The organism is Lutibacter holmesii, assembly GCF_042679665.1.
Taxonomy (GTDB): Bacteria; Bacteroidota; Bacteroidia; order Flavobacteriales; family Flavobacteriaceae; genus Lutibacter; species Lutibacter holmesii.
In genome coordinates this window covers 747,618-978,303 of sequence record NZ_JBHTMV010000003.1, presented here as the reverse complement: position 1 = coordinate 978,303, position 230,686 = coordinate 747,618, and the positions used below count along the sequence as shown (strand labels likewise).

Below are 230,686 nucleotides of genomic sequence, written 5' to 3'. Positions count from 1 at the left end.
TACCGTTTAACACAAAAATAGTGTATTTTATTGTAATAACCATACCAAATATACAAATATTTTAAATACCACCCTCATTTTCAATGTTTATTTTGTTTTAATTAATCAAATTACAATGTTAATGAAGTGTTAAATTTTAGTACTATGTGTTGCATACTACTATCTTTTAAACGTATATTTGCATAAGATATTACTAAACGTAAAAAACTATGATAACTCAAAACGATAAAAATTACAGTTCAATAACGCACCTTAGTGGATTTGCAGGATGGATTTTCCCTTTTGGAAATATTCTTGTACCACTAGTATTGTGGATTGTTAAAAAAAATGAAAGCACCTATATTGATGTTCACGGAAAAGCAGCCGTAAATTTTCAATTGAGTCTAATACTATACGGTTTTTTACTTGCCATTTTAATTTTACCAATTACTATTTTAACCTTAGGCCTAGGTTTAATAGCAATTCTTATTGCCATAATTCCGGCGATTATTTTAAAAATTGTCTTAATTATTTCAGCAAGTATAAAAGCAAATAATGGTGAATATTATGATTACCCTTTTACTATTGAATTTATAAAATAATCAATGGCTTTTAAATTATAAAATCTCAACTTATGAAGATAGAAAACACAAAAGCACAAATGAGAAAAGGAGTTTTAGAATTTTGCATACTCTCAATTTTACAACATGGAGATGCATACACTTCTGAAATTTTAGCTCAATTAAAAGATGCAAAATTATTAGTTGTTGAAGGAACAATTTATCCTTTATTAACTAGATTAAAAAATGCTGGTTTACTCAGCTATCGCTGGGAAGAATCAACATCTGGACCGCCTAGAAAATATTATTTATTAACAGAAACCGGACAATTATTTTTAAAAGAACTAAGCAGTACTTGGAGCGACCTTGTTGAAGCAGTAAACCACGTAACTACCCATAAACCATCAGAAAATGAATAAAACAATAAACATAAATTTAGGAGGTATCTTTTTTCATATTGATGAACTTGCTTATCAAAAACTGAAACTATATTTAGATGCCATAAGGAGATCTTTAAGCGATGACCCGCAAGGAAGAGATGAAATTTTAAATGATATTGAACATAGAATTGGAGAACTACTTTCTGAAAGAATTAAAGATGAACGTCAGGTTGTAAACGAAAATGATATTGACAATATCACAAAAGTTATGGGGAAACCTGAAGACTATTTAGTGGACGAAGAAATTTTTGAAGATGAGCCAACATTTAAAGCAAAAGCTTCATCAAAAAAACTTTATAGAGATGGTGAAGATAAATTTTTAGGTGGTGTTTCTTCAGGAATAGCACATTATTTTGGTGTTGATGCACTTTGGGTTCGTATACTTTGGATAATTCTTTTAGTTGCTGGTGTTGGTTCAGGAATACCAATTTATATATTACTATGGATTTTAATACCTGAAGCAGTTACAACAGCTGAAAAACTTCAAATGAAAGGTGAAGCCGTAAATATTAGCAATATTGAAAAAAAAATAAGAGAAGAATTTAATGATGTTACTTCTCGTGTAAAAGACGGTGTAAATGATGTTACCGAAAAAGTAAAAAGTTCTAACTTTAAAAAAAACGCTGGTAATAAAACAAAATCAGGTTTAGATGAAGTTATAGATGTGCTCACAAAAATAATACTTACCATATTTAAAATATTTGGAAAATTTATTGGCGTATTATTAATTGTAATTGCATCATTAACTTTAATAGGTTTAATTTTTGGAGCACTCTCATTAGGAAGTATTGAAATACTAGGCTTTGGAGAAGATTTTACAAATTATCCTCCATTCTTTTTTGACTCTGTTTTACCTACTTGGTTATTAGCGTTATTCACTTTTGCTGCTATTGGAATTCCATTCATTGCTTTGTTTATGTTAGGTTTAAAAATACTTTCAAGCAATGTAAAATCATTCACAACAACCACAAAATTATCTCTATTAGGAGTTTGGATTATTGCCTTATTAGGACTTGGTTTTGCAGGAATTAATTTTGCAACACAACGTGCATATGACGGTGTTTTTAATCATACTGAAGAGTTGCCTATTACACAAATAGACACCTTAAAAATTAAAATGATTGGAGCTGAAAATTTATCAAATAGAACAGAATTAAGAAGAGAATACGGCTTTGAAACTGTATATGATAACAAAGAACAGAAGCTTTACTCAACCAGAATTGATGTAGACGTTAAAACTACCGAAAAAACAGAAGCTTTTGTAAAAGTAAGAAAGGAGTCGCAAGGTAAAAATAGATTGAATGCCAATAATGATGCAGAAGCTATTGAATATCAATTTAATTTAACCGATAAAAATTTACTATTAAACGGTTACTTTTTATCAGACTTCAAAAATAAATTTAAAGATCAAAAAGTAGACATTACAGTATACTTACCAATACATTCAGTGGTTTATTTAGACAAATCAACACGTACATTTTTACACCACGTGGATAATATTCAAGGTGTATATGACAGAGACATGCCTAAACATTATTACAAAGTCACAGAAAATGGATTAGACTGTTTAGATTGCGATCCTTCAATTTATGGAGACGACTATAAAAGCAAACAAGAAAATTTCAATTTAAAAATTGATGAAGATGGAGTTGAGCTAAAAATTAATGCCGAAAATGGCACAAGTGATGCCAAAGTAAAAATTGATGAAAACGGAATTATTATTCAATAATTACAATTCAACCATTAAAATCAACAACTCAATCACATAAATTACTTTAAAACACATATGTAATATACATTTGAACTAACTAAACTCATTAACTATGAAAACTTTAATTAAAATTACAGTATTAATTACAACCTATTTACTTTTACTTTTTACAACAACATCTTGTTTTTTTGATGGAATGACAGGAATAAAAGGAAGCAAGGTAATTGTTTCAGAAAACAGAACTATTGGCTCTAATTTTGAAACCATTAAAGTACAACAAGGAATTAATTTATACCTAACACAAGAAAATTCAACTAGTATAAATGTAGAAGCAGATGACAATATTATTGATTTACTTATTACCGAAGTGAAGGATAATGAGCTTAAAATTTATTTTGAAAAAAATGTATACAAAGCAAAAGCTAAAAATGTGTTTTTAACAACAAGTACTATCAATAAAATAAAAACCTCAAGTGGTGCGCAAGTAAAATCTGAAAATAGTATTCAAACAAATACTCTAAATTTAGATGCTAGCAGTGGAAGTTCCATAAAAGTACGCGCAATCGCAAATGAAATAATAAGCGAAACATCCAGTGGTTCTAACATGAAAATTGAAGGACAAGCAACTAATTTTTCAGCTAAAGCTAGCAGCGGATCACATATAAATGCCACCAATTTAAAAACTGTTGATGCTTATGCAAAAGCTAGCAGCGGATCACATATAAATGTAAATGTATCTGGTGAATTAAATGCAAAAGCTAGCAGTGGCGGAGATATTGATTTTGAAGGAAACCCTTCAAACATCATTAAAGAAACTTCTTCAGGCGGAAGCGTTTCAGGTAATTAACTAAATTTAAACTTTGTAAAAAAACCAGTTCAATAATTTTGAACTGGTTTTTTTATATAAATTAAACAAAATAGACCAATGCGTTAATGTTGTAACAATTCAAATTTAAAATGCTGTTATAATGACAATTATCAGTTAAATTTAAAACTTGTTAGGTATTTTTGTCTTTAATCATTACACAAAAGTATGCAAAAACAAGTTAAAACACATTCATTTCATATTCCGGTAATGGGGCTTGCTTATACAGTAGACAGCCCAATTAAGGTTGCTAAATATGGTATTTCATCGGTAATATCCATAGTTGACGACTTTTTAATTGAAAAAATGAATGAATATTATTCAAATAAGTTCAAACTTCCATACAATGAAATTTCAACAAAAGTAGAAGATTATAGAGCAAAAAGAATTACTTCTTACTTAAATACTGTTGACACAATTGTAAAGCAAAAGTTTGAAAATCTTAAAAAAAGTTTTGAAGATAAAAGCGAAGAAATTGATAAATATATTGATTTACTACCTGACTTTTCAGAACTAAAACAAAATTTTACAAAGAAGTTTGAAAACTACAATTTAAAAGAAGATGCGCTTCACTGGATTAATAACAACCTGAAAGCAGGAAGTATTGATGTGAACATTATGACGAAACTTGACAAACCAAATTTCAAGAAAAATGAGCAACTTCCTTCAGAATTTAATGATGCTCATGCAGCATTAAGAGGTTTTGCCAATAGTAATTTAGAATCTTCTATTATTTTATCTGCAGGTATGAATCCTAGATTGTATAGCTATTTTGAAAATTTTGAAGATTTTTTCCCCAATGAAAATGATTTTCTAAAAAAGAAAATTATTTTAAAAGTAAGTGATTATAGATCCGCCTTAATTCAGGGAAAATTTTTAGCTAAAAAAGGACTTTGGGTTTCTGAATATCGTATAGAATCAGGTTTAAACTGCGGCGGACACGCATTTGCATCTGATGGATATTTATTAGGACCAATTTTAGAAGAGTTTAAAAATCATAAAGAAGCATTAATTACTGATGTACATAACATTTTAAAAAGTGCTTTAGAAAGTAAAGGAAAACATATACCAAACGCTCCATTAGAATTAAACATTACGGTGCAAGGTGGTGTAGGTACAGCTGATGAACATGAATTTTTATTAGAAAATTATAATGTAGATTCTGTTGGTTGGGGAACACCATTTTTGTTGGTTCCTGAAGCTACAACTGTTGATGCTCCAACAATAAAAACCTTAAGTATCGCTAAAGAAAAAGATTTATATTTAAGTAACGTGTCACCACTTGGTGTTCCATTTAATAGTTTAAATGGAAATACAAACGACGATATTAGAAACCTAAGAATTAGTGAAAACAAACCTGGTAGCTCTTGTCCTAAGAAATTTTTAGCACTTGGTACAGATGAAAATGGAAAACCACTTTGTACCGCTTCAAGAAAATTTCAATCTCAAAAGTTAGAAGAATTAGAAGCTAAAAATTTAGACACTGTTGATTATGAAAAGCAAAAGGAACTTATTACAGATAAAACTTGTTTGTGTGAAGGACTCTCAAATGCTGCTCTACTAAATTATAACATAGAGAAAAAAGGTGAAAACCAAGGTGTAGCAATTTGCCCGGGACCAAATATGGCATATTTTGATAAAGAAATTTCTTTAGCTGAAATGGTACAACATATTTACGGTAAAACAAATGTGATTTCACATAAAAATAGACCACATATGTTTATTAAAGAACTAGCAATGTATGTTGACTATTTTTCAAATAAAGTGAATGAAGTAAAACATTCATACACTATGAAACAGCAAAAATATTTAAAAACTTTTCAAAAAAATATGATTGAAGGTATGGATTATTACCAACAATTATTTTCAACTTTTGAATTTAATAAAGAGTTATTATTAAATGACTTACACAAATTAAAGGATGATTTTTTCAATATTCAAATTCCTGTTTTAGAAAAAGCATAGCACAAAAAAAGGTCTTTCAAATTGAAAGACCTTTTTTTATTTATTATGTTTATTCATCACCACAATGAAAATTTTCTAAGGTTTTATTCTCTAAAATTTTAAGTGTACTATCTCTAACTTCAGCCATTAAAATATTTAAACTACAACGCTCTTCGCTATGGCAGTCATCACATTTTTGATAATAGTTTAAACTTACACAAGGTAACATTGCAATAGGACCTTCTAACATTCTAATTATAGAAGAAATCTTAATATCTTTAGGTTCTTTCAATAAATAATAACCACCACCTTTTCCTTTTTTAGAAGCTAATATTCCACTTTTCTTTAACGTAAGTAAAATACTTTCTAAAAATTTTTTTGATATATTCTCTGATTCTGAAATTTCAGAAATTAAAACTGGCACATGCTTCTCTTGCTTTGCCAAGTAGCTTAAAGCCTTTAATCCGTATTTTGTCTTTTTTGAAAGCATTTATAAATTTACTACTTTTTCAATAATTTTTTATACTCTTTTTGGTAAAAAAACTTCTGCCATCATACAACGTGCACTTCCTCCTCCGCAAGCTTCAATTGTATCTAATGAGCTTGAAATAATAGCGCAATGTTTCTCTATTGCTTCAATTTGACTTGCTGTTAAACTAGTGTATGCAGCATTAGACATAATTAAAAAACGCTCATCATTTGCTCCAATAACTTGCAACATATTTCCTGCAAAATTAGCAACTTGTTTTTCTGTAATAGCTATTATTTCTTTACCATCTTCTTTTAAATGTTTTACAACATTTTTTCGCTCTTTTTTATCATCAATACAATCTAAACAAATTACAGTAAATGTTTCTGCCAAGCACATCATTACATTGGTATGATAAATTGGCAAACGCTCACCGTTTACAGTTTGATAAGCAACAAAAGACACTGGAGTATATTCAAAATCTTCACAAAATTCAATAAATAAATCTTCATCTGCACGTGGAGATAAAGCACAATACGCCTTACCATGAGCTCTATCAATTGCAATACTTCCTGTACTTTCTAAAAATAGTGCTTCCTCTTCTGCTGAAGTATAATCTATAATGTTATGAATTTCATACCCTTTTTCTTCAATGATTTCTAAAATATCTTCTCTCCTCTCTAATCGTCTGTTTTCAGCAAACATTGGATACAAACCAATATCACCATTTTGGTGAAAAGAAATCCAGTTATTAGGAAAAATAGAATCTGGTGTATCAGTTTCTTTATTATCATTCACTACAATTACTTCTACCCCAATTGCTGTTAACTTTTCAACATAATTATCAAATTCTTGTACAGCTTTAAACTGAACTGTTTCTGGTGTTATATCTTTTAATACGTGCTGATAATAATTATTTACAGCTGTTTCTTCATTCATTCTAAAAGAAACTGGTCGAATCATTAATATTGTATTGGTAACTTGTTTCATATGTCTATAGTATTATTTTTAACGGTCACATGCTATTCGCTAGTTGTAATTACATTAAAAGATAGGCTTTTAACATGCTCGTTTCATAATTTAATCTCTTATTAGTGGCATTGTAGAACAGCGTAATAAACCTTCTTGTTTTCCTATTTCAGCATAAGGAACTTCTTCTACAATAAAACCTTGTGCTCGTAACCAAGTATTTAATCGTGTAAAATTTTGTTCTGAAACAACGACTTTAGGTGAAATTGAAAATACATTTGAAAACATTTGATACATTTCATCTGCAGAAATGTGAAATAGATTTTCTATTCCAAATAAGTTTACAAGAAACTCGTAATCTTCTTCATTCTTAAAACCTTCTTTATGAATAATAGCTTTATTTTTTCCTACAGGTTGAAAACAACAATCTAAATGTAACGCATTTAATTTCGCATTTGTATTAGATTTTACCAAATCAAACTCTTTTACTATTTTATTTGGAAATAAATTTTTAATAAAATTAACACCTTTCATATTGGTTCGTGCAGTAATAATATCGGCATAATCATCTTCCTTATAGGTACCTATAAAAATATGATTGTTCCAAAGCATTACATCTCCACCTTCAAAATGTACATCATCTGTAGTCGTTATAATTTTTGATGATTCAACTTCGTCAATAACATATTGTATTGCTTCAACTTCTTTTTCTCTATCTGGAAGTATATTTGAAATAATCAATTTATCCTCTACAACAAAAGCAATATCTCTCGAAAATATTTGATTGTAATTTTCTATAATATTTGGTCTATAAACTTTAATATCATACTTTTTAAAAATGGAATTTAATGCTTCCATTTCCAATACCATATCTTTTTCTGTAGGATATGTTCCTGCTTTTATATTTTCTATAGATTTAGGGTCATAAGCTTCCCCTAATGTAGGAATAGGTCCATTACTACACGCTGTTCCTAAGACCACTGCTCTTAAACGTGCGGTTTCATCTTGAACATTGAGTTTTATCATAATTATAATATTAACGTGTAAAAATAACAAAACCCCATAAACTAATATGAGGTTTTATTATTATTTTAAAGTACTATTATACCATTTTATCTTTCTTCTTTCTCAATAAAAGGACGCCCTGTAGCACCAATATATAATTGTCTTGGTCTTCCAATTGGTTCTTTTCTCAACCTCATTTCTCTCCATTGTGCAATCCAACCTGGTAAACGACCTAATGCAAACATTACAGTAAACATTGGGATAGGAATACCTAGGGCTCTATAAATTATCCCTGAATAGAAATCAACGTTTGGATATAGGTTTCTAGATTTAAAGTATTCATCTTCTAGAGCTACAGTAGATAGACCTCTTGCAATGTCAAGAACTGGATCATCAATACCTAAATCAGCTAAAACTTCTTCTGCTGCAACTTTAATTATATTTGCTCTAGGGTCAAAGTTTTTATAAACTCTATGCCCAAATCCCATTAATCTAAATGGATCATTTTTATCTTTCGCTTTTGCTATATATTTTTCATATCCACCACCATCTTCTTTAATTTCTTCTAACATTTCAATTACAGCTTGGTTTGCACCACCATGTAATCTTCCCCATAAGGCTGAAATACCAGCAGAAATAGATGCAAATAAACCAGCATGAGATGAACCTGCAATTCTAACAGTTGATGTTGAACAATTTTGCTCGTGATCAGCGTGTAGTATTAATAACTTATCTAATGCTTTTATAATTACTGGGTTTGGTTTGTAAACCTCATTTGGTAAATCAAACATCATTTTCAAGAAGTTTTCTACATAACCTAAAGAATTATCTCCATATTCTAATGGTAAACCTTCTTCTTTTCTATATGCCCAAGAAGCTAAAACAGGTAATTTTGCATAAATTTTAACAATAGCATCATACATTTCTTCTGGAGAATCTACATCAACACTTTTTGGACTAAATGCCGTTAATGCACTAGTTAAAGCTGAAAGTACACCCATTGGATGTGCAGACTTTGGAAAACCATCTAAAATTTTCTTAATATCCTCATCAACTAATGATTGTTTTCTTATATCTGCTTTAAACTTAGCAAGTTCATCACAAGTAGGAAGCGCCCCAAAAATTAATAGGTAAGAAACTTCAACAAAATTAGATTTTTTAGCTAATTCTTCAATTGAATAGCCTCTATATCGTAAAATCCCTTTTTCTCCATCTAAAAATGTAATAGCACTTTCACAAGAACTCGTATTTTTAAAACCGGCATCTATGGTAGTTACTCCACCTGTTACCGCTCTTAATGTTGAAATATCAATAGAAAGTTCATTTTCAGAGCCTTCTAAAATAGGAAATTCATATTGCTTACCATCTATTTCTAATTTTGCTGTTTTAGACATATTATTATTCGTGATTAATTAGTTATTATTTTAGTTTACGTTAATAGCGAATTTAATGCTTTTTAGACTATTTTAAAAGTTTTTTAAATATTGTTTGGTAAATATGTATATATTGTTACAAACGCAAAAAAGCTGGGAAAATATCCCAGCTTTTTATAAATTCAATATGAATTAAAGAATTATATTTTGAATGCCTTAGCTTGAGGATAGTAAGCTACACTTCCTAATTCTTCTTCAATTCTTAATAATTGGTTATATTTTGCCATTCTATCAGAACGAGAGGCAGAACCTGTCTTAATTTGTCCACAATTTAATGCAACTGCTAAATCTGCAATTGTATTATCTTCTGTTTCTCCTGAACGGTGAGACATTACTGAAGTATATCCAGCATTGTGTGCCATATTTACAGCTGCAATAGTTTCAGTTAAAGTACCAATTTGGTTTACTTTAATTAAAATTGAGTTGGCGATACCATTCTCAATACCTTTTGCTAAACGCTCAACATTAGTTACAAATAAATCATCACCTACTAATTGAACTTTATCTCCAATTAATTCAGTTAAATATTTTGTACCATCCCAGTCATTTTCATCCATACCATCTTCAATAGAAATAATTGGGTATTTAGTAGCAAGTTCAGCTAAATATTCAGCTTGTTCTTTTGAACTTCTAATTACACCTTTATCTCCTTCAAATTTTGTATAGTCATAAACTCCATTTTCATAAAACTCAGCAGAAGCACAATCTAAAGCTAATTTTACTTCTTCACCTGGCTTGTATCCAGCATTTTCAATTGCTTTTAATACAGTTTCAATAGCATCTTCAGTACCATCAAAAGTTGGAGCAAATCCACCTTCATCACCTACAGCAGTACTTAAACCACGACCATGAATTAATGATTTTAAGTTATGGAAAATTTCAGATCCCATTTTAAGAGCTTCAGTAAAGTTCTTAGCTGCAATTGGCATAATCATAAACTCTTGAAAAGCAATAGGAGCATCAGAGTGAGATCCACCATTAATAATATTCATCATTGGAACTGGTAAAGTATTTGCACTTACACCACCAACGTAACGATATAATGGAATTTCTAATTCATTTGCTGCTGCTTTTGCAACTGCTAATGAAACTCCTAATATTGCGTTAGCACCTAATTTAGATTTATTTTTAGTTCCATCTAATTCGATCATAGTTTGATCAATTAAATTTTGCTCAAATACAGAAAAACCAACAAGTTCTTCAGCAATAATTTCATTTACATTTTTTACTGCTGTTAAAACTCCTTTTCCCATGTAATCACTTCCACCGTCACGTAATTCAACAGCTTCGTGCTCTCCAGTTGAAGCACCTGATGGTACAGCTGCTCTTCCTAACATTCCGTTTTCAGTTACAACATCAACTTCTACAGTTGGGTTTCCTCTTGAATCAAATATTTGACGTGCATGAACACTTAAAATCATACTCATATTTCTTGTTTTTTTATTGTTAATTTCTTTTGCAAAGTTACAAATAAAAAGATAAAAACATCTTTGTTCTAAAATCTTTTATACGATAACGTTTTCGCCTAATTATTGCTGAAAAAGTTATATAACTTCTTTAATTTCTGTTAATTAAATCTATTTTTTTACTTTTTTTATATTCTCTATAAATTGATCAAATAAATAAGCTGAATCATGTGGGCCTGGACTTGCTTCAGGGTGATATTGAACAGAAAAACAGTTTTTATTTTTCATACGCATTCCAGCTAAAGTATCATCATTTAAATGAATATGTGTAATTTCAAAATCACTATGATTTTCAACATCTTCTTTAGTTACAACAAACCCGTGATTTTGTGAAGTTACTTCACCTTTCCCTGTCAATAGATTTTTTACAGGATGGTTAATACCTCTATGACCATTATGCATTTTATATGTTGAAATACCATTAGCAAGTGCAATAATTTGGTGTCCTAAACAAATACCAAACAATGGTAAATCTCTTTTAATAATTTCCTTAGCTACTTGTTGAGCATCTTTTAACGGATTTGGATCTCCAGGACCATTTGACAAGAAGTATCCATCAGGATTAAAGGCTTCCAATTCTTCAAAACTTGAATTGTATGGAAATACTTTAATATAACAACCTCTATTTGCTAAATTTCTTAATATGTTCTTTTTAATACCAATATCAAGCGCTGAAATTTTAATTGGTGCATTTTCGTCTCCAAAAAAATAAGGTTCTTTGGTAGAAACTTTTGAAGCTAACTCCAATCCATTCATTTCAGGAGAACCTTTTAGTTGTTCTTTCAAAGATTCAATGTCAGTATCAGTAGAAATTACAGCATTCATAGCACCTTTATCTCTAATATAACTTACAACAGCTCGTGTATCAATATCTGAAATAGCTAATAAATTTTCTTTTTCAAAAAAGTTTTCAAGTGAGTCATCAGCCTTAACTCTAGAATAATTAAAACTAAAGTTTTTACATACTAAACCTGAAATTTTAATAGAATCAGACTCCATTTCTTCAGAATTTACACCATAATTACCAATATGCGCATTGGTGGTTAACATTAATTGACCAAAATAAGAAGGATCTGTAAATACTTCTTGATACCCAGTCATACCGGTATTATAACAAATTTCTCCAAATGCCGTTCCATCTGTACCAACAGATTTTCCCTCAAAAATTGTTCCATCGGCTAAAAGTAAAATTGCTTTTTTACGTTGTGAATATTTCATAAACTAAATTGTAATTTGTTATTCTTTTTTAATTTCCAAATATAAAAAAAAGGATAAACTAAAAATAGTTTATCCTTTTATGTTATTAACGAATTATCATCAATTCTAATCTTATTTCTCTTCAGAAGACTCTTGAGTTTCAACAACAGGTGTTTCAACTTTTTTAGCCTTACCCCTACGAGTAGATTTCTTTTTCTTTTGACCTTTAGGGTTATAAATTGTATTATAATCAACTAACTCAACCATTGCCATAGGAGCATTATCCCCTTGACGGTTTCCTAATTTAATAATACGAATATATCCTCCTGGTCTATCAGCTACTTTTACAGAAATTTCTTTGAATAATTCTGTAACAGCATATTTATTTCTTAAATAACTAAAAACAACTCTACGATTGTGCGTAGTATCATTTTTAGATTTAGTAATTAAAGGCTCAACAAACTGACGAAGAGCTTTCGCTTTTGCAACAGTTGTATTAATACGCTTGTGCTCAATTAGTGAACAAGCCATATTAGCAAACATTGCTTTTCTGTGCGCTGTTTGTCTTCCTAAATGATTAAATTTCTTTCCGTGTCTCATCTCTCTTTATATCTTATCTTAAATAAAGTTTCCTTTAATTAATCTTTGTCTAATTTATATTTACTTAAATCCATACCAAAGTTTAAACCTTTATTGTGAACTAATTCATCTAATTCAGTTAAAGATTTTTTACCGAAATTACGGAACTTCATCAAGTCGTTTTTATTGAACGATACTAAATCACCTAAAGTATCAACCTCTGCAGCTTTTAAACAATTAAGTGCTCTTACAGATAAATCCATATCCACTAATTTTGTTTTAAGTAATTGACGCATATGTAAAGATTCTTCATCATATGTTTCAGTTTGTGCAATTTCATCAGCCTCTAAAGTAATACGCTCATCAGAGAATAACATAAAGTGGTGAATTAAAATTTTTGCTGCTTCAGTTAAAGCATCTTTAGGAGCAATAGATCCGTCAGTAGTAATATCAAACACTAATTTTTCATAATCAGTTTTTTGTTCTACACGGAAATTTTCAACAGCATATTTTACATTCTTAATAGGTGTAAAAATTGAATCTGTAAAAATCGTTCCTAAAGCAACTCCAGACTTTTTATTTTCTTCAGCCGGTACAAATCCTCTACCTTTTTCAATTGTAATTTCAAAATCTAAAGTAACAGATTTTTCCATATTACAAATTACTAGGTCGTGATTTAACACTTGAAAACCTGAAATATATTTTTGTAAATCTCCAGCAGTTAATTGTTCTTGGTTAGAAATAGAAATATTAACTGTTTCTCTATCTGAATCTTCAATTTGTTTTTTAAAACGTACTTGTTTTAAATTCAAAATAATTTCAGTAACATCTTCAACAACACCTTTTACAGTAGAAAATTCATGATCTATACCTTCAATACGAAGTGACGTTATTGCAAACCCACCTAATGATGATAATAATACTCTTCTCAAAGCATTACCAACAGTTAAACCAAATCCTGGTTCTAACGGTCTAAATTCGAATCTACCTTCAAAATCAGTAGAATCAATCATTATCACTTTATCGGGCTTTTGAAAATTTAAAATTGCCATAATTGAATTGGTATCTTTAAAATTATTTAGAGTATAACTCTACGATTAATTGTTCCTTGATATTTTCAGGAATTTGAAGTCTTTCTGGAACACTTACAAAATTACCTTGTTTAGTATCTGCATTCCAAGTAAGCCATTCATATACTTCAGATCTATTAGCTAAAGCAGCTTCAATTGCAACTAAAGATTTAGATTTTTCTCTAACAGCTACAACATCACCAGCTTTTAAAGAATATGAAGGAATATTTAAAATTTCGCCATTTACAGTGATGTGACGGTGAGATACTAATTGACGAGCAGCACTACGAGAAGTAGCAATACCTAATCTGTAAACCACGTTATCTAATCTAGACTCACATAATTGTAATAAAATTTCACCTGTAACTCCTGTAGAAGAAGAAGCTTTTTTAAATAAGTTAGAGAATTGTTTCTCTAAAATACCATACGTATATTTTGCTTTTTGCTTTTCAGCTAATTGCATTGCGTATTCAGATTTTTTACCTCTACGTCTGTTGTTTCCGTGTTGTCCTGGAGGGTAATTTCTTTTTTCAAAAGATTTGTCTTCTCCGAAAATTGCTTCACCAAATTTACGAGCAATTTTTGTTTTTGGTCCTGTATATCTTGCCATTTTGTTTTATTAATGGTAGGGATTATGAATTAAGGCTAAATCCTTCGATAATCTAAATTCCTACCGGTTAAAATTTATTTAATTATACTCTTCTTCTTTTTGGAGGTCTACAACCGTTATGTGGCATAGGTGTAACATCAATAATTTCTGAAACTTCAATTCCTAAGTTGTGAATTGAACGTATTGCAGATTCTCTTCCGTTACCTGGTCCTTTAACATAAACCTTTACTTTTCTCATTCCTGCTTCGTGTGCAACTCTTGCACAATCTTCTGCAGCTAATTGAGCAGCATAAGGAGTGTTCTTTTTTGAACCTCTAAAACCCATTTTCCCAGCTGATGACCAAGAAATTACATCTCCTTTTTTATTTGTTAGAGATATAATAATATTGTTAAATGAAGCTGTGATATGAGCTTCACCAACTGCCTCAACAATAACTTTACGTTTTTTTGTACTTGCTTTCGCCATATTATTTAGTTTTTAGTTGTTAGTTTTTAGTTGTTAGAATCCTAAACATTTCTATTTCAAACAGATTCATCTAACTTCTAATTACTAGGTGACTAACGCCTATTATTATTATTTAGTTGCTTTTTTCTTGTTAGCAACAGTTTTACGTTTACCTTTTCTAGTTCTAGAATTGTTCTTAGTTCTTTGACCTCTTAAAGGTAACCCAGTTCTATGACGAATTCCACGGTAACATCCAATATCCATTAAACGTTTAATGCTTAATTGAATTTCTGAACGTAATTCACCTTCAATTGTAAACTCACCAACTTGCTCACGAATAGAGTGAATTTCTTCATCACTCCAATCTTGTACTTTTGTACTTTCGTCAACTTTTGCTGCAACTAAAATTTCTTTAGCTCTACTTTTTCCAATTCCAAAAATATATGTTAACGCAATAACACCTCTTTTATTTTTAGGAATATCAATACCTGCTATTCTTGCCATAATTATCCTTGTCTTTGTTTAAATCTAGGATTCTTTTTATTGATTACATATAATCTGCCTTTTCTACGCACAATCTTGCACTCGGCACTTCTCTTTTTTACTGATGTTCTAACTTTCATCCGTTTATACTTTAATATCTATAAGTAATTCTTGCTTTTGTTAAATCATATGGACTCATTTCCAGTTTCACTTTATCACCAGGTAATAATTTAATATAATGCATACGCATTTTACCTGAGATATGAGCTGTTACTATATGTCCATTTTCCAACTCTACACGAAACATTGCATTAGACAACGCTTCTGTAATAGTTCCGTCTTGTTGTATTGCTGGTTGTTTTGCCATTATGCTACTGATTTTCTTTTAGTACCCTTTTTCATTAATCCATCATAATGACGGTTTAATAAATGAGAGTTAATTTGTTGTATTGTATCTATTGCAACACCAACCATAATTAGCAATGATGTTCCACCATAAAATAAAGCCCAAGACTGTGTCAATCCAAATTTAATAACTATAGCAGGCAAAATTGCTACTAAAGCTAAAAATAAAGATCCTGGGAATGTAATTAAAGATAAAATTCTATCTAATAAATCTCCCGTGTCTTTTCCAGGTCTTATACCAGGTATAAAACCACCACTTCTTTTTAAATCATCTGCCATTTTATTGGTAGGTATAGTAATTGCGGTGTAAAAATAACTAAAAATTATGATTAAAAACGCAAATAATAAATTATACCACAATCCAAACATATTTGTAAACTCAATTCCTATTGCTTTTACAGTATTATTATCTGAACTAGCTAATAAAGCTGGAGCAAACATAATAGCTTGAGCAAATATAATTGGCATTACACCAGATGAATTTAATTTTAAAGGAATATAATCTCTTGCACCTGAAGCAACATTTTTAATGTTACCAGCAACAGTTTTTCTAGCATACTGAACTGGAATTCTACGAACAGCAGTTACAAGATATACACAAACTAAAATTACAACAAACCATAAAATCACTTCAATTAAAATCATTATCATTCCTCCATTTGAAGCAGTAACTTTAGATACAACCTCTTGAATAAATGATGCTGGAAAACGAGCAATAATACCAATCATAATTAATAATGAAATACCATTTCCTATTCCTTTATCAGTAATTTTTTCTCCAAGCCACATTGCAAAAATGGTACCTGCTGTTAAAATTACCATTGAAGTAATCCAAAACATACTTCCACTAATATAGAAAGCAGATGAAGGAATTAATTGGTAAATATTAGTAATATATGCTGGTCCTTGAATCATTGTAATAGCAATGGTTAACCAACGTGTAATTTGATTTATTTTCTTTCTACCGCTTTCACCGTCTTTTTGAAGTTTTTGTAAATATGGTACAGCTATTCCCATTAATTGCACAACAATAGATGCAGAAATATAAGGCATAATCCCTAAAGCAACAACTGAAGCTTTAGCAAATGCACCTCCTGTAAACATATCTAAAATACTCAAAATTCCTCCACCACTAGTTTGACCTTTTAAAGCTGCCTGAGCAACATTAATATCAATTCCAGGAAGTGGAACTTGAGCTGCAAAACGATAAATAGCCATAAATCCAAGTGTCAATAAGATCTTATTTCTAAGTTCTTCAATTGTCCAAATATCTTTAATGGTTTGTATGAAATTTTTCATCTAAAATAAATTATAACGTTTCAGCTGTACCGCCAGCATTTTCAATTGCAGCTTTTGCAGTTGCAGTAAATTTATGAACTGTTACATTCAATTTTGCTGTTAACTCACCACCACCTAGTATTTTTACTAATTCGTGTTTACGAGCTAAACGATTTTCAACTAAAACATCAAATGTTACTGTATCAGTAATTTTGTTGTTATCAACTAATTCTTGTAATTTATGTAAGTTTATACCAACATATTCCTTACGGTTCATATTAGTAAAACCAAACTTAGGTACACGTCTTTGTAAAGGCATTTGACCTCCTTCAAAACCAACTTTTCTAGAATAACCAGAACGAGACTTCGCTCCTTTATGTCCTCTTGTTGCAGTTCCACCTTTTCCAGATCCCTGACCTCTACCAATACGCTTACCTTGCGTTTTAACCGATCCTCTAGCAGGTTTTAAGTTATTTAATGTCATCTTATATAAAATGTTATTTAACTTCTTCTACAGAAATTAAGTGTTTAACTGTATTTACCATTCCAAGGATAGACGGAGTAGCCTCATGTTCCACAACTTGATTTAACTTACGTAAACCAAGAGCCTCCAAAGTTCTTTTTTGGTTCTGTGGACGTCTAATTTGACTTTTTACTTGTGTTACTTTTATTTTTGCCATTGCTCCTTGTTTTATCCTTTAAATACTTTTTCTAAAGAAATTCCTCTTTCCTTAGCAATCATACTAGCACTACGTAATTGTAATAAAGCATCAAAAGTTGCTTTTACAACATTGTGAGGGTTTGATGATCCTTGAGACTTTGAAAGTACATCATGTACACCAACTGAATCAAGTACCGCACGTACCGCACCACCTGCAATAACTCCTGTACCGTGTGAAGCTGGTTTTAAAAACACTTTTGCTCCACCAAATTTACCTTTTTGTTCATGAGGTAAAGTTTGTTTTATAATAGGAATTCTAACTAAATTTTTCTTTGCATCTTCAATTGCTTTTGCAATTGCTGAAGCTACATCTTTAGATTTACCTAATCCGTGACCAACAACACCATTTCCATCTCCAACAACAACAATTGCTGAAAATCCAAATGCTCTACCCCCTTTTGTTACTTTAGTAACTCTTTGTACACCAACTAAGTGATCTTGAAGTTCTAACCCACTAGGCTTAACTCTTTCTACGTTTTTGTATTTATGATACATAATTTACTAAAATTTTAAACCTGCTTCTCTTGCAGCTTCTGCTAGAGCTTTTACTCTACCGTGATACAAAAATCCATTTCTATCAAATGATACATTTTCTAAACCAGCTTTTTGTGCTTTTTCAGCGATAGCTTTACCTACTGCTTTAGCAACTTCTGTTTTTGAACCTGTAGCTTCAATATCTTTATCTCTAGATGAAACAGCAACTAATGTAGTTCCTGCGTTATCATCTACTAATTGAGCATACATTTCTTTGTTACTTCTAAAAACCGATAATCTTGGTTTTGTAGCTGTTCCAAATACAATTTTTCTAATTCTATGCTTAATTCTAACTCTTCTTTCAAGCTTTGATAATGCCATAATACTATATATTATTATGCAGATTTACCTGCTTTTCTTCTTAATTCTTCTCCTACAAACTTAACTCCCTTTCCTTTATAAGGCTCTGGCTTACGCATAGAACGAATCTTAGCGGCAACAGCTCCTACAAGTTGTTTATCAAATGAAGTTAATTTTACAATTGGATTCTTTCCTTTTTCAGAAATTGTTTCTACTTTAACTTCAGGAGCTACAGATAGTACAATATTATGAGAGAAACCTAAAGCTAAGTCTAAAACTTGACCTTGGTTACTTGCTCTATATCCTACCCCAACTAATTCTAGTTCTTTAGTCCATCCTTTAGAAACACCATTAATCATATTATTAATTAAAGATCTGTACAAACCATGTTTTGCTCTATGTGGTTTGCTTTCAGAAGGGCGCTCAACAATAATGCTTCCTTCTTCAACTTTAACAGTAATACCATCAGTTAATTCTTGAGTTAGTTCTCCTAACTTTCCTTTTACAGTTACTACATTCCCATTAATTTCGAATGTAACACCCTCTGGCAATGTAATTGGATTTTTTCCTATTCTTGACATAATTCGTTTAATTCTTAATTAATATACGTAACATAAAACTTCACCTCCAACATGCTCTTCACGAGCTTGTTTGTTAGTCATTACACCTCTAGATGTAGAGACTATAGCAATACCTAAACCGTTTAATACACGTGGCATATCATTTGCCCCAACATATTTACGTAATCCAGGTGTACTAATACGTTGTAATTTTTTAATTACTGACGCTTTAGTTGCTTTGTCATACTTTAAAGCTATTTTAATAGTTCCTTGAACACCAGCATCATCAAATTTATAACTTAAAATATAACCTTGATCAAATAAGATCTTAGTAATTTCTTTAGTGATTTTTGAAGCAGGAATTTCAACTACTCTATGGCTTGCCATAATGGCATTTCTAACTCTTGTTAGATAATCTGCGATTGGATCTGTAATCATTTTTTTTAATTTTCGGTCTTGGTTTTCGATTTACACTACATCGAACCTGAAACCAGTTTAAATTTTTACCAACTTGCTTTACGAATTCCAGGGATCAAACCTTGATTTGCCATTTCACGGAATGTTACACGAGAAATACCAAACTGTCTCATATACCCTTTAGGTCTTCCTGTTAATTTACAACGGTTGTGTAAACGAACTGGTGATGCATTTTTTGGTAGTTTTTGTAATGCTTCATAATCTCCAGCTTCTTTTAAAGCTTTACGTTTTTCAGCATACTTGTCTACTAATTTTTGTCTTTTAACCTCACGGGCTTTCATTGATTCTTTAGCCATTCCTTAATTCTTTTTAAATGGTAAACCTAATTCCGTTAATAATGATTTTGCTTCTTTATCAGTACCAGCTGAAGTTACAAAAGTAATATCCATACCTCCAATTTTGTTTACTTTATCAATATCAATTTCTGGGAAAATGATTTGTTCAGTAATACCTAAATTGTAATTTCCTCTACCGTCAAAACCATTTGCTTTGATACCGTTAAAATCTCTTACACGAGGTAATGATGCTGTTACCAATCTATCTAAAAATTCATACATTTTTGTACCACGTAAAGTAACTTTAGCTCCAATAGCTACTCCTTTACGTAATTTAAAAGCTGCAACATCTTTTTTAGATATTGTTGATATAGCTTGTTGACCACTAATTGTAGTTAATTCATCAACTGCATAATCAATTAATTTCTTATCAGCTACGGCTGCACCAACTCCTTTACTAATTACAATTTTTTGTAATTTAGGAACTTGCATTACATTTTTGTAGCTAAATTCTTCAGTAAGAGCTTTAATAACTCTATTCTTATACTCTTCTTTAAGTCTTGGTATATAAGCCATAATTAAATTGCTTTATCAGATTTTTTTGAGAACCTAACTTTTTTGTCTCCTTCCATTCTATAACCAACTTTTACTGCTTCACCATTTTCTAGCAACATTAAGTTAGAAATATCAATAGGAGCTTCCTTTTTTACAATTCCTCCTTGAGGATTTTGTGCGCTAGGTTTTGTATGTTTAGATATCATATTGACACCTTCAACAATTGCTCTGTTCTTATTTAGAAAAATACTAATAATTTTTCCTTCTTCACCTTTATGGTCACCTGCCATTACTCTAACAGTATCTCCTGATTTTATCTTTAATTTCATCTCTAAATTAATTTATTAAAGCACTTCAGGTGCTAATGATACAATTTTCATAAATTGTTTTTCACGAAGTTCTCTAGCAACTGGTCCAAAAACACGAGTTCCTTTCATGTCTTCAGAATCAGCATTTAACAATACACAAGCATTGTCATCAAAACGAATATAAGATCCGTCTTTTCTTCTAATTTCTTTCTTCGTTCTAACAACTACCGCTCTAGAAACTTGACCTTTTTTAACTGTCCCGTTTGGAGTAGCGTCTTTAATTGCTACTACAATCTTATCTCCTATTGAAGCATAACGTTTTTTAGTTCCTCCTAAAACGCGAATTACTAAAACTTCTTTAGCTCCAGTATTATCTGCTACTCTTAATCTTGATTCTGTTTGTAACATAATTATTTAGCTCTTTCTAGGATTTCTACTAATCTCCAACGTTTTGATTTACTCATTGGACGAGTTTCCATTATTCTAACAGTATCTCCAATATTGCAATCATTTGTCTCATCGTGTGCAACATACTTTTTTGTGCTTAACACGAATTTTCCGTACATAGGGTGTTTCATTTTTTTAACCTCAGCAACTACAATAGATTTCTCCATTTTGTTGCTAGAAACTACACCTATTCTCTCTTTTCTAAGATTTCTTTTTTCCATCTTTACTGAATACAATTATTGTACTTCTCTTTTTGTTAATTCTGTAGCTAAACGTGCTACAGTTCTTCTAATTGCTCTCAATTGCATTGGAGTTTCCAATGGTGAAATTGAATGAGCCAGTTTTAGATCAGTATAACTCTTTTTAAAACTTCCAAGCTTTTCTTGTAACTCTTCCGTTGATAATTCTATAATTTCAGATTGTTTCATTTTCTTAATCGGTTATTAAGCGTTATCAAAATCTCTAGCCACAACAAACTTTGTTCTCACAGGAAGTTTTTGTGCTGCTAAACGTAAAGCTTCTTTTGCAACGTGCGCTGGTACACCACCTACTTCAAACATAATTCTACCAGGTTTCACAACTGCTACGAAATATTCAGGAGCACCTTTACCTTTACCCATACGTACTTCTAATGGCTTTTTAGTAATAGGCTTGTCTGGAAAAATTTTAATCCATAATTGACCTTCTCTTTTCATATGACGTGTTGCTGCAATACGAGCTGCCTCAATTTGTCTTGAAGTAAGTAGGTTTTGATCTAAAGATTTAATTCCAAACGTTCCATTCGATAACTGGTGTCCTCTATGAGAATTTCCAGTCATATTCCCTTTCGCCTTCTGTACTTTACGATATTTAACTCTCTTTGGCTGTAACATTTTTAATTTCTAAATTTTAAAAATTTATTTTCTTCTACGATTTTGTGGTCTTTTTGAGTTACCTCCTCTATCATTGCCACCCTTTCCTTGTTTTTTAGAAAGACCAACTAGTGGTGATAATTCTCTTTTACCATAAACCTCGCCTTTCATAATCCATACTTTCACACCTAAGCGTCCGTATGTAGTATGAGCCTCAACAAGTGCATAATCAATATCAGCTCTAAAAGTAGAAAGAGGAATTCTACCTTCTTTGTAATGCTCAGAACGTGCCATCTCAGCTCCGTTTAAACGACCTGAAATTTGAACTTTAATACCTTCAGCATTCATACGCATAGTTGCAGCAATTGCCATTTTAATAGCTCTTCTGTATGAGATTCTATTCTCAATTTGACGAGCAATACTAGCAGCTACTAAACGTGCGTCTAATTCTGGACGTTTAATTTCAAAAATGTTGATCTGAACTTCTTTACCTGTAATTTTCTTAAGCTCTTCTTTTAACTTGTCTACCTCTTGTCCACCTTTCCCGATAATAATACCTGGTCTAGCAGTAGTGATAGTAACGGTTACAAGTCTAAGCGTACGCTCAATAATTACTGATGAAACACTTGCTTTAGATAATCTAGCATGAATATACCTTCTTATCTTATCATCTTCAGCAATTTTATCTCCGTAGTTTTTTCCACCGTACCAGTTAGATTCCCATCCTCTGATAATTCCTAAACGATTTCCTATTGGATTTGTTTTTTGTCCCATTTCTACTTATGATTGATTGCTAACGTTTTTACTTCCTAAGATTAAAGTCACGTGATTAGAGCGTTTTCTAATTCTGTGTGCACGACCTTGTGGTGCTGGTCTTAATCTTTTTAACATACTTGCGCTGTCTACAAAAATTTCTTTTACATATAAACCAGCGTCCTCAATATTAGTGTCCTCATTTTTTGCTTGCCAATTTGCAATGGCACTCAATAATAATTTCTCTAAATTAACTGATGCTTCTTTCACATTAAATTTTAAGATTTGTAAAGCTTTTTCAACTTCAACTCCTCTTACTAAGTCTGCTACTAAACGCATTTTTCTTGGTGACGTAGGACAACCAGTAAGTTTAGCGAAAGCAATTTGCTTTTTCTCTTCTTTAATCTGTTGTGCTCTTAATTTTTTTCGAACTCCCATGACCTACTATTTTTTTCCTTTATTTTTTGCACCAGCGTGTCCTCTATATGAACGTGTTGGTGAAAATTCTCCAAACTTATGACCTACCATATTTTCAGTTACATATACTGGTACGAATTGACGACCGTTATGAACAGCAATAGTTTGCCCTACACTATCTGGCGTAATCATAGAGGCTCTAGACCACGTTTTGATTACCGATTTCTTTCCTGATTCTATATTGCCTTGTATTTTTTTCTCTAAACTAAGAGAAACAAAAGGTCCTTTTTTTAATGAACGTGCCATATTATATCAATTATTTTTTTCTACGTTCTATAATATACTTATTACTCGCTTTGGTCTTAGATCTTGTCTTGAATCCTTTTGCAGGAATACCATTTCTAGATCTTGGATGACCACCGGCAGATTTTCCTTCACCACCACCCATTGGATGATCAACTGGATTCATAACCACTGGTCTAGTTCTTGGTCTTCTTCCTAACCAACGACTTCTACCAGCTTTACCTGACACTAATAATTGATGATCTGAATTAGACACCACACCAACTGTAGCAGCACAAGTAACAAGAATTAATCTTGTTTCACCTGATGGCAACTTAACAGTAGCGTATTTCCCCTCTCTTGCCATTAATTGCGCAAATGAACCTGCACTACGAGCCATAACAGCTCCTTGTCCAGGGTGCAATTCAATACAAGAAATTGTAGTTCCTAAAGGAATCTCACTTAATAACATAGTATTTCCAACATCAGGAGTTGCTCCTTTACCAGAAATTACTGTTTGTCCAACTTTTAAACCACTTTGAGCAATGATGTATCTTTTCTCACCATCAACATAATTTAGCAATGCTATAAATGCTGTACGGTTTGGATCATACTCAATTGTTTTAACTGTTGCAGGAATACCATTCTTATCTCTTTTAAAATCGATAATACGATATTGTTTTTTATGACCACCACCTAAGTAGCGCATTGTCATTCTACCTGAATTGTTTCGACCTCCAGATCTTTTTTTCGAAGCAAGTAAACTTTTCTCCGGCTTATCAGTAGTGATGGTGTCGAACCCATTTACTACTCTAAAACGCTGACCTGGTGTTATTGGTTTTAATTTTCTAACTGACATTTTTATCTTTTCTTAGATATTGCTGTAAAAATCAATATTTTCTCCATCTGCTAACTGAACTATTGCTTTTTTATAAGCCCCCTTCATAGCTTGTACAATTCCATTTTTGGTGTACTTTGTATTTCTTTGAACAGGATAATTCATAGTTCTAACACTCTCAATTGTAACACCATAAGCTTTTTCTACAGCATTTTTAATTTCAACTTTGTTAGCTTTTTTGTTTACAACAAACGCATAACGATTATATAATTCGCTATCATTTGTCGCTTTTTCCGTTATAATAGGTTTTATTAAAATATTCATATCTGTGTGACCTATTTACTTAAATTTGATTCAATTCCCTCTAAAGATCCTTCAGAAAGGATTACTTTGTTTGCATTCAACAATTCGTAAGTACTTAAACCAGTGTTAATTACGGTTTTAGCTCTTTTTAAATTGCGCGATGACAAATATACATTATTATTTGACTCAGCCAACACAAATAACGTTTTTTTACTTTCTAAGCCAAATGCGCCTAAAACAGCAGTAAAGTTTTTTGTTTTTGGAGTATCAAAATCAAAATTTTCAACAACAATAATATTGTTCTCTTTTGCTTGAATACTTAAAGCTGATCTACGAGCTAATCTTTTCAAATTTTTGTTTAATTTAAAAGAGTGATCTTGTGGTCTAGGACCAAAAATACGACCACCACCTCTAAATACAGGAGATTTAATACTACCTGCACGAGCGGTACCAGTACCTTTTTGCTTTTTAATTTTTCTAGTACTACCAGAAATTTCAGCACGCTCTTTAGATTTGCTAGTTCCTTGTCTTTTATTAGCCAAAAACTGTTTTACATCTAAGTAAACAGCGTGATCATTTGGCTCAATTCCAAATACAGCATCAGAAAGTTCAACTGTTCTTCCTGTATCTTTTCCTTGTATGTCTAAAACTGATACTTTCATTATTTTTGAATAATTACATAAGCGTTTTTATGACCAGGAATTGCTCCCTTAACCACAAGTAGATTCTTTTCAGCAACCACTTTTAAAACTCTTAAATTTTGAACTGTTACATTTTTACCACCCATTCTTCCTGCCATACGCATTCCTTTGAATACTCTAGCTGGATAAGATGCGGCACCAATTGATCCTGGAGCTCTTAAACGGTTATGTTGACCGTGAGTAGCTTGACCTACACCGGCAAAGCCGTGACGTTTTACAACACCTTGAAAACCTTTACCTTTAGATGTTGCTGATACATCAACAAATTCACCTTCAGTAAATAATTCAACATTTAACAAATCTCCTAATTTGTACTCCTCATCAAAACCTTGAAACTCAACAACTTTTCTTTTGGCAGTGGTCCCTGCTTTTTTAAAGTGACCATCTAAAGCTTTATTAGAGCTTTTTGCCTTTTTGTCATCGAAACCAAGTTGAAGGGCGCTATACCCGTCTACTTCTTCGGTTCTGACTTGGGTAACTACGCATGGACCCGCTTCAATTACTGTACACGGAATATTTTTTCCGCTTTCATCGAATAAGCTGGTCATTCCGATTTTTCTTCCTATTAACCCAGACATTTCTATTTAATTTAATTATTAATTTATTTTTATTTCAAAAAAACAGGGTTGAAAATAATTCAACCCTGAATTTATTTTCTTTCCGTTTTTCCTTCGTCAATCGCTCCGGACATGTTATTGAAAGTCTCCTTTCAACATTTAAAGTACTTAAACTTTAATTTCTACCTCAACTCCGCTTGGTAATTCTAACTTCATTAAAGCATCAATAGTTTTTGAAGATGAACTATAAATGTCTAATAATCTTTTGTAAGAACTTAATTGGAATTGCTCACGAGATTTTTTATTTACGTGTGGAGAACGTAATACTGTAAAAATCTTTTTATGAGTTGGTAATGGAATTGGTCCGTTTACAACTGCTCCCGTATTTTTTACCGTTTTAACGATTTTCTCAGCAGATTTATCTACTAAATTGTAATCGTACGATTTTAATTTTATTCTAATTTTTTGACTCATCGTTTCTAATTTAGAGATTAACCTTTTGCTTTTGCGATAACTTCTTCAGCAATATTGCTTGGAGTTGCTTCATAATGTGAAAATTCCATTGATGATGTAGCTCTACCAGAAGATAACGTTCTTAAAGTAGTTACATAACCAAACATTTCAGATAAAGGTACCGTTGCTTTTACAACTTTTGCTCCCGCTCTGTCATCCATTGCGTTTACTTGACCTCTTCTTCTATTTAAATCTCCAACAATATCACCCATGTTTTCTTCAGGTGTTACAACATCAATTTTCATAATTGGCTCTAAAATTACAGCTTTAGCAGCTTTAGCAGCAGCTTTATACCCTAATTTAGCGGCTAATTCAAAAGAAAGTTGATCTGAATCCACTGCGTGGAAAGAACCATCATATAAAGTAACCTTCATACTGTCCATCTCAAATCCAGCTAAAGGACCATCTTTCATGGCTGCTTTAAATCCTTTTTCTACAGAAGGAACAAATTCTTTTGGTACATTACCACCTTTAATTTCATTTACGAAAATTAAACCAGTTTCACCTTCAGCAACAGGCTCCATAATAAATTTGATATCAGCAAATTTACCACGTCCCCCAGATTGTTTCTTGTATACCTCACGATGATCTGCTTTAGCTGTAATAGCTTCTTTGTACTCAACCTGTGGCTGACCTTCGTTAACTTCTACTTTAAATTCACGCTTTAAACGATCAACAATAATCTCTAAGTGTAATTCACCCATTCCTGAGATAATTGTTTGACCTGAAGCCTCATCAGTTTTAGCTGTAAATGTAGGATCTTCTTCAGATAACTTAGATAAAGCCATTCCTAATTTATCTACATCAGCCTTTGTTTTAGGCTCTACGGCAATACCAATTACAGGATCAGGGAAATCCATAGATTCTAATACAATTGGGTGTTTTTCATCACACATTGTATCTCCAGTTCTAATATCTTTAAAACCTACACCTGCTCCAATATCACCAGCTTCAATATATTCAATAGCATTTTGCTTGTTTGAATGCATTTGGTAAATACGAGAAATACGTTCTTTTTTACCTGAACGACTATTTAACACATAAGAACCTGCATCTAAACGACCAGAATATGCTCTAAAGAATGCTAAACGACCAACAAAAGGATCAGTTGCAATTTTAAATGCTAAAGCTGCAAATGGATCTTTAACTGATGGCTTACGTAATTCTTCTTCTTCAGTATTTGGGTTTGTACCAACAACACCTTCTTTATCAGTTGGTGAAGGCAAATAACGACAAACAGCATCTAATAAGAACTGAACACCTTTATTTTTAAACGCAGAACCACAAACCATAGGAATGATAGACATATCCATTACAGCAGCACGAAGCGCAGCGTGCACTTCTTCTTCAGTAATAGAATCTTCATCTTCCATATATTTTTCTAAAAGAGCTTCGTCATACGCAGCTACTTCTTCAATAAGTTTTCCACGTAATTCTTTAGCTTCTTCTTTTAAGTCTTCAGGAATATCAACAACATCAAAAGTAGATCCCATAGTATGATCGTGAAAAATAATTGCACGGTTCTTTACTAAATCTACAATTCCTTTAAATTGATCTTCATCTCCAATGTTAATAACAATAGGCACTGCATTAGAACCTAACATTTCTTTAACTTGAGTACAAACATCTAAAAAGTTTGCTCCTTGACGGTCCATTTTATTAACAAAACCAATTCTTGGAACTTTATAGTTATCAGCTAATCTCCAGTTAGTTTCTGATTGTGGCTCAACACCATCAACAGCACTAAATAAGAAAACTAAACCATCTAAAACTCTTAATGAACGATTCACCTCAACTGTAAAATCAACGTGACCCGGTGTATCAATAATATTAAAGTGGTAACCTTTAGCTTCTTTTGTAGGAACTCCATTCTCAGTTGGAAACTGCCATTCACAAGTTGTAGCAGCAGAAGTAATTGTAATACCTCTTTCTTGCTCTTGCTCCATCCAGTCCATTGTTGCAGCACCATCGTGTACTTCACCAATTTTATGTGAAACACCTGTATAATAAAGAATACGCTCAGTACATGTAGTTTTACCTGCATCAATATGAGCAGCAATTCCAATATTTCTTGTATATTTTAAATCTCTAGCCATTATTAAAATCTTAGATGAGAGAATGCTTTATTTGCATCAGCCATTTTATGAACATCAATTCTTTTCTTAACCGCAGCACCTTCTTCTTTTGCAGCAGCTAACACTTCAGCAGCTAAACGCTGAGCCATTGATTTTTCGTTACGTTTTCTTGAATAAGAAATTAACCATTTAATAGCAATAGACACCTTACGGTCAGGTCTAATTTGCGATGGAATTTGAAATGTTGCACCACCAACTCTACGGCTACGAACCTCAACTTGTGGCATTACGTTACTTAACGCATCTTTCCAAATTTCTAATGATGTTTTCTCTTCGTCTTGTTTCTTTGCTTCTACAATGTCTAACGCATCGTAAAAAACTTTAAAAGCTACAGATTTTTTACCATCCCACATTAAGTTATTCACAAAACGTGTTACTAACTGATCGTTAAATTTTGGATCCGGTAAAAGAACTCTTTTTTTCGCCTTTCTTTTTCTCATGTCTTTACATTAAAGTTTTTTAATTACTTTTTAGGTGCTTTTGTACCATACTTAGAGCGACGTTGTGTTCTTCCATCAACACCTGCAGTATCCAATGCTCCACGAACAATGTGATACCTAACTCCTGGTAAATCTTTAACCCTTCCACCTCTAACTAATACTATCGAGTGCTCTTGTAAATTATGTCCTTCTCCAGGAATGTAAGCATTTACCTCATTACCGTTTGTTAATCTTACCCTTGCTACTTTACGCATAGCTGAGTTAGGTTTCTTAGGTGTTGTAGTGTAAACACGTGTACATACTCCTCTTCTTTGAGGACATGAATTTAGAGCTGCCGATTTACTCTTCTTAGTTGTTTTGGTTCTTCCTTTTCGTACTAATTGCGAAATTGTTGGCATACTAAAATTTTGTTATAAATTATTTAATTTCTCTTAGGTCTTTTCTAAGAGTGCGCAAATGTACAAATAAATTATTGTTTTTCAAATATGTAGATACGATATTTTTTTAATTGATTATACACATATTATATATTAGAAATAAGCCAACTATAAATACAAAACAAAAACGTCAAACAATATTATAAATTTAATTAGCAAAATAAACTTCAAATACCTGAAAAACGAAATCAAAAAAAATAGTTATTTTGATTAAGACACCCGAATTCATATTTATATAATTCAACAAATACAAAACACAACTATTTAATACATATAATATGTATAGCAGTTAAAAAAAATAAAGCATTAAACATTGAAAATACGAAACCACATAACTCAATCAAAAAAATTCAACTTAAATCTTTCAATAAAGTAAATACTAAATAATCTATATAAAACACGCATTTCAAAATAATTAAAAAATCACTTGGAAAAAGCAAAAAAACATACCTTTTCTACTTAAAACAGATAAAATAATCCTAAATATTACTCATGACTTTAAAAAAATTTAAAAAACTTCAAAAAACACAAACAATTCAAGAGTTAGCATTAAATTAACACTACTTTTTTTATAATCTTAAAAAAAAGGGAGTAAAACATCCTGAAACTTACACTATTCTCATTTTAAAAATGTAAATAATTAGTTATTTTCATGCTTTTTTAACATTTTTTAAAGTCTAAACAACCAAAAGTTTGTTTTATTAACATATTATTAAGAATTTTGGCCTCATTAATTCAAATAATTATATAATGAAAACAAAGTTTAATGGTTTTTTAACGCTACTACTAGCGTTTATGGTGCAAATTACGTTTGCACAAGAAAAAACTGTTACTGGTAAGGTTACCGATTCAAGCGGTCCATTACCTGGAGTAACAGTAGTTGTAAAAGGTACCAGTATTGGTACACAAACAGATTTTGATGGTAATTATTCAATTCAAGCCAACACTGGAGCTATATTACAATTTAGCTTTATTGGAATGGAATCGGTTGATAAAACTGTTGAAGCATCTAATGTTTTAAATGTACAAATGATTGAAAGCGCAGAAGCGTTAGATGAAGTTGTTGTAACGGCATTAGGTATTAAGCGTGATAAAAAGAGTTTAGGTTATGCTACTCAAGAAGTAAAAGGAGACGCTGTAAATACAGCAAAAGATCCTAACTTCGTTAACTCATTATCAGGTAAAGTTGCAGGTATTGATGTAAAATCAAGTGGAACAATGGGTGGATCTACAAACGTAGTTATTCGTGGTTACTCTTCATTATACAACAGTAACCAAGCTTTATTTGTAGTTGATGGTGTACCTGTTAGTAATATTAACTCTAACTCATCAGATCAATCAACTGGTCGTGGTGGTTACGATTATGGTAATGCTGCACAAGATATTAACCCAGATGATATTGAATCTGTTAACATCTTAAAAGGTGGTGCTGCAACTGCATTATACGGTTCTAGAGCTGCAAATGGTGTAATTGTAATTACAACTAAAAAAGGTAAAGATCGTGCAAATCAAGGAATTGGTGTTACTGTAAATTCTTCTGTTACTTTTAACAAGTACAACAAAGAAACAATGGCTCAATACCAAAAAGAGTATGGAGCTGGATACTCTGATTACTACTATGACGCTGGTGGACCTAGAGATGGTGGATTTTTCTTAAGAGATATGGATGGTGATGGTATTGAAGACTTAACTACTCCTTCTACTGAAGATGCATCTTTTGGTGCTATTTTTGACCCTAGCTTAGATGTTTACCAATGGGATTCTTGGTACCCACAATTAGAAGATACTTATTTACAAGCATCTCCTTGGGAAGCTGCAGAGAATGATCCAAACTCATATTTCCAAACTGGTAGCACAATATTTAACAGTGTTGCAATTGACGGAGCAAATGAACAAGGTAGATTTAGATTAGGTTATACTAAATTAAACCAAGAAGGTATCTTAGAAAACAGTTCTATTATTAGAGATAACGTTGACTTTAACGCTAGCTACAACTTAACTGATAAATTTACTGCAAGTGCAAAAGCAACGTATGTAAAAACAAAAGGTAAAGGTCGTTATGGTACAGGGTATGACTCAAACAACCCTATGCAAGCTATGAGACAATGGTGGCAAACAAACGTTGATGTAAAAGAACAAAGAGCTGCATATTTTGCAACTGGAGACAACATCACTTGGAACTCAAACGATCCTCAATCTGATTTAAGTCCAATCTATTCAGATAACCCATACTGGACACGTTACGAAAACTATGAAACAGATTCAAGAAATCGTGTGTTTGGTAATGTTACTTTAAACTATGAGCTTACTGACTGGTTAAGCGCAATGGGTAGAGTTACTTTAGACACATACAGCGGTATTCAAGAAGAAAGAATTGCTGTAGGATCTGTTGATATTTCAAAATACTCTCGTTTTAACGAAAGCTTTACTGAAAACAACTTTGACTTTATGTTAAACTTTGACAAAGACTTAAGTGAAAAAATTAACTTAAGAGCTGTTTTAGGATCTAACATTCAAACAACAAAATATTCAAGCATTAGCTCTTCAACAAATGGAGGTCTTAGTATTGCTGGATTATATGCTCTTTCAAATTCAGCAGGTACATTATTAGCACCAACTGAATACGAATACAACAGAAGAACAGATGGTTACTATGCAAACGTATCTTTAGACTATAACAACCTTATCTTTGTTGAAGGTTCTTACCGTTATGATATTGCTTCTACATTACCAACTGACAACAATGCATACTCTTACTATGGAGCATCAGGTAGTTTATTATTCTCAAGTTTAATAGACTCTAACGCTATTCAATTAGGTAAATTAAGAGTTGGTTACGCAAAAACTGGTAACTCAGCTAGTCCACTTTCTGTTTATGATGTATATGTTTTAGGTGATAACGTAGGTGGTCAAGCAATTGCTTCTTTACCTTCTACAAAAAACAACAACGACCTTAAAAATGAAATTTCTAACGAAATGGAAGTTGGTTTAGAAATGGCTTTTCTTCAAAACAGAGTTGGGTTTGATTTATCTTACTACTACAAAACTTCTGAAGATTTAATTACTCCTGCATCTATTACAGCTGCTACAGGTTACACACGTCAGTGGATTAACGCCGGTGAAATTGAAAATAAAGGTGTTGAATTATCTTTATACGGTTCTCCTGTAAAAACAAGTGACTTTGAATGGAGAGTTGATGTTAACTGGGGTAAAAATAAAAGTGAAGTTTTATCATTACCTGATGGACTTGAAAACTTACAGTTAACTTCATTACAAGGTGGTGTTTCTATCAACGCTACAATTGGAGAAGCTTACGGACAAATTAAAGGTTCTGACTTTGTATATGCTGACAACGGTGGTAAAATAGTAAACCAAGAAACAGGATATTATGAAAAAACAGCTAGTACTTCTGAAAACTTAGGTAGCTTCCAAGCTGACTGGAAAGGTGGTATTAACAACTCATTCAAATACAAAAACTTATCATTTAGCTTCTTAATTGATGTTCAAAAAGGTGGTAACGTATTCTCATTAGATACTTGGTATGGATATGCAACAGGATTGTATGATTTCCAAGCTGGTACTAATGACTTAGGAAACGAAAAACGTACTTCACTTGCTGATGGTGGTGGTGTAATTTTACCAGGAGTTGCTCCTGACGGAACACCAAACGAAGTAAGATCAAGATACGATTACTACGCAAATGGTGAAGGTTATGCAAGAGCTCCTAACGCTTTACACGTATACGATGCTGGTTACGTAAAATTAAGAGAGGTTAGTTTAGCATACGCTTTCCCAAGCCACTTATTTGAAAACAGCTTTATTGAAAATTTAACATTCACTGCAACAGGAAGAAACCTTTGGATAATTGACAAAAGTTTACCTTACAGTGATCCAGAAGCAGGTTTAAGTTCAGGAAACGTTCAAGGTTACCAATCAGGTGCTTATCCATCTACAAAGGACTTTGGGTTTAACGTAAAAATAGAATTTTAAAAAATGAAAATAATGAAAAAATTAATATTAATTGCCTTACTTATTGGTACAACAATATCTTGTGAAGATTTTGAAGGCTGGAATGTTGACACCAAGAATCCAAGTGAAGTACCGGCTAGTTTTTTAATGACTAGTGCTCAAAGAACCTTATTTTTAAGGATGACTAGTCCAAGTGTAAGTTATAACATTTTCAAAATGTTTTCTCAACACTGGACAGCAACAACTTACAATGATGAAGCTAACTACGATTTAAGACAAAGAGATGTTAGTGGTACATTTTACACATACCTTTACAGAGATGTATTAAGCGATTTACAAGAAGCTAAAAAAATTGTAACAGCTGAAGAAGTAAGTGTATTTGAACAACCAATAAAAGATAACCAATTAGCTATTATTGGATTAATGGAAGTTTATACTTGGCACGTAATTGTTGACACATTTGGAGATGTTCCTTACAGCGAAGCTTTATTAGGTAGCGACAATTTATTACCTGTATATGACAATGATGCTGATATTTATATGGATTTATTTGCAAGAATTGATGCTGCATTAGCATTAATTTCATCTAATGATTCTTTTGGTGGTAGCGATTTAATTTACGGAGGAGACATGAATAATTGGAAAAAGTTTGGTAATTCTTTAAAATTAAGAATGGCTGTTCGTATTTCTGATTATGACCTTGCAAGTGCAAAATCTTATGCACAAGCTGCAATTAACGGAGGTGTTTTTGAATCAAGTTCAGATAATACGTCATTTCCTTTTGAAGGAGGACCACCAAATGCAAATCCAATTTGGAGTGCAGTTGTTGAATCAGGAAGATCTGATATTGTAGTTGCTAACACATTTACTGATATCATTAACCCTTTAAATGACCCAAGAGCTTCAGTTCTTATGAGAGACAACATAGATCCTTACACAGGTGGACCTTACGGAGCTAACAATACATTTTCTAACTACACACATATTGGTGATGTATTTCATGAAGCTGATTTAGAAGGAATCATCTTAAGCTACGAAGAAGTTGAGTTCTTGCAAGCAGAAGCTATTGAACGTAACTTAATTTCAGGTGATGCAGAAACTCATTATAACAATGGTGTTACAGCTTCAATTGAATACTGGACTGGTAGTGATGCAGATGCTGCAGCTTACTTAGCACAATCTACTGTTGCTTATGATGCTTCAAACTGGCAAAAAAGTATCGGTGTTCAAAAATGGATTGCTCTTTACGGAAAAGGTTTTGAAGCTTGGAGTAGCTGGAGAATGTTAGATTACCCAGAAATGAATACACCTCCTGTTTCAAACTTACCTGTACCAAGACGTTACTTATATGGTAATGATGATCCAGATATTAACGGTACTAACTATGCTGCTGCTGCTTCAGCAATGGGTGGTGACGAATTAGATTCAAGAGTATTCTGGGACATTAACGGTGTTGGAAACTAAGAACCTAAATAGTATCGCATAAAAGATACATTTAACTGAATATTTAAAAAGCCTTGAGAAAAATCTCAAGGCTTTTTTTTACGAATAAAAATCACCAAATTAAATTTACTACGCCCTATTCTAATTTAATTTCTATAAAACCAAATTCAAGACTTTTATCTATTCAAAACCATCTTAAACCCAAATTTATCGAGAAAAAAATATACTTTTTTAACCCTATTTTAAACATTTCTCAAGCAACAATAACTTCAAACCACTCCTCCCCCACTCATTTTAAAGAAAACTCAACAAATAAAATAACTTCAAACCATTGTAAACCAATATATTAACACTCTTATTTAAAAATTAACGAATTCTTAACGGTTAATTCAAAAACAATTAAATGTTAATTTAGCACACTTTTATGTAAAAGTTGTTGATTTATTTTCTCCTCCTTCTTAATATATTTACCACAACAAAGAATAAATTTAACTCAAACAAATTTACAATGAAAACAAAGTTTAATGGAATTTTAACGCTACTACTAGCGTTTATGGTGCAAATTACGTTTGCACAAGAAAAAACTGTTACTGGTAAGGTCACCGATGCAAGCGGCCCATTACCTGGGGTAACAGTTGTTGTAAAAGGTACCAGTACAGGTACACAAACTGATTTTGATGGTAATTATTCAATCAAAGCCAACACTGGAGCTATACTACAATTTAGCTTTATTGGAATGGAAGCGATTGATAAAACTGTTGAAACATCTAACGTTCTAAATGTACAAATGATTGAAAGTGCACAAGCGTTAGATGAAGTTGTTATTACAGGATTAGGAATTAAAAGAGAGAAACAAGCATTAGGTTATGCCGTTTCAAAAGTTGATGCCAAAGAAATTCAACAAAAATCTGAAGGAGATATTGGTCGTGTATTATCTGGTAAAGCATCCGGTGTAAACATCCAATCACAAAGTGGTATGTCTGGTTCAGGAACTAGTATAATTATTAGAGGTATGAACTCTTTTAGTGGTAGCAACCAACCACTATTTATTGTTGATGGTGTACCTTTTAGTAGTGACACAAATGCACAAGGAGATTTTGTTGATGGTAATAACGGTTCTTCACGTTTCTTAGATTTAGACCCTAACAACATTGAGAATGTAAACATTCTTAAAGGTCTAGCAGCATCAACATTATATGGTACACAAGGTAGAAATGGTGTAATTTTAATTACAACTAAATCTGGTAGTACTACAAAAGGCCCTAAAAAAACAGAAATTACAGTAACTAGTTCTGCATTTATAAATGAAATTGCATCTATGCCAAATTACCAAAATGAATATGGTGGTGGATTTGATCAAAGTTTTGGATGGTTTTTCAGTAACTGGGGACCTTCTTTTGAAAAAGATGGACCTGCAGGTTGGGGAAGTCAAGCTGCATTTGATGAAAACGGAACTGTTGAACACCCATACTCAACAGCATCTGCAGCTACAGGAATTCCTGCTGCATTTCCAGAATATGCTGGTGAACGTTACGAGTACAAACCATATGAAAGCGTTGAGAACTTTTTTAGACAAGGAGTTATTCTTAATAATAGTATAAATATTAGAGGATCTTCAGATGATGGAAAAGTTTCATATAATGCAAGTTACAGTAATTTAGATGACACAGGTTTTACACCTGGAAACACGCTAAAAAGAAATTCATTTAGTTTAGGTGGTAGAGCTATTTTATCAAATAAGTTCACTGTAAGTGGAACAATGAACTACACAAAAACTAACTTTAAAACACCTCCAGTAGCGGCAAGTTATGGTAGTAATGTAAGTGGTAACAATGCATCTATTTTTGCAAATTTATTCTATACTCCTCGAAGTGTAGATTTAATGGGATTACCATACCAAAATCCAGTAACTGGAGAATCTGTTTATTACCGTCAAAATAACAGTATTCAAAATCCATTATGGACTGTTGAAAATGCAGGAAACACACAAGATACTCACAGGGTTTTTGGAAGTTTATCTTTAGCATATGAGTTAAATGACAACATGAACTTAACTTATAGATATGGTTATGATATGTATAGTGAAAACAACAGTAACTACTCTAACAAAGGTGGAAAAACTGGTAGTGAAGCTAACCAAAGTGGTGTATACGAAACTTGGAACAACACAAACACAATTGATGACCACAATATTACATTAAATGGTAATTACGATATTAGTGAAAGCTTAGATATTTCATTCTCAGCTGGTGCAACATCAAGACGTGATGTTTATGACAGAAATGGTGTAGCAAGTGTTGGTCAACAAGTATTTGGAACTTTAAAGCATTTTAACTTTGCTGAACAAGATGAAATTGAATACTACGAAGAAAGAAATATCTTAGGTTTATATGGACAAGCAGAATTAGGATTAAATTCTTATTTATACCTTACTTTAGCAGCACGTAAAGATTGGGTATCAAATTTAACTGATGCAAATAATTCTATTGCATATCCTTCAGCAAGTGTTTCGTTTATCCCAACTAAAGCATTTGATATAAAAAGTAACACTTTAAATTATTTAAAATTTAGAGCTGGATATGGTACTTCTGCAAACTTCCCTACAGGTTACCCTGTATCATCTACACTTAGTTTAAATACTCAAGATTTTATTGATGAAGATGGAACAAAAATTGTAACTAATACTTCAGGTAGCCAATTAGGTAATACTAATTTAAAACCTGAAAGAATTGATGAAATTGAATTTGGTGTTGAAGGTAGATTCTTCAATAATAGAATATCTTTAGACGCCTCTTTATACTCAAGAAAAACTAGAGATTTAATTATTTCTCAACCTTTAGATCCTTCAACAGGTTACTCTACAACACAAACAAACGTTGGTGAGGTACAAAATGATGGTATAGAAATAGATTTAGGTATTGACTGGATTGCTAAACAAGACTTCAATTGGAATACAAATATTAATTTCACTAAAAACGAAGCAATTGTAAATGATTTAGGTCAGGATACTGATATGATTGTGTTTGCTGGTTTTACTAACTTAGGTAATGCCGCTATTGAAGGTGAGTCTTTAGGAACAATGGTAGGTTCTACTATTGCAAAAGATGATAATGGAAATTTAATGGTAAACTCATCAGGTTCATATGAAGTTGACAATGACACTAATATTATCGGTGATTCTACACCTGATTTTATGTTTAACTTTGGAAACTCTGTTTCTTACAAAAACTTTTCATTAAACTTCTTATTCACTTGGACTCAAGGAGGAGATATGTATGCAATGACACCATCTACGCTTTTAGGTAGAGGGGTTGTAAATGCTGAAGGAGTAGATAGAGCAAACTCATTTGTTTTACCAGGTGTAGGCCCAGATGGTGAAGAAAACACAGTTCAAATTAACAATTCAACTTATTATTTTAGTAACTTATTATATGGTCCTGATGAAATGTTAGTTTATGATGCTACAGTTGTAAGACTACAAGAATTATCTTTATCTTATAGACTTTCAGATAAAGCATTAGCTAAAACTCCTTTCGGATCTGTATCTATAACATTTACAGGAAACAACTTATGGTTTAACGCTCCTAATATGCCAAAGAACACTAATTTTGATCCTAACGTAGCTGGATTAGGTGTAGGTAACGGTTCTGGTTTTGAATACTTGAATGGTCCAAGTTCAAGAAGATACGGTATGAGTCTTAAAGCTTCATTTTAAACAAACTAATTAAAGATTTTAAATTATGAAAAAAATAAATTATCTAATAAAACTTATGTTTTTCTGTGGAGCTTTTCTATTAAGTTCTTGTGAAACAACTGAGTTAAATATTACAGAAAATCCAAATGCTCTGACACCAGAGCAAGCAGACCCGGATTTCTTCTTAAATGCTATCCAAGAGGACTTTGCATTTTTAGTTGAAGGGTTTGGAAGATACGGTGCTGAAGTTACACGTATTGACTATATGGAAGGTAGAGTTTACAGTAGTGCATACTCGCCATCTAATTTTGATGATGATTGGGAAGAATCTTACCAAGTTATCATGCAAGATATTGACCTTATGAACAATTTAGCCGTTGAATCTGAATTAAACTACCACATAGGAATGGGGCAAGTTTTTAAAGCTTACATTATGATGACATTGGTAGATTTCTTTGGAGAAGTACCGTATACTGAAGCTTTACACGGTTCTGATAATTTAAACCCAATGGCTGACTCAGGTGAAAGTATTTATACTGAAGTAATCTCTCTTTTAGATGGAGCAATTGCAAATTTTGAAGGAGATGCAGCAGCAGAGCCTCAATACGATTTATACTATGATATGGATTGGGCTAACTGGGTTAAGCTTGCTAATACACTAAAAATGAAAGCTTACATTTCTACAAAACTTGTAGACGCTACTGCAGAAAGTAAATTTAATGCCATTGTAAGTTCAGGTAACTACATTACAAGTAATGATGAAGATTTCCAATTCACTTGGGGAACTAATGAATTATTACCTGATACACGTCACCCAAGATATTCAGCTAGTTATACTTCTACTGGTGGTGGAGACTATATGTCTAACTCACTTATGGATTATATGACAGGTAAAAATGATGGAGCCTATAGTAACCCGTTAAACTTTGATATTCGTACATTGTATTATTTCTATAGACAAAATTCATCAACTCCTGGTCAAGATGGAGCAGAACCAGATGAAGAAACATTAGAATGTAGTTTATATACACCACCTGCACATTACGAAGGATTCACTTATTGCGGTGTACCAAAAGGATGGTGGGGAAGAGATCACGGTAATGATTTAGGTATTCCACCTGATGGATTCTTAAGAACATTAGTAGGTGCTTATCCTGCCGGAGGTGCTTTAGATGATTTATCTTACGATTCTAAAGTAAACGGTGACGGAAACGGAGGAGCCGGAATTACACCTGTAATGTTAGCATCTTGGGTTCAATTTATGATTGCTGAGTTTCAATTTGACAATGGTGAAGTTGAAAGTGCAAAAACAAGTGTATTTAACGGAATTGATTTATCTATAGATAAAGTAACTAACTTTTTACCTTCAACAGACAGATTTGATTGGTTATTTGGAGATGCTGATGATGGTCCTGCAATTAATCATCAAGACGACTTTATTACTTGGTTTATAAGTGATTTAGAATCTGATTGGGATGCTGGTACAAATGAAGACAAAATGAATATTTTAGCTATGCAATATTTTGTTGCTTGTTATGGAAATGGTATTGACCCTTATAACTTCTACAGAAGAACTGGTTACCCTACAACATTACAACCAAATATTGAACCAAATCCTGGAGCTTTTATTCGTTCATTCTACTACCCATCTAACTATGTAAATACAAATGTGAACGCTACTCAAAAATCGACAGTAACTGAACAAGTATATTGGGATATAAATGCTGCTTCACCAGGATTCCCAGTATCTAACTAATAAAAATTTAAACAATGAAAAAAATATTAAATAAAATATTAATTTTTGCTCTTATCTTCGCTACAACTTTTAGTTGTAAAGATCCAGATAATACAGTTTACACTGTTACTGAAAATATAGAGTATGGAGCAATTCTGAGAACTCTTGAAATTAAAAATTTAAATTTCAATATATTCGATTTAACTTCTAAATTCGAAGTTGAATTTGAAGAACAAGATGAAGAATACGGAGATCTTTTATCAAAAGTAGATATTTATGTTTCTCATAATAACAAAACTGAAGGAACTTCTTCTTCTGAGGTATTAGCTGCTTCTATAGACGCTTCTGAATTTGTTTTAAGTGAAGCTAACAAATTACCATCAACTTCATTTGCTATAACTTTTGCTGAAACATTAGCTACTTTAGGGCTTTCTGAAGGTGATTACTTTGGTGGAGATCAATTTGTTTTCAGACTTGAGTTAACTTTAACTGATGGCAGAGTATTTAGTTCAGATGATGCAAGTAGTACACTACAAGGATCATATTTTAACTCACCTTACGCATACACATCTACTATTATATGTGTTCCTGAAACTCCATTTACAGGTGTATACGTTATTGATATGCAAGATTCTTATGGAGACGGATGGAATGGTGCATCAGTTGATGTTACAATTGATGGAACTACAACTCCATACACTTTAACAAGTGGTTCTTCAGGTTCTGTTGATGTGGATGTACCAGACGGAAGTACTGAATTAATTTTTAGTTTTTCATCTGGAGATTGGGATGGTGAAGTTACTTTCCAAGTCTATGCTCCTAGTGGAAACTTGGTTTTTGAAGGAGGACCAAGTCCTGCTGTAGGACCATTCGCTTTAAACTTATGTGATGAATAAAAAATAATCCCATAATTAAATATAAAAACCACTCAAATTAATTTTTGGGTGGTTTTTTTATTCTGAACAACTTTAAAATAAGAATGGTAAAACAACAACTACTCAAGTACAAAATCCTCACCAAAATATACTGAAATAATAAACAACAACATATTTAGTTAGAAATCTATTTAATTTTTAACCATTCATATAAAACAGAAAAAATTTATTTATGATACATTATATATACACGACAACGAAAAATATAGTATTCAAATAAATTACTTTTTAAAGGAAAAGAAGTTGAAGCTTTAAGTAACAAAAAAAATAGATTCTCCTAAAACGAATATACCACCTAATTATCTTATCAGTAAATAAAGAAATGATCAATAACTATTTAGGTCTACCTTAATTTTATAATTCAAATAATAATTTACATTCTGTAGCATTCATTAGTATGAATATGTTAGAAACTACAAATAGGATATGAGTATAATTTCTTACTTCTATTTAAAAAAATTCAAGCTATTTACATAAAACACCTAAATACTATTTAGTATCCAATAATTCAAAAAATAACATCTGACTCAAAAAAAAAATTAAAAAAATTTTAAAAAAAAATAGCGAACAAGACCTTCCTGAAAAATATACTTTTTTAACCCAAATCTAAAAAAAACCAAAAATCAACAAACAACACCAAACATCCGCTCAGCCCCTTGTTTTCAAGGGAATAAAACTACTAAAAGTTCATAAACATGCTTTTTTAACCATTTTTTAGGAAAAAAAACTTCAATTTTAACGCAACCTTAACTATTAATTTTCATCTTATGGTAGTTAACTTAGTATAGCTATATGCAAAAGTTGTTGCTTTATATTAACATCTTTTTTATATATTTATCGCAGATTTAAACATAAATTTAACTCAAACAAATTTACAATGAAAACAAAGTTTAATGGAATTTTAACGCTGTTATTAGCGTTAGTAGTGCAATTCACTTTTGCACAAGAAAAAACAGTTTCGGGTACTGTTTCTGATGAAACCGGACCATTACCTGGAGTAAATGTTATTGTCAAAGGTACTAGTAATGGTACTCAGACAGATTTTGATGGGAAGTTTTCCGTAACAGCTTCAGCAAACGATATCATCGTTTTTAGCTTTATAGGAATGAATACTATTGAAAAAACTGTTGGTGCTTCTAATACTATTAATGTAGTAATGGAAGGTAATAACGTTCTTGAAGAGGTAGTAATTTTAGGTTACGGAACTCAAAAGAAAACTGAAATTACAGGTTCAACAGTACAAGTAAACGCAGACGAAATTGCAAATGTTCCTGTAGCATCAGTTGATCAAGTGTTACAAGGTAAAGTAGCTGGTTTAGTAATAAACGGTTCATCTGGTACACCAGGAGCAACTAATGATATTAGAATTAGAGGTATTAGTTCAATTACTGCAGGTAATGAACCTTTATTTGTAATTGACGGAGTGCCAATGGTTAACGGAAATGCTTCTGCAACAACATCTGGTTCATCTCTTTCTATCTTATCAAGTATTGATAGTAACAATATAGAAAGTATGACTGTATTAAAAGATGCATCTGCAACTGCTGCCTATGGAGCACGTGGAGCAAATGGTGTAGTTGTAATTACAACTAAAAGTGGTAGAGCAGGTAAAACTAGCTTCAACTTCAACTCATCTTATGGATGGTCTAATGATGCTGTAGATGGACCAACTCCATTAACAGCTGCTGAAAGAGAAATGTTATACTATGAGGCTATTTACAATACATATGGTGAAGCTTATGGTTTTACAAAAGATGAAGCTCAAGATTTTTATGAAACTTACCCAAGTTCATTTGGTACTGACTACACAGACTGGAATGCAGCTGGTAGACCAGAAGGAAATTGGTCTGATGTAATTACAAATGAAAATGCTCCTTTACAAGAGTACAACTTATCTGCTCAAGGAGGTGATGAAACATCTAGCTTCTACGTAAGTTTAGGTTACTATGACCAAGAAGCAACTGTAATTGGTTCTACATTTGATAGAATTTCAGGATCATTAAATTTTGACAAGCAATTATCTGAAAGCATTAAATTTAGTACTAAAAATCAAGCTTCACATACTTACCAAGATGGTTTATTAGAATCAAGTGCTTATTTTTCTTCTCCACGTGCAGTTAAATTCTTTATGCCTGGATTAGATCAACCTTATACAACTGAAGGTGAAATAAACGTATTAGATCCTGGTACTTCTTTACCTAATCCACTTTGGATTGCACAAGAAGATATTGATGATTCTAAATTTACAAGAATTTTATCTAACAACTCTGTAGAATGGGCAACTCCAATTGAAAATTTAGTTTTCAGTTCAAGAGTAAACATTGACTACCAAATCTACAACTACAAAAGATATAGAAACAGAGTTCGTGGTGATGGTGCTAGTACAGACGGTTACGGATGGCAAGAGCACAACAGCAGAACAAACTATGTATTCCAAAATGCTTTAGATTATTCATTTGATATTAATGAAGATCACAGTATTTCTGTAAAAGCTTTACAAGAATGGCAAAAAAATAGATTTTACTATTTAGGTGCTGATGGTGAATCTTTTGCTGATGACGGGTTAACAAACTTAGATTCTGCAGGTAGTCCAACTTCTGCTTATTCAGGATACACTGACTGGTCAATTGCTTCTTACTTAGGAACAATTCACTACTCTGGTTACAACTCTAAATATGTTTTAGATGCTACATTTAGAAGAGAAGGTAGTTCAAGATTTGCTCCTGACAATAGATGGGGTAACTTCTGGTCTGTTGGTGCAGCATGGAACATTTTCAAAGAAGGTTTTATGGAAAATGCAGATTGGTTAAGCAACTTAAAACTTAGAGCATCTTATGGTGTAACAGGTAATGCTTCAATTGATTTAAACCAATTCCAAGCTAAATTTGGATACGGATCTGATTACGCAGGTGAAGGTGCTGTAGTACCAACAACTTTTGGTAATGATGATTTATCTTGGGAAACTTCTTATACTTATGACATTGGTCTTGAGTTTGGTTTCTTACAAAACAGAATTAGTGGTTCTATTGCTTACTATAACAGAGAGTCTAGAGACTTATTATTAGATGTGCCTCTTTCTTTAACTACTGGATTTACTTCTCAATATAGAAATATTGGTAGTATGGAAAATAAAGGTATTGAAGGAGAAATTAACTTTAGAATTATTGAAAAAGAAGACTTCAACCTTTCTTTAGGTGGTAACTTTGCTTCAAATGCAAATGAAGTATTAAAATTAGCGAAAGATGGTAATGGTGAAACTATTACAATTACATCTTCAACTAGAAAAGTTGACGAAGGACACCCAGTATACGGATGGTTTATGCCAACTTGGGCTGGTGTAGATCCTGAAACAGGTTCTGAATTATGGTACATTAACGGAGAAGAAGGTACAGAAACTACTGATAACTTTAATGACGCTGAAGCTGTATGGCAAGGAGGAAGCCAATTACCTACAATTACTGCTGGTATGAACTTCCACGTAGACTTTAAAGGAATCTTTTTAGATGCTAGTGCATATTACGCAGGAGGACACAAAGTATACGAATCTTGGGCGAGATATACGCAAGGAACTGACCTTTTCACAACTGCTTACTACCAAGGATTAAATACATTACTTGATAGATGGCAAGAGCCAGGTGATACTGGAACAAGAAATGGTAAATTTGAATACACAACTAGACCATGGCAAAGCCACTCTAAATTCTTATATGATGGTGACTTCATCAGACTTAAGAATGTGACTTTAGGATATGACTTTAACTCTAAAACTCTTGAACAAATCAATTTCTTTGATTCATTTAGAGTATATGTACGTGCAACAAACGCATTTACTTGGGTGAAGGATGAGTACTTGAAATTTGACCCAGAAACTATTTCTAGCAACGGTCAAACTGCATTAACAACACCAGCTTCAAAGTCATTCATATTTGGTATTAACTTTAAATTTTAAGAAATCATGAAAAAAATAAATAGAATATACTTATTGGTTTTCATAGGGCTTATATCATTCACTGGATGTAACACAGATGATTTAGACCCTAGCCTTGAACAAGAAAAAACTGTTGAAGGAAGTATTACCGATGTTAGCAACCTTTATGGTATTATTAAAGGTGCATATAGCATAATGACCGGTAGTGGTTATTACGGAAGAGACATTATTGTAACAAATGAAGTAAGAACTGACAACTGTTTTTCTAACGGAAACTCTGGTCGTTTTACAACACAAGCTACATTTACATACAACGAAAACACAGGTTTTATGTGGGATAATGCATACGCTGCAATTGCGAGTGCAAACATTATCATTGGAACTGATGTTTCTTCATTAAGTGGAGATGCTGCATACGGTGAGCACTTAAGAGGTCAAGCATATGCTATGAGAGCTTTATGTCACTTTGATTTATTAAGAGAATTTGGTCAACAACACGTTGGAGGAACATTAGGTGTACCTTATGTAACGGAATTTAAAGGAAGTGATTTATTTCCAAGTAGAAATACTGTTGCTGAAGTAAAAGAAATGATTATGGATGATTTAACTATGGCATTTAGCTTAATGAGCGATTCATATTTTGATTCATCAAAACAATTCATATCTAAATACGCTGCAAAAGCTATTGAGTCTAGAGTTGCAATATACTTTGGAGATTGGGCAACTGCTAAATCAGCTTCAAAAGCTGTTATTGATTCAGGTTTATATTCAATTATTCCTGCTGCTGATTATGTAAATTCATTTAACCAAAATAGCTCAGGTAACTCAATTTTTGAATTAGCCTTTAATTTAGCTGATAACTTAGGAAGTAACAGTTTAGGTTTTATTTACAAATTAGGAGCTACTGGTAGTTATGGTGACGTTCAAGTTATTGATGAAGTAATTGATATTTTTGAAACTGGTGATGTTAGAGCTGATATTTTAGGATATGAAGGTTTAATGTTAAGAAACTTATACAAATACCCTGACTTAAATGGTGTAAATAACGTAAATCTTATTAGATATGAAGAAGTTATTTTAAACTATGCTGAGGCTTTATTAGAAGATGGTGGAGATGCACTTGCACAAATTAACAAGTTAAGACTTGAAAGAGGTGTACCTGCTTTATCTGCTGTAACTAAAGAAGATATTCTTGATGAAAGAAGAAAAGAATTAATGTTTGAAGGGTTTAGATATGATGATTTATTAAGAACTGGACAAGACATTACTAAATTCTCATTACAACAAAATATTTCTGCAACTATTCCTTACGGAGACTCTAGAATGGCTTACCCTATTCCAGCTGCCGAAATGAATGCAAACTCAAATATGGTACAAAATGACGGTTACTAAACCAACATTTTAACTAAATAATTTTAAAACCACTCAGATAAATATTTGAGTGGTTTTTTATTTTAAAAGAACAATAACACTACTAAAATGAAACGCTACGCACTACTAAATTTACTTTGCTTTTTTATAGCTATAAATATGTATTCTCAACAATATATGGATGGTCAAATGACTGCACAAGTTCAAAATGCCTACCATAAAGTATTAGGACTATCAAGAGAAAGTACACCTCTTGAAGAAAATATTGTTGGAACACAATATTTCAACGAAGATTTTACAATTGGGCAACTTTATATGAACTCTAAAAAATATGGAAAAAAAATACCACTCAGGTATAATGCATATGTTGATGATATTGAAATTGAATTAAACAATCAAATTTCATTCATTAAAAAGTTAACAGATCTAACTGCTACTATTAATAATGAAACGTATACTTTAAAATCATTCTATACAAAAGAAGACATTGTTGAAAGCGGATATTTGATAGAGCTTTACATAACAGATAGCTTAAAACTATATAAACAAACTAAAAAAGTATTCAAAGAAGGAAGAGTTGCTCAAACAAGCTTAACCACTTCTACTCCACCTAAATTAGTTGATTACATTTATTATTACATCCAATTAAACGAAACAGTTTTACCTCAAAAAATAAAGAAAAGTAAAAAGGAAATTAGCAGCATTTTCCCAACACATAAAACTGAAATAAAAAAATATTTAAAAGAAAACAATGTTAATATTAAAAATGAAGCAAGTATTATAGCTTTATGTAAATACTATTCTTCCTTAAATTAATACTAACAGAAAAAAGGATTGTTCATTTAACTGTTATTTCTAAGTAAGAGAATTTTTGTTTGAATTAATTGTTTTTATAATATACTAAAGCATCATTTTAAACTAAATAAATTTAAAACCACCTCTAATCGAGGTGGTTTTTTATTTTTAAGTACATTTGCACTATGGAAAACGAAGAATCTAAAATTTTTGGAATTAGAGCAGTTATAGAAGCTATTAATTCAGGTAAAACAATTAGTAAAGTATATTTACAAAAAGGTTTAACTGGACATTTATTTTCAGAATTAAACACACTTATAAAAGCACACAATATAGCAAGCAGCTATGTACCTGTAGAAAAACTAAATAGATTTTCAAAAAACAGTAACCACCAAGGTGTTGCAGCACAAATTTCACCAATAGGATTTATTGATTTAGATGATTTGATAACTTCTACCTTAGAAAAAACCACTACACCTCTATTTTTATTATTAGATCAACTTTCTGATGTACGAAATTTTGGCGCTATTATTAGAACAGCTGAATGTACTGGAGTAAACGGTATCATAATTCAAAAACAAGGAAATGCCCCTGTGAGTGCTGATACTATTAAAACTTCAGCAGGTGCAGCATTTAAGGTTCCAATTTGTAAAGTAGATCATATTAAAGATGCTATTTTTCATTTTCAAGCAGCCGACATACAAATTGTAGCTGCAACTGAAAAAACTGATAATTTAATTTACGATATCAATTTAACTGTACCAACAGCTATAATTATGGGCTCAGAAGATAGAGGAATAAACCCATCCATTTTAAAAATTGCAACGCATAAAGCTAAATTACCGCTATTAGGTGAAATTGAATCTTTAAACGTATCTGTGGCTTGTGGTGCTTTTTTATATGAAGCAACAAGACAACGTTTAAAATAAAACGCACAGCAACTTAAAAGTTGAGCAATTAAAATCATAAACTGTACACCGTATGTAATTAGGTGTACAACTAATAAAAAAAGGTGTACAACTATTTTAAAAAGATGTACATCTTTTTTTATATCTCGTTAATATCAAGATTTTCTTAATCTTCTTCAGGTGGAACAAAATTCCCGTTTTCGTCAAATAATTTTTCAAACTCTTCATTTTCAGAATACTGAAATTGTTCAGGTTGCGGTCCAAGTTTACGGAACAAAACAGCAAAAGAAAGACCAACAATAAAGCCAGATAAATGACCTTCCCAAGAAATACGTTCTTCTACAGGAAAAATATACCAAATCATACTTCCGTATAAAAATACAACTGCTAATGATAATGCTATTAAACGATAATATTTACGTAATAATCCGCTAAAAAAAATAAAGCTAACCAACATATATACAACACCACTAGCTCCAATATGATACGAAGGGCGCGCAAAGGACCATGTTAAAATTCCGGTAAGCAATAATCCAATTAACAAAACTTTACTTGCAATTTTACCATAGAAATAATACAAACTCCATAACATTGCCAACAACGGAATAGAGTTATTAAATAAGTGCTTTATATCGCTATGTATAAATGGTGAAAACAGAACGCCTTTTAAACCTTTCAATGTTTTAGGAAAGATTCCAAATTTATTAAAATTAAATCCAAACTGAATTTCAATAAAGTAAATAAACCACAATAACAACACTGTACAAACAGCAATATATAAGGCCTTAGATTTAAAAACAACTTGGTGGTTAGACATAGTGTAAAAATACAATTAATTCTATTGCTGCAATGTCTCAACTATTTATTTTAAACTTAAGTATTTATTGAAGATTACTTTGCGTTAGGGATTGCAGCGGTATCCTTTCTTTTGAATGAAACAACGTAGAAATCTAACAAAAGATTTAGCTAAAAGCCCAACACAAATGCAATGCTGTGTAACGCCCAAAACAATATTATTGTTATTTTTACCATATGAATGAACCTTTAGCAGAACGGATTCGTCCAAAAAACTTAGACGATTATATTAGTCAGCAACATTTAGTTGGTAAAAATGGCTCTTTAACGCAACATATTAAACGCGGAATTATTCCATCGCTAATTTTATGGGGACCGCCGGGCATTGGAAAAACTACGTTGGCAAATATTATTGCGCAAGAATCTAAACGCCCATTTTACACCTTGAGCGCCATTAGTTCTGGAGTAAAAGATGTGCGTGATGTGATACAAAAGGCAAAACAAAGTGGTGGTTTATTTACAACTAAAAACCCAATACTTTTTATTGATGAGATTCATAGGTTTAGCAAATCTCAACAAGATTCTTTACTTGGTGCAGTTGAAAAAGGATGGGTAACTTTAATTGGGGCAACTACTGAAAACCCAAGTTTTGAGGTGATTCCGGCATTACTTTCTCGCTGTCAAGTTTATATTTTAAATTCGTTTACAAAAACTGATTTAGAAGCTTTATTACAACGTGCTTTGCAAAAAGATAAATTTATTTCAACCAAAAAAATTGAAATTAAAGAAACAGATGCTTTGCTTAGAATATCTGGTGGAGATGCTCGAAAGTTGCTAAATATTTTTGAATTGGTGGTGAATTCTGAAGATGAACCTATTACCATTACCAATGAAATGGTGCTGTCAAAGGTTCAAAAAAACACTTCATTTTACGACAAAACAGGTGAACAGCATTATGATATTATTTCGGCCTTTATTAAATCTATTAGAGGAAGTGATCCTAACGCTGCTGTTTATTGGTTAGCAAGAATGATTGAAGGTGGTGAAGATGCCAAATTTATTGCCCGAAGATTACTTATTTTAGCTTCAGAAGATATTGGAAATGCAAACCCTACCGCTTTAATTTTAGCCAATAACACTTTTCAGGCAGTTACTACTATTGGTTTTCCTGAATCACGCATTATTTTAAGTCAGTGTGCGGTTTATTTAGCTAGTTCACCTAAAAGTAACACCTCATACGAAGCCATTGGAAAAGCACAGGCGTTGGTTAGAGAGACTGGTGACCTTTCTGTTCCGTTAGCACTAAGAAACGCTCCAACAAAGCTTATGCAAGAATTAAATTATGGTAAAGAATATAAATATTCGCATAACTACGAAAATAACTTTGCGGCACAGGAATTTTTACCAAAAGAAATTGAAAACACCAAACTATTTGAACCTGGTAATAACCCAAGAGAAAATAGTTTGAGAGAGTTTCTTAAAAAACGTTGGAAAACTAAATACAATTATTAGTTTACTCTTTTATAGATTTTAACACCTGATTTTGAGTCTATTTTTAGATTACCGTTTTCATCTAATTCTAACAATTGAGTTTGCTTAAACCCTGTTTTTTTCACCATAAAAATATTTGGTTTTGAAGTTGTGTAAATTTCAGCAAACTCAAAATCTTCATCACCACCAACTACTTTGTAATCGCTTCCTTTTTTTGAAATAACACATTTTCCCCACATATCAATAAAATAGGTTCCTTCAATTGTAAATGACTTTTCTTCTTTTTCAGGTTCTATAGTAGCTTCTTGCTTTGGAACAACTACCGGTACAGCAGCTACAGCAACAACGGCTGTTGAATTTACTGTTTTAGCAGCAGCATCAATTTCACTTTTTGTTTCAACCGCTTCTTTCTCTACTGCAGGTTCAACAGGTGCACTTGCAATTTCTTCATTTATAGCTTCTACAGCCACTGCTTCTTTTACTGGAACATCGCTAGTATCAGTTTCAGAAAGTTCCGCAGCTAAAGCTTCTTTTTCAGCTTCTTGTTCTTTCATAGCTGCATACGCTTTTCTAATTGCATCGTGATATCCTCTTTCAAAATCTTTTATTTTAGATCTTCCAAATGGCGTTGTGTACAAAACTGTGTTATGACAGTCAACCAAACTAATAGTCACTTTAGTAGATAAGAATCCAGAAATATCATTTACCATTACCTTAAGTGCTAAACAAGGATTTGTAGCCAAATCTTTTGGTAAACTATCGTCGCTAAAATAAACTCCATAGTCTTCTTTTTCAAACAAAAACTTTACCAATGAGTTTACTTGATACTGGTCTTCTGATTTTTGAAATTCATATTGATTTGGAACAATAACATATTTATAATCTTTTATTGATTTTTGCGCAAATAAAGTAGTACTAATTAAAATAAAAAGACAAAATGTAGAAAATGTACGTAACATAAATTATGAACTGAATTAAATATTATTATGTGATTTTTTGTAAATGTACTAATTATTTATTGTAAAATATAAAATTTAAACCAGCCTGCATACTTATACTTTTAGCACTGTACAAATTATTTAAATACAACAAATTATCAGCCACAACATACAAATTTAATGGACCTAATTGCGTTGAGACTCCAACTCCTAAATTTGAAAACGAAAAAGGATCTGCTGTATAAGATATTTTGGCTTGTAACAACTTACTAAACCTACGTTCATAAAACAAAGTAGCAGCCACATATGAATGCACAGAACCCAACCTTGAGAATAATTGAAGGCCAACTTTATTCACATATTTATCGGGCCTTAACTCAAATCTACAGTCATCAAATTCTCGTCCAAAAGAGTAGTAAAGTGATCCGTTTAACTTTAAAGGTCTTGTGGCAATATAATTTGAATACAATGTATCAATTTGTACTTCTTCTTCAAACCTATCTTTTAAATCGTTCCAATAATCTTCAGGATTCTCTAAATCAAAACCTAAGTCAAAACCTTCTAATTCAAAACTACCTTTTGCGCTGTACGACTCAACATCTTTGGTATAATAAATAAAACCTAGATCTTGTGCGCTTCCAGTTACAGTCCATTGTTTTTTGAAATGATACGTAAAACCAACATCTACACCTATACCATAGTTTCCACTAAAAAACATTTTTTTTATATAATCTGAAGGTTCAATAGCATCATAATCATCTAAAATAATTCCTGAAGTTTGAACAGACATATCTACATTTTCTAGTCTTTGTGTATAAATATTATTTTGTCCTTCAATAGAAACTAATGAACCATTATTTGAGGTGCTTTTTGCATTTAAAACACCAGTATAAAGTTTAAACCTACCTCCTATTTGAAGCTTGTTATTTATTCTTTTTGAAGCACCAATGTGATATACACCTAATAACTCAGCCCTAGCAGAGAGTTTGTTTACCTCGTAATGTCTATTAATATCTTGATTTCCTTCGTACACCAAATCAATCAAGTCTCTAGGAACTTTAATTAAACTATTGAATTCTTGATAATATCCAAAACTTAAATATGTAGCTTCATTTAGTTTAAAACCTCCACTAAAAACCTCTAATTGTTCATTAAATTGTGTGAACTCTGCATTTCCATAATCTTGAACAACCTGTGCAATTTTTTCATTAATATCTACGGTACTTTTTGAAAAAATATCATACGCCGAAAAAGCTGTTATTCCTCCTTGAAATGATACTTGAGAAAGTAGTGGAAAACCAACATAAAATTTATTCTCAACCTCGGCTCCCGGATTTAACATAAGTGTTTGTGGCAATCCTGCAAAACCATACAATACTTGCTTGTTTTGAGCTGCTACAGCCGCATAAAAACACATAAAAACTATAAGTATGCTATTTTTCATATGTTTTTATAATTAAAAAATAATTCTAAAGACGACTTAAATTCTAAACTATATACATCATCAGGTTGTAAAACACTTCCATCACTACTTGCGCTTAATGCAATTATAAAACCGTAATAAGCGGTATTAAAAACAACAGGAATATCTTGCGAAGGAATTTCTATAACAGTTGTTAATTCGGTTGAATTTGCAGGAATTAAAATTGGATCTAATTGATAGATTGGGTTTTGATCTATATCAAAAAAAATTATTTCTACATTAAAATCTCTATTGAATTCATTATTTGTAAGAATAGTTAATTTAACCTTCTCTACATATTTTTGAGAAACATTTGCAAAAGATGCCTGAATAACATCAGCCTGAACAGGCTCTTCAATATTTTGTGATGTTAAAAAATCAGGAGCTTCTAAATTAAAATACACCAACGTTACTAAGTAACTGGTATGTATATCTACATCATCAATTTGATCAAAATCTACTTCTTTTGTACAGCTAAAAGTAAGAAATAGCAACAAAAAAATTGCACTAATTTTATAAGGGGTTTTCATTACAAATAATAAAGTTTAATGGGGTGATTTACTTTATAAGTATTTTTTTATTTCATTTAAATTTGAAACTGATTTTATATTTTGTGAAACAGGCTCGTTGTTAAAATTACAATAAATAACATCAAAACCCGCATTTTTAGCACCCATAATGTCAGCTTCCCAATTATCTCCAATCATAATTGATTCTTTAGAAGTAGCTTTTGCTGTTGCTAATGCGTGCTGAAAAATTATGGGATTTGGTTTTTTTACGCCTACATCTTCAGAAGTAATTATAGACTTAAAGTACTTTGTTAAATTAGATTTTTCTAGCTTTTTATATTGCACTTCATTAAAACCATTGGTAATAATATGCAATTCATAATTTGGCTTTAAATGATCTAGCAAATCATGTGCTCCATCAAATAACAAATTACTATCAGGTAACACTTTTATATAATCAACAGATAGATGGTCTATTAAAGTATTTGATGCTGTAAAATTTATTTTTTTAAAGGTATCTTTTAATCGTCCAACGCGTAACTCTTCTTTTGAGACCTTATCCTTAGCGTATAAGCTCCAATATTTTTGATTGATTGGCTTATAATAATTTAAAAATTTCTCTAAACTAACCTCAACATTATGCTGTTTAAAAATAGTTTGAAAAGCAATATCAGAATTGGTTTCAAAATCCCAAAGTGTATGATCTAAATCAAAAAATATGTGGTTTATTTCCATTTTTTAAAAATAGAAATATATTCGAGACTTAAAAAACTATTTGAAGTTTTATATTATTTGCAACACAGTAAAAAGTTTCAATAAATTATTTGGCTAACATTTTCTTGTAAATATTTTTCCAACCAATCCAAATACCTGTTTCACTTAAAGCTTCGTTATGCATTAATGAAACAAATACACCATTTACATTTTTAACGGTTTGTTTTAGTTCTAAAATTTTAGCTAAAGATTGCTCTAAACTAAATTTTTGATGTTCATTTAAGGTATAATCCATAAAAGCGAATGGAAATAATTTTAAAGGCGTTTGTATTTCATAATCTAAATCGTAAAAATAAAAAGGTGTGCACGTACTTGCTCTAAAACCAACTTTTTCTGCATAACCCATTGTGTAATCTTCTTCAATATCTAAATCAATTAAATATTGATATGTTTCTGGAATACTTAAACGCAAATAATGCTGACGAGATAAAACAATTGGCGTATTTACAATATTTTCTAATCGCAATTTCTCTTTCTTTATTTTCTCTAAATTTTTATAAGAAAAGTACGAAGGATGCATCCCAATTTTGGCATAATCTCCAACAGATTTTATTAACGATTGAAACTTATAATTTGTTGCTGAAATATTTTTATCAAAAGTGGTGTAATCTCCTAATAAAAAGAAAAATAATGTTTTTACATTGTGTTCTTTTTTAAGACTTAATATTTCAGAAAAAGTATTGTAAGGATCTTGTCTTATATTTAAAATAGACATTAAACGATTCCAAAATCTTACAAATCTAAAGTTTACAATATCTTTTAAAAAACCACCAAATGTTCTTACAATTCCTTTATGCTTAAATGTAAAAGCCGTATCAACATCTATTGTAGAAATTTGCTCAAATGATTTTTTAGTATACTCATAATTTGGAAATTTTTCTTTGAGTACTTCTAAAAACTTAAATGCCCAAATATCAATAACGGGTTGTTCTAAAAAACCATTTTTAAAAGCTATACTTTCTTCAGCCGGAAAGCGCTCATGAAAATCTTGTACGTGAGGTAAATACTCTTCGTACCTACTCATTAAATAAAAACCTGCGGCAAAAATATCAAACGGAATGCTAGATGCTTCACCCGCCGGAAAAAAGCATGGAATATCTTCCCATTTCAAAATATTTATATCAATATCATTAATTCCTTGATCAAACAATAAATCATGACTTCTAATAAAAAACTCTGAAGCCAAAGGTGTTTTTGAATACGTAATTTTAGGCCCGTTATGTGCCACAAACTCGTCAACTTTTGTAGTAAACTTCACTGGAATTTGTAATATTCGAACAAAAAAATGTTTAAAAATATAATTAACCCTTGGGGTAATTTTATGCGTATAAACTAATAACATATAGTTGAATGCTGTGCTTTATATTAAACTTTCATCAGCAAAGCTAAAATAAGCATTTTCTGTAATAATTAAATGATCTAGCACTTTTATATCTAATGTTTCTCCGGCAAGTTTTAATTTATTTGTAATTGCTTTATCTGCTACACTAGGCTGTAGTTTTCCTGATGGATGATTATGGCACAAAATGATAGCTGTAGCAAACAAATCAATAGCTTTTTTAAACACCAATCGAACATCAACCAACGTACCTGTTAAACCACCTTTGCTAGATTGTTCTTTAAACAATACTTTGTTTGAGTTATTTAAATAAACAATCCAAAACTCTTCGTGCTGCAATTCTCCAATTAAAGGTTGCATTATTTCAAAAACAGCTTTACTACTGGTTATTTTTGGAACTATTAAAGCTTCTTCCAACCGTCTTCTTCTTCCTAATTCTAATGCTGTAATAATTGAAACGGCCTTTGCTTCACCAATTCCCTTAAATTTTTGTAAATCGGAAACAGACAATTTTCCTAATTTATTTAAATTATTATCAATAGAACTGAGAATTCTTTTTGACAGGTCAACAGCACTTTCATTTCTATTTCCTGAACCAATTAAAATTGCAATTAATTCAGCGTCAGATAAAGCGGTTTTTCCTTTTAACACTAACTTTTCACGAGGTCTATCATCTTCAGCCCAAGCTTTGATAGATAGGGTTTTACTTTCATATTTCATGCTTTTTTTCTCAAAGATAGCAGTATTTTGTAAGAAAAAAAATGAAAAAAGAGCAGCTACATTCATACTAAATATAATGCTAAACTTATTTTAAAACAACTACTCAAAGTATTTCAACACAATAGTTACTAATTTAACACTTTGTTATAGATTAAAATAAATTTACTATTTACAAATAAGAGTAATATCTTTGTCCAAATATTTCTACACATGAAAATTATAATTGCGGGTGCAGGAGATGTTGGTTTTCACTTAGCAAAACTGCTTTCTTTTGAATCTCAAGATATTTATTTAATAGATACAGATTCTGAAAAACTTGAATATGCAAGTAACCATATTGATGTAATTACAAAAAAAGGTGATGCAACTTCTATAAAATTACTTAAAGAAGTTCATATTGAAAAAGCCGATATTTTTTTAGCGGTTACTGAATCTCAAAACACAAATTTCACCATCGCAATTTTAGCAAAAAAATTAGGTGCAAAAAAAACAATAGCGCGTATTTCAAATCATGAATTTACACAAAATTCTGAAATTGATTTTACTGAAATTGGTATTGATAGTATGATTTCTCCTGGTGAGCTTGCTGCCAATGAAATTAAAATGTTGCTAAATCAATCTGCTTTTAATGACACAATTGAATTTGAAAACGGAACCTTAAATATTCTTGGAAGCACACTTGAATACAACTCGCCATTAATTGGCCTTACGGTACAAGAAGCTAGAGAAAGATTTTCAACTATTGATTTTATAACTATTGCTATAAAGCCTGAAAATAGGTACGAAACAATTATCCCTAGAGGAAATTCAATTTACAGCGCAAATGATCAAATCTATTTTTCAGCTCCAAAAGAAAGTATTAAAAGTTTATACAAACTTATGGGTAAAACCCAATTTGGAGTAAAAGATGTTATGATTTTAGGTGGAAGTAAAATTGGTGTAAAAGCTGCTAGAAACCTTTGCGAAAACAACTTCAATATCAAACTAGTTGAGTTAAATAAAACTAGAGCTTTTGAAGTTGCTGAGAAAATTCCAAATGCACTTGTTATAAAAGGTGATGGTAGAAATGTAGAGTTACTTGAAGAAGAAAATATTGCTCAAATGGATGCATTTGTTGCTGTTACAGGTGATTCTGAAACAAATATCATGTCTTGTTTAGTAGCAAAATCTAAAGGTGTTAAAAAAACCATAGCTTTAGTTGAGAATATGGACTACATAAACATTTCTCAAACTATTGGAATTGACACACTAATTAATAAAAAATTATTAGCTGCTAGTGCTATTTTTAAGCATGTAAGAAAAGGAGAAGTTTTAAAATTGGCCAACCTTCATAATGTTGATGCCGAAGTTTTAGAATTTTTAGTTAAAGAAAACTCAAAAGTGACTAAAAACCTTGTAAAGGATATAAAAATTACAAAAAAAGCAGTTTTTGGTGGTGTAATTAGAAATGGCGTTGCCATGATGACTTTTGGAGATTTTCAAATAAAAGCCGGAGACAAAGCTGTAGTATTTTGTTTGCCTGAAGCAATTCATAAAGTTGAAAAATTATTTAATTAATAATGAAACAACTAAACATTAAAATCATTATTAGTTTTTTAGGTTTAACTTCTATGTTAAATGGAGTGTTTATGTTAATTGCTGTACCATTTAGCATGTACTTTAACGAAGAGGCCAAATGGGGAATTTTATATGCAGGTTTAACTACTATTGCAATTGGTTTTTCACTTTGGTTTACAAATAGAAAAGCGAAGAAAAACCTAGGTAAAAAAGAAGGATACATTATCGTAACACTTGGTTGGTTAATGCTCTCTTTTACAGGGACTTTACCCTATGTTTTCACCAATACAATTCCACAATTTACTGATGCTTTTTTTGAAACCATCTCGGGCTATTCAACTACGGGTTCATCTATATTAACTGATATTGAATCTATGCCAAAAGGAATTCTTTTTTGGCGAAGTGCTACTCACTGGATTGGAGGAATGGGAATTATTGTACTAACAGTGGCTATTTTACCTTTATTAGGAATTGGAGGTATGCAGCTTTTTATGGCTGAAGCACCAGGACCCAGCGCCGATAAAATGCATCCAAGAATTACAGAAACAGCAAAACGCCTTTGGTTAATTTATTTCTCTTTAACTTTTACTGAATTTTTTCTTTTAAAGTTTGCCGGAATGACTTGGTTTGATGCTATTAATCACGCAATGGCAACTATGAGTACTGGCGGATTTTCAACAAAAAATTCTAGCATTGCTTATTATAATAACACGCCTTTAATTCAATATATAATTACTGCATTTATGTTTGTAGCTGGTGCAAACTTTGTACTTACCTACTTTGCACTAAAAGGAAAAATCCAAAAGGTGTTTAAAAGTGAAGAATTTAGGTATTACTTTTTTGGAGTAATAGGTTTTACGTTAGTACTTACGGTAATAATTTTAAACTATAGAGATCCAGATTTAGTTACAAGTATACATCACCCAGAACCTTGGGGAAAAGCAGAAAGTGCGTTTAGGCATGCCGCTTTTCAGGTAGTTTCAGTACTTACAACAACTGGATTTGTTTCAGCAGATTTTACAATGTGGAGCTCCATTGGAACTATATTAATGTTTTCTTTATTTTTTATTGGAGGTTCTGCAGGTTCAACCAGTGGTGGTGTTAAAATTGTAAGACATATTATAATTATAAAAAACAGTATTTTAGAATTTAAAAAATTATTACATCCTAATGCCATTTTACCTGTGCGTTATGATGGTTCTGGTATCCCTCAAAACATTGCATTTAATATACTTTCGTTTTTTGTGTTGTATATGGGTATTTTTATTGTGAGTTCTGTAATTCTAGCCGTTTTTGGACTTGACTTTATTTCAGCGATGGGAGCTGCTGCTTCATCATTAGGAAATATTGGACCGGCAGTTGGTACAGTTAGCCCTGTAGATAATTTCTCTCATTTATCTGTTCCAGCAAAATGGACTTGTTCTTTTTTAATGTTGATAGGCAGATTAGAATTATTTACTGTCTTAATTTTATTTACACCTTTCTTCTGGAAAAAGTGCTAATTTTACAAGCCTAAAACTCGTTTTCCTTCAGTACTAATAAAAGCTGTAGACCATTTTGGTTCAAAAACCACATTTACATTTGTTGCAATTTTCGGATGTTTTTGTAAAATGGTTTCTTTTATATTTGAAATGATGGTTGCTCCTAACGGACAAGAAGGCGTTGAAAAAGTAAGCTCTATATCTATTTGATGTTCACCATCGTATTTTAATTCATAAATAAGTCCTAAATCAACAATATTAATTTCAATTTCAGGATCCATCACATTTTTTAGAAGTTCTAGTGTATCTAATTCAAACTGGGCTATTTCTTGATTATTCATTTTCAACAGATTTAACTTTATGGGTAATTATTTTAAATATATTCACATTGTATAATAATGCAACAATTAGCAATGCATAGCTTCCTATTTTTATAAATAAAATTTGGTTGAACAAAAAACCTATAACAAATGCTCCTATAAACACAAAATAAAGGATAAATTGAACTGTTGCTATTTTTTCAGAATACAATTCGCGTGGTAAAGGTGTTTTCATTTTACCAACTAATTTTTGGTATTTATGTAACCAAACAATAAACGGAAGTGTTTTATAGGTTTGCCCTAAAATTAAAGTTGTAATCAATCCAAAAATAATAGAAAAACCATAAAACGTACTAATTCTATATAAAAATTCAACTTCAATGGTTGTATTAAAAACCATAAAACCAATTAAAATAAACGGTATAAAAATAGCAGCAATTGCAAGCATAGAATACTGCATACCAACATCTAGTTTTTTACGCAATCTCTTTTTATAAGAATCATAAATGAAAGAAACAAAAAAGAAAATTCCTCCAATCATTAGTAATGAAATTAAAATATCTACTTCATTTTTTTGAAATAAAAACCAATTAATTAAGGCCATTAATAAACCACCGTTTATAAAAATAAAAGTATATTTTAATTTTTGCTCTTTTAACTCATGTGATATTAAAAACATAGGAATTAATGTGGCGCCTACACCTATAATTAACAGCATAAACCAGCCAATTAAACCAACAGTTGCGTGTATTTTAAGATAATGAAGATGAATTTGTGTAAGAAAATTAAACTTGAAATTTAACGCTATAATTGTTCCTATTAACTCAGTAATAAACAACCAAAATACAGCAGTTATTACAAATGTAGATTTTATGTTTTTCAAAGTCGCTTTTTTATACGTTAAGCCAATATTTACAACAAACATTAATAATGAAACAAACATAAAAACTGATGCATACGGCAATAATGTAACGTACGAACCTACCCAAAATGAGTACGACAAAAACAGTACACTAAAACTCGAAAACCAAAAGGTGCTTTTTGCTAATTTTTCACTAAACAAAGCGGTTTCAAAAACTACAGGTACAAGTTGATATAACGCTCCAAAAATAATCATAGAGGCCCAACCTAAAACCGCAATATGTGTAATTGCGAGTAATTTTGTATTAAAATAGGCTTTTAACAGATATGTATCGGCTAACACTAATAAAACTGCTAAAATAATAAGACTTATACCTCCATAAATAAAATGAGGAATAACAACGCTACTTGAAGGTGCGTTTGTTGTTTTTAAACCATTCATTATGTACGTGTAATTAATAATTGAAGGTGGTTTTCATCAATTTTATTGTAAAATATATTGAAGTTTCTCTTTTTTAACTCTGGTAATAAAAATTGAGGCACTTTTGAATGGTCTACCAGTAAACAATAACCAATTGATAAATGTTCTAGTTTTTCTAAAATGGTGGTCATTGGTTCTGGCATTTCTAACATACGAACATCAACATAGTCCATTTTACCAATATAAGTTTTGTAAACAGCATCAAATGTATTTTCTGCAGAACAAGTAACCTCTTCAGTTGTACGTATTTCAACCTCACTTACCTTTTTAAAAAAGGCGTGTACCAAATCACCTTTTCTAATCACTTCACACGTAAACCCTTCTGATTTTAATACATTTATTAAAGGAATTGGTTCAAATGAGTTGATTATTTCTAAAGTTTCATTCTTTTTTAATACTTGGATTCTCTCCATGATTTCCTGAAACGGATCCGTTCCACCAGCAATTAAATCACGAACATCAAAACTTACTACATTATTTTTATGCATACGTATACCTTTTTTTGTGTGAGTTCTTTATAACTTTTAAGCATAACTCACCTTATTTAGATTTTGTCTAAACAAAGGTATAAAAATAAAAGACAATATTGTCTTTTATTTAAAAAATTATTGAAGTAATTCTTCTATTTTCTCAAAATCTAAACCTCCATAATTACCAGAGCTCATTAATAACACAGCTGTATTGGCTAAATTTTGAGAGAATAAATACGTTCTAAATTCAGATGGATCGGTATATATAACTAAGTCTTCTCTATTAAATGCTTGTTTAATTTGAGCTACTGAAACCTCTTCTAACTTTTTTATTTCAACAGCTTTTGGAGAGTAAAAAACTACAGCTTTATCAACAGCATTTAATGCGCCTTCATATTCTTTTAAAAATTCTGCATTTAAACTACTATAAGTATGTAACTCTAAACAAGCTAATACCGTTCGATCAGCATATTGCTCTTTTACGGCATTTGTTGTTGCATTTACTTTACTTGGAGAATGCGCAAAATCTTTAAAAACCACAGTTGTATTATTCTCGGCAATTTTCTCCAAACGTTTACTTGCACCTGTAAAACTAGCTATTGCTTCATAAAATTCATCTTCTCCAACGCCCATATGTTGGCAAATCCACTTTGCACCAGCTAAATTTTGTAAATTATGTTTTCCAAATATTTCTAACGGAAGATCACCTTCTTCAGTTTGTAAAAAGGTAGTTCCGTTTTTTATAATAGATCCAGGTGTTGTATATGGGTATTTTTTTATTGGGCTTTCAGAAGATTCAACAACTTTTTTTACTTCTGTATCCTCTTCATTATACACCATAATTCCGCCATTTGCCAAGGAATTTGTGAAAATTGAAAATTGTTCTACATAATTCTCAAAAGTTGGAAATACATTGATATGATCCCAAGCAATACCACTAATTAAAGCAATATTTGGTTTGTATAAATGAAATTTTGGACGCATATCAATTGGGCTAGACAAGTATTCGTCTCCTTCTAATACAATAAATTCATTCTCCGTAGTTAAATGAACCATTGTTTCAAAACCTTCTAATTGCGCACCAACCATATAATCTACTTCAATTTCATGATAATTCAATACATGAAGTATCATAGAAGTAATTGTTGTTTTACCGTGCGAACCGCCAATAACAACACGCGTTTTCTCTTTAGATTGTTCGTATAAAAATTCAGGATACGAATATATTTTTAATCCTAACTCTTGTGCTTTCAAAAGTTCAACATTATCAGGTTTTGCATGCATTCCTAAAATAACAGCATCTAAACTAGCAGTAATTTTATTTGGAAACCAACCAAACTCTTGAGGTAACAATCCTTTTTTCTCTAACCTAGACTTAGAAGGTTCAAAAATAGTATCATCACTTCCTGTAATGTTATATCCTTTTTCAAATAAAGCAAGTGCAAGATTATGCATTGCACTTCCACCAATAGCAATAAAATGTATATTCATTAATTTCTGAATTTAATATTTCAAATGTAGGTAAACTATTAAAAATAATAAAAAAGGTATTCATTTTTATTTTATTAATAATTAATTACCTTTATAGGTGTGCTACAACTTTAGCACCTAAACCCCTAATTTTAACCAAATTACTCAAAATGGTAAAAAAATTACTCTCAGTACCCCAACAGAGCCATTTAATAATAGTATTTGCTTTCTTTATATGTAGTCAATATTCTTATTCTCAATGCGTTTCAGCAAATCCAATTCAAAATTATTGCGCTAATGAAAACAAAACTGTTAACGATTTACAAGTTACATCAGGCATAAACGTAGTATGGTATGATTCACTTACTGGCGGAAACCAATTTGATGGTTCAACGCCTTTAGAAAACGGAATTTCGTACTACGCTGAAGACATTGACGCCAGCTGTACAGATACTACAAGATTTGAAGTAACCGTTTTTATAAGTGGAGAGCCTCCAACCAACGTTGATGTTTTTGTAGGAAAATGCGCCAGCGAAAACCCAATAATTCAAGATTTATCAGCTACTGGAACAGCTATAGAATGGTACAGTGAACAAAACAATGGTACATTACTAGCAGCAACAACACCATTAGAAAACGGAAAAACCTATTGGGTACAACAAACTGAAAATGGTTGTACAAGCGAAAGATTACCAACCACTGTAAATTTAGTTAATCCTGATGCGCCAACATTAGAAAGCGTTCAGTATTTCTGTGCTCCTCCAAATCCTACTGTTGCAAATTTAAAAGCAGTTGAAAGCAATATTGTTTGGTATAGTTCAGAAACATCTACAACTCCTTTAAGTTTTTCAACTCCATTAATTAATGGTGAAGAATATTGGGCTTCACTGTTAACTTTCCCTTGTGAAAGCACCGAAAGAAGCAAAACAACCGTTGTATTAGACACAGCCCCAAATGCCGGAACAGATGGTTCATATACAGCATGTGAATTAAACCTAACAACAACAAACTTGTTTACCCTTTTGGGCGGGACACCTGAAGAAACAGGAACATGGACTGGTCCAAGCAACCTTTCAGGAGGTTATTTAGGAACATTTGATCCTTCAATAAATACTGAAGGAATTTATACTTATAGTGTTTCAAGTACATTAGGCATTTGTCCTAATGAAACTGCCACAGTAGAAGTTACCATTTTAAAAGTACAAGCACCAACAACTGAAAATACTACACAAACATTCTGTGAAATTAATGATCCTACTATTGCAAGTTTAACAGCTACAGGCACAGGAATTCTTTGGTATGCAACGGAAACTTCAACCACTGCCTTAAATCCCTCAGAACTTTTAATTAGTGGTGAAGATTATTGGGCGTCACAAACAGAAACAACCGGTTGTGAAAGCATTGCTAGGTTACAAGTTTATGTAAACATAATAACTCCTTTACCTCCGACTACTTCTGAAATATCTCAAACTTTTTGTGAAATTGACAATCCAACTATTGAAGATCTTGTTGCTACTGGAACAGGAATATTATGGTACCCTACAGAAACTTCAACAATTCCACTAGATACTACAGAACCACTAATAAACGGAGAGGAATATTGGGCTACACAAACAGAAAGTACTGCCTGTGAAAGTGCTAATAGACTAAAAGTTTTAGTTTCAATAATTAAGCAACTTCCTCCAATTACATCAGAAATTAATCAAACATTTTGTGAGATTGACAACCCAACTATTGAAGATCTTGTTGCTACTGGAACAGCATTAGTTTGGTATGCAACTGAAACGTCTACAGTAGCTTTAAACTCAACTGAAGTATTAATTAATGGGGAAGATTATTGGGCAACGCAAACCGAGACATCTGGGTGTGAAAGTAAAAATCGGTTACAAGTTACTGTAGCTATTCAAACACCTCTACCTCCAACTACTTTAGAAAGTATACAAACATTTTGTGAAATAGATAATCCTACTGTAATAGATTTAATAGCTGCTGGAACTGATATTACTTGGTATGAATCTGAAACTTCAACAACAGCACTTAATAGTACAGACGCTTTAATAGATGGAGAAGATTATTGGGCTACCCAAACAACAAACAATTGTGAAAGTATAGACAGATTAAAAGTTACGGTATCAATATTAAAACCTCTTCCACCAACTACCACTGAAATGAATCAAACATTTTGCGAAATTGACAACCCAACCATTCAAGACATTCAAGTGTCAGGAACAGCAATTGTTTGGTATGCTTCTGAAACTTCAACAATAGCATTAGATGAAAATGAAACCTTAATTAATGGTGAAGATTATTGGGCTGCACAAATAGAAACAAATGGGTGTGAAAGCGCTTCAAGATTGGTTGTAAACACAACAGTTTTATCTCCTTTACCTCCAACAACTACAGAAACAACACAAAGTTTTTGCGAAATAGATGCAGCAACAATAGCTGATTTAACGATAACAGGCTCGGGCGTTTTATGGTATGATACTGAAACAGCAACAACACCTTTAGATTTAACTGAAGTATTAATAGATGGCGAAGATTATTGGGCTTCACAAACCGAAACAACAGGCTGTGAAAGTACTTCAAGATTGGTTGTAAAAGCTACAATATTAGTTGAACTTCCACCAACAACCACTGAAACAACACAAACTTTTTGTGAAATAGACAGTCCAACAATTAGTAATTTAATGGCCGTTGGAAACAATATAACTTGGTATGATACGGAAACCTCAACAACGCCTTTAGATACAACTGAAGCATTAATTAATGGTGAAGACTATTGGGCTACACAGTCCGCAGGAACTAGTTGTGAAAGTGATTCAAGATTAGTAGTTACTGCACAAATTACGGCTACACTTCCTCCAACAACAACTGAAGCAATTCAAACATTTTGTACGAATTACTTTGCTCCTAATGTTCCAACTATTGCAAATTTAAATGCAAGTGGAACAAACATACTTTGGTATCTTACTGAAACTTCAACAACTCCTTTAGATTTAAATACCGCTTTAATAGACGAACAATTTTATTGGGCAACACAAACCGATTCTTCTGGGTGTGAAAGTGCAACAAGATTATCAGTAAACGTGAATGTTATACATACGCCAAATGCTATAACCGAAAACACAAATCAAACATTTTGTGCAGCCAATAACCCTAGCATTTCAAATATATCTGTTAGCGGAGATAGTATTTTATGGTTCGACACTGAATCTTCAACAACACCTTTAAACACAACTGAAACTTTGATTGATGGCGAAGATTACTGGGCATTAAATACTGATGCTATCACAGGATGTGAAAGTAGCAACAGATTACAAATTACGGTAACAATTACAGAAGTGAATCCGCCCGTAATTAACAATTTAACACAAACATTTTGTGAAGCTACTTTACCTACAATTGCAGATTTAGAACCTTCAAATTCTATTCTTTGGTTTACTTCTGAAACAGGAACAACACCTCTTAACTCTTCAGAAAAATTAGTAAACAACACTATTTATTGGGCAGCAGCAGTGAATACTTCCGGTTGTTTAAGTTCTGAAAAAATTGCAGTTACTGTACAATTAATTGATGCAGGAACGCCTATTTTAGAAACAAATGGAAATGAATTTTGTAAAATTGACAATCCTATTTTAGCCGATTTAGATAACCGAGTTACTCCACAAAACAATGGTACAATTACTTGGTACACAACATACCCAAATGGTACTCCTTTAAATTTATCTGAAGCTTTAGATGAAAATGAAACTTATTATGCTGTTGAAACTAATGGAAACGGATGTCCTAGTGCTTTTCCTTTAGAAATTATAGTAGACCTAGAGGTTTGTAATGAATATGATGTTGTTATTTACGATGGTTTTTCTCCTAATGGAGATGGAATAAATGACACCTTTAAAATTGAAAACCTAAGAGATTTATACCCTGATTTTAATGTTCAATTTTTTAACAGATGGGGAAATTTAATTTACACTGCAAACGCCAATAACGCAGATTGGAATGGAAGATTAAACGGAAATGGTGAATTTGTTACGGCTGGAGTTTATTACTTCATTATCAATTTCAACAAAAACAACCGTAAACCGCTACAGGACAGGCTTTATTTAAGTCGTTAGTAAACTGCTATAAAAAATTTAGAACCCCAAAAAAACACACATGAGAAAAATACTCTTACAAATATTAACTTTTTTTACCATAACGCTTACATGGTCGCAACAAGAAGTTCAATATACGCAATACATGTACAATATGAGTACCATAAACCCTGCATATACAACGGATAATATTGGGTTTTATAATTTTGGTGCTTTATATAGAACACAATGGGTTGGAGTAACTGGTGCTCCAAAATCAACAAATCTTTTTGCACATACACCTATTAATGAAAACATAGAAGTTGGACTTACCTATGTAAATGATAATATTGGAGATATTGTAAAACAAAATAATTTATTTGCAGATTTCGCCTACAAATTAAACCTAGAATCATATGGAAATTTATCATTTGGATTAAAAGCAGGAATAAGTTTTTTTAATGTAGACCTTACAAGTATAGATTTAGAATCTGATATTTTAGATCCAAATTTCACAGAAAATATAAATCATTCAAATTTCAATATAGGTGCAGGTATTTATTATAATACCAATAACTATTATATAGGAATTTCGGTTCCGTATATGTTAAATTCAAAACATTCTGTAGATGAAAATGGAAGTTATCAAAACCTACAGCGTGCTCATTTTTACTTTACCGGAGGTTACGTGTTTAACATAAACGAATCTTTCAAATTAAAGCCTAGTGTTATGGCTAGAGCCGTTAAAGGTTCTCCAATATCACTAGATTTAAATGCCAATGTTTTGTATGAAGAACGATTAGAATTTGGACTAGGATATAGAATTAACGACGGAATAATTGGAATGGTAAACTTTGGAATAACTCCTGAACTAAGGTTAGGTTATGCGTATGACTACACCATTTCAAACCTTGATACCTTTAGCTCTGGTTCACACGAATTCTTCTTATTATACAATTTAGATAGTTTTAATTTCAATAGAGGATTTGACAAATCTCCTAGATTCTTTTAAAAAAGCGCACCCATGAAAAAAATACTACTTACACTACTTATTGTAACCTTTTCAAATCAACTCTTAATTTCACAAAATATAAAACGTGCCAATAGCTTATTTGAAAGAAGAGCCTACATAGATGCCGCTGAGTTATATGAGCAAGAAGAAACCAAAACCCAAGAGATTTATGAAAAATTAGGCGATTGCTATTACTTCAACTCAAATATGAAGGAAGCATCTTATAACTATAAAATTTTAGTAAACCACTATGCAAAAACAGTAAATCCAATTTATATTTATAAATATGCACAAGCATTAAAAGGTATTGGAAATTTTGAAGAAGCCGATCAATGGCAGCAAAAATATTATGAAGCTACACAGCAAAATAATGTAGAAAATTTAAAAACCAAAGCCTTTTTTGAAACACTAAACAGTACAATTGACCGGCCATATATTATTAAAAAATTAAATATAAACGCTGAATATTCAAATTTTGGAACAGCCTTTTATTTAGATACTATTGTGTTTTCCTCCTCAAGAATCAACGGTAATTTATATGGATGGAACAAGCAACCTTACCTAGATTTATTTAAAGCTACACCCAACAACTTAGGTGAATTGGAAAATATAAAACCATTTTCAAAAAATATAAATACTAAAATGCATGAATCAAATGCAGTATTTTCAAAAGATGGTAACACTATGTATTTTACACGAAATAATTTTTCAAAAGGAAAAAAAGGAAAAGACAATCAAAAAATTTCACATCTAAAAATTTATAAAGCTGAGTTCATAAATAATGAATGGACAAACATTTCAGAACTTCCATTTAATAGTAACAACTATTCAATTGAGCATCCTGCATTAAGTCCAAATGAGCAACAATTGTATTTCTCATCAGATATGCCAGGCGGTGTTGGTTCTTTTGACTTGTATGTTGTTACTATAAATACAGACGGTACTTATAGTTCACCAAAAAACTTAGGAACAGAAATTAATACAGAACTAAGAGAACAGTTTCCATTTGTTAGTAGTAAAAACACGCTATACTTTGCTTCTGACGGTCATTTTGGAATGGGTGGTTTAGATATTTTTAAAAGTGAAATAAATGCAACTGGTTATTCAAAACCAATCAATTTAAGTACATCAATAAATAGCAATTTAGATGATTTTTCTTTTATCATTCAAGAAGAAAAAGAAACAGGTTATTTTTCTTCAAACAGAGAAAACAATCAAGGCATTGACCATATTTATAGCTTTACGCGTCTTAAAAAATTCTACGTAAATGGACAAGTAAAAAACAAAACAACCAATGTATTACTTCCTAATACATTGGTTTCGCTCATTGATTCAAACAACAAAACAATTTCTGAAATTACTGTAGGAAATGATGCTGCATATGAATTTGAAATTAATCCAAATACTTCATATAGCATTCGTGGATCAAAAAAATATTACAATCCTTCAACAATAGAATTTTCAACTGATACTGAAGGAAACATTAATAAAGATATTATCCTTTTATTAGAATCGTATGAAGATGCTGAGAAAAAAGTTGTTGTTGAAAATGGTAAAATTCAAATTAAAATAAATCCAATTTATTTTGATTTCAATAAATGGAATATTCGTGAAGACGCTGCTTTAGAATTAAATAATGTTGTAGCAATCATGAAAAAATATCCGAACATGATAATTGAAATTGGCGCACATACAGACTGCCGAGGGCCAGAAGAATACAACCTTAATTTATCACATAAAAGAGCAGCTTCCGTTTTAGATTATTTAGTAAGTCAAGGTATTTCTACTAACAATGTAAAATCAATTGGTTACGGAGAAAGCCAACCTTTAAACCACTGCATAAAAGAAGGAATTTGCAAGGAAAAAGAATACGATATAAATAGACGTTGTGAGTTTGTAATAGTAAATTAACACCAGCTTTAATATCAAAATTTTCAAGTATCAACACTTCAATTTTGCTCAAAAATATATGTTGAGTGAAGTTGAAGTATATGTTAGTGAATTAAAAACTTCGCATATTTAGAAGTTTCAAATTACTTTCATTAAATTTAGGTACGACTTTTGTTATTAAACATTAAAAGACCGTTTCTCTATGAAAAAATATATCATTCCTTTTATTGTATTTTTATTTCTTTTATCAAGTGTACAAGCCCAAAACACAACAAAATTATACAACAAAGAGTGGGAAAAAGTTGAAAGTTTTGAATTAGAAAACTTACCCAAATCTGCTTTAGAAATTGTTGATGAAATTTATAAAAAAGCCAAAAAAAATAAGAGTGAAACACAAATTATAAAAGCAATTATTTATAAATCTAAATTTGCTTTAATGCTTGAAGAAGAAGCGCAACTTTCCATTATAAATTCGTTAAAACAAGAAATTTCAGAAACTAAATTCCCTTCAAAAAACATACTTCAAAGTATGTTAGCCAATATCTATTGGCAATACTTTCAACAAAACAGACATCAATTTTACAAAAGAACTAAAACGGCTAAAAAAATAGATACTACAGATTTTAGAACGTGGGATTTAGCAACTATTTTTGAAGAAATTCATACACAATACCAACATTCTTTAGAAAACGGATTGGTTTCGCAATTAACAAATTTAGAAACCATAAATGACCTTTTAATCACACAAGAAAACAGTAAAATATTTAGGCCAACTTTATATGATTTTTTAAGTCATAATGCACTAAGTTTTTATAAAACTAGTGAAACTAACATTACTGCACCTAGTTACAAATTTGAACTTAAAGAACCGCAATTAATAGCAAATTTAGAAACATTTTCATCTCATAAACTAAATAGTAAAGACTCATTGTCGCTTCAACTAAATGCACTTACTATATATCAAAAGCTTATTAATTTCCATAAAAAAGAGCAGCACATTGATGCCCTAATTACCATTGATTTAGAGCGTTTAAAATTTGTTAAAAGCAACGCTATTTTTAACAATAAAGATTCCTTATATCTTGCTTCATTAATTCATTTAAAAAATAAATATTCAAACACAACAACTTCAACTTTAATTGATTTTCACATAGCAACTGAATACAACAAACTTGCAAACAGTTATGTAGCAGGAAGCGAAAACAAACATCAATTTAAACGAGTTGAGGCCTTAGAAATTTGCAATAAAGCAATAGAAACATTCCCTGAAAGTTTAGGTGCAAAAAAATGCGCTGTTTTAAAACAACAAATTGAACAAATAGCACTGCAATTAACTACTGAAGAAAACATACCAACCAATACGTACTCAAAAGTATTGGTGAATTATAAAAACATCAACCAACTTTTTTTCAATGTATATAAAGTAACTTCAAAGCAAAAAAATAAATTTAATAACACTTATAATGATTTAGACAAAATAGCGCTTATTAAAAATTTTAAGCTTGTAAACACCTTTAAACAAAGTTTAAAAACTGAAAACGATTTTCAAAATCACACTACAGAGATTGTAATTCCATCTTTAAAAAATGGACAATATTTAATTATTGCTTCAAAAGAAAATACGCTTACCAACACCAAGTTTTATGCAACAACTTTTATACAAGCAAGTAATTTTGCAATTTCTGAAGTTTCAAAAAACAACACGTACACATACCAAATTGTAAATAGAAATACGGGAGAACCTATTAAATATGCTGATGTAAATTTTAAAAACTATAACAGTGGAAGATATAACAAATCTATCAATGCAAATTTTGTAACTGATGCCAATGGTCAACTACAATTTATGGCAGAAAACTATCATAGAAATGTTATTATTACGGTTAAAAAAGATCACGAAAAAGGAATTTTTGGCGACTATTACCTAAACAATTATAAACGTAATCAAACTAATAAAAAAGTAAAAATAACACCTTTTTTATTTACAGATAGAAGTATTTACAGACCCGGACAAACCGTTTTTTTTAAAGGAATATTTATTAAAAATGTAAAAGAAAACGCTAACACTTACGCAAATGAAAAAGTGAAAGCTAGCTTGTACAATGCCAATAGAGAAAAAATAAAAGAATTAGCATTAAACACCAATGAATTTGGTGCTATAAACGGAGAATTTATAATTCCTAATAACGGTTTATTAGGTAAATATTCAATTAAATTAGCAGTTCCTGGTTGGCAAACTAAATACTTTTATTTTTCTGTAGAGGAATACAAAAGACCAAAATTTGAAACAGAGTTTAAACCAATTAATACTGAATATAAAGTAAACGACACCATAACAATTCAAGGAAATGCAATTGCTTTTACCGGCGCTACAATTTCAAATGCAAAAGTTAACTACAGTGTTAAAAGAAAGGTTATTTATCCAAAATGGTATTATTGGAGAACTCCAAATTACACAAGTTCAAGTGAACAAGAAATTACTTTTGGAGAAACTATAACCAATGAAAACGGGAATTACAACATTCAATTTAAAGCCATTCCAGACAATAGTGCAAACAAACATAATTTCCCAATTTTTAATTATGAAATTACCGCAGATGTTACTGATGTTAATGGCGAAACGCATAGCACAACTTCAATAGTAAAAGTAGGATATCATGCTATGGTTGCAACTATTAAAATGGATGAGAAATTAGATAAAACACAATCTAAAAACTTGGTAATTGTGGAAACCAAAAATTTAAATGGAGAAACAGTTACAGCCAACGGAACTCTAAAAATTTATAAATTACAAGCGCCAACAAATGTACTAAGAAAACGACCTTGGAAAGCTCCAGATTACCAATTACTTTCTAAAGAAGAATTTTCAACTAAATTTCCGCACGAAGCTTTTTCAAATAATGATGATACTTCAACTTGGGCAAAAGGAACCTTAAAATTTTCAACTAGCTTTGATACTTCTAAAAGTAGTGAAATAGCACTTCCTAAAATTAAAAATTGGGATTCTGGAAAATACACAGTAGAATTGAGTACCAAAGATAAATTTGGGCAACTTGTTACAGAAAAGAAAAATTTCACTGTTTTTAGTAAAGAAGACACCACGGTTTCAGACAATAAATTGTTTGATATTTCAACAAACAAAACAAGTTATAAACCTTCAGAAAATGTAATTCTATCAATTGGTTCAGCTTCAAAAAATATCTTTGTAACTATTGATATTGAAAAAAATAATAAAATAATTAGCACACAAATTATTCATTTAAACAATGAAATTAAAGAAATTCAAATTCCTGTAACCGAAAAAGATTTAGGCGGGTTTGCAATTCACTATAGTTATGCAAATTATAATTCGTTTGAAACCAATACTATTATGGTTTCAGTACCATACCCTTCAAAAGAACTAAGCATAGAAACGCTAACTTTTAGAGATAAATTACAACCTGGCGATAATGAAACTTGGAGCTTTAAAATAAAAGGTTCAAAAGGAGAAAAAGTAGCTGCAGAACTTTTGGCGAGTATGTATGATGCTTCTTTAGACCAATTTAAACCACACGCTTGGAGATTTAATCCAATTCAACACAAAAATTATTACAGTTCAAAAAGAAGAATTGCTAAACATAGTTTTGATAATACTTCTTTTAGCATTAAAAACATACCTTATACCTACAACACAACAGTTCACCAGCAATACTACGATCAATTAAACTGGTTCGGATTTAGTTTTACAAATAATTGGCGAATTAAAAACCAATATTTAATAAGTATTAGAAAACCTATAAGCACAAAAACAACCTTCGATGCTTCAAAAGAAAAAGGTTTTGTATACGGAACTGTGTACGACAGTAACAACCAAGTTTTACCAGGAGTTTCTGTTGTAATTAAAGGAACTTCAAACGGTGTAAGCACAGATTTTGATGGTAACTTTAAGATTGCCGCTACCAAAGGAAATGTACTCACATTTAGCTATATTGGTTTTGAATCATCAAGCATAAAAATTTCAAAAAACAATATATATACTATTGTTTTAAATGAAAGTAATAATTCTTTAGAAGAAGTTGTAGTAATTGGCTACGGAACAGCTAAAAGAAAACACAGAACTGGCGCTGTTCTTGAAGTAGTTGAAAATGAAGAAGTAGTTGAAGACGTTTCATCTCTTTTAGAAGGAAAAGTAGCTGGTGTAAACGGCAATGCAAAAGTCAGCATAAGAGGTCTAAGCAGTGTAGCCTCTTCCAACCCTTTACTTATAGTAGATGGAGAAATTTTTGAAGGATCATTAACTTCTATTGACCAAGAAACAATTGCGTTAATAACTATTTTAAAAGATGCAGAAGCAACTGCTTTGTACGGTACAAAAGGAGCAAACGGAGTTGTATTAATTACTACTAAAAATGGTCAAAAATCTTTAGAAAATGAATTGTCACAAATTAAAACTAGAACTAACTTTAATGAAACTGCTTTTTTCTATCCAAATTTAAGAACTGACGAAAAAGGAGTTGTTAGCTTTAATTTTACAGTTCCAGAAGCCTTAACACGTTGGAAATTACAATTAATTGGACATACTCAACAATTAGAAACAGCGAGTAAAACATTAACAACTGTTACTCAAAAAAAGTTGATGGTAATACCAAATATACCACGTTTTTTAAGAGAAGGTGATCAAATTGTATTCTCTAGTAAAATTTCAAATTTATCAGACAACACACTAAACGGAGTTGCTCAATTAGTGCTAACTGATGCTATAACGGGGAAAGAAGTAACTAAAGAAATATTGAAAAACACCACTGCAACTCCACTTAGCGACCTACAAAACTTTACCGTAGCTACAAAAGAAAACACTCAAGTAAATTGGACACTTACAATTCCTAAAAGCATACAAGCAATTCAATATAAAATTGTAGCAAAAGCAGGTGAATTTTCAGATGGAGAACAAAGTGTATTGCCAGTTTTATCTAATAGAATGTTGGTAACAGAAACTTTACCAATGTGGGTTCAAAGTAATACTACTAAAACTTTTACGCTAGATAAATTAAAAAACACAACTTCGGCTTCGCTTAGTCATCATAATTTAACTTTAGAAATAACTTCTAATCCGGCGTGGTATGCAGTTCAAAGCTTACCATATTTAATGGAATATCCGTATGAATGTGCTGAGCAAACATTCGCACGTTTTTATGCCAATACGTTAGCTAGTCATATAGCCAACTCAAATCCTCGAATTCAAGAAGTATTCAATCTTTGGAAAACGAGTGATGCACTAATTTCTAATTTAGAAAAAAATGAAGCGTTAAAATCTATTATAATTCAAGAAACTCCTTGGTTGCGTGATGCCCAAAATGAAACTGAACAAAAAAAGAGAATTGGCTTATTATTCAATTTAAACACTATGAAAAATGAGCAAGAAATTGCTTTAAATAAACTAAAACAATTACAATTTAGTAATGGTGGTTTCCCTTGGTTTAAAGGAAGTAACATACCAAACAGGTATATTACACAACATATTGCAGCTAGTTACGGACATTTAAAACAACTAAATGTACAATTTGGTGATGAAGAAGCTCAAAAAATGATAGCAAAAGCTGTGAAATTTTTAGATGAAGAAATTTTAAACGATTACAATAAACTTTTAAAACAAGCTCAAAAAATAAAAGCGAAAGCAAAAACTGAAGAATTAGGTACTAAAGCTGCCGCAAATTATTTAGCTCAAAAACACCTAAACAATACACAACTTCAATATTTATATGCGCGGAGTTTTTATAATGAACTTAAAACCTCATCAAAAGTTCAAAAAGCTGTAGATTATTACACTAAACAATCTGCAACATTTTGGAAAGATTTCAACCTTTATTCAAAAGGAATGATTGCGTTAATTCATCATAGAAATGGGGAACCATTGCTTCCTTCTAAAATAACAAAATCACTTAAAGAAAATAGTATTTCATCTGATGAATTGGGAATGTATTGGAAAGAAAATACACCAAGTTGGTATTGGTACAAAGCTCCTATTGAAACACAATCACTACTTATTGAAGTGTTTTCAGAAATAGAAAATGATATTGTAACTGTAGATAAATTAAAAGTATGGTTATTAAAAAATAAACAAACCAATAGTTGGAAAACCACCAAGGAAACCACAGAAGCAGTATATGCCTTATTGCTACAAGGAAGTGATTGGCTTTCAGTAAGCGAAGCAGTAGATGTAACTATTGGAAATAAAAAAATTGAACCTTCAAAATTAGAAAATGTTCAAGTTGAAGCAGGAACAGGATATTATAAAACGTCTTGGAATGCTACAGAAATAACTTCAGAAATGGCTAAAGTTACCCTTTCTAAAAAAGGTAATGGAATTGCTTGGGGAAGTTTATACTGGCAATATTTTGAAGATTTAGATAAAATTACTTCAGCCGAAACGGCTTTAAAATTATCAAAAAAATTATTTGTAAAATCAAATTCAGACAAAGGGAAAATTCTTACTGAAATTACGAAAGAAACAAATTTAAAACTAGGCGATTTAATTACTGTTAGAATTGAATTAAAAGTTGACAGATCTATGGAGTTTGTTCATATGAAAGATATGCGTGCAAGTGGATTAGAACCTATAAATGCTTTATCTAGCTACAAATGGCAAGACGGATTAGGGTATTATGAAAGTACTAAAGATGCTTCTACCAACTTTTTTATGGAACGTTTACCTAAGGGCGTGTATGTTTTTGAATATGATTTACGCGTAAACAATGCTGGTAATTTTAGCAATGGAATTACAACCATACAAAGTATGTATGCTCCAGAATTTAGCAGCCATAGCGAAGGTGTTAGAATTGAAGTTGGAAATTAAGTATTGGTTAAAATTATTTCGTCATTCTGAACTTGATTCAGAATCACATAATTAATAATTAGAAATCTGGATGAGAACCTGAAATAAATTCAGGTTGACGTTTTACGTCCAATTCATTATATGCCATTTGTTGTGTTTTATCAATTCAACTTTAAAAACTACCTTTGCATAAAAAACAGAAAAAAATGAATTTAAATCTAATTCCAAATATAAAACATACAGATAGTAACAACTTTTTTTTACTTGCCGGACCGTGTGCAATTGAAAGTGAAGCAATGGCTTTACGCATTGCAGAACATATTTTAAAGGTAACGGATACTTTAAAAATTCCGTTTGTTTTTAAAGGTAGTTTTAAAAAAGCCAACAGAAGTAGAATTGATAGTTTTACAGGAATTGGAGATGAAAAAGCATTGAAAATACTTCGTAAAGTTTCAGAAACATTTAACGTACCTACAGTTACAGATATTCATACAAATGAAGATGCTAACAAGGCTGCTGAATATGTAGATGTATTACAAATACCTGCTTTTTTAGTTCGCCAAACCGATTTAGTAGTTGCTGCTGCAAAAACAGGAAAAGTGGTAAATTTAAAGAAAGGACAATTTATGAGTCCGGGGGCAATGCAACACGCTGTTCAAAAAGTAAAAGATGCTGGTAATGAAAAAGCTTGGATAACAGATAGAGGAACTATGTTTGGTTATCAAGATATGATTGTTGATTTTAGAGGTATTCCTGAAATGCAACAATTTGCACCAACCATTTTAGATGTTACACATTCTTTACAACAGCCAAATCAAACAAGTGGTGTTACAGGAGGAAGACCAGATATGATTGAAACAATTGCCAGAGCTGGTGTTGTTGTTGGTGTTGATGGCTTATTTTTAGAAACACATTTTGATCCTTCTACTGCAAAAAGTGATGGTGCAAATATGCTAGATTTACAATATTTAGAAGGCTTATTAACAAATTTAGTAGCCATTAGAAAAACAATTAATAAATTTTAGTTGTTGTTTTAACTCAAAAAAAATCCCTGTAAATAATTTTACAGGGATTTTTTTTGAGTTAAATATATTTAAAACTTATCCACATTTAGTGTCTCCACAGTTTTTACATTTTAAACAACCTTCTTCATAAATTAGTCCTTCAGGATCTCCACACACCGCACATTTTTTATCTGCAGCTTGTGTACCATCTAAAACAAATTGTTTTAAGGTACGCGCAATACCGTTTTTCCAAGTATTGATATTCGTATCGTACATATTTAAATTATTCACCAAATCAACTACATAGGGAATTGGCATTCCGTGACGTAATACACCCGAAATTAATTTGGCATAATTCCAGTATTCTTTATCAAAAGTTCTTGATAACCCTTCTAAAGTAACTTTATAACCTTGTTTATCTTCAAATTGGAAATCGTAACGAGAACCACCTTCTTCATCTTTATTTTTAAGTACCCAACCTTGTTCTAACCAAGTTGGCAATAAAAATGCATCTTCTAATTTACCCGTAAATATTTCGTATGGTCGGTTATTAATTAAACCTACAACAGCTACCCATTTTTCATAATCATTTTGAAAACGAACAACTTTTGCTTCAATTTTCTTTGGTCTTTTAGGGAAAATAGTTTCAGCAAAACAGTCATCTAATTTTTTAGTTTTAGCTTTATCATCGCTTGCTACTAAAATTCCACTTCGAGAACCATCTCTATAAACGGTAATTCCTTTCAATCCTTTTTTCCAAGATTCAATATAAATATCACCTACTAAATCAACCGGAACATCTTTTGCTAAATTAATTGTTGAGCTAATTGAATGCGTTGTGTATTTTTGAACTAATGCTTGCATTTCAATACGTTTTTCCCAGTCAATTTCTGGAGCTGTTGCTCCTGCGTACGGACTTTCACTAATGTCTGTTTCACCAGTAACTTCCATCCATTGTTTTAACTTCGCGTGGTAAACTTCAAACTCTTCAAAAGCGTCTCCCATATCATCAACATAAGCTATTTTAGCTTTTGGATCTTCTTGATTTACTTTTCTTCTTCGTTTGTATGATAATAAAAATACTGGTTCAATACCTGAAGATGTTTGAGCTAACATACTTAAACTTCCTGTAGGTGCTACGGTACTAATAGAAATATTTCTTCTTCCATATTTCATCATTCTTTCGTAAACATCTGGAAATTCTGATTCAACCATTTGAACAAATTCTGATTCGTTTTCAATAGCTGTATCAAACGCATCAAACTGCCCTCTTGTAATGGCCATATCAATGCTACTATCAAATTCACCTTTTAACTTGGTTTTCATAATTTCATCAACCACAGCAATAGCTTCATCTGTATCAAATTTTTTACCCAATGCTGCCATTGCATCAGCTAGAGCTGTAAATCCTAAACCAGTACGTCTTCCTTTTTTACCAGTGTCATATAATAATTTCCAAGTATCAATTTCAACTTGCTTAATTGCATCTGGCTCTTTATCTTGACTTATTTTGTTGAAAATTTTATTAACTGCTTCTAACTCTAAATCTACTAAATCATCCATCAATCGTTGAGATTCATACACCACTTTGTAAAACTTCTCAAAATCAAATGAAGCTTCTTTTGAAAATGGTTTATCTACAAAGCTAAATAAGTTGATTGCAATTAATCTACAACTATCACCACCTTGCATTGCTATTTCAGAACAAGGATTGGTAGAGCTATTTTTAAATCCTGGGTAAATTGAAGATGTTGAATAATGGTGCTGACGATCCCAAAAAATTAAACCTGGTTCAGCTGTATTATGAGCACATTTAATAATTGTTTCCCATAATTCTTTAGCTTTTATTGTTTTTGTATACGTAGGTGTTTCGCTTTCAATTGGCCAACGTAAGGTATATTCATCATCATTTACTACGGCTTTCATAAACTCATCTGATAAACGTAATGAAATATTTGCGCCTGTAATTTTTGATAAATCTTGTTTAATTGTCACAAACTCTTCAATATCTGGATGTGCAATATCCATTGTAAGCATTAAAGCACCTCTTCTACCGTTTTGAGCAACTTCACGTGTTGTATTTGAAAAACGATCCATAAAAGAAACCGCACCTGTTGTTGAACCCGCTGAGTTTGAAACCTGAGCTCCTCTTGGTCGTAAATTTGATAAATCAACTCCAACTCCACATCTTCTTTTAAACAATTGTGCTAATTGCTCATCCGTATGAAAAATTCCTCCATAAGAGTCATATACAGGTGGAACAACCACACAGTTAGATAAAGAAGCAATTACATTTTTATTTCCTAAAGAAGACATAACACTTCCTTGAGGAATAATGTATTTAAAATCTTTAAATAAACCATAAATACCTTCTTCTGATAAAAAATCACGTGTTTTCCCGTATTCTGAAAGTCCTTCAACACTTAATTCTTTGCCTTTATAATTCTGTTCAATTCTTCCAAATTCAACAGCCATTCTTTTATGCATTTGATCAGGTGTAGCTTCTAAAAATTCACCTTTATTAGTTTTCACGGCGTATTTATTCATCCATGTGGTTGCAGCTAACTCATCTCCTTTAAAGTAGGCTAAACAACTCTCTAATACCTCATTATATTCGTAAATCTTCGGGATCACTAATTCTTCTGTCATTTTTTTTATTCGTTTAAAGTGGTTTGATTTTGTGCGAATAAAATTATTGAATAAATAAACCTATTTGGTCTTTTACTACAATTAGTAATTAACATTTTTATGTTGAAAAGTTATTTAGCCTTTATATTTTTACTTAATTGAAAGTAAAATATAACCTATAACGTTAGAATATGATTATTTTACAAGACTTTACAGATATTAGAACAATTATTAATTTAGTTGCTCAAATCTTTTTTTTGTGAATTCTAATTAATTTTTGTTTCGGTTTATTTAAAATTTGGTACAATTTTTGGAAAACATTTAATTAATTTGTATCAAACAATTTTATTTAATTAGATGAATTATTGTTCAATTTATTTATAAATTAAAAACTACTTCAATATTTATAAGAAGAAAACTAGGTTTTAAAAGTTCTAAGCTTTCTCACCAAATCTTCCAATCCGTTTAGTTTTAATTCATAAACCAACTGCAATTGATTTCCTAATTTACCTTTTGGAAATCCTTTGTTATTGTACCAAACAATATAATGTTCGGGTAAATCAATTAAATACCTACCTTTAAATTTTCCAAAAGGCATTTTAGTATTTGCTAAAACTTCTAAAGAATGTTGTTGATTATTTTCCATCAACAAAATCTTGCAAATAACTAAAACGTTCAGTTAATTTTCCGTTTTGTGTCATTCTTGCACGTTGTAAAATGCCATCTTTATCATTATTGAAAAAAGCTGGAATTACATGTTCTGAAAAGCTTTTACCAAAACCTTCAGAAGCATCTTTAGGTAATTCACAAGGCAAATTATCTACAGCCATAACTGCAATAGCACTAGGTTTTCTAAAATCAACTTCTTGTTCGCTTTTTGCCAAATATCCATAAATTGGTCTTGCAATAATTGACGGACGAATGGTTGAAGCAACTGGTCCATCAATATCACAACTTATATCAGCTACTACTTTTATATTAAAATCTTCAGATTTTGCATCATCGCGTGTGAAAATATAAGGCGAACCGCTTCCGTAGAAATGACAAGCAATATACATATCTGACACTTTGGCAAAGCGCATAAAATTACTATTATACTCTTTAGCATTATCAAAAAAATCTTGCTCGTTTTTTACTTGACCATCTTTTCTAATATTGTAATCTAACACATCAATTTGCACATAAACAGGTTCGTTAAAACGCTCATTTAAATACTCATTTACGGTTACTTCACGTATATTCATACCATCAAGCATTTCTTTTGCCCCGTTGCTTACACGACCTTTACCTGTAAGTACAATTTTAATGTTTGGTAATTGAATTTTATTTAGCTCTTGAATCAGCATTTTTTGGTTATGAAGTTCTGTTGCTTTAGGTAAATTAAATAAATTAAACTTCAAACCGTAGGTTCTAAAACCATTGTAAGCACCCACAATACCAGCATATCTTCCAAAGGCAACTAACCTTGTGTTATTTTTATTTACAATTACTTCGTGATCATATAACTCAATATTTTTAGCCAACACTTCTTGCAATAAATCGCGATTATATGCTTGTTTTTTTATAGTATGTGAAAAGAAAAAATACTTTTTATTAGGAATTAATTTTTCTTTTAATACCTCTTTTACACCTAAAAGAACATCACAATCTGAAACATCATCAACCACTTCAAACCCTTTCTCAGTGTATTCATTATCAGAAAAAACTCTATCGTTTGAACTTTCTACTTTAATTTCAAGATCAGGAAACTCTTTTACTAATTTTTCACACTCTGCAGGTGACAAAACCACACGTCTATCAGCTGGCATTTTCCACTCTTTAATAATTCCTATCTTCATATTATATTTGGTATAAATTTTGCAACTAATATATTGTGAATTAAAGGAACACACAAATAATTAATTTGGGAGATTTTTTTATACATTTGCCATCCTTATTTTAAGGAATAGTTCATTGATTTATTGGGGACGACTGGTTTTGACTGCAAGGTCAATTAAACTGGAAGCATGTCGAGTTATGAAATTGCACTCGTTAATCTCTATTTCAACTTTTTAAACGGCGAAGATAACTACGCTTTAGCTGCTTAATCTGAATTATAGTAGGATGAGCCTCGGCACACAAGGTGTGCAAGCTAAATGCCCCCTGATAGCCTTGGTTAGCGGCGATCAATTATAGGGCATCGTAAATGTTAACATAGAAATACCATTGTTTCGTTGGTATTTTGAAACTAAAGAAACTAAGTTTAAAGTGGGCTGTTTTCGGTCAGCTTTAAATCGAAAACCAATTGAAAACTAAGCATGTAGAAACCACTTTGGTTGCTTGTTTGGACCCGGGTTCGATTCCCGGCGTCTCCACTATTTTCCTTTTTAATCCTTTGTTTATTAAGGCTCAAACAAAGGATTGATTGATTTTCTGAAATATAACGTTGATTAGTAATTGAATCTATAGAATAAATATCTTTAGGAGTTTCAATTAATAACAATCTTTTTTAGGCCAATTTTCTCTAGGTTCATCTCTTCTAAAAAATGTAACCTTTTTAATATTAATTTCATTCCTTTTCTTATAACTACTCGCTAAATACACACGCTTTTCCCCTTCCTCTACAAAGTCTTTAGTACAATCAATATATTTTTGAGTTTGCTTCCCTTTCACTGTAAAACAAACTAATATTGCATAAATACCTTCAATCTCTGTAGTTTTTGGTTCATGTGCATGAAACTGATTGGGAGTTACTATTAAAGACCAATTTCCATATTCATTGGCTTCAACCGTGTGTTTTATACCATAAATTCTTTGAGCGTTTATGTTTGTTACCCCTATAAATAAGGCAATTACAAGTATTAATTTTTTCATAATTTTAAATAATTTTCAAATTCAAACAAATATTGAATAAATCTAATTTTAGGGCAATACCTAATTGTTGGTATTTTTTGTTTGCTTAATTTTACTATCTTGACTTTTTATTTTCAAGTCTCTATTTAATGAAAAGATTTTTAGTACTCTTTTTAGTACTCTTTACTAATTGTTTATACTCTCAAATAATGAGTTCTACTGATACAATTCATGTCAATTATATTGGTCAGGAACATGGTCTTTTACAATTAAATGTAAAAGATATGGCTTTAGATAAATTAGGCTATTTATGGGTTGGAACCGAAGATGGTTTACACAAATTTAACGGGTACGAGTTTAGTACATATTTACACAATCCTTTAGATAGCACCTCAATAAAAGATGATCATCAAAGAAGTTTACTGTTTACAAACGACACACTTTGGATAGCAACAAACTCAAACGGAATTACAGGTTTTATCCCTTCAAAAAATCACTTTTTCAACCCTTTAAAGAACGATTTAGATATAAATATTAGTTATAAAGTAATTCCTTTAAACAAAGACAACATTGCTTTTAGTGTTAAAAATAATTTCATTCTTTTTAATAAAAAGCTAAAAAAAAGCACTATTATAAAATTACCCAAAAATGTTAAAGAATCTTATATTTCTTCTATTTTAAAAATTGATAAAAATAAATATTGGCTAGGAAGTTCTTTTGGTATTTTAGAATTTAACATTGAAACTAATACAATTAAAAAAACAAATATTTTAACTAATTATCACATACAAAGTATGTATAATAAAGAGAATATTATTTATTTAGGAACTGAAAAAGGCCTATTTACTTACAATACGTTAAAACAACAAGTACAAACAACAACGCTTAATTTTAAAATTAACTGTTTTAACAAGTTAGATAACAACAAGTTTTATATTGGAACAGATACTGGATTATTTTTATACACTATTTCTAAAAAAAGCATCACTCCTTTTGTTTTAAAGCTAAAAGGAAATAAGCTCCAAGAAAAAATTGATATCAATAAAATTATTAATGATGATAAAGGAAACCTATGGATTGGATCAGACGGAGGTGGACTATTTCATTTCAACCAATATCAAAAAAAATTTAACACACTTAAAATATCTTTAAAAGAATATCCATTAATGAACAATATAAGTTCATTTCAATTCTTAAAAGGAAAAGACTCTACTTTATGGATAGGAACAAAACATGGAATTGTAAAATACAACCATAAAAACCAAAAATTTAAACTTTATGAATCTAAAGAAAGTCCATTAATTTATACCATTTCAAAAGATAAAAACAATACTATTTGGGCTGGTGGTTTTACAAGTGGTTTGTTAAAATACAATGTCAATACAGATTCGTTTAAAAAAATAGCAAACCTACCCGATAATGATATTATAGACATTATCCCTATTGATAATAACACGCTTTGGGTTGCTACTTGGGCTGGTGGAATTCATAAATTTAGTATAAAGAACAAACATTTTGAAGAAATTCTATTGAATGGAAAAAGAATTAACAGAGCTAGAACATCTTTAATAGATTCTAAACAAAATATATGGCTTGGTACTGATCAAGGAGTATATAAAATATCTAAATCTGGCGATATTAAAAACTATAACAATGAAGGTGATGACACGAAATTAAGTGGAAATAGAGTTTTTAATATTAAAGAAGATAAAAATGGAAACATTTGGATTGGCACCAATGTAGGTTTAACAAAATTAGATATAGCGCTTGATAAAACCACACTTTATTATAAGCAAAAAGGTTTGCCAAATGACTTTATATACTCCATTTTAATTGCAAAAAACAATGCAATTTGGGTAAGTACTAATTTTGGAATATCTGTTTTAAATACCAAAACAAACGTTTTTAAAAATTACACAACAAGTGATGGATTACAAAATAACGAGTTTAATGGTAAAGCGAGTTACAAAGATGAATTTGACAACTTCTATTTTGGAGGAATATCTGGTGTAAACATTTTTAAAGCAAAGGATATTAAAGAAAATCCATTTGTACCAAATGTTTATATTGAAGCTGTAGATCTATTTAACAAACCAATTAAAAAAAATGAACTCTACAAAAAATCATTAGATTTTAATAGTAACGAAAATGTATTAACTTTTAAGTTTGCTGCATTAAATTATTTAAACCCAGAGAAATGTAATTATACTTATAAAATGGAAGGGTTTGATAATGATTGGAGACCAATAACAACATTTAGAAGCACCACTTACACCAATTTAAACCCGGGAAAATACACCTTTAAAGTAAAAGCTAGTAATGATGTTGGTGTTTGGAACCAGGAACCAGCTGTAATTGAAGTTACAATAATACCTCCTTGGTATCAAACAACTATATTTCGATTAAGTTTTATTGTCATTTTTTTACTAAGTGGTATCTTATTTTATTTATATAAAACAAACAAACTTAAAAGAGACAAGCATAAATTAGAAAAAATAGTTTCTGAAAGGACTTTAGAAATTATAAAAAATAATGAAGACATAAAACAAGCTTACAATGAATCTAAACAGCAACAGGATAGCATTCGTTTTTTAATGAAAGAACTTTCACACCGTGTAAAAAATAATCTTCAAATAATTTCAAGTTTACTAAACATACAAGCAAATACCATAGAAAACCCACAAGCTGTTAACGCTCTAAAAATGGCTAAAAATAGAATTTTAGCAATTGCACATATTGAAAATAAAATATCAATAGAAGAAGAAAACATTAAAATAGATACATTTATAAAAGAATTATCTAACAGTATTATTTATGCTTTTTCTGACAATAACCAAGTAAAATTCAACTTGTCTTACAACCTTTCAAGCGCTTATCTTAAAAATGTAAATACAACCATGATTGGTTTAATTTTAAATGAATTAATTACAAATACTATTAAATATGCCTTTGACACATTTAATCCAGAAAACACCTTAACTATAAATTGTACTATTAAAAACTCTTTTATTATACTTATAATTAGTGATAATGGAAAAGGGTATTCTCAAGAAAATGATTTGAAAACTAGCTCTTTAGGTATTGAATTAGTAAGAGAAATGGTACAACAACTAAATGCCACAATTGAAATAAACAGTACAAAAGGCACTAAAAACATTATTAAAATTCCAATTTAATTAGTAACTTTCTCGTTAATTTATATCCCTCTATTTTAAATGCTTAAAATCTTATTAATTGAAGATGAGTTTATTATTGCCAAAGACATAAAAGTTTTATTAAGTAAAAATAACTTCGCTATAGTAGATTATGCCCGTAATTATAACCAAGCTTTAGACTTATTTTTAAAAAACACCTACAACTTAGTAATCTCCGACATTAATTTAAATGATAAAAAAGATGGCATTGAAATAATTACAGAATTTAGTAAATTAAAAAAAATACCTGTAGTGTATCTTACAGCCTACTCTGATACTGACATTGTTACTCGTGCAGAAAAAACAATGCCTTTTGCCTACATTTTAAAGCCATACAATAATAACCAGTTAATGGCTACCATAAATTTAGCTATTTTAAACTTTAATAAACAAACATCAGCAATACCTAAACAAGCCAAAAATACTTCTAAATTAGAACTATTAACATCACGAGAAAAAGAAGTGTTAGTAACATTATCTTCAGGTAAAATAACTAAAGAAATTGCTGAAGAACTAAATATTTCCGTACATACCGTAGAACAGCATAAAAAAAATATCAAAAAAAAATTGAATCTTACCACAATTGGCGAATTGATAAAATTCACAATGTCATCTGAACTATTCGTTTTTAAATAAACTACATAGATATTTTTTACATTATTACTTCTTACTAAGGATAGGTACATTTTACAAGTTAAATATACCAACAATTGGGTATTGACTACTTTCTGCTATTATATAATTTTACTATAATAAAATAGACAACAAAATGAAAAAACTAATTCAACTAAAAGGCTTTTTATTCTTATCACTTTTTTATTCAATAACTATATTAGCACAAGAAGGACAATATGGAAGTTTAGCAATAGATGCAATTAATGGCAACCAATATGGCTGGGCTGTAAACTACAACACACAAACACAAGCAAATAAAAAAGCCATATCTGAGTGTGAAAAAAATGGAGGTAATAATTGCCATACGGTATTATGGTTTAACGGCGGCTGTGCCGTTTATGTTGTAGACAAAGACAATCCTGGTTTATACGGTTATGGGTACGCTAACACAAAACAAGAAGCAGAAAAAATAGCACGTAAAGAAGCTAGTCTACGCGGCGCAACAAATATTACTGTTCGTGTTTGGGGATGCAATAGTGAGAGTATAAAAAATGCTGAATTATTACCGCCTCAACTACAAGGTACGTTTGTGATGCACTTTACTAAATCTGCAGATTATAAAAAAGCTTTTTTAAGTAATATTTACTATGAGCCTAATGTAATTGAAAAAAGTGGAGATTCTTGGAAATGGACCAGAGGTGCGCAAGAATTGATGACACCAAACTCTGCAAAATTTATGATAAAAGTAAATAATGATTTGTTTAGCTACCTTACACCAAAACAGCGTTTAGTGTTTTTACCTAAAGACAGCAATTTAAATTGGGAAGCCAGTAGTGAGTTTGTGTATTTAAAAAGCAGTTTAAATAACGGAAGCTTACAAGAACGTAAAAAAAGGTTTATAGATTTAAGAGAAGCGTTAAAAAAATCTGTAGAAGCAGATGGTTATAAAATTATAAATATTGAAATTTAAAAAACAAGTGAAAAAATTACTATTAATTATCACCCTATTTATTGGGTTAGGAAATGTAAATGCGCAATCTGATGCCACATTAGAAGAAACTATTAATTGGATTAATGAAATTGCCTTATCAAGGCAAATTAATAGTGAAAAGTATAATGTAACATCAATCAATATAGACTCGAATAAAAAACAAATTATTTATTCAAGGACGTATGATAGCGAGGAAACAGATCCGGTTATTACAAAATTCAACGAGAATACAGCTTTAAAAATTTATTATAATACTTATTGTTCTTGCTATGCTGTATATGTTGAAATTTCTTTTGGGTATTTTAACCTCATTCGATTTTCAGATAAGGAAACAGCCAAAAGAACTTACAATGCTTTTGATCACTTATTTAAGATACTTAATATTGAAGTTAGGAGAGAAAATAAATTAGCCATTGAAAACAAGTTTTAGATGAATTATCGATAAAAGCTGTCATAAAAAACCTAATTCTATTTTAATTTTAAAAAACAAATGAAAAAATTACTATTAATTATTACCCTATTTATTGGATTAGGAAATTTAAATGCGCAAACAAAGGAAGAAACTATTTTTTGGTTTAACGAATATGGTTTTGATATGTTAAATAAAAATGAGAGTACTCCCCATAAAACGGGGTATGAAATGAATCAAGACAGTTTTACTCTTACATCTAATAAGGTTAGTAATGGAAAACTTGCTTATATAAGTGCAGTAAGTTTTGATTGTTTAGGCAAAGTATACACTGAAAATATTCATCTTATTGAAGATGAAGATAAAATTATAATTACCTTTAATGAAAAGTGCGTTAAAAACAAAGTTATTGATCTTGAAGATAATTATAATACAGACAGTCGTTGGCTGGGATTCAAGGAGTCAACTTCATCTGAAGATAAAAAGCGCTTTTTAAAAGCTTTAAAACACCTAGCTAAGCTTTGCGGAGCAAAAGAAAAACCAAAAGTACAAAAGAATACATTTTAAAAATACAATTATGAAAAATTCAATTTATACAATAGTGCTACTTATTATTACCTCTTTAGCTTTTATGAGCTTTAAATCAAGTAGTAAAAATAATGCTGATTTGTATTATTGCGTATACAATTTAAACCATGAAACAAAAACCATGTTTATTTCCAATGTTTTTAATTCAAATACAAGACCGAATGATGTAACAGCATCAAAATACATGGAAAATGAACTAGATTATGAATTAAATAATTACCGAAACACTTTTTTACTTAATCATAAAATTAAAAGTTATGTTTATGATGACAGACTAGAGAAAATAAAATGGGCAAAAAATAATGATTTTAAAATAATAAAGTTTAACGTTAAATGTAAAAGTGGAAGATTGTATACTGTATATTAAACACTAAATAAACAAGCTATACCTAAAATTCAATATAAAAAACGAAGCATTAAAATATTTTGATTTTCAAAGGCTTTACAATTACACGGCAACCGTTAGGGAACCAAATTATGCCTTATGAACACAAAATTGATGGGAAAATTGCTATGAAAAAGAATGTTTTTAAAATGAATTTAAGGCAGCTGTAAATTTACTAAATTAAAATTTCGCTTAATTTTAGGCATAAAAAAACCCATCTCGTAGAGATGGGAAAATTGCTATGAAAAAGAATGTTGATAAAATGAATTTGAGGTTGTATTTTATCAACGTTCAAATATAATATGAAAAACATTCTAATTATATGATAATTGTCAACTCCATAAAAATTAACTAAAAACAATGATAATTATGATAAAAAAATAACTGAAATCCACAAAAAAATATACAAACAGCTTTAAATTCAACTAAAAAATAAAAATCAATTCACTGTAAATTAAGATATTACGATTCAATAATCTTAAAATATTCTAAAAGCAATAAAAAACGCTTTCATATCTATTTTTAGAAAAATTTAACATTAAAAATAAAATTCACCTTAAATAAGTACGTATATTTGTACCGGTAAACATAGCAATATGTTTATCATCTTTTTCATAGCAATTTTCCTCACTCCTAAAAGAGTGAGGTTTCTTTTTTTATAGAGCGTCCCTATTTCTTTTATACCTATATTTGTTCCCCAAAATTTTAATAATATGTTTTTAGGAATAGAGATTACTGAATGGGTAGGCTACTTAGCATCCATTGCACTTATGATTTCATTTATGATGAAAAATGTGCACACTTTAAGAACCATTAATTCAGTAGGTGCTGTTTTATTTATAATTTACGGTGTAATGTTAGAGACATCTTGGCCAATTATTATAACCAATGTTTTTATTTTAGCAGTAAATATTTATTATCTTACTTATAAAAGGTTCAAAAACTAACAAAGTATGTTTTAGGTAGTACTTTTTTGCTGAACCACTTCAAAAAGCTCTCCTCCTTCACATTTAATAGTTTTATAAGGAAATTTTAAAATTAACGCATAATCATGTGTTGCCATTAGTATGGTTTTACCTGATTTATGAATATCTTGCAATACGCGCATAACATCTACTGAAGTTGCCGGATCTAAATTTCCTGTTGGCTCATCGGCTAAAATTAAATCGGGATCATTTAATAAAGCTCTGGCTATAGCAACACGCTGTTGCTCACCACCTGATAGTTGAAAAGGCATTTTAAAATCTTTTGTTTGCATTTCAACCTTTGTTAAAACCTCCATAATTTTGGCTTTTATTTGGTTGTTGTCTTTCCAACCCGTGGCCTTCAAAACAAACTTTAAATTTTCAAAAATATTTCTATCATTTAGCAATTTAAAATCCTGAAAAACAATACCAAGTTTACGTCGTAAAAACGGAATTTCCTTTTCTTTTAAAGTATTTAAGTTAAACCCAACAATACTTCCATTTCCTTTTTCTAAGGGTAAATCACCGTATAACGTTTTCATTAAACTACTTTTCCCACTACCTGTTTTCCCAATTAAATACACAAAATCGCCCTCATTTAAAGTTAGATTTACGTTTGATAACACTAAATTTTCACGTTGGAATATTTCGGCATTTTGTAATGATAGCACAGTTTTAGACATTGTTTCTCTGATTTTTAACAAATCTAAATATTTAAAAATGAAATTTCAACATAAACCTTCTTAATCCTAAAATCAAAAGTCTAAAAATCCTTTTTTCAACAAAAATTGTTGAAATCCTTTCATAAAAATAATGTGTTCATAAGGCAATTTCAAAAAAATATTACGTTATTAGATAATAGATTTAAACTTACAATTTTAGACAAAATGCATTATAAAAAAATTGTTTTCCTCTTATTTTTGTTTTCGATAAACTACTCACTATCAGCACAAAATACAGAAATTTACACCAACAATCTTAAAGAGTATAATTATGCTCTTGAATTATACCAAAACAAATCTTTTGTTGCTGCGCAAGAAAAATTTAACATTGTGAAAGCTCAATTTGAGCCTTCTTCAGAAATAAAAGCAAATTGTGAATATTACGCTGCTAATTGTGCTGTTCGTTTAGGGCAACCAAATTCTGACGAATTAATGGAGCGTTTTGTAGAAAAATATCCAACTAGTACCAAAAGAAATAGCGCTTTTATAGATGTAGCGAACTACTATTTTAACGTTGGAAAATATTCGTACGCAGCAAAATGGTATTCAAAAGTAAATACCACTAATTTAGGTTTAAAACAAGAAGAAGATTTTAATTTTAATTATGGCTACTCATTATTTGCTTCAAAAAGCTATGCTACTGCTAAAGAATATTTTTTACAGCTGTTAGATTCTCAAAAATACGGAGCACAAGCAAAATATTACTACGGATTTATTGCCTACAATCAAGATGATTTTGATACGGCCGGAAAGTATTTAGGTGAAGTTGAAGAAGATGCTTCGTTTAAAACAAACGTATCGTATTACTTAGCTGATATGAATTTTAAACTTGGAAATTTTCAAAAAGCAATAGACTATGGCTTACCTTTATTAGACACATCAAAACGATTAGAGCATTCTGAAATATCAAAAATTGTTGGTGAAAGTTATTTCAACCTTCAAAACTATGAAACCGCAATTCCGCATTTACAAAACTACAAAGGAAAAAGTGGCAAATGGAACAACACCGATTATTATATGTTAGGATATGCATATTTTAAACTTGATAATTTTGAAAGCGCAATTAGCAATTTTAATAAAATTATAGACGGAAACAATGCAGTTTCGCAAAATGCATATTATCATTTGGCTGAATGTTATTTAAAACTTGTAAAAAAACAGGCTGCGTTAAATGCATTTAAAAATGCTTCGGAAATGGATTTTAGTCCGCAAATAAAAAAAGATGCTTGGTTAAACTATGCTAAATTAAGTTACGACATTGGTAACCCGTATAAAAGTGTTCCTGAAGTTTTAAAAGAATATTTAGAGCTTTATCCAAACGCTGAAAACACCAATAAAGTAAACGATTTAATTACCAGCGCATACATTTCATCAAAAGATTATAAAGGCGCATTGCTTCACTTAAAAAACAAAAAAAGTGCTAAAGACAAAGCTCAATTTCAAAAAGTATCCTACTATTACGGAACAGAACTTTTTAACAACAGTAACTTTGAAGATGCAAAAGAAAACTTTGAAAATTCATTAAGCATAACTATAGATGAAACAATTACAGCACAAGCAACTTTTTGGAAAGGAGAAACAAATTACAGATTGAATAATTTTAAAAGCGCCTTAGAAGATTTTACTAAATTTTCTAAAATGCCTGCTGCAACAAAAACTCCTGAATTTCAACACTTAAATTATCATATTGCCTACACAAATTTTAAACAACAAAAATATGATGCAGCTACTAATTATTTTTTAACATTCACTCAAAAAAACACAGAAGATAAAGTTAAAATTAACGATAGTTATTTAAGAATTGGTGATGGTTATTTTATAACATCTAATTACGCAAACGCCATAAAATATTACGACAAAGCACTAAAAACAAATGGAATTGACGGCGATTACGCACAGTTTCAAAAAGCAATTAGTTTTGGTTTAACAGGTGATGAAACCGCCAAAATTAATGAGTTAAATTTGTTTTTAAGCAAAAATGAAAAATCTATTTATACTGATGATGCTTATTATGTTTTAGGAAATTCGTATTTAAAAAAGGGGCAACATAAATTAGCAATTGAAAAATACGACTTTTTAATTACTAAACTAAAAAGAAGTCCGCTAGTTCCAAAAGCGCTGTTAAAAAAAGGACTTATTTATTACAATACCGACAAAAATGAACAGGCTTTAACTACCTATAAAAATGTTGTTTCACGTTTTCCAAATACTGCAGAAGCTTTACAAGCCGTAAAAAATATTCGTCAAATTTATGTTGATATTGGAAAGGTAGATGAATATGCTTCTTGGGTAAAAACCATTGATTTTGTAAATGTTTCAGATGCTGAATTAGACAATGATATGTACGAATCTGCTGAAAAACAATATTTGCAAAACAACTATAAAAAAGCCATTCCAAGTTTTAAAAAGTACTTGCTTCGTTTTCCAAAAGGTTTACACGCTGTAGCTGCTAATTTTCACACAGCGCAGTCACTATTTTCAGAAAATGAACACGCTAAAACTATTCCGTATTATAGTTTTGTTGTAGCACAAGAACAAACAGAATTTACAGAAGAAGCTTTATCTAAATTAGCACTCGTTTATTTAGAAACAGACAATCTAAAAGACGCTATTCCAACATTAGAACGTTTAGAAAAAGAAGCCAACTTGCCGCAAAACATCACTTTTGCACAAACTAATTTAATGAAAGCTTATTATGCTGAAAATAAATATTCAAAAGCAGTTTCTTATGCTGATGTTGTTTTGAAAAACAACAAACTAGAAGATCGCATAAAATCTGATGCCTACATTATTATTGCACGTTCAGCAATAAAAACCAACAACACACAAAAAGCACGCACAGCTTACAAAAAAGTTGAAAGCATTGCCTCTGGAGAAATTATGGCCGAAGCATTGTTTTATAGCGCCTATTTTGAAAATTCTGATGGAAGCTATAGAGTTTCAAATGAAATAGTTCAAAAAATAGCAGCAGATTACGCCGCTTATAAATATTGGGCTGCCAAAGGTTTAATTGTAATGGCAAAAAATTATTACGAATTAAATGACGCCTTTCAAGCAACTTATATTTTAGAAAGTGTTATCAAAAACTTTAAACAATTTGATGATGTTGTTGAAGAAGCTACCACAGAACTAAACAAAATAAAAACGGAAGAAGCTAAAACAAACGAGTCAATTAAAAATTAAAATGAATACTAGTTTACACCTTTTAATTATTCAAAATAATACACCTATGCGAAAGCTATTTACAACATTATTTCTACTTTTATTCACTAGTATCTCGTTTGCTCAAGAAACTAAAAAAGACACCTTAAAAACAGAAGAAATTACTGTTGTAAAACCATACTCGCCTACTATTTCTGAAGCCTTTAAAATTAAAGAAAACCCAACCATTGACACGCAAAGTTTTCAAAAAGAACAAGTTAATTACAGTATATTTTCAGTTCCTGTAGCCTCAACATTTACACCTTCAAAAGGAAAAGCACAAGGATTAAAAAGAGCTCCAAAAGAACGCTTGTTCGACAATTATGTTTCTGCTGGTTTTGGTAACTACACAACTCCGTCTGTACAAGCATTTTTACACGCTGGAAACCCAAGATATAATGATTTTGGTCTGTTTTTAAACTACCATTCTTCTGAAGGTGGTATTAATGATGTTTTATTAGATGATAATTTTTCGAACATAAAAGCAGCTATTTATTACAAACAATTTGAACGCGATTTTAACTGGAAAGTAACTGGTGATTACAACAGGCAACAAATCAATTATTATGGTTTACCTACTGATATTACTTTTACCGAAAATGTTCTTAGCAATATGGATGAAGAACAAGTTTACAATAACATTTCTGCTGGAGGATCCATTATTTTTGATGATGCTATTTTTCAAAGTGCATCAATAGAAGTAAGCAACTTTTTTGACAGCTATAATTCAAACGAATTACAACTTTTAGTAAAACCTTCTTTTGAATTTCCTATTTCTACAGAAATTATTAAAACTGATGTTTTAGTAGCATATTTAAACGGAAAATTTGACCAAGATTATACAGCAAGCAATGAAATTAAGTACAGTTTTTTAAACTTAGGTGTAAATCCTAACTTTGAGGTATTGCGTGATGATTTAAGTATAAATTTAGGCGTAAAATTATATTATACCTTTAATTTAGAAAATAGCAGCAATGCGTTTAAAGCTTACCCAAATGTTACTGCTTCTTACAAAGTTGTAGATGATGTTTTTATTTTATTAGCAGGAGTTACAGGAGACTTAATTCAAAATTCATATGAAGACTTCACTCAAGCAAACCCATTTGTTTCACCTACTTTAAACGTACAACAAACCGATCAACAATACAAAGCATTTATAGGTGCAAAAGGTAAATTGGCATCAAATATTGGATACAATGTAAACGTGAATTATGTAAGCGAAAAAGATAAAGCCTTGTTTGTTCAAAACCCAACAAAAACCAATGGTTCAATTTTAGTTTCTAATGCTTATGAAGCAGGAAACTCTTTTCAAGTTGTATATGACAACGTTAATACCATTAATTTTTTAGGTGAAATTAATATTGAAGTTTCTAAAGAATTTCAAGTTGGCGCAGGATTTCATTATGCAAACTATTCAACAACAGATGCTTTAGAAGCTTGGAATTTACCTGATTTTACTGCAACTATTTCTGGAGAATACAAAACTGAAAAATGGTATGTAGGCACAAAAATATTTTTTAGAGGAGCAACTAAAGATTATGTGATTACCTACGGAGACGCACTAACAGATGGAACCGTTGTAAAAAATGATGCCTATATTGATTTAAATTTTAACGGTGGTTATATTTTCACAAACCGACTTTCAGTATATGGTAAAATAAACAATGCTATTGGCGACAATTACAATAGATTTACAAATTACCCAGTACAATCTATTCAATTTTTAGCCGGAGTTACTTATAAATTCGACATCAATTAACACTTTTATATATCAACAATTAAATTTTTATAATGAAAAAACTTTCTTTACTTCTATTAGCAATTACCACATTTTCTTGTACTCAAAAAGAAAAAGTAGATACTGTTGTAATCAATGCAAATATTTATACAGTAAACCCAAATTTTGATAAAGCAGAAGCTTTTGCAGTAAAAGAAGGAGAAATTGTTGCTATTGGAACTACTCAAGATATTCAAACTAAATACACTGCAACACAAGTAAATGATGTACAAGGAAAAACAATTGTACCTGGATTTATTGATGCGCATTGTCACTTTTATGGATTAGGATTACTACAACAAAAAGTTGATGTATCAGGCACCAAAAGTTTTGATGAAGTTGTAGCCAAAATTGTTGCTTTTCAAAAAGAAAAAAACCTACCTTATATTACAGGTCGCGGATGGGATCAAAATGATTGGGAGGTAAAAGAATTTCCTACAAACGAAAAGTTAAACGAACTGTTTCCTAACACGCCAATTGCAATCACTAGAATTGATGGCCACGCTTTATTGGCAAATAACGCCGCTATTGAATTGGCTAAAATTACACCAAACACCAAAGAAGAAGGCGGTTTTATTATCAAAGAAAATGGAAAATTAACGGGTATTTTTATTGATGGACCAATGGAATTAATTGAAGCTAAAATTCCAACTCCTTCAAAAAAAGAACAAATTCAAGCTTTAAAAGATGCTGAAGCTTTGTGTTTTAATTTAGGTTTAACAACAGTTGATGACGCAGGGTTACCACAAGAAACTATTGAACTTATTGACAGTTTACAAAAAGCCGGAGAACTAAAAATGAGAATTTATGCAATGGTTTCGGTTAGCGATAAAAATATTGACTATTATACTAAAAAAGGAATTATAAAAACCAACCGCTTAAATGTACGCTCTTTTAAAGTTTATGCCGATGGTGCTTTAGGTTCGCGTGGAGCGGCTATGAAAAAATCATATAGCGATAAACACAATCACTTTGGTGCTATGGTAACTCCGCTTGAAGATTTGGAAACTTACGCGCAAAAAATTGCCGCATCAGACTATCAAATGAATACACACGCTATTGGAGATTCTGCAAATTATGTAATGTTAAAAACATATAAAAATGTATTAAAAGGTAAAAAAGATAAACGTTGGAGAATTGAACACGCCCAAATAGTTGATAAAACAGACTTTGAATATTTCAACAACATTTTACCTTCAGTACAACCAACACACGCAACTAGTGATATGTATTGGGCAGAAGACCGTGTTGGTGAGAAAAGAATTAAAGGAGCGTATGCTTACAAAGATTTATTAAACCAATATGGAAAAATTGCTTTAGGAACTGATTTCCCAATTGAAAAAGTAAGTCCGTTTTTAACTTTTTATGCTGCAGTTGCCCGCAAAGATTTAAATAATTATCCTAAAAATGGTTTTCAAATAGAAAATGCGCTATCTAGAGAAGAAACTTTAAAAGGAATGACAATTTGGGCTGCTTATTCTAATTTTGAAGAACAAGAAAAAGGAAGTTTAGAAATTGGAAAACTAGCAGATTTTATTGTTTTGAATGAAGACATTATGAAAGTTGAAACCTCTAAAATTCCGTATATTCAAGTTACAGAAACTTATGTAAACGGTGAAAAAGTAAAGTAAGTTAAGCTTTACTTTTAAATGATTTTATTGCGTCAACCATTTTATTTGACAAGTTATACAGCCACTTAACCTGCTCATACACCAAATGTGTTTCCTTTAATTGCTCGGCCATTTCTTGTGAAACTTCAATGCCTTGTGCAATTTCTTCATCGCGCTTATTTGCCAGATTTTCAAAAGAATTTTCGTACATATGTTGTGCTTTTTCAACACTTGAAAGCTGAACATTTTCATATTGACGCTCTTTCAGCATCTTACATGAAAGTTGTAAATTCATTATAATATTTTCAATAAACACATCAAATTGCTTAGGAACTTCTGATGTTTTATTATGTCTAATAAAAGTACCTAATGAAGAAAGCGATGATAAAAATGTATTATTTACTACAACTAATTCATAAAAAACAGCAACATCAACCTGTTTAGATTTTGGATCTCTATTCATTGTTTCAAACGCAGCATTTAAATTTCCAATTGCTAAAAAGGCATCTTTTCTAGATAATTTATACGCTGTTGAAACATCACCTTTTGTATGGTAAAAGTTAGCTATTTGTTTCAAGAAATTTTCATTTGAGCTAATGGCTTCTTCAAAATACTCACTAATATTTTGAAATCCCCAAGACGGAAATAAAAAGTAAAAAGCTGTGAATGACAAAAATGCACCAATTATTGTGTCAAAAATTCGAAATTTAATAACACTTAAAATATTTGGCTCAAGTAAGGCAAATAGAAAAATTACATTCAACGTAATAAATATGGCTCCATTTCTAAAATTACGCTGCATAATTGAAAATGCAATTGGTAAAGAAACAATGGCAATAACGGCATAAACAATTGTATTTTGTGTAATTAAAATAATTACAGTGGCAATTGCGGCACCAATTAAAGTACCCACTACTCTATTTTGCGAACGCTCTTTGGTAAGTCCATAACTAGGTCTCATAATTACAACAATGGTTAACAAAATCCAATAAGGATTTTGCATTTTAAATATGTGACCAATTAAAAAACCTACTGAAAAAACAATAGCCAAACGCAAAGCATGTTTAAAAATAGGTGATTTCAAACTGAAATTTTCTTTCAACTTTTTTAAATCGTAATCTTGAGGCGTAATAAACCTTTCAGAATCTCGCTTATTTAAAATTTTATTGTTGCTAGCATAGTTTCCTAAAATTCTTTTAATACCAGTAATATTTTGAATTTGCTTTTCTTGATACTTTTTAAAATTAAGAAGCATTAATGTACCAACTCTAGATTTAGGCAAACCAACTAAAATTCGATAGTATGTTATTTCTCTATTTATATTGTTTAATTGATCTTCTAAATTATCAGAAACTTGTAATTTTTCTTCTTTTCTAACAACTTTTGAGATATGCTCTAGCTGGTTGGCCATTTCAAAAAGCAAATCTTTAAAAAGCTGTACTTTATCTTGGTGCTTTTTAAAAACAGTATCAAATTCTTTATAATCTACAGGGTTTGAAATTGCTAATTCTAAAATATCTACCAACGCTGTAAATACTAATTGCTGTCTTCGTATTCTATTTGAAAATTCAGAAGATTTACGATTACTAAGAATAATAGTTCTTAAAACTTCATGATGTTCCGTTATTTCAGTTTGCAGTTGAAATAATTTTATATACAATTCTTTTCTGTCTGTACTACAAATTAAAAGTTCTCCACGAATTCTTATAAATTCAGCCGTTTTTTCAGTTATTTCAACAAATAAAAAGTCTGATTGCACCCTAGGAAACAAAAAGGACTTTAACATAGTAAGAGACAAGTACCACAAACCACCTAAACCAACAAGCATCGCATGTTGTAGCACACCTACTTCCTCATAATTATTGGCAAAACTCAATACAATGGCTAATAATCCGGCAAATGAAATTAACGAAGCTCTAAAACCATAAACCGAAAGATAGGATACCAAAAATACAATAACACCTAACAATGGAAACAATATCCAAAAGGTATGCATAGAAAACCCAATAAGCAATGTTACCAATACAGAAAGTATTACTGCTAATAAAACCCCGTAAAAATTATGCTTTACACTCCCAGGAACATCAGCTGGCGCACAAAAAAGAACTCCTAAAGCAATACTAAACCCAATGCCAATATTTTGAAAAAAGTAATGCGCAATAAAAACAGGCAAAATCATAGCTAGTGCATTCACAATAGCTTTTATGAAATTTAGGCTTTTAAAAAATCGATTTAAGGATGCAACCATTTTGTTTTATTAAGCGGCAAATTTACATAGTATTTTTTATTCCGTAGATTTATCCAATTATTAAATTGTAAATTCTTGAAATGTTTGTACATAAACACCCATACAAACCCTTTATTCCTAAAAACGCCACCAAATTAATTGTTGGTACGTTACCTCCTCCACGGTTTTATAATGGCTTGTTAAAATCAGGTGATGTAGATTTTTGTTACGGAAGTATTGACGGGCAATTATGGAAAATTTTAAATGTAATTTATAATTTAAACTTAAAATTTGAAACTACTGAATTTGCCATTGAGCAACGGAAAGAGTTTTTAACAACCAGAAATATTGGAATTTGTGATATTGTAGCATCTTGCACACGTACAAAAATAGATGCTTCAGATGTAGGTATGGAAAATATTGAATTACGAGATTTACTTTTTTACTTGCATAAATCTCCTAAAGTTGATACACTTTTACTCACCGGAGGCAATAGCAAAAACGGACCAGAATACCATTTAAGAAGACTTTTGAAAGCGAAAAAAAAATCACTCAAAACAATTTCAACAGCAACACCTAGAATTCATCAATTTAGTATTGATAAACGTATTATTAAAGTTATTTCACTTACAGCACCTTCAGGCGCTGCTAACCGAGCCGTTGGCAGTAATAAAGAGTACAAACAACTAAAAAAAGAAAACCCTACATTCAATACTTTTGATTTTAGAGTTTTACAATACAAAAAGTTCTTTTAATTAGTTATGCGAACCATCGCAAAACGGTTGGTTTTTAGTTTGCTTACAAGCACACAAATATTTTGTTTCTGTTTTATCTGCAGTAAACACCAACGGTGCCATTCCAGTTCCTTTATGCTTTCCATCACAAAGCGCTTGGCTTTCAGACAAACCACACGTACACCAAGCATACTTTTTACCTGCTTCTAACGCTACTGCAATTGGGCTATCTCCTGCTCTTTTTGGTAATTCCATTTCTATTTTGCTTTAAATATTCTATTAAAGATACTATTCAAAAAATAATTTTGCAATATTACAGCTCACAATCTTATCAAATACACATTAAAAGAGCACTACAATCTTAAAACAACGTTAAAAACCATTCAAAAAATTTCCTTTTAAACTATATTTGCCACTTAAAATTTTAATAATTTAATATGAAGTATTTTATAACCCTATTACTATTAGTAAGTATAGTTTCCTGTAATGAAGATGACAGTGATGACAGTAAAAACCTTGGTCAATCTGAAGCTGATATTATTGAATATATTGAGAATAACAATTTAGACGCGAGTAGATCAAGCAATGGTGTTTATTATTTAATTGATGAGGCAGGAGAAGGTGATTTTCCTACTGAAGATGCTTATGTAAAAGTTTCTTACGAAGGATACCTTTTAGATGGAAGTATTTTTGATAGCAATTCAGATGGTGTAAGTTTTGATCTTTTATCTGTGATTCCTGGTTTTTCTGAAGGTCTTTCTTTTTTTAACACAGGAAGTTCAGGTACTATATTAATTCCGCCAAGTTTAGCTTACGGAGATTCAGGTGCAGGAAGTTCCATTCCTGGTGGAGCTGTTGTAATTTTTGATGTTGAAGTTATTTCAATAATGAATCCACAATCTGAAGATGATATTATTGCGTATTTAGACACCAATGATATTGAAGCAGAACGAACAGATTCTGGCTTGTATTATAATATTGAAACGCCAGGTGAAGGTGATCCTATTACAATTAATTCTACGGTTACCGTTATTTATAAAGGTTACTTTACCAATGGTGTAGAATTTGACAATAGTAATGATGTTGGAGTTCAATTTAACCTTTCAAATGTAATTCCTGGATTTGCTGAAGGTATTGCGCTTTTTAAAGAAGGTGGAAAAGGAACAATTTTTCTGCCTCCAAATTTAGCCTACGGAAGTGAAGGTACCACTGGTATTCCTCGAAGTGCTGTTTTAATATTTGATATTGAAGTAGAATCATTAGATTAAAAAACACAAAGCAATCAGTTTAAATTGGCACAAAACCTTTTTGAACTGATTGCTTTTTAACTTATGTGTAATTTTTAATCTAAAATTAAATTTACAAACTTATCAATATCCGTCACTCCATTTTGCGTTAAATGCTTTATAAATGCTGAACCAATAATAGCTCCTTTAGCTTTTGATGTTGCTTGTTGAAATGTTTCGGCATTAGAAATACCAAATCCAACAATTTGAGGCGCTTTTAAATTCATAGCTGCAATTCGGTTAAAGTAATCTTCTTGAACATTTCCAAAACCACTTTGTGAACCTGTAACTGCTGCTGAACTCACCATATAAATAAATCCATCAGAAATTTCATCAACAAAACGTATGCGTTCATCAGAAGTTTGAGGTGTAATTAAAAGTACATTTATTAAACCATATTTTTCAAAAACAGCTTTGTAATTATCCATATATTCTTGAACTGGAAGATCAGGAATAATTAACCCATCAATACCAATTTCAGCGCACTTTTTACAAAACTCCTCAACACCATACTGCATCATTGGGTTAAAATACCCCATAATTATTAAAGGAATTGACACCGTTTTTCTAATATCTTTTAACTGATCAAATAACACTTCAGAAGTCATTCCGTTTTCTAAAGCAGTTGTTGAACTAGCCTGAATTGTAGGTCCATCAGCTAAAGGATCACTAAAAGGCAATCCTATTTCAATCATATCTACACCGCTTTTCTCTAAGTTTTCTATCACAGCAACCGTATCATTTAATGTAGGATACCCTGCCGTAAAATAAATAGATAATAACTTCTTATTTTCGTTTAACTTTTTATTAATTCTGTTCATTTTTAAGTCATTTTGAATGAGCGATTACTGAGCAATGTAGAAGTAAAGCAATAGAAAAAATCACTTTATAGATTCTTCACTACGTTCAGAAAAACACTCTTTATAAACTAAAATATTTGATATAAGTATTCAAATCTTTATCACCTCTACCAGATAAGTTCAACACTACAATATCGTCTTTTTTAAACTCTTTTTTTCCAAAAACTGCCAATGCATGTGAGCTTTCAATAGCAGGAATAATACCTTCTAATTCACATAACTCTAAACCAGCTTGCATTGCTTCATCATCGGTAATTGAAATAAAATTTGCTCGTTTACTTTCACATAAATGTGCGTGTAAAGGTCCAACTCCAGGGTAATCTAAGCCAGCAGAAATTGAATACGGCTCAATAATTTGTCCATCTTTGGTTTGCATTAATAAGGTTTTACTTCCGTGAATTACACCTTCATTCCCTAAAACACTTGTTGCAGCACTTTCACCAGAATCTACTCCCAAACCTGCAGCTTCAACTGCAATTAAGTCAACTTCTTTTTCATCTAAATAATGATAAAAAGCACCTGCTGCATTACTACCTCCACCAACACAAGCAATTACATAATCTGGGTTTTCTTTCCCTTCTTTTCCTTTTAATTGCCATTTAATTTCTTCGGAAATAACCGATTGAAAACGCGCTACCATATCTGGATAAGGATGCGGCCCAACAACTGAACCAATAATATAATGCGTGTCTACCGGATTGTTAATCCAATCTCTAATAGCTTCATTTGTAGCATCTTTTAAAGTTCTACTTCCTGACAATGCCGGAATAACTGTTGCGCCTAGCATTTTCATACGTGCCACATTTGGAGCTTGACGTGCAATGTCAATTTCTCCCATATAAACAATACATTCTAAGCCCATTAAAGCACAAACTGTGGCAGTTGCAACACCGTGTTGCCCAGCACCTGTTTCAGCAATAATTCTATTTTTACCCAACTTTTTAGCCATTAAAATTTGCCCAATGGTATTGTTTACTTTGTGAGCACCAGTGTGACACAAATCTTCACGCTTTAAGTAAATTTTAGTATTGTATTTTTCAGACAAACGCTTTGCAAAATACAAAGGTGTTGGTCGTCCAACATATTCTTTTAGTAATTCATCAAATTCTTTTTTAAAAGAATCTTCCTGCATTATTTTTAAATAATTCTGACGTAATTCTTCTACATTTGGATATAACATTTCGGGGATATAAGCACCACCAAACTGTCCGTAATATCCATTTTCATCTACAAAATAACTCATGATAAATTTTGTTTAAATTCTTTAATATTTGCTATATTTTTAAATGCTGGTTTTATTTCAAAACCACTATTTATATCAATTCCGGCAAAAGCTTTGTGCGAAATATTTTTAATTTCATTCGCATCTACTTTTGAAATTCCTCCACTTAATAAAAACGGCGTTTCTCCTTGGTATTTTTGTAAAACCTGCCAATTAAATTTCACTCCATTTCCACCGTAATCTTTTCCTTTTGTATCAAAAAGAAGAAAATCACATACATTTTGATAGGCTTCTGTTTTAGAAAAATTAAAAGTATCATCAACAGAAAAAGCTTTGAATATTTCTATTTCCTTGTCATTCTGTGTGAAACTAAGAATTTCGCTCTTAATAGATTCTTCACTTTGTTCAGAATGACAAATTACTTTACGCAATTCATCTATATATTCAGGAGATTCGTTTCCGTGTAATTGAACAGCATCCAATTTATTCTCTTCAACAGTTTTTAGCACCTTTTCAACTGATTCATTGACAAAAACACCTACTTTTTTTATTTCAGAAGGAATCTCAATTTCTGGAAAATACGACACAAAACGCTTTGACTTTTTATAAAATATAAAACCTAAATAATTAGGCTTTAATTTTAAAAGCTCCGAAATATTTTCGGCGTCGCGCATTCCGCATACTTTTAGTAACATTTTATTATCCTATTTGTTTAATAAACTCTTGACAACTAAACCCTGGATCCTCAGTTTTCATAAAGTTTTCTCCAATTAAAAAACCTTGAAAACCATATTCTTTTAATCCTGTAATAACTCTTGGATCGCTCAAACCACTTTCTGAAACTTTGATACAGCTATCAGGAATTTGACTTGCTAATTCTATAGAATGCTCTAAATCTACCTGAAAGGTTTTTAAATTTCTGTTATTTATACCAATAATTTTATTGTCTAATTCAATCTTATCTAATTCTTCTTGATTATGCACTTCATACAACACATCTAATCCCAAATCTTCAGCAAGCTTCCCGTAATTTTTCAATTCTTCTTTGGTTAGGCAAGCAGCAATCAATAAAATTACATCTGCACCAATTGCTTTTGCTTCCACAATTTGAAACCCATCAACAATAAAATCTTTACGTAATATTGGTGTGCTTTCTTGTATAGATCGTGCTTTTAAAACATCCATTATGTTTCCCCCAAAAAAATCGTTATCGGTTAAAATGGATTGTGCAGCCACATTTGCTTTAATATATCCTTCAGTAACTTCATCAATGGTTACTTTGTCATTAATAATTCCTTTTGAAGGTGATTGACGTTTAAATTCAGCAATAATTCCTGTGGAACCAACCGATAGTAAACTCTTTTTTAAAGATAAAGGTGTACGTTTAAAATTAGGGCTTTTAACTAATTTTTCAACTTGAACCTCTTTTCTTAATTGTGCAACTTCTTGCTTTTTATGTGCTATTATTTTATCTAAAATATTCATTTTGAATAATTACGAATTTATAATGATTCTTTATTTAATATAACGCTGAAACTTGTTCAGCATAACAATTTAACTTACTAATTTCTTTAAACTTTCCTTTGCTTTTAATCCAAATAATGACTCTTTTACTTCTTCAAAAGCCGTTTCAAAAGACTTATTAGCATCAAACGTTTTTAACGCAAACGCAGCATTTGTAAGCACTGCATTGTTTTGAGCTTCTGTACCTTTTCCATCTATTATTGAAGTAAATATTTTTGCAGATGCTTCTACCGAATTTCCTCCATAAATATCAGCTTGTGCTAACCTTTTCAATCCTAAGCTTTCTGGTGTAATTAATGCTTCACTATTTTTTGTAAATAACTTAAATCCGCTAGTTAGTGAAATTTCATCGTAGCCATCTAAACTATGTACTATTCCATAATTTTGAGAGGTTTCTTGTAATAAATAATTGTAAATTCTGGCAACTTCTAAATTATATACACCAACCATTTGGTTTTGCGGACTACTTGGATTTACCAACGGGCCTAACATATTAAAAAAGGTTTTCATCCCTAATTCTCTACGTACAGGACCAACTGCTTTCATTGCTGGATGAAACAATGGAGCGTGTAAAAAACAAATATTTGCAGACTCAATTTGACGTTTTAAAACATCTTCATTATTGGTAAATTTATATCCCAAAAACTCTAATACATTTGAAGATCCACTTATTGATGACGAACTATAATTTCCGTGTTTAGCAACTTTATTTCCTGTACCCGCAACAATAAAAGATGTAAGAGTTGAAATATTAAACGTGTCTTTTCCATCACCTCCTGTACCACATAAATCAATTGTATTAAAATCAGACAAATCAACTTTTACCGCTAACTCTAATAACGCTTCTCTAAAACCGGCTAGCTCAGCAACGGCAATTGGTCGCATTAAAAACACTGTTAAAAACGATGTAATTTGAGCGTTGTTAAACTTTTCAGCCGCAATATCAATTAATATTGCCTTAGCTTCCTGCTGGGTTAAGCGCTGTTGTTGAAATAATTTATTTAGTATATTTTTCATTTATTTTCTTTTATGAATTTGGTGATTGAAAGAAGTCGAAATCCTTTCAATCAATTGTCACTTCGACTCCGCTCAGCGACCAAAACATTTTTTATTTACAAGCATCAATAAAATTACGTACCATTTTTTCACCTGTTGGTGTTAAAATAGATTCTGGATGAAACTGTACTGCACTAATGTTAAACGTTTTATGTTGAAGACTCATTATATCTCCAAATTCATCAACTGATGTTACTTCTAATTCTGCAGGAAAATCTTTTTTTGAAGCCATCCATGAATGGTAACGAGCGGCATCAAACTCTGCCGGAAAATCCTTATAAATTACCGCATCTTTTTTAGTAATATTCATAGTTGTTGCAACACCGTGAAATACTTCATCCATATTTTCTAAACTTCCTCCAAAAACTTCAGTAATTGCTTGTAAACCCAAACATACCCCAAAAATTGGTTTAATACCTACGTATGTTTTAATGGTTTCTTTTAAAATTCCAGCTTCGTCAGGAATTCCCGGACCTGGAGATAAAATAATAGCATCGTAGGCATTGATAGCTTCTAATGAAATTTCATCATTTCTAAAAACTGCCGGATATTCGCCAGTTATATCTTCAACCATATGAACTAGGTTGTATGTAAATGAATCGTAATTATCTAATATTAAAATCTTCATAGTTTAAATATTTTCTGCTATGGTTAATGCTTTTTTCAAAGCAGCTAACTTATTATTTACTTCTTGCAACTCTCCTTCTTCAGTTGATTTCATTACAATTCCTGCTCCTGCTTGGTAGTATAACGTATTTTGTTTGCTAACAAAAGAACGAATAGCAATGGCCAAATTCACGCTATTATCTAGGCCTATAAAACCAACAGCTCCTCCGTAAAAACCACGTGTTTGATTTTCGTAGGTATCAATTAATTCCATTGCTTTAAATTTTGGAGCACCACTTAAAGTTCCTGCCGGAAATGTGTCTCCAACAATCTCTATAGCTTTTCCTTTTGGTTGCCCTTGAACCGTTGAAACTAAATGAATAACGTGACTAAAATATTGCACTTCTTTAAACACTTCTACATTTACATTACTTGCGTGTTTACTTAAATCATTACGCGCCAAATCTACCAACATTACGTGTTCAGCAGTTTCCTTTTGGTCGTTAGATAATTTCTCTCCTAACAAAATATCTTTGGCCATATCACCGGTTCTTCTAAATGTTCCGGCAATTGGGTTTATAATTGCTTTTTCTGAATCTATTTTAATTTGAGCTTCAGGTGAAGATCCCATAAGTTTAAAACTTCCATAGTCAAAATAGAACAAATATGGTGACGGGTTTATAGAACGTAAGGCTCTGTAAACGTTAAAATCGTCTCCTGAAAATGATTGCTGAAACTGACGTGACAGTACTATTTGAAAAACATCGCCTCTTTTACAATGTTGTTTTGCTTTGGCAACATTATTTTTAAAATACTCGTCTGTACAGTTTGAAGATTCTTCTCCTTTAATTTCAAATTTATACAGTCCGTAAGTTCTTGCATTTATTAAAGTTTGAATTTCTTCAATTCTTGACTCTTCACCTTCTTCAAGATTTTCAATCAAGGTTAATTCATCATTAAAATGATTGATTGCAATAATAAAACGAAAGAAACTAAATTGTAAATCTGGAATTTCAGAAGCCGCTTCTTCAGCCTTTAATTTTATTGTTTCAAAATACTGAATTGAATTGTAAGAAAGGTATCCATAAAAACCATTAAATGCTTTTATACGTTCATCGCAAGTTACATCAACCGTATTTTTATAGGTATCAAAAATGGTATAAAAATCTCTATTTATTTCTTTAGCATCTAACTCTTTACCTTTGTAACTATACGTAAACTTATTTTTATCAGCTTTTAAGGTAACAATAGGCTCTGCACAAATAAATGTAAAACTTTCTTCTTTACTATGGTAGTCTGAACTTTCTAACAACAAACTATTGGCATATTTATCTCTAATTTTAGAATACATTCCTACAGGAGTAATTGTATCTGCCAATTGTTGTTTTGAAATTGTTTTAAACTTTAATTTCTTCATATCTTTTCAATAAAAAAGGACTTATCACGAGATAAGTCCTTTTGTTTATATTGTTAATTAAATATATATAGGTTGCTTCTCGCTTATTGCATAAGAGAGTTCCACCACCAATTCATATTTAATGTATTATTCTTCATTTGTTGACAAATTTAGCATAGATTTTTGATTATGCAAATTATTCATTCAAAATTATTTAAGAAAAACAAATCAATAAGTAATTCTTATATACTTTAAAGTAAACTCAAAATTTGAACTACAATTATTAAAAGTACCATAGCAATAGGATATACTGTCGCATAGGCAACAGCAGGAGCGTCTGTATCTACCATATTATCTACCGCAGCTAAACCTGGTGTACTTGTCATACTTCCTGTAAGAGTTCCTAACAAGGTTAACAAATTCATTTTCATAAAATAACGCCCAACAATGGTTGCTAAAATCATTGGAAACAAAGTTATTATAATACCGTACCCAAACAATTCCATTCCATATTCATTAAACGTTGTCATTAAGCTTGAACCTGCACTTGTACCAACTGCAGCTAAGAAAAATAACAAACCAAACTGACGTAATAATTGATTGGCAGCTCCAGTCATTGTCCACATAATAGGTCCTGTTTTACCAGTACGACCTAAAATTAAACCAACTAATAAAATTCCTCCGGTTAAACCAAGACTAAACGTAAAACTTCCAAAACTAATACTTAATTTACCTACTAATATACCTAGTAAAATACCAGCAGCAATAGGGAAAAAGTCGGTACTTGAAAGCTTACGATCATCGTCTCCAAAAATACGACTCACGTTTTTCATATTTCCTTGGTTACAAACAACTACTAACTTATCACCAAACTGTAATTTTGAAGCTGGCGTTGGAGAAATATTAATACCCGATCTTCTAATTCTAGTAACCGTAGCATTGTAGGTATTTAAAATATTTAACTGTCCCAAGGTTTTCTTAACTACATCTTTGTTTGTAACTAAAACTGAACGAACTTCATAATTTTTATCTGAAGGAATTGCCTCGTCTGATTCAGGGCCAACCAAAATATTTACTCTCTCTAAAGCATCAGAAGTTCCAACTGCTTTAATAATATCACCTTTTCTCAACACCAAACCTTTTGAAGGAGCTATTACTGTATTTTTATGCATTACCCTTGAAATAACCGCCTTGGTCATAAAACGAATGTTTAATTCACCTAAACTTTTACCAATCACATTTTCATTTTCAACAACGTAATATTTTCTTAAAATCTCTGGGTGCTCTAAGGCAATTTCAGCATTGTATTTTTTTTCTTCCTCTGCTACCTTTACTCTAATAAATTTAGGCATTAAGCTTACAAAAAGTATAACACCAATTACACCAAACGGATAACCAATACCATAACCAATTGAAGCCATAGGAGATCCTGTAGTATCAATTGCTGCAGCTAAACCAGGTGTACTTGTTAGAGAACCGTTTAACAAACCTATTGTTAAACTTTTATCTATACCGCCAAAATAATACACGCAAAATGTAAGTACTCCCGCGCTAATAATTAAAACGGTGGCTAATAATGCTAATTGCCTACCATTTTGCTTGAATGATTCAAAAAAACTGGGGCCGGCTTGAATTCCAATAGTAAAAATAAAAAGTACCAATCCTAAATATTGAAAATCCTTCGGAATTTGATATCCATAATGGCCAAAAACCAATGCAACAAAAATAACTGCTGAAACATCTAATGAAATTCCTTTTATCTTAATTCTACCTATAATAAAACCAATTGCAATAATTAAAAACAGAACAAAATAGCTGTTTGATAACAAATTCATATATTAAATTTTAAAGTACAAAATTAAACAGTTATTTGTACAAGACCGTCATTTATTTTTCGAATTAACGAAAGCGATTGAATGTGCATAATTACACATAAACCCGTAAAAATTACACATAAATATTAAAAATAAGCAAATATAGTCTCTTATTTTTATCAAAAAAAAAGCTCAAGTTAAACTTGAGCTTTTAAATTCATTTTTTTATTTATTCAAGAGATCCTAAATAACGTTCAGCATCTAAAGCAGCCATACAACCGGTTCCGGCAGCAGTTACGGCTTGTCTATATTCTTTATCTTGAACATCTCCTGCCGCAAAAACACCAGGAAGATTTGTTTTTGTTGATTTTCCTTTTGTTATTAAATAACCGGTTTCATCCATATCTAAAGAACCTTTAAAAATATCAGTATTTGGTTTATGACCAATAGCTATAAAAACTCCAGTAACATCAATTACTTCTTTCTCACCAGTTTGATTATTTACAGCTCTCACTCCTTCAACAACATTTTCACCTAAAACCTCATCAATTTCAGTATTAAATTTCACTTCAATATTTGGAGTTTTATCAACTCTGTGTTGCATTGCTTTTGAAGCTCTCATATAATCTTTACGAACTAACAATGTAACTTTATTACAAATGTTAGATAAATATGTTGCTTCTTCAGCCGCAGTATCTCCAGCACCAACAACAATTACGTCTTGTCCTTTATAAAAGAAACCATCGCAAGTAGCACAAGCTGAAACACCTCCACCAATTAAACGTTGTTCACTATCTAATCCTAAATATTTTGCAGTTGCTCCTGTTGAAACAATAATAGTTTCAGCTTCAATTATTGTAGTTTCATCAATAGTAACTTTATGAATACCTCCAACTTCATTACTAAAATCAATTTTAGTAGCTAAACCAAATCTAACTTCAGTTCCAAAACGCTCTGCCTGTTTTTTTAAATCTTCCATCATTGCAGTTCCATCAGTTCCATTTGGATATCCCGGGAAATTATCAACCTCAGTAGTTGTTGTTAATTGACCTCCCATTTGCATTCCTGTATACATAACTGGTTTTAAATCTGCTCTTGAAGCATATATGGCAGCAGTATAACCTGCAGGCCCTGAACCAATAATTAAACATTTTATTCTTTCAATTGTATCAGACATTGTATTTATATTTTGATTTAATAATAAACAAATTTATATGAAAAATTAAGAACTAAACACTATTGTTTATAATTTTTCACAATACAATTATAAGAAAGAACAATAGATACAATCGTGTAATTATAGTTACATTTATCTTTTTGATTACATCTACTTTTACACCTTATAAATTAATAAAAATGATTACCAAACAAATAATACATTTAGAAGAAATTCAAAACTTAATTGCAGCAAACCCAGCAGTATTGGTTTATTTTAACACACAAAGCTGCAGTGTTGGTGAAGCTTTTTTACCAAAAGTAGAAGAATTAGTGCTTTCTTCATTTCCAAAAATAAAAATGTTTACTGTAGATTTGAATACTTCTCCTGAAATAGCTGCTTTTTTCAACGCTTTTGTAGAACCCACAATTTTAGTGTTTTACGACGGAAAAGAAACCGTTAGAAAAAGTAGAAATATAGGTGTTTATGAGTTGAAAGAAGCTGTTGAAAGACCCTACAAATTAATTTTTGAATAATTACTTGCAGAATGTTTTTTTAGTTTTATATTTGCAAACCGAAAATCATTCGGGGTGTAGCGTAGCCCGGTTATCGCGCCACGTTTGGGACGTGGAGGCCGCAGGTTCGAATCCTGCCACCCCGACAAAAAAAATTAAAAAAGCTTGCAAGTTAATCCCAAATTAATTTAATTTGCATCGCAAAAAATAGGCCGATGTAGCTCAGCTGGCTAGAGCAGCTGATTTGTAATCAGCAGGTCGTGGGTTCGAGTCCCTCCATCGGCTCAAAAATCCTCTTCATTTGAAGAGGATTTTTTATTTTAAACAGTTTACTTCCTCCTGTTTATTTAAAAAAAATCTAAATTTCATTACAATCATTCATATCCTATTATATTTGATTAAATTTGCGATGAAATTAAACGAAACGTTACATGCTTATTATTGGAATTGCTGGAGGAACAGGAAGTGGAAAAACAACTGTAGTAAATCAAATTTTAAATGAATTACCTGCTGATGAAGTTTGTGTAATATCACAAGATTCATATTACAAAGAAACGCATCATTTGTCATACCAAGAAAGAACAAAAATTAACTTTGACCATCCAAAAGCTATTGATTTTGAACTATTGGTATCACACATTACAAATTTAAAAAATGGTGAAATTATTGAGCAACCTGTATACTCTTTTGTAACGCATGACCGTGTAAAAGACACACTAATTACACACCCTCGAAAAGTACTAATTATTGAAGGTATTTTAATTTTTAACAGTAGAGAATTACGTGATTTGTGCGACATAAAAGTATTTGTACACGCTGATGCTGATGAACGTTTGATAAGACGTGTTAGACGTGATATTGAAGAACGTGGACGCGATGTAAACGAAGTATTATCGCGCTACCAAAATACTTTAAAACCAATGCATCAACAATTTATTGAACCAACAAAAAATTATGCTGACATTATAATACCTAATGACCGTTATAATACTGTAGCTGTAGATATTGTTAGAACCGTTATTAGCCAGAAACTGTAATTATGACATTCAAACAATTAAAAAATAAACCTATTTTTAAAGTTCTTACCAATAGATACTTTATTATTTTATCCATTTTTATTGTTTGGATGCTGTTTTTTGATGAAAACTCTTGGCTTAATCACAGAGAATTTGACAAAGACATTGATAAATTAATAAGCGAAAAAAATCATTACAAATCTGAGATTTATAAAGACAGCCTTCTGGTAAAAAAACTTGAAGACAAAACAGAGTTAGAAAAATTCGCAAGAGAAAAGTACCACATGAAAAAAGAAAACGAAGAGATTTACTTAATTCAATACGATACGCTAAAAAAAGATTAGCACAACTTTAAGTTCTCTTTCAAAATTCAATTTCTTATTTTTGAATTGTATTTAATACACCATAAAACATGAGTAACCCTATTACAAATGATTTTGAGCCAAGCTCTGCAGCCGCTTGGAAACAAAAATTACAATTTGAATTGAATGGTGCCGACTACAGTAATACACTACTCACTAAAACAAATGAGGGCATTACCATAAAACCCTTTTATCACCTAGACAATTTTGAAAAGTTAATTATTCCAACAACACCTTACACTTTCAAAATTTGCCAAAAAATAAATATCGCTTCAGAAAAAGCTGCAAATGAAATAGCTGTAAACGCAATTAAAAATGGTGTAAAAGCGTTAAAATTTGAGGCAACAAAGCCTTTTGTTATTGATGAATTATTTCAAAATTCACTAAACAAAAACATTGATTTTCATTTTCAATTAACATTTTTAAATGAAGACTTTATACATAAACTTATTGCCACGCTAAAAGACGAAACGGTTTTTCTAAATATAGATATTATTGGAAACCTAGCAGAAACAGGTAACTGGCACACATCTTTAACGAGCGATTTTAAAATTATTGAAGATCTACTTCAACAAAATAATTTAAAAAGTTTTATAAGTGTAAATTCAAATATCTATCAAAACGCTGGCGCAAATATTGTTCAGCAAATTGCATATACTCTAGCACATGCAAACGAATATATTCACAAATTTGGCGCAAATACAGCATCAAAAATCCAATTTAATTTTGCTACTGGAAGTCATTATTTTTTTGAAATAGCAAAAATTAGAGCTTTTAGATACTTACACAAGTTAATTTTAAATGAATACAACTGTACTGCAAACGCTCAAATTTATTGCGAACCAAGCTTAAGAAACAAAACATTACTTAATTTTCAATTAAATAAATTAAGAGTCACAACTGAAAATATGAGCGCAATTATAGGTGGATCAAACACCATTGCAAACCACACAAATAATCCTTTATTTTTCAATAAAGACAATAATAATTTTCAGCGATTAAATGAAATCTCAAAAAACATTTCTTCTTTAAATGTAGAAGACATAACTACAGATTCTTATTTTATTGAATCAATTACCAAACAATTAGCCGAAAAAGCGTTGACTATTTTTAAAGATATTGAAAAAAGTGGCGGATTTTTATCTCAATTAAAATCTGGAACAATTCAACGAAAAATAAAAGAAAATGCTTTAAAAGAGCAAGAACAATTTAAAACTGGCGAGCTAAGTTTACTAGACTCAAATAAGTTTATTCAAAATAAAACTAATAGCACACATACTTTAAATACAAATCCGTTTACACCTAAAAAACCTTACAAAACACTAATTATTCCTATAAGTCCAACTCGCTTAGCTGAAAAACTAGAGCTTAAAAAATTCAAGTATGAAGCGTAAAGACTTTTCAAATTTAAAATTAGCTGTTCAAAAGGAAAAAGAAACTTATTTTGATCACGAAGAATTTATTGCAGGTACACCACCTTATTTAAGAGGTGTTCAGGCAAGTATGTATTTACAAAATCCTATTATAAATAGCATTCTTATAGCTGCACCTTCTCCTGAAAAATGCAATGCCATTCTTAAAGATAATATTTCAAAAGGCGAAAAATCATTTACATTTAACTTCAACCTTAATTCAGAAAAAAAAGCGGAGAACGGTGGTATTATTTTAAATTCTACTGAAGATATTCAACAATTATTTAAAAATACAAACCTACAAAATTTAGACATCACCATAAGTTCAAACGGAAATACCCAAACAATACTTTCGTTATTATTAAAGGGTCTAAAAGAATTAAATATTCCTTATGAAAACCTTAAAATAAGTGTTTTATTCGCTATTGGAAATAACGAAGAAAGTATTGATGATATTTTTAGCTACAGCTCTTCTCGTATACCAAAACTAAACACTATTATACTTTCAAGTAATCCATCAAACACAATTTCTTCTGAAGTTGAATTGGCTAATTTACTTACTACAGTGGCCGTTTTCTTGAAAAAAAACACTTCACACAAAACATCAATTGACAGCCTTGCTAACATTATTTCTTTCAACTTAAATACAAGCAAAAATCATTTTGAAGATATTGCCAAAATGAGAGCTGCTCGTCTACTTTGGGCAAAAACAATGCAACAGTTCAATCCTAAAAACCAGCAGTCATCAGCTTTAAAACTATTCACTAACACAACTAATATTATTGATGTTTTAACAGCTTTTTTAGGTGGATCACAACGTTTAAACTCCTTAAAAACTTCGCAATTATTTATTGAAGAAGAAACAAACATATTAAAAACAGTTGACCCGTGGGCAGGCTCTAAAATAATTGAAAAAAGAACTTTAGAAATTATCAACAACACCTGGAATTTAATAAAAAGCTAATAAAGTTTTAAAACAATTCAACAACTCAAAAACTATAGAAGACTAAAAAATCCTAAATTTTTAAATTTGATTGCAATAGCATTCAAAAAAAATATTAAATTAGAAGTTATTATTAATACAATACACTTTTAAAGCTCACAAATAAAAATATTAGGAAAATGTCAGAAAATTATTTCAAAAAGTACCCAAACCAAGAAGGATTTTTCAATGAATACGGTGGAGCGTTTATTCCTCCGCAACTTGAAGAAGAAATGAAAAAAATTAATGATGCTTATTTTTCAATAAGCAAATCGCATAAATTTATTTCTGAACTTAGAGATATTAGAAAACATTTTCAAGGAAGACCTACACCTGTTTACCATTGCCACAGATTATCTCAAAAATATGGCGGTCAAATTTATTTAAAAAGAGAAGACTTAAATCATACAGGTGCACATAAATTAAACCATTGTATGGGTGAAGCATTATTAGCAAAACACCTAGGCAAAAAGAAATTAATTGCTGAAACTGGTGCAGGACAGCACGGTGTTGCATTGGCCACTGCGGCTGCTTACTTTGGTTTAGAGTGTGAAATTCATATGGGTGAAGTTGATATTGCAAAAGAATATCCAAATGTACTTCGCATGAAAATTTTAGGTGCAACTGTTGTACCCGCTACACACGGATTAAAAACATTAAAAGAAGCTGTTGATAGTGCTTTTGGAGCATATTTAGAAGATCCTATAAATACTATTTACTGTATTGGATCAGTCGTTGGTCCTCACCCATTTCCAATGATGGTTCGCGACTTTCAACGTGTGGTAGGTATTGAAGCTAAAGATCAGTTTTTTGATATGACTGGAGAACTTCCTGACAATGTTATTGCTTGTGTTGGTGGAGGAAGTAACGCTATTGGAATATTTTCGGCATTTTTAGAAGACGATGAATGCAAATTATTTGGAGTTGAACCAGCAGGAAAATCTCTTGAAACTCTTGGAGATCACGCGGCAACAATGACCTTAGGATCACCAGGAATTATTCACGGATTTAAATGTTACACACTGCAAGATGAAAAAGGAGAACCTGCTCCAGTACATTCTATTGCAAGCGGTTTAGATTATCCGGGTGTTGGTCCAGAACACAGCATGTTGAAAGATTTAGACAAAGTAACCTACGAAAGTATTTCTGACAAAGAATGTATTGATGCCTTTTTTGAATTAAGCCGAATGGAAGGTATTATTCCTGCTTTAGAAAGTGCACACGCAGTTGCGTACGCCTTAAAACTGGCAAAAGAAAACCCAAAACAATCAATATTGGTGAATTTAAGCGGTAGAGGAGATAAAGATTTAGATTATGTAGTGGAAAACTACGAAATTCCGAAATAAAAATTTTCAATTCATTTCATTTAAAAAGAGGCATATAATTCATTTATATTGCCTCTTTTTTTTAAACGTTCAGTGCTAATTAAACAATAACTGCTTTTACACCTACAAAATATATGTACTTCTCTTATAGAAAAATTTAAGAACACTTTAATAAAAATTACAAATACTAGATTAAAAATATATAGTAATATTGCCCCATAAAACTATTAATTATGAAAACATTTGTAAAAACCTTTTTCCTTTTTATTGTTACTACAACAATTTTTTCTCAAGAAAAAAACACTACTATTGAAAACTTTTCAGCAATAGATGATACCGGAACTCTTTGGGAATCTTCAACAATTACTACTGACTTTTTAGTTGTTTATTTTTATCCTGCTGCAATGACAGGTGGTTGTACAAAACAAGCGTGTGCCTACCGAGATGACAAAAGTACTTTTGATGACTTAGGTATTTCTATAGTAGCAATTAGTGGTGATGACGTATCTAACTTAAAACACTTTAAAGAAGCTTATCAGTTAAATTTCCCTTTATTATCTGACTCTAATGGAGAAATTTCAAAACAATTTGGAGTTCCTACAAGAGATGGCGGATCTATAAGTCGTGAAATTAATGGTGAAGATTTTTTATTATCAAGAAATATTACAACTCCACGTTGGACTTTTGTATTAGATAAGGATAGAAAAATTATCTATAAAAATGCTCAAGTAAATGCTGCTGAAGACAGTAAAAAAGTACAAGAAGTTATTCAAAACTACAAACAAGCTAAATAGCTTTCACAAGCTTTAAATAAAGTTTCTCCCAATTTTAAGTGAAACATTGAGAGAAACTTTATAACATCACGTAGCTTTCAAAGATTTTTGTAGCCAAATCATTAATAAAACAGCTACAAAACCCAAACCACCCATTAAATACCAATTGGCTTCATAGCCAAATCTATCAATAATTTCCATTCCTGTTTTAGCACTAAAAATATGCGCAAAAGAAAAAGCCATTGCGTACAATGCTAAATAACGGCCTTCTTTGCCATTTGGAGCTCTATTCATTGCAAAATTATTAGTAAAAGGAAATGCTAACATTTCACCAACGGTAATAAACAGCATACCTATTATTAACACACCAAACCAAGAAGATACATTCAATATTAAAAAACTCAAAGCAAACAATACTAAGCTCCAAGTTATAATTCTCATTTTATTTAATAATTTCTGCTCAATAAAATGAATTAAAGGCATTTCTAATAAAAAAATTAAAAAACCATTAAGTGACATTATCAATCCTATTTGCACTTCAGTCAATGCATGTATTTCTTTATAATACAGAGGTATTGTGGTAAACAACTGTAAAAACACAAAGCCCATTAAAAATACAACCGCCAAAAAAATCCAATAAGGTTTATCATGATAAACAGACCTAAAATCGTCTCCCATTTCGGTATTGTCTTTTTCAATTTTAACATGAAATTCTTTTTGTTTTAAAACTAATAACATTAAAACCACTGCAGATATACAAGTAATACCATCTACCCAAAACAAACCCGAATAATTAAGTGAAGCAATAATTAAACCACCTAAAAATGGTCCAAAAGAAAAACCTAAATTAATAGCTAAACGAATTAATGTTAATGATCTTGTTTGATTCTCAGGCTTACTATACGCTTTTAGTGATACAAACATAGCAGGTCTAAAAATATCTGCAACTACCATTGTAGTAAAAATACCAAAAACAAACCCTTCAAATGAAGTTACAAATTGCAAACCTATAAACATGAAACCAGTTAGCATTAAACTCCATATCATTACTTTATAAAACCCAAATGCATCTGTTAGCTTACCACCTAAATATGAACCTAACAAAGACCCAACACCAAAACTTGTCATAATCCAACCAACTTGGCTTAGTGACAATTTCAAATCTTCAGTTAAATACAACGACAAAAATGGCAACACCATAGTTCCCGCTCTATTTATAAATGTAATAAAGGCCAACCACCAAACTTCTATTGAAAGCCCGCTAAATGATTCTTTATATGAACTAACTATTTTTTTTACCATAGCATAAAATTAAAAAACCCAGCTCTTGGCTGGGTTTAAAATGAATTGATATTATTTATTTACAAACAACTATAATACATATATAACCCCAAAGTCTCTAACAGACTTCTTAATTACGGTTCTATATAGTTTACAATTATTCATTATTATCTTTAGTAAGCCTCAAAACTACAAAATTATTTCAATTAAGCGTAAATTGTAACTTATATTTGTTTCATTGTATTAAATTTATACTTTATGAAAAAACGATCAATCATTTTAGTACTTTTTGTTTTGGTAATAACAAGTTGTAGCCCAACGTACCAGCAATTTTACAATTCACATAAAAACGATGTGAATTCAACAGCATTTCAAATGCCTAGATTTTTAGTGAATATTTTAGGAGGGTTATCTCCGGAAACCAATTCGTTTTTTAAAAACATGAACGATTTTAGCTATATTACATTAAAAAATGTTAGTCCAGAAGAATGGGAACTTATAAATATTGAAATCAATTCTATCACTAATAAAAAGTATACAGATATATTACGAAAAACCGAAATTGACCAAAAAACTATCATTTCAGCGAAAGAAATAGATGGTATTGTAAAAGAACTTATTTATTTCAAGTATCAAAACAACAACGTAAATTCCTTTTACATAAAAGGAAATTTTGACTCCAATAAAATAGAACAATTAGTCTCTAATAACGAGTTCGAAAATTTATCTTCTAAGTTACTAGAATACCAAAATTAACACGCATTTATCAAAATTTATAAAACCTCAATAATGAAAAATTTACTTTTTTTAATTTCACTTGCATTACTAATTACCAACTGCAGCAAACCTAAGCACACTTATGAAGAATCAATTAAACAATTTCAATACGAATTAAATACGCAATATGCAGATGCAGAAGAATCACCTTTAACAAAGGAAGATTTACCAACATTTAAGTCTTTAGATTTTTTTGAAATTGACAAATCATATCAAATAGAAGCTGAACTAGAACTAACTCCTGAATCGCCAATTTTTGAAATGCAAACTACCACAGATCGTTTGCCGTTGTATAAAAAATACGGAATTGCTCACTTTACAATAAATGGTCAAACATGTAGCTTAAGTTTATATGAAAGTCAAAATTTTCAAAACGCTTTAGACCATGAAAACTTGCTATTTGTACCATACAACGATTTATCTAACGGAAAAACAAGTTATAGTGGTGGACGCTTTATTGATATTGAAATTCCTTCTGCTGGAAGCAAAACAATTATTATTGATTTTAACAAATCATACAATCCGTATTGTGCTTACAATCATAAGTATTCTTGTCCTATTCCTCCTTCAGAAAACAACTTACCTGTTGCCATTCCGGTTGGTGTAAAATCATATGGTAAACACCATTAAAAAAAGGCTTCATTGAAATAACAATGAAGCCTTTTTTTATAAGAATAAATGAATTCTTAATGCTGATTTAAACGAAAATCAGGATACGCATCCATTCCATGCTCGTGAATATCTAATCCATCTTGCTCTTCTTCTTTACTTACTCGTATACCTTGTGTACTTTTCAATGTTTTTATAATTGCATATGCACTAATTAAACAAAATACACTAACTGAAAACACACCAATAGCTTGATAACCAAATTGTTTCCAACCAGCAAGCTCACCAAAAATACCAACAGCCAAAGTTCCCCAAACACCACAAATTAAGTGCACAGCAATAGCACCTACAGGATCATCTAATTTCATCTTATCAATTAAAGCTACACCTAAAACAATTAAGGCTCCTGCAATAAACCCAATAATAATTGAATCTGTTACACTCATAACATCAGCTCCAGCAGTAATTCCAACTAAACCACCTAATACACCATTTAAAAACATTGACAAATCATATTGTTTGTATTTAAATAATGAAACTAAAAATGCAGATAAACCACCAGATGCAGCAGCAATACAAGTTGTAACCAATACTAAAGATGTTTTCCCTGGATCAGCAGAAAGCACAGAACCTCCGTTGAAACCAAACCAACCTAACCAAAGTAAAAATACACCAGCTGTTGCAAAAGGCATATTATGCCCTGGAATAACCCCAATAGATCCATCTTTTTTAAATTTACCTATTCTAGCTCCTAATAACCAAACAGCTACTAATGCAGCCCAACCTCCAACAGAGTGTACTAAAGTAGAACCAGCAAAATCATAAAACCCAGCTTCAGAAACTACTTCTCCAGCCTCATTTACAACATTACCTAGCGTAGAAAGCCATCCTCCACCCCATTGCCAAGAACCAACAATTGGATAAATTAAACCAACATAAATGAATGTAAAAATCATAAATGCACCTAATTTCATACGTTCAGCAACTGCTCCTGAAACAATTGTTGCTGCAGTAGCGGCAAACATTGCTTGAAACAGAAAATCAGTCCAATAAGTATACCCTCCATCTGCATAATCAGCTGACAAACCATTTTCAGGTAAATTTAAGCCAAATAGGTCGAAAAAATAATCAGGTATTACCCCACCAATAAAAGAATCTGGGTACATTAAGTTAAATCCAACTAGGGTGTATAACACCAACCCAATTGAAATGATAAACACATTTTTAAACAATATGTTAATCGTATTTTTTTGACGTGTTAATCCAATTTCTAAGAATGAAAAACCTAAGTGCATTAAAAACACTAAGGCTGTACATATCATCATCCATACATTATTTACCGTAAATAAAGTAGCCTCCATAATATAATTATCTATTTTTTAAAATTTTATTTAAGTGAATCAGATCCACATTCTTTTGTCCTTATTCTATATGTTTCTTCAATTTCTGAAACAAATATTTTTCCATCACCAACAACTCCTGTATATGCAGACTTTAGTAAAGCATCTATAGTTCTTTCTAAAAAAGCATCAGAAACTACAATTGACAAATATCTTCTTTGGATATCAGCAGTACTATAACTTACGCCTCTATATACATGACCTTGCTTTTCATTTCCAACTCCGGTTACATCCCAATAGCTAAAAAAGTTAACTTCAATTTCATGCAAAGCCTCTTTAACTTCGTCAAATTTAGATTTGCGAATAATCGCTTCAATTTTCTTCATAATTACTTAAATATTTGGTTAAACAAAGTCAAAAATATATTTTTTATTTATTACCCCCTAATTTTTTGAGGGGGCAACTTAAATTTTTACATTTATTTTTAATAATCACCCCGTTTATTAAATAATACATAAAAAATTATTTTATTTCATATTTATACAAAAAAAGCGCCCGATGGAAAACCATCGGGCGCAAACCAAACTTAATATATGAGAATTGATCGATAACAATATGAATCTTATACTATTTTTAAGGTTTTAAAAATCATTAGATTCAAATTCCATATGTTGTAAAACTTTATTTTTCTTAGAATGAGTAAATTGCTGCAATTAAGAAAGATGATAAGTTATCTGAAGCCATTCCATCTGCATCTACATAAGGCATTGCATCACTCCAAGAATCTAATCTGATCTCAGGCTTAATTGTTAAGTTTTCAACACTATAACTACCTGTTAAAGTAAGACCTAAAACACTTTCATCAGCATTTGCATCACCGTGTAATCCAAAGTACTCACCTCTTAATCCTACAGAAAAAGCATCAGAAGCAGCTAACTGAGGGTATAATGCAACTCCGTAGAATCCAGACCCATCATTATCATTATATGCTGCATTGATTCCAAAGAAGAATGAATCAGTAACATCAAATCCACCAGTATAATCAATTTCAAAACCTAAACCATCATTACTTCCACTATCATAGTATAAGTTAAGGTATTGACCTTTGTAACCTAATTGAGCACCAAGTGCATATTCACCAGTAAATGAAGTATTATTAGTATCCCAAGGGTTAGTTAATGCTAACATTAAACTAAAATCATCAGATAATGCAAAGTCAGCTTTTATACCTACGTGAGAAAAAGGACCACTAGAGAATAAATATGAAGTACTGTAGTTAAAGTTTGCCACAGGAGAAATAACTTCATATCCTAAGAATGTATTAAATCTACCCATTGTAAGTGTTGTTTTATCAGAAACATTGTAGTATACATATGCTTGATTAACAATACCATCAACAATATCAGAGTTAAAAGTTGCACTAGCACCTCTTGGACCAGTAACTAAATCAAGTACAGCACCTACTTTTTCCCCTTCATAAGAAAAAACTACGTTCCCCATACCTACTGCAAATCCAGAATTTTCTGCAAACGCTGTTCCAAATGACTGACCGTCATTATCTGAAGCTGATAAGTATGATTGATAATAAGCATCAACAGAACCACTTACTGTAAATTTCTTTGCTGCTTCCTCTTCCTGTGCACTCATAGTACCTACTGAAAGTACCGCTGCAAATGCTAAAACTATTTTATTAATTGTTTTCATAATTTATGTTCTTGTTTTAATTTAATTAATGTTCTTAAAAAATTTAATTAGTTGTAAACGTTTGATTTGTGTTCGTGGATATCTAATCCATCTACTTCTTCTTCTTTAGAAACTCTAAGACCAATTGTTTTCTTTAAAGTAAATAATACAATAAATGATGTTACAACAGCCCAAGCTCCAATAGCTAATACTCCAATAGCTTGAACTCCTAATTGAGCAAATCCACCACCGTAAAGTAAACCTCCGTCAGTTGCAAATACACCTACTAATAATGTACCAATTGCACCACACACACCGTGTACAGAAACAGCTCCTACTGGATCATCAATTTTTAATTTTTTATCAATAAAGTCAATTGAGAATACCATTACAGCACCACCAATAATTCCTATTATTAATGCACCTACTGGGCTTACCGCTGCACAACCTGCAGTAATAGCAACTAATCCTGCTAAAGCACCATTCAATGTCATTGAAATATCTGGTTTTCCATAAGAAATCCAAGTTACAATCATTGCTGTTACAGCTCCTGCTGCTGCTGCTAAATTTGTAGTAATTAATACTCCTGCAACTGCATTAGCACTATCACCTGAAATTGCTAACTCAGAACCAGCGTTAAAACCAAACCAACCTAACCAAAGGATTAAAACCCCTAAAGCTCCAATTAGTATGTTATGACCTGGAATTGCATTAGACACTCCATTTGTATATTTTCCAATTCTTGGACCTACTAAAATTGCACCAACTAAAGCTGACCATCCACCAACTGAATGCACTACTGTTGAACCTGCAAAATCAATAAAACCTAGTTCAGTTAACCAACCTTCACCTTGCCACACCCAGTGACCTGAAATTGGGTAAATAACTACCGTCATAATAAATGAGAAGATGATGTATGTTGAGAATTTTGTTCTTCCTGCTACGGCTCCAGAAACAATAGTTGCTGCTGTTGCTGCAAAAACAGTTTGAAAGAACAAGTTATGCATATCTTCTGTATTGTCATAAAATAAAGTAGGAGAACCGATAAAAGAACCGATAGTTTCTCCGTACATAACTGTATATCCGATAGCCCAAAAACCGATACTACCGATACACAAGTCCATAATATTTTTCATTATAATATTCCCTGCGTTTTTTGATCTGGTAAAACCAGTCTCAACAAGCGTAAATCCAGCCTGCATAAAAAACACTAAAATCCCGCAGATTACTATCCACATTAAATCTAAAACAGCGTTAGCTTCCATAATATTTTTGTTTAAATTGTTTTATTAGTTTTCGGTAATTATTTTACCGCTTCAATACCTTTTTCTTTTGTTCTAATTCTATAAGTCTCTTCAACATTTGAAACAAATATTTTACCATCACCCACAGAACCTGTAAAAGCAGATTTTAAAACAGCATCTACAGCTATTTCCAAAAACGGATCAGAAACCACGATTGATAAATACCTGCGCTGAATATCAGTAGTACTATAGCTAACACCTCTATAAACATGTCCTTGCTTTTCATTTCCAACACCAGTTACATCCCAGTAACTAAAAAAATTAACTTCGATTTGATGTAAAGCGTCTTTCACTTCCTCAAATTTTGATTTTCGAATAATAGCTTCGATTTTTTTCATAATAAAAAAGATTTTTATAATTGATTTCGAGTCAAATATATATACATAATATTTTACCCCCTAATTTTTAAGGGGTGAAAATATCATTTTTACGCTTATTTAATTTTTACCCCTATTTTTTTAGAGGTATAATAATTATTAAGTATTTTTTAAATAATTATTAAATTTTAAAGAAAAGAGGTTTTGAAAAAGTTTGGCAAAAAATTAACAAGAAAAAAATTTACTATGCTATTTTAACATCTAAACAGTATAAAATTAACTTCAGCATAACTGAAAAAGCGCTTAAGGTTAATTTAGTTAATAAAAAAGAGGAATTTTAAACTATTTTCGAAATATAGAAACCTAAAAAAACAGCAACAAAACCTAATAATAAGGTTCCAAATGTATAAGGTAAGAAAGATAAATAATCACCACTTTTTAAAAATAAATGATTTTCATAAGCAAAAGCGGCAAAAGTTGTAAAGCCTCCACAAAAACCAGTTACTAAAAATAAGGTAGTAGCATGTGATAAATTTGATGTTTTTGAAAGATACCCAAACACCATACCTATTATTAAGCTTCCTAAAATATTTGCCAACATTGTTCCATAAGGAATTGAAGTTTCCATGTTATTTAACCATTTACCCAATAAATAGCGTACAACACTTCCTAAACCTCCTCCTACAAAAACTAGTAAGGCTTGCTTCATGGCATTAAAGTTTTATGTTCTCACAATCAGCCCAACTCCATTTACCTATTACAGTTCCATTGTTTAATATTAAAACACCTGGATTTGATCGTATAATTGTTTTTAACATTGTTTCATCACCAAAAAGCATCTCAAAATTTAAATTGAAATTATTTTTAATTTCTTGGTATTCTTCATCCATAGAAGACGATAAACCATAAACGGTATAACCTTCCTTTATAGCATCATCTGTAACTTTTTTAATACCGGTGAAACCTTGCAAATCACTTTTTGATAAATTGTATGCTATTACTAACATTATTTTATCTTCAGATAAAATAACTTCTGTTAAATCTTCACCTTCAACAGATTCTAAATAAAAATCATGGATTGGTGGCTCTTCCTCACCTTTATATTCCATTCCTTCTGAAATATTTTCTCCAACCGCATAAGGTCTAAAATCTATAATTGGTAAATGCACTAATACATGATAAGTAATATATAAAAAAGCAAAGAATGATAAAAAAGTAATCCACTTACCTACGTTTAAACTAAACAATGGTGTTATATACTTAACTTGCCACACCAGTAAAAGTATAAGCAACACCAACACAATATTTTTATAAAATGTACCCCAAGATGTTAATTTAACAGCATCTCCAAAACAACCACAATCCGTAACTTTATCAAAATAAGCAGAATACCAAGTTAAAAATAGAAACACCAAAATAATTGCTAACAGACTCCAAGCTGTAAACTTAGGCAAATACCCAACTAACAGCATAACACCAAGCATAATCTCTGCTACTATTAATAAAATAGAAAAAGGAAGCGCATACGGAATTAAAAATTCCATATTTAAAACATCAGCACCAAAATATTCTTGAAATTTATAAGCAGAACCTAAAGGATCAACCAATTTAACAAATCCTGAAAAAATAAAAGTAATCGCAACTATAAATCGAGAAATAAATACTAAGGTTTTCATGTATAAATATGTTAGGCTTCGTTTATGTGAATTAAAGCAAAAACAGCATAATTTATCATATCTTGATAATTTGCATCAATTCCTTCTGATACAATTGTTTTTCCTTTATTATCTTCAATTTGTTTAACACGTAATAATTTTTGAAGAATTAAATCTGTTAATGAACTTACACGCATATCTCGCCAAGCTTCACCATAATCATGATTTTTATCTTCCATTAATTTTTTTGTAATAGCCATGTGCTTATTGTACAACTCAATAGCCTCTTCGGTTTCCAAATCGGGTTGTTCAACCACGCCTTTTTCTAATTGAATTAAAGCCATTACTGAATAATTAATAATTCCAATAAATTCAGAAACTTCACCTTCATCTACTTTTCTAGTATCATTTTGTTGCAGTTGGCGAATGCGTTGTGCTTTAATAAAAATTTGATCAGTTAAAGAAGGTAAACGTAAAATTCGCCACGCAGCACCATAATCTTGTAACTTATTAATATATAATGAGCGGCATTTTTCAATAACCTGATTGTATTGTTTTGAAGTTTGTTGCATGTAACTATTAATTATTTCCGTAAATTTCGAACAAATTTAATGAATTAAAAAATCTATTATCTATTAATGAAGAATATTGCTGTTTTTTGCGGATCGAGTTTAGGATTTAATGATGTTTATAAAAATGAAGCCATAAAATTAGGACTTCATTTTGCTGAAAATAACATTGGCATGGTGTACGGAGGAGGTAAAATTGGAATGATGGGAGTTATTGCAGATACAATTATTGAAAAAAAAGGTGAAGTAATAGGTGTTATTCCTGGTTTATTGCGAAAAGAAGAAGTGGCACACCAAAACATTACAGAAATGATTGTTACTAAAACTATGAGCAAACGCAAAGTAAAAATTAGCAAATTAGTAAATGGCTACATTGCTTTGCCGGGTGGATTTGGTACATTAGATGAAATTTTTGAGGCCTTAACTTTGGGGCAATTAGGAATTGAGCAAAAACCTGTAGGCATATTAAACACCAACGGTTTTTTTAACCATTTAATAAAACAATTAGATGTTATGGTTGCTGAAGGTTATTTAAAACAATCAAACAAAGACATGCTTCTTATAAGTGAATCTGTAGACGATTTAATCTCAAAAATGCTTAATTATAAAGCTCCTACATTTAGTAAAGTAATTAATAAGGTTGTAAAATAATGAGCAGTATTAATTGTAATGGAAAACTAATTGATCTTTCCACACCAAAAGTAATGGGTATTTTAAATATAACACCTGATTCATTTTTTGATGGTGGAAAATACACCAATGCAACCGCAATTATTTCACAAGTAGAGAAAATGATATTGGATGGAGCTACTTTTATTGATGTTGGCGCATATTCATCACGCCCAGGCGCCAAACACATTTCTGAAAGTGAAGAATTACAGCGAATTATCCCGGTTATAAAATTACTTGTTCATGAATTCCCAGAAATTTTAATTTCAATAGATACCTTTAGAAGCGAAATTGCATCACAATGCATTGAAAATGGAGCTGCTATTATAAATGATATTTCCGCAGGAAAATTAGACACTAACATGTTTGCTACAATTGCAAAATTGCAAGTACCTTATATTATAATGCATATGCAAGGTACTCCTCAAACTATGCAAAACAACCCAAATTACTCAAATGTAATTACAGATGTACTACACTACTTTTCAGCTAAAATTGCTGAATTACGTGCATTAGGCGTACATGATATTATAACAGATGTTGGGTTTGGATTTGGGAAAACAATTGAACATAACTATGAATTACTAAATAATTTAAAACTGTTTAAAAACTTAAACGCTCCAACACTTGTAGGTGTTTCAAGAAAATCAATGCTGTACAAACCTTTAGAAATTTCAGCAGAAAAAGCATTAAACGCTACAACTTCAGCGCATACTATTGCATTGCAAAATGGTGCAAATATTTTACGTGCACATGATGTAAAAGAAGCAGTTGAAGCCATAAAAATAGTTGAACTTACAAATAACTAATTGAATGAAAAAACTACTTACCCTTTTAACAATTCTATTTTTGGCAAGCTGTTCAAAACAGGAAATAAAAATTCCAACTTTAAACATTGTAGGACTTCAAGAATTACACAACCACTCTCAAGTTTGGTTATTTTTTGAAATTAACAACAACGATACTATTGCAAAAGTTAACCGAAAAAACACCATAAGCACCACACACTGGATTTATAATATTGACAAACGTCTTCCTTTAAAAGCAATAATACCATCCATCACTCAATTAAAATATAAACACGCAAATGGTGTTCATTCAAAAGAAGGTATGCATAACTATTTTAGTTATTCAGACACCATTTCAAAAAAATTAAGCTTTTTTGAATTTGATGCAATTGACTATAAAACCGATAGTATACTGTCAAAATACTTTCTAAAATCAAATGGCGACAACTACAAACAATACAACAACATAAACATCACCTTTAATCCAAACAACACTTGGATTAATGATGCAAAAATGGAAGATGATGAGTTTAAAACTACTTTAATAGATTTTATTGATTTTTCTTCGGAAGGAAAACAAACAATGCTTCATTTAAATTTTAATCAAAATTTAGCATACCAAGATTATTTAAAATATAGAACTCTAATGGAATCTTTAAAAGCACCTCACCTATTAATTAATAATTTTGAGTTTATTTTTGATCCAAATAAAGTTCCAGATTGCGGCTGCGAATAACTATTTTGTATCCAATCTTTTTCCTATTTTTACAAAAAACATTTTATTAAATGCTCGATTTTTTAGACTTTTCCATTTTAGATGCCTTAGACATTGTTTTAGTGGCAGTACTACTTTATTATGTGTATAAATTATTAAAAGGAACAGTTGCCATTAATATTTTTATAGGAATTGCCTTAATTGTATTAATTTGGAAAATTACTGAAGCGTTACAAATGAAAATGCTTAGTGGCTTATTAGGAGCCTTATTAAGCCTTGGTGCAATTGCTGTTCTTATCGTTTTTCAGCCAGAAGTTCGTAAATTTTTATTAATGCTTGGCTCTACTAACTTTGCCAACAAACGTAATTTTTTAAAACAATTAAAATTTCTAAAAACCGAAATCCACACCAATATGGATGTGGAAACTGTTGTTAAAACTTGTGAAACAATGGCAAAAACAAAAACTGGTGCTTTAATTGTTTTAGAACGTACAAATAACCTAGATTTTGTAAAATCGTCTGGAGACCATATGAATGCTGAAGTAAATAAACCTATTTTAGAAAGTATTTTTTATAAAAATAGTCCGTTACACGATGGCGCCATAATTATTAAAGAAAATTTTATTGTTGCCACTAGAATTGTTTTACCGCTTTCAAACAAAAACATACCTTCACGTTTTGGATTACGTCACAGAGCTGCCATTGGAATAACTGAAAAAACCGATGCTCTTTGTTTAGTAGTTTCTGAAGAAACAGGAAAAATATCTTATATAAATGATGGAGAATTTGTATTGTTTAAAAGCAATGCAGAACTAATTGAAATGATAACCTACGATTTAAACTAAATTACTTAAGAAGCAATTTCGGTTGAAAATTGCATATTGTACAAGTTTTTATAATAACCATCTTTTTCTAATAACTGTTGGTGTGAACCTTGCTCAACAATTTCACCTTTATCCATAACAATAATCTTATCAGCTTTTTTTACCGTTGTTAAACGATGTGCAATAATAATTGATGTTTGATGCTTGGTAATTTTATCTGTAGCTTCTTGAATTAACTTTTCTGAATACGAATCAATTGATGAAGTTGCTTCATCTAAAATTAAAACGCTTGGCTTACTTACATAAGCTCGTAAAAATGCTATTAATTGTCGTTGACCAGAAGATAACATAGCTCCACGTTCTTTAACATTGTAATAATAATTATTTGGTAAACTCATTATAAAATCATGAATTCCAATTTCTATAGCCGCCTCTTTTACATCTTCCAAAGTAATAGTATCATTACTTAAAACAATATTTTTAAAAATAGAATCTGAAAACAAGAAAACATCTTGTAATACAACCGCAATCTCTCTTCTTAAAGATGGCAATGTGTACTTTTCAATATTTTGATTATCTAAACAAATCTCACCTGAATCAATTTCATAAAAACGATTCACTAAATTAATAATGGTAGATTTTCCGGCTCCTGTTGCACCAACAATTGCAACTGTTTCACCTGCTTTTACGTTAAATGAAATTCCTTTTACAACTTCTTCTCCTTTAATATAACTAAAGCGAACTTTTTTAAATTTAATATCACCATTAAAATGTGTTGCCTCAACATTTCCAGTTTTAGCAATTTGACTTTCAGTGTCTAAAATTTCAAAAACACGATTACCTGCAACCATTCCCATTTGCAAGGTGTTAAATTTATCTGCTATTTGACGTAATGGTCTAAACAACATTTGAGACATCATAATAAAAGCTATTATTTCACCTGAGTCGGTAGCGCCATTACTAATTAAATCTAACCCTCCGTACCAAACCATTAAACCTACTGCAATAGAAGTTAAAATCTCAGCAATAGGAAAAAAAATAGAATAATACCACACAGTTCTAATGTGTGCTTTTTTATGCTTTTCATTAATTTTAACAAAATTGTCATATTCAATTTTCTCTCTATTAAAAAGTTGTACAATATTCATTCCGGTAACACGCTCTTGAACAAAACCATTTAGATTAGAAACCTGTGTTCTAACTTCTTGAAAAGCCGATTTTATAGCTATTTGAAACAACTTGGTTGCGTACACTAAAATTGGAAGAATTGTAAATGCAATTAAAGCCAACTCCCAATTCATCCAAAGCATAACAATAGCAACAACAAACATTTTAAGAAAATCACTAATAATCATAAACAATCCACCGCCAAAAAATTGTGCAATTGTTTCCGTGTCACTTACTAACCTAGTAACCAATTTCCCTACTGAAGAATTATCAAAATACGACATTTTAAATTGCAACATATGTTCGTGTAATTGTACACGAATATCCTTTATAATGTGCTGCCCTAACCAATTGACTTTATAAATAAATAAAAATTGCAAAAATACTTCAGCAAACAAAAAACCACACATTAATAATGAAAAGTATAAAATGCCTTCTTTGTCTTTACTTTCAAAATAAATATTCACAATTTCTTGTAACAATACAGGTTTTGCAACAGAAACTAACGACAATAATATAGCAGATAATGTACCTACTACAAATTGCCAACGATAGTTTTTAGCAAACCCCATTAAGCGCTTAAATATTTTAGCATCAAAAGCTTTTGCATTCACTTTTTTACTCATGTATAAATATTGTTTTTGGATAAGTAACCTCAGTTAAAAATAATCCTTGTGCTGGAGCAGAAGTTCCTGCGTTACACCTGTTTTTACTTTCTATTATTTGTTTAAACTCTTCTAAAGATGTTTTTCCATCACCCACATCTACCAAGGTTCCAACAATTGCACGTACCATATTTCTTAAAAACCGATTGGCTGTAATATGAAAAACCAATGATTTTCCATCTTGTTTCCAAACAGCTTTTGAAACGTCACAATTATACGTATGCACATTGGTATTTGAACGAGAAAAGCACTTAAAATTTGTGTAAGTTAGCAAAAATTGAGCTGCCTCATTCATTTTTGAAACATTTAACTTTTTATTATTTAATTGCCACGCCGTTTCAATAGCAAAAGGATTTCTTCCTAAATACACATGATACTCATAACTTCTACTAAGTGCAGTAAACCTTGCGTGCGCATCAATTACTGTTTTTACACAATTACTTACAACAATATCTGCTGGTAAAAGTGCATTAACTTTGTAACTAAATTGGGTTAAATCCAATGCTTCATCTACATCAAAATGTGCAAAGATTTGCGCAGCGTGTACACCCGAATCTGTTCTACCAGCTCCTACTACATTTATAGGCAATCTAACAATAGTTGAAATGGCTTCATTCACCAACTCTTGAACAGTAACAACATTAGGCTGCAGCTGCCACCCATGATAATTTGTGCCTTTATATGCTATTTCTAAAAAATATCTCAATTGAAATGCTAAATTTGTAACGCCGCAAATATAAGGCATATTTGTGAGTTACGAATTTTACTTTTCAATGAAAAAAATATTATTACTTTCAGACACTCATAGTTATATTGATGATCAAATTTTAAAATATGTACGGCAAAGTGATGAGGTTTGGCATGCAGGAGATATTGGCGATATTAAAGTTATTGATATGCTAAAAAAATTAAAACCCGTAAGAGCTGTTTATGGTAATATTGACAATCATTTAATAAGAAGTGAGTATCCTTTAGACTTAAAATTTACCATAGAAAATGTTAGCGTTTGGATAACACACATTGGTGGTTACCCAAATAGATATGACCCTAGAATTAGAGAGGAAATTAAGCTGCATACACCAACACTTTTTATAAGTGGACATTCACATATTTTAAAAGTGATGTTTGATAAAAAATTAAATTTACTGCATATGAATCCTGGAGCAGCTGGTAAACACGGCTTTCATAAAGTTAGAACCATGCTTCGGTTTGAAATTAATGCTGATAAAATTTCGAATTTAGAAATTATAGAATTGGCAAAACGATAAGTATATAAATGCAAAAAACCATTTCATAATGAAATGGTTTTCCTTGCACTAAATATACTAAGATGTTAGATTTATCGTAATCTATCCACAGATTTTACAAGTTCCTCATCCTTTTTAATTGCTTTGTTTGCTAACGCAACTAAAACAATAGTGAAAATAGGAATAAGCAACCCAATACCTTTCTCAGAAACAGTAATTTCTCCAGATAAATTTTGTGTAAAATATACGAGTATACCTAATAAAATAAAATTGATCAAAATTGATAACCGCCCTAACACAAATTGTAATTTTCTATTTTTAAATTTTAAAATAGCTAAAAATGTCCAAGCAGCTGAAACAAAAAATAACACCGACATTGTTTTTAACAAAACATTATCTGTACCAAAAGCATCTATAGCAAAAAAGTCTACACCTGCTTCATCAACCCATAAACTAAATACAAAAATCAACCCTGCTGATACCAACGTTGCTAAAAGTAAATAAACTGTTTGAATTCTTTGAATCATAAATTGTACTAATGAAATGCAAAAATACACTTAATTTTAAAAATATAAAGAGAAGTTATATAAAATAATTTTATATATTTGCAATGTACTACGTTAGAGTGGTATACAATTACTACAACATTTTCAACTTAATCACCCTTAGATTAATTTACACTAAAATACTTAGTATAATCTTAAGTAACTATAAAATACATTAATAATTTTTACATAATAACATAATGTTTGAAATTTCCCAATTAAAGGAGAAAACTCTTGTTGAATTACAAGAGATTGCGAAAGATATTGGCGCAAAAAAGTATAGCCAATTAAAAAAATTAGATTTAGTTTATTTAATTTTAGATATTCAAGCAGCAGCTCCTTCAAAGGTTATAAAACCTACAAATAAAACCGAAAATAAGCCTAAGCGCAAACGTGTTTTAAAACCAAAAACAACTGAAAGTGATGCTACAGCATTACCAAAGCCTACAGAGCCTGTGAAAAATAAGGCTCCACAACCCAAAAAGCAGCCTGTAAAAAAACCTGTACACCCTAATCAGAAAAAGCCTGCACAAACAAAATTAAATATTACAACTCCTGAAAAAACAGCTGAAACAGCTAAAGTTTCAGATGAAGTTGTGAAAACTCCGGTTCAAAAACCAGTTACTGAAACAGAAGAAAGAAAACCTCTTCCTAAAAAACAGCCTGTAAAAAAACCAGAGCAAAAAAACAAACCACAACAAGGACAACAAAATCAGCCAAATAAACGTCCTCAACAAAATCAAAATCAATCAAAAGATAATAAAGGACAACGTTCTAATTCAGGAAACCGTTATAAAGATCCTGGATACGAATTTGATGGAATTATTGAAAGTGAAGGTGTATTAGAAATGATGCCTGACGGATATGGTTTTTTACGTTCTTCAGATTATAACTACCTTTCTTCACCTGATGATATTTATTTATCTCAATCTCAAATTAAATTATTTGGATTAAAAACGGGTGACACAGTAAAAGGTGTGGTTAGACCTCCAAAAGAAGGAGAAAAATATTTCCCTTTAATTCGTGTTTCTAAAATTAACGGGTTAAATCCAAATGTGGTAAGAGACCGTGTTTCTTTTGAACACTTAACACCATTATTTCCACAAGAAAAATTTAATTTAGCAGGTAAATCTAGTACATTATCTACTAGAATTATGGATTTATTTAGTCCTATTGGAAAAGGACAAAGAGGTATGATTGTTTCGCAACCTAAAACAGGTAAAACAATGTTATTAAAAGACATTGCGAATTCAATTGCATCAAATCATCCTGAAGTTTATCAAATTATTTTATTAATTGATGAAAGACCTGAAGAGGTAACAGATATGCAACGCAGCGTTCGTGGTGAGGTTGTAGCATCAACTTTTGATGAACCTGCTGAAAAGCACGTAAAAGTAGCTAATATTGTACTTGAAAAAGCAAAACGATTGGTAGAATGTGGTCATGATGTTGTTATTTTATTAGACTCTATCACACGTTTGGCAAGAGCTTACAATACTGTGGCTCCTGCTTCAGGAAAAATATTATCTGGTGGTATTGATGCTAATGCTTTACATAAACCAAAACGCTTTTTTGGAGCTGCACGTAATATAGAAAATGGAGGTTCGTTATCAATTATAGCTACTGCTTTAACTGAAACTGGTTCAAAAATGGATGAAGTTATTTTTGAAGAATTTAAAGGAACTGGTAATATGGAGCTTCAATTAGAAAGAAACATTGCTAATAGAAGAATTTACCCTGCTATTGATTTAGTAAAATCGAGCACACGTAGAGATGATTTATTATTAGATCCTAAAGCGGTGCAACGTTTATGGGTATTGAGAAAATATTTAGCTGATATGAACCCTGTAGAAGCTATGGAGTTTATTAAAGATAAAATTCAATACACCAATTCAAATGAGGAGTTTTTAATCTCTATGAACGGATAATAATCCTTTTCATATCATTATAAATAAGAAACCGCTCAATTAAATTGAGCGGTTTTTTTTTGCTTTTGAATAAAAAAAATCCGAACAGTACATGTTCGGATTTTTTTATAAGTTATATCGTATACTTCTTAAAAGAAGCTAGCTCTATTATCATTAATATCAGCAGTTTCTTCTAACACTTGGTATAATTGGTATGTTCTACTTTTTAAACCAGTTGCAATTGCTTTTCTAAAGCTCTCATAGTTTTCAATATCAATAGGAGGATCACGCTTTGTAACTTTTACAAAGAATACACCTTTTACACCAGGAATCATTTCAGAAACCTCATTCAATGTAATTGTTGACATTGCACCAACAACTGCAGGCTCATTACCTACACCTGTAATAATTGGACTAGCTAAGTTAATTGAAGAAGCATTTCTAACATTTGTAGATCCGCTTGCAGCAATCTCTTCTAAAGTATCTCCTGAAAGTTTATCACTAATCATTTCAGCTTTTTTCTCGTTCATTAATAACGGACGAACTTCAGCAATAATTTCAGGGCTTAAAGCAACTTCATCTTTACTAGTTTTTTCGGTAAGGTAAACAATTGCGTATCCTCTTTGTCCATTTACATCAATATCAAAACGTTTAGAATCTCCAACATTTCTTTCTGAATTAAATGCCCAAGTAACAATTTGACGTTGATTAGTTAAACCAGGAACTTCTTCATCTAACGCTTTTAAGTTTAAAGCAGATTTTAAGTTAAATCCTTTTTCTGCAGCAACTTCTTCAATAGTGTTACCTTCAGCAATAGTAGCAGCTAATGTTTCAGCTTGCTCAAAAATATTGTTTTCAGTTTCTTCAGAAGCTTCAATTAAACGAGCAAATGTTGCTAATTTAACTGCTTTTTTAGATGCAGTTTGCTCTTCAATTTTAATAATATGAAATCCAAAAGCAGTTTCTACTACTTTTATACTTCCAGTTTTATTTTTGTAAATAAAATCTGCAAAGTCTTTATCGAAACCAGCACTAAACGCTTGGTCTTTACGAATCCAACCAATGTCTCCACCTTTACCTTTTGTTCCATCTGTATTAATTTCATTTGCAACTTCAGTAAATTTAGTTTTATTATTTCTAACCAATTTAAAAATACTATCTGCAGATGCTTTGGCATCTTCTTTAGATTTTAAAGAAGTAGATCTTGTAGAACCAGCGTAAGGAATAATAATATGACTAGATTTTACTGAATCTGGTAATTGTAAAACTTCAACTAATTTTGAAATTTTGTAATATCCATTTTCTTTGTAAGCTCCAATAACATCACCAACTTCAGCATTAAACACTTGTTCAGCAATAGTTCTTGCAACTTGACTTCTATATTTATAACCAGTATCAAGAGATAAATCAGATCTGTTATCACTTAAAAACTCAGCATAATCTGTTGCATTTTTTAAACCTGCAATTTTAACTGTAGCTTTTGCAGCATTGCTATATTCTTCTCTATCATTAATAAAGCTTTCAACTTCAGCTTTTGTAGCTTGATCATCAGCCAAAGAAGGTACTATATCAAATTTTACATACTCTAAAGAACGTGTAGCTTCTGGCTTGTACTTTTTAGTGTTACTAACTACGTAATTTCTAATATCGCTTGTAGAAACTTCAGCAATACTATCAACTACAGACGAGTAAGGAACATATACAAACTGACCTGTAATACTTGAATTTTTAAACAAGTAATCTTCTTTCCCTTCTTCAACAGAAGTTCCAAGACCTGCAACTACTAATGAGGTATAAGCTTGACGCTCTAAATTTTGTTTGATACTTTTCTCAGTATTTAACCAATTGTACCAAGCTTCTGTATTTCCAGAATCAGCTTCGTCTTTTAAATTTGCGATGTATTCTTTTAATTTTTCTTCATCAAACAAGTTTGCTTGATTTTTGAAAAGAGGTGAGCTTTGAATTTCAGGTAATGCAACCATTGCATCCCAAATATCTTTTTCACCTACAACTATTCCAGCTTCATTAAGCTGAGTTTCAAATATTTTTTCGCCTACAAAGGTATCCCAAACAGCATTTACTGCTTGAATTTGTGTTGCTCTACCACCACTTTGGGCTCTATAAGATTCAACCTGACGTGCAAATTCTTCACGATCAATTTCGTGACCATTTACCTCACCAATTGAATTTACTTTACTAGCACTAAAAAAATTTTGAATAGAGCTTGGGTCCAATACAAACGCAAAAAGCGCTAAACCTACAATTAGGATTAGGAACATTGAACGATCTCTAATTTTTGATAAAATTGCCATTATTATATTTAGTTTAATTACAGTGTGCGAAAATACAATTTACTATTCAATTATAAAAGTGAAATAGCCAATATTAATGGTAAAATTAAGGGAAAAGAAAACCTAAAAATATTTTAATCTTCTTGATCTAAAACTTTAAGATAAACTTCTAATATTTTTGAAGAATCTACCTTTAACATTTTAAAGTTAAGATTGTTAATTTTAATGATTTCATCTTGAGTTGGAATGTCTTCATTATGATATACTATAAAACCTCCCAAGGTTTCATAAGCTTCGTTTTCTTCTAAATTTAGATTGTAGGTTTCATTTAAATAATCAACCTCTAAACGTGCTGAAAGTTCAAATTCACGTTGATTTATACAATTTTCTAATAGTTCAACTGTATCGTGTTCATCAATAATTTCACCAAATAATTCCTCAACAATATCTTCAATAGTTATGATTCCTGAAGTTCCACCAAACTCATCTAACACAACAGAAATGCTTCTTTTTTTCTTTATCAATACATTTAATACGTTATTGATTAGCATACTTTCAGGAACAAATTCAACTGGTAATAAAATAGACCGAATATTTTTGGGCTTTTTAAAAAGTTCAAAAGCGTGTGCATACCCTAAAACATCATCTAAAGATCCTTTGTACACCAATATTTTAGAATATCCTGTTTGAACAAATAGCTTTTTTAGATTTGCAATGCTCTCATTTATTTCAACAGCAACAATTTCGGTTCTAGGAATCATAATTTCTCTAGATTTTAAATTATCAAACTCTAATGCGTTTTGAAAAATTTGAATTTCACTATCTACATCTTCACTATCTTTAGCATTCTCAAGTTGCTGGGTAATATAATTTCCCAATTCAGCTTTACTAAATTCCTTTTGCTCCAACTCATTGGTTGAATTAAAAAATCGCTTCAAAAAAAAGTCTGAAATTGCAGTAATAAAATCAGAAATAAAGTGAAAAAGAATATAAAAAACATATGCAAATGGTGCAAAAATTAACAACGCCTCATTGGCATAAATTCTAAACAAAGCTTTTGGCAAAAACTCTGCTGTAACCAAAATCAAAATGGTAGAAATAATGGTTTGTATTAATAAAACTGTGAAGTTATTTAGTGATTCTACCGGTAAAAAACTAATAATTAGTTCACCCATAAAAAAACTATAAACCACTAAAGCAATATTATTACCAACCAACATTGTGGTAATAAATTTTGAAGATTTTGATGTGATTTTAGAAAGAATTTTAGCAATAATTCCTTCTTTCTTTTTTTCTAATTCAATTTGAAATTTATTTGCAGAAACATAGGCAATTTCCATCCCTGAAAAAAAGGCTGATAATAAAACCGAAACTAATATTACTGCAATTTGAATTTCCATATAATTTATTTACTGTTATCTATTTTTTTCCTAAACCGCTTTCTAAAAAAATACATACAAATGGCTAATACCGAAAAAAAGAGCGTCAAATAAGCAGACATTCTATCTTCATTCCATTTTAAAACGGTTTCTACTAAAAACACTATGGCTATAATTAAATAACCTAATTCAAATATTTTTGAAATTCCCTTCATTTTTATTCTCTAATAGATAGTACTCCTGTTTGATTTTTTACCCACCAATTTTCTAAATCTTCGGTTGCCTCAAAACCGGTTCCGTAAATAGTATCTGTTGCAGTATAAAAGGCAAATTTTTTCTCAGTAAAAAAGTAATGTGTTTTTTGATCCCAATAAATTTGCTCTGTTAACAATTTGTTCTTTTGAGCGTGATTTAAAACAACTACATTATTTTTTATTTCAGATACTTCTGTTTTTTTATAGCTTTTAGCATAATCACCTTTTATAGTAGTAGAATCTCCATTTTTATCAATATTAATAATTGTAATTCCCTTTGGAAAAACAGTATACGGATGATCTTCTCTATTACTAAAATCAAGCATTAAAGGAGCTCTCATTTTAACATCAACTCTACCCGAATCAGTATGTTGGTGCACAACTTGAAACGCCTCACCAATAGGAAGGTTTTTATCAGCTAAAAAATCCTTCACTTCTTTCGCACTATTTGTACATGAAAAAAACATTGTTATTGATAAAACAATAACAATGTTTTTTAAAATATTTACAACTGATTTTGTCATTGAACAAATATATCAATTATATATGTTAAATCTAATTTATGGAACTCTAACTGTTTCATTAATCCAACATCCAATCTTATGTGAAGATCCTGAAGGAATTCCTGCAACAAATAAATCTTTCTTAGATGGCATGTTTGCAGAATATGCTTTAATGTATTTATTTGCAATTCCAGAAACACTTGGATCAACAGATTTTGCTTTTACAGCTTTATTTACCGCTGCCACATACACCATTCTTTTTGAAACTACATCAGTTCCACAAGAGTTAGCACTTGAAGCATACATAGATGCAATTAATAAATAAGCTCTACCATTACTTGGTGCATACTTTAATGCCTCGTAGCAATAAGATCTAGCTTCTGACTTTCTACCTTTTTTCATTTGATTTTGAGCCACTTTTAAAAGGTAACCAGATTTTTTATAAGGATTTGGTTCTTGCTCTACTGCTTGTTTAAAATACTCATTAGCTTTAGTAGTTTCACCATTTTTCATTAATATACCAGCGTAAAATACAGATGCTTGCGGAGAAGGATCAGCTTTTACATAAGCTTCAACTAAAGTATCATAAAAAGGATCATCAGTACATTCTTTGTTATACATTCTTGATACCGCTCTTCTTAACCAAACAGGATCAGCTTTATGAGCATCAAAATTCTTTTTATTTAAAGGAATTAAGTTTTCACAAGTTGAAATTGAAGATAATCTACTATCTAATCCAGATTCGATTTGCATTAAAGCTTTTAAATTTTGTTGGTAAATTTTTCTATTCTTTTTATCCTTAGCACTTAAAGTTAAAGAATCTTTTGCGTTAATAGCATCAACTTTTTTGAAATAAGAGTTTCTTTTTAATTCAACACCTTCAATTACTTCATCATAAGTATCAAATACAAGTTGTGGGTCTGTATCTTTATTTCTAGACATTACACCATCAAAATATCTTAAAATATTTTTTCCTGACATTGCTGTAGGATCAATTTCAAAAGCTTGTTGTAATAATTCAAAAACTTTTTCTTCTGAAGCTCCATTAGCAGCCATAAAAGTTGCCATATCACTAAATACCTTTGGCTTATCAGCAGGGAAATGGTCTAAACGTTGCATATATACACGTTTTACTAATTCTTTTGCTGTTTCTTTTTCTGCAGCAGATGCATTTTTAAATTTATGCTTGGCAATAACTACACCATACTTGTAAATGTTTACAGATAGTTTTGGGCAATTATCCATACACCACATCCAATTTGTAAATGCTTCATCATACTTCTTTGCCTTGTACTCTCCTTTAAACAAATTGTATTTAATATTACATTCATCAGCCCCTTGTGAAAAAACAATTGGAGCTGTTGCAATAAAAAATATAAAAGTTAAAATTTGCTTCATGTTTTTCATCGTCCTATTTTATTTAATTTAATTAATTTGTCGTTTTTGAAACCATTTATCACCAAGTGAGATACTCATTCTGAAATTAAAAAAGTCTTCTTGAACTAAATTATTTCCAGTTTCACCTCTTTTACCATACTCGAACCCTAAATTCAAATTTGATATTTGTTGTTTTCCTACAGGTAATCCTACACCAAAAGATATGCCAAAACTACCTAATTCTTCAAAATTTTCTCCTGTTTTATCACCATCAACCTTTAAACCTGAATCCTCCATATAAAAACCAGCTCTATATGTAACTCTATTCCAATAACTTAGAATAGAATTGTATTTTGGTGTGTAAAAACCACCAATTGAAAATCTGTTATAATCTGAATATTTAATGTTTGGTGTCTCGTAAATACTTTCTTCTAATTCAGAAGCTTTTTGATATGAATAATCTACACCTGCATACCATTTATTATCTCTTCCAACACCAATACCTATGGTGGATTTAATTGGATTTTTTAAATTACTATAATTAGTATTACTTAAAATAGTGTCTTTCGCAATACTTGTAGAAAGCGGGTTTACTGTATATAAATATTCTTTTTCTTTTGATTCAATATCATTTCCTAAAATAAAATTACCACCAGCATATACTTGGGTAAACTCATTAATTTTTGTAGTGTATTGAAAGCCAGCATTCAATTTAAACCCAGCAACATTAGATACAGTTTCATATTTAGTTGCTAAAGTAGCATCATCAACTTTATTTAAAATGCTATTGGTAATTTTACCAAAAATATAATCTCCTTGCAAACCTAAATTTAAACCTTTTATTGGCGAATAACCAAAACCTAAGAACACTCTACTTGTACCACCTTCTCCTTTAAAATAACTTGTATCTTCAGTATTACCATCGCTATCAGAATTTATTGATAATAAATTGTAACCAACAGAAGTATTTGGAAGTATACCAAAAGAAAGCCCTCCTTTTTTACCAATATTAAAACCCATTGCTAAGTAAGACAAGTAAGTAGCTGAAGCAATTTGCGAATCATCTTTTTGTGAAACTTTCGAATTTTTACTTACCAAACCTAACGTGTAACTTGTAAATTTCAACGATGCATTTGACGCTGGATTAGATAAGTTTAAGCGATGTACTTCACTCAATGCAACTCCAACACCTCCCATACTTAACTGCTCTGTAGTTGCCGAATTATTTTTATCGCCAATACCAAAAAAAGAGTAGACCGAAGTATTGTTAATTTGAGCAAAACCACTCACAGAAATCAATAGTGTTATTATTACAACTATTATTTTTTTTATCATTTAGTCTAAATTATAGGTCAAAATCCTGTTTAATCCTTCCAATAAAAAATTTGGAATGGCAAATATGCTATTTTTTAATCTATTTGACAAGAAATTAACATCTCCACCTGTTAAAACTACTGTTAAATCTTGATTTTTTTCTTTATACTTTTTGATTGTTCCATCAATTTCATTTATAACACCGTTTACAACACCCGAATGCATGCTACTTACCGTAGAATCACCAATATAATTACTTGGAAAAGATGGTTCTAACAAAGGTAATTTCTCTGTAAATGTATTTAAAGCTTTATAACGCATTTGTAAACCTGGAGAAATACCTCCACCAAAATACAAACCTTCACTATTCAAAAAGTCATATGTTATACAAGTTCCAGCATCAATAATTAAAACATTTTCATTAGGAAACTTTTTAACTGCAGAGGAAACAAGAGCAATTCTATCAACACCAAGCGTTTTTGGAGTGGAATAACAATTTTTAAAAGGTAATTTTGTTTCAGAATTTAAAATTATCAGGTCAATTTTAGACTCTAAAACTATAATTTCATTTTTTTTTATGGGTCCAACAAAAGAAATTATTCCCTGCTTACATTTATAGTTTTCAATAAGAGCTAAAGCCTCTTTTAATAAATTTTCATATGTAAATATTTCATAATGAATTAATTCGCTCTTATTAAAAACAGCCATTTTCACTCTTGAATTTCCAACATCTATAATTAAGTTCATCCCTTTTTTTTTCAAGCAATAAAAATACAACAGATTTTTTAAAAATTGTTTGGATTAATCTAAAAAATGAACGTATATTTGCAACCGCTAAGGCAATGGTACCTTAGCTCAGTTGGTAGAGCAAAGGACTGAAAATCCTTGTGTCCCTGGTTCGATTCCTGGAGGTACCACTTTTAAAATTGCAAACCCTTGATTTTCAATTGATTATCAAGGGTTTTTTCTTTAACAGCGTGATTTACAGCGTAATATACAGATACAAAAAAAGGAAGCTTACACCTCCTTTTCACATACTATAAATAATTATAGTTAAATCTCCTCTGAAACAATAATCCACCACCTTACTTATCAGTTAACAATTTGACACCGTAACTACAGACCAAATACTTGTTTGATGTGCGCTGGTGCGTATCGTTTTTGGTTACCAATTCTTCTAGCAACTTTAATTTCTCCAGCATTCTCCATCTTAATTAATGTCGTATGACTTTTAAAACCTCCTAAATACAATACTTCTGCACTATTCAACAAACGTCCACAGTTAAGCAAATCTTGCTCAACCATTCCACTATTCTTCATAAATCTTTTAGATTTATTCGTAAGACATCTTTAATTTGACAATAATCTACTTCGGTTTTTTCAGTCAATTACCTAATTTGACAGCGTAAATGAATAACATTCTTACTCGCTTTTATTCACTTAATATCAAGTTACTGCAAATATACTCCCGAAATGAAAAAAATACAAGGGTAAACAGCCAGTATTTTTAAAAAAAACAAAATAAAGTTTAACTTTGAGCTAAATTTAAAAAAACGTTATGAAAAAAATTGTATTATTATTTGTTATTAATTTAGTTTTATTTGGATGCTCAAAAGATAATGATGGTGGCTCATCTGATTATAATGGTTATTATTTTGAAACAACCTATCTCGATGTAACCTATGTTGATGAAAGTTACTATGTTGGCGGTGTAGAATTAGGAGCAGATGCTTGCACATCTACTAATGATTTAATTGGCACATCTCTAGGACAGCTTGAAAAATCAAACTTTTTTATTGATGCACATTTTATTCATTATGAAAATCAGTCCGATTTTGAAAGCAACAAAAGTGATGCTTCAAATCTTACAGCCAATAAGTATTCTCTTTATGATTGTTTTAACAATTTAGAACTAAGCATTAATTTTGTTTTAGATAATCAAGATTTAATTCTAGATGAATCAAAAAATAATGTTAGTAAAATTAATAAAATAACTATAGTTAATGAAACCAACCTAGAGATAACATACTCTATAGAAGGTGAGTATATCGGAAACTTTAAAAACACCACCAGCAATTCTACAGCTTCACTTGTTGGTAATTATAGAGTACCAATAATTGTCTTAAAATAATGATTAGACCCACTTTTAAAAATTAGAATTCAAATAACAATCGCCAGGGATCCTGGCAATTGTTATTTGAATATCATTTAAAAATTATTTTGAAGTGACATTAAGCCAGCGGTTAAGCTACATTATTTAATAATTTCTTTACCTTTTGCACAGTACCACTAGATTTGCCCGTTAAGGTCATTATATTACGAACTGACTGCTTTTGCTTAACAAACTTTACAATATCTGAATGTTGAACCAACAACTTTTTCACATCTTTAGTAGAGCCAACTTTGCGCCCTAACTTACCACCACTTCTAATATATTTATCTCTTCCAGAATCTAACCTAGATTTTATCAATCGTAGTTCTGCGGATGCAAATGTCGATGCTATGGATAACATGGTCTGTACCATACCGTTAATTTCACCCCCCTCTAAAAGCGTATGTAACTTGAAATTATCGATAATCACGTTAATACGATACTCATTACATTTTTCTAGGAATAACGCAAATGAGCTAATCTTACGGCTAATACGTGAAGTTTCTAATGCTATTATATGTTTCACATCATTTCCAATCGCAAATTCTAATATTTCAGCGTTTACCTCGTCATTTTTTGTACCCGACTGATAATAACTAAATTCTTTAATAATCTGGTATGTGTTACCATAGTTTGAAATTAATTCTTCGCTTTGACGGGTTACGTCTTGTTTGCTGTCGTTAGTGGAGCAACGTGATATTATAATAGCTTTTTCCATACCATAAAGATAAGAATAAGCCTGGGTAAAAACTAATAAAACTCAATAAAACCAGGGGCTGTGTATCTTTTTTAATCAAAGAATTATTGTGATACAAAAAACTGTATCAAATTTCATCTATTGTAGATTTAAAATGATACAGTTTTGGTTTTGATACGGTAATTATAAATTTGTTCTTATAAAACTATAAACTTATGATAGCATTACCTAACTTCATAAGCGTTGAAAATTTTAGCCTGTGGCATAAGTTCACTTGCCAGTTTCCTAGCTCTGGAATTATTGGTACTAAACACCTTTATTTTGCTTCTGTAACCATTCAAGCTAAAATTAACTATATAACTTTTACCTTCGTTTGAATGTTCGTCTATAACTTCTCTAGCGGTTCTTCCTGTCATTTTTAATTCAAGACCTTTTGGAGTTATCATATTGAAATTGTCAATTAGAATGTTAAACTGTCTTTGTGTAACTCTATATCTCATAATCAAGTTTTTCCTTTTTTAAATTGTTGCCATTAAACCCCCAACTTTCTGTATAAAAATCCTTTTTATCCTTAATTGAGTAAAATAGAAATCCTTTTTTGAAATCGTATGTATCAACTTCAATTCGGTCATCTTTAAAATAGCGTTCTAAATGCTTTATGATTATCGGTTGTAACTTTTTATTTTCAATGTTTAAAACAGCATGTGTGTGATAACCGCTACCACCAGCATACTTTTCTGAATTATATAGAATTCTCAAATTTGTCTTAGCACCATATTTGCTATTTATTTCGTCATAAAATTGTGAAATCCTACTGGTGCAATATTCCAATGAAGCCCCTTTTGGGCTAATGGTAATTATATGTGTCCACTTTAAAAACCATAATTTTTTAACAAGCGGATTTCCAGTTTGCAATGCCAATAATAGGTTTGACATCATTCTGTTAGCCTCATTGTACGCTTTGTTACTTTCAAATAACTCATCTATGTTCCAGAATCTTTTGTGGGATATTGGTACTACTCTACAGCGATTTTTCATTTTCGTTTCCTCTTTGAGCTTAGGATTGTTAGCGTAAAATCTAAAGATTGTTCTTCTATTAACATTAACTCTTTGAGCAAAATCATCAATTTTTTCATATTTCATTTTGTTTGTTTTTATTATTATAAACCCTTATTACGTATACTAGTAAAGGCGTTTTAACCTATACTTGTATTATATAAGTATCTAAAAAAAACTGAAAGTGCCGATTTTGTCGCTATTTTGTAGATATTTTTTTATAAAGTACCAAATATCAACTATGACAATTGTGTCACAGTTATAAATAAATATGAATTTGTATTGGTAATTTCATTTTCCATACCGAATGCTCCGCTGAAACACGTTATTTGGTTTGCTAAGAATGGGAGTATACCAAGTTGGGTTGCATACTAGTAATGTAGGCTATAGGTAGGGAGTACCGCCACCCATAGCTTTAAATTTTCATTGAATCGCTAGAATAGAAACGTGTCGTTTGAAAATTATATGCAACTATAAAACAGCGTTTTTTGCTATAAAATCAAGGGCAACAGCTTCATTTTGCTCAATAGTAATTTGGGTAGTTTTATTTAACTATTTCAAATAAATTGTATGTAATTTATTAAATGGATCATTTGACGTTGTCAAATGCCCCATTTAATTGACAGCTAATCTTGTTACTAAATAATTACTTTCAGGCTTTGCTATTATTATAACGGCTAATCCTATTAATGTTTCAAATTCAGTTCTTATAAAAGGGTTCGTATTGAAGTTTACCCTACTAATTCAACTAAACTTATTTATTGTACATTAGTATTGTAAAAGTAAATTGTTATGACTGAAAAACAAAAAATTGAAGAAAATATAGTACACAAAGTAAAAATTGGAATTGAATCAAATGAATTAAATATTCATAATACTATAGAAGAAGTAAGACATAGTAATAGAACTTTTGACAGTTTGATTGTCGTTATTAGTGGTGGTGGAATTTATACCGTATTGGAAAGTATAAAATACGTACTAAGTGAAGATGAAATATCGGTGAATTTAACTTGTTTAAAAGCTTCAGGTGTATTATTCTTATTTGTTATAATAATAAATTTATTAACTCAAATATCAACTGTAAACGCTGGTAATATTGCTATTCAAATTGGTAAAAAAAATTTAGATGATTACAAGAATTATTTAAGAACAGAAAACCCCTCTTTTTTAATACAAACTGATGAGGAAAAATCAAATAGCAATAAGGTAAATAGACATAATAAAATTATACATTGGAGTAATATTATATCAATAGCTTTCATATTAATAGCCATATTCAGCTTGATATTTTTCTTTTGGAATATAGCGCCAACACAAACCAATTAATGGATAAATCAACACTAGACTGGGTTCTAAATAAACACTTCAAATATGATAGATTATTTGGAGAATCAACAATTAAAAAATACTTTGTTAAATACTACGTCAATAACCAAGATGGCAGCAAGTTTGACTTTATTTGGTCATTCTACCAGTACCAAATAATTAAAACAACTGAAACCACATCTAATATATATTTATTGAATGATATTCTTTCAAAAATCTATTTCCAAATGGTGCAATTTAGAAGGAAATATGATAATGAACTTGCTAATGATTTAATGCAATTGAGTTTAGATTGTAGCGTTAAAAGCTATATGCCAGTTGATGGGTTCAAAATGGAAATTAGTATTATATCAAATGCCTGTGATTGTGATTATTGTGAATCGATGAATGGTAAAAAGTTTGATGGTAATGATATGCTAATTAACAAACGTTACAGAGCTGAAAAATGCACATCATCAAAAGGTTGTAGGACTATTTACTCACAAGTACCTGCAAGAGATAAAAAAGGTAAGTTAAATAGAATTTAATTCCAAAAGATAGTTTTAGAATTTATATATACTTGATTCAATTTTATTTATTTCATCTACAAACATTTTGGCTTTGTCTAACATGTTCGCTTTATTATAGATTTTAGCCATCCTGTTTTTTTGTGTTGCTTCTGGATGGGTCATATTATCGATTGCAGTTGGATTTACCTGTTTATTATATAAATTAGTATAAAATGTCTTTTTACAGTCGTGTGTGGTAATTAATTCGTGTAACGGCTTCTTCATCCTAATCTCACCGCTTCTATATGTTCTTAAAACCTCATCCTCAGACCTATCAAACTTTAGCTTTTTAAACAATATCTTTATATGTTTATTAATAGTTGGATTTGCCCCATACGCTGGCAATGTATTATTGTACTTTTCCAAAATATTTAATACTGGTTCTAACAAGGGAATATATATCTCTGTTTTTGTTTTGTTCTGCTTACTATGAATATATTTGAAATTATATCCACCCTCATTATACACTTGAACTTTAGCTTCTTTGGAATCCTTCATACTTTCAAACCTCATACCTGTTAAGCTTCCAATTATCATATACTCTTTTGCCATCTGCAAATCCTCATCATCGCCAGCATCATATTTAATTATCACCTTTATCTCATCTTCGGTTACATAAACATCTTTAGACGCCTCCTCCTTCTCCAAAATAATGTTTTTATCATATACATTTAGCAAAAAATCTGCGTTTAGCTCACTATCTTCTTTAGCATCCTTTAACGTTTTAACAAATGTAGTTTGGTACTTCCTTAAAGTTGTTTTTAAGTACCCGTAATCTTGTTTTCTTTGTTTTCTAGGTTGTTTTGGATTATTAATTTGAATTTTATCCTTCAAAATATCATCCATCACATCCCAAAACTCCCAATATTGTTTAACTCCAAAATTTTCAAATGTTATTACACTACTTGTTGCAATTTGGTAATTTTCAATTAAATGACTAACCGTCCTATATGTTTTAATAGTATTTGGAGCTATACTGCTCCTTTTTCCCATATTACTTTCCTCTTCGCTCTTTTTTATTTTAGAATACAAATAATCTAATATTTTATGCTCACCCAAAACTTTTCTTTTAACACGTCCCAATTCAATTAGTAAATCATGCTTAAATTCACTCGGTGTAGGTATTATTCCAGATAACACATACCTATCTACTAACAAATCAATATTTTCTTGCAACCTTCCCATTTTTGTTCGTATCGAAGCATTATTTCTTGTTGCTTTCTTAAATACCTCCTTATCGAACTTGAAATTCTCTGTTGCTTTTCCAAACTTAACTGGCTCAATCGAAGCATTTAATGCAATCCTAAAAGGTTTAGCTCTTTTGTTACCGATACCATCTAAACCAACGTAACCGTAGTTAATCTCAACCATAATCGGCTCTCTTCTTATTCTTTGGTCAACAGTTTGCTTATTTTGGTTCTGTAAATAATATCTAATTGTCGGTGTATTCATAATACAGCGTAATTTACAGCGTATTTTTGTGATAACAAAAGGTTATTTATGAAATTAAATGAAATGTGCTTTTTTTCAAAGCCTTACTATATCTGTTATTATTAAAGAGTTTGTTAAAATTTGGCTGAAAATGAAATGTAAATTTGTAGTTCTGGAGGTACCACAAATAACACCCTGTAAACATTGAGTTTACAGGGTTTTTTGTTTTTAGAACACAATACTTAAATTCAAAAACACAAACTTTTCTCCACTTTTAAGCTTTAACTTAAAATTATGGTTTATATACAAAACACATTATTTAAATTCCTCTTGAATATTATGAAACCCCTTTAACCATATATTTAATAACATTTATAAAAGATCTCATTTTAAAATCTAACACTTAGATCAACATATTAAAAGTTAAGGAACTCATATTGAATTCAAATAAAACTATAAAATAAAAAAGCCGTAAAAAAATTTACGGCTTTCTATTTTAACTAAAAAATATGTTATTATTTGTCGTCATCTAAATCTACATCTCCTAAGTCAATTTCATCAACTACATCTTCAGAAATTTCAACATCATGACTTTCCATACTATCAACTAGTTCATCACTAATTTTTACCAAATACACCGTATCTTCCGTTTTAACCTCAACGGCATCTACATATTGCCCTTTGGGGTTGGTAAAATGAATAATATCACGAATTCCATATCCATCAGGAAATTTTTCTACTAACAACTTCAGAATTTCTGGTGTTAGTTTTTTATAATCAACTATTACTCTCTTCAAAATAAAACAGTTATAAATTACACTTCTATTACTAATCTAGCACCCCATAAACAGGATTGATAATTTCAAATATATAAAAATATTTAAATCAAAAAATAAAAATATGATTTTAAACTACATTTTTTTAATATTCTAACTGTCAGTTTTTTAAAACAAAAAAGCCAAGATACATCTTGGCTTTTAACATTGTATTTTTAAAAAATGACTAAAGCATTTTTAAATTATTTACTTCCATTTCAGACAAATGTCTCCAATGCCCTCTTGGTAAATCTTTTTTAGTTAACCCTGCAAAAACAACACGATCTAATTTTACAACACTGTAGTTGAAATGTTCAAAAATTCGACGTACAATTCTATTTCTTCCTGAATGAATTTTCACACCAATTTCCGTTTTAGATTGATTAACTATGTATGAAATTTCATCAACCAATACACGTTTATCATCTAACATAAATCCTTCTGCAATTTTATTTAAATCACTCATAGACAATTTCTTATCTAAACTTGCATGATATAATTTTTGTACATTATGTTTTGGGTGCGTTAATTTTTTTGCCATTTCCCCATCATTCGTAAATAACAACAAACCAGTTGTGTTTCTATCTAATCTCCCTACAGGGTAAATACGCTCTTTAGATGCGCTGGCAACCAACTCCATAACTGTTTTTCTACCGCGATCATCATCCATTGTTGTAATAAAATTCTTAGGTTTATTTAACAATATATAACGCTTTTTTTCTGGACTAATTAAAGAACCGTCAAACCTTACTTCATCGGTTACTTTTACTTTATAACCCATTTCGGTAATAGTTTTACCATTAACAGCAGCACTTCCAGCAGCAATATAAACGTCGGCTTCACGACGTGAACATATTCCTGAATTTGAAATGTATTTATTTAAACGTATTCCGTCTACTTCAGGATTTGAAGCTTTTTGAGGTTTTGCCGCAGGTTTTACGCGTGTATCATTTGAAAATTTTTTTCGATCGTCAAATTTACGTTTAAACGGTTTTTGAGGTTTCTTTTTTTCTGATTGTCGTCCTCTCGACGAGTTTTTATTTGAATTCATTATTTTTAATTTTTTGCAAAAGTACTTCTATTTCTTTTAACAATTGATAGTTAAGCGGTTATTTTAACAAAATTCTATCTATTATAACCGAATAATCTATTAACGCTAAGCTAAATACACCTGCAACAATTAGCATTTTTAGTATTAAATGAAGTATACCGTAGTTTCTTTTAGTGTTATTAAACCAAAGCAATCCTAAAAAAATAAGCAATCCTAAAAATACTACATAAAAATAATATTTCATTCCTCCAATTTCAGGGTACTGTAATAAAAAGTAAATAGGATTTAACGTTAAAACAACTATAAAAGTAATAAGTATTTTTGTGAAATGCTCACCATACTTAACTGCAATTGTTTGATAGTTTTGTGCAAAATCACCTTTTAAATTCAGTAAATCTTTTATAAGTTCTCTTATCAACAACATAAAAAACAAAAATGCGGCGTGTGTAAAAATAATTTCAGAGAAATTTTTATAGTACACAAAAATGGCGAAAAATGGTAAAATTGCTAAAACCGCTGCAGAAAACAACCCAGACAACGGATATCTTTTTAGTTTATGAGAATACAACCATATTAAAAAAATATAAATTGAAAAAAACAATGCCGCTCTCCATGAAACTAAAAATGCAACCAAAACACCAATAAAATTCAAGAAAAAATAAATTTTCAACTTAGTTTTTTGATCTACAATGCTATCAATTTTAGACTTAATTGGTTTATTTATACTATCCTTTTCAGCATCATAAAAATTGTTAATTATGTATCCTGATGCTACTACACAAATAGTAGCTAATACAATAAAATACAAATTAGGATCAAACAACACCTTTTTTAAAGGAAGCTCTGGAGAAAAAATAAAAACTGCCGCTAAATATTGCGCAATTATTATCAACAAAATATTGTAACCGCGCACCACAGAAAACAAACTCAATATTTTAATATAAAGAGGTTTGTTTTTCTTTGTGTTTTTTTTGGAAATTTCTAATAAATCCATTTCAAGAAGAATAAAAGTTCAAGGTTTTGAACTTTATTTTTTTAACTATTTAAAATCTATAAACCAATTCAAGTTTATAGTCTTTTAAAATTGCTTTTGTTTTATTAAAATCTTTAGTGAACCCTAAAATGTAACCTCCACCACCAGAGCCACAAAGTTTCAAATAATAATCATTTGAATCAATTCCTTTTTGCCATACTTTATGAAAAGTAGACGGAATCATAGGTTTAAAATGCTCTAGCACAACTTTAGACAAATGTTTTACGTTTCCAAATAATGATTTCACATTTCCGTGTAAAAAATCTTCAATACACGCATCAGTATGTTTTGCAAAATCTTCATGTAACATTTTTCTAAACCCTTCGTTCTTCATTTTAGTCATAAAAATGTTAACCATAGGTTCTGTTTCTCCAATTATTTCAGAATCTAATAAAAACACCGCACCTTTCCCTTCTTTTTGAGAAGGAATTCCCGTTGGCTCTAAATTATCTTTTGAATTTATAAGTATTGGCAAACTTAAATAAGAATTTAATGGATCTAATCCTGAACTTTTTCCGTGAAAAAAAGACTCCATTAAAGAAAATATATCTTTCAGCTTTAACAATTTTACTCTTGTTAAATTTTCAAGAACTGTAATTTTATTACTCGCATATTTATCGTAAATAGATGCAACTAAAGCACCTGAACTACCAACGCCATAACCTTGCGGAATACTAGAATCAAAATACATACCTTCGTCCAAGTCTTTTCTAAATTCTTGCAAATTAAATTCAACCAATTCGGTTTTTAAATTTGACAAGTACGTAAAATACTTTTCTAATTTTAGGTTTGAATCTTTAGCCGTTTCAGAAATTTGTGGTGTTTTTTTTAATGCACCTTGATAACTATTATAAGGTATGGCCAAACCTTTGGAATCTTTTATAATTCCATATTCGCCAAAAAGTAAAATTTTTGCGTAAAAAAGTGGTCCTTTCATAAACTTTAATTATTGGATAATTGTTTTGCCCCAATTCCAACTCTGTCGCAAATATAGTGATTTTCTTGACAATATTGAATTAACTCATTAACAATAAAATTGTTAACTAGCTCCTTTTCATTTTCAGGAAACAACACATGCACATTTGCTCCGGCATCTAACGTAAAACAAATATTAGAATTTGTTGCTGCTCTAAACTCCCAAATTTTATGAATAATTTTTAATGTATTTGGTTTCATTAAAATAAAATACGGACTACTTGTCATCATCATTGCATGTAAACTTAACGCCTCACTTTCAACAATAGCAATAAATTGTTTTAAATCTCCGTTTTGAAGTACTTCTGAAATTTTTGAAATATTATCATTTGCCTGTTTAAAACGCTGTTGCGCAAACGGATGATTGTACATTAATTTATGACCAACAGTACTTGAAACTTGCTTTTCACCTTCATCAACCAATAAAATAGTATCGTGGTAATTTTTAAAATTTGAATGTACTTTATTTGGATATTTCACCCCAAACAAATTTGAACTGCCTTCAATGTCTGTATGATTTCCCCAAACAATTAATTCGCCTTCAATACTTCTACAAGCACTTCCTGAACCCAAACGCGCTAAAAAAGATGCCTTTTTGTTGAAATACACATCAGTCATTTCTGAATTCAATTCTTTTTCGATACTCATAATACACAATGCCAACGCACTCATACCACTTGCAGAAGATGCAATTCCGCTACTATGCGGAAATGAATTTCTAGATTCTACTACAAAATCAAAATCTTTTAAAAACGGTACATATTGTTCTATCCTTTTGAAAAAAGTGGCGATTTTAGGTTTAAAATCATCTTTTTTTTCACCTTCAAAGTAAACTTCAAAATTAAAATCATCTTGTGCAGAATTGCGTTTTTTATACTTTAAAGTAGTCAACGTAAAACAAGCATCTAACGTAAAACTTATGGACGTATTTTCAGGAATTTGAGGTTCTTGTTTTCCCCAGTATTTTACCAAAGCAATATTGCTAGGTGTTTTCCAAGTAATACTTCCTTCAGAAGTGTTTTTTGTAGTATAATTGGATAAAATGAAATCGGTTTCAGTCAAAACAAAAAATTTTGAGCAAAGATACTAGTTTTAACTAAACATTTTCTAACCTTAGCAACACATCTTTTTTATAACTTCTACTTATTGGAAGTGCTTTTACTCCAACCTCAATAAATTCATTGGTAAAAGAATCAATTTTACTAACAGCAACAATATAAGATCTATGAATTCTAATAAAATTATTCTTTGGTAATTTGGCTTCAATATTAGAAATTGTTTCGCGTGTTACAATACATTTATTATTTACATGAATTTTTACATAATCACTTAAGCTTTCAACAAAAGTGATTTCTGAAAAATTAATTTTCACCATTTTTCTATCGGCGCGAACAAAAATAAAATCGTTTCTTTCTGGTGAAATCTCAAGAGAATTAATTTCTTCAATTTTACTACTTTCCCCTAAATATTTATTTACTGCTTGCAATAAACGCTCAAAAGAAATTGGTTTTAGCAAATAATCAACTGCTTGTAAATTAAACCCATCAATTGCATATTCTCTATACGCTGTGGTAAAAATTACTTTTATATTTTTATTGATTGATTTTGCAAATGAAAGCCCCGATATTTCAGGCATATTAATATCTAAAAAAATTAAATCTATTTGATTAGAGCTAATTTCATTAAATGCTTCAATGGCATTTTTACAAGTAGCAACAACACGTACGGCATCTACTTTTTGTAAGTGATTTTCTAAAATTTCACGAGCTATAGGTTCGTCATCAACAATAATACAATTACAGGTTTTGTTCATTGTTCAATACTTTTAAATTTTTAATTTTCAACTGTACACTAAAATTGTTTTCTTGTTGTATTATTTCAATTTCATGAACATTTGGATACAACATTTTTAAGCGTTTTTCAATATTTTCAAGTCCAATTCCTTTTTCAGTATTAGCTTCAAATTTAGAAGTATTCCCAATTTCAAAAAATAACTCATCATTCTTAGTTTCAAGTATCATATGCACTATTAATTTCCCTTTCTCAATTGCTCCATGTTTAAATGCGTTTTCAACAAAAGGAATTAATAACATAGGCGCTATTTGCGCATTTTTATTTTCAATTTTCTTTTCAATTGTCACTTCAAGCGTATCATGAAATCGCATTTTCTCAAGTGAAACATAATCTAACAAATGATTTACTTCATCTTGAAGCAACACACTTGGCTTTTCAATTTGATATAAAATATAATCTAATAAGTTAGACAGTTTTAAAATCATTTCAGGAGCTTCATCTGCTTTTTTCAACGCAAAACCGTAAATGGTATTTAATGAATTAAACAAAAAATGTGGATGAATTTGCATTTTCAAAAACCTTAACTCTTGCTCCTTCAATTCTAATTGTGCATTTAAAATTTTACCATTTAAACTTTCGTTCTTTACAATAGAATTATAATTGTGCATAATTAAACTCAACGAAACTACAATTAACACCACAAAATAAACACCCAAAATTATAAATGGTAAGGTTTTAGTTAACGGAACTGTATCTACATCTTTATAACCTTCAGAATAAACTAACCCGTATAAAATGGATAAAATAATAATATAAACAGAAATTATAAATGTGTAAATACTATATAAAATAAAGTATTTGTATTTTTTTGCAAGTAAATATCTTGGGATTAAATAATAAATTAAAAAGTAACTAATTAAAATGGTTACCGGCATTAAAAACCCCGAAAACAAATTTACATACGCTGTATTTGAACTTCCATAGCCAAGAAAATACGCATAAAAAAAATAGATAACCACCCAAAATATTGAGTGACTAAAAATTATGGTGCCATATTTTATTATACTACCTTTCGTATTCATAACGTGCAAATTGCAAATAAAATTAAATGTATTGTTAATTTAGCGATAGAATTGACATAAATTGCTCTTTATTACAGGTTTTCAACTTCTTTATACAAAGTACTCTTTGATCCTGTTGAATATAGCAACTTTCTTGTTAATAGTCCCAATTTTTTATAGTTTACTGTATAAACCAATACATTTGAACTATTAATCTTAAAAACCTTATTATGTTATTCGTTTCACAAACTATTATGCCGTTGGCAGGAAATCCTTTTATTGACAGATTAAATGAAGGCGGACCTTTATTTATGTACACAACTCTATTTCTTTTAATTGTAATTATTGCACTTTTAATTAGAAGTTTTGTAAAACCCGCAACACGCAAAAAAACTATTACTATAGTAAGTTCTATAAGTCTTTTTGCAATAGTTTGGGGATTTTTAGGTCAAATGATTGGTTTAATTACTGCTTTTGATGCCATTTCTGCTGCCGGAGATATTTCTCCTGCAATGTTAGCTGGCGGACTTAAAGTTGGAATTCTTTCCCCTTTATTTGGAACGGTTGTATTTTTAATTGCTCGCGTAGGAATTATCATTTTAAATATTTTAAACAAATAATACTTTTTTAGAATTTCTCTTTACTTGCCTTTTAATTGTATTCAAATAATTTGATACGTTAAAAGGCTTTTTTAGTTAATATAATTAAGAAAAACAAAAAATATCAATTATTCTATATTATTAAATAGTTGCTTTTTTATTACTTTTGCAATCTATGAAATTGAAAAAAGCTTTTATTTTACTAAACGGTTCAGAACCTAAAACTTTACCCGAGTTGTCTGAATACGATATTGTATGTGCCATAGATGGTGCCTACAATTTTTTTGAAGAGAAGAATATAACTCCAGATTTAGTGACAGGCGATTTTGACTCCATTCTAAAAATCCCAACCTCTGTAGAAGTTATTAAAACCCCAAATCAAGATTTTACTGATTTTGAAAAAGCATTACAAATTTTAAAACACCGTGGTTATTATCATATTGATGTGTACGGTGGAAGCGGTAAAGAACACGATCATTTTTTGGGAAATATAAGCACCGCAAAACAATGGAAAATAGGGTTAAACATTACATTCTTTGATGATTTTGGTAAATACTTTTTTATTGATGAATTTTACAACGGTACTAATTTAAAAGATAGAAATATTTCTTTAATTCCGTTACCAATTGCTAATGGTGTAAGTACAAAAGGCCTACTTTACCCAATAAACAATGAAACTCTTACTTTTGGAGTACGTATTGGAACAAGAAATAAAGCGAACGAAAATAACGTACAAATATCATTTGACGATGGTGATTTATTGCTATACATTAGTAATCGCTAATTTTTAACTTTTGAATAGAAAACTAAAACTTATTTGGGATTTCAAAGGTCCAGCTTCATTAAAAACAGCTGAGCACCATTGCATTCATTTAAAAGAATTTGCTGAAATTGAACAACTTCATTATTACGAAGTTGATTTTAAAACACTTTCAGAAATACATACCATTGCTTACATAACAGTTGATGAAGTTGATATGAAAACCTACAGAGATGCTATAAAACCTCATCGCGGGCAGTTGGCATAGCTTGTCATTCTTAACAATAGTAAAGAATCTCACATTCCAGTTGTGACAAAGACTCTTCATTTTCGTTTCACTTCCTTCAGAATGACATCATAAATTAGCTACCAACAGAATTTGCCACAATCCAACCGCTAGTCCAGGCATTTTGAAAATTGAAACCACCAGTTATAGCATCAATATTTAAAACTTCACCAGCAAAAAATAAGTTTTTATGCAATTTACTTTCAAATCTTTTGAAGTTTATTTCTTTTAAATCAACACCTCCAGCGGTTACAAATTCATCTTTAAAAGTACTTTTTCCATTCACTTTAAAAGAACATTTAGTTAATTGATTTGCTAAATTTTCTAGTTGGTGGTTACTTAACTGCGCCCATTGTGCAGTTTCAGAAATTTGTGCAGCTTTCACCAATTTAAACCATAACCGTTTTGAAACATCTTCAAACACCGAACGCAAAATTACTTGCTTTTTAGCATTCTTCTTTTTTTGTGATTTTAAAAAAACTAAAACTTCTTCTGTACGTTTAGACAGCCAATTTACTTCAATTTGAAATTGATAATTTTTATCCGCCAATTCCAATGCTCCCCAAGCTGAAAGTTTTAAAATTCCAGGCCCGCTTAAGCCCCAATGTGTTACTAATAACGGCCCTTGCTCTGCTAATTTTGAATTTAAAATTTTTACTGAAGCCTTTGGAACCGAAATCCCAGGAATATCTTTTAATCTATCATCTAAAATATTAAAAGTAAACAACGAAGGAACAGGCTTTACAATTGAATGCCCTAAATTTTTAACTATCTCAAAAACTTTATTATTACTTCCGGTTGCTATTAAAACATTTGCTGCCTTGTACTTTTTTTCAGATGTTAAAACTGTATAACTATCTCCTTCTTTTTCAATAGCATCAACTCTTGAGCTCAACACAACTTGAATTCCTAATTCTTTAACTTTTGACAAGAAACAATCTATAATAGTTTGAGATGAATTACTTTCAGGAAAAATACGATTATCATCTTCAATTTTTAATGGAACACCTCTATTTTCAAACCATTCCATTGTATCACCAGTCATAAATTTATGAAACGGACCTAACAACTCTTTTTTTCCTCTTGGATAAAACTCCGTTAAATCTTTAGGAATAAAACAAGCGTGTGTAACATTACATCTACCACCACCGCTTACTTTTACTTTTTGTAATACTTTATTACTACCTTCTAAAATAACAACTTCCAAATCAGGATTTAATTCTGCGGCATTTATAGCTGTAAAAAAACCTGCTGCTCCACCTCCTACTATAATTAGTTTTTTCTTCATTTTTCTCTTTAAGTTAACAATTGAAAATCTCGGTTATTGAGTTGAGTCGAAATCACTTCTGCATCATTTTGGCCTCGACTCCGCTCAGCCCCTAATTATAAAATTAAATCTTGATAGGGAATTACCGTATAAAACCCTTTTTGTTTAAAATAAGTTGGTGTATCCTCATTTCCTGTAGCTAAAATAAAATCGCCGCCCCAAGCGCCTAAACTTTTTGTTTGTCCAAAATAATCAGTAAAATATTTTTCTTGAACTGTTTTTAGCTGAATTGTTTTTGAAACTACCGTTTCATGTTCTTTTAGTAGTTTTTCAAAATCCGAAAAATTGTCACAGTTTAAAATGTCATTTGTTAATGTAGAAATCTGTTCTTTTTCTGAAGTTAAATTTCCTTTTAAATCTTTAAAACGTTGAATACCTTCTCGACTATTTTGCTTTTTATTTAAATACACAAAATACAATTGTTCTTTAAACGAAGGATTGAATGCCACTTTTTCAATTATAGGATTCGTTCCATTTCTTGTATATAAAATTGGTGAAGTATGCGCAGCGCACGCTAAATCATAACCGCTACCTCCAAATGTTTTTTCTAATAAAACATACGGATTAACTTGTGCCCAATTAGCTAAATTATTTATTAAAGTTGAAGAAGTTCCCAATCCCCAATTTTTAGGAAAAGTTAAATGAGTTTCAACCAAATATCCTTGATTAGCATTTAAGAAATCAGCGTTTAAATTCCTTACTTCCTTTAAAATATGCAACAAATTTTCAGCTAAGGTATCATTTCCCCCATCTTCATCAGCCTCAAAATCGGCACTAAACAAACGTAGTTTTGGTAAATCAAAAATAGCTTCTAACCAACAAGTTCCTTCATTGGTAAAACTTTTCCATATTAACTGAGGCTCTTTAATTTTTTGAATAGTTAAATTTTGCCCGCAAGTTGTAGGTACTGCTAATGACTTTGCACCATCTAATACAAAATATTCGCCTATTAATAATAACTTTCCGTTGCTATAAAATTCTTTCATTAATCTTTTTCTTTATGGTGGCTGAGCGGAGTCGAAGCCTTTTTGCAATAATGAGTTTCATTATTGCATTTCGCAAATCTCGACAAATCTTCTAAGTTATTATTAATCAATGCTAATTTCTTTTTTCTGTTCCAACCTTGAATTTGTTTTTCTTTGTGAAAAGCTTGAGAAATACTGGTGAACTCCTCAAAATAAATTAACTTAACAGGTAATCTTCTTGCTGTATAATTTGCCCCAATTCCATTTTGATGTTGAGTTAAACGAATCTTTAAATCTATAGTACTTCCTGTATAAAAAGTACCATCCGAACATTCTAATATGTATACAAATCCTTTTTTCACAACTAATAAATGGCTTCGACTCCGCTCAGCCACCGAGACTAAATTATAATTTCATTATTTTCCTTTCAATAAGTTTGCTACTTCAGATATATTTTCAACTACAGGAAATGTATGATTTTCATCTTTACTCACTTCTTCATGCGCCCAAGTTGTATGAAAAGGAACGTGCACTGCAAATGCTCCAATTTCAAGCACAGGCAATACATCTGATTTTACTGAATTGCCAACCATTAAAAAATTCTCAGGAGCACAATCTAAATGATTTAACAGCTTTTTATAATCTTTTGGTTTTTTATCGCTCATAACTTCAATATGATGAAAATGTTGCTCTAAACCCGATTTTATTAGTTTTCTTTCTTGATCTAACAAATCGCCTTTTGTTGCAAGTACCACCTTATAATCACCATTTAAACTTTTTAATACTTCACCAACTCCAGCTAACAATTCAACTGGCTTATTCAACATTTCTTTTCCAAATGAAATTACTTTAGAAACCAATTCTAAATCACCTTTACCTTTAGTTATTTTTAAAATTGTTTCAACCATAGACAGTACAAAACCTTTGATTCCGTAGCCATACAATTCTAAATTTCTCATTTCAATAGAAAACAATATTGTATTTACATCCTCTTCTGGCAAATACGATTTTAATAACTTGGCAAATGCTTCTTCAGTTGCTCTAAAGTACGGTTCATTTACCCAAAGTGTATCGTCTGCATCAAAGGCAATTACTTGAATGTTGTTCATATTTATTTATCTTCTACTAACTTATTATAAGCTTCAACCACCGCATTATGTGTTACCGTTTTATTTTCAAAATAATTGATTAAAAACTGCTTTTCAAGCTCAGTTGCACCCAATTGTTTTATAATGTTTGTTAAGTGCATTTTCATATGTCCTTTTTGAATTCCTGTAGTTGTTAAAGCTCTTAAAGCAGCAAAGTTTTGCGCCAAACCTGCAACAGCAATAATTTCCATTAATTCTTTTGCTGAAGGATTTTCTAACAACTGTAAAGATAATTTTGAAAGTGGATGCAATTTGGTTAAGCCGCCAACAGTACCTAGAGCCAACGGAATTTCAATCCAAAATTTAAACACACCATTTTCAATACTAGCATTGGTTAAACTTTTATATTGCCCGTCTTTAGCGGCATATGCATGAGCACCAGCTTCAATAGCTCTAAAATCATTTCCGGTTGCTAAAACAACAGCATCAATTCCATTCATAATTCCTTTATTATGTGTAACGGCTCTATGCGGTTCAGCATTTGCTATTTGCACGGCTTGCACAAACTTTTGCGCAAACAACAGTGAATTTTCAGCATATAATTCTTCTACTTTACAACTAACTTCAGCTCGCACCAAACAATCAGGCACATAATTTGATAAAATACTCATAACAACTTGAATGCCTTCTTTTTCAAATTCATTGGCAATTGCTTCCAAACATGAGTTTATAAAATTAGCTCCCATACTATCAGCAGTTTCAAAAGTTACGTGCAGTTGATAATAGTTTTCTAACGCTGAAGTTTTATTACGTAGCTCAATATCTAAAATACCACCGCCACGTTTTTTCATATTCTTTGTAATATCCTCGGTAACTTTAAATAAATCTTCTTTTTTTGAAATAAAATATTTTTGAAGTTCTTCAGTGTTACCTTCAAACATAAAATGAACTTGGCCAATTTTTATGGTTGAAACAACTTCTGCTTTAAATCCGCCACGAGTACTCCAAAATTTAGCTACTAAAGAAGCGGCCGCAACAACTGAACTTTCTTCAATAGTCATTGGAATGGTATAATCTTTCCCATTTATTACAAAATTGGGAGCAATTGCAAAAGGCATATAAAAATTTGAAATGGTGTTTTCAATAAAATCATCATGTAAATCTTGAAGCACTTTATTTGAATTCCAATATTGTTCTAAACAATGGGTTACCTTTTCATCATTATTAAAAAAATTAGAAACTAACCACTCTATTTTTTCAAGCTTATTCAACTTAGAAAATCCGCTAACGGTTTTTGACATTATTTGCAAATTTTATGTTTTGACAAAGATAAATTTTTAAAAACAAAAAAGGGTTTCATATTATGAAATGTCAAGTTTTATGACTTTTAACAGCTATCTATTGCCAAAAATTTCTTAAACTTGAAAATTATTTCAAGAAATAACAATTAATGAAAAAAATACTCATCCTATTTGTTGCTATAACCTCCTTAGCCACAGCACAAAAAAAAGATATTACACTTGACGAAATATGGAATGGTTCTTTTAGAACTGAACGAATGAACTCGTTGAACTCCATGAATGGTGATTTTTACACTTTATTAAACTTTAACCGTACTACCAGAAGCACCTCTGTAGATAAGTACAGTTACCAAACTTTAGAAAAAATAGAATCTATTGTTGACAGCAAAGATTTAGCAGATTTAAAATATTTTGAAAGCTACGAGTTTAACAATGATGAAACTAAATTATTACTAGGTGTAGATGCAGAACCAATTTACAGACATTCAAGCTTAGGTGTTTTTTATGTGTATGATTTAGTTTCTAAAACACTACAATTAGTAGATGAAGAAAAAATACAAGAACCTACTTTTTCTCCTGACAGTAAAAAAGTAGCATACGCTAAAAACAACAATATTTATATTAAAAATCTTGAAAACAATGAAGTTACACAAGTAACTACTAACGGTTTAAAAAACAGTATTATCAATGGTATTTGTGATTGGGTGTACGAAGAAGAATTTGCATTTGTAAGAGCTTTTGAATGGAGTAAAGACAGTGAAAACTTAGCTTTTTTACGTTTTGACGAAACTGAAGTTCCATCCTTTTCAATGGACATTACAGGAAAAAACTTGTACCCAACTCAACAAGTATTTAAATACCCTAAAGCAGGCGAAAAAAATGCCGTAGTTACGTTACATATTTATAACATTTCTTCAAAAAACAATAAAGAAATAAATATTGGTGAATATGAATATATTCCAAGAATAAAATGGACTAACAATGCTAACATTTTATGTGCTACTACTTTAAATAGACACCAAAACGATTTAAAATTACACTTTGTAAACGCCACTACTTCTGAAGCTAAAGTAGTTTTAAATGAAATTGATAAAGCCTATGTTGACATACACGATAACTTAACTTTTTTAAGTGATAATAGTTTTATTTGGACCAGTGAAAAAGACGGTTTTAATCATATTTACCACTATTCTAAAGAAGGTGAATTAATAAAACAATTAACATCAGGAAATTGGGAAGTAACTAATTTTTATGGTGTGAATGAAAAAACAAAAACCGCTTATTACCAATCTGTTGAAGATGGATCAATTAATAGAACAATTTACGCTGTTGGATTTAATGGTAAAAACAAAAAAAGGTTAACCAATGCATCTGGTACAAACAGTGCCTCATTTAGTAAAAATAAAAACTATTTTATCAATACTTTTTCTGATGCTAACACACCTACAATTTATACGCTTCATAATTCAAAAGGTGAACAGTTAAAAGAAATATTAAACAACAATACACTTCTTGAAAAATTAAGCACCTACAATCTTTCAAAAAAAGAATTCTTTACCTTAAAAACTGAAACAGGTGAATTTAATGCTTGGATGATAAAACCTTCAAACTTTGATGCAACAAAAGAATATCCGTTATTTATGACACAATATTCTGGGCCAGGATCACAGTCTGTTAGCAATAAATGGAATTCATCAAACGATTATTGGTTTCAACATTTAGCAGAAAAAGGATATATTGTTGTATGTGTTGATGGAAGAGGAACTGGTTTTAAAGGTGCTGAATTTAAAAAAGCAACATATTTAAACTTAGTAAAATACGAAACCATTGATCAAATAAATGCAGCTAATGAATTAGCAAAAAGACCATACATTAACAAAAATGAAATTGGTATTTGGGGATGGAGCTTTGGTGGACATATGAGTACCAATTGCTTATTAAAAGGTCCTGATACTTTTAAAATGGCCATTGCTGTTGCACCTGTAACAAGTTGGCGTTTTTATGATACTGTTTACACAGAGCGTTTTTTAAGAACCCCACAAGAAAATCCTGCTGGTTATGATGATAATTCACCAATAAATTATGCAGATAAACTTACAGGAAAGTTTTTATTAGTTCATGGAAGTGGAGATGACAATGTACACGTACAGAACACTATGCGTTTAACCAATGCATTAATTGAAGCAAACAAACCTTTTGATCAAGCAATTTATCCTGATAGAACTCACGGAATTTACAGAGGAAAAAATACAAGACTTCATCTTTATACTAAAATGACTAACTTCATCGAGGAAAATTTAGGTGAAACAAAGACACCTGTAGAACTTTTGAAGCAATAACAATTTGATATTAATAATTTTTAATTAAAAACATGACTAGTAACACTTTAAGAACAGAACCGGCACAAAAAGAACTTTTTGGTCATCCGGTAGGATTGTATGTATTATTTTTTGTAGAAATGTGGGAACGTTTTTCTTACTACGGAATGCGTGCTATTTTAACTCTATACCTTGCAGCTCCTATTATATTAGGTAATCCACAATCTGGCTTTGGCTGGTCTAATGGTGAAACGTTATCATTTTACGGAACTTACACAATGTTGGTTTATGTAATGTCTATTCCTGGTGGCTGGATTGCTGATAAATATATTGGTCAGAAAAAAGCAGTGATGCTGGGTGGTCTTTTACTTTGTATTGGTCACGGAATTTTAGCTGTTAATGCAGAATGGGCATTCTTTACTGGTCTATTATTTATTGTAATTGGTGTTGGATTTTTAAAACCAAACATTTCAACAATGGTTGGTGGACTTTATAAAAAAGGTGACGATAGAAGAGATCAAGGTTTTTATGTATTTTATATAGGGATAAACTTAGGTGCATTTTTTGGTGCTTTGGTAGTAGGTGCTGTAGCCGCTAAATACGGATGGCATTATGGTTTTGGTTTAGCTGGTATTGGTATGGCGCTAGGTCAAATAGTATATATGTTTGGGTTAAAATATTTAGGATCTGTTGGAGATTTTCTTGGTAAAAGTGACTCACCAGATAAAGATATCTTAAAAAAGCCTTTAACTAGTGTAGAAAAAGACAGAATGCTAGTAATGTTCTTATCCTTCTTAATTATTATTGTTTTTTGGGGTGCTTTTGAACAAGCTGGAGGTTTAATGAGTTTATACACAGAACAAAAAACAAACAGAATACTTTCTTTTTCTTTACCTTTTATTGGTAACGAAATACCTGCGGCTGTTTTTCAATCTATAAACGCTTTTTTCATTATTGTTTTAGGAACTGCTATTGGTAAATTTTGGCATAAATGGGGAAGAAAAGGAAAAGAATCTTCTTCATTATTTAAAATGGCAATTGGTGTAATTATTATGGCATTTGGTTTCTTGTTTATGAGTAAAGCTAGTACTGAAGTTGTAATGAATGGTGATGATGTTGTAGAAAAGTCTGCAATGATCTGGTTAGTTTTAGCCTACCTTTTCCATACAATTGGTGAATTATGTGCATCGCCTGTAGCACTTTCCTTTATTACAAAATTAGCACCGTTAAAATACGCTTCATTTATGATGGGTGCTTATTTTGCAGCTACTGGTTTAGGAAATAAAGTAGCTGGTTTTGTTGGGCATCTTTCTGAAGGAGCTGGAGAGTTTCAAGTATTTACAGGTATTGCAATCTTTTGTACATTATTTGGAATACTAATTTTAGCAATTTTAAAACCTTTAAAACGATTAACACACGGAGCTGAAACTGATGAAACAAACTAAGCCTAAGGTTTTAAATTAGTCATTAAACAACAATAATATTTTTATGAATACAACTACAGACAATTTTTTTGAAAATAAAGTAATGGGACATCCAGCCGGATTGTTTGTTCTATTTTTTACTGAAATGTGGGAACGCTTTTCATACTATGGAATGCGCGCAATTTTGGTTATATTTTTAACAGGAGCAATTTTAGGAGACAACCCTGGTTGGGCGTGGGAAACTCCAGCAGCACTTTCATTATTAGGTACCTACGCAATGCTTGTTTACCTTACGCCACTAATGGGTGGGTGGCTAGCTGATAATAAAATTGGATATAGAAATGCAGTTGTAATTGGAGCCTTATTAATGACCCTTGGTCATGCTTCTATGGCAATAGAAACACCAACGGCTTTATACATTGGTATTGCCTTTTTAATTTTAGGTAACGGTTTTTTTAAACCTAATATGACTTCAATCATATCAAAAATGTACGAAGGACATAATGATAAGAAAGATGGTGCTTACAACATATTTTATATGGGAGTAAACGCCGGTGCTTTTCTTGGAATATTACTTTGCGGATGGGTTGGTGAAAAAATTGGATGGAGCTTTGGTTTTGGGTTGGCCGGAATTTTTATGTTCTTTGGAATGTTGCAGTTTTATTTTGCGCAGTCACTTTTTGGAAAATTAGGTGACAAACCAAATAAAATAAAAAACAAAGAAGAGGCTTTAAAAGCAGCTGAAAAAACTGAAGTTAAACTAAACAAATTCTTAACAATTGATTATTTATTAATTGGAGTTTTTGCCGTTTCAGCACTTATATTTATTATAAATGATCCATTAAGTAAAATTGGAAATATTCAAACTTTTAATTTTACAATTGCAGGAATGACAGACTCGTTATTTTTTGCATTATTAGCTGCAATTACATTTATTGTATTGTTAGTTATTAGAATTCCAAGATATACTAAAATTGAACGTGATAGAATGATTGCGTTTACCATTTTTTGCTTATTTACAATCTTCTTTTGGGCTGCATTTGAACAAGCAGCAGGTTCATTACCTTTATACACAAGAGATTTTACAAACAGAATTTTAGAAGGTAACTCTGCATTGGTATTTAAAATAATTGACCTTATTGTTACCATAGTTCCTTTAGGAATTATCACCTATGTTTTATTAAGTTTGTTTAAACAAACATTCAAAAAAATTGGATTATCAAACATTATTTTAGGATTTAGTTTTTTAATAGTTTGGGCAATTGTTTTGTACAAAATTTATATTGAATTTCAAGCTCACGAAACTGAAGTTCCTGTGACTTGGTTTGCAATATTAAACTCTTTATTTATAATTATTTTTGCGCCATTATTTACAAAATGGTGGGATAGTAAATTCAACCCACCAGCATCTGTAAAATACTTTTTAGGGTTAGCACTTTTAGGTATTGGATTTGCATTTTTAGCTTTTGGAGCAAGAAATGTACCTGCAGGAGCACAAACAGCAAGTTTAAGTATGGCTTGGTTAGTGTTTGCATATTTATTCCATACATTGGGTGAATTATGCTTGTCTCCAATGGGATTATCATACCTAAGTAAATTAATTCCTGCAAGAATGATTGCTTTTATGTTTGGTGTATATTATTTAGCCATTGCAATTGGAAACAAACTAGCACATTATGTTGGTGGAGATATTGAAAAAATTACACAAGAATATAGTTTATCTACTTTCTTCTTAATATTTACAATTATACCAATAGCCATAGGATTTATATCTTTAGTTTTACACCCATTATTAAAAAAGTTAATGCACGGAGTAAAATAACTGTAATTTTGGCAAGCATTTTGCGTCAAATGATTTAAAACTTAAAAACTATAAAATTGAAAAAAGTATTTTTTGCATTATTTGTACTATTCGCATTTTCTATGAATGCTCAAGAAATTAAATGGTTAACTTTTGAAGAAGCTGTTGCTGCTCAAAAAGAAAATCCAAAAAAAATTATTATGGATGCCTACACTTCTTGGTGTGGTTGGTGTAAAAAAATGGATAAAGAAACCTTTAAAAATAAAGATGTGGTAAACTATATCAATGAACATTTTTATGCTGTAAAATTTGATGCTGAAGGAAACGAAACTATTAACTTTAAAGGAAGGGAATATACAAACCCTAATTACGACCCTAATGTAAGTAGAGGAAGAAATAGCAGTCATCAATTATCACAATATTTCAGTATTCGATCTTTTCCAACTATTGTGTATTTAGATGAAGAAGCTAATTTAATTAGTCCAATTCCGGGGTACAAAACACCTCAACAGCTTGAACTGTTTTTAAAAACATTTAAAACAGATGTATATAAAACCTTAACAGATCAAGAATCTTGGGAAACATACAATGCAAACTTTAAATATGAGTTTGTAAATTAGTTTTAATTATTCAAAATATAAGCTCCGTTTTGCATGGTATTGTAAAACGGAGTTTTTGTTTTTACACACGTTTGGTGCCATTGTTCTACATAACTTTTATAATTTGAAGCGTCAGTAATAATTAATTTAGGCTTTAACACGTTTATTACTCGTTCTAAATTTATTTTTGGAGATTGCCTTAAAACTACATAATCAGGCTGTACGGCTTGTATATTGAAAACACCTAAACTATCAATTATAAAAATAGTTCTTCCCTTAAAACTGTATAAATTAGGTATGTTACTCTCAATAAATACCGAATCGATTCCAGTACCAACAACATAATTTTTTAATGGATTATCATCTAAACTAAAATCTTGTTGAGAACATTGAATTTTCATTTTATCACCAACCTTAGTTCCCAACAACGTTTCTTTTGTTTTATTAAAAATAATGAATGATTGACGTGTTTCAATTTTATACTTTTCAAAAATAATAGCACCTTGAAGCAGTATTATTGAAAACAATACAAGAAGTACTCTTTTAAAAGTTGGTTTTTCAACCCATTTAAAAAACATAAAAATAAGCAGGTAAAACACCAATAACAATAATAGCGAAAACGTAATACGCTGAATAATAAAAGCTTCTTGATTAGAAATCCAAGATACAAAAGTATTCAACTGTTGAATTACCAGCATATAAAAATCACTTAAAAAAGAAGGTAAAACTCCTATCAATGCCAATACAATAATCAGAATTCCAACACATAAAATAGCTCCTAAAAACGGAATAATCACCAAATTTGAAATAAAAAACAAGCCAGGAAACTGATGAAAATAATACAAACTTAAAGGTACAACACCAATTTGAGCGGCTAGAGAAACTGTACATAATTGCCAAACTTTACGTAACAACCAATTATCAACTGAGATTAAACTATCTAATTTTGGCTGTATCCAAACAATAGAAAACACTGCCAAATAACTTAATTGAAAACCAACTTCAAATAAATAATTTGGATTAAAAATTAATAAAAAAAACATTGAAATAAGTAACGTATGGTACATATTTGAAGGTCTGTTTGAATACATTCCAATTGTAATTGCAGTAAACATAGTAACCGCTCTCACAACTGAAGCAGACAGCCCCGCAATAAGCGCAAACAACCAAAGTGAAATCACAATTATAAAAGAAGTAATCAATTTTCCATTTTTAATTCTATGTACAGGTTGTAACAAAAAACTAAGAATTAGCAATATAATACCAACGTGTAAACCAGAAACTGCGAGTATATGAATGGCACCAGCTCCGGTATAACTTTCCCTTAACTCATACGAAATCTGTTGGCGCTGGCCTAACAGCAAAGCATCAATAACAGCCAATTCATCACCTTGAAATCCGTTTTGTAACAATGCAGTATTTATTTTGTTTCTAACAGCAGCCGCAACTCCTTTTAAGCTATGCGTTTGATGCTCAAAAGGTATAAATTCATTCTTTTTTAAATAAACCTGATAATGAATTTGTTGATTTTTAAGATACTGTTTATAATTAAATTCGTACGGATTTTTAGGCGATGAAATTTCTTTAAAGAACGTATACATAAAAATTTGATCATCTACATGAAAAGCATTTAACAAACTATCTCGTTTTACATTTATCAGTATTTTCCCAAGTGATTTTTTAGAATTTATTTGAATAACAGATGCTTCATATTTATCATAATAATTTGAAGACTTTAAAACTTTTTGAATTTCAACCAATGCTTTTTGCAGTTTTACTGTTGAAAAACCAATGTTCTTTTCAAAGTAATGCTCTTTATTTACATTATTTTGAAACGTAACATTTGAAACTCCAATTCCAACAGAAATCAAAGAAAAAAGCGCAAAAAAGATTATAGATTGTTCAAATTGTTTATTGCTATAAACAAAAACACCATAAAAGATAGCCATTAAAAAAACAAGTGTGCAGGCAATTATTGCAGGATTCATAATGTAGTATGTCCCCAATAAAATTCCAACAACCAAAAATATGGTTAATTGAAGCGGAATAAATTTCCAACTTTTTCTCATAGCACTATAAAGCTACAAAAAATATTGAACTAACTATATACTGCAATAAATTTTAAGCGTCATCAAATCTTGTTTCAAAAAATTGAACTACGATACATTTAACGTAACAATAGTTACAGAATGATTTATGTCACCAAAGTAACTTTCTATAAAAGGTAATTTTGAAGAAACCTAAAATCAAACATTATGAAAAAACTGTATTTCAGCATATTAACAATTGCTTTTATGTACACAAATACAATAGCACAAGATCTTTCACCCTATATAAAAATTGGTGAATCTTCAAAAAGTATGCAAGTTGTAACCAATGAGATTATAAGTACACTTCAAAGCAATAGTTTTAGCATACTAGGAAACTACAACCCTGGTAATAATTCAAAATTAAAAGTTCTTGTTTTTACAAATGAAAACTTAAAAAATACAGTAGTTAAAGTTACAGATCGTGGAGCGTTGGCAGCAGCCTTTAAAGTTGGTTTGGTTGAAAAAAACGGTAAAATAACTATTTCTTACACAAACCCTGAATACATTTTAAGAGCTTACTTAAGAAATAACTACAATACTTATGAAACCGTTTTTGAAAAATTCAGCAAAGATGTAAAAAACGCATTCTCAAGTATAGGAAATGAGTTTACTTCTTTTGGAGGAGCAATTGATGCAAACGATTTAAAAAAATACCATTACAAAATAATGATGCCTTATTTTTCAGATCCTATTGAATTAAATGAATACAATTCTTTTGAAGAAGGTTTACAAATAATTGAAACAAATCTTAAAGCTAAAAAAGGTGAGACTGTTGAAGTGTATAAAATTGTGTACCCTGATAAAAAAGTAGCTGTTTTTGGAATTGGTTTACTTAATAAAGAAGATGGAGAATCTTCATTTTTACCAATTATTGGAGAAGAACACATAGCCGCAATGCCTTATGAAATTATAATACAAGGGAAAAAAGTTACAATGCTTCATGGAAAGTACAGAATTGCATTGCATTGGCCTGAATTAACTATGGGTACTTTTATGAAAATTATGAGTACACCAGGTGATATTGAAAATTATTTAGAAGCAATTTGTAAATAGCTTCACCAAGTTTAATCATAAAAAAAGCACTAATATTAATTTTAGTGCTTTTTTTAATTATGTATACGAACTACTTTTCTGTTTTGTCTACACCTGTCAATCCAGCAGAAACAATAAACTTCATAACTTCACTAGAATTTGCTTTTATAGGTTTAATATTTTTTGAAGGTACAACAAATAACTCACCTGCAAACGTATAAGACATAGGAAAATACACCGCTACTTTATCCAATTCATCTAAAAACGTTAAGTTTTCTTCAGTAATAAACCCCAGTTTTTCTAGGTCACTATTTAAATTCACTTTCACTAAAACAGGCTTACTAAATTTCATTTCTTTACCTATAAAAGCGGCAAATAAATCATTCAACGCTTTGTAAATAAAATTTAACAGCGGAATTTTAGTAATTACCTGATGTACAATTTGTTTTAAGGGTTTAGCAACAAATGTTTGCCCTACAAAACCAACCAATACCAATACTAAAACTAAACTTAAAATTCCAATTCCGGGAATAGAAACATCAAATAACTTTACAATTACTTCTTTAGAAAAATCATCAATTAAAGTAAATACTTCATAAATAATATAGGCTGTAACTGTTATTGGAGCCAAATATAATAAGCCTTGAATAAAATAATTTACAAGTTTTTTTACCATTTTTAAAGTTTAACATTAAACATATGCTACTGTAAAATAAATTCAGCTACTTTTTTTGACGCTCCTTTTCCACCTAGCTTTTGTTCTAAATCATCATAATTTAGTAACATTTGGTCACGGTGTTTTCCTTTTAATATTTTTTGAAGTTCGTTAGAAAGTGATACTTCTGTTAAATCGTCTTGAATTAATTCTTTCACAACTTCCTTATCCATAATTAAGTTCACCAAAGAAATAAATTTCAAGTCAATCAATCGTTTTCCAATTTGATAGCTTAGCCAACTTGTTTTATAGCAAACAATTTCTGGCACTTTAAACAAAGCAGTTTCTAATGTTGCTGTACCTGAAGTTACAATGGCTGCGAATGATATTGATAATAAATCGTATGTTTTATTACTTATAAAATGTACGTTTTCATTTGTTATAAATTGCTGGTAAAACTCATAATCTTGACTTGGAGCTCCTGCAATTACAAATTGATAATCAGGGAATTTTAAGGGCATTTTTAACATTACTGAAAGTAACTTGGTAATTTCTTGCTTTCTACTTCCGGGTAATAACGCAATTATTGGTTTTTGAGTTAAATTATGCTCTTTTCTAAATGCTACTTCATCAATTTTTGTTCTATTAGAAATGGCATCTAATAAAGGATGTCCAACAAACTCTACGTTATAATCAAACTTTTTATAAAAATCTTTTACAAAAGGAAGAATTACATACATTTCATTAATATCACGTTTAATTGCTTTCACTCTACCAGATCTACTTGCCCAGACTTGAGGAGAAATATAATAAATGGTATTAAAATTTTGCTCTTTTGCCCATTTGGCAATCCGTAAATTAAAACCAGAATTATCAATAAATATTAATTTATCAGGATTGAATTCTGAAATATCTTTTTTGCAAAATTTTATAAACCCTAAAACAGTTGAAAGATTTGCTATAACTTCTGCAAATCCCATAAAAGCTCTTTCTTTATAATGTTTCACCAAAGTTCCGCCAACATTTGCCATTAAATCACCACCCCAAAATCTAATTTCAGCATTCTTATCTTTTTCAAACAAGGCTTTCATTAAATTTGATCCGTGTAAATCTCCAGAAGCTTCTCCGGCAATAATGTAATATTTCATATAAATTTACTTCGAAAATAAGGTTAATAATAATACTAAAAATGCAATAAAAAAAGTCTCCATTAGTACACCTCGTGCACGATACATTTGTTGCTTTTTTAAAAATACAAAAAACACAAAAAAGTTTGCAATAGCACCAAGCACCAATACTTTTCCTTCTAAATTCCCTTCTTTAATTAAATTCAAACTTGTATAAAAATCATACTTTGAAAAGAACTCAATAAATAAAAAACAGCCAAATGCTGTAGCCACCAAAGCTACTACAAAACCTATTAAAATTTCTTTTCTTATATGTGATTTTTCAATAGTCATAGGCTCTATAAGTTCCAATTATTTAATTTATGAATAAAGTGATGTGCGGTTAAATCAAACTGTACCGGCACTAAAGATATATAATTGTTTGCCAAAGCCCATTCATCAGTATCTTCACCTTTATCCATATTCGTAAATTTCCCGGTTAGCCAATAGTACACTTTTCCTTGCGGATTCACTCTTTTGTCAAACTCCTCAACCCAATTAGCTCTTGCTTGCCTACATACTTTAATGCCTTTAAACGTTTCGCTTTTAGGAAAGTTTACATTTAACACCACACCTTCAGGCAAACCATTTTCTAAAACATTTAAGGCCAATTTTTTAATATGAACTTTTAAAGGTTCAAAATTAGCATCCCAAGAATAATCTAACAATGAAAATCCAATAGCAGGAATTCCTTCAACACCAGCTTCAACAGCGGCACTCATAGTTCCTGAATAAATAACATTGATAGATGAATTTGACCCGTGATTAATTCCTGAAACACATAAATCTGGTTTCTTTTTTAACACTTCACTTACCGCCAATTTTACACAATCTGCTGGGGTTCCAGAAGATTGATATTCTTTTTGCGGTCCATCATCAACTTTTATTTCATTACAATACAAGGTATCATCAATTGTAACTGCATGACCCATTCCGCTTTGTGGACTATCAGGTGCTACTACTATTACATCGCCAATTTCATTCATTACAGAAATTAAGGTTCTAATTCCTGGTGCAGTTATACCATCATCATTGGTCACTAAAATTAAAGGTCTTTTACGCATGCCGTTCTAAATTTAAACAACAAAATTACTATATTTTATTTGGTTTTATGAATTTAAACTTTAACATTTTGTAAACTAAATTACATCAATATTTCAGTAATATTGTGATGTACAAGCACTCATAAACTAGAACTTTTACATAGCACCATTTTTACTAATTAAAAAACAAACAATTTAAATAGAAATTAAATCAAAGTTTATTGTTGACCATTTGCATTAATAAAAACTCAATAAAAATAGCGTAAGACTGCAAAAAATAATAATTAACATACAACTTTGATCCATATTTCAAAAGTAGAAGCTTAATTTCTATGAAGTTTTCACAAGAATTTATAAAAAAAAGTTAAATTGGGCATCGTTAAAAAAAATGGCACTATTTTAGTACTACTAATATTGATAATAAAAAAATTGTATAGACAGATGATGATTAGAAAATTTAAATTTTTAGTACCCGTACTATTCGTTTTTAGCTTATTAATAAGCTTTCAATCGGTTGCAAACACCAATCCTAAAGATAAAGTATTATTAACTATTTTACGATATGTTTTAACGGAAGGACATTACCATCCGCAAGCCATAGACGATGCTTTTTCTAAAAAAGTATACGCAACCTTTATAGAAAGTTTAGACCCTTCTAAACGCTATTTTTTACAATCAGACATCCAAGAATTTTCAGCTTATGAAACTTTGATTGATGATCAAATTAAGAATGAAGATTTATCCTTCTTCTATCTTGTTTATAATAGATTTGAAAAAAGAACGGCTGAAGCAGAACATTTATACCCTGAAATTTTAGCGCATAAATTTGACTTCAACAAAGACGAAACTTTGAGTGTTGATTATGAAAATAATAATTACGCGATAGATGAAAACGACTTAAAAAATATTTGGAGAAAACAACTTAAAATAAGCACTTTATCTCGTTTATATGATAAATTAGAAGAGGAAGATGAGAAATTAAAAGAAGATGAAACCTATAAAGTAACAGCATTTGATGTTTTAGAAGAAGAAGCTAGAGTTAGTGTAAAAGACAATATGACCGAGTTTTTTGAACGTTTTGATGAACTTACTTATTCTGATTGGTTTACAACATATATTAATAGTATTTCAGAACAATTTGACCCACATACCAATTATTACGACCCACAACTTAAAAAAGGTTTTGACCAAAGAATGTCGGGAAAACTAGAAGGTATTGGCGCACGTCTTCAAAAACAAAACGATTATACTAAAGTAATTGAATTAGTGTATGGTGGCCCGGCTTGGAAACAAGGAGAATTAGAAGTTGGAGATTTAATTATTAAAGTTGCGCAAGCTGATGGAGAACCTTTAGATATTGTTGGAATGCGTTTAGACAAAGCCATTGAATTTATCAAAGGAAAAAAAGGTTCAGAAGTAAATTTAACTGTTAAAAAAATTGATGGTTCAACCAAAGTAATTACAATTATAAGAGACGTTGTTGAATTGGAAGAAACATTTGTAAAATCAAGTATTGTTGAAAAAGACAATAAAAAGTTTGGTCTTATTCACTTACCAAGTTTTTACATTGATTTTGACGAAAGAAATAGTAGAAACTCTGCCACCGATATGGCGCAAGAAATTGAACGTTTGAAAAAAGAAAATGTGCAAGGTTTAATTTTAGATTTAAGAAATAATGGCGGAGGTTCTTTACAAACTGGAATTGATATTGCAGGTTTATTTATTAAAAACGGACCCGTTGTTCAAGTTAAATATCGTGACACAGATGCAAAAGTATTGAAAGATAAAAACAATGCTATACAATGGGATGGCCCATTAGTTGTATTGGTAAATGAACTTTCTGCCTCTGCATCAGAAATTTTTGCAGCTGCAATGCAAGATTATGGAAGAGCCGTAATTATTGGCGGAAAACAAACTTACGGTAAAGGAACCGTGCAAAGTGTAGTTGACTTAAATAGATATCACAATTTAAACGAAGACATTGGAGCCTTAAAAATGACCATTCAAAAGTTTTATAGAGTTAACGGAAATTCTAATCAGTTAGAAGGTGTACATTCAGATATTATGTTACCAAGTAGATATACCTATTTAGAAATTGGAGAACGCGAATTAGATAACGCATTACTATCAGATAAAGTTCCTGCTGCTAATTATACACCTTGGAATAATTACGCAAATTTTAACGAAGCTGTAAATAACAGTAAAAAGCGTATTGCAGTAAATTCAACGTTTAAATTAATTGATGAAAATGCAAAATGGCTTAAAAAATCTCAAGATGACAAACTAATCTATCTAAATATAGATACGTATAAAAAAGATATTGAAAGTCACGAAGCTGAGTCTTTAAATTACAAAACCCTTAGAGACTACACCAGTAATTTAACTTTCACATCTCCTTTATACGAACAAAAGTTAATGGAAACTGATGAGAATTTAACTGAAAAAAGAGAAGTTTGGCACAAAAATTTGAATAAAGATATTTACATTGAAGAAGCGCTAAATGTAGTAAGCGAATTAAAAATAAAACCAGACTATCTTTTAGTTAAAAAATCTTAGTTAAAATTGTAACTTTACTTTTTAAAGGTTCACTATTGAAAACTACACATAACTCTTTAACAGCATTAGCACTCCAAAAGTTTAAAAAAAATACTTCTGGAGTGCTTAGTTTTTGGTTTATTGCACTTTGTGGACTGGTAGCCGTTTTTGCCTATTTACTTGCTCCAGACAATTCTAGCAATGCCAATCAAATGCATTTAGAAATACACTCTAAAAAACCAGGTTTTGAAGTTTTAATGCTTACTATTCCAACTAAAACATACAAAACTCAATCAACAATAAACAAGCTTTTATTTGGATCAAACAAACAACAAACCGAAATTCCAATTTTAGGCTATTCTATTTCCAAAAACGAATTAAGTATACAAACCTATACTGAAAATAACAGCACTAGTTTAACCAAAACTTACCCTCTCACGCTTTTTAATGAAGCTGATATTTCAACTTATATTTCTTCAAAAACATTTTATTTAGGCACCGATAAGTATGGGCGTGATTTATTAAGCAGAATGCTTATAGGTACAAGAATCTCCTTCTTTATTGGTTTTATTGCAGTGTTTATTTCATTAATTATAGGTATTTCTATTGGATCAATTGCAGGGTACTTTGGAGGAAAAATTGACGCATTTATTATGTGGCTTATTAATATAACTTGGTCAATTCCAACGTTATTATTGGTTATTGCTATTACTTTAGCCTTAGGAAAAGGGTTTTGGCAAGTATTTATTGCTGTAGGGTTAACTATGTGGGTTGAAGTGGCTCGTGTGGTACGCGGACAAATTATGAGTTCAAAACAAATGCAATATGTTGAAGCCGCTAAAGCTTTAGGGTTTTCAAACTTCCGAATTATTTTTAAACACATTTTACCAAACATAATGGCGCCTGTAATTGTAATTTCAGCCGCCAATTTTGCTGGAGCCATTTTAATTGAAAGCGGTTTAAGTTTTTTAGGAATTGGTGCACAACCACCAACACCATCTTGGGGAGCAATGATAAAAGATCATTACAGTTATATTATTTTAGGAAAAGCCTATTTAGCAATTATTCCTGGTTTGGCAATTATGAGTTTAGTTATGGCATTTATGTTGATAGGAAATGCGCTTCGTGATGCCTTAGATGTTAAAAATTAGTTTTAAAAAATCAATATGAAATTTCAAGTTACCTTTAATACCAAGTGGTCAGATTTTGACCCAAACCGTCATATGCGACACACAGCATATAACGATTATGCTGCTGAAGTTAGAGTCCGTTTTTTTCAGGAACACGGCCTATCAATCAACGAATTTGCAAAATTAAATATTGGTCCAATTCTTTTTAAAGAAGAAACATCGTTTTTAAAAGAAATTCATATTGGAGAAAATATTACCGTTCATATGGAATTAGAAGGTGTTTCTAAAGGTATTGAACGTTGGCGTTTTAATCATCAAATTTTTAATCAAGATGGAATTCTTTCAGCTGAAATTAAAGTTTATGGTTCTTGGATAGATTTGGTTAAACGAAAACTTACTGTTCCTCCTGCCGCATTTTTAAAAATATTTGAAGCATTACCAAAAAGTGAAAACTTTACTGAAATACCAATGAAAAGTGCGAAATAGAAAATTTATATACACCTTAATCTCTGTTGCTTTTGCAGTTGGGTTTTACATATACGACAATTATTATGCTGCCGACACTTCAAATACAAACAGCGCTCAAAACACCTCAACAAGTGCCTTTTTACCAAGCTCAACTACAGGTGTAATTGCACGCCATAATTTTTATACAGTTTCGTACAATGAAAATTTTGAACAAGCTGAATGGGTTGCCTATGAATTAGAAAGCTCACATATTAAAAGTGCCAATTTTAAGCGACCATATTTTGTTGAAGATCCACAAATTAGCACCAAAAGTGCTTCTTATAGAAATTATAAAAACTCTGGTTATAACAAAGGACATTTATGTCCGGCAGGAGATCGAAAATTTTCTAAAGAAGCGTTTGATGAAACTTTTTTAATGAGTAATGTAACTCCTCAAATTTATGAGTTCAATGGTGGAATTTGGAATAGATTAGAGCAAAAAACACGTTATTGGGCAAAAAAATATAAAAAGTTATATGTGGTAACTGGTGGCGTTTTGGAACCTAACTTAAAAACAATTGGTTCTGAAAATGTAGCAGTTCCCAACTATTTTTATAAAATTATTTTAGATTATCAAGAACCTGAAATTAAAGCCATCGCATTTTTAATGCCTCATAAAAAATCAGAAAAAGCATTGTACAAATATGTAGTTTCTATTGATGAAATTGAAAAGCTAACGGGTATCGATTTTTTTCCTGAATTAGATGATTCTTTAGAGGATAAATTGGAAAAATCTAACAGTTATGCTAACTGGAGTTTTAGATAATTACCCACCAACAGACGCTGTTATTCCATAGGTTTTAAACAATAAAATAATTTCTTTAATCTTTTCATCTGAAGGTGTTTTAAAATCTTCAAAGTGATTTGAATGCCCTAGTTTTATATGCTTATTTTCAGCAATATTATGATAAGGAAGTAAATTAACAACGGTTCTATTTCCTTCCAAAGAATTTATAAAATCAGCAGTTTTTAGAATGTTTTCTTTTGAAGTATTTACACCTTCAATTAAAGGTATTCTAAAAATAATTTCACAATTTGTTTTCGCTAATTCAGTAATATTAGATAAGATTTTTTCATTGCTAACACCTGTAAATTCTTTATGTTTTTTAGCATTCATCACCTTTAAATCTATCAAAAACAACTCGGTATATTTAGCCACTTCTAACAAAACTTCTTGCGATGAAAAAGCAGTAGTATCAACAACTCTATGGTACATTCGCTTGCCACAAGCTTTTAATGCTTCTAATAAATAATTGGAATGCATTAAGGGTTCACCTCCTGAAAACGTAACACCACCACCCGACTGATCAAAGAAAACAGCTTCGTTGTCTATTTCTTTCATTAAATCTGAAATTAAAATAGAAGAGCCAAGCATTTCAAAAGCTTTTGTAGGACAAACCTCAGCACATTTTCCGCATAAATTACAACTATTAAAATCTGTAATTATTCCTTCGGAAGTCATGACCAGCGCATTATTAGGGCAATTATCAACGCAATTTAATGCGCCAACACATTTAGAAGCATTGTACATTTTTTGCACTTTTGGAGACATACTTTCAGGATTATGACACCATTTACACGATAAATTACAACCTTTAAAAAAAACGGTTAACCGAATTCCAGGACCATCATTTATCGCGTATTTTTTTATATCAAAAATTAAACCTGTTGCCATTTAAAACGATTCGTTTTCAGTTCTATCAATTACTTCTTGTTGTAAATCGGCATTCATATCGTTAAAATAATCACTATAACCAGCCATTCTCACCAACAAATCTTTGTAATCTTCCGGATTTTCTTGTGCCGCATACAATGTTGCAGTATCTACAATATTAAATTGAATATGATGACCACCCAACGCAAAATAACTTCGCACCAAACTACCAAGTTTCATAATATCTTCATCACGCTTTAACAAACTTGGCAAAAAACGTTGATTTAATAAAGTTCCACCAGATTTGGTTTGATCTAATTTGGTTAATGATTTAATAACAGCCGACGGACCATTCGTATCTGCGCCGTGTGAAGGTGAAGTTCCATCTGAAATAGATTTATGCGCCAATCTTCCATTTGGAGTTGCACCCATAACTTTTCCAAAATATACGTGGCACGTGGTTGATAACATATTTAAATGAAATGTTTCTCCTTTTGTATTTGGTTTTCCATCAATAGCATCAAACAAATCGTTATACACTTGTAAAGCTATGGAATCTGCATAATGATCATCATTTCCGTAAAAAGGTGTTTTATTTAAAATTGTTTGACGTAAAATTTCTTCGCCTTCAAAATTTTTAGAAACTGCATTTAAAATGGTTTCCATTGAAAAGTTTTGCTCTTCAAACACATGTTTTTTCAAAGCAGATAAACTATCAGTTACCGTACCCAAACCAGTACATTGAATGTAATTTGTGTTGTAACGCGGACCGCCATTGTAATAATCTTTTCCTTTTGAAATACAATCTTCAATAACAACCGATAAAAATGTAGCAGGACTGTATTTTGCGAACATGCTGTCGATATAATTGCTCACTAAAATCTTTTGATTTACAATATAATTCAGTTGTTTTTTAAATGCATTGTATAACTCATCATAGGTTTTAAAATTTCTAGGATCACCGGTTTCAATACTTGCTCTTTTTCCTGTCAACGGATTGATTCCGTTATTCAAGGTAATTTCAATAATTTTTGGAACATTTAAATATCCTGTTAAAATATAGGCCTCTTTTCCAAACGCACCTACTTCAATACAACCGCTACAACCTCCTTCACGTGCATCTTCCAATGATTTTCCTTGTCGTAACATTTCAGGAATATAAATATCTGGATTGAAAATTGAAGGATATCCGTGTCCTTGGCGAATGACTTTGCAAGCTGCATTTAAAAATCGATTAGGCGTTCGTGAACTTACGTGCACAGAATTTCCGGGTTGTAATACGTGTAGTTCTTCAACAATTTCTAACATAATATATGAAACTTCACTTACACCATCAGATCCGTCAGGCTTTACACCTCCAATATTTATATTGGTAAAATCGTTGTAAGTACCACTTTCTTTAGCGGTAATTCCTACTTTTGGCGGCGCCGGGTGGTTGTTTACTTTGATCCAAAAACAGCTTAACAATTCCTTCGCTTCTTCTCTAGTTAAAGTTCCTTCAGCCAATTCTTTCTCGTAAAAAGGTGTTAAATGTTGATCAAAATGCCCCGGATTCATAGCATCCCATCCATTTAACTCTGTGATAGTTCCTAAATGTACAAACCAATACATTTGAATGGCTTCGTGAAAATTTCGAGGTGCATTTGCAGGAACCCAACGGCAAACCTCAGCTATTTTTAAAAGTTCCAATTTTCGTTGTGGATTCAACTCTTTTTTTGCTTGTTCTTCAGCCAAATCTGCGTGACGTTCAGCAAATACAATTACAGCGTCACAAGAAATTTTCATCCCTTCTAACTGCTCCTTTTTATTTGTAGCCTCAGGGTCATTTAAGAAATCTAGTTTATCCAATTCCTTCTGAATTCTTTCTTTATAATTCAGCATTCCAGTTTTATAAATGGCTCCATCTAAAGCTGTGTGTCCAGGTGCGCGTTGTTCCATAAACTCCGTAAACAAACCTGCTTCATAGGCTCTGCTCCATTCCTTAGGCACGTGACTAAAAATACGTTCGCGCATTGTTCTACCACTCCAATAAGGAATTACTTCTTGTTCATAGGTATCAATATCTTCTTGTGAAATAGTATAACGTTGCATTTCGCGTGTGTTTAACACTTGGAAATCTTCAATACTATGACACGTTAATTCTGGAAATGTAGGCACCGATTTTGGCTTTGGACCTCGTTCACCCACGATCAATTCACCTTCTCCTAAATAAATGGTTTTTTGTTTACATATTTCTAAAAAATTTAAACCTCGTAATACTGGAATTGCATGTTTACCAAAGTTTTCTTTGTAAAATGTTGTTTGAATTAATGCTCTTTCAATGGATAGTGAAGGTTCGGTTTCAAAACTTAACTTTCTAAGTTTTTGAATTCGCTCATTCATTCCTGGTCCAATAGCATTTGTTATTGGTTGGTAAAAATTACCTTGTGCTGAGGCTGGTCTTTCTGGTTTTATTGCTTTGTGAACTGTTTTCATAATTAAAGAATGCGTGATTACTCAGAGAAAATTCTGAGTTAAAAAAATTGAAAATGTGATAAAATGGAATTATGAAAGTGGAGAAAAGAACATCAAACATTCAAACAGCTGTCTGTATGTTTTTGTAAGTGTTGTTATGTTCTTATTTGCTAACATGTAATAAGGATAAATTCATCTCAAATATAAGAAAATGATTTTAATTCACCAGAAATTATGCTTTACTTAAGGTTTGAATGCTTCAAATTTTGAGTTTTCTAGCTTAAAAACAACCTTACTCACATTTTTAACACCTTGAAATACAAATAGTTCACCTTCAGCATTTATAAACTGTAAATCAACTACTTCAACGTAATCTATAAAATGATAACTTTTGTTATTTTCATTTTTAAATAATACAGCATAATAATTGGTGTAATTTCCTTCATCAACAGGTGTTGCGTTAAATTCTATCAACAAATCATTAAAACCATCATTGTTATAATCAAATTTATGGTAGGCAGTAATTTCATTTAAACCAAAAATCCAGTTTCCTTTTACACCTTGAAATTTAATTTCCTTTTCAAAAAAAGTATGGAATTCGGTATAAATAGTTTCGTTTTGTGCAATTATTTTTTGAGATAAAAAGAAACTACATAAAAGTAAAAAAAAGAAGAAATGTTTATATGAAAGCACTTTAATAGTTTTGAGAATACAAAGCTAAAATACAAAAAAAGCATCTCAAAAAAGAGATGCTTTTTAAAAGGTTTTTAACTAGGTGAAATATCTAATTCACTTACTAATTCATGAATCCAAGTTTGATATCCATTTGAAATATCATGATCATTTATTGCTGAACCATCAGCTTTATAAAGTTGGTGACTTTTAATGCTTCCATCTGTCACCACATATTCAACATAATATAAGAGATTATCATTAGCGTCATAAATACTTTCTTTTGTTTTTGTATACCAATTCGTTTTATCCCAAGTATCAACTTCGGCATACCCTACTAAAACTAAATTTTTAGGCGTACCATCATAATATTCTTTTTTAGTTACATGTCTTTCATATTGAAAACTATAATCATATGCATACTCTTTTGTTTTACAATATTTAAATTCATAATTGTTATTATAGTCATAATTAAAGTACCAATACTTGACTTCAATAAGTCCTTTTGAATAATCAGAAATTTGATAGTATGAAGGAACTCCATTTATTATGGTATAAGAAACTGTACTCATAAAATCATTTGAATACCAAAATTCGTATTTCCAATCAGATTCATCCTCATTCATTTCAATCAACCTATTAGCGCTATCGTATACATAATTAATAGTTTCTTCAGCCACTCCATCATCATAATAAATTGTTTTTATTATTCTAGAATTTGTATTGTATTCATACAAAATATAATCACTTTCTCCCATTCTAGAATTTGAATATTTAGTAACGTTCCCTTTGGCATCTTTTTCTAAATACTCATACCAAATATAATCTGCATTTGTACTTTTTACAAAAATCAATTTACGACCTATCAACTCATTAACATCTTCAATAAAATTAAAACTTAAATTAGTTACATATCTAAATTGCTCATGTTTCATAGTTATTATTTGGTTCAATTCATTATAACTAAAACTAATCTCTTCGGTAATACTATTACCTTCATAAAAACTTACTTTTGTTATATAACCTTTGTTGTTAAAATTATATTTCAATTCTAAATTATATAGGTCATCTGCTGAAGCTGTTCCTTTTCCTCCAAATAGCATTCCTGTTACTTCAAACTCTGTTGAAATAACAATTCCGTTAGTATCATAATTATGAACAAATAAAGCAACATTATCTCCAAACTCTCCAAAAGCAACCATGTTCAAAGAACTTTCAAGTGCCTTTCCTTCATAAACATTATGTGAATATTTAAGGTTTCCTCCTCCAAGCCAAAAATCATTAAAAGCAAAAACTTGCTCAAAAGATTCCACAAAATTTGTCATGTTGAAAGTTTGTGTGTCATCAATTTTAATATTAACATCTTCCAATCCATCAATTCTTAGATCATCATCGCTGTCGTTATCACAACTTGTAAAAGCCACTCCTAAAATAAGCAGCAAGGTCAATAATTTTAAACTTAGTGTTTTCATAGTAAAAGGTTTTAAAAAGGTCTACTCTATTAGCTTTTCGACTGCCGCTTCTTTGGTGCAAAAAAAATCACCATACATAATAAGCTGTAAAATTTGGAGTGGAATTGTATTTATGTTTTATAAACCGTTACAAATATTGTTACAGTTAACAATGTGTATTTTGAAGATAAAACAAATATTATTTGTTCAATTAGATTTATAAATTATAAAGCCTTCTATTACAATATTAAAGTTACTTTACAATATGCATATTTTAACTGATATTCCTCATATTTATATCTTAACTCTTTCATTACTATGCATCAAACAAAAAAAATGAATCAACTAGTGCTTCTAATAACTTTTTGTATTTAATTTTCAAAACCAAATACAGCAAAACAACTGATACTTATCAGTTATTATAATATAATTCACTAAATTAGTTCGATTTTTATTTTACAATCCTTAAAAATAACTACCAATGAAACCTATTTATTACTTACTATTGTGTACAATATTGCTTTTTTACTCTTGTAATACCAGTAAAGAAAATTCAAAAAAAATGACTGCTGAACCACCAATTGCAAAAAAAATTGCCGAAGAACTTGTAATCCATGACGATACGCGAATTGATAATTATTTTTGGATGCGGTTAAGCGATGCTCAAAAAACTGCTGAAACTCCAGATGAACAAACACAAGATGTTTTGGATTATTTAAATGCTGAAAATGAGTATTTAACAACTGTAATGAGTCATACTGAAGATCTTCAAGACAAAATATACAATGAAATTATAGGACGCATAAAAAAGGATGATCAATCTGTTCCGGTGAATGATAATGGATATTCTTATTATACGCGCTATGAAAAAGGAGATGATTATGCCTTGTATTGTAGAAAAAAAATTGAAAATAATACTGCTGAAGAAATTATGTTGAATGGACCTGAAATGGCTAAAGGATTTTCATATTATGGAATTGGAAGACGCAGTGTAAGCCCAAATAATAAACTTTTATCATTTGGTATTGATACGGTTTCAAGACGAAGTTATACCATCTATTTTAAAAATTTAGATACTGGAGAATTATTACCTGATAAATTGAGTAATACAGGCGGAAGTGCAACTTGGGCAAATGACAATAAAACCATTTTTTATACTACAAAAGATCCTGAAACACTTAGACAAAATAAAATTTACAAACATATTTTAGGAACCAACCAATCTGAAGATGAATTGGTATTTGAGGAAACTGACGTTACTTTTAGCTGTGGTGTATACAAATCAAAATCTAAGAAATATTTAATGATTTATAGTTCGCAAACACTATCTACTGAAATTCAATATTTAGATGCAAATACCCCTAACGGAACATGGAAAGTTATTCAACCTAGAGAAGCAAATTTAGAATATCAGGCAGACCATTACGAAGATTCATTTTATATTTTAACAAATTTAAATGCTAAAAATTTCCGTTTGGTAAAAACACCAATTAGTGCAACTTCAAAAGAAAATTGGACAGACGTAATTCCTCACAGAGAAGATGTATTGCTGCAAGGTTTTGATTTATTTAAAAACTTTTTAGTGATTAGTGAACGCCTTAACGGATTAAGTACTATTAGAATTAAAAAATGGGATGGTGACGACAGTTATATTGAATTTAACGATCCGGCTTATATGGCTTCAACCACTTCAAACTTAGATTTTGACACAGCTATTTTACGCTATCGTTATTCATCGCTTACCACGCCAAATAGTACGTATGAAATAAATATGAACACAAAAGAGAAAGTGTTATTAAAACAACAAGAAGTACTTGATGAAAACTTTTCTCCAGATAATTATACTTCTGAACGTTTATATGCAACAGCTAAAGATGGCACCAAAATACCCGTTTCTTTAGTTTATAAAAATGGCACAGCAAAAAGCAATAACGCTCCGGTTTTATTATACGCTTACGGATCTTATGGAAACACCACAGAACCTACTTTTAACTCAAGTAGATTAAGTTTATTAGATCGTGGATTTATTTATGCAATTGCTCACGTGCGTGGTGGCCAAGAAATGGGAAGAGATTGGTATGAAAATGGAAAACTCTTAAAAAAGAAAAATACTTTTACCGATTTTATTGATGTTGGAGAATTTTTAATTGATGAAGGTTTTACAAGTAGTAAGCATTTATACGCTTATGGCGGAAGTGCAGGAGGATTATTAATGGGAGCCATTGTAAATATGCAACCTAACCTATGGAATGGTGTTATTGCAGCCGTACCTTTTGTTGATGTAGTTTCTACAATGTTAGATGAAACAATTCCGTTAACCACTTTTGAATTTGACGAATGGGGAAATCCTAAAAACAAAGCATATTACGAGTACATGAAGTCTTATTCTCCTTATGATAATGTTGAAGCAAAAGCATATCCAAATATGTTAATTACCACGGGTTATTGGGACAGTCAAGTGCAATATTGGGAACCTGCTAAATGGATTGCAAAATTAAGAGCGCATAAAACCGATGATCATCTATTAATAATGGATTGCAATATGGATACCGGTCACGGTGGTGCTTCAGGACGATTTGAACGATACAAACGAACCGCTTTAAGTTATGCCTTCTTACTAGATTTAGAAGCTATTTCAGAATAAAAACAAAAAAGCCTATAAACATTGAGTTTATAGGCTTTTTTTAAGTGCGGGCGGAGAGACTCGAACTCTCACACCTCGCGGCACTAGATCCTAAGTCTAGCGTGTCTACCAATTCCACCACGCCCGCTTAATTATTGTGGGTGCAAATATACACAATAGTTTAAAAACGCAAAGTAGTTTTCAATAAATTTTAAGTAATTTAAATCCAAATTAAATTGTGTATTTTTGAATCTTCGAAAATTATTTAAATGGAAAATATAAAAGCATACGTTAGTCAACATAAAGACCGATTTTTAAATGAACTTATTGAGTTACTAAAAATACCTTCTGTTAGCGCAGATTCCGCTTTTAGTCAAGATGTTTTAAATACAGCAGACGCTGTAAAAGAAGCCCTGTCAAAAGCAGGTTGCGATACTACTGAAATTTGTGAAACACCAGGATACCCAATTGTATATGGTGAAAAAATAATAGATCCTAATTTACCAACAGTTTTGGTATACGGACATTACGATGTACAACCAGCTGATCCGGTTGAACTTTGGGATTCACCTCCTTTTGATCCAATTATAAAAACAACTGACAAGCATCCTGATGGTGCAATTTTTGCCCGTGGAGCTTGTGATGATAAAGGTCAAATGTATATGCACGTAAAAGCGTTGGAGTATATGACCTCTCAAGGTGAATTACCTTGTAACGTAAAATTTATGGTTGAAGGTGAAGAAGAAATTGGTTCTTCAAGTTTGGCGTGGTTTGTAGAACGCAACCAAGAAAAACTAAGCAACGATGTAATTTTAATTTCTGATACCGGAATGATTTCAAACACGCAGCCATCAATAACTACAGGTTTACGTGGTTTAAGTTATGTTGAAGTTGAAGTTACTGGTCCAAATAGAGACTTACATTCTGGTTTATATGGTGGTGCAGTAGCAAACCCAATAAACATTTTGTCTAAAATGATTGCTTCATTGCACGATGAAAACAACCACATAACCATTCCTGGATTTTATGATGCTGTTGAAGAATTGTCATTAGAAGAAAGAGCAGAAATGGCAAAAGCACCATTTTCTTTAGAAGCTTATAAAAATGCCCTAGATATTGACCAAGAATATGGTGAAAAAGGCTACACAACAAATGAGCGTAACTCCATTCGTCCTACATTAGATGTAAACGGAATTTGGGGAGGATACACAGGTGAAGGTGCAAAAACAGTAATTGCAAGTAAAGCTTACGCTAAAATTTCTATGCGATTAGTTCCAAATCAAGAATCAGAAAAAATCACAGCGTTATTTGCCAAACATTTTGAAAGCATAGCACCAAAAGCTGTTAAGGTAAAAGTAACACCACATCACGGTGGTGAAGGTTATGTAACGCCAATTGATAATATTGGTTACAAAGCTGCCAACAAAGCATATACAAAAACTTTTGGAGTTCCTGCAATTCCGCAACGCTCAGGTGGTAGTATTCCAATTGTTGCCTTATTTGAAAGAGAATTAAAAAGTAAAACTATTTTAATGGGCTTTGGTTTAGACAGTGATGCCATTCACTCTCCAAACGAACACTTTGGAGTTTTCAATTATTTAAAAGGAATTGAAACCATCCCGTTATTTTACAAATATTTTGTAGAAATGTCTAAATAACAATAAACAAAAAAAGCTCCAATTTAGAATTGGAGCTTTTTTTATGCTTTTAAAAATTATTGTTCCTACAATTTCTTTACGTAATCTGTAATAATTACAATTTGTGTAGGTCCAACTTTTCCTTCAATATATTTTTCATTTTCACGGTCTAAACTAATTCTTCGTACCGCAGTTCCTTGTTTAGCCACTAAACTTGAACCTTTCACTTTCAAATCTTTAATTAAAACAACAGAATCTCCAGCTTGCAAAATTACTCCATTTACATCTCTATGAACAACAGCATCTTCTTCTTCCTCACCTTCGCCAGTTGCTTTTGCCCACTCCAAATTATCCTCATCTAAATACATCATATCTAATAAATCTTGAGGCCAACCTTCACCACGTAAACGGGTTAACATTCTCCAAGCAACTACCTGAACTGCAGCAACTTCACTCCACATACTATCATTTAAACAACGCCAATGATTTACATCAACATTATCCGGATTCTCAATTTGATCAGCACAAACACCACAAGCCGCAATGCGCTCTTTTGATGGTGCCACCACAAAATCATTCAAATTTTCAGTTGAACCACACAACTCACATTTAGCCCCGCTACGCTTACTTAATTCCTTTGATAAACTCATGTTTTTCTTCTATTTTAGAACCGCAAAAGTACATTTAATAAATAGCAATCACAATTATTTGGGCGTTCCCTTTCAGGTCGGGCTGTACGTTACAAGTCCTCGCTATCGCTGTGGGCTTTTCACTGCCATCCCTAACGCAAAAAAGTTACAAACTTTAAAGCAAATAGTATTTAAAAACCAATTTTCAATACTTTAAAACAATTAAAAAGTAACAATCTTCATATTTTACATACCTATAAGATAATAAATCAATAACCATTTCGTTATTTGCATAACCAACTACTATGTTATGATTAAAAATTTCTTTTGGATGTGCTCTGGTGCAGACACCAATATTTTAAAAAATAGCTCAAAAGCAGAGCAAACAAAATTCGTGGGTATTGGCGCAACTGTATTTTTTACAGCCGTTATGGCATTTATTGCTGCAAGCTACGCGCTATATACAGTTTTCGATTCATATGTCGCTGCCATATTTTTTGGCTTTATTTGGGGATTGCTAATTTTTAATTTAGACCGATTTATAGTTTCAACTATTAAAAAAAATGACAATAAATGGAAAGAAATTTTACAAGTTACACCTCGTATTATACTTGCAATTATTATTGCAACTGTAATTTCTAAACCTTTAGAATTAAAAATATTTGAAAAAGAAATAAATCAAGTTTTACTAACTCAAAAAAACGAATTAACCTTAGCAAACAAAAATCAAATTGCTACACAATTTACGCCCGAAATAGAGAAAATTCAAACTGAAATAAAACAACTTAAACAAGAAATTGAAACTCAAGAATTAAAAACAAACGCTTTATACAACACTTACATTTCTGAAGCTGAAGGCACAGCCGGAACAAAATTATTAGGAAAAGGACCTGTTTATAAAGAAAAAAGAGAAAAACATGACGCTGCATTGGCTGAACTTGAGCAACTAAAAATAGACAACAAAGCAAAAATTTTAAACAAAGAAACCCAACTTTCTCAATTAGCAGCACTTCAAAAACAACAAGAAACAACTACCCAACCAATTATTGATGGATTTGATGGATTAATGGCGCGTATAAACGCGTTAAATAAATTACCCTGGCTACCTTCATTTTTTATATTTCTACTATTTTTAGCTATTGAAACTTCTCCAATTTTTGCAAAACTAATTGCTCCAAAAAGTGAATACGATTATAAATTACAAGACATAGAAAATGCTGTGAAAATGTGGGTTACACAAAAAGAAAATCAGCGTAAAAATGTTGTAGCAACAGATCACACTTTAAATCAAGCTATTTACAATGAGCTTGCTGATGAAGAAGAAATTTACAATTACAAAAAACAAAAAGCACGTGAGATTTTACAATTTCAAGCTGATGCATTTTACAAAAGTCAAAAAAATATTGTTAACTAACACTTAACTCATTTGTAAAACAAGTTCTTTAATTTTTACAGCTTTTTCAAAATGATTTAGTTTTTTTGTTTGTATCCACCAAGTTGCAACTTCTAATAACAACGCTGGATTGTCATTTTTATTCGCAAAAAACGCATAGAATGACAATCCAACATTGCTACCTTTCTTTGCTATTTTAGCATCACAAACAGCAACTATTTTTTGCTTCATTTCTTTGTTCATATAACATTAATCTTCTAACGGATAAATAGTTGTGCTGTAACCCATCCATTTTTGTAATTTATCATAAATCAACTGCTGGTCTTCTTTGCTAAAATCTTCAATTCGTGTTTTATGAGATCCTTCTTTTAAAACCATTTTCAAGGCATCAACATGTGGTTTTGGACTTGGAGCACAAGCTCCCCAAGTATCATATTCTCCATAAATATAAAGTATTTGTTTTCCTTTGTTTTCAGCAAAATCACGTACTTCATTTATAAATTCTGGGCTATATGCTACTTCCATATTTTTAGGAGCAAAACGTAAATTTGTAGGTTTGTGTACAACTTTAATTAAGTCTTTTACCGGCGTGGTATCAAAACCATAATACCCTAACTCTGTCATATGTTGATAATAACTAGGCAATAAATCTTCATATGTTTTATCGTTATAAAAACCAATGCCAACAATACTATTCACATAATCAAATAATTCTTTTGCACTTGCTGATTTGGTAGGAATATCTTCACATTTTCCGCCCCATTGCCAAAATGAAAATGGAAATTCTAGTACAGCATATTCCAATGCTTCTTCTATAGAAACTTCAGTAAAACTCATATTTTTTAAAGTTGCATAGCTTGAAATTTCAGCCAAAACAGCATCTCTATTCTCTAAAATAAGTCGTTGGTACTTTTCAATTTTAGTTCTACAGGCATCACTTCCAATGGTTTTAATATGCGCTTCGGTTCTTGGATCTTCTTGTCCTTGAATTAGCGGTGCAACATAAGGCACAGCTACACGCACATCCCAAGGATATTTAGATTTATAAATTAAAACTGTTTCGCCTCCTTTACTAATTCCTGTAGATACCCATTTACCTGTATATAATCGTCTTAATTTTGTAACCAATTGATGATAATCTTCAACCGCTTGATCATTGGTTAAATATTGCCAAGGAATAGAATCAGGTCTCGATTTTCCGTAAAAACGATATTCAACTTGCACTTGATTCCCTTTCAAAATTTTGCTCATTTCATACGTTTGTGGGCGTGCATTGTACCCTTCAGTTACTAACACAACTGGTAATTCTTCGTCTACATGTGAAAGATAAACATAATGCTTAAATGTGCCAGCCTCTGGATTTTTATGGTCTAAAGGTTCATTTAAAACCAATTGATAAGCTTTTGTAAAATGATCTTTTGCCTCCATTTTAGTAATCTCAGCATCAGGGAATAATTGCTCTAACTGCTGTTTAAAAGTTAAAATTTCAACAGGTTCTAATTGAATAGTTTTACAGCTAACAACACTTAAACTTAATGCTACAATAAAAAAAATAGATCTATATAATTTCATAAAATATTTATAAGATAATTATCAAAAAATGGTTGAGTTCACAAGAACGAAGCTTATAGCTACACTAGCAAAATTAATGATAAATAACTCAAGAGTAATGTTTATCATTACATTTATGAAAACATTATAATTCTAACGAACAAATTAACATAAAACTGACAAACTTCCTGAATTAACATCAGCCAAACTTATACTTAAAGAAACTACTGCACCAATTGTAATGAAGTGTTATTTTTACAATCTAAACAGTAACTAAATAATTACTTCTTCATTATAGCTTCAATAGCTTCAATTTCAATAGGCATTGCGGCTGTTAAATTTATATTTCCAGTTGTTGTTATTAAAATATCATTTTCTAATCTACAACCAATTCCTTCTTCAGCAATATAAATTCCGGGTTCACAAGTTACCACCATTCCTGCTTCAAAAGGTCTTGTATACAAGCCTACATCGTGCACATCTAAACCAATATGATGCGCTGTGCCGTGCATAAAGTATTTTTTATACAACGGTTTGTTTGGGTCCTGATTTTTAACTTCAGTAGCGTTTAAAACACCTAATTTAATTAATTGTGTTTCAACTAAACTAGCCATTTCATTTTCATAAGCCGCTGAAACAACACCAGGCTTTAACAATTTTGCACCTTCTTTTAAACAATGTAAAACGGCACTGTACACTTCTTTTTGACGTTTAGTAAACACGCCATTTACAGGAAAACAACGTGTAGTATCAGAATTATAATTAGCGTAACAAACTCCAAAATCCATCAATATCATATCTCCATCTTTACAAACCGAATCATTTGTATTGTAATGCAATGCACAAGCATTTTTACCTGAAGCAATTATAGGCATAAATGCATGACCTCTTGCGCCTTTTCTAATAAATTCATAGGTTAATTCAGCCTCTAATTCATACTCTAATATTCCTGGTTCAACAGCTTTTAAAACTCTTTCAAATCCGCCAACGCTAATATCAGCAGCTTTTTGCATCAATGCAATTTCTTCTTCTGATTTTATTTGACGCAGCTCACGTGTTATTTTAGCAGCACGTTTGTAATTATGCAATGGGTATTTTTCTTTACACCAATCAATCATTCTATCTTGGCGTGTATTCATTTCTGCAGTTAATGTTTTTTTATGCTCATTATGACCTAAATAAAAAGTATCAGCTTCAAATGCCATATATTGAATGGTCAATTCAAAATCTTTTAACCATTTTACATTTTTCACTCCTGAAACTTCAAAAGCTTGTGCTTGGTTTAGTTTATCACCTTCCCAAATTTTTATTAAATCACTGGTTTCTTTTACAAATAAAATTTCTCTATTTTCAGGAGCAGCAGCATCAGGATACAACACTAAAATAGACTCTTCTTGATCAATACCGCTTACATAAAACAACTCATTATTTTGTGCAAAACCCATTACATCATCAGCATTATTTGGCATAATATCATTTGAAGTAAAAATTGCAATCGCATTTGGTTCCATTTTTGAAATGAAATTTTTTCTGTTTTTTATAAATAATGAAGTTGGTATTTTATTGTAACGCATACATTAAGTTTTAAGTAAATTATCTTATTTAAAAAGAAGCATAAATTTAGCACTATTTTTTGATTGAACGCTTGCTTTTACAATCAATTAAGCTACTTTTAATAGTAATAGGTTTTATATTTTATCAAGTGTTTTAACACCATTAACTAATCGTTCAATGGCTAAAGGATTTTCGTTTTTCAATTCATTTGGCAGCAAACTGTTTGGCCAGTTTTGAAAACAAAAAGGACGCCCCCAACGTTTGATTGATTCTGGGCCAACAGCAGTAAATCGACTATCTGTAGAAGCAGGAAACGGTCCGCCGTGCACCATTGAAGGACAAACTTCAACACCAGTTGGAACTCCGTTAAAAATAATACGTCCTACTCTATTTTGAAGTGCTTCAACAATAGTACTATAATTTTCTAATTCATCCTCAGCTAAAAGTGTACCAGTTAGCTGACCTTCTAACTTTGAAATTATTTCTTCTAATTGTACTGCATTTTCACATTGAACTACCATAGAAAATGGCCCAAAAACTTCTTGGTGTAAATTGGTGTTTTTTAAAAAAGTAGCACCTTCAACCGTAGTAATTATTTGACGGCTATAATTCGGTTTTACTTCCTTATAAATTGTACCTTTTACTTCCACATCTTTATGTGCCAATATCTTGGTTTTATTACTTTCGTAAGCACTAACAATATTAGGGTGCAACATACAAGTTGGCTCAACTTTCACAATTTCTTCACATAAAACTTGAATAAAATTTGACAAATCTTGGCCTTTAATTCCTAAAATTAATCCCGGATTGGTACAAAATTGTCCTGCACCTAAAGTAATAGAACTTGCATACGTTTTTGCCCAACTTGCTCCTTTTGTTTTTGCCGAATTTGGTAATAAAACAGTAGGGTTTACACTTCCCATTTCAGCAAATACAGGAATTGGTTCTGGCCGTTGTGCAGCCATTTCATACAAAGCTTTACCTCCTTGAATACTTCCTGTAAATCCAACAGCCTTAATTTTGCTATTTTTAACTAAGGAAATACCTACCGCAACACCGCTACTATTTAAATTTGAAAATACACCATTAGGCATTCCTGTTTTTTCTGCTGCTTTAATAATTGCAGTAGCTACCAATTCACCAGTACCTGCGTGCATAGGATGCGATTTAACAATTACCGGACAACCAGCAGCCAACGCAGCTGCTGTATCTCCACCAGCAGTAGCATATGCTAACGGAAAATTACTTGCTCCAAAAACAACAACTGGTCCTAAAGGAACCAACATTTTTCGAATATCTAATTTTGGAATAGGTGTACGAGTAGGTTGTGCCGTATCAATAGCAGCTTCAACCCAAGAACCTTCTTTTACTAAATTGGCAAATGTGCGCAATTGAAAAACAGTTCTTCCTCTTTCGGCAATTGCTCTGTCCACAGGTAACCCAGATTCATTACAATACATTTGCAATAAAGTATCACCCAAACTTTCAATTTCATTTGCTATTTCGTTCAAAAATTCACTTTTTCTACTTCCCGAAACTTTTTTAAACAATTTAAATGCACTTGCCGCCAATTGAGTAGCTTGTTCAATTTCTATTTCTGAAGCTTCAGTAAATACTTCCTTATTTTCTAAATTGGTTTGTGGATTGAATGTTTTAAAAGTTTTATGACCAATTGATGACAATAAATTCCCAATGTAATTTTTACCGGTAATCATAATTTTAAACTTGTTTAATGTTATGCAAAGTCCATTTTTTGCTACACATACAATATTACTCATTAACTAGTTAAATTAAAATGCATTTAAACTAAATTTCAAATAACAACCTACAATTTAGTATTAGCACAATTTTTTAGTTCATGAAACTTCAGTTACACAAACAACTAAAGACTTTAAAATCAGAAACTTGAAAAAATATAAAAAAGAGAAGTCTTCATATACTACCTAAAAATAATATTATTCTACCTTTAAAAATTAGTTTTATTAAAATATTAGAGTAGATTTGTTTTATATCACGTATAAATGAAAGTTTTACCATTTAAAATTCCGAAGCCTGAAAATGTTACCTTGTATATTCAAGAATATACAGGAGAATCATTTTACGAAAAATTACACCAACACAAAGAAATTCAAATTAGCATTGTGTTAAAAGGTGAAGGAACTTACATTATTGGAGATTGTGTAGGTGATTTTAAACAACATGATATTTTTGTTTTAGGAGAAAATTTACCTCACGTTTTTAAAAGAGATAATGCCTTTAAAAATGACACTTCAATGGTTTCCGTCTTTTTTTCTAAAAATTCTTATGGCGAACATTTTTTTGAATTTCCTGAATTTGAACATTTCAGTGCGTTTTTTGACAATTCTGTTTTAGGTTATAAAGTACAGTCGAATCTTAAAAAATTAATTAAGCTTTTATCTATTGTTAAAGAGCAAAGTAAGTACGAACAGTTTACTACGTTTTTAGAAATTTTAAATTTAATTTCAAAAGCTAAAAAGCACGAATTATCATCGCTTATTAACTTAAATAAATATGGTGGTGATGAAGGAAAAAGAATGAGTGATATTTTTCAATACTCTATGGATAACTTTCATAAAGAAGTTAGTTTACATGATATTGCAGACATTGCAAATATGACTCCAAATGCTTTTTGCCGTTATTTTAAACAACGTACCAATAAAACATTTGTAAACTTTTTAATTGATATAAGAATTGGAAACGCTTGTAAGTTATTGGCTAAAAAAAATGATTTGAGTATTACTGAAATTTCTTATAAATCTGGCTTTAATAATTTAGCAAATTTTAATAGAAAGTTTAAAGCTATTAAAGGAATTACACCTTCAGAATTTAGGAAGAAACATTAAATAAAACCTAATTCTCTTTGTTTCTTTTTTGTCATACCTTTCACTACCAAATCATAAGAATGATTTATAAGCTCAACAATTAATTCATTAGAAATATTACCATCAATAATTATTGTATTCCAATGCTTTTTACTCATATGGTAACCAGCAATAATATCTTCATATGTTTCGCGTAGCGCTATTGCTTTTTCTGGATCACACTTTAAATTCACTTGAGTTGGTTGCCTATCTAAACCAGAAAGCGCAAACATTTTATCAGCTACTTTAAAAACCAACGTGGTCTCATCAAACGGAAAACTTTCCGTTACATATTTTTTAGACAAACAGTACGTTCTAAACTCTTCAATATTCATCTCTACTTATATGCAACTTGTTAATTATAATTCAACAAGTCCGTTTAAAAAAATATTGCACTCTTCTTTATAGCTTTCTAATAAATTTTGTGATGTGTAGGTAATAAATTGTACCGTTCCGTTTTCGCTAGAAAAGTAATATCCATAGTATGAAAATTTAATTCCTTGCATAGTTCCACTCATTTCAAGTAGCAACACTTTCATCCCGTTTACAAATCGGTATTCTTCATTTACAACTTTTAAATCTGGCGCAGCTTCTTTTCCATTTTCTAAAGCAATGCTTCTAAGTGTTTCCAAGGGAATTTCAACTTTTTCAGAAATTACCATGCCATATAAATCTTCACCTTTTAACTCAAATTCATATTCAGACTCTAAATTATCTTTTCCTTTATTGAATTTCCATTTTTTTGGATTTAGCCAAAAACCAACATTTACCTTTTTGCTCTTTAATAAAAATGTAGATTTTTTATCTTTCTCAAACACTTTTGTATTTGTAGGAATTTCCATTTCTACCAAAATTTCTTTATTTTGATATTCCCAGGTTCCATTATCAAATAAAACTACTTCATCACCTGTTTCAGTAACAGCCTTTTTTTGAGCACTTAAACTCATTATTGAAAACAAACAACATACAACTACAATAATTTTATTCATATTTCAGTTTTTTTTGAAGATTTAAATTTACTCTTTTTTTTGATTTTTTCAATGAAGTTTTATTGCAAAACAAATTTGATTTTTAAAAAGATATGAAAGTATTTAACTTTTAAGCTTCTTTTTAGTTTCTGGTAATACCAAATTGGTATATACAAATTTCCAACCTGCTGTTTCCAGAAGCTTTTCAATCATTTGAATTGAATCTAATGCTTCCTTTTTTGCTGAAGTAATTAAACCGCTTTCAGGAATTTTCTCAATAATAAAATCTTTCGCTTCTTTATTTAATTCGGTTAAATCGTCGGCTTTAAATTTGTTAAAAATTCCGTCTTTTTTATCGTAGTATTTTACATCTGTTTCTACCGATAGTATTTTTGGCTCTGGAAATTGCGTTAAAATAATTTCTTTTGAATCTTTTTTAGATTCTAGTTTAATTTGGGTTAAATCGTATCCAATATGCGCTTTTGCTTTAATTAACAATACCGCCTTTTTTTTAGAAGTAATAAATTTTAAAAAATGCTTTTTTTGATTTTCATATTGATAAATTTCAGCAAACTCACCTTCTACCGAAATCAAATTGCAAACACTTTTTATTTTTTGAATTAATATTTCAGATTGCTTTACGGTTTGTTTTTCGTTTACTTTCCATTTAAAATACGTAATCACTAAATAAGCCAAAACGGCTCCCAATAAAGACCCTAAAAATATATCCATAGTTTTTTGTTGTATTTCAAATATAGCAAATGTACTAGATTATAAACAAATCGCTGGCAATTCCATCTGCCAAAAATTTTCCTTTTTTAGTTGTTACCAAAACCTTGCCTAACGTAGGATCTGATTTTATTTCTAACAAATTATTTTTTATAAATGGCTTTATATTTTCTTTGAAGTCATTTAACAAGTTTAACCCAAATTCTTTTTCAATTCTAGTAAAAGAAACTCCCCAAATAGTGCGTAAACCTGTCATAATATATTCGTTAAAACAATTATTTTTTGAAAGTTCTTCAATCGTAATTGGAAGTGTATTTACACTTAATGATTTTATATATTTTGCGTTGTTTGACACATTCCAAGCGCGCTCTTTTCCGTTAAAAGAATGCGCTGAAGGTCCAATTCCCAAATACTTTTCGCCCAACCAATAAGAAGTGTTGTGTTTTGAAAAATATGCAGGCTTTCCAAAATTAGAAATTTCATATTGTACAAAACCCTGTTTTTCCGTTTCAGCCACCAACATATTAAAATGTTCTAAAGCTAAATTTTCATCTACAGGAGTAACTTTTCCTTTTTTTATAAAAGCCGCTAATGCCGTTTTTTCTTCAACTGTTAACGCGTAGCTTGAAATATGAGGCACACCAAATTCAAAAGCTGTTTTTAAATTTTCCAACCATTTTTCATTGCTCATATTTGGTACTCCGTAAATTAAATCAATGGTAATATTATCAAAATATTGTAGTGCCAGTTGTAAACATTTTTTAGACTCTTTTGCTGTGTGTGCACGATTCATAAATTTTAAATCGTCTTCAAAAAAAGATTGAATTCCAATACTCAACCTATTTATTGGTAATTGCGATAATTCAATAATTTTTTCAGTAGTTAAATCATCAGGATTAGCTTCCAACGTAATTTCAGCATTATTAACAACTGTATAATTTTCATAAATCACATCAAAAATAGCTTGTAACTCTTCCAAGTTTAAAATACTTGGTGTTCCGCCGCCAAAGTAAATTGTTTTTATTGTTTCGTTACCAAATTCATTTTTTCTAAGAATTAGCTCCTTTTTTATAGCTAATAACAAGGCTTCCTTCTTTTTTAATGAAGTAGAAAAATGAAAATCGCAATAGTAACATGCTTGTTTACAGAATGGTATATGAATGTATATGCCTGCCAATTTTTAGTTGTTTTAAATGTCAAATGTACACTTTTATTAAAAAAGAAGTGGTTAAGTGATGTAAGTCACGTTTTTTGTAGAAACGGAATCGTAAATTTGATAAAACCGCGTCGTTATGTATACTTATATCGTATCTTTCAAAGTAAAAGAAGGAGAAGGAATTTCCTTTGTTGAACTACAAAAATTTGAAGAATTAACAGAAGCCAAACCTGCAGGTTTAGATCACTTTCACATTTTTAAAGACCAAAACGAAGAAAATCGCTACTTTTTAGTGGAATATTGGAGCACAAAAGAAGATCGTTTAAAAATGGAGTCTTCAAAAGAGTATCAATTATTCCGAGAACATAGAAATTTAATTGTAGAAAAAAAATATGAAACCTATGAGTGTGATGTTGTTATTTAACTAACTATTTCACTCTTTTTTCGTTTTGTTTTACAAATGAAGCCCAGCCTGTATAATTTTTTTCAACTGTGGCTCTTCCGCTGTTGTAAAAATGACAAACTGCTGCTGCTAATCCGTCTGTTGAATCTAAGTTTTTTGGTAGTTCTTTTATTTTTAATAAGCTTTGCAACATTCTAGCAACCTGCTCTTTACTCGCATTTCCGTTTCCGGTAATGGCCATTTTTATTTTTTTTGGAGAATATTCTGTAATGGCAACTTCACGAGACAAACCAGCAGCCATTGCAACACCTTGAGCTCTACCTAATTTTAACATAGATTGTACATTTTTACCAAAAAAAGGTGCTTCAATAGCAATTTCATCGGGATGATAGGTGTCAATTAAGTGAATGGTACGCTCAAAAATCAATTTTAATTTCACATAATGATCTGAATACTTTTTTAGCATTAGCTCATCTAAACGAATTAATTCCATTTTTTTATTTACAACCTTAATCAATCCAAACCCCATAACGGTAGTTCCCGGATCAATTCCTAATATGATTTTTTCTGAACTCAATTATTTGTTTATTTGTAAAACCAAATGTACAATAACTCTCACAAATATAAACGCACACTATTTTTATTATTTAAATTAATAATTGTTTACGGTGCTTTTTATTTTATCTATCAAAAATTAGTTGACAATCAACTTTTAACTTTTGCAACACTTACCCAACAATTTCAAGTGGCTTTTTCAAATAATATTTGGGCTTTTATTGCAATTTTATTATGTACCGATGTCAATTGGTTTTTAGAAATTTTTAAGTGGAAAAATTTAGTAAATACCTTTCAAAAAATCACCTTTTTTAAAGCTTATGAACAAAGTTTTGGCGCACATACAGCTTCTTTAATTACGCCAAATAGAATTGGCGAATATGGTGCCAAAGCATTGTATTTTAAAAAAGAGTATCATAAAAAAATTGTAGGGTTAAATTTTATTGGAAATATGTGTCAATTAACTGCAACCACGTTTTTTGGCTGTATTGGATTGGTTTATGTTTTGTTAAATTTTAAAATTAATTTCCCTGAATTTAATACTAAAACGCTTTTAATAGTAGGAATTATACTTAGTATTTTACTATTATTTAAAAAACAATTTAGGTTCTTTAAAATTGAACAATACCCACTTCAATTTTCACAATTTTTAAAATCCATTTCAACAGCAACTTACATTAAAACATTGAGTTTTTCCTTTATGCGTTATCTGGTTTTCTCACATCAATTTTACTTTTTATTACAACTTTTTGGTGTTAAAACGGATTATTTTACGCTTATGAGTTTCATTTTTTGTATGTACTTTTTTGCTTCGTTTATTCCAAGTTTATCAATTTTTGATTGGGTTATAAAAGGTTCTGTAGCTGTTTGGTTATTTCAATTTATTGAGGTAAACGAATTAACTATTATTACCGTAACAACATTTATGTGGATTCTTAATTTTGCTTTGCCTGCAATACTTGGAAGTGTTTTTGTATTGAATTTTAAAACCACTTCTTACGAATGATTACTGCGTCCATTTTTATTTTTACAACTTATGCAGCGCTTGTTATTGCTTTTATCATAGGTTTTAAAAATGTTAAATTACGAACATCAAACTTTGAACAACCTTTACATAAGTTTTCAATAATTATTCCTTTTAGAAATGAAGCCAATAATTTAAACAACTTATTACAATCCATTCAAAAATTAAACTATCCCAACAAAATGTTTGAAGTTTTGTTAGTAAATGACGCTTCAGAAGATACATCTTGTACAATTATTGAATCTTTTCAAAAAAATCATTCACACATTAGCATTCAAATAATTCAAAACAAAAGAACCTCAAACTCGTCAAAAAAAGATGCAATACAAACCGCCGTTCAACAATCTAAATTTAATTGGATAGTTGCTACAGATGCTGATTGCGAAGTTCCAAAAAATTGGCTACAAAGTTTCAATAAATTTATTTTAGAAAAGCAACCGGTTTTTATAAGTGCCGCCGTAAAATTTAAAGCAGAACAATCATTTCTTTTTCACATTCAAAATTTAAATTTCACAAGTTTAATTGGAAGCACAATTGGTGCGTTTGGTATACAACAACCTTTTTTATGTAACGGCGCAAACATGTGCTATAAAAAAGAGGTTTTTCAAAAATTAAATGGTTTTGAAGGCAACAAAACCATTGCGAGTGGCGACGATGTATTTTTGCTAGAAAAAATGGTAAAAAACTATGCCACAGATGTTTACTTTTTAAAATCTAAAGAAAACATTGTTATTACAAAATGTGAAATGCAATGGCAATCTTTTTTAAATCAACAAATACGTTGGGCTTCAAAATCGAGCGCATATAAAAATTGGTTTTCAATACTTGTAGGAGGCATTGTTTTTATAACCAACTTATATATTTTAATTATTGGTTTTTCGCTATTTTTAAAACCTTCTAATTATCCTTTTTTTATAGCAATACTACTTCAAAAAATGTTTTTTGACATTCTTTTAATTGAAAAAACAGCTTCATTTTTAAATACAAAGCAATCTTTAAAACATTTTCCGTTTGTTAGTTTAATTTATCCATTTTTCACGGTAATTATCGCTCTTCTATCCGTTATAAAAGAGTATGAATGGAAAGGCCGAACATTTGACAAATAACTATTCTTTCACTTCAAACAAACTGGTAATAATAGTATCAGAATTCAACCATAAATAAGTAATTACTAGTAATAAAACCAATAATATTATCAATCGTTTTTTGTTTGGTAGTTTTCTTTTTTTAAATCGTTGTTGTTCCATTTTAATCGTTTTTTATTATTCTTTAAAAGCGCGTAGCATTTCTCTTTTACCTGGTGGACCAGGCAACCTTTCTACCTTAAAACCAACCGCTTGCATAGCTCTTCTAACACTTCCTTTAGCGCTGTACGTAACTAAAATACCACCTTTTTTCAAGGAATTAAACATAATTTCAAAAATATCTTCAGTCCATAATTCTGGCTGAACACGTGCTCCAAAAGCATCAAAATATATTAAATCAAATCTATTTTCGTCTTTTATTTCGTTAAAGAATAACTGTTGTTTTGTTAAATTAAATCCGTTTGAAATTAATTCTTTTTGTTCCCACTTTGATTGATGCATTTGTGTAAAAACCTCTTGAAAATTTTCAGCTTTCAACTCAGCTACATAATTTAAATTTTCAATTTCATTAGCAGCAACCGGATACGCTTCAACACCCACATAATCAATTGTTAAGTTTAACTTAGGTGCTTCTAAAAAAGTAATAAAACTATTTAATCCAGTTCCAAAACCAATTTCAAGAATACTTATATTTTGATTAGAAAATAATTGCAAACCGCTTTTTATAAACACGTGCATTGCTTCTTGAATAGCGCCATGTTTTGAATGGTATTGTTCATTCCATTCCGGTAAATGTATGGTTGAAGAACCATCAGCTGTAATTATTATTTCTCTTTCCAATTGGTAACGCTTAAATTAAAAATTCAATCAACAAATATCATTAATTTATAGTTCCTAAAAAATAAAAACGAAGAGTTTAATTTTTACAAATACAACAAAAAACCTAGTATATTAAGTAATATTAAGCAACTTTGTTCAGTTAATTTATTTATAAATTAGCAATAATTTTATTTATTTAAAAATAAGTTATTTACCTTTTCATAAAATTGAATTACTTATTAAAAAATTTAAGTAATTTTGTTAAAAACTAAAATACAATTTACAATGTCTTTACATATTGAAAAAATAGCAACATCTAAAATTAATGATGTTGATTTTAGCAAATTATCCTTTGGGCAAATCTTCACAGATCATATGTTTGAATGTGATTTTGAAAATGGCGCGTGGCAAACACCCAAAATTAGACCTTATCAACCAATTGCGTTTGATCCTTCAGCTAAAGTGTTTCATTATGGACAAGCTGTTTTTGAAGGAATGAAAGCCTACAAAGATAAAAATGACGATATATGGTTGTTTAGACCAGATCAAAATCAAGAACGCATTAATAAATCTGCTGAGCGTTTAGATATGCCTGCTTTCCCAAAAGAACTATTTTTTGAGGGATTAAATGAGTTACTGAAAATTGACAGTCAATGGGTACAAAAAGGAGAAGGAGATGCACTTTACATTCGTCCGTTTGTAATTGCTACAGAAAACTGTGTTTCAGCTTCTTCATCTAAAAATTATAAATTCATGATAATTTGTGCGCCTGTTCAGGCCTATTATGCAGGTGAAGTTAGAGTAACTTTTGCTGATAAGTATAGTAGATCTGCTAACGGAGGAGTTGGTTTTGCAAAAGCGGCTGGAAATTACGCTGCATCTTTTTACCCTGCAAGATTAGCTGAAGAACAAGGATACCAACAAATTGTTTGGACTGATGCTTCTACGCATGAATATTTAGAAGAAGCAGGTACAATGAATGTGTTTTTTAGAGTAAATGACACCTTAATTACGGCGCCAACAAGTGACCGTATTTTAGATGGAATTACTCGCAAAAGCTTAATAGAATTGGCCAAAGACGAAGGAATTAATGTTGAAGTTAGACCTGTTACAAGAAAAGAAATTGTTGAAGCTGCAAGAAAGGGAGAACTAAAAGAAATGTTTGGTGCTGGAACTGCCGCGGTAATTAGTGTTATTAAAGGTTTTGCTGATCAAGATGAAAAGTTTGAATTACCTGTAATTGAAAATAGTTATGCTACTCTTTTAAAAACAAGATTAACTGGAATTCAACAAAATAAATTAGAAGATAAATTTGGTTGGAGATATAAAGTTCAATAAAAACTTAAACCACAACAAACAACATTTTATTAAATTGCAACTACTCAAATAATTGGCAAAACTAGCCGATTATTTGGTATGTTTTTTAGCCTAAACCAACTAAAATAAAACAATGAGTACTACATTAGAAGAAGCAAAAAAGAATTTACAAGAAACTGGTTTTTTAGATATTGAAACACCAAAGGAAATAAATTATGTTGGAGAAATCAACAAATTAAGAAAAGAGAAAAACGCTGTAATTTTAGCCCATTACTACCAAGAAGATGCCATACAAGATATTGCAGATTTTGTTGGTGATAGTTTAGCTTTAGCTCAAAAAGCAGCAACTACTGAGGCTGATATAATTGTATTTGCAGGTGTGCATTTTATGGCCGAAACTGCAAAAATATTAAATCCAGAAAAGAAAGTTTTACTGCCAGATTTAAAAGCAGGATGCTCATTAGCTGATTCTTGTCCGCCAGCTGATTTTGCTGCCTTCAAAAAAGAACACCCAAATCACTTAGTAGTTTCATATGTAAATACTTCTGCTGAAATAAAAGCCTTAACAGATATTGTTTGTACATCATCAAACGCTAAAAAAATTATAGATTCTATACCTGTAGATCAACCAATTATTTTTGCTCCAGATAGAAATTTAGGTGCATGGTTAATTAAAGAAACTGGTAGAGATATGGTACTTTGGGATGGTGCTTGTATGGTTCATGAAGCTTTTTCAATTGACAAAATATTAGAACTACACACTGAAAATCCTGATGCTGAAATTATTGCACATCCTGAATCTCAAGCTCACTTATTAAAAGTAGCAAAATATGTAGGGTCAACTTCTGGCTTATTAAATTATGTAAAAAATAGCGACGCTAAAAAGTTTATTGTTGCTACTGAAGTTGGTATTTTACACCAAATGAGACAAGATGCGCCTGATAAAATTTTAATTCCTGCACCTGTTGATGATGACAATTGTAATTGTAGCGAATGTTTTTATATGAAAATGAATACAATGAAAAAATTGTATTTATGCTTACAACATGAACTTCCAAATGTTGAAGTTGATGCTGAATTAAGTAAAAAAGCTTTAGTTTCTATTGAACGTATGCTAGAGCTTTCAAAATAAAAAACTTTAAATGAACGCTGAAAAAAAAATTCACAACACCGATTTTTTAGTAATTGGATCTGGAATTGCTGGTTTATCTTTTGCGCTAAAAACTGCAAAACATTTTAAAGACGCATCCATTACCATAATTACCAAAAACGAAAAAAACGAGTGCAATACAAAGTATGCACAAGGTGGTATTTCAACAGTTTGGGATAAAACAGTAGATTCATTTGAACAACATATTCAAGATACCTTAATTGCAGGCGATGGAATGTGCAATGAAGAAATTGTAAAAATGGTGGTTGAGCAAGCACCAGATCGTTTGAGAGATTTAATTGAATGGGGAACCAAATTTGATAAAAATAAAGACGGAAATTTTTCATTAGGAAGAGAAGGTGGCCATTCACAAGATCGCGTTTTACACCACAAAGATATAACCGGAGCAGAAATTGAACGTGCTTTAATTGCAGCTGTTGAACGTACTAAAAACATTACTTTTTTAACTTACCACTATGCTATTGATTTAATTACTGAGCATCAATTAAAAAAGAAAAAAACCAAGAGAAAAGAAAAAATTACTTGTTACGGAGCTTATGTTTTAGACGAGAAAAAAAATGTTGTTAAAACATTTTCGGCAAAAGTAACTATGCTTGCTACAGGTGGAAATGGCCAAGTATATGTAACAACTACCAATCCTGTAATTGCTACTGGAGACGGAATTGCAATGGCTTATAGAGCTAAAGCAGAAATATCGGAAGTTGAATTTATTCAATTTCACCCAACAGCATTGTACAATCCAGGAGAATATCCTGCATTTTTAATTTCAGAAGCTGTAAGAGGTGAAGGTGCTATTTTAAGAGATTATAGTGGAAAACGATTTATGCATAAGTACGATTCACGTGAAGAACTAGCATCGCGTGATATTGTAGCTAGAGCTATTGATAGTGAATTGAAAAAAAGTGGAGCACCTAATGTATTTTTAGATTGTACACATATAAACTATGAAGCTTTTAAAAAACATTTTCCAAATATTACTGAAAAATGCGCAACTTTAGGTATTGATGTTAGCAAAGATTATATTCCTGTTTGTCCTGCACAACATTATATTTGTGGTGGAGTAAATGTGAGTAAAAAAGCTAAAACATCGCTTAAAAACCTATATGCAAGTGGTGAAGTAACACGTTCAGGCCTTCACGGCGCAAATAGATTGGCTTCAAATTCATTATTAGAAGGTCTCGTATTTTCTCACAATGCATTTCAAAATTTAACAAAACGATTTCATAAAATAAATCTTCCTACAAAAGTTCCTGTGTGGAATGACAGTGGTGTAGTTAAAAATATGGAAAAAGTACTTATTACACATGATAGAAATGAAGTAAAAACTATTATGAGTAATTATGTAGGAATTGTAAGATCAAATGAACGGTTGTTACGGGCAGAAAGAAAATTACGTGTTTTATACGAAGATAACAAGCGCTTGTACGATCATTCTGAACTTTCTACGGACTTATGTGAACTTAGAAATTTAATAACTACAGCTTATTTAATTACGCAGTTTTCAAAAAACAGGAAAGAAAATAAAGGTGGCTTCTATAGCGCTGATTTAATAAAAAAGGAGCTTTAAAAGCTCCTTTTTTATTAATCTATATTTTACTTTTTTAAGTATTCAACATTTTCCATAAAGTATCTTTCAACTCCATCATTCCTTGTTGAGCTACAGATGAAATAAATAGTGTTTTAATACCCTTAGGAAGATCTTGTTGTATTTCTTCTTTCAATTCATCATCTAACATATCAGACTTTGAAATAGCCAATAAACGATCTTTATCTAATAATTCAGGATTGTGTTTTTTTAGTTCATTTAATAAAATACCATATTCAGTTTTAATATCATCTGAATCTGCAGGTATTAAAAATAACAATGTTGAATTTCGTTCAATATGTCTTAAAAACCGATGCCCTAAACCTTTTCCTTCAGCAGCTCCTTCAATAATACCAGGAATATCGGCCATTACAAAAGTTTGAAAATCGCGATATTCTACAATTCCTAAATTTGGCTTTAACGTAGTAAACGCATAATCTGCTATTTTTGGTTTTGCTGAAGTTAATACCGATAATAATGTTGACTTTCCTGCATTTGGAAATCCAACCAAACCAACATCTGCCAATACTTTTAATTCTAGTTGAAACCAACCTTCTTGACCTTCAACACCTGGTTGAGCATAACGCGGCGTTTGATTGGTAGAACTTTTAAAATGCCAGTTTCCTCTACCTCCTTTTCCTCCAGGTAATAATTGCTGCTCAGTATTTTCTTTGGTTATTTCAAATAAAATTTCTTGGGTTTCACCATCACGAATAATGGTTCCTAGTGGTACATCAATATAAACATCTTTACCATCGCTTCCAGTACTTCTTTGCTTAGATCCGTCACTACCGTGTTCTGCTCTAAAGTGCTTTTTGAATTTTAATGAGTATAATGTCCACATATTGGTATTTCCACGCACAATAACGTGACCACCACGACCACCATCACCACCATCAGGCCCACCTTTATCAATGTATTTTTCTCTATGCAAGTGCATAGATCCTCTTCCACCTTTTCCAGATTCGGCGTGTATTTTAATATAATCTACAAAATTCCCTTCAGTCATGATATCAATATTTAACTCCCCTATTATTAAAATAAAATACTACTAGTAACAATACAATTTAAAGCTGATCAAGAATACTGCTTAAACGCTCATTAACTTCTTTAATTTCACCTACTCCATTTACTCCAAAATATTTATTTTGAGCTTGAAAATAGTCTTTTAAAATAGCAGTTTTAGTGTTGTATTCATTAAAACGAATACGAATTTTATCTTCGTCTTGATCATCAATTCTTCCACTAGTTTTTCCACGTTCTAACAAACGTTCAACTAATAAATCTTCAGGTACTTCAAGAGCAACCATTCCACTAATTCCTTCTCCTTTTTCTTCTAAGAATGCATCTAAAGCAATTGCTTGAGATTCAGTACGAGGAAATCCGTCAAAAATAAATCCATTAGCATCCGTATTTTTATTTACCTCAGCTTTCAACATATTTATAGTAACCTCATCAGGTACTAAATTTCCGCCATCCATATAAGTTTTAGCTAACATTCCAAGTTCTGTTTTGTTTTTAATATTGTATCTAAAAACATCTCCTGTTGAAATATGAACTAGTTCATACTTTTCTTTTAATAAATCTGCTTGTGTTCCTTTTCCGGCTCCAGGAGGGCCAAATAAAACAATATTTTTCATGTTTGGTGCTGTTGTTAATTGATATATACTTTCTAAATTTCTTCCTATTCCATCGTAATCTAAACCATAACCAACAATAAACTTATCTGGAATTGGTAGTCCAATATAGTCAATTGGTAAGGCTTTTTTGAAAACATCTGGTTTAAAAAACAAGGTAGCAATTTTAAGTTGCTTTACATTTTTATCTTTAAAAATTTCATAAATTTCTTGAAGGGTATTACCAGTATCAATAATATCTTCTAAAATAACAACTGTTCTACCTTCTAAATTTTCATTTACACCAACCAATTGTTTAATTTTACCTGTAGAATTTGTACCTTCATAAGAGGCTAATTTCACAAATGATACTTCACAATCTGAATTGTATTTTCTTACAAAATCAGCTACAAACATAAATGAACCATTCAAAATTCCAATGAATAAAGGTTTTTCTCCTTTTAAGTCATTTTCTACTTGAGTTACTAATGCTTGAACTGCTTCATCAATTTTCTCTGCTGAAATGTACGATTTAAAGTATTTGTCGTGTAATTTAATAATACTCATAGTGTTACTTTGTTGCAAATTTAAGAATCCAACCCTAAAGTTGAATTATAATTTAAAAATTATTTATTAGTTTGAAATACAAAAACCGTTTTGAACTTTCAAAACGGTTTTTGCTATGTTAGGTTATCACCTATTTATTTTTTCTTTTGCTCTAATTTTTTAGTTGTGTCATACATAATTGGCGATGCAATAAACAATGATGAATATGTACCAACAATTACACCTACAATTAAGGCAAACATAAATCCTTTAATTGAATCACCTCCAAATAAGAAGATCGCCATTAATACTACCAATGTAGTTAAAGAAGTATTTATGGTTCTTCCTAATGTAGAACTTAATGCAAAATTCACAATTTTAGAGAATTTCCAAGAATTATGAATTCCTGCAAACTCACGAATTCTATCAAAAATTACCACGGTATCATTCAATGAATAACCAACTACTGTTAAAATAGCGGCAATAAATGATTGCCCAATTTCCATATCAAAAGGTAAAATTTTATAGAATATAGAGAAAATTGCCAATACAATTAATACATCATGGAATACTGCCGCAACAGCACCTAAACTATATTGCCATTTTCTAAATCTAAATAAGATATATAAAAATACTACCAATAATGAACCAAGAATAGACCATCCTGCAGCAATTTTAATATCTGATGCAATTGTAGGCTCTACTTTAATAGAAGCCATAATACCAGCTGTTTTTTCACCATCATAACCAGGCTTAAATTCATCCATAGTTAAACCTTCTGGTAAATAAGATTTTAAGTTGGTATACAATAAGTTTTGAACTTCATCATCAATATGATTTCCTTCTTCTTCAATTTTATATTTTGTAGTTACTTTTAATTGACTAGCTTCTCCGTAAGTTTTTACTTCAGGAGCACTTCCAAAAGCACCTTCTAAAGTTGCTCTAACATCAGATGGGTTTGTAGCTTTATCAAATTTTACAACGTAAGATCTACCTCCAACAAAATCAACACCATAATTTAACCCGTTTGTTACCAATGATGCTAAACCGGCAATAATTAAACCTCCTGAAATTATGTAAGCGATTTTACGTTTTTTCAAGAAATCAACATCAATATTTGCAAATAAGTTTTTAGTAATACTTGTATTGAATGTAAATAATTTTCCTTTTAATGCATACCAGTCAATTAATAAACGTGTAATAAATACAGCTGTAAATAAAGATGTAACAATACCTACCATTAATGTATAAGCAAAACCTTTTACTGGTCCTGTTCCAAACACATATAAGATGATACCTGTTAACATAGTAGTTATGTTAGCATCAATAATTGCAGATAAAGCTCCTTTAAAGCTAAATCCGTGCTCAATTGCAGCTTTTAATCCTTTTCCTTTATTTAATTCTTCTTTAATTCTTTCAAAAATAATTACGTTGGCATCAACCGACATACCTATTGTTAAAATAATACCTGCAATACCTGGTAACGTTAATACCGCTCCAAATGCAGTTAAAATTCCGAAGATGAATAAAATGTTTACTGCCAATGCAACATCAGCAAAAGCTCCTGCTTTACCGTAATAGAAAATCATCCATAACAATACAAGTACTAATGCTAATCCAAATGAAAGCATACTACTATTAATTGCTTTTTGCCCTAAAGATGGACCAACAACTTCTGATTGAATAATATGTGCTGCAGCTGGTAATTTACCTGCTTTTAATACGTTTGCAATATCTTGTGCTTCACTCACTGTCATACTTCCACCAGAAATAGAAGTTCTACCTGTTGTAATTGGAGTGTTTACTGAAGGTGCTGTATGTACATTGTCATCTAAAACTACAGCTACAAATTTCCCAACATTATCAGTAGTCATTTTACCCCATAATCTTGAACCAGTTGCATTCATTGTCATACTAACTTCAGGTTTTCCTGTTTGTCCGTATTCTTGACTTGCATCATCAATTACATCTCCTTCAATTGGAGCAACATCTTCACGGTTAGATTTAATACCGTATAAGTAAATCAATTCAGTATCTTCACCTGTAGCAATTACTTTTGACACAAATGACTTTGCATCCCATAAGAACTTTGCGTGCTTCATATCGTTAGATAATAAAGCTCTAACTTCTTTTAATCTTAAATATGAATTTACCTTAGCTGTATCAACAACTTTTGCAGTTGCGATTACTGAAGATACTTGATTTTGAGATTGTGGTACACTAGGAGTTAAAACAGTAAATAAATTATTTACTTGTTTTGTTGCCAAAGAATCTGAAACTTCTCCTAATAAATCATTCAATTCATCTTTTACTGAAGCTGTTTCTTCTGTTGTAGATTCTTCTTGTTTTAATAAACCTTCAACAACTGAATTTGCTTGAAAAAAGAAGTTTGTTGTTTCTTGGTTTGTATATACTTCCCAGAACTGTAATTCTGCAGTACTTTGTAATAATTTTTTAACACGATCAATATCTTTGGCACCAGGTAATTCAATTAAAATACGACCTGATTTTCCAATACGTTGAATGTTTGGTTGTGTAACACCAAATTTATCAATACGACTACGCAATACTTCAAAAGCAGTATTTACAGAACCTGTAACTTCTTCTTCAATAATTGGCATTACTTCCTCATCAGATAACTTAAAGTTAATTTTCTCACGTAAAGATTTATTACCAAAAATACTTGGATCACTTAATTTAATAGTTCCGTTGCTTAATTGTTCAAACTCTTCAAAAAACAAGTTTAAGAAAGTATCATCACTACTTTTTTGAGCTTCAGCAGCTTTTGCTAACGCTTCATTAAAAATTGGATTTTTTGACTCGTTTGACAGCCCAACTAAGATATCTTTTACAGAAACTTGTAAAATAGCATTGATTCCTCCTTTAAGGTCTAATCCTAAATTAATTTCTTTGTCTTTAATATCACTGTAACTAAACTGAGCAAAACCCAAATCAATCACTGGCTTGTTTGCAACAGAGTCTAAATAAACTCTCTCTAAATTTGCTATTTCTCTCCCATCATCAGTTCTAGATATAGCATACTCATTTGCTTTACTTTCCACATTTTTTGTGAACCAAGTAAATGATAATTGATATATACTTACTAATCCGAATAAAATAGCGAATAACTTAATTAATCCTTTATTCTGCATGTTAAAATTTATTTAATATAAAATTCATTTGTAATAAACGTGCAAATATATAATTTCAAATAGGAACTAACAATTCTTTTTTTCTTTATTTACTTATTAATTATTGGTTACTTAATTTACACTGTTCTCAACTATGAATTTGTTATATTTGATACTTAAATTTTAACAATATGAAATATTTATCAGACATAGAAATTGCGCAACAAAAAGAGCTTGTTCACATTAAAAATATAGCTCAAAAATTAGGTGTTGACGAAGATGATTTAGAAATGTATGGTAAGTTTAAAGCAAAGCTTCCGTTAGACTTAATTGACGAAGACAAAATAAAACAAAACAATCTAATTTTAGTTACGGCTATTACACCAACACCAGCTGGCGAAGGAAAAACTACTGTTTCTATTGGATTAACTGAAGGTTTAAATAAAATTGGAAAACAAGCAACTGTTGTATTAAGAGAACCTTCTTTAGGTCCTGTTTTTGGCATAAAAGGTGGTGCCGCAGGTGGTGGATACTCTCAGGTTGTACCAATGGAAGATATTAACTTACATTTTACTGGAGATTTTAATGCCGTTGAAAAAGCAAACAATTTATTATCTGCTTTAATTGACAATAATTTACAAAGTAAGTGTTGTAGTTTTAATTTAGATCCAAGAACAATTCTTTGGAAACGTGTGATTGATATGAACGATCGCTCACTTAGAAAAATAACCATTGGTTTAGGTGGTACAACGAATGGAATACCTCGTGAAGATGGATTTAACATAACACCTGCTTCTGAAGTAATGGCTATTTTATGTATGGCTACTGATTTTGAAGATTTGAAAAAACGCTTAGGAGATATTCTTATTGGATTTACTTTTGATAAAAAACCCATTTTCGCAAGAGATTTAAAGGCTGAAAACTCTATGGCAATTTTATTAAAACATGCCATACGTCCTAATTTGGTTCAAACTTTAGAGGAAAATCCAGCAATTATTCACGGCGGTCCGTTTGCTAATATTGCACAAGGAACCAATACAATTATTGCGACAAAAATGGGCTTATCATTGTCTAATTACGTAGTAACTGAAGGTGGTTTTGGGGCAGATTTAGGTGCAGAAAAATTCTTAAACATCAAATGTCAAGCTGCTAATTTACAACCAAAAGCAGTTGTTTTAGTTGCTACTATAAAAGCACTGCGTCATCACGGAGGTGCTCAAAAAGACCAGCTTGAAACACCTAATTTAGATTTGGTAAAAGACGGCTTTTGTAATTTAGAAAAACACTTAGAAAACATTCGTAAATTTAATATTGAACCTGTTGTTGCCATCAACACCTTTAAAAGTGATTCATACGAAGAAATTGATTTTATTATTAATGAATGTGAAAAACTAAATGTACAAGCTGTGGTATGTGATAGCTGGTCTAAAGGAGGAGAAGGAACAAAAAAATTAGCTGAAGCTGTTGTACATACTGTTGAATCAAACAAAACACCATTTAAACCTTTATACAATTGGAACACTCCTATAAAACAAAAAATTGAAACAATTGCAAAAGAAATTTATGGCGCAGATAGTGTTGATTTTGATAAGAAAGCGAAACTAAACTTAAAGCGAATTGACAAATTAGGTTTTAATAATTTCCCTATTTGCATGGCCAAAACACAAAAATCATTTTCAGACAATGAATTCTTAAGAGGAAGACCAACTAATTTTGTGGTTACAGTTCGTGAAATTGAAATTGCCGCAGGCGCAAAATTTATTATTCCTATACTAGGTCAAATGATGCGTATGCCTGGTCTACCTGCAAACCCAGCTTCAGAAAATATGACTATAAATAAAAATGGTGTTATTTCTGGATTATCATAATTCATATATATTGTAAAATAAAAAGGCTCCAAATATACATTTGGAGCCTTTTCAATATTTAAGTTTTTAATAAACTATGCTAACAAAGTATTTGTAGCTTTAACACCTACAGCACTTTCTTGAATTTTTGCAAGCTCTGCTTCTGTTAACTCAATCTCAACAACTTGCTCAATTCCATTTTTACCAATAATACAAGGTACACCAATTGAAATATCACTTAATCCATACTCACCTTCTAATAACGCTGAACAAGGGAACATTTTTTTAGAATCTAAAGCAATAGCTTTAACCATTTCTGAAACAGCTGCACCTGGAGCATACCAAGCACTTGTTCCTAATAATTTAGTTAATGTTGCTCCACCAACTTTAGTTTCAGCCACAATTTGCTCCATTCTTTCTTCTGATAAGAATTCAGAAACTTTTACACTATTACGCACAGCTTTTCCAATTAATGGAACCATACCTACATCACTATGACCACCAATTACCATACCATCAACATCTGATGCTGGACAACCAATAGCTTCAGCTAAACGGAATTTAAAACGAGCACTATCTAACGCTCCTCCCATTCCAATAATTCTATTTTTTGGTAATCCTGTAGCTTTGTGAGCTAAATAGGCCATTGTATCCATTGGGTTACTAACCACAATAATTATTACTTCAGGAGAATATTTAATTAAATTTTCAGCAACTGTTTTTACAATTCCTGCATTAATTCCAATTAATTCCTCACGTGTCATTCCTGGTTTTCTTGGAATTCCACTAGTAATTACAGCAACATCACTTCCTGCAGTTTTAGAATAATCGTTTGTAGTTCCTGTAATTTGAGTATCAAATCCATTTAAAGATGCGCATTGCATTAAGTCCATAGCTTTACCCTCAGCAAATCCTTCTTTAATATCAATCAACACTACTTCATCTGCAAAATCTTTAATCGCAATGTACTCAGCACAACTTGCACCAACAGCACCTGCTCCAACAACGGTTACTTTCATATTTTTATATTTAGTTTTAATATTATTTTTTTGAGCTATAAATGTACTAAAATTTTACAGAAATGATAATTACGATTTAGCGTAATTTACGAAATCGATATTGATGATTTTTATCATCTTTTTTTATGATAATCATAAAAAAAGCCACTTCAAAAAGTGGCTTTTTACATATTTACAAACAAACATCATTACGCATCAATGTTTGCATATTTTGCATTTTTCTCAATAAAGTCTCTACGAGGCGGAACTTCATCTCCCATTAGCATAGAAAACACTCTATCTGCTTCTGTTAAATTATCAATAGTTACTTCACGTAAAGTTCTAAATTCAGGATTCATAGTTGTATCCCACAACTGTTCTGCATTCATCTCCCCAAGACCTTTGTAACGTTGAATATTCACATTTCCACCCATATTAAGTGCAATTAAATCACGTTGATCATCATCCCAAGCATATTCTCTTTTTTGTCCTTTCTTTACCAAATATAAAGGTGGAGTTGCAATAAAAATATGTCCGTTTTCAATTAATTCCTTCATATATCTAAAGAAGAACGTTAAAATTAACGTTGCAATGTGACTACCATCAACATCGGCATCACACATAATTACAATTTTATGATAACGAAGTTTAGATAAGTTTAAGGCTCTTGGATCTTCTTCTGTACCAATAGAAACACCTAATGCAGTAAACATATTTTTGATTTCTTCATTTTCAAAAACTTTATGCTGCATTGCTTTTTCAACATTTAAAATTTTACCACGTAATGGCAAAATGGCTTGAAAAGCTCTATCTCTACCTTGTTTTGCTGTTCCTCCCGCAGAATCTCCCTCAACAAGGAATATTTCACACGCTTCAGGATCAGTTTCAGAACAATCACTTAATTTCCCTGGTAAACCACCAATTGACATAACTGTTTTACGCTGCACCATTTCACGAGCTTTACGTGCTGCGTGACGTGCTGTTGCGGCCAAAATTACTTTTTGAACAATTAATTTAGCATCATTTGGATTTTCCTCTAAATAATCTTGTAACATTTCAGAAACCGCTTGACTTACCGCTGAAGAAACATCACGATTTCCTAATTTTGTTTTTGTTTGCCCTTCAAACTGTGGCTCTGCTACTTTTACTGAAACAATTGCAGTTAACCCTTCTCTAAAATCGTCTCCAGCAATATCAAATTTCAGCTTATCTAACAATCCTGTAGATTCAGCATACTTTTTAAGTGTACCTGTTAAACCTCTTCTAAATCCAGATAAATGAGTACCTCCTTCGTGTGTATTAATATTGTTTACATACGAGTGTAAATTCTCAGTATAAGAAGTATTGTAAACCATTGCAACTTCAACAGGTATTCCATTTTTTTCACCTTCCATTGAAATCACATCAGCAGTTAATTGCTCACGTGTTGCATCTAAATATGTTACAAACTCAGGTAAACCAACTTTACTAAAGAAATGTTCAGTAGGATGATTTCCTTCTTCATCGGTAGTTCTTTTATCTGTAAGTGATATTTTAAGACCTTTATTTAAGTAAGAAAGTTCTCTTAAACGTGTTGCTAAAGTTTCATAGCTATATTCTACAGTTTGAGTAAAAATAGTTTTATCTGGCGTAAAAGTAACCATTGTACCTTTCTCAGTGGTTTTACCAACTGGTTTTGCAGGATACAGCGCTTTTCCTCTTTCATACTCCTGCTCCCAAATTTGTCCATCTCTAGAATAAACAGTTGCTTTTAAATGATCTGATAATGCATTTACACACGATACACCAACACCGTGTAAACCTCCAGATACTTTATAAGAATCTTTATCAAATTTACCACCAGCACCAATTTTAGTCATTACAACTTCTAATGCTGAAACACCTTCTTTTTCGTGCATTCCAACAGGAATACCACGACCATTATCACGTACCGAAATTGAATTATTTTCGTTAATAATAACTTCAATTGTATCACAGTGGCCAGCCATTGCTTCATCAATAGAGTTATCTACAACCTCATATACTAAATGGTGTAAACCTCTAACTCCAACATCTCCAATATACATTGACGGACGCATACGCACGTGCTCCATTCCTTCCAATGCTTGAATACTGGAAGCATCATAACTGTGTTTTTTTTCTTCTTCGCTCATAAAATTTAAGTTTTTATGTATTTACTAAACACAAATATAATGCTTCAATTTAAAGTTTTAAAGACTCTAAAGATCTACAGTTTTGAAGTTATTAACAATTTGTAAATTACCCAAAACGCGCTTAAAAAAGCTAAAATTAGCTTAAAAGTAATTTTAGACCATTTAATTCTACACAAACCAATTTATTTTTAAGAAAATGCCTTATGAAGCCTAAAATGAGCTCAATTTTTTACTGAAAAACTTAAAAACTACCATTTCTTTTTACAAAAAAATGCGCAATACAACTTAAATGGTGCTAAAAATGAAAATATTTAACTAGAAAATTATATTGTTAAGAAAAAATGAAATAAAGTATTTATACTATTTATAATAATATTATTTTTGCGGATGCAACATCAGGTACTTATATTAGATTTCGGTTCGCAATACACGCAGTTGATTGCTCGAAGAGTTAGAGAATTAAACATTTTTTGTGAAATTTTTCCTTACAACAGTAAAACTTTTGATATTAAAGATTACAAAGCTGTAATTCTTTCAGGAAGTCCATCTTCTGTAAGATCAGAAGAAGCTCCTCACCCTGATTTATCAGAAATCAAAGGGAAACTTCCTTTATTAGGTGTTTGTTATGGAGCCCAATATATGGCTCATAACTTTGGTGGTGAAGTAGGCGCTTCAAACACTCGTGAATATGGAAGAGCTAATCTTTCTTTTATCAAAGAAAACGAAGTGTTTTTTGAGAATGTTTCCACAGGAAGCCAAGTTTGGATGAGTCACAGTGACACCATTTTAAATTTACCAGAAACTTTTGAATTAATTGGTAGCACACACGATGTTAAAAATGCCGCATTCAAAATTAAAGACGAAAAAACTTACGGAATTCAATTTCACCCAGAAGTTTACCACTCTAAAGATGGATTAACCATTTTAAAGAACTTTTTAGTAAATATTGCAGAAGTTGAACAAACTTGGACGCCAGATTCATTTGTTGAAACTACTGTAGCTGAACTAAAAGAAAAATTAGGAGATGACAAAGTAGTATTAGGTTTATCTGGTGGTGTAGACTCTACCGTAGCAGCCACGTTAATAAGCAAAGCAATTGGTAAAAACCTGTATTGTATTTTTGTAAATAACGGATTGTTACGTAAAAATGAATTTGAAAACGTTTTAGACCAATACAAACATATGGGCTTAAACGTAAAAGGTGTTGATGCTTCGGCAAGGTTTTTGAAAGAGCTAGAAGGAGAGTCTGACCCTGAAGGAAAACGTAAAATAATTGGTAGAGTATTTATTGAAGTTTTTGACGATGAAGCTCATGAAATTCAAAATGTAAAATGGTTAGCACAAGGAACTATTTATCCTGATGTTATTGAATCTGTTTCAGCAACTGGTGGACCTTCAGCAACTATTAAATCGCATCATAATGTAGGTGGTTTACCTGACTTTATGAAATTAAAAATAGTAGAACCTTTGAATACTTTATTTAAAGATGAAGTAAGAAGAGTTGGAAAATCTATGGGAATTGACGCTGAATTGCTAGGTCGTCACCCTTTTCCAGGACCAGGATTTGGAATTCGTATTTTAGGAGATATTACGGCTGAAAAAGTAAGAATGTTACAAGAAGTTGATCATATTTTTATTCAAGGCTTAAAAGACGAAGGTTTATACAATAAAGTATGGCAAGCAGGTGCTATGTTATTACCAGTAAATTCTGTTGGTGTTATGGGAGATGAAAGAACATATGAAAAAGCAGTTGTTTTACGCGCAGTAGAATCTACCGATGGAATGACAGCTGATTGGGTAAATTTACCATACGAGTTTTTACAAAAAACATCTAATAAAATAATAAACGGTGTAAAAGGCGTTAATAGAGTAGTATATGATATTAGCTCTAAACCACCTGCAACTATTGAGTGGGAATAAATTATTTAAAATAAAATCAATTTTAATTTATGAAACAAATTAAGATTTTAACCTTAGTACTACTTTTTTTCTCTGTTATTACAATAGCACAAGAAAAAAAGTATGTTTCCTATGAAGTTCAAAAAGGCGAAACTTTAAAAAGTATTGCTAAAAATTATAATTTATCTACAAAAGATTTAGCTAGGTTAAACCCAGGAGTTAGTAGAAAACCAGTGCTTGGTACTGTTATAATTGTTCCTAATAAAAACTATGGAAAAACTACAACAGTTGTTAAAACAGAAGGTGACTTTTACAAAGTAAAGCCACAAGAAACCTTATATGGAATTTCTAAAAAGCACGGAATTACAGTTGAAGAATTAACTGTTGCAAACCCTGCCTTAAAAGATGGATTAAAAATTGGAATGGAACTAACTATTCCAAAACCAAGTGTTACACAAGCAAAAGACACCGTTAATTATGTACTTCATAAAGTTATAAAAGACGACACTGTTTTTAGTATAAAAAAGCAGTACGAGGTTACAGATGAAGATTTATTACAATTGAACCCATCTTTAAAAGATGGGCTAAAATTAGGAATGTTATTAAAAATTAAACCTGTTGTAATTAAAGAAGAATCTGATAATACTACTGAGGAAATGACTGAAATTCCAACTGACTCGTTAGTTGTTTTTCAAGAGAATCTTAATTTATCTAAAAAACTAAAAGTAGCACTAATTTTACCTTACCAGTTAAGCAAACTAAATGATTCTATTGCATTAAAAAGTTTTGACAAAAGCAATTCACTTTTAAATATTGCCACCGATTTTCACTTAGGTGCCCAAATGGCTATTGACTCTTTAAAAGAAAAAGGTTTAGACATTGATGTTTCTTATTTTGATTCAGAAAAATCAAATCAAAAAATACAATCATTATTAAATAACAATCAAAATTTTAATACAACAGATTTAATTGTTGGCCCTTTATTTTTGAAGAGTGCGCACTTGGTTTCAAAAAAAACCAATGCGTACGTATTGGCTCCTTTTCAATCTAAAAAACAAGATGAATTAAACGCTCCTAATTTTATAAAATCGGGACCAAATAGTATTGCTCATCAAAATAAATTATTAGCTCATATGGAAGCCACTTACAAAGGTGAAAACATATTAGTTATTAATGATGGAAAAGAAGAAACCCAAACACAATTATGGCAAATGGTTAACAAAATTAAAACCTTTGATTCCATACAAACTGTTACAGTAATAAAACCTGAAAAAGGATATATAAATCGCGATAAATTTTTAACAAAGTTAGATTCGCTTTCTAATAACTGGGTTGTTTTAATTAGTGATGAAAACGTAACCACTTCAACAACAGTAAATAACTTAAAAGGTTTTGCCGAAAGAATTCAAATTAATTTATTTGCTTTAAATAAAGGGAAAAATTTCAAAAATATTGACAATTCATTTTTAGGGAAATTAAAATTCACCTACCCAACTGCTGAATTTTTAAACACTGAAAAACCAGAAATAACGCAGTTTTATAACTCTTTTAAACAAAAGAATGCTGCCTTCCCTTCAAAGTATGCCATTAGAGGATTTGAAGTTACTTATGATGCATTAGTGAGATTAGCTAGTAGTGAAATTAATGATGAAGGACTCACAACAGGGCAATCTGAACGGATTTTCTCAAAATTCAATTATTCAAAAAACACTTTTGGAAGTTTTGAGAATGAAGGTTTATTTTTAATTCAATACAACGAAGATTTAACAACAACAATTATTGAGTAGAACCTTCAATACAATTCATAAAAAAGCCTCCAAATTGGAGGCTTTTTTTTAATATATTTTTTTCAGAAATCTATTCCATAAAATTCTGAATAAAGTTATTTCCATTATAAACCTAATACGTTAATTCCTTGCTCAAAAACAATATCAACAGGAATATTAGCTTTGCTCAATTTATTTAAATCGTTTTGTAAATCTGCTGAAATAATACCTTCTTCTTTTACCAATTGTGCTACACCCTCATAATCACCATTTCCTTGAAGCGTTAAAATTAAATTTGATAAATCTTTCATAGCCTCTTCCATTTTATCATAATTCACTTTATAGGTTCCATCTTCATTTTTAGCGAAAGCACCTTTTTCTTTAAAGAAATTAAATCTAATCATATTTGCTTTTCCGTGTGCACTTGATGCTCCAAAACGTACAGATCTAAAAATACCTGCCATAAACGTGGTCATATAATCTTTCATATCTCCAGCTATTTCACCTTTTTCGTGTAATTGCTGCACCATATACAAACCTAAAATATCTGCTTTTCCTTCTTCTAATGCTGAAGCCAATTCTTTTAATGAAGAACGAACAGTTCCTTTTCCATTTATTGTATTTTTAATTCCTAAACCGTGAGCCACTTCGTGAAACATAGTATTGGCAAAAAAGGCATCAAATTTCACATATTCTCTTTGACTTTCATCAATTAGAACCTCAGTAATTGGTACTACAATTTTATCAAATTTAGCACGCATAGCATTTTTAAGTTGCAACCTTCTTGTTCCTTTTTGCAATTGTACTTGCTCATCATTAGGCAAATTAATTGCAATAGTTTTTCCACCTGCGTTACAATCTCCTGCATAATACACAACATCGTATGCATTTAAATCTGAATCAGTCCCAGGAACTTCAGTTTTATAAATATCGTCAACAGGTAAACCTTGTTGCAATTCTGGTAAAAAATTTGCAAAATGAGCTAGTTTTTCACTCCATTGTTGATCTTTAATTAGCACATACGCCTCGTGTGTTGCTTTTATTCCAAACAATTGATCTTCGTACGTTTCAATTGGGCCAATTACAATATCTAAGGTATTTGTTTTCATATCCATCCAAGCAAAATCACTCTCTTGATATTGATCATTTAAAAAAGCAGCAGCACGTAATTCTAAATACTTTTTTAGCCCTGCATCTTCAGCCAAGGTAGCGGCTTCTAATAATAAATTTGAAACTTCTTTTACCTCATTTTTAAACTGCACATGAAAAGGAACAGTTTTTAAACTTCCATCTTCATTTCTTCTTAAAAATGTATATAAGCTAGATTTTGAAGTATCTTCAAACGTTTCAAACTCCTCTTTGGACATATTTGAAGGATAATAATTTGCGCCTTTTGGTTTCTCTTCAACACCAGCAACAAACGATTTATTACCATTTAATCTGTCCCAAGGACCGTAATTAATTTCAATAAATTTTTTGGTATTTTCATCAGTAACTTTTTCAAATAATTCTTGTTTATCTCCATAGGCTTCATACCAAAACAAGTCATTCATTTTTTCTGCAGCCTTTATCAAAATTGGCAGCATTTTGCGTTCACTTTCACTTAAAACACTCAAATCTGAAGTTAATTTGAACGATACATATTTATTTAAATTATTTGTCATAGCATCATTTTTTTCTTCAACACTAACTTGTTTAACTGCCCTACGCGCTTCTTTTTTATGCTCACAAGAAGCAAACACTAAAACAACAAGTAGTAATACAAATCCTTTTTTCATGTTTCTTTATTTATTTGAAATTTCATTAATTATTTGTTGAATTCTATTTTCTTCAACATTATACGCAGTATTTGAAACTTTTTTTTCTGGAAATTGCTCAATCATTAATGTAGTTGAAGGGAATGCAAATTCAACACCTAAATTCGCAGCTAATTTTAAAATAGCCAAATGCAAACTATGTTTAGATGATTGCTCAGCTCCCCAATCTAAAGCTTTAAAATATACATTTAATAAAATTAACAATGCCGAATCTCCAAACCCAGTAAACTCAACATTATAAGATTCATCTCGTGTGTCTGGGTGTAATTCTATAATTTTACGAACTCCGTTTACAAAAGCTTCAATTAACTCTGGTGGTGTGTCATACCGAATTCCCAAATTTGTAGAGTAACGACGGTAAGCACGTAACCCTTTATTATTAACAACCATTTCAGACAATGAACTATTTGGAATTTGGTAAATAGAAGTATCTGCAGCTCTAACTCTTGTTGATCTAAAACCTACAGCTTCAACGGTTCCAACAACGGTTCCAGCTTCAATCCAATCTCCAATATGAAATGGTTTGTCTAAAAATATCATTACGGTTCCAATCAAATTTTTCACCGTATCTTGAGATGCTAATGCAACCGCTAAACCACCAATGGAAGCACCTGCAATTACAGCTCCAGGCTCAATACCAAATAGCGTTAACAGTTTTAATAGTCCAATAAATACAACAATTCCTGTTAAAAAATTATTTAGAATAGGTACTAATTGATCATCTAGTTTATTATGTGTGCCTTGCGCATAGTCAGAATACACACTCATAACAACTTGAACTAATTTTAGAAACACATAAATCCAAAAAACAGCGGTCATAATATTCAACCCAAGAAATAAATAGGTGTTTACATTTAAATCTAAAAACAACGATGGTAAAACAAGTTGAACAAACCACATTAAAACTAATAAAACCAATGGACGCGATAGTTTTTTGAGTGCTAATTTTATTTGATCGCTTGAAGTATGAATAATCCAAAACTGAATTTTCTGCAACAAAAAGAACATAATTTTATGCAAGAAATAAAATAATATAAAGCATACAATTAGCAAAATAATTAAACCCAAATACTGCCATAATTCAATATTCAAAAACTTTTTATGACCAATTTCAGGGATTATTTGATGTAATTTCTCTGTATACCACGGAAAAACACTGTTGTATATTTCATTTACATTTTGGGTAGTTTCAGGAGAATAATACCATTTTCCACCAATTCTTTCCACATAAATATCTGGCATTTGATATGGAAACAACACATACCTATTTCCTATTACATAGCCAGTAGTATCAGAAAACATAGCATCTGAAGGCACTTTACTAAAATCTACCTTTAACCCTTTACCATCTAATATTTGTTTAAGTTTAATAGCTATATTTTCAGCCTCTTCACCTTCAAAACCATAAATAGTTGTTGCTGCTTTGGCAGGTTCATAAGAGTTAGATTGTAAAAAATATAAATGTGTATAAATGGTAGAATTGGGATTGCTCAAATCTACTTCAACTTTTTTTTGCGCAAAAATTGAAGTTGAAAAAACTAAGAAAAATATAAGTATCTTTTTCATTCTAAATTGATTTATAAAGTAGTCTCAAATTTAAGACTTTAAATTATGAATTATAGAATGTGCTATAAATAATTATCTTTTTCTACGTTTCTTATATTTATTCTTTTTTCTTGAAGTTGAAGTAATTGTATCATTAAAAGTGTCTTTTGGTTTTGCACCTTTATTTTTTCGCCAAGAATTATTTTCAGGTAATAATTTTTGCAATAGATCATTTCTACCAACTTTAGACAATGTATTCTTTATCCATTGTTGGTTTTGCTTTTTATACCAAAAGAAAAAACGATGTTGTTCATCTTTTTCTTTTTTTGATTTTGGTGTTCTTGTAGGTTTTAACGTGTAAGGATGAAATCCACTGTAATAAATCACCGTAGCAACGGTCATTGGTGTTGGTGTAAAACCCTGAACTTGTTCTAATTGAAACCCTAAATCTTTAGTTTCAGCAGCTAAATTTGCCATATCTTCTAACTCACAAGCTGGATGATTTGAAATAAAATAAGGTATTAATTGAAGGTTTAACTTTTTTCTATTATTGATTCTATCAAAACGTTCTTTAAATTTATGAAAATACGAAAACGAAGGTTTACGCATTAATTTCAACACAGGATCAGAAGTATGCTCTGGCGCAACTTTTAAGCGACCTGAAACGTGGTTTGTCATCACTTCTTCAGTGTACGCATCTAATTCTTTAGGGTCAGCTTTTTTATTGAATTCAGGCACTAACATATCGTGTCTAATTCCGCTACCAATAAATGATTTTTTAACTTTAGGATGCTTATCAACAGCCTTATATAAATCTGTTAATGGTTTATGTGAAGTATCTAAATTATGGCAAATTACAGGAGAAATACAAGAAGGCGAAACGCACTTATCGCAAATTTCTTGCACTTTACCTTTCATTTTATACATATTTGCTGAAGGTCCACCAATATCAGACAAATACCCTTTAAAATCTTCCATTTTAGTTACTTGATCAACTTCTTTCAAAATAGATTCCTGACTTCTACTTGCGATAAACTTACCTTGGTGTGCTGAAATAGTACAAAAACTACAACCGCCAAAACAACCACGATGTATATTAATAGAAAACTTGATCATTTCAAACGCAGGAATTGGGCCTCGCTTGTTGTATTTAGGGTGTGGTAAACGTGTAAAAGGTAAATTAAAAGAAGCATCAATTTCACTCTCAGTCATTGTTTCATAAGGTGGATTAATTACCACAGTTGAATTTCCAACATCTTGTAAAACTCTATCTGCAAATAACTTGTTTGACTCTTGTTCAATTACTTTAAAATTCTCAGCAAATTTCTTTTTATTCTTCAAACAAACCTCGTGCGAATTAATTGTAACGTCTTTCCAGTTTTTATTTTTAGGAATTTCAGCACCTTTTTTTAATAAAAAGGATGTTTGCTTCACCGTTGTTAAACTAGAAAAAGGCACTCCTTTTTGAAGTAGATTTACAATTTCTCGTAGCGGTTGTTCACCCATACCATACACCAACAAATCTGCTTTTGAATCTTCTAAAATTGTTGGTTTTAAAGTATCACTCCAATAATCATAATGTGTAACTCTTCGTAATGAAGCTTCAATTCCGCCAATTAAAACAGGAACATCGGGAAATTTTTCTTTTAAAATATTGCTATAAACTGTAGTTGCATAATCAGGTCTAAAACCTTTATCTCCATTTGGTGTATAGGCATCATTATCTCTTTTGCGCTTACTTGCGGTGTAATTACTCACCATTGGATCCATACAACCTCCAGTAACTGCAAAAAACAGTCTTGGTGTTCCGAGCTTGGTAAAATCTTGTAAATTATCATTTACACTTGGTTGCGGAACAATGGCTACTTTTAACCCATAACTTTCTAGAATACGCCCAACAACTGCATGTCCAAATGCAGGATGATCTACATAAGCATCTCCACTAAAAAGAATTACATCTAACTCTTCCCAACCTCTAAGTTTCACCTCTTTGTTAGTTGTAGGTAACCAATCTGAAAGTTTATTCATCATATGCTGCAAAAATACACTATTTAAAACAATTCTATATAAACTATCAAAATTTGATGAATGTTAACAAAAGTTAACGAGTGTTAACGCATTAAACCATCTGAAATTTAGGAAGTCAAAGAACTATAAAACAATTTTTAAAAGTATAAATTATGAAAAAAATAATAGGAATAACAGTAATTGCAATGTTGATATCTTTAAACATAACTGCACAAAAAAACAACAAACAACAAAGAAACCGCTCAGATTTTACGCCTGAACAAATGGCAACATTAAAAGTTAAAAAAATGACTTTAGATTTAGATTTAAATGACTCACAGCAAAAAGAAATTTATGCAATTGAGAAAACAAATGCTGAAGAACGTGTAAAAATTAGAACACAAATGAGAGCAAATAGAGATAATGGCGTACAATTATCAAGCGATGAAAAATTTGAATTACAACAAACTAGATTGGATAAAATGATTGCACATAAGGCTGCTCTTAAAACTATTTTAACAAAAGATCAATTTACCAAATGGGAAGAAAATATGAATTCGAGAAAAAGAGATGGTAAAAAACAACTAGCTCAAAATAAACAAAAAGGAAAAAAAGGAGGCAATCAACAAGGTCGCCAAAACAATAACAGAATTTAAATATAGTTTGATTTATAACAATGGTTAATTGTATTAAAGGCGTCGTATTTACGGCGCTTTTTTTATTTCACCACTAAAGATTGCCCAACATTAATTACGTTAGAGCTTAACCCATTTATTTTTTTAAGTTTATCAACAGACAATCCATATTTTCTAGATATTGAGTACAATGTATCACCTTTCACAACAATATGATTAGATGATTTAGAAGGCTTACGCTTTTTGTATTTTTTACCTAATACTTCCATATCGTATTGGTGTAACTCATATTTTTCAATCAAAGCAATTAATTTAGCGGGATACCTTCTATCTGTTGCGTAACCAGCTCTACTCAATCCTTTTGCCCAACCAACATAATCTCCCGGATCTAATTCAAACAAACCACTATACCTACTTCTTGTTGTTAAAAATTCTGAATGATCTTTAAAAGATGTTCTTGGATCTTTGTAAACTCTAAAACACTCACCTTTTTCATCATCATCATGATAAGTTCTTTTACCTGTCCAACCTTTATGACATTTAATTCCGAAATGATTATTAGAGCGCATAGTTAAAGCACTTTTACCGCTTGAAGATTCTAAAATTCCCTGTGCCAATGTTATACTTGCCGGAATTTTATAATCACGCATTTCTTTCATTGAAATATCACGGTATTGTTTTATGTATTCTTCGGTAGAATTGGTAATTACAGATTTAATTTCTTTTGTTTTTTTTGAAGGCTCAGCAGTTACAACTTTTGGCTCAACCACTTCTTTTACCACAGGTGTAGACTGTTTGCTTGCAGCTCTTTTTTTAGACTTACAACTTGCAAATAAACTTAACGTTAACAATACTACAAATACATAATTAAACCTCATACTTAAATTATTTTTGGTAAATTTTTCTTTTTCAATATTAAATTCATGCCATCAATTCCTTGTAAACCTCCAGTATGAATTGCTAAAATTTTAGTTCCTTTTTCAAAATAATTGTTTTTAATTAAATCTACAATTCCAAACAACATTTTACCTGTATAAACAGGATCTAAAGGAATACCTGTTTCAGTCTTAAAATTATTTATAAATGTAATTAATTCTTCAGAAATTTTTGCGTAACCTCCAAAGTTATAATTGGTATTTAAACTCCAATTCTTATTTTTTAGTACATATTTGTTAATTTCATGCTGTAAAAAATCACCTTTCAATGCAGGAAATCCAATTACTTTTTGATTATTATTTGTTGAATTAATGATTCCTGAAATGGTTCCGCCCGTGCCAATTGCAGAACAAATAACATTATAAATCTTATCTTCATCATTCAAAATTTCTTCACAACCTTTTACAGCAAATTTATTTGTACCACCTTCAGGAACTAAATAAAAATCGCCAAATTGTTCTTTTAAAGTTGAAATAAAAGCTTCAGAAGTTTTATCTCTATAAGCGCTTCTAGAAACAAAATGAAATTTCATTCCGTGTGCTGCAGCAAATTTTAATGTAGGATTTTGTTGTAAAACGGTTTCTAAATTATGTGCTAATTCATCTCCTCTAATTACACCAATGGTTTTAAAATTATGTTCAAAACCTGCTGCAGCGGCGGCGGCAATATGGTTTGAATATGCGCCACCAAAAGTTACTAATGTATGGTGGTTTTGTTTTGCTGCTTCTTCTAAATTATATTTCAGCTTTCGGTATTTATTACCTGAAATAAATGGATGCAATTTATCTTCACGCTTTATAAAAAGTGTAACATCTTTATCTGATATCTCAGAAAAAGATATTTGTTGTACAATACTATTTTTATTTTCTAAGAACAATTTTCAATTTTTTCTTCTAATTCTTCCCATTTACCCATTAATCCTTCAATCTTATTTTTTGTTTCTTTATAAGTCTCAAAAAAAGCAGGATCTGCAGCCGTTGTTTCATAATCTTTCTCCAA

At 30.8% G+C, this 230,686-nt stretch carries 211 protein-coding genes, 4 tRNA genes and 1 other RNA gene (1 of these 216 running past the window's edge); 82 read left to right on the top strand and 134 right to left on the bottom strand.

Features of this window, described 5'->3' with window-relative positions:
* Positions 1 to 209: 209 nt before the first annotated feature.
* From ACFQ5N_RS07110 to ACFQ5N_RS07090, 5 genes are all read left to right on the top strand, one after another.
* Positions 210 to 581, top strand: a complete 372-nt coding sequence (locus tag ACFQ5N_RS07110) for a DUF4870 domain-containing protein (protein ID WP_386808792.1) — start codon at positions 210 to 212, stop codon at positions 579 to 581.
* A gap of 32 nt (positions 582 to 613) precedes the next feature.
* Positions 614 to 958: a PadR family transcriptional regulator gene (locus ACFQ5N_RS07105; RefSeq protein WP_386808791.1), complete on the top strand. Its 345-nt coding sequence runs from the start codon at positions 614 to 616 to the stop codon at positions 956 to 958.
* Positions 951 to 2,708, top strand: coding sequence for a PspC domain-containing protein (locus ACFQ5N_RS07100; RefSeq protein WP_386808790.1), 1,758 nt, complete (start codon positions 951 to 953; stop codon positions 2,706 to 2,708). Before ACFQ5N_RS07105 ends, ACFQ5N_RS07100 begins: the two co-directional genes overlap by 8 nt.
* A gap of 94 nt (positions 2,709 to 2,802) precedes the next feature.
* Entirely contained in the window at positions 2,803 to 3,537 is a 735-nt protein-coding gene (locus tag ACFQ5N_RS07095; RefSeq protein WP_386808789.1) for a head GIN domain-containing protein, read from the top strand.
* A 186-nt stretch (positions 3,538 to 3,723) separates the two neighbouring features.
* The gene (locus tag ACFQ5N_RS07090) at positions 3,724 to 5,520 is read left to right on the top strand and encodes a hypothetical protein (protein ID WP_386808788.1); all 1,797 of its coding nucleotides are present in this window, start codon (positions 3,724 to 3,726) and stop codon (positions 5,518 to 5,520) included.
* Between the two features lie 49 nt (positions 5,521 to 5,569).
* On the opposite strand, the gene ACFQ5N_RS07085 is transcribed toward ACFQ5N_RS07090, so the two are convergent.
* The 38 genes from ACFQ5N_RS07085 to rpsL all read right to left on the bottom strand — a co-directional run bounded on the left by ACFQ5N_RS07085 (position 5,570) and on the right by rpsL (position 29,273).
* The gene (locus tag ACFQ5N_RS07085) at positions 5,570 to 5,989 is read right to left on the bottom strand and encodes an RrF2 family transcriptional regulator (protein ID WP_386808787.1); all 420 of its coding nucleotides are present in this window, start codon (positions 5,987 to 5,989) and stop codon (positions 5,570 to 5,572) included.
* A 30-nt stretch (positions 5,990 to 6,019) separates the two neighbouring features.
* A complete protein-coding gene (gene ctlX / locus ACFQ5N_RS07080; RefSeq protein WP_386808786.1) occupies positions 6,020 to 6,958 on the bottom strand; it encodes a citrulline utilization hydrolase CtlX in 939 nt (312 codons plus the stop codon).
* 90 nt (positions 6,959 to 7,048) lie between these two features.
* Entirely contained in the window at positions 7,049 to 7,963 is a 915-nt protein-coding gene (locus ACFQ5N_RS07075) for a dimethylarginine dimethylaminohydrolase family protein (RefSeq protein WP_386808785.1), read from the bottom strand.
* An 86-nt stretch (positions 7,964 to 8,049) separates the two neighbouring features.
* Positions 8,050 to 9,336: a citrate synthase gene (locus ACFQ5N_RS07070; protein WP_386808784.1), complete on the bottom strand. Its 1,287-nt coding sequence runs from the start codon at positions 9,334 to 9,336 to the stop codon at positions 8,050 to 8,052.
* Between the two features lie 179 nt (positions 9,337 to 9,515).
* Positions 9,516 to 10,802: a phosphopyruvate hydratase gene (eno, locus tag ACFQ5N_RS07065; protein WP_386808783.1), complete on the bottom strand. Its 1,287-nt coding sequence runs from the start codon at positions 10,800 to 10,802 to the stop codon at positions 9,516 to 9,518.
* A gap of 150 nt (positions 10,803 to 10,952) precedes the next feature.
* Entirely contained in the window at positions 10,953 to 12,059 is a 1,107-nt protein-coding gene (gene carA, locus ACFQ5N_RS07060) for a glutamine-hydrolyzing carbamoyl-phosphate synthase small subunit (protein ID WP_386808782.1), read from the bottom strand.
* 111 nt (positions 12,060 to 12,170) lie between these two features.
* Positions 12,171 to 12,638: a 50S ribosomal protein L17 gene (gene rplQ, locus ACFQ5N_RS07055; RefSeq protein WP_386808781.1), complete on the bottom strand. Its 468-nt coding sequence runs from the start codon at positions 12,636 to 12,638 to the stop codon at positions 12,171 to 12,173.
* Positions 12,639 to 12,676: 38 nt separating this feature from the next.
* On the bottom strand, positions 12,677 to 13,669 hold the full coding sequence (locus tag ACFQ5N_RS07050; protein WP_386808780.1) for a DNA-directed RNA polymerase subunit alpha: 993 nt from the start codon (positions 13,667 to 13,669) through the stop codon (positions 12,677 to 12,679).
* 22 nt (positions 13,670 to 13,691) lie between these two features.
* Positions 13,692 to 14,297, bottom strand: coding sequence for a 30S ribosomal protein S4 (gene rpsD / locus ACFQ5N_RS07045; RefSeq protein WP_386808779.1), 606 nt, complete (start codon positions 14,295 to 14,297; stop codon positions 13,692 to 13,694).
* An 82-nt stretch (positions 14,298 to 14,379) separates the two neighbouring features.
* Positions 14,380 to 14,763: a 30S ribosomal protein S11 gene (rpsK, locus tag ACFQ5N_RS07040; RefSeq protein WP_089380836.1), complete on the bottom strand. Its 384-nt coding sequence runs from the start codon at positions 14,761 to 14,763 to the stop codon at positions 14,380 to 14,382.
* 108 nt (positions 14,764 to 14,871) lie between these two features.
* Positions 14,872 to 15,246, bottom strand: coding sequence for a 30S ribosomal protein S13 (gene rpsM / locus ACFQ5N_RS07035; protein ID WP_386808778.1), 375 nt, complete (start codon positions 15,244 to 15,246; stop codon positions 14,872 to 14,874).
* Positions 15,247 to 15,248: 2 nt separating this feature from the next.
* Entirely contained in the window at positions 15,249 to 15,365 is a 117-nt protein-coding gene (ykgO, locus tag ACFQ5N_RS07030; protein WP_081932050.1) for a type B 50S ribosomal protein L36, read from the bottom strand.
* An 11-nt stretch (positions 15,366 to 15,376) separates the two neighbouring features.
* Complete coding sequence (infA, locus tag ACFQ5N_RS07025; protein WP_068206835.1) at positions 15,377 to 15,592, bottom strand: translation initiation factor IF-1; 216 nt, start codon at positions 15,590 to 15,592, stop codon at positions 15,377 to 15,379.
* The gene (gene secY / locus ACFQ5N_RS07020; RefSeq protein ID WP_386808777.1) at positions 15,592 to 16,929 is read right to left on the bottom strand and encodes a preprotein translocase subunit SecY; all 1,338 of its coding nucleotides are present in this window, start codon (positions 16,927 to 16,929) and stop codon (positions 15,592 to 15,594) included. The genes infA and secY overlap by 1 nt, the downstream gene beginning before the upstream one ends.
* A 10-nt stretch (positions 16,930 to 16,939) precedes the next feature.
* Positions 16,940 to 17,392: a 50S ribosomal protein L15 gene (gene rplO / locus ACFQ5N_RS07015; protein WP_386808776.1), complete on the bottom strand. Its 453-nt coding sequence runs from the start codon at positions 17,390 to 17,392 to the stop codon at positions 16,940 to 16,942.
* A gap of 13 nt (positions 17,393 to 17,405) precedes the next feature.
* Positions 17,406 to 17,588, bottom strand: coding sequence for a 50S ribosomal protein L30 (gene rpmD / locus ACFQ5N_RS07010; protein ID WP_089380840.1), 183 nt, complete (start codon positions 17,586 to 17,588; stop codon positions 17,406 to 17,408).
* An 11-nt stretch (positions 17,589 to 17,599) separates the two neighbouring features.
* The gene (rpsE, locus tag ACFQ5N_RS07005) at positions 17,600 to 18,124 is read right to left on the bottom strand and encodes a 30S ribosomal protein S5 (protein ID WP_089380841.1); all 525 of its coding nucleotides are present in this window, start codon (positions 18,122 to 18,124) and stop codon (positions 17,600 to 17,602) included.
* Between the two features lie 6 nt (positions 18,125 to 18,130).
* Complete coding sequence (gene rplR / locus ACFQ5N_RS07000; protein ID WP_386808775.1) at positions 18,131 to 18,484, bottom strand: 50S ribosomal protein L18; 354 nt, start codon at positions 18,482 to 18,484, stop codon at positions 18,131 to 18,133.
* Between the two features lie 14 nt (positions 18,485 to 18,498).
* Positions 18,499 to 19,044, bottom strand: coding sequence for a 50S ribosomal protein L6 (rplF, locus tag ACFQ5N_RS06995; RefSeq protein ID WP_386808774.1), 546 nt, complete (start codon positions 19,042 to 19,044; stop codon positions 18,499 to 18,501).
* Between the two features lie 18 nt (positions 19,045 to 19,062).
* Positions 19,063 to 19,461, bottom strand: coding sequence for a 30S ribosomal protein S8 (gene rpsH, locus ACFQ5N_RS06990; protein ID WP_386808773.1), 399 nt, complete (start codon positions 19,459 to 19,461; stop codon positions 19,063 to 19,065).
* A 65-nt stretch (positions 19,462 to 19,526) separates the two neighbouring features.
* A complete protein-coding gene (gene rpsN / locus ACFQ5N_RS06985) occupies positions 19,527 to 19,796 on the bottom strand; it encodes a 30S ribosomal protein S14 (RefSeq protein WP_089380845.1) in 270 nt (89 codons plus the stop codon).
* A 3-nt stretch (positions 19,797 to 19,799) separates the two neighbouring features.
* Entirely contained in the window at positions 19,800 to 20,351 is a 552-nt protein-coding gene (rplE, locus tag ACFQ5N_RS06980) for a 50S ribosomal protein L5 (protein ID WP_386808772.1), read from the bottom strand.
* A gap of 2 nt (positions 20,352 to 20,353) precedes the next feature.
* The gene (gene rplX / locus ACFQ5N_RS06975; RefSeq protein WP_386808771.1) at positions 20,354 to 20,659 is read right to left on the bottom strand and encodes a 50S ribosomal protein L24; all 306 of its coding nucleotides are present in this window, start codon (positions 20,657 to 20,659) and stop codon (positions 20,354 to 20,356) included.
* A 15-nt stretch (positions 20,660 to 20,674) separates the two neighbouring features.
* Positions 20,675 to 21,046, bottom strand: coding sequence for a 50S ribosomal protein L14 (gene rplN, locus ACFQ5N_RS06970; RefSeq protein WP_386808770.1), 372 nt, complete (start codon positions 21,044 to 21,046; stop codon positions 20,675 to 20,677).
* A 2-nt stretch (positions 21,047 to 21,048) separates the two neighbouring features.
* On the bottom strand, positions 21,049 to 21,306 hold the full coding sequence (gene rpsQ / locus ACFQ5N_RS06965) for a 30S ribosomal protein S17 (protein ID WP_386808769.1): 258 nt from the start codon (positions 21,304 to 21,306) through the stop codon (positions 21,049 to 21,051).
* 15 nt (positions 21,307 to 21,321) lie between these two features.
* Positions 21,322 to 21,513: a 50S ribosomal protein L29 gene (gene rpmC, locus ACFQ5N_RS06960; protein WP_386808768.1), complete on the bottom strand. Its 192-nt coding sequence runs from the start codon at positions 21,511 to 21,513 to the stop codon at positions 21,322 to 21,324.
* Positions 21,514 to 21,528: 15 nt separating this feature from the next.
* Positions 21,529 to 21,957 carry a 50S ribosomal protein L16 gene (gene rplP / locus ACFQ5N_RS06955; protein WP_386808767.1) on the bottom strand — a complete coding sequence of 143 codons (429 nt, stop codon included), beginning with the start codon at positions 21,955 to 21,957 and terminating at the stop codon, positions 21,529 to 21,531.
* A gap of 24 nt (positions 21,958 to 21,981) precedes the next feature.
* A complete protein-coding gene (rpsC, locus tag ACFQ5N_RS06950; protein WP_386808766.1) occupies positions 21,982 to 22,710 on the bottom strand; it encodes a 30S ribosomal protein S3 in 729 nt (242 codons plus the stop codon).
* Positions 22,711 to 22,716: 6 nt separating this feature from the next.
* A complete protein-coding gene (gene rplV, locus ACFQ5N_RS06945) occupies positions 22,717 to 23,127 on the bottom strand; it encodes a 50S ribosomal protein L22 (protein WP_386808765.1) in 411 nt (136 codons plus the stop codon).
* A 6-nt stretch (positions 23,128 to 23,133) separates the two neighbouring features.
* Entirely contained in the window at positions 23,134 to 23,412 is a 279-nt protein-coding gene (gene rpsS / locus ACFQ5N_RS06940) for a 30S ribosomal protein S19 (protein ID WP_386808764.1), read from the bottom strand.
* A 10-nt stretch (positions 23,413 to 23,422) separates the two neighbouring features.
* On the bottom strand, positions 23,423 to 24,247 hold the full coding sequence (gene rplB, locus ACFQ5N_RS06935; RefSeq protein WP_386808763.1) for a 50S ribosomal protein L2: 825 nt from the start codon (positions 24,245 to 24,247) through the stop codon (positions 23,423 to 23,425).
* A 12-nt stretch (positions 24,248 to 24,259) separates the two neighbouring features.
* Positions 24,260 to 24,550 (bottom strand): 50S ribosomal protein L23, encoded by a 291-nt coding sequence (gene rplW, locus ACFQ5N_RS06930; protein WP_386808762.1) that lies wholly within the window; start codon positions 24,548 to 24,550, stop codon positions 24,260 to 24,262.
* 11 nt (positions 24,551 to 24,561) lie between these two features.
* Positions 24,562 to 25,191, bottom strand: a complete 630-nt coding sequence (gene rplD, locus ACFQ5N_RS06925; protein WP_386808761.1) for a 50S ribosomal protein L4 — start codon at positions 25,189 to 25,191, stop codon at positions 24,562 to 24,564.
* Complete coding sequence (rplC, locus tag ACFQ5N_RS06920; protein ID WP_386808760.1) at positions 25,191 to 25,808, bottom strand: 50S ribosomal protein L3; 618 nt, start codon at positions 25,806 to 25,808, stop codon at positions 25,191 to 25,193. The genes rplD and rplC overlap by 1 nt, the downstream gene beginning before the upstream one ends.
* 147 nt (positions 25,809 to 25,955) lie before the next feature.
* A complete protein-coding gene (gene rpsJ, locus ACFQ5N_RS06915) occupies positions 25,956 to 26,261 on the bottom strand; it encodes a 30S ribosomal protein S10 (RefSeq protein WP_070237956.1) in 306 nt (101 codons plus the stop codon).
* 17 nt (positions 26,262 to 26,278) lie between these two features.
* A complete protein-coding gene (fusA, locus tag ACFQ5N_RS06910) occupies positions 26,279 to 28,396 on the bottom strand; it encodes an elongation factor G (protein WP_386808759.1) in 2,118 nt (705 codons plus the stop codon).
* 2 nt (positions 28,397 to 28,398) lie between these two features.
* Positions 28,399 to 28,875 carry a 30S ribosomal protein S7 gene (gene rpsG / locus ACFQ5N_RS06905; protein WP_386808758.1) on the bottom strand — a complete coding sequence of 159 codons (477 nt, stop codon included), beginning with the start codon at positions 28,873 to 28,875 and terminating at the stop codon, positions 28,399 to 28,401.
* A gap of 23 nt (positions 28,876 to 28,898) precedes the next feature.
* Positions 28,899 to 29,273: a 30S ribosomal protein S12 gene (gene rpsL / locus ACFQ5N_RS06900; protein ID WP_386808757.1), complete on the bottom strand. Its 375-nt coding sequence runs from the start codon at positions 29,271 to 29,273 to the stop codon at positions 28,899 to 28,901.
* A gap of 789 nt (positions 29,274 to 30,062) precedes the next feature.
* Here rpsL and ACFQ5N_RS06895 point away from each other — a divergent pair.
* The 9 genes from ACFQ5N_RS06895 to rlmB all read left to right on the top strand — a co-directional run bounded on the left by ACFQ5N_RS06895 (position 30,063) and on the right by rlmB (position 48,111).
* The gene (locus ACFQ5N_RS06895) at positions 30,063 to 33,302 is read left to right on the top strand and encodes a SusC/RagA family TonB-linked outer membrane protein (protein WP_386808756.1); all 3,240 of its coding nucleotides are present in this window, start codon (positions 30,063 to 30,065) and stop codon (positions 33,300 to 33,302) included.
* A gap of 12 nt (positions 33,303 to 33,314) precedes the next feature.
* Positions 33,315 to 34,745, top strand: coding sequence for a SusD/RagB family nutrient-binding outer membrane lipoprotein (locus tag ACFQ5N_RS06890; RefSeq protein WP_386808755.1), 1,431 nt, complete (start codon positions 33,315 to 33,317; stop codon positions 34,743 to 34,745).
* A 487-nt stretch (positions 34,746 to 35,232) separates the two neighbouring features.
* On the top strand, positions 35,233 to 38,439 hold the full coding sequence (locus ACFQ5N_RS06885; RefSeq protein WP_386808754.1) for a SusC/RagA family TonB-linked outer membrane protein: 3,207 nt from the start codon (positions 35,233 to 35,235) through the stop codon (positions 38,437 to 38,439).
* Positions 38,440 to 38,464: 25 nt separating this feature from the next.
* Positions 38,465 to 40,174: a SusD/RagB family nutrient-binding outer membrane lipoprotein gene (locus tag ACFQ5N_RS06880; RefSeq protein WP_386808753.1), complete on the top strand. Its 1,710-nt coding sequence runs from the start codon at positions 38,465 to 38,467 to the stop codon at positions 40,172 to 40,174.
* Positions 40,175 to 40,188: 14 nt separating this feature from the next.
* Positions 40,189 to 41,049 carry a hypothetical protein gene (locus ACFQ5N_RS06875; protein ID WP_386808752.1) on the top strand — a complete coding sequence of 287 codons (861 nt, stop codon included), beginning with the start codon at positions 40,189 to 40,191 and terminating at the stop codon, positions 41,047 to 41,049.
* A gap of 916 nt (positions 41,050 to 41,965) precedes the next feature.
* Complete coding sequence (locus ACFQ5N_RS06870) at positions 41,966 to 45,037, top strand: SusC/RagA family TonB-linked outer membrane protein (RefSeq protein ID WP_386808751.1); 3,072 nt, start codon at positions 41,966 to 41,968, stop codon at positions 45,035 to 45,037.
* Between the two features lie 6 nt (positions 45,038 to 45,043).
* Positions 45,044 to 46,408, top strand: coding sequence for a RagB/SusD family nutrient uptake outer membrane protein (locus ACFQ5N_RS06865; protein WP_386808750.1), 1,365 nt, complete (start codon positions 45,044 to 45,046; stop codon positions 46,406 to 46,408).
* An 87-nt stretch (positions 46,409 to 46,495) separates the two neighbouring features.
* Entirely contained in the window at positions 46,496 to 47,203 is a 708-nt protein-coding gene (locus ACFQ5N_RS06860; protein ID WP_386808749.1) for a hypothetical protein, read from the top strand.
* A gap of 164 nt (positions 47,204 to 47,367) precedes the next feature.
* Positions 47,368 to 48,111: a 23S rRNA (guanosine(2251)-2'-O)-methyltransferase RlmB gene (gene rlmB / locus ACFQ5N_RS06855; protein ID WP_386808748.1), complete on the top strand. Its 744-nt coding sequence runs from the start codon at positions 47,368 to 47,370 to the stop codon at positions 48,109 to 48,111.
* 145 nt (positions 48,112 to 48,256) lie between these two features.
* On the opposite strand, the gene ACFQ5N_RS06850 is transcribed toward rlmB, so the two are convergent.
* Positions 48,257 to 48,907 (bottom strand): rhomboid family intramembrane serine protease, encoded by a 651-nt coding sequence (locus tag ACFQ5N_RS06850; protein WP_386808747.1) that lies wholly within the window; start codon positions 48,905 to 48,907, stop codon positions 48,257 to 48,259.
* Between the two features lie 215 nt (positions 48,908 to 49,122).
* Here ACFQ5N_RS06850 and ACFQ5N_RS06845 point away from each other — a divergent pair, with 215 nt between their 5' ends.
* Positions 49,123 to 50,397 (top strand): replication-associated recombination protein A, encoded by a 1,275-nt coding sequence (locus ACFQ5N_RS06845; RefSeq protein WP_386808746.1) that lies wholly within the window; start codon positions 49,123 to 49,125, stop codon positions 50,395 to 50,397.
* Here the strand turns inward: ACFQ5N_RS06845 and ACFQ5N_RS06840 are convergent.
* The 6 genes from ACFQ5N_RS06840 to radC all read right to left on the bottom strand — a co-directional run bounded on the left by ACFQ5N_RS06840 (position 50,394) and on the right by radC (position 56,118).
* Entirely contained in the window at positions 50,394 to 51,335 is a 942-nt protein-coding gene (locus tag ACFQ5N_RS06840; protein WP_386808745.1) for a hypothetical protein, read from the bottom strand. The two genes, ACFQ5N_RS06845 and ACFQ5N_RS06840, sit on opposite strands and share 4 nt — an antisense overlap.
* A gap of 52 nt (positions 51,336 to 51,387) precedes the next feature.
* On the bottom strand, positions 51,388 to 52,758 hold the full coding sequence (locus ACFQ5N_RS06835; protein WP_386808744.1) for a DUF5723 family protein: 1,371 nt from the start codon (positions 52,756 to 52,758) through the stop codon (positions 51,388 to 51,390).
* Positions 52,755 to 53,306: a hypothetical protein gene (locus tag ACFQ5N_RS06830; RefSeq protein WP_386808743.1), complete on the bottom strand. Its 552-nt coding sequence runs from the start codon at positions 53,304 to 53,306 to the stop codon at positions 52,755 to 52,757. The genes ACFQ5N_RS06835 and ACFQ5N_RS06830 overlap by 4 nt, the downstream gene beginning before the upstream one ends.
* A gap of 33 nt (positions 53,307 to 53,339) precedes the next feature.
* Positions 53,340 to 54,020 carry a YjjG family noncanonical pyrimidine nucleotidase gene (locus ACFQ5N_RS06825; RefSeq protein WP_386808742.1) on the bottom strand — a complete coding sequence of 227 codons (681 nt, stop codon included), beginning with the start codon at positions 54,018 to 54,020 and terminating at the stop codon, positions 53,340 to 53,342.
* Positions 54,021 to 54,105: 85 nt separating this feature from the next.
* A complete protein-coding gene (locus ACFQ5N_RS06820; protein ID WP_386808741.1) occupies positions 54,106 to 55,317 on the bottom strand; it encodes a polysaccharide deacetylase family protein in 1,212 nt (403 codons plus the stop codon).
* 102 nt (positions 55,318 to 55,419) lie between these two features.
* On the bottom strand, positions 55,420 to 56,118 hold the full coding sequence (radC, locus tag ACFQ5N_RS06815) for a RadC family protein (protein WP_386808740.1): 699 nt from the start codon (positions 56,116 to 56,118) through the stop codon (positions 55,420 to 55,422).
* A 210-nt stretch (positions 56,119 to 56,328) separates the two neighbouring features.
* Here radC and trkA point away from each other — a divergent pair, with 210 nt between their 5' ends.
* Together trkA and ACFQ5N_RS06805 are read left to right on the top strand one after the other, a co-directional pair.
* Positions 56,329 to 57,675, top strand: coding sequence for a Trk system potassium transporter TrkA (trkA, locus tag ACFQ5N_RS06810; protein ID WP_386808739.1), 1,347 nt, complete (start codon positions 56,329 to 56,331; stop codon positions 57,673 to 57,675).
* A 2-nt stretch (positions 57,676 to 57,677) separates the two neighbouring features.
* Positions 57,678 to 59,177, top strand: a complete 1,500-nt coding sequence (locus ACFQ5N_RS06805; protein ID WP_386808738.1) for a TrkH family potassium uptake protein — start codon at positions 57,678 to 57,680, stop codon at positions 59,175 to 59,177.
* Between the two features lie 2 nt (positions 59,178 to 59,179).
* Here ACFQ5N_RS06805 and ACFQ5N_RS06800 read toward each other — a convergent pair whose 3' ends face one another.
* From ACFQ5N_RS06800 to ACFQ5N_RS06785, 4 genes are all read right to left on the bottom strand, one after another.
* The gene (locus ACFQ5N_RS06800) at positions 59,180 to 59,497 is read right to left on the bottom strand and encodes a metal-sulfur cluster assembly factor (protein WP_386808737.1); all 318 of its coding nucleotides are present in this window, start codon (positions 59,495 to 59,497) and stop codon (positions 59,180 to 59,182) included.
* Positions 59,490 to 60,779, bottom strand: a complete 1,290-nt coding sequence (locus ACFQ5N_RS06795; protein ID WP_386808736.1) for a hypothetical protein — start codon at positions 60,777 to 60,779, stop codon at positions 59,490 to 59,492. The genes ACFQ5N_RS06800 and ACFQ5N_RS06795 overlap by 8 nt, the downstream gene beginning before the upstream one ends.
* Entirely contained in the window at positions 60,779 to 61,306 is a 528-nt protein-coding gene (locus ACFQ5N_RS06790; RefSeq protein WP_386808735.1) for a DUF2249 domain-containing protein, read from the bottom strand. The genes ACFQ5N_RS06795 and ACFQ5N_RS06790 overlap by 1 nt, the downstream gene beginning before the upstream one ends.
* Positions 61,307 to 61,423: 117 nt before the next feature.
* On the bottom strand, positions 61,424 to 62,779 hold the full coding sequence (locus ACFQ5N_RS06785; RefSeq protein WP_386808734.1) for a UDP-N-acetylmuramate--L-alanine ligase: 1,356 nt from the start codon (positions 62,777 to 62,779) through the stop codon (positions 61,424 to 61,426).
* 149 nt (positions 62,780 to 62,928) lie between these two features.
* Between ACFQ5N_RS06785 and ACFQ5N_RS06780 the strand changes: the two genes are divergently transcribed.
* From ACFQ5N_RS06780 to kdsA, 5 genes are all read left to right on the top strand, one after another.
* A complete protein-coding gene (locus tag ACFQ5N_RS06780; protein WP_386808733.1) occupies positions 62,929 to 66,876 on the top strand; it encodes an Ig-like domain-containing protein in 3,948 nt (1,315 codons plus the stop codon).
* Positions 66,877 to 66,916: 40 nt separating this feature from the next.
* Positions 66,917 to 67,846, top strand: coding sequence for a PorP/SprF family type IX secretion system membrane protein (locus ACFQ5N_RS06775; protein WP_386808732.1), 930 nt, complete (start codon positions 66,917 to 66,919; stop codon positions 67,844 to 67,846).
* Between the two features lie 12 nt (positions 67,847 to 67,858).
* The gene (locus tag ACFQ5N_RS06770) at positions 67,859 to 69,757 is read left to right on the top strand and encodes an OmpA family protein (RefSeq protein WP_386808731.1); all 1,899 of its coding nucleotides are present in this window, start codon (positions 67,859 to 67,861) and stop codon (positions 69,755 to 69,757) included.
* Between the two features lie 181 nt (positions 69,758 to 69,938).
* Positions 69,939 to 76,568, top strand: coding sequence for an alpha-2-macroglobulin family protein (locus ACFQ5N_RS06765; RefSeq protein WP_386808730.1), 6,630 nt, complete (start codon positions 69,939 to 69,941; stop codon positions 76,566 to 76,568).
* Between the two features lie 185 nt (positions 76,569 to 76,753).
* Positions 76,754 to 77,572 (top strand): 3-deoxy-8-phosphooctulonate synthase, encoded by an 819-nt coding sequence (gene kdsA / locus ACFQ5N_RS06760; protein ID WP_386808729.1) that lies wholly within the window; start codon positions 76,754 to 76,756, stop codon positions 77,570 to 77,572.
* A gap of 75 nt (positions 77,573 to 77,647) precedes the next feature.
* On the opposite strand, the gene ACFQ5N_RS06755 is transcribed toward kdsA, so the two are convergent.
* From ACFQ5N_RS06755 to ACFQ5N_RS06745, 3 genes are all read right to left on the bottom strand, one after another.
* Positions 77,648 to 80,200 (bottom strand): adenosylcobalamin-dependent ribonucleoside-diphosphate reductase, encoded by a 2,553-nt coding sequence (locus ACFQ5N_RS06755; RefSeq protein ID WP_386808728.1) that lies wholly within the window; start codon positions 80,198 to 80,200, stop codon positions 77,648 to 77,650.
* A 397-nt stretch (positions 80,201 to 80,597) separates the two neighbouring features.
* Positions 80,598 to 80,825, bottom strand: a complete 228-nt coding sequence (locus ACFQ5N_RS06750) for a DUF3820 family protein (RefSeq protein ID WP_386808727.1) — start codon at positions 80,823 to 80,825, stop codon at positions 80,598 to 80,600.
* Positions 80,815 to 82,017 carry an NAD(P)-dependent oxidoreductase gene (locus tag ACFQ5N_RS06745; RefSeq protein ID WP_386808726.1) on the bottom strand — a complete coding sequence of 401 codons (1,203 nt, stop codon included), beginning with the start codon at positions 82,015 to 82,017 and terminating at the stop codon, positions 80,815 to 80,817. The genes ACFQ5N_RS06750 and ACFQ5N_RS06745 overlap by 11 nt, the downstream gene beginning before the upstream one ends.
* 125 nt (positions 82,018 to 82,142) lie before the next feature.
* Here ACFQ5N_RS06745 and ssrA point away from each other — a divergent pair.
* Positions 82,143 to 82,536: a transfer-messenger RNA gene (gene ssrA / locus ACFQ5N_RS06740) on the top strand.
* 115 nt (positions 82,537 to 82,651) lie between these two features.
* On the opposite strand, the gene ACFQ5N_RS06735 is transcribed toward ssrA, so the two are convergent.
* Complete coding sequence (locus tag ACFQ5N_RS06735; protein ID WP_386808725.1) at positions 82,652 to 83,032, bottom strand: hypothetical protein; 381 nt, start codon at positions 83,030 to 83,032, stop codon at positions 82,652 to 82,654.
* A 188-nt stretch (positions 83,033 to 83,220) separates the two neighbouring features.
* Here ACFQ5N_RS06735 and ACFQ5N_RS06730 point away from each other — a divergent pair, with 188 nt between their 5' ends.
* From ACFQ5N_RS06730 to ACFQ5N_RS06700, 7 genes are all read left to right on the top strand, one after another.
* A complete protein-coding gene (locus ACFQ5N_RS06730; RefSeq protein WP_386808724.1) occupies positions 83,221 to 86,187 on the top strand; it encodes a ligand-binding sensor domain-containing protein in 2,967 nt (988 codons plus the stop codon).
* Positions 86,188 to 86,226: 39 nt separating this feature from the next.
* Entirely contained in the window at positions 86,227 to 86,841 is a 615-nt protein-coding gene (locus ACFQ5N_RS06725; RefSeq protein ID WP_386808723.1) for a response regulator transcription factor, read from the top strand.
* A gap of 133 nt (positions 86,842 to 86,974) precedes the next feature.
* Positions 86,975 to 87,790 (top strand): DUF4189 domain-containing protein, encoded by an 816-nt coding sequence (locus ACFQ5N_RS06720; RefSeq protein ID WP_386808722.1) that lies wholly within the window; start codon positions 86,975 to 86,977, stop codon positions 87,788 to 87,790.
* Positions 87,791 to 87,797: 7 nt separating this feature from the next.
* A complete protein-coding gene (locus ACFQ5N_RS06715; protein ID WP_386808721.1) occupies positions 87,798 to 88,241 on the top strand; it encodes a hypothetical protein in 444 nt (147 codons plus the stop codon).
* A 60-nt stretch (positions 88,242 to 88,301) separates the two neighbouring features.
* Positions 88,302 to 88,787, top strand: a complete 486-nt coding sequence (locus ACFQ5N_RS06710) for a hypothetical protein (RefSeq protein WP_386808720.1) — start codon at positions 88,302 to 88,304, stop codon at positions 88,785 to 88,787.
* Positions 88,788 to 88,797: 10 nt separating this feature from the next.
* Complete coding sequence (locus ACFQ5N_RS06705) at positions 88,798 to 89,175, top strand: hypothetical protein (protein WP_386808719.1); 378 nt, start codon at positions 88,798 to 88,800, stop codon at positions 89,173 to 89,175.
* A gap of 731 nt (positions 89,176 to 89,906) precedes the next feature.
* Positions 89,907 to 90,140, top strand: coding sequence for a uroporphyrinogen decarboxylase (locus ACFQ5N_RS06700; protein WP_386808718.1), 234 nt, complete (start codon positions 89,907 to 89,909; stop codon positions 90,138 to 90,140).
* 11 nt (positions 90,141 to 90,151) lie between these two features.
* On the opposite strand, the gene ACFQ5N_RS06695 is transcribed toward ACFQ5N_RS06700, so the two are convergent.
* A complete protein-coding gene (locus tag ACFQ5N_RS06695; RefSeq protein WP_386808717.1) occupies positions 90,152 to 90,841 on the bottom strand; it encodes a cell division ATP-binding protein FtsE in 690 nt (229 codons plus the stop codon).
* A 204-nt stretch (positions 90,842 to 91,045) separates the two neighbouring features.
* On the opposite strand from ACFQ5N_RS06695, the gene ACFQ5N_RS06690 reads away from it, so the two are divergent.
* From ACFQ5N_RS06690 to ACFQ5N_RS06680, 3 genes are read left to right on the top strand one after another with little or no spacing between them, the layout of a single operon-like run.
* Positions 91,046 to 94,063, top strand: coding sequence for a tetratricopeptide repeat protein (locus ACFQ5N_RS06690; protein ID WP_386808716.1), 3,018 nt, complete (start codon positions 91,046 to 91,048; stop codon positions 94,061 to 94,063).
* A gap of 1 nt (position 94,064) precedes the next feature.
* On the top strand, positions 94,065 to 95,840 hold the full coding sequence (locus ACFQ5N_RS06685; RefSeq protein ID WP_386808715.1) for a TonB-dependent receptor: 1,776 nt from the start codon (positions 94,065 to 94,067) through the stop codon (positions 95,838 to 95,840).
* Between the two features lie 32 nt (positions 95,841 to 95,872).
* Positions 95,873 to 97,489 (top strand): amidohydrolase, encoded by a 1,617-nt coding sequence (locus ACFQ5N_RS06680; protein WP_386808714.1) that lies wholly within the window; start codon positions 95,873 to 95,875, stop codon positions 97,487 to 97,489.
* Position 97,490: 1 nt separating this feature from the next.
* Here the strand turns inward: ACFQ5N_RS06680 and ACFQ5N_RS06675 are convergent, their stop codons facing one another.
* Positions 97,491 to 99,662 carry an FUSC family protein gene (locus tag ACFQ5N_RS06675; protein ID WP_386808713.1) on the bottom strand — a complete coding sequence of 724 codons (2,172 nt, stop codon included), beginning with the start codon at positions 99,660 to 99,662 and terminating at the stop codon, positions 97,491 to 97,493.
* Positions 99,663 to 99,796: 134 nt separating this feature from the next.
* On the opposite strand from ACFQ5N_RS06675, the gene ACFQ5N_RS06670 reads away from it, so the two are divergent.
* Positions 99,797 to 100,450, top strand: coding sequence for a uracil-DNA glycosylase family protein (locus ACFQ5N_RS06670; protein ID WP_386808712.1), 654 nt, complete (start codon positions 99,797 to 99,799; stop codon positions 100,448 to 100,450).
* Here ACFQ5N_RS06670 and ACFQ5N_RS06665 read toward each other — a convergent pair whose 3' ends face one another.
* Positions 100,451 to 100,684 (bottom strand): CDGSH iron-sulfur domain-containing protein, encoded by a 234-nt coding sequence (locus ACFQ5N_RS06665; RefSeq protein WP_386808711.1) that lies wholly within the window; start codon positions 100,682 to 100,684, stop codon positions 100,451 to 100,453.
* A gap of 182 nt (positions 100,685 to 100,866) precedes the next feature.
* Between ACFQ5N_RS06665 and ACFQ5N_RS06660 the strand changes: the two genes are divergently transcribed.
* Positions 100,867 to 101,697: an FKBP-type peptidyl-prolyl cis-trans isomerase gene (locus ACFQ5N_RS06660; RefSeq protein WP_386808710.1), complete on the top strand. Its 831-nt coding sequence runs from the start codon at positions 100,867 to 100,869 to the stop codon at positions 101,695 to 101,697.
* A 74-nt stretch (positions 101,698 to 101,771) separates the two neighbouring features.
* Here the strand turns inward: ACFQ5N_RS06660 and trpA are convergent, their stop codons facing one another.
* The 9 genes from trpA to trxB form a co-directional block, all read right to left on the bottom strand.
* Positions 101,772 to 102,536 (bottom strand): tryptophan synthase subunit alpha, encoded by a 765-nt coding sequence (gene trpA / locus ACFQ5N_RS06655; protein ID WP_386808709.1) that lies wholly within the window; start codon positions 102,534 to 102,536, stop codon positions 101,772 to 101,774.
* Between the two features lie 100 nt (positions 102,537 to 102,636).
* On the bottom strand, positions 102,637 to 103,818 hold the full coding sequence (trpB, locus tag ACFQ5N_RS06650) for a tryptophan synthase subunit beta (RefSeq protein ID WP_386808708.1): 1,182 nt from the start codon (positions 103,816 to 103,818) through the stop codon (positions 102,637 to 102,639).
* On the bottom strand, positions 103,815 to 104,492 hold the full coding sequence (locus ACFQ5N_RS06645) for a phosphoribosylanthranilate isomerase (RefSeq protein ID WP_386808707.1): 678 nt from the start codon (positions 104,490 to 104,492) through the stop codon (positions 103,815 to 103,817). The genes trpB (ACFQ5N_RS06650) and ACFQ5N_RS06645 overlap by 4 nt, the downstream gene beginning before the upstream one ends.
* Before the next feature lie 4 nt (positions 104,493 to 104,496).
* Positions 104,497 to 105,282 carry an indole-3-glycerol phosphate synthase TrpC gene (gene trpC / locus ACFQ5N_RS06640; RefSeq protein WP_386808706.1) on the bottom strand — a complete coding sequence of 262 codons (786 nt, stop codon included), beginning with the start codon at positions 105,280 to 105,282 and terminating at the stop codon, positions 104,497 to 104,499.
* A 69-nt stretch (positions 105,283 to 105,351) separates the two neighbouring features.
* On the bottom strand, positions 105,352 to 106,338 hold the full coding sequence (trpD, locus tag ACFQ5N_RS06635; RefSeq protein ID WP_386808705.1) for an anthranilate phosphoribosyltransferase: 987 nt from the start codon (positions 106,336 to 106,338) through the stop codon (positions 105,352 to 105,354).
* 91 nt (positions 106,339 to 106,429) lie between these two features.
* Positions 106,430 to 107,005, bottom strand: a complete 576-nt coding sequence (locus ACFQ5N_RS06630; protein ID WP_386808704.1) for an anthranilate synthase component II — start codon at positions 107,003 to 107,005, stop codon at positions 106,430 to 106,432.
* Positions 107,006 to 107,008: 3 nt separating this feature from the next.
* Positions 107,009 to 108,400, bottom strand: coding sequence for an anthranilate synthase component I family protein (locus ACFQ5N_RS06625; protein WP_386808703.1), 1,392 nt, complete (start codon positions 108,398 to 108,400; stop codon positions 107,009 to 107,011).
* A gap of 230 nt (positions 108,401 to 108,630) precedes the next feature.
* A complete protein-coding gene (locus tag ACFQ5N_RS06620; protein ID WP_386808702.1) occupies positions 108,631 to 110,214 on the bottom strand; it encodes an aspartate:alanine exchanger family transporter in 1,584 nt (527 codons plus the stop codon).
* A 208-nt stretch (positions 110,215 to 110,422) separates the two neighbouring features.
* Positions 110,423 to 111,370, bottom strand: coding sequence for a thioredoxin-disulfide reductase (trxB, locus tag ACFQ5N_RS06615; RefSeq protein WP_386808701.1), 948 nt, complete (start codon positions 111,368 to 111,370; stop codon positions 110,423 to 110,425).
* Between the two features lie 179 nt (positions 111,371 to 111,549).
* Here trxB and ACFQ5N_RS06610 point away from each other — a divergent pair, with 179 nt between their 5' ends.
* The 9 genes from ACFQ5N_RS06610 to ACFQ5N_RS06570 all read left to right on the top strand — a co-directional run bounded on the left by ACFQ5N_RS06610 (position 111,550) and on the right by ACFQ5N_RS06570 (position 117,755).
* Positions 111,550 to 111,885, top strand: coding sequence for a thioredoxin family protein (locus ACFQ5N_RS06610; protein ID WP_386808700.1), 336 nt, complete (start codon positions 111,550 to 111,552; stop codon positions 111,883 to 111,885).
* A gap of 50 nt (positions 111,886 to 111,935) precedes the next feature.
* A tRNA-Pro gene (locus ACFQ5N_RS06605) sits at positions 111,936 to 112,010 on the top strand.
* Between the two features lie 65 nt (positions 112,011 to 112,075).
* Positions 112,076 to 112,149, top strand: a tRNA-Thr gene (locus ACFQ5N_RS06600).
* 146 nt (positions 112,150 to 112,295) lie between these two features.
* Positions 112,296 to 112,901 carry a uridine kinase gene (gene udk / locus ACFQ5N_RS06595; protein WP_386808699.1) on the top strand — a complete coding sequence of 202 codons (606 nt, stop codon included), beginning with the start codon at positions 112,296 to 112,298 and terminating at the stop codon, positions 112,899 to 112,901.
* A 2-nt stretch (positions 112,902 to 112,903) separates the two neighbouring features.
* The gene (locus ACFQ5N_RS06590; protein ID WP_386808698.1) at positions 112,904 to 113,224 is read left to right on the top strand and encodes an FtsB family cell division protein; all 321 of its coding nucleotides are present in this window, start codon (positions 112,904 to 112,906) and stop codon (positions 113,222 to 113,224) included.
* A gap of 68 nt (positions 113,225 to 113,292) precedes the next feature.
* A complete protein-coding gene (locus tag ACFQ5N_RS06585; protein WP_386808697.1) occupies positions 113,293 to 114,636 on the top strand; it encodes a methylmalonyl-CoA mutase family protein in 1,344 nt (447 codons plus the stop codon).
* Positions 114,626 to 115,618 (top strand): methylmalonyl-CoA mutase family protein, encoded by a 993-nt coding sequence (locus ACFQ5N_RS06580; protein WP_386808696.1) that lies wholly within the window; start codon positions 114,626 to 114,628, stop codon positions 115,616 to 115,618. The genes ACFQ5N_RS06585 and ACFQ5N_RS06580 overlap by 11 nt, the downstream gene beginning before the upstream one ends.
* 158 nt (positions 115,619 to 115,776) lie before the next feature.
* Complete coding sequence (trpB, locus tag ACFQ5N_RS06575; RefSeq protein ID WP_386808695.1) at positions 115,777 to 116,982, top strand: tryptophan synthase subunit beta; 1,206 nt, start codon at positions 115,777 to 115,779, stop codon at positions 116,980 to 116,982.
* A 212-nt stretch (positions 116,983 to 117,194) separates the two neighbouring features.
* Complete coding sequence (locus tag ACFQ5N_RS06570) at positions 117,195 to 117,755, top strand: peroxiredoxin (protein ID WP_386808694.1); 561 nt, start codon at positions 117,195 to 117,197, stop codon at positions 117,753 to 117,755.
* Between the two features lie 66 nt (positions 117,756 to 117,821).
* Here the strand turns inward: ACFQ5N_RS06570 and ACFQ5N_RS06565 are convergent, their stop codons facing one another.
* Complete coding sequence (locus tag ACFQ5N_RS06565) at positions 117,822 to 119,036, bottom strand: MDR family MFS transporter (protein WP_386808693.1); 1,215 nt, start codon at positions 119,034 to 119,036, stop codon at positions 117,822 to 117,824.
* A gap of 237 nt (positions 119,037 to 119,273) precedes the next feature.
* Between ACFQ5N_RS06565 and ACFQ5N_RS06560 the strand changes: the two genes are divergently transcribed.
* A complete protein-coding gene (locus ACFQ5N_RS06560) occupies positions 119,274 to 119,771 on the top strand; it encodes a DUF4252 domain-containing protein (protein WP_386808692.1) in 498 nt (165 codons plus the stop codon).
* Between the two features lie 33 nt (positions 119,772 to 119,804).
* On the top strand, positions 119,805 to 120,422 hold the full coding sequence (locus tag ACFQ5N_RS06555) for a DUF1684 domain-containing protein (RefSeq protein ID WP_386808691.1): 618 nt from the start codon (positions 119,805 to 119,807) through the stop codon (positions 120,420 to 120,422).
* Between the two features lie 56 nt (positions 120,423 to 120,478).
* On the opposite strand, the gene ACFQ5N_RS06550 is transcribed toward ACFQ5N_RS06555, so the two are convergent.
* The 8 genes from ACFQ5N_RS06550 to ACFQ5N_RS06515 form a co-directional block, all read right to left on the bottom strand.
* Complete coding sequence (locus ACFQ5N_RS06550) at positions 120,479 to 121,762, bottom strand: ammonium transporter (RefSeq protein WP_386808690.1); 1,284 nt, start codon at positions 121,760 to 121,762, stop codon at positions 120,479 to 120,481.
* 26 nt (positions 121,763 to 121,788) lie between these two features.
* Positions 121,789 to 122,127, bottom strand: a complete 339-nt coding sequence (locus tag ACFQ5N_RS06545; protein ID WP_386808689.1) for a P-II family nitrogen regulator — start codon at positions 122,125 to 122,127, stop codon at positions 121,789 to 121,791.
* Between the two features lie 304 nt (positions 122,128 to 122,431).
* A complete protein-coding gene (locus ACFQ5N_RS06540; protein ID WP_386808688.1) occupies positions 122,432 to 123,445 on the bottom strand; it encodes an outer membrane beta-barrel protein in 1,014 nt (337 codons plus the stop codon).
* 47 nt (positions 123,446 to 123,492) lie between these two features.
* The gene (locus tag ACFQ5N_RS06535; protein ID WP_386808687.1) at positions 123,493 to 124,689 is read right to left on the bottom strand and encodes an ammonium transporter; all 1,197 of its coding nucleotides are present in this window, start codon (positions 124,687 to 124,689) and stop codon (positions 123,493 to 123,495) included.
* A gap of 38 nt (positions 124,690 to 124,727) precedes the next feature.
* The gene (locus ACFQ5N_RS06530; protein ID WP_386808686.1) at positions 124,728 to 125,066 is read right to left on the bottom strand and encodes a P-II family nitrogen regulator; all 339 of its coding nucleotides are present in this window, start codon (positions 125,064 to 125,066) and stop codon (positions 124,728 to 124,730) included.
* Between the two features lie 316 nt (positions 125,067 to 125,382).
* A complete protein-coding gene (gene crcB / locus ACFQ5N_RS06525) occupies positions 125,383 to 125,754 on the bottom strand; it encodes a fluoride efflux transporter CrcB (protein ID WP_386808685.1) in 372 nt (123 codons plus the stop codon).
* A gap of 4 nt (positions 125,755 to 125,758) precedes the next feature.
* The gene (locus ACFQ5N_RS06520; RefSeq protein WP_386808684.1) at positions 125,759 to 126,721 is read right to left on the bottom strand and encodes a BT_3928 family protein; all 963 of its coding nucleotides are present in this window, start codon (positions 126,719 to 126,721) and stop codon (positions 125,759 to 125,761) included.
* Positions 126,722 to 126,732: 11 nt separating this feature from the next.
* Complete coding sequence (locus tag ACFQ5N_RS06515; protein WP_386808683.1) at positions 126,733 to 127,272, bottom strand: DUF1599 domain-containing protein; 540 nt, start codon at positions 127,270 to 127,272, stop codon at positions 126,733 to 126,735.
* 66 nt (positions 127,273 to 127,338) lie between these two features.
* On the opposite strand from ACFQ5N_RS06515, the gene ACFQ5N_RS06510 reads away from it, so the two are divergent.
* The 4 genes from ACFQ5N_RS06510 to cdaA are packed head-to-tail and all read left to right on the top strand — an operon-like array spanning position 127,339 to position 130,286.
* Positions 127,339 to 127,920 carry an LOG family protein gene (locus ACFQ5N_RS06510; RefSeq protein ID WP_386808682.1) on the top strand — a complete coding sequence of 194 codons (582 nt, stop codon included), beginning with the start codon at positions 127,339 to 127,341 and terminating at the stop codon, positions 127,918 to 127,920.
* Positions 127,920 to 128,747 carry a dihydropteroate synthase gene (gene folP / locus ACFQ5N_RS06505; RefSeq protein ID WP_386808681.1) on the top strand — a complete coding sequence of 276 codons (828 nt, stop codon included), beginning with the start codon at positions 127,920 to 127,922 and terminating at the stop codon, positions 128,745 to 128,747. Before ACFQ5N_RS06510 ends, folP begins: the two co-directional genes overlap by 1 nt.
* Positions 128,748 to 128,751: 4 nt before the next feature.
* Positions 128,752 to 129,462: a hypothetical protein gene (locus ACFQ5N_RS06500; protein WP_386808680.1), complete on the top strand. Its 711-nt coding sequence runs from the start codon at positions 128,752 to 128,754 to the stop codon at positions 129,460 to 129,462.
* A 50-nt stretch (positions 129,463 to 129,512) separates the two neighbouring features.
* Positions 129,513 to 130,286 carry a diadenylate cyclase CdaA gene (gene cdaA, locus ACFQ5N_RS06495; RefSeq protein ID WP_386808679.1) on the top strand — a complete coding sequence of 258 codons (774 nt, stop codon included), beginning with the start codon at positions 129,513 to 129,515 and terminating at the stop codon, positions 130,284 to 130,286.
* 5 nt (positions 130,287 to 130,291) lie between these two features.
* Here cdaA and ACFQ5N_RS06490 read toward each other — a convergent pair whose 3' ends face one another.
* Positions 130,292 to 132,058 carry an ABC transporter ATP-binding protein gene (locus ACFQ5N_RS06490; protein WP_386808678.1) on the bottom strand — a complete coding sequence of 589 codons (1,767 nt, stop codon included), beginning with the start codon at positions 132,056 to 132,058 and terminating at the stop codon, positions 130,292 to 130,294.
* Complete coding sequence (gene truA, locus ACFQ5N_RS06485) at positions 132,051 to 132,842, bottom strand: tRNA pseudouridine(38-40) synthase TruA (RefSeq protein ID WP_386808677.1); 792 nt, start codon at positions 132,840 to 132,842, stop codon at positions 132,051 to 132,053. The genes ACFQ5N_RS06490 and truA overlap by 8 nt, the downstream gene beginning before the upstream one ends.
* Positions 132,843 to 132,870: 28 nt before the next feature.
* Between truA and ACFQ5N_RS06480 the strand changes: the two genes are divergently transcribed.
* On the top strand, positions 132,871 to 133,365 hold the full coding sequence (locus ACFQ5N_RS06480) for a metallophosphoesterase family protein (protein WP_386808676.1): 495 nt from the start codon (positions 132,871 to 132,873) through the stop codon (positions 133,363 to 133,365).
* Between the two features lie 71 nt (positions 133,366 to 133,436).
* On the opposite strand, the gene ACFQ5N_RS06475 is transcribed toward ACFQ5N_RS06480, so the two are convergent.
* Positions 133,437 to 133,871 carry a DUF4293 domain-containing protein gene (locus tag ACFQ5N_RS06475; RefSeq protein ID WP_386808675.1) on the bottom strand — a complete coding sequence of 145 codons (435 nt, stop codon included), beginning with the start codon at positions 133,869 to 133,871 and terminating at the stop codon, positions 133,437 to 133,439.
* 218 nt (positions 133,872 to 134,089) lie between these two features.
* Here ACFQ5N_RS06475 and rho point away from each other — a divergent pair, with 218 nt between their 5' ends.
* Positions 134,090 to 135,817, top strand: coding sequence for a transcription termination factor Rho (gene rho / locus ACFQ5N_RS06470; RefSeq protein WP_386808674.1), 1,728 nt, complete (start codon positions 134,090 to 134,092; stop codon positions 135,815 to 135,817).
* 128 nt (positions 135,818 to 135,945) lie between these two features.
* Here rho and ACFQ5N_RS06465 read toward each other — a convergent pair whose 3' ends face one another.
* From ACFQ5N_RS06465 to ACFQ5N_RS06435, 7 genes are all read right to left on the bottom strand, one after another.
* Positions 135,946 to 138,108, bottom strand: a complete 2,163-nt coding sequence (locus ACFQ5N_RS06465) for a peptidylprolyl isomerase (RefSeq protein WP_386808673.1) — start codon at positions 138,106 to 138,108, stop codon at positions 135,946 to 135,948.
* A 113-nt stretch (positions 138,109 to 138,221) separates the two neighbouring features.
* Complete coding sequence (locus ACFQ5N_RS06460) at positions 138,222 to 139,487, bottom strand: hemolysin family protein (protein ID WP_386808672.1); 1,266 nt, start codon at positions 139,485 to 139,487, stop codon at positions 138,222 to 138,224.
* A gap of 5 nt (positions 139,488 to 139,492) precedes the next feature.
* Complete coding sequence (locus ACFQ5N_RS06455; protein WP_386808671.1) at positions 139,493 to 139,681, bottom strand: hypothetical protein; 189 nt, start codon at positions 139,679 to 139,681, stop codon at positions 139,493 to 139,495.
* Positions 139,682 to 139,683: 2 nt separating this feature from the next.
* The gene (lptC, locus tag ACFQ5N_RS06450; RefSeq protein ID WP_386808670.1) at positions 139,684 to 140,244 is read right to left on the bottom strand and encodes an LPS export ABC transporter periplasmic protein LptC; all 561 of its coding nucleotides are present in this window, start codon (positions 140,242 to 140,244) and stop codon (positions 139,684 to 139,686) included.
* Between the two features lie 36 nt (positions 140,245 to 140,280).
* Complete coding sequence (locus tag ACFQ5N_RS06445) at positions 140,281 to 141,621, bottom strand: tetratricopeptide repeat protein (protein ID WP_386808669.1); 1,341 nt, start codon at positions 141,619 to 141,621, stop codon at positions 140,281 to 140,283.
* A 27-nt stretch (positions 141,622 to 141,648) separates the two neighbouring features.
* A complete protein-coding gene (locus ACFQ5N_RS06440; protein ID WP_386808668.1) occupies positions 141,649 to 142,935 on the bottom strand; it encodes a hypothetical protein in 1,287 nt (428 codons plus the stop codon).
* On the bottom strand, positions 142,936 to 143,661 hold the full coding sequence (locus ACFQ5N_RS06435; protein ID WP_386808667.1) for a type III pantothenate kinase: 726 nt from the start codon (positions 143,659 to 143,661) through the stop codon (positions 142,936 to 142,938).
* Positions 143,662 to 143,758: 97 nt separating this feature from the next.
* Here ACFQ5N_RS06435 and ACFQ5N_RS06430 point away from each other — a divergent pair.
* Positions 143,759 to 143,831 (top strand) — tRNA-Phe (locus tag ACFQ5N_RS06430).
* Positions 143,832 to 144,030: 199 nt separating this feature from the next.
* On the opposite strand, the gene ACFQ5N_RS06425 is transcribed toward ACFQ5N_RS06430, so the two are convergent.
* Entirely contained in the window at positions 144,031 to 144,234 is a 204-nt protein-coding gene (locus ACFQ5N_RS06425; protein WP_386808666.1) for a hypothetical protein, read from the bottom strand.
* 238 nt (positions 144,235 to 144,472) lie between these two features.
* Between ACFQ5N_RS06425 and ACFQ5N_RS06420 the strand changes: the two genes are divergently transcribed.
* A complete protein-coding gene (locus tag ACFQ5N_RS06420) occupies positions 144,473 to 145,045 on the top strand; it encodes a hypothetical protein (RefSeq protein ID WP_386808665.1) in 573 nt (190 codons plus the stop codon).
* A gap of 112 nt (positions 145,046 to 145,157) precedes the next feature.
* Here the strand turns inward: ACFQ5N_RS06420 and ACFQ5N_RS06415 are convergent, their stop codons facing one another.
* The 3 genes from ACFQ5N_RS06415 to ACFQ5N_RS06405 form a co-directional block, all read right to left on the bottom strand.
* Positions 145,158 to 145,784, bottom strand: coding sequence for a recombinase family protein (locus ACFQ5N_RS06415; protein WP_386808664.1), 627 nt, complete (start codon positions 145,782 to 145,784; stop codon positions 145,158 to 145,160).
* 203 nt (positions 145,785 to 145,987) lie between these two features.
* The gene (locus ACFQ5N_RS06410; RefSeq protein WP_386808663.1) at positions 145,988 to 146,263 is read right to left on the bottom strand and encodes a hypothetical protein; all 276 of its coding nucleotides are present in this window, start codon (positions 146,261 to 146,263) and stop codon (positions 145,988 to 145,990) included.
* Complete coding sequence (locus ACFQ5N_RS06405) at positions 146,253 to 146,906, bottom strand: hypothetical protein (protein ID WP_386808662.1); 654 nt, start codon at positions 146,904 to 146,906, stop codon at positions 146,253 to 146,255. Before ACFQ5N_RS06405 ends, ACFQ5N_RS06410 begins: the two co-directional genes overlap by 11 nt.
* Before the next feature lie 705 nt (positions 146,907 to 147,611).
* Between ACFQ5N_RS06405 and ACFQ5N_RS06400 the strand changes: the two genes are divergently transcribed.
* Together ACFQ5N_RS06400 and ACFQ5N_RS06395 are read left to right on the top strand one after the other, a co-directional pair.
* Positions 147,612 to 148,145, top strand: coding sequence for a hypothetical protein (locus ACFQ5N_RS06400; protein ID WP_386808661.1), 534 nt, complete (start codon positions 147,612 to 147,614; stop codon positions 148,143 to 148,145).
* Positions 148,145 to 148,672 carry a hypothetical protein gene (locus ACFQ5N_RS06395; protein ID WP_386808660.1) on the top strand — a complete coding sequence of 176 codons (528 nt, stop codon included), beginning with the start codon at positions 148,145 to 148,147 and terminating at the stop codon, positions 148,670 to 148,672. Before ACFQ5N_RS06400 ends, ACFQ5N_RS06395 begins: the two co-directional genes overlap by 1 nt.
* Before the next feature lie 15 nt (positions 148,673 to 148,687).
* On the opposite strand, the gene ACFQ5N_RS06390 is transcribed toward ACFQ5N_RS06395, so the two are convergent.
* The 8 genes from ACFQ5N_RS06390 to ACFQ5N_RS06355 all read right to left on the bottom strand — a co-directional run bounded on the left by ACFQ5N_RS06390 (position 148,688) and on the right by ACFQ5N_RS06355 (position 156,874).
* Entirely contained in the window at positions 148,688 to 150,145 is a 1,458-nt protein-coding gene (locus ACFQ5N_RS06390; RefSeq protein ID WP_386808659.1) for a hypothetical protein, read from the bottom strand.
* 494 nt (positions 150,146 to 150,639) lie between these two features.
* Positions 150,640 to 150,921 (bottom strand): hypothetical protein, encoded by a 282-nt coding sequence (locus ACFQ5N_RS06385; protein WP_386808658.1) that lies wholly within the window; start codon positions 150,919 to 150,921, stop codon positions 150,640 to 150,642.
* A gap of 205 nt (positions 150,922 to 151,126) precedes the next feature.
* A complete protein-coding gene (locus ACFQ5N_RS06380) occupies positions 151,127 to 151,990 on the bottom strand; it encodes a pseudouridine synthase (protein WP_386808657.1) in 864 nt (287 codons plus the stop codon).
* A 58-nt stretch (positions 151,991 to 152,048) separates the two neighbouring features.
* Positions 152,049 to 152,984 carry a geranylgeranylglycerol-phosphate geranylgeranyltransferase gene (locus ACFQ5N_RS06375; RefSeq protein ID WP_386808656.1) on the bottom strand — a complete coding sequence of 312 codons (936 nt, stop codon included), beginning with the start codon at positions 152,982 to 152,984 and terminating at the stop codon, positions 152,049 to 152,051.
* Between the two features lie 49 nt (positions 152,985 to 153,033).
* Positions 153,034 to 153,960: a mevalonate kinase family protein gene (locus ACFQ5N_RS06370; protein WP_386808655.1), complete on the bottom strand. Its 927-nt coding sequence runs from the start codon at positions 153,958 to 153,960 to the stop codon at positions 153,034 to 153,036.
* Positions 153,961 to 153,965: 5 nt separating this feature from the next.
* Positions 153,966 to 155,060, bottom strand: a complete 1,095-nt coding sequence (locus ACFQ5N_RS06365; protein WP_386808654.1) for a diphosphomevalonate/mevalonate 3,5-bisphosphate decarboxylase family protein — start codon at positions 155,058 to 155,060, stop codon at positions 153,966 to 153,968.
* 34 nt (positions 155,061 to 155,094) lie between these two features.
* Positions 155,095 to 155,811, bottom strand: a complete 717-nt coding sequence (locus tag ACFQ5N_RS06360; protein ID WP_386808653.1) for a LytR/AlgR family response regulator transcription factor — start codon at positions 155,809 to 155,811, stop codon at positions 155,095 to 155,097.
* Positions 155,795 to 156,874: a sensor histidine kinase gene (locus tag ACFQ5N_RS06355; RefSeq protein ID WP_386808652.1), complete on the bottom strand. Its 1,080-nt coding sequence runs from the start codon at positions 156,872 to 156,874 to the stop codon at positions 155,795 to 155,797. The genes ACFQ5N_RS06360 and ACFQ5N_RS06355 overlap by 17 nt, the downstream gene beginning before the upstream one ends.
* Before the next feature lie 209 nt (positions 156,875 to 157,083).
* Here ACFQ5N_RS06355 and ACFQ5N_RS06350 point away from each other — a divergent pair, with 209 nt between their 5' ends.
* The 3 genes from ACFQ5N_RS06350 to ACFQ5N_RS06340 all read left to right on the top strand — a co-directional run bounded on the left by ACFQ5N_RS06350 (position 157,084) and on the right by ACFQ5N_RS06340 (position 158,480).
* Positions 157,084 to 157,473: a MotA/TolQ/ExbB proton channel family protein gene (locus tag ACFQ5N_RS06350; RefSeq protein WP_386808651.1), complete on the top strand. Its 390-nt coding sequence runs from the start codon at positions 157,084 to 157,086 to the stop codon at positions 157,471 to 157,473.
* A gap of 154 nt (positions 157,474 to 157,627) precedes the next feature.
* Positions 157,628 to 158,236, top strand: coding sequence for a thiamine diphosphokinase (locus ACFQ5N_RS06345; RefSeq protein WP_386808650.1), 609 nt, complete (start codon positions 157,628 to 157,630; stop codon positions 158,234 to 158,236).
* Positions 158,237 to 158,246: 10 nt separating this feature from the next.
* Positions 158,247 to 158,480, top strand: a complete 234-nt coding sequence (locus tag ACFQ5N_RS06340; RefSeq protein WP_386808649.1) for a hypothetical protein — start codon at positions 158,247 to 158,249, stop codon at positions 158,478 to 158,480.
* 94 nt (positions 158,481 to 158,574) lie between these two features.
* Here ACFQ5N_RS06340 and ACFQ5N_RS06335 read toward each other — a convergent pair whose 3' ends face one another.
* The 5 genes from ACFQ5N_RS06335 to ACFQ5N_RS06315 all read right to left on the bottom strand — a co-directional run bounded on the left by ACFQ5N_RS06335 (position 158,575) and on the right by ACFQ5N_RS06315 (position 163,179).
* On the bottom strand, positions 158,575 to 159,786 hold the full coding sequence (locus tag ACFQ5N_RS06335) for a BaiN/RdsA family NAD(P)/FAD-dependent oxidoreductase (RefSeq protein WP_386808648.1): 1,212 nt from the start codon (positions 159,784 to 159,786) through the stop codon (positions 158,575 to 158,577).
* Between the two features lie 95 nt (positions 159,787 to 159,881).
* Entirely contained in the window at positions 159,882 to 160,811 is a 930-nt protein-coding gene (locus tag ACFQ5N_RS06330) for a GYDIA family GHMP kinase (protein ID WP_386808647.1), read from the bottom strand.
* The gene (locus ACFQ5N_RS06325; RefSeq protein WP_386808646.1) at positions 160,811 to 161,152 is read right to left on the bottom strand and encodes a GIY-YIG nuclease family protein; all 342 of its coding nucleotides are present in this window, start codon (positions 161,150 to 161,152) and stop codon (positions 160,811 to 160,813) included. The genes ACFQ5N_RS06330 and ACFQ5N_RS06325 overlap by 1 nt, the downstream gene beginning before the upstream one ends.
* A gap of 54 nt (positions 161,153 to 161,206) precedes the next feature.
* Entirely contained in the window at positions 161,207 to 161,899 is a 693-nt protein-coding gene (locus ACFQ5N_RS06320) for an HAD family hydrolase (protein WP_386808645.1), read from the bottom strand.
* A 2-nt stretch (positions 161,900 to 161,901) separates the two neighbouring features.
* The gene (locus ACFQ5N_RS06315) at positions 161,902 to 163,179 is read right to left on the bottom strand and encodes a hydroxymethylglutaryl-CoA reductase, degradative (protein WP_386808644.1); all 1,278 of its coding nucleotides are present in this window, start codon (positions 163,177 to 163,179) and stop codon (positions 161,902 to 161,904) included.
* A 149-nt stretch (positions 163,180 to 163,328) separates the two neighbouring features.
* Between ACFQ5N_RS06315 and ACFQ5N_RS06310 the strand changes: the two genes are divergently transcribed.
* The 4 genes from ACFQ5N_RS06310 to ACFQ5N_RS06295 are packed head-to-tail and all read left to right on the top strand — an operon-like array spanning position 163,329 to position 169,342.
* Positions 163,329 to 165,518: a S9 family peptidase gene (locus ACFQ5N_RS06310; RefSeq protein WP_386808643.1), complete on the top strand. Its 2,190-nt coding sequence runs from the start codon at positions 163,329 to 163,331 to the stop codon at positions 165,516 to 165,518.
* A gap of 32 nt (positions 165,519 to 165,550) precedes the next feature.
* Positions 165,551 to 166,942 (top strand): peptide MFS transporter, encoded by a 1,392-nt coding sequence (locus tag ACFQ5N_RS06305; RefSeq protein ID WP_386808642.1) that lies wholly within the window; start codon positions 165,551 to 165,553, stop codon positions 166,940 to 166,942.
* A gap of 43 nt (positions 166,943 to 166,985) precedes the next feature.
* Positions 166,986 to 168,743, top strand: a complete 1,758-nt coding sequence (locus ACFQ5N_RS06300; RefSeq protein WP_386808641.1) for a peptide MFS transporter — start codon at positions 166,986 to 166,988, stop codon at positions 168,741 to 168,743.
* Between the two features lie 56 nt (positions 168,744 to 168,799).
* A complete protein-coding gene (locus ACFQ5N_RS06295) occupies positions 168,800 to 169,342 on the top strand; it encodes a thioredoxin family protein (RefSeq protein ID WP_386808640.1) in 543 nt (180 codons plus the stop codon).
* Positions 169,343 to 169,344: 2 nt separating this feature from the next.
* Here the strand turns inward: ACFQ5N_RS06295 and ACFQ5N_RS06290 are convergent, their stop codons facing one another.
* Positions 169,345 to 171,390: a ComEC/Rec2 family competence protein gene (locus ACFQ5N_RS06290; RefSeq protein ID WP_386808639.1), complete on the bottom strand. Its 2,046-nt coding sequence runs from the start codon at positions 171,388 to 171,390 to the stop codon at positions 169,345 to 169,347.
* Between the two features lie 186 nt (positions 171,391 to 171,576).
* On the opposite strand from ACFQ5N_RS06290, the gene ACFQ5N_RS06285 reads away from it, so the two are divergent.
* Positions 171,577 to 172,464: a hypothetical protein gene (locus ACFQ5N_RS06285; protein WP_386808638.1), complete on the top strand. Its 888-nt coding sequence runs from the start codon at positions 171,577 to 171,579 to the stop codon at positions 172,462 to 172,464.
* A 70-nt stretch (positions 172,465 to 172,534) separates the two neighbouring features.
* Here the strand turns inward: ACFQ5N_RS06285 and ACFQ5N_RS06280 are convergent, their stop codons facing one another.
* From ACFQ5N_RS06280 to surE, 4 genes are read right to left on the bottom strand one after another with little or no spacing between them, the layout of a single operon-like run.
* Positions 172,535 to 173,119: a DUF502 domain-containing protein gene (locus ACFQ5N_RS06280; RefSeq protein ID WP_386808637.1), complete on the bottom strand. Its 585-nt coding sequence runs from the start codon at positions 173,117 to 173,119 to the stop codon at positions 172,535 to 172,537.
* Between the two features lie 26 nt (positions 173,120 to 173,145).
* Positions 173,146 to 174,246 carry a lipid-A-disaccharide synthase gene (lpxB, locus tag ACFQ5N_RS06275; protein WP_386808636.1) on the bottom strand — a complete coding sequence of 367 codons (1,101 nt, stop codon included), beginning with the start codon at positions 174,244 to 174,246 and terminating at the stop codon, positions 173,146 to 173,148.
* 6 nt (positions 174,247 to 174,252) lie between these two features.
* Positions 174,253 to 174,576 carry a hypothetical protein gene (locus ACFQ5N_RS06270; RefSeq protein ID WP_386808635.1) on the bottom strand — a complete coding sequence of 108 codons (324 nt, stop codon included), beginning with the start codon at positions 174,574 to 174,576 and terminating at the stop codon, positions 174,253 to 174,255.
* Positions 174,564 to 175,328 (bottom strand): 5'/3'-nucleotidase SurE, encoded by a 765-nt coding sequence (gene surE / locus ACFQ5N_RS06265; RefSeq protein ID WP_386808634.1) that lies wholly within the window; start codon positions 175,326 to 175,328, stop codon positions 174,564 to 174,566. The genes ACFQ5N_RS06270 and surE overlap by 13 nt, the downstream gene beginning before the upstream one ends.
* A gap of 420 nt (positions 175,329 to 175,748) precedes the next feature.
* Between surE and ACFQ5N_RS06260 the strand changes: the two genes are divergently transcribed.
* From ACFQ5N_RS06260 to ACFQ5N_RS06245, 4 genes are read left to right on the top strand one after another with little or no spacing between them, the layout of a single operon-like run.
* Positions 175,749 to 177,863, top strand: coding sequence for a carboxy terminal-processing peptidase (locus tag ACFQ5N_RS06260; RefSeq protein WP_386808633.1), 2,115 nt, complete (start codon positions 175,749 to 175,751; stop codon positions 177,861 to 177,863).
* Positions 177,864 to 177,898: 35 nt separating this feature from the next.
* Complete coding sequence (locus ACFQ5N_RS06255; protein ID WP_386808632.1) at positions 177,899 to 178,993, top strand: ABC transporter permease; 1,095 nt, start codon at positions 177,899 to 177,901, stop codon at positions 178,991 to 178,993.
* Between the two features lie 15 nt (positions 178,994 to 179,008).
* Positions 179,009 to 179,458, top strand: a complete 450-nt coding sequence (locus ACFQ5N_RS06250; protein ID WP_386808631.1) for an acyl-CoA thioesterase — start codon at positions 179,009 to 179,011, stop codon at positions 179,456 to 179,458.
* Positions 179,448 to 180,245: a DNA/RNA non-specific endonuclease gene (locus ACFQ5N_RS06245; RefSeq protein ID WP_386808630.1), complete on the top strand. Its 798-nt coding sequence runs from the start codon at positions 179,448 to 179,450 to the stop codon at positions 180,243 to 180,245. Before ACFQ5N_RS06250 ends, ACFQ5N_RS06245 begins: the two co-directional genes overlap by 11 nt.
* Here ACFQ5N_RS06245 and ACFQ5N_RS06240 read toward each other — a convergent pair whose 3' ends face one another.
* The 4 genes from ACFQ5N_RS06240 to ACFQ5N_RS06225 form a co-directional block, all read right to left on the bottom strand.
* Positions 180,246 to 181,154 carry a glycyl-radical enzyme activating protein gene (locus tag ACFQ5N_RS06240; protein ID WP_386808629.1) on the bottom strand — a complete coding sequence of 303 codons (909 nt, stop codon included), beginning with the start codon at positions 181,152 to 181,154 and terminating at the stop codon, positions 180,246 to 180,248.
* Entirely contained in the window at positions 181,155 to 183,608 is a 2,454-nt protein-coding gene (hypD, locus tag ACFQ5N_RS06235; RefSeq protein ID WP_386808628.1) for a trans-4-hydroxy-L-proline dehydratase, read from the bottom strand. It abuts the gene before it with no gap.
* Positions 183,609 to 183,830: 222 nt separating this feature from the next.
* Entirely contained in the window at positions 183,831 to 184,280 is a 450-nt protein-coding gene (locus tag ACFQ5N_RS06230) for a hypothetical protein (RefSeq protein WP_386808627.1), read from the bottom strand.
* 74 nt (positions 184,281 to 184,354) lie between these two features.
* A complete protein-coding gene (locus tag ACFQ5N_RS06225) occupies positions 184,355 to 185,731 on the bottom strand; it encodes a hypothetical protein (RefSeq protein WP_386808626.1) in 1,377 nt (458 codons plus the stop codon).
* Between the two features lie 541 nt (positions 185,732 to 186,272).
* On the opposite strand from ACFQ5N_RS06225, the gene ACFQ5N_RS06220 reads away from it, so the two are divergent.
* On the top strand, positions 186,273 to 188,354 hold the full coding sequence (locus tag ACFQ5N_RS06220; protein WP_386808625.1) for a S9 family peptidase: 2,082 nt from the start codon (positions 186,273 to 186,275) through the stop codon (positions 188,352 to 188,354).
* A gap of 45 nt (positions 188,355 to 188,399) precedes the next feature.
* Here ACFQ5N_RS06220 and ACFQ5N_RS06215 read toward each other — a convergent pair.
* A tRNA-Leu gene (locus tag ACFQ5N_RS06215) sits at positions 188,400 to 188,481 on the bottom strand.
* A gap of 121 nt (positions 188,482 to 188,602) precedes the next feature.
* Here ACFQ5N_RS06215 and ACFQ5N_RS06210 point away from each other — a divergent pair.
* Positions 188,603 to 189,991, top strand: coding sequence for a dipeptidase (locus ACFQ5N_RS06210; protein ID WP_386808624.1), 1,389 nt, complete (start codon positions 188,603 to 188,605; stop codon positions 189,989 to 189,991).
* Between the two features lie 65 nt (positions 189,992 to 190,056).
* Here ACFQ5N_RS06210 and ACFQ5N_RS06205 read toward each other — a convergent pair whose 3' ends face one another.
* Positions 190,057 to 190,620: a PhnA domain-containing protein gene (locus ACFQ5N_RS06205; protein WP_386808623.1), complete on the bottom strand. Its 564-nt coding sequence runs from the start codon at positions 190,618 to 190,620 to the stop codon at positions 190,057 to 190,059.
* A gap of 289 nt (positions 190,621 to 190,909) precedes the next feature.
* Here ACFQ5N_RS06205 and ACFQ5N_RS06200 point away from each other — a divergent pair, with 289 nt between their 5' ends.
* Positions 190,910 to 192,013 carry a DUF4407 domain-containing protein gene (locus ACFQ5N_RS06200; RefSeq protein WP_386808622.1) on the top strand — a complete coding sequence of 368 codons (1,104 nt, stop codon included), beginning with the start codon at positions 190,910 to 190,912 and terminating at the stop codon, positions 192,011 to 192,013.
* Between the two features lie 3 nt (positions 192,014 to 192,016).
* Here the strand turns inward: ACFQ5N_RS06200 and ACFQ5N_RS06195 are convergent, their stop codons facing one another.
* The 4 genes from ACFQ5N_RS06195 to ACFQ5N_RS06180 form a co-directional block, all read right to left on the bottom strand.
* Positions 192,017 to 192,223, bottom strand: coding sequence for a DUF6500 family protein (locus ACFQ5N_RS06195; RefSeq protein ID WP_386808621.1), 207 nt, complete (start codon positions 192,221 to 192,223; stop codon positions 192,017 to 192,019).
* Positions 192,224 to 192,241: 18 nt separating this feature from the next.
* Positions 192,242 to 193,564 carry a S28 family serine protease gene (locus ACFQ5N_RS06190; protein WP_386808620.1) on the bottom strand — a complete coding sequence of 441 codons (1,323 nt, stop codon included), beginning with the start codon at positions 193,562 to 193,564 and terminating at the stop codon, positions 192,242 to 192,244.
* Positions 193,565 to 193,824: 260 nt separating this feature from the next.
* Entirely contained in the window at positions 193,825 to 195,117 is a 1,293-nt protein-coding gene (locus ACFQ5N_RS06185) for an aminopeptidase P N-terminal domain-containing protein (RefSeq protein ID WP_386808619.1), read from the bottom strand.
* A gap of 114 nt (positions 195,118 to 195,231) precedes the next feature.
* The gene (locus ACFQ5N_RS06180; protein ID WP_386809029.1) at positions 195,232 to 196,812 is read right to left on the bottom strand and encodes an aldehyde dehydrogenase (NADP(+)); all 1,581 of its coding nucleotides are present in this window, start codon (positions 196,810 to 196,812) and stop codon (positions 195,232 to 195,234) included.
* 306 nt (positions 196,813 to 197,118) lie between these two features.
* Between ACFQ5N_RS06180 and ACFQ5N_RS06175 the strand changes: the two genes are divergently transcribed.
* Positions 197,119 to 197,961, top strand: a complete 843-nt coding sequence (locus ACFQ5N_RS06175) for an AraC family transcriptional regulator (RefSeq protein WP_386808618.1) — start codon at positions 197,119 to 197,121, stop codon at positions 197,959 to 197,961.
* Here the strand turns inward: ACFQ5N_RS06175 and ACFQ5N_RS06170 are convergent.
* The 4 genes from ACFQ5N_RS06170 to hemW form a co-directional block, all read right to left on the bottom strand.
* Positions 197,958 to 198,314 carry an MmcQ/YjbR family DNA-binding protein gene (locus tag ACFQ5N_RS06170; RefSeq protein ID WP_386808617.1) on the bottom strand — a complete coding sequence of 119 codons (357 nt, stop codon included), beginning with the start codon at positions 198,312 to 198,314 and terminating at the stop codon, positions 197,958 to 197,960. The genes ACFQ5N_RS06175 and ACFQ5N_RS06170 overlap by 4 nt on opposite strands.
* A 24-nt stretch (positions 198,315 to 198,338) precedes the next feature.
* Positions 198,339 to 198,968 carry a hypothetical protein gene (locus tag ACFQ5N_RS06165; protein WP_386808616.1) on the bottom strand — a complete coding sequence of 210 codons (630 nt, stop codon included), beginning with the start codon at positions 198,966 to 198,968 and terminating at the stop codon, positions 198,339 to 198,341.
* A gap of 102 nt (positions 198,969 to 199,070) precedes the next feature.
* Entirely contained in the window at positions 199,071 to 199,679 is a 609-nt protein-coding gene (locus ACFQ5N_RS06160) for a DUF4230 domain-containing protein (RefSeq protein WP_386808615.1), read from the bottom strand.
* Positions 199,680 to 199,713: 34 nt separating this feature from the next.
* Positions 199,714 to 200,853, bottom strand: a complete 1,140-nt coding sequence (gene hemW / locus ACFQ5N_RS06155; protein WP_386808614.1) for a radical SAM family heme chaperone HemW — start codon at positions 200,851 to 200,853, stop codon at positions 199,714 to 199,716.
* 115 nt (positions 200,854 to 200,968) lie between these two features.
* On the opposite strand from hemW, the gene ACFQ5N_RS06150 reads away from it, so the two are divergent.
* The gene (locus tag ACFQ5N_RS06150; protein WP_386808613.1) at positions 200,969 to 201,256 is read left to right on the top strand and encodes a putative quinol monooxygenase; all 288 of its coding nucleotides are present in this window, start codon (positions 200,969 to 200,971) and stop codon (positions 201,254 to 201,256) included.
* Positions 201,257 to 201,260: 4 nt separating this feature from the next.
* Here ACFQ5N_RS06150 and ruvC read toward each other — a convergent pair whose 3' ends face one another.
* Entirely contained in the window at positions 201,261 to 201,812 is a 552-nt protein-coding gene (gene ruvC, locus ACFQ5N_RS06145; protein ID WP_386808612.1) for a crossover junction endodeoxyribonuclease RuvC, read from the bottom strand.
* Positions 201,813 to 201,836: 24 nt separating this feature from the next.
* Between ruvC and ACFQ5N_RS06140 the strand changes: the two genes are divergently transcribed.
* Both ACFQ5N_RS06140 and ACFQ5N_RS06135 read left to right on the top strand, forming a co-directional pair.
* Positions 201,837 to 202,796 (top strand): hypothetical protein, encoded by a 960-nt coding sequence (locus tag ACFQ5N_RS06140; protein WP_386808611.1) that lies wholly within the window; start codon positions 201,837 to 201,839, stop codon positions 202,794 to 202,796.
* Positions 202,793 to 203,920, top strand: coding sequence for a glycosyltransferase (locus ACFQ5N_RS06135; RefSeq protein ID WP_386808610.1), 1,128 nt, complete (start codon positions 202,793 to 202,795; stop codon positions 203,918 to 203,920). The genes ACFQ5N_RS06140 and ACFQ5N_RS06135 overlap by 4 nt, the downstream gene beginning before the upstream one ends.
* Here the strand turns inward: ACFQ5N_RS06135 and ACFQ5N_RS06130 are convergent, their stop codons facing one another.
* Both ACFQ5N_RS06130 and mnmD read right to left on the bottom strand, forming a co-directional pair.
* On the bottom strand, positions 203,921 to 204,061 hold the full coding sequence (locus ACFQ5N_RS06130; RefSeq protein ID WP_386808609.1) for a hypothetical protein: 141 nt from the start codon (positions 204,059 to 204,061) through the stop codon (positions 203,921 to 203,923).
* A 15-nt stretch (positions 204,062 to 204,076) separates the two neighbouring features.
* On the bottom strand, positions 204,077 to 204,739 hold the full coding sequence (gene mnmD, locus ACFQ5N_RS06125; RefSeq protein WP_386808608.1) for a tRNA (5-methylaminomethyl-2-thiouridine)(34)-methyltransferase MnmD: 663 nt from the start codon (positions 204,737 to 204,739) through the stop codon (positions 204,077 to 204,079).
* A 264-nt stretch (positions 204,740 to 205,003) separates the two neighbouring features.
* On the opposite strand from mnmD, the gene ACFQ5N_RS06120 reads away from it, so the two are divergent.
* The 3 genes from ACFQ5N_RS06120 to nadB all read left to right on the top strand — a co-directional run bounded on the left by ACFQ5N_RS06120 (position 205,004) and on the right by nadB (position 208,773).
* Positions 205,004 to 206,056 carry a branched-chain amino acid aminotransferase gene (locus ACFQ5N_RS06120; RefSeq protein WP_386808607.1) on the top strand — a complete coding sequence of 351 codons (1,053 nt, stop codon included), beginning with the start codon at positions 205,004 to 205,006 and terminating at the stop codon, positions 206,054 to 206,056.
* A gap of 112 nt (positions 206,057 to 206,168) precedes the next feature.
* Complete coding sequence (nadA, locus tag ACFQ5N_RS06115) at positions 206,169 to 207,167, top strand: quinolinate synthase NadA (RefSeq protein ID WP_386808606.1); 999 nt, start codon at positions 206,169 to 206,171, stop codon at positions 207,165 to 207,167.
* Between the two features lie 10 nt (positions 207,168 to 207,177).
* Positions 207,178 to 208,773 carry an L-aspartate oxidase gene (nadB, locus tag ACFQ5N_RS06110; protein ID WP_386808605.1) on the top strand — a complete coding sequence of 532 codons (1,596 nt, stop codon included), beginning with the start codon at positions 207,178 to 207,180 and terminating at the stop codon, positions 208,771 to 208,773.
* A 34-nt stretch (positions 208,774 to 208,807) separates the two neighbouring features.
* Here the strand turns inward: nadB and obgE are convergent, their stop codons facing one another.
* From obgE to secDF, 3 genes are all read right to left on the bottom strand, one after another.
* Entirely contained in the window at positions 208,808 to 209,800 is a 993-nt protein-coding gene (obgE, locus tag ACFQ5N_RS06105; RefSeq protein ID WP_386808604.1) for a GTPase ObgE, read from the bottom strand.
* A gap of 58 nt (positions 209,801 to 209,858) precedes the next feature.
* The gene (locus tag ACFQ5N_RS06100; protein ID WP_386808603.1) at positions 209,859 to 210,974 is read right to left on the bottom strand and encodes an adenylate kinase; all 1,116 of its coding nucleotides are present in this window, start codon (positions 210,972 to 210,974) and stop codon (positions 209,859 to 209,861) included.
* 134 nt (positions 210,975 to 211,108) lie between these two features.
* Positions 211,109 to 214,105 (bottom strand): protein translocase subunit SecDF, encoded by a 2,997-nt coding sequence (secDF, locus tag ACFQ5N_RS06095; RefSeq protein ID WP_386808602.1) that lies wholly within the window; start codon positions 214,103 to 214,105, stop codon positions 211,109 to 211,111.
* Positions 214,106 to 214,275: 170 nt separating this feature from the next.
* Here secDF and ACFQ5N_RS06090 point away from each other — a divergent pair, with 170 nt between their 5' ends.
* Positions 214,276 to 215,952 carry a formate--tetrahydrofolate ligase gene (locus ACFQ5N_RS06090; RefSeq protein WP_386808601.1) on the top strand — a complete coding sequence of 559 codons (1,677 nt, stop codon included), beginning with the start codon at positions 214,276 to 214,278 and terminating at the stop codon, positions 215,950 to 215,952.
* Positions 215,953 to 216,026: 74 nt separating this feature from the next.
* Here the strand turns inward: ACFQ5N_RS06090 and ACFQ5N_RS06085 are convergent, their stop codons facing one another.
* Together ACFQ5N_RS06085 and gyrB are read right to left on the bottom strand one after the other, a co-directional pair.
* On the bottom strand, positions 216,027 to 216,950 hold the full coding sequence (locus tag ACFQ5N_RS06085; protein WP_386808600.1) for a malate dehydrogenase: 924 nt from the start codon (positions 216,948 to 216,950) through the stop codon (positions 216,027 to 216,029).
* A 188-nt stretch (positions 216,951 to 217,138) separates the two neighbouring features.
* Positions 217,139 to 219,082: a DNA topoisomerase (ATP-hydrolyzing) subunit B gene (gene gyrB, locus ACFQ5N_RS06080; RefSeq protein ID WP_386808599.1), complete on the bottom strand. Its 1,944-nt coding sequence runs from the start codon at positions 219,080 to 219,082 to the stop codon at positions 217,139 to 217,141.
* Between the two features lie 387 nt (positions 219,083 to 219,469).
* On the opposite strand from gyrB, the gene guaA reads away from it, so the two are divergent.
* Positions 219,470 to 221,002: a glutamine-hydrolyzing GMP synthase gene (gene guaA / locus ACFQ5N_RS06075; RefSeq protein ID WP_386808598.1), complete on the top strand. Its 1,533-nt coding sequence runs from the start codon at positions 219,470 to 219,472 to the stop codon at positions 221,000 to 221,002.
* Positions 221,003 to 221,031: 29 nt separating this feature from the next.
* Positions 221,032 to 222,768 (top strand): LysM peptidoglycan-binding domain-containing protein, encoded by a 1,737-nt coding sequence (locus ACFQ5N_RS06070; protein WP_386808597.1) that lies wholly within the window; start codon positions 221,032 to 221,034, stop codon positions 222,766 to 222,768.
* Positions 222,769 to 222,872: 104 nt separating this feature from the next.
* On the opposite strand, the gene ACFQ5N_RS06065 is transcribed toward ACFQ5N_RS06070, so the two are convergent.
* The 3 genes from ACFQ5N_RS06065 to ACFQ5N_RS06055 all read right to left on the bottom strand — a co-directional run bounded on the left by ACFQ5N_RS06065 (position 222,873) and on the right by ACFQ5N_RS06055 (position 228,140).
* Positions 222,873 to 224,525: a dipeptidyl-peptidase 3 family protein gene (locus ACFQ5N_RS06065; protein ID WP_386808596.1), complete on the bottom strand. Its 1,653-nt coding sequence runs from the start codon at positions 224,523 to 224,525 to the stop codon at positions 222,873 to 222,875.
* A gap of 6 nt (positions 224,526 to 224,531) precedes the next feature.
* The gene (locus ACFQ5N_RS06060; protein ID WP_386808595.1) at positions 224,532 to 226,130 is read right to left on the bottom strand and encodes a mechanosensitive ion channel family protein; all 1,599 of its coding nucleotides are present in this window, start codon (positions 226,128 to 226,130) and stop codon (positions 224,532 to 224,534) included.
* Positions 226,131 to 226,202: 72 nt separating this feature from the next.
* Positions 226,203 to 228,140 (bottom strand): YgiQ family radical SAM protein, encoded by a 1,938-nt coding sequence (locus tag ACFQ5N_RS06055; protein ID WP_386808594.1) that lies wholly within the window; start codon positions 228,138 to 228,140, stop codon positions 226,203 to 226,205.
* Between the two features lie 149 nt (positions 228,141 to 228,289).
* On the opposite strand from ACFQ5N_RS06055, the gene ACFQ5N_RS06050 reads away from it, so the two are divergent.
* Positions 228,290 to 228,772, top strand: coding sequence for a Spy/CpxP family protein refolding chaperone (locus ACFQ5N_RS06050; RefSeq protein WP_386808593.1), 483 nt, complete (start codon positions 228,290 to 228,292; stop codon positions 228,770 to 228,772).
* Positions 228,773 to 228,834: 62 nt separating this feature from the next.
* On the opposite strand, the gene ACFQ5N_RS06045 is transcribed toward ACFQ5N_RS06050, so the two are convergent.
* The 3 genes in view from ACFQ5N_RS06045 to ACFQ5N_RS06035 are tightly spaced (at most 2 nt apart) and all read right to left on the bottom strand, a layout consistent with a single transcriptional unit that may run on beyond the window.
* Positions 228,835 to 229,629: a glucosaminidase domain-containing protein gene (locus ACFQ5N_RS06045; RefSeq protein ID WP_386808592.1), complete on the bottom strand. Its 795-nt coding sequence runs from the start codon at positions 229,627 to 229,629 to the stop codon at positions 228,835 to 228,837.
* Between the two features lie 2 nt (positions 229,630 to 229,631).
* Positions 229,632 to 230,564, bottom strand: a complete 933-nt coding sequence (locus tag ACFQ5N_RS06040; RefSeq protein ID WP_386808591.1) for a 1-aminocyclopropane-1-carboxylate deaminase/D-cysteine desulfhydrase — start codon at positions 230,562 to 230,564, stop codon at positions 229,632 to 229,634.
* A protein-coding gene (locus ACFQ5N_RS06035; RefSeq protein ID WP_386808590.1) for an ABC-F family ATP-binding cassette domain-containing protein crosses the window boundary here: on the bottom strand, positions 230,555 to 230,686 show its final stretch. It continues 1,788 nt past the right edge of the window; only the last 132 of its 1,920 coding nucleotides appear in the window; the start codon falls outside the window, past its right edge; it ends in the stop codon at positions 230,555 to 230,557. The genes ACFQ5N_RS06040 and ACFQ5N_RS06035 overlap by 10 nt, the downstream gene beginning before the upstream one ends.

Coding starts and splice junctions, on each gene's coding strand:
- ACFQ5N_RS06330 (WP_386808647.1), bottom strand. CDS start 160,811: ATGAAAGAATTTTATAGCAACGGAAAGTTATTATTAATAGGCGAATAT.
- ACFQ5N_RS06410 (WP_386808663.1), bottom strand. CDS start 146,263: ATGAGATATAGAGTTACACAAAGACAGTTTAACATTCTAATTGACAAT.
- trkA (WP_386808739.1), top strand. CDS start 56,329: ATGAAAATTATAATTGCGGGTGCAGGAGATGTTGGTTTTCACTTAGCA.
- rplD (WP_386808761.1), bottom strand. CDS start 25,191: ATGAAAGTATCAGTTTTAGACATACAAGGAAAAGATACAGGAAGAACA.
- ACFQ5N_RS07050 (WP_386808780.1), bottom strand. CDS start 13,669: ATGGCAATTTTAAATTTTCAAAAGCCCGATAAAGTGATAATGATTGAT.
- ACFQ5N_RS06160 (WP_386808615.1), bottom strand. CDS start 199,679: ATGGATATATTTTTAGGGTCTTTATTGGGAGCCGTTTTGGCTTATTTA.
- ACFQ5N_RS07110 (WP_386808792.1), top strand. CDS start 210: ATGATAACTCAAAACGATAAAAATTACAGTTCAATAACGCACCTTAGT.
- ACFQ5N_RS06170 (WP_386808617.1), bottom strand. CDS start 198,314: ATGAATATTGAAGAGTTTAGAACGTACTGTTTGTCTAAAAAATATGTA.
- ACFQ5N_RS06685 (WP_386808715.1), top strand. CDS start 94,065: ATGAATACTAGTTTACACCTTTTAATTATTCAAAATAATACACCTATG.
- secDF (WP_386808602.1), bottom strand. CDS start 214,105: ATGCAGAATAAAGGATTAATTAAGTTATTCGCTATTTTATTCGGATTA.
- ACFQ5N_RS06720 (WP_386808722.1), top strand. CDS start 86,975: ATGAAAAAACTAATTCAACTAAAAGGCTTTTTATTCTTATCACTTTTT.
- rplQ (WP_386808781.1), bottom strand. CDS start 12,638: ATGAGACACGGAAAGAAATTTAATCATTTAGGAAGACAAACAGCGCAC.
- carA (WP_386808782.1), bottom strand. CDS start 12,059: ATGAAATATTCACAACGTAAAAAAGCAATTTTACTTTTAGCCGATGGA.
- ACFQ5N_RS06560 (WP_386808692.1), top strand. CDS start 119,274: ATGAAAAAACGATCAATCATTTTAGTACTTTTTGTTTTGGTAATAACA.
- rplR (WP_386808775.1), bottom strand. CDS start 18,484: ATGGCATTATCAAAGCTTGAAAGAAGAGTTAGAATTAAGCATAGAATT.
- ACFQ5N_RS06520 (WP_386808684.1), bottom strand. CDS start 126,721: ATGAAAACCTTAGTATTTATTTCTCGATTTATAGTTGCGATTACTTTT.
- ACFQ5N_RS06205 (WP_386808623.1), bottom strand. CDS start 190,620: ATGAGTTTATCAAAGGAATTAAGTAAGCGTAGCGGGGCTAAATGTGAG.
- ACFQ5N_RS06530 (WP_386808686.1), bottom strand. CDS start 125,066: ATGAAAAAAATCGAAGCTATTATTCGAAAATCAAAATTTGAGGAAGTG.
- ACFQ5N_RS06055 (WP_386808594.1), bottom strand. CDS start 228,140: ATGATGAATAAACTTTCAGATTGGTTACCTACAACTAACAAAGAGGTG.
- rpsJ (WP_070237956.1), bottom strand. CDS start 26,261: ATGAGTCAAAAAATTAGAATAAAATTAAAATCGTACGATTACAATTTA.
- ACFQ5N_RS06445 (WP_386808669.1), bottom strand. CDS start 141,621: ATGAAGCAAATTTTAACTTTTATATTTTTTATTGCAACAGCTCCAATT.
- ACFQ5N_RS06165 (WP_386808616.1), bottom strand. CDS start 198,968: ATGAATAAAATTATTGTAGTTGTATGTTGTTTGTTTTCAATAATGAGT.
- eno (WP_386808783.1), bottom strand. CDS start 10,802: ATGAGTATGATTTTAAGTGTTCATGCACGTCAAATATTTGATTCAAGA.
- ACFQ5N_RS06185 (WP_386808619.1), bottom strand. CDS start 195,117: ATGCGTTACAATAAAATACCAACTTCATTATTTATAAAAAACAGAAAA.
- ACFQ5N_RS06465 (WP_386808673.1), bottom strand. CDS start 138,108: ATGGCAATTTTATCAAAAATTAGAGATCGTTCAATGTTCCTAATCCTA.
- crcB (WP_386808685.1), bottom strand. CDS start 125,754: ATGAAGCAAGCCTTACTAGTTTTTGTAGGAGGAGGTTTAGGAAGTGTT.
- ACFQ5N_RS06335 (WP_386808648.1), bottom strand. CDS start 159,786: ATGAAGAAAAAACTAATTATAGTAGGAGGTGGAGCAGCAGGTTTTTTT.
- ACFQ5N_RS06400 (WP_386808661.1), top strand. CDS start 147,612: ATGACTGAAAAACAAAAAATTGAAGAAAATATAGTACACAAAGTAAAA.
- ACFQ5N_RS06835 (WP_386808744.1), bottom strand. CDS start 52,758: ATGAAAAATAGCATACTTATAGTTTTTATGTGTTTTTATGCGGCTGTA.
- folP (WP_386808681.1), top strand. CDS start 127,920: ATGAGCAGTATTAATTGTAATGGAAAACTAATTGATCTTTCCACACCA.
- lpxB (WP_386808636.1), bottom strand. CDS start 174,246: ATGAAATATTACATTATTGCCGGAGAAGCTTCTGGAGATTTACACGGA.
- ACFQ5N_RS06120 (WP_386808607.1), top strand. CDS start 205,004: ATGTCTTTACATATTGAAAAAATAGCAACATCTAAAATTAATGATGTT.
- ACFQ5N_RS06580 (WP_386808696.1), top strand. CDS start 114,626: ATGAAGCGTAAAGACTTTTCAAATTTAAAATTAGCTGTTCAAAAGGAA.
- ACFQ5N_RS06630 (WP_386808704.1), bottom strand. CDS start 107,005: ATGAAGATTTTAATATTAGATAATTACGATTCATTTACATACAACCTA.
- ACFQ5N_RS06845 (WP_386808746.1), top strand. CDS start 49,123: ATGAATGAACCTTTAGCAGAACGGATTCGTCCAAAAAACTTAGACGAT.
- ACFQ5N_RS06175 (WP_386808618.1), top strand. CDS start 197,119: ATGAAAGTTTTACCATTTAAAATTCCGAAGCCTGAAAATGTTACCTTG.
- gyrB (WP_386808599.1), bottom strand. CDS start 219,082: ATGAGCGAAGAAGAAAAAAAACACAGTTATGATGCTTCCAGTATTCAA.
- rplO (WP_386808776.1), bottom strand. CDS start 17,392: ATGACATTAAATAACTTAAAACCTGCTAGAGGATCGGTTAAAACGCAA.
- ACFQ5N_RS07090 (WP_386808788.1), top strand. CDS start 3,724: ATGCAAAAACAAGTTAAAACACATTCATTTCATATTCCGGTAATGGGG.
- ACFQ5N_RS06045 (WP_386808592.1), bottom strand. CDS start 229,629: ATGAGGTTTAATTATGTATTTGTAGTATTGTTAACGTTAAGTTTATTT.
- ACFQ5N_RS06415 (WP_386808664.1), bottom strand. CDS start 145,784: ATGGAAAAAGCTATTATAATATCACGTTGCTCCACTAACGACAGCAAA.
- rpsG (WP_386808758.1), bottom strand. CDS start 28,875: ATGAGAAAAAGAAAGGCGAAAAAAAGAGTTCTTTTACCGGATCCAAAA.
- ACFQ5N_RS06540 (WP_386808688.1), bottom strand. CDS start 123,445: ATGAAAACAATTAATAAAATAGTTTTAGCATTTGCAGCGGTACTTTCA.
- ACFQ5N_RS06435 (WP_386808667.1), bottom strand. CDS start 143,661: ATGAACTTAATTATAGATGTTGGAAATTCAAGAGTGAAAATGGCTGTT.
- ACFQ5N_RS06745 (WP_386808726.1), bottom strand. CDS start 82,017: ATGAAGATAGGAATTATTAAAGAGTGGAAAATGCCAGCTGATAGACGT.
- ACFQ5N_RS06380 (WP_386808657.1), bottom strand. CDS start 151,990: ATGAATTCAAATAAAAACTCGTCGAGAGGACGACAATCAGAAAAAAAG.
- rplF (WP_386808774.1), bottom strand. CDS start 19,044: ATGTCAAGAATAGGAAAAAATCCAATTACATTGCCAGAGGGTGTTACA.
- lptC (WP_386808670.1), bottom strand. CDS start 140,244: ATGACAAAATCAGTTGTAAATATTTTAAAAAACATTGTTATTGTTTTA.
- ACFQ5N_RS06480 (WP_386808676.1), top strand. CDS start 132,871: ATGAAAAAAATATTATTACTTTCAGACACTCATAGTTATATTGATGAT.
- nadB (WP_386808605.1), top strand. CDS start 207,178: ATGAACGCTGAAAAAAAAATTCACAACACCGATTTTTTAGTAATTGGA.
- ACFQ5N_RS06705 (WP_386808719.1), top strand. CDS start 88,798: ATGAAAAATTCAATTTATACAATAGTGCTACTTATTATTACCTCTTTA.
- ACFQ5N_RS06865 (WP_386808750.1), top strand. CDS start 45,044: ATGAAAAAAATAAATAGAATATACTTATTGGTTTTCATAGGGCTTATA.
- ACFQ5N_RS06565 (WP_386808693.1), bottom strand. CDS start 119,036: ATGGTAAAAAAAATAGTTAGTTCATATAAAGAATCATTTAGCGGGCTT.
- ACFQ5N_RS06890 (WP_386808755.1), top strand. CDS start 33,315: ATGAAAAAATTAATATTAATTGCCTTACTTATTGGTACAACAATATCT.
- ACFQ5N_RS06735 (WP_386808725.1), bottom strand. CDS start 83,032: ATGAAAAAATTAATACTTGTAATTGCCTTATTTATAGGGGTAACAAAC.
- ACFQ5N_RS07095 (WP_386808789.1), top strand. CDS start 2,803: ATGAAAACTTTAATTAAAATTACAGTATTAATTACAACCTATTTACTT.
- ACFQ5N_RS06625 (WP_386808703.1), bottom strand. CDS start 108,400: ATGAAGAAATTAAAGTTTAAAACAATTTCAAAACAACAATTGGCAGAT.
- ACFQ5N_RS06455 (WP_386808671.1), bottom strand. CDS start 139,681: ATGAAGGGAATTTCAAAAATATTTGAATTAGGTTATTTAATTATAGCC.
- rpmC (WP_386808768.1), bottom strand. CDS start 21,513: ATGAAACAATCTGAAATTATAGAATTATCAACGGAAGAGTTACAAGAA.
- secY (WP_386808777.1), bottom strand. CDS start 16,929: ATGAAAAATTTCATACAAACCATTAAAGATATTTGGACAATTGAAGAA.
- trpA (WP_386808709.1), bottom strand. CDS start 102,536: ATGAACAGAATTAATAAAAAGTTAAACGAAAATAAGAAGTTATTATCT.
- ACFQ5N_RS06660 (WP_386808710.1), top strand. CDS start 100,867: ATGAAGTATTTTATAACCCTATTACTATTAGTAAGTATAGTTTCCTGT.
- ACFQ5N_RS06550 (WP_386808690.1), bottom strand. CDS start 121,762: ATGGAGGCTACTTTATTTACGGTAAATAATGTATGGATGATGATATGT.
- ACFQ5N_RS06515 (WP_386808683.1), bottom strand. CDS start 127,272: ATGCAACAAACTTCAAAACAATACAATCAGGTTATTGAAAAATGCCGC.
- obgE (WP_386808604.1), bottom strand. CDS start 209,800: ATGACTGAAGGGAATTTTGTAGATTATATTAAAATACACGCCGAATCT.
- ACFQ5N_RS06585 (WP_386808697.1), top strand. CDS start 113,293: ATGAGTAACCCTATTACAAATGATTTTGAGCCAAGCTCTGCAGCCGCT.
- ACFQ5N_RS06725 (WP_386808723.1), top strand. CDS start 86,227: ATGCTTAAAATCTTATTAATTGAAGATGAGTTTATTATTGCCAAAGAC.
- rpsN (WP_089380845.1), bottom strand. CDS start 19,796: ATGGCTAAAGAATCAATGAAAGCCCGTGAGGTTAAAAGACAAAAATTA.
- trpB (WP_386808708.1), bottom strand. CDS start 103,818: ATGAGTTATTTTGTAGATGAAAATGGATATTACGGACAGTTTGGTGGT.
- ACFQ5N_RS06825 (WP_386808742.1), bottom strand. CDS start 54,020: ATGGAAATAAACCACATATTTTTTGATTTAGATCATACACTTTGGGAT.
- ACFQ5N_RS06100 (WP_386808603.1), bottom strand. CDS start 210,974: ATGAGTATTATTAAATTACACGACAAATACTTTAAATCGTACATTTCA.
- rplP (WP_386808767.1), bottom strand. CDS start 21,957: ATGTTACAGCCAAAGAGAGTTAAATATCGTAAAGTACAGAAGGCGAAA.
- ACFQ5N_RS06260 (WP_386808633.1), top strand. CDS start 175,749: ATGATGATTAGAAAATTTAAATTTTTAGTACCCGTACTATTCGTTTTT.
- ykgO (WP_081932050.1), bottom strand. CDS start 15,365: ATGAAAGTTAGAACATCAGTAAAAAAGAGAAGTGCCGAGTGCAAGATT.
- ACFQ5N_RS06750 (WP_386808727.1), bottom strand. CDS start 80,825: ATGGAAAATAATCAACAACATTCTTTAGAAGTTTTAGCAAATACTAAA.
- ACFQ5N_RS06405 (WP_386808662.1), bottom strand. CDS start 146,906: ATGAAATATGAAAAAATTGATGATTTTGCTCAAAGAGTTAATGTTAAT.
- ACFQ5N_RS06790 (WP_386808735.1), bottom strand. CDS start 61,306: ATGCATAAAAATAATGTAGTAAGTTTTGATGTTCGTGATTTAATTGCT.
- rpsH (WP_386808773.1), bottom strand. CDS start 19,461: ATGATTACAGATCCAATCGCAGATTATCTAACAAGAGTTAGAAATGCC.
- ACFQ5N_RS06320 (WP_386808645.1), bottom strand. CDS start 161,899: ATGAACAACATTCAAGTAATTGCCTTTGATGCAGACGATACACTTTGG.
- ACFQ5N_RS06620 (WP_386808702.1), bottom strand. CDS start 110,214: ATGAATTTGTTATCAAACAGCTATTTTGTTCTGTTTTTAATTATTGCA.
- rho (WP_386808674.1), top strand. CDS start 134,090: ATGTTTGAAATTTCCCAATTAAAGGAGAAAACTCTTGTTGAATTACAA.
- ACFQ5N_RS06210 (WP_386808624.1), top strand. CDS start 188,603: ATGGAAAATATAAAAGCATACGTTAGTCAACATAAAGACCGATTTTTA.
- rlmB (WP_386808748.1), top strand. CDS start 47,368: ATGGAAAACGAAGAATCTAAAATTTTTGGAATTAGAGCAGTTATAGAA.
- rplB (WP_386808763.1), bottom strand. CDS start 24,247: ATGTCAGTTAGAAAATTAAAACCAATAACACCAGGTCAGCGTTTTAGA.
- ACFQ5N_RS06590 (WP_386808698.1), top strand. CDS start 112,904: ATGACATTCAAACAATTAAAAAATAAACCTATTTTTAAAGTTCTTACC.
- rpsE (WP_089380841.1), bottom strand. CDS start 18,124: ATGTATCATAAATACAAAAACGTAGAAAGAGTTAAGCCTAGTGGGTTA.
- ACFQ5N_RS06710 (WP_386808720.1), top strand. CDS start 88,302: ATGAAAAAATTACTATTAATTATTACCCTATTTATTGGATTAGGAAAT.
- radC (WP_386808740.1), bottom strand. CDS start 56,118: ATGAAATATGAAAGTAAAACCCTATCTATCAAAGCTTGGGCTGAAGAT.
- ACFQ5N_RS06460 (WP_386808672.1), bottom strand. CDS start 139,487: ATGGAAATTCAAATTGCAGTAATATTAGTTTCGGTTTTATTATCAGCC.
- fusA (WP_386808759.1), bottom strand. CDS start 28,396: ATGGCTAGAGATTTAAAATATACAAGAAATATTGGAATTGCTGCTCAT.
- rpsL (WP_386808757.1), bottom strand. CDS start 29,273: ATGCCAACAATTTCGCAATTAGTACGAAAAGGAAGAACCAAAACAACT.
- udk (WP_386808699.1), top strand. CDS start 112,296: ATGCTTATTATTGGAATTGCTGGAGGAACAGGAAGTGGAAAAACAACT.
- ACFQ5N_RS06680 (WP_386808714.1), top strand. CDS start 95,873: ATGAAAAAACTTTCTTTACTTCTATTAGCAATTACCACATTTTCTTGT.
- ACFQ5N_RS06500 (WP_386808680.1), top strand. CDS start 128,752: ATGAAAAAACTACTTACCCTTTTAACAATTCTATTTTTGGCAAGCTGT.
- ACFQ5N_RS06545 (WP_386808689.1), bottom strand. CDS start 122,127: ATGAAGAAAATTGAAGCGATTATTCGCAAATCTAAATTTGACGAAGTT.
- ACFQ5N_RS06830 (WP_386808743.1), bottom strand. CDS start 53,306: ATGAAAACCCCTTATAAAATTAGTGCAATTTTTTTGTTGCTATTTCTT.
- ACFQ5N_RS06130 (WP_386808609.1), bottom strand. CDS start 204,061: ATGGAACAACAACGATTTAAAAAAAGAAAACTACCAAACAAAAAACGA.
- ACFQ5N_RS06345 (WP_386808650.1), top strand. CDS start 157,628: ATGAAATTGAAAAAAGCTTTTATTTTACTAAACGGTTCAGAACCTAAA.
- rplE (WP_386808772.1), bottom strand. CDS start 20,351: ATGGCTTATATACCAAGACTTAAAGAAGAGTATAAGAATAGAGTTATT.
- ACFQ5N_RS06895 (WP_386808756.1), top strand. CDS start 30,063: ATGAAAACAAAGTTTAATGGTTTTTTAACGCTACTACTAGCGTTTATG.
- ACFQ5N_RS06390 (WP_386808659.1), bottom strand. CDS start 150,145: ATGAATACACCGACAATTAGATATTATTTACAGAACCAAAATAAGCAA.
- ACFQ5N_RS06765 (WP_386808730.1), top strand. CDS start 69,939: ATGAAAAAATATATCATTCCTTTTATTGTATTTTTATTTCTTTTATCA.
- ACFQ5N_RS06510 (WP_386808682.1), top strand. CDS start 127,339: ATGAAGAATATTGCTGTTTTTTGCGGATCGAGTTTAGGATTTAATGAT.
- ACFQ5N_RS06225 (WP_386808626.1), bottom strand. CDS start 185,731: ATGAAAACACTAAGTTTAAAATTATTGACCTTGCTGCTTATTTTAGGA.
- infA (WP_068206835.1), bottom strand. CDS start 15,592: ATGGCAAAACAACCAGCAATACAACAAGACGGAACTATTACAGAAGCG.
- ACFQ5N_RS06425 (WP_386808666.1), bottom strand. CDS start 144,234: ATGAAGAATAGTGGAATGGTTGAGCAAGATTTGCTTAACTGTGGACGT.
- ACFQ5N_RS06570 (WP_386808694.1), top strand. CDS start 117,195: ATGAAAACATTTGTAAAAACCTTTTTCCTTTTTATTGTTACTACAACA.
- ACFQ5N_RS06665 (WP_386808711.1), bottom strand. CDS start 100,684: ATGGAATTACCAAAAAGAGCAGGAGATAGCCCAATTGCAGTAGCGTTA.
- ACFQ5N_RS06670 (WP_386808712.1), top strand. CDS start 99,797: ATGTTTGTACATAAACACCCATACAAACCCTTTATTCCTAAAAACGCC.
- ACFQ5N_RS06700 (WP_386808718.1), top strand. CDS start 89,907: ATGTTTTTAGGAATAGAGATTACTGAATGGGTAGGCTACTTAGCATCC.
- ACFQ5N_RS06850 (WP_386808747.1), bottom strand. CDS start 48,907: ATGTCTAACCACCAAGTTGTTTTTAAATCTAAGGCCTTATATATTGCT.
- ACFQ5N_RS06370 (WP_386808655.1), bottom strand. CDS start 153,960: ATGAAAGGACCACTTTTTTACGCAAAAATTTTACTTTTTGGCGAATAT.
- ACFQ5N_RS06775 (WP_386808732.1), top strand. CDS start 66,917: ATGAGAAAAATACTCTTACAAATATTAACTTTTTTTACCATAACGCTT.
- ACFQ5N_RS07100 (WP_386808790.1), top strand. CDS start 951: ATGAATAAAACAATAAACATAAATTTAGGAGGTATCTTTTTTCATATT.
- ACFQ5N_RS06475 (WP_386808675.1), bottom strand. CDS start 133,871: ATGATTCAAAGAATTCAAACAGTTTATTTACTTTTAGCAACGTTGGTA.
- surE (WP_386808634.1), bottom strand. CDS start 175,328: ATGCGTAAAAGACCTTTAATTTTAGTGACCAATGATGATGGTATAACT.
- ACFQ5N_RS06695 (WP_386808717.1), bottom strand. CDS start 90,841: ATGTCTAAAACTGTGCTATCATTACAAAATGCCGAAATATTCCAACGT.
- ACFQ5N_RS06350 (WP_386808651.1), top strand. CDS start 157,084: ATGTTATTCGTTTCACAAACTATTATGCCGTTGGCAGGAAATCCTTTT.
- ACFQ5N_RS06375 (WP_386808656.1), bottom strand. CDS start 152,984: ATGGATTTATTAGAAATTTCCAAAAAAAACACAAAGAAAAACAAACCT.
- ACFQ5N_RS06315 (WP_386808644.1), bottom strand. CDS start 163,179: ATGTCAAAAACCGTTAGCGGATTTTCTAAGTTGAATAAGCTTGAAAAA.
- rpmD (WP_089380840.1), bottom strand. CDS start 17,588: ATGGCAAAAATAAAAGTAACACAAGTAAAAAGTCAAATTAGACGTCCA.
- rplV (WP_386808765.1), bottom strand. CDS start 23,127: ATGGGAGTTCGAAAAAAATTAAGAGCACAACAGATTAAAGAAGAGAAA.
- trxB (WP_386808701.1), bottom strand. CDS start 111,370: ATGTCTGATACAATTGAAAGAATAAAATGTTTAATTATTGGTTCAGGG.
- ACFQ5N_RS06305 (WP_386808642.1), top strand. CDS start 165,551: ATGACTAGTAACACTTTAAGAACAGAACCGGCACAAAAAGAACTTTTT.
- ACFQ5N_RS06420 (WP_386808665.1), top strand. CDS start 144,473: ATGAAAAAAATTGTATTATTATTTGTTATTAATTTAGTTTTATTTGGA.
- ACFQ5N_RS06300 (WP_386808641.1), top strand. CDS start 166,986: ATGAATACAACTACAGACAATTTTTTTGAAAATAAAGTAATGGGACAT.
- ACFQ5N_RS06490 (WP_386808678.1), bottom strand. CDS start 132,058: ATGAGTAAAAAAGTGAATGCAAAAGCTTTTGATGCTAAAATATTTAAG.
- ACFQ5N_RS07070 (WP_386808784.1), bottom strand. CDS start 9,336: ATGTCTAAAACAGCAAAATTAGAAATAGATGGTAAGCAATATGAATTT.
- ACFQ5N_RS06280 (WP_386808637.1), bottom strand. CDS start 173,119: ATGGTAAAAAAACTTGTAAATTATTTTATTCAAGGCTTATTATATTTG.
- ACFQ5N_RS06090 (WP_386808601.1), top strand. CDS start 214,276: ATGAAATATTTATCAGACATAGAAATTGCGCAACAAAAAGAGCTTGTT.
- kdsA (WP_386808729.1), top strand. CDS start 76,754: ATGAATTTAAATCTAATTCCAAATATAAAACATACAGATAGTAACAAC.
- ACFQ5N_RS06135 (WP_386808610.1), top strand. CDS start 202,793: ATGATTACTGCGTCCATTTTTATTTTTACAACTTATGCAGCGCTTGTT.
- nadA (WP_386808606.1), top strand. CDS start 206,169: ATGAGTACTACATTAGAAGAAGCAAAAAAGAATTTACAAGAAACTGGT.
- ACFQ5N_RS06070 (WP_386808597.1), top strand. CDS start 221,032: ATGAAACAAATTAAGATTTTAACCTTAGTACTACTTTTTTTCTCTGTT.
- ACFQ5N_RS07075 (WP_386808785.1), bottom strand. CDS start 7,963: ATGATAAAACTCAATGTTCAAGATGAAACCGCACGTTTAAGAGCAGTG.
- ctlX (WP_386808786.1), bottom strand. CDS start 6,958: ATGAAACAAGTTACCAATACAATATTAATGATTCGACCAGTTTCTTTT.
- ACFQ5N_RS06085 (WP_386808600.1), bottom strand. CDS start 216,950: ATGAAAGTAACCGTTGTTGGAGCAGGTGCTGTTGGTGCAAGTTGTGCT.
- ACFQ5N_RS06190 (WP_386808620.1), bottom strand. CDS start 193,564: ATGAAATTATATAGATCTATTTTTTTTATTGTAGCATTAAGTTTAAGT.
- ACFQ5N_RS06395 (WP_386808660.1), top strand. CDS start 148,145: ATGGATAAATCAACACTAGACTGGGTTCTAAATAAACACTTCAAATAT.
- ACFQ5N_RS06610 (WP_386808700.1), top strand. CDS start 111,550: ATGATTACCAAACAAATAATACATTTAGAAGAAATTCAAAACTTAATT.
- ACFQ5N_RS06050 (WP_386808593.1), top strand. CDS start 228,290: ATGAAAAAAATAATAGGAATAACAGTAATTGCAATGTTGATATCTTTA.
- rplN (WP_386808770.1), bottom strand. CDS start 21,046: ATGTTACAAACAGAATCAAGATTAAGAGTAGCAGATAATACTGGAGCT.
- trpC (WP_386808706.1), bottom strand. CDS start 105,282: ATGAATATTTTAGATAAAATAATAGCACATAAAAAGCAAGAAGTTGCA.
- ACFQ5N_RS06180 (WP_386809029.1), bottom strand. CDS start 196,812: ATGATTACCGGTAAAAATTACATTGGGAATTTATTGTCATCAATTGGT.
- ACFQ5N_RS06730 (WP_386808724.1), top strand. CDS start 83,221: ATGAGTTCTACTGATACAATTCATGTCAATTATATTGGTCAGGAACAT.
- trpB (WP_386808695.1), top strand. CDS start 115,777: ATGTCAGAAAATTATTTCAAAAAGTACCCAAACCAAGAAGGATTTTTC.
- rplX (WP_386808771.1), bottom strand. CDS start 20,659: ATGAAATTAAAGATAAAATCAGGAGATACTGTTAGAGTAATGGCAGGT.
- ACFQ5N_RS06290 (WP_386808639.1), bottom strand. CDS start 171,390: ATGAGAAAAAGTTGGAAATTTATTCCGCTTCAATTAACCATATTTTTG.
- ACFQ5N_RS06755 (WP_386808728.1), bottom strand. CDS start 80,200: ATGACAGAAGAATTAGTGATCCCGAAGATTTACGAATATAATGAGGTA.
- ACFQ5N_RS06360 (WP_386808653.1), bottom strand. CDS start 155,811: ATGAACAAAACCTGTAATTGTATTATTGTTGATGACGAACCTATAGCT.
- hypD (WP_386808628.1), bottom strand. CDS start 183,608: ATGAAAACAGTTCACAAAGCAATAAAACCAGAAAGACCAGCCTCAGCA.
- ACFQ5N_RS06880 (WP_386808753.1), top strand. CDS start 38,465: ATGAAAAAAATAAATTATCTAATAAAACTTATGTTTTTCTGTGGAGCT.
- ACFQ5N_RS06805 (WP_386808738.1), top strand. CDS start 57,678: ATGAAACAACTAAACATTAAAATCATTATTAGTTTTTTAGGTTTAACT.
- ACFQ5N_RS06875 (WP_386808752.1), top strand. CDS start 40,189: ATGAAAAAAATATTAAATAAAATATTAATTTTTGCTCTTATCTTCGCT.
- rpsM (WP_386808778.1), bottom strand. CDS start 15,246: ATGGCAAGAATAGCAGGTATTGATATTCCTAAAAATAAAAGAGGTGTT.
- ACFQ5N_RS06795 (WP_386808736.1), bottom strand. CDS start 60,779: ATGAATGGTTTAAAAACAACAAACGCACCTTCAAGTAGCGTTGTTATT.
- ACFQ5N_RS06310 (WP_386808643.1), top strand. CDS start 163,329: ATGAAAAAAATACTCATCCTATTTGTTGCTATAACCTCCTTAGCCACA.
- ACFQ5N_RS06220 (WP_386808625.1), top strand. CDS start 186,273: ATGACTGCTGAACCACCAATTGCAAAAAAAATTGCCGAAGAACTTGTA.
- ACFQ5N_RS06285 (WP_386808638.1), top strand. CDS start 171,577: ATGAAAAAACTGTATTTCAGCATATTAACAATTGCTTTTATGTACACA.
- rpsK (WP_089380836.1), bottom strand. CDS start 14,763: ATGGCGAAAGCAAGTACAAAAAAACGTAAAGTTATTGTTGAGGCAGTT.
- rpsC (WP_386808766.1), bottom strand. CDS start 22,710: ATGGGACAAAAAACAAATCCAATAGGAAATCGTTTAGGAATTATCAGA.
- rplC (WP_386808760.1), bottom strand. CDS start 25,808: ATGTCTGGGTTAATAGGAAGAAAAATCGGAATGACCAGCTTATTCGAT.
- ACFQ5N_RS06860 (WP_386808749.1), top strand. CDS start 46,496: ATGAAACGCTACGCACTACTAAATTTACTTTGCTTTTTTATAGCTATA.
- ACFQ5N_RS06870 (WP_386808751.1), top strand. CDS start 41,966: ATGAAAACAAAGTTTAATGGAATTTTAACGCTGTTATTAGCGTTAGTA.
- ACFQ5N_RS06840 (WP_386808745.1), bottom strand. CDS start 51,335: ATGTTACGTACATTTTCTACATTTTGTCTTTTTATTTTAATTAGTACT.
- ACFQ5N_RS06770 (WP_386808731.1), top strand. CDS start 67,859: ATGAAAAAAATACTACTTACACTACTTATTGTAACCTTTTCAAATCAA.
- ACFQ5N_RS06150 (WP_386808613.1), top strand. CDS start 200,969: ATGTATACTTATATCGTATCTTTCAAAGTAAAAGAAGGAGAAGGAATT.
- ACFQ5N_RS06690 (WP_386808716.1), top strand. CDS start 91,046: ATGCATTATAAAAAAATTGTTTTCCTCTTATTTTTGTTTTCGATAAAC.
- ACFQ5N_RS06555 (WP_386808691.1), top strand. CDS start 119,805: ATGAAAAATTTACTTTTTTTAATTTCACTTGCATTACTAATTACCAAC.
- ACFQ5N_RS06780 (WP_386808733.1), top strand. CDS start 62,929: ATGGTAAAAAAATTACTCTCAGTACCCCAACAGAGCCATTTAATAATA.
- ACFQ5N_RS07105 (WP_386808791.1), top strand. CDS start 614: ATGAAGATAGAAAACACAAAAGCACAAATGAGAAAAGGAGTTTTAGAA.
- rpsD (WP_386808779.1), bottom strand. CDS start 14,297: ATGGCAAGATATACAGGACCAAAAACAAAAATTGCTCGTAAATTTGGT.
- trpD (WP_386808705.1), bottom strand. CDS start 106,338: ATGAAAAATATACTAAATAAATTATTTCAACAACAGCGCTTAACCCAG.
- rpsQ (WP_386808769.1), bottom strand. CDS start 21,306: ATGGAAAAAAGAAATCTTAGAAAAGAGAGAATAGGTGTAGTTTCTAGC.
- ACFQ5N_RS06800 (WP_386808737.1), bottom strand. CDS start 59,497: ATGAATAATCAAGAAATAGCCCAGTTTGAATTAGATACACTAGAACTT.
- ACFQ5N_RS06885 (WP_386808754.1), top strand. CDS start 35,233: ATGAAAACAAAGTTTAATGGAATTTTAACGCTACTACTAGCGTTTATG.
- rplW (WP_386808762.1), bottom strand. CDS start 24,550: ATGAATATTTTAATAAAACCTATTATAACGGAAAAAGCGACAAATGAT.
- guaA (WP_386808598.1), top strand. CDS start 219,470: ATGCAACATCAGGTACTTATATTAGATTTCGGTTCGCAATACACGCAG.
- truA (WP_386808677.1), bottom strand. CDS start 132,842: ATGCCTTATATTTGCGGCGTTACAAATTTAGCATTTCAATTGAGATAT.
- rpsS (WP_386808764.1), bottom strand. CDS start 23,412: ATGGCACGTTCATTAAAAAAAGGACCTTTTGTTTCTCTTAGTTTAGAG.
- ACFQ5N_RS06440 (WP_386808668.1), bottom strand. CDS start 142,935: ATGATAAAAAAAATAATAGTTGTAATAATAACACTATTGATTTCTGTG.
- ACFQ5N_RS06140 (WP_386808611.1), top strand. CDS start 201,837: ATGTACAATAACTCTCACAAATATAAACGCACACTATTTTTATTATTT.
- cdaA (WP_386808679.1), top strand. CDS start 129,513: ATGCTCGATTTTTTAGACTTTTCCATTTTAGATGCCTTAGACATTGTT.
- ACFQ5N_RS06785 (WP_386808734.1), bottom strand. CDS start 62,779: ATGAATATACATTTTATTGCTATTGGTGGAAGTGCAATGCATAATCTT.
- ACFQ5N_RS06240 (WP_386808629.1), bottom strand. CDS start 181,154: ATGGCAACAGGTTTAATTTTTGATATAAAAAAATACGCGATAAATGAT.
- ACFQ5N_RS06060 (WP_386808595.1), bottom strand. CDS start 226,130: ATGAAAAAGATACTTATATTTTTCTTAGTTTTTTCAACTTCAATTTTT.
- ACFQ5N_RS06645 (WP_386808707.1), bottom strand. CDS start 104,492: ATGTTACTAAAAGTATGCGGAATGCGCGACGCCGAAAATATTTCGGAG.
- ACFQ5N_RS06535 (WP_386808687.1), bottom strand. CDS start 124,689: ATGGAAGCTAACGCTGTTTTAGATTTAATGTGGATAGTAATCTGCGGG.
- ACFQ5N_RS06355 (WP_386808652.1), bottom strand. CDS start 156,874: ATGAATACGAAAGGTAGTATAATAAAATATGGCACCATAATTTTTAGT.
- ACFQ5N_RS06200 (WP_386808622.1), top strand. CDS start 190,910: ATGATTAAAAATTTCTTTTGGATGTGCTCTGGTGCAGACACCAATATT.
- ACFQ5N_RS06250 (WP_386808631.1), top strand. CDS start 179,009: ATGAAATTTCAAGTTACCTTTAATACCAAGTGGTCAGATTTTGACCCA.
- ACFQ5N_RS06065 (WP_386808596.1), bottom strand. CDS start 224,525: ATGAAAAAAGGATTTGTATTACTACTTGTTGTTTTAGTGTTTGCTTCT.
- ACFQ5N_RS06195 (WP_386808621.1), bottom strand. CDS start 192,223: ATGAAGCAAAAAATAGTTGCTGTTTGTGATGCTAAAATAGCAAAGAAA.
- ACFQ5N_RS07085 (WP_386808787.1), bottom strand. CDS start 5,989: ATGCTTTCAAAAAAGACAAAATACGGATTAAAGGCTTTAAGCTACTTG.